Origin of the sequence: Kitasatospora sp. NPDC048239, assembly GCF_043202015.1 — a bacterium.
Taxonomy (GTDB): Bacteria; Actinomycetota; Actinomycetes; order Streptomycetales; family Streptomycetaceae; genus Kitasatospora.
In genome coordinates, this window is record NZ_JBICZP010000001.1 from 736299 (window position 1) to 910517 (window position 174219).

Here is a 174219-nt window from a genome sequence, read left to right on the forward strand (position 1 = left end):
GTCCGCCGGCCCTTCCCGACCGAGGAACTGCCCTTCCTGGACCCCTTCCTGATGCTCGACCAGGTCGGACCGGTGGAGCTCGCCCCGGGCGAGGCCAAGGGGGCCCCGCCGCACCCGCACCGCGGCTTCGAGACCATCCAGTACGTCATCGCCGGCGACATCGCGAACGCGGACTCCCGGGGCCACCGCGCCGTCGTCCGGGGCGGCGGCGTGCAGTGGCTCACCGCCGGCTCCGGGATCGTCCACGAGGCCCTGCCCACCGAGGAGTTCCTCGCCGAGGGCGGCCTCCAGCACATGCTGCAGATCTGGGTCAACCTGCCGGCCCGGCTCAAGGGCACCGCGCCGCGCAGCCAGAACGCCGAGCCCGGCGACCTCCCCGTGGTGGCCGCCGGCGACGGCGCCGAACTCACCGTCATCGCCGGCTCCACCCACGGCGTCACCGGCCCGTTCGCGACCCACACGCCGATCCTCGTCGTGCACGCCCGCCTCGCCGCCGGTGCGCGCGCCGAGTTCACCGCCCCCGCCGGGCACAACGCGATGCTCTACGCCCTGTCCGGCGAGGCCGCCACCCCCGGCGGCGGGATCCCGGACGGCCACCTCGCGGTGCTCGCCCGGGACGGCGAGCGGTTCACCGTCGAGGCCCCGGCCGGACCGGCCGAGGTCCTGGTGCTGGCCGGCCGGCCGATCGGCGAGCCGGTCGCCCGCAGCGGGCCCTTCGTGATGAACACCGTCGCCGAACTGCACCAGGCCCAGCGGGACTTCAGCCTCGGACTGATGGGCCGACTGCCGCTGTGAGGGGGTCCTGCTCCGCTGGTACGTCCAGGTTTGGCGGTTTTGCGTACCGAACCGTTCAGTTCATATACTGAGAAATCCCCCCACCCTCGGACCGAACCAAGAGGACACCGTCATGGGAGTCGGCGCAGCGGACGCAACAGACGAATACGGCATCCCGATCATCCCGGACCCCACCGACGCCGCCCAGCGCAAGCGCCAGGCGATCATCGACTCGGCGCTCGCCGAGTTCCTGGCCGAGGGCTACTCCGCCGCGTCCATGGACGCCATCACCAGCGGCTCCGGCGTCTCCAAGGCGACCATCTACAAGCACTTCGGCAGCAAGGAGCGGCTGTTCCTGGCCGTCATCGGGGGCCTCCTGCCCAGGACGTACGCCGGGCTCGAATCCTGTACCGCCACCCTCGTCCAGGCCCCCGACCTGCGGGAGGCGCTGATCGACCTCACCGCCGCCTGGGCCCGCATCCTGCTGCGCCCCGACATCATGTCGCTGCGCCGGCTGGTCATCGGCGAGACCGAGCGCTTCCCGCAGCTGGGCCAGCTCTGGTACCGGGTCAGCTACGACATGATCAACGGCCCGCTGACCGAGGCCTTCGCCGAACTGAACGGCCTCGGCAGGCTCGCCACCCCCGACCCCGAGCTCGCCGTCCAGCAGCTGGTGGCCGTCACCCTCGGCCTCCCGCAGCTGATGAGCACCTTCGCCCCTGGCACCGAGCTCGCCGAGGCCCGGCTGACCGACCTGGTCACCTCCGGCGTGGACCTCCTGCTCGCCCGCTACGCCCCGCACCCGGCGGCCTGACCGGGAGGCCGCCCCTTCGAAGCCCCGGGCCTGCCCCCGCCCGGTCCGGAGGAGAGGCCCTGGGATGGGCGGCACGGCCGAGCCGTGAGGCTGCTGTCGGCCGTCGAACTCCCGCCCGTATGCGGTGAGTTCGACGGCAATGCCCGAGGCGCCGCGGAATCCGGTCGGCGCATGACCGGATCGGATCCCTCCATGGCGCGAACCCGGGCGCTGTCCGGCCTGTCGGCGGCCGTCCTCCTGGGGGTGGCACTGCTCTGCGGCGGCTGCGGCAGCGGTGCGGCGCCCGGTCCGACGGCTCTGCAGGATCTGGAGTCGGCGCTCGGGGAGCAGGGCCGGACCGACTTCCGGGACACCTTCGGCACGTTGGCGCTGGACACCGACGGGGGCCGGGTCCTGCTGTACGCGACGGACGACGTGCGGGCCCGGGAGCTGGTGGACGGGGCGGCCAGGGCGCACCCCGGGATCGAGACCGGCCGCACCGCGATCCGGCAGGCGCGTTACGCACGGGCGGTGACCGACCCGGCGATCGACCGGATCATGGCGGCGGCGACGGCCGGGGCGCTGCCGCTGCCGGTCTACACCGCAGGGCTGCTGCCGGGCGCCTAGGGGATCAGGGTGACGACGACGGGGGAGGGCGTCGGGTCGAAGGAACTCGCCGCGGCCGTCTCGGCGTTGGCGGGCGGCGTCGAGGTGTCGTACGAGACCGGCCGCCCGCTGCGGAACCTGGACGCCACGGCGAGGATGGCCCCGCCGGGCACCGCCCCGGTCGGAGGCTGAGCGCCGACCGACCGGACGGGACCTAGGATCGGCGGTTTGAGTCGGGTGCGGGGGGAAGGGGCGGCAGTGCGCGAGGCGGTTGGGCGCGAGCAGTTGACGGGGGTCGCGCGGGCGGCGTTCGGTGCCGGGCGGGGGCTCGCCGGGGTGTCGAGGCTCCGGGGCGGCAGCAGGAAGGGCGTGTACCGGCTCGCCTTCGACGACGGCTCCAGCGCGATCGCGTACATCTGGGACGACGCCGAGAACTACTGGCCCGGCGCGTCCGCCGACGGCGCCGGGAGCCTCGCCGACCCGCTGGCACACGCCTCCGGGGTCGAGCTGTTCGAGTCCGCCCACCGGAGGCTGGCCGCCGTCGGGGTCCGTACCCCGCGGGTCCACCTGGTGGACCGCAGCGGGAGTCACTACCCGGCGGACGTCGCGGTGGTCGAGGACGTCCCCGGGGAGCACCTGGAGGCGCTGCTCGAACGCGATCCGCCCGCCGCCGAGGCCACCCTGGCGCGGCTCGCCGAGGCGCTCGACGTGCTGCGGGGGCAGACCGGTCCGGGCTTCGGCAAGCTCGCCCACGTCGACCGCGGGGGCGTGTCCCGCGGCGGTTCGTGCGAGCGGCTGGTCCTGGACCGCGCGCTGGCCGACCTCGCCGAGGCCGCCGCCCGCGACGCAAGAGTGGCGACCGCCCGCGGCCGGCTGGAGGAACAGCTCCACGTCCGGGCCGAGGCGGTCCGCCCGCGCGCCCGGTACGGGCTGGTGCACGGCGAACTCGGGCCCGACCACGTGCTGGTGGACCAGGCCGGGGAGCCGGTGCTGATCGACATCGAGGGGCTGATGTACTTCGACGTCGAGTGGGAGCACGCCTTCCTGCGCATCCGCTTCGGCGACCACTACCACCGCCTCCCCTCGGCGGGCCTGGACGAGCGGCGGCTGGCCCTCTACGCCCTGGCGATGCGCCTCTCACTCGTCGCCGGGCCGCTGCGCCTCCTCGACGGCGACTTCCCGCACCGCGAGGCGATGGCGGCGATCGCCGAGTACAACCTCCGGGAGGCGCTCGCCGCGCTGCCGGCCGCGACCGGCTGAACGCGCCGGGCTCACCCGGCCCGGGCGGCCGGGCCGGGCCGCCGGGAGAAGCGCTGCTGCCAGGTGCGGGTGAAGACGGTGGTGCCCGCCTCCAGGGCCGTGAGGTGCGTGCGGGCGATGAAGTGGGTGGCGTCGCAGCGGAGTTCGGTGCGGGTCTGGAGGGTGATGTCCCAGCCGATGTCGGGGCGTTCCATCCGGAGGGTGTGGTCGGTGCGGGCCTCGGCGCTGAGCGGGTCGCCGGTGAGGATGCGGTAGGCGGTGACGGTGTGCTCGTCGCGGACCAGGCCGTCGGGGTGGGTGCGGGTGCCGTCGGCGGCGGGGGTGAGTTCGGTGCGCCACTCGTGGCGGGCGATGTCGTGGATGGTGAGGCGCTCGGGGCGGGCGGTGAGCGGCTCGGTGAGGTGGACGGGCGGGGGCTCGGGCAGGTGCGGGGGTTTGAAGGTGAGGGGGGCGCTGCCCGCGTCGGTGGCCAGGTGGCGGACGGGGAGGGCGAGGGCGCTGTGGGAGGGGTCGAGGCCGAAGCCGCCGGTGTCGGGGCCGGGCCAGATCCACGGCCAGTAGGCGGAGGAGAGCGCCAGGCGCAGTCGGTGGCCCGGCGGGAGGGCGTGGCCGGCGGCGGCGAGCTCGACGGTGGCCTCGGCGGTGCTCTCCGCGGTGGTCTCGGCGCCGGGGGCCGAGGCCGGAGCGGTGGCGAGGACGCCCCGGGTGATCAGGGTGGAGGTGCCGTCCGGCGCGACGTCGCAGAGGCGGGCGGTGATGTGGCCGCCGGCGGTGTCGGGGCGCAGCCGGAGCCGCAGTGAGGGGGCGCCGAGCAGTTCGAGCGGCTCCGGCAGCGGCACGGAGTCGAAGCAGACCGAGCGCCCGTCCTCCTCCCGCTGGTCGGGCGGCAGGTCGGCGGCGCGGCCGAGCGGTCGGTGGGCTCCGGCGTTGAGGCCGGTGTGCTGCGGCGAGCGGACGTGGACGAACCGGTTGTCGGAGGCGGTGCCCGCGGTACGCAGCGGGCCGTCGAGGCCGTAGTGGACGGTGCGGACGCCGGGGGAGGGCCAGGGGTCGTCGCCCGTCCAGCGGCGGCCGAGCCGGCTGCGCAGGGCGGGCTCGCCGAGGATGCCGGTGTCGATGTCGCTCAGCCACTGGTCCCACCAGCGGAGGGTCTCCGGGAGGACGTCGTCGGGCAGTCCGGGCGGCCAGGCGCCGATCAGGGCGCGGGTCGGGGCGGGGGAGTCCTCGACCAGCCGCAGTACGGCGGTGCACGAGGGGTCGGTCCAGCTGCTGACCGCGAGGACGGGCGCGGGGCCGGGTGCGGGCGCGGGGCCGGGAGGCTCGGCGAGCCAGGAGTGGGCGGGCGGTTCGAGGGCGTGGAGGCGCTCCAGCCACATCCGCCGCCAGTCGTCGCCGGTGTACCTCGGGTCCGGTGGGCGGGCGCCGTCGGCGAGGCGGGCGGCGGCGCGGGTGTGCAGGCCGTCGGCGAGGAGGGCGCCGCCGTCGTGGTGGCCGCCCTCGGGATGGGCGGCGACGACGGCCCGGACGGTGTCGGGGGCGCGGGCGGCCAGGGCCAGGGCGGTGGTGGCGCCGGGGCCGTGGCCGAGCAGGCCGATGCGGCCGGTGCACCAGGGTTGGGCGGCGAGCCAGGCGATCACCTCGGCCCCGTCGGCGAGGACGTCCCCGGGCAGGCCGTCGGAGTTGCCGTGGCCGCGGAGGTCGACCCGGACGCCGGCGTGTCCGTGGCCCGCGTACCAGGGGTGGCGGCGGGCGTCGTCGGCGGCCGTCCAGTCGGTGAGCCGGCCGGCCGAGTACTCCAGCACCGCGGAGACGGGCTCGTCGGTCACCGGGCGCCAGATCCGGGCGAACAGCCGGGTGCCGTCGGACAGGGGGATGCGCAGGTCCTCGCGGGTGGTGCGGTACGGGTACGACGGGGTCGGGTGCGACATGGCGGCTCCCAGCGGTCCCGGTCGGCGGGTCGGCGGGCCTGCGGTGCGGGGGCGGCAGGAGCGCCCCCGCACCGCGGGCGTCGGCATTCCGACATTAGGGGAGGAGGCCGACCTTTTCCTGGCGAGCCGCAGCCGGGCCCGCAGCCGGGCCCACGGCTGAGCCCAGGGAAGGGCCCACGGAAGGGACCGCACCCGGGCCCGCCGCCCCGCAGGCCCGGGCGGCGGGGCTCACGCCTTGCTGAGCCACGCCGTGGCGTTCAGCGCCAGGGCGGCGTTGGTGCCGGCCGGGTCGTTCCAGCCGTTGAACAGGTTGTTGCCCGACTGCCCGGTGCCGTCGTCGGCCGGGGAGCTGTCGCCCCAGATCGCGACCCGGCCCGAGCCGAAGGTGCTGGTGACGAAGAAGGCGCCGGTGGTGCCGCTGGAGCCCGTGCGGTAGAGCAGGCCCTTGACGGAGGGGTTGTCGGCGGGCTTGAGCGTGAACGTCGTGCCGTTGCGCAGGATCGAGCCGGTGACGGTGCCGAAGGCGCCGTGCAGGACGGGGTCGGCGGCGTCGTTGACCGCGCGCGCGTTGTCGGTGGTGATGTTCTTCAGGTCGACGGAGAACCCGAAGGGGTCGGTGTTGTCGACCCCGTTGGAGGTCAGCAGGTCGTTGATGATCGCCGGGGAGTCCCAGCCGTCGTTGTTGCGGTCGCTCTGGGTGTGGTCGGAGATCAGGAAGAGCCCTCCGCCGTTCTGCACGAAGCGCATGAGGGCGGTCTTCTCGGTGGCGCTGAACCGGGTGTTCGGCTCGGGGACGACGAAGGTGTCGAAGTTGGCGAGGTCGAGCGCGGCGCCGGTGCCGTAGCTGATGGTGGAGCCGGCCGGGAGGGTCTTGAGGCTGTACTGGCCGGTCCGCTGGAGGGCGACGCCCCAGGCGGAGAGGGCGCCGGTCCAGCTCTTCTCGGTGCTGGGATCGGCGTTCTGGACCAGCGGGTCGGGCTGGGCGGTGCCGATGATCCAGTCGGCGTTGCCGGCGGTCTCGGCCTTGCTGTTGTCGAACAGCACCCGGTGCGGGGTGGCGGAGACGGCTGCGGGGGCGGCGGAGGCGGTGGGGGCGAGACCGGTGAGCCCGGCTGCGAGGAGGGCCGAGGCGGCCAGGGCGGCGGCCGTTCGAATGCGGATCATATGCCGTTCCTCCGTGGGGAGTTGAGGTATCGGCGCCCGATTATTCGCGCGTAGAACCTGAGTATCCGCGCGTAGAGGCGGGATCGAAAGCCTCCGGAGGTTACGAGGGTTTGTACGGTGCATGACGACTTTCGGGCGCCCGGGAACGCGCCCCTTCGTGCGCCCCGGGTATCCGACCGCCGCCAATCCGTAATTGCGCATGACTTGCAACTACTTCACTGCCGGGGGAAAGATGGCCCAGCTCAGCCCGCTCCCCGAAAGGACGACACGATGTCCAGCCCCGCCGCAGGTGCCACCGCCGTCAGATGGCGCGACCGGCTCACCCGCGACGAGTGGATCCGCCTGGCAGGCATGGGCGGCTTCATCCTCGCGCTGCACGTGATCGGCTGGTTCACCCTGCTCGCGGTCATCGCGCCCGAGCACTACGACGTCGGCGGCCAGGCGTTCGGCGCCGGCATGGGCCTCACCGCCTACACCCTGGGCATGCGGCACGCCTTCGACGCGGACCACATCGCGGCCATCGACAACACCACCCGCAAGCTGATGGGCCAGGGCAAGCGGCCGCTGTCGGTCGGCTTCTGGTTCTCGCTGGGCCACTCCTCGATCGTCTTCGGCCTCTGCGCGCTGCTGGCCTTCGGCATCCAGTCCCTCGCCGGACAGGTCGAGTCCGACGACTCCTCCCTGCACGAGGCCACCGGCCTGATCGGCGTCTCCGTCTCCGGGACGTTCCTGCTGCTCATCGGCCTGATCAACCTGGGCGCCTTCAACGGCATCCTCAAGGTGTTCCGCAAGATGCGCGAGGGCGAGTTCGACGAGGCCGAGCTGGAGGCGCAGCTGGACAAGCGCGGCTTCATGAACCGCATCCTGGGCCGGGTCACCCGGGCCGTCACCAAGCCCTGGCACATGTACCCGGTCGGCCTGCTGTTCGGCCTGGGCTTCGACACCGCCACCGAGGTGTCCCTGCTCGTCCTGGCCGGCGGCGCGGCGGCCTTCCAGCTGCCCTGGTATGCGCTGCTGGTGCTGCCGATCCTGTTCGCGGCCGGGATGAGCCTGCTGGACACCATCGACGGCTCGTTCATGAACTTCGCCTACGAGTGGGCGTTCTCCAAGCCCGTCCGCAAGATCTACTACAACCTGACGGTGACCGGTCTGTCCGTCCTGGTGGCGCTGGTCATCGGCTCGATCGAACTGGTCGGGCTGCTCGGGGAGAAGCTGGACATCACCAGCGGACCGGTCGCCTGGGTCGGCGAGCTGGACCTCAACTTCGTCGGCTACGCCATCGTCGGCCTGTTCGTGCTCACCTGGGCGGCGGCGATCGCGTACTGGAAGCTCGGCAGGGTCGAGGAGAAGTGGTCGGCGGGCCTGGCCACGGCGACCGTGGCCGACAAGGGCGAGTAGGCCGACAAGGGCGAGTAGCGCAGGCACGGCAGCGGCCGGCCGGTCCGGGGGAGTCCTCCGGGCCGGCCGGCCGTTTCGCTGCGGGCCCCCGGTCCGGGGGGTCGGGGGCCCGCAGCGCGCGGGAGAGCCCCTCGACGGCTCCGCGGTCCTGGACGGACCTGCCGGGGCGGCGTCGATCGGGGGCGGGTGAAGCGGCCGATCTGAACCGGTCGATCTGAACCGGCCGGTCCGGAGGCGGCCGATCTGAATCGGCCGATTTGAATCGGCCCGTACGGCGGCGGCCGACGTGAATCGGCCAAATCAGCGATTGATGGGGATCGGTGGAAATTCGGACCGATCAGCAGAAAGCCCGTGCGGTGCCGAGCGCGCCGTCCGCACCTGGACGGCGGGGCGGCAGGGGCAGGGCCGGGGCGAAGCGCCCGGCCGGGCCGGCCGCCAGCGCCCGGTCGAGCAGGGCGTGCGCCCGCCGTTCGGCCGCGGCCCGGTCGGGGGCCCGGACGTACAGCACCAGGCCCACCCCCTCGGGCATCGCGCGGGCGCGCACGTGCTCCAGGCCGTCGCCCGGGCCCGCGCACCCCCGCAGGGCGTCCTGGACGGCGGCGGCGTTCGCCTCACCCGGCGGCCGCGCGGAGACGTCCAGAAGGGTCAGCTGAACGGGGAACACCGGGTGGTCAGTCCCAGCCGATGCCAGGGGTGCCGGCGGGCGTGATGTCCCAGCCGATGCCGCTGCCGTCCCCCGCGGCGTCCCCGCCGGCGGTGGCCACCGTGCTGACGGCGGCGGAGCCGGCGGAGGTCGGCTGTGCGGCGAAGGCGGGCCCGGCGGTCGCGGCGAGGGTGAGCGCGACAGCGGCGGCGGCGAGCAGCCGGACGGTCTTGGGCACGGCGGGTCCTGTTCTGTTCGGGCGGTCGAGTCAGGGCGATCGAGCCGGGGCGGTGGGATCGGGGCGGTGTGACCGGGGTGGTGAGGTCGGGCTGGTCGAGCCGCTGCGGACGGCCCGGGCACGGTGCATTCTCCCGGCGCCGGGCCTGCGCGGGCAGGCGCGGTCCAGGGCAGCATCCGGACAGGCAGCTTGCTGCAACGGCGCCGGCGCCGGCCCGGCGCCCGCGCGAGTCGAGCGCGTGACCGGATCGCACCTTGCCGCCGCCTCGGCGCCGCTGACAAGATCGCCGGACGGGGCGGACTGGCTGAAATCAATTCCATGATGATCGGGGGTTGTTGAAGTGCTGGAGCTGCTGGGCCTGGACATCACCGCCGAGGCCGTCTACCGGGAGATGCTGACCGACCCCGAGGGCGGGGTCATCGAGCTGTGCGCGCGGCTGCGGCTGCCCGAGAGCGCCGTCCGGGAGGCTCTGGACCGGTTGGCCGACCTCACCCTGCTGCGCGCCTCGCGCGAGCGCCCCGGCGCCCTGTGGCCGGTCAGCCCGGAGCGCGGCCTGGAGTTGCTGCTGCGTCGCCAGGAGGAGGAACTCGCCCGCCGCCAGCAGGAGTTGGTGGTCTCCAAGGCCGCCGTGGCGTGCGCCGTCGCGGAGTACGCGGCGCTGCGCTCCAGCACCCCGGTGGACGGCGGCGAGCGGCTGGTGGGCCTGGACGCGATCCAGTCCAAGCTGGAGGTGCTCACCGCCCGGCTGACCGGCGAGTGCCTGGCGGTGATGCCCGGCGGCGCGCAGTCCGCCGCCAGTCTGGCGGCCTCCCGCCCGCTGGACGAGGACGCCCTGCTGCGCGGGGTCGCCCTGCGGACGATCTACCAGGACAGCATCCGCAACGACCCGGAGAGCCTCGGCTACGCCCGGTGGATGACCGGTCTGGGCGGCAAGGTGCGCACCGCGCCGGTGCTGCCGCCCCGGATGCTGGTCTTCGACCGGCGCACGGCCGTCGTCCCGATCGACCCGGAGAACACCCGGCTCGGCGCCCTGTGCACCGAGGAGCCGGGCATCGTCGCCTCGCTGGTCGCGCTGTTCGAGCAGACCTGGGAGACGGCCGCGCCGCTCGGCGCCGACCGGACCGAGGACACCGGGACGGGTCTGAGCGCGGGCGAGCGGGAGCTGCTGCGGCTGCTCTCCACCGGGCTGACCGACGACGCGGCGGCCAAACGGCTGGGCGTCTCGGTGCGGACGGTCCGGCGGCAGATGGCCGTGCTGATGGAGCGTCTGGCGGCGGCGAGCCGTTTCGAGGCGGGTCTGAAGGCGGCTCAGCGCGGCTGGTTGTAGCGCGCGTCACAGCTTCGGGCCCCCACCTGCCCGGCGGTACCAATTGTTAACCGCCGGGGGCTTGTCGCGTCATTTTCTACGCGCGTATCTTGTCCGCTGCGGGGGGCGTTTCCCGACTCCGCGCCTGCCTTCTACGCGGGTAGTGCGCGGTGTGCGCCTGCCTGACCCACCCTCACGGTCCGGCGGCCCCACGCTGCCGGGCGATCGTGCCACCCCCGTTGCCGTGCCGCCGCGTGCCACGGCAGACCAAGGAGTCCCGCCCCGGTGACCACGCCCTCTGCTCCCCGCTCGCGCCGCGCGCTGCTGCGCGCGACCCTCCTCCCGGCCGGTCTGGCCGCCTCGCTGGTGCTCGTCCCGCTGCCGGCCGCCGTGGCCGCGCCCTCGGCCGACGCGGTGATCGCCGAGGTGTACGGCGGTGGCGGAAACTCCGGTGCCACGCTGAAGAACGACTTCATCGAGCTGGCCAACAAGGGCGGCGCGGCGTTCGGCCTGACCGGCTGGAGCGTCCAGTACATATCCGCGGCCCCCGGCCCGAACTCCCAGTGGGGCGTCACCCCGCTGACCGGTTCGATCGCCCCGGGCGGGCGCTTCCTGGTGGCCGAGGGCGCGGGCGCGGGCGGCACCGTCGACCTGCCGACCGCGGACGCCACCGGGTCGCTGGCGCTGTCCGGCACGGCCGGCACCGTCGCGCTGGTCCAGGGCACCGACCCGCTGACCTGCAAGACCGCCGCGGACTGCGCGTCCGACGCCCGGGTGCGCGACCTGGTGGGCTTCGGCACCGCCGTGGTCCACGAGGGCTCCGCCGCCGTCCCCGGCGCCTCCAACACCGCCTCGGTGGCCCGTCGCGCGACCCTGGCCGACAGCGACGACAACGCCGCCGACCTGGTGGCCGGCGCCCCGAGCCCGACCAACAGCAAGGGCGAGGTCGCCGAGGGCTCCACCCCGACCGGCCCGACCGAGCCGGGCAGCGTCCGGATCCACGACATCCAGGGCACCACCCGCCTGTCGGCCCGGACCGGCAAGACCATCGCGGGCGTGCCCGGCATCGTCACCGGCGTGCGCGGCTACGGCTCCAAGGGCTTCTGGATCCAGGACCCGAACCCGGACGCCGACCCGGCCACCAGCGAGGGCGTCTTCGTCTACACCGGCAGCGCCACCCCGACCGTCAAGGTCGGCGACTCGGTGCTGGTCACCGGCAAGGTGACGGAGTACTACCCGAACTACAACGGCGGCTCGCAGTCGCTCACCCAGCTCACCAACCCGGCCGTCACCGTGCTCTCCTCCGGCAACCCGCTGCCGGCCGCGGTCGTGGTCGACACCCGCAACATCCCCGGCACCTACACCCCGCAGGCCCCGGCCGGCGGCACCATCGAGGGCCTGGCGCTGAACCCGGAGAAGTACACCCTGGACTTCTACGAGTCCCTGGAGGGCATGCTCGTCGAGGTCCGGGACGTCCGGGTGATCCAGGCGACCGACAAGTACAACGAGCTCTGGGTCGCGGCCGACCGGCAGGACCAGAAGAGCCAGCGCGGCGGCGTGCTGTACGAGTCCTACGCCGAGCCGAACGTCGGCCGGCTGATGGTGCAGCAGCAGGCCCCCGTCGCGCAGCAGCCGTTCCCGGTGGCCAACGTCGGCGACGTGCTGACCGGCACCACCTCCGGCCCGCTGGACTACAACTCCTTCGGCGGCTACACCCTGGTGGCCGGCCCGCTCGGCGCGCTGCAGGACAACCACCTCCAGCGCGAGGTCACCGCGCAGCCGGCCGACCGCGAGCTCACCATCGCCACCTACAACGTGGAGAACCTGGCGCCCGGCAACCCGGACTCCAAGTTCGCCGAGCTGGCCCAGGCCGTGGTCACCAACCTGCGCTCGCCCGACGTCGTCACCCTGGAGGAGATCCAGGACAACAACGGCGCCGTCAACGACGGCACGGTGGACGCCACGGCGACCGTCACCAAGTTCATCGCCGCGATCAAGGCGGCAGGCGGTCCGGCGTACGACTGGCGCGCGATCGACCCGCAGAACGGCACGGACGGCGGCGAGCCCGGCGGCAACATCCGCCAGGTGTTCCTCTTCAACCCGCAGCGGGTGTCCTTCACCGACATCCCGGGCGGCGCCGCCACCTCCGCGGTGGACGTGGCCGGCACCGGTGCGGCCACCGCGCTGACCGCCTCGCCCGGCCGGATCGACCCGACCAACGAGGCCTGGGCCAACAGCCGCAAGCCGCTGGTGGGCCAGTTCTCCTTCCGGGGCAAGAAGGTCTTCGTGATCGCCAACCACTTCAACAGCAAGGGTGGCGACCAGGGCATCGACAGCCGCTTCCAGGACCCGGTCCGCAGCTCCGAGGTGCAGCGGACCAAGCAGGCCCAGGTCGAGCAGGCCTTCGTGGCCAAGCTGCTGGCCGCCGACAAGGAGGCGAAGGTCGTCTCGCTCGGCGACTTCAACGACTACCAGTTCTCGCCCGCGCTGACCACGCTCACCAAGGACGGCGTGCTGCGCGACCTGGTGAACGAGCTGCCGGAGAAGGAGCAGTACTCGTACGTCTACCAGGGCAACTCGCAGGTGCTGGACCACATCCTGGTCAGCCCCGAGGTCGGGTACGCCAAGTACGACGTGGTGCACATCAACAGCGAGTTCGCCAAGCAGGCGAGCGACCACGACCCGCAGGTGGTCCGCATCAGGCCGTAGTGCCAGGCAGGCCGAAGGGGCGGTGACCGAGGTCCGGTCGCCGCCCCTTCGGGGTGTTCGGCCGCGGTGGTTCCGGCCGACGCGGCTCGTGCCGCGTGGTGCGGGCCGGGCTGCTCCCGGCTACCGCAGTGCGGCGAGCACCGCGTCCGCCATCACCTTCTCGCCGGTGGCGTTCGGGTGGAACGGGACGGCCGGGGAGCCGGGCAGGGCGCCCTCGATCCAGCGGTCGTTCGAGCAGACGTCGTGGCCGGCGGTCGGGGTGGCGGTGTCCACGTAGGTGGCGCCGCCCGCGGCGGCGGTGGACTTCAGCATCGCGTTCAGCTGGTCGAGCACGCCGTGCATGTACTCCACGTCGCCCGCGGTGACCGGCTGGCGCAGGAAGCAGTCCGAGCCCCTGGCGGGCAGCACGGACGGGTAGCCCACCAGCAGCACCCGGGCGTTCGGGGCCTTGGCGTGGATGCGCTTCAGCGTGTCGGCGATCTGCGGCCGGGCGGCGGCGATCCGGTCGGCGAGGTCGTCGTTGCCGTACTGCCAGGACCAGCTGGACCAGTCCCAGTAGCCGTGGTGGAAGACGTCCTTGCAGGGGGTGCCGAGCGGGTTGACCACCGCGCCGGCGATACAGGTGCCGACCAGCTCGCCGAGCCCGAGGTCGGTGGCGCCGAGGTCGTTGCCGCCGATCCCGAGGGTCACCAGGTCGGTGTCGGCGGTGACGGCGTCCAACTGCGGGTCGTTGACCCGGATGAAGGCGTCGTACTGGGGCTGCGTCATCGCCTTCACCTTGGCGGCGGCGCAGGTGACGTCGGTGTAGGCGCCGGCCTTGAGGGCGGCGGCCACCAGGTGGCCGTAGTTGCGGTCGGAGCGCAGGCAGAGGCCGGCCGACTGGCCGGGCACGCCGGCGCCGGCGGCGTAGGAGTCGCCGAGCGCCACGTAGTGCCGCGGGGCGGGAGTGGCCGCCTGGGCGCTGGTGGAGGTCAGGGCGAGCGCGGCGCCCAGCGCGACGGCGCCGAGCAGGGCGGACCTCCCGGCGGTACGGGGCTTCCGGGTGGTACGGAGTTTCCGGGCAGGGCGGAGCACGGTTCCTCCTGGGGGAGAGAAACGACGGTGGGTGGGGGGTCGTGCGAGCCGGGCCACAGCTACTGCTACTCCCAGGTAAGTTACTTGCAGGTTTCGTTCACGTCCATGGACTCCGCCGAATTCGCCGAAATTCCGTCAGATCTATTTCGAATTACGCTCCACCGCGTATCGAAGGTATTTCCGAAACGCTGCGGAGCGGAATTCCCGCCGCAGCTTGTTACCGGCCGGTTGACGGGCCCCGGCGCAGGCCGCAGTATCGGGCGCACGCGACACTGCCGGAGCACCGTGGAGGACCCGCATGGCCCTGGACGCCGACGTCATCGTCATCGGAGCCGGACTGGCGGGACTCGCCGCGACCGCCGAACTCGCCGACGCCGGACGGAAGGTGATCCTGCTCGACCAGGAGCCCGCGGCCTCGCTGGGCGGCCAGGCGCACTGGTCCTTCGGCGGGCTCTTCCTGGTCGACTCGCCCGAGCAGCGCCGGATGCGGATCCGCGACTCGCACGAGCTGGCCTGGCAGGACTGGCTGGGCACGGCGGGCTTCGACCGACCCCAGGACGCCTGGCCGCGCCAGTGGGCCGAGGCGTACGTCGACTTCGCGGCCGGCGAGAAGCGGGCCTGGCTGCGGGCCCAGGGCGTGCGGTTCTTCCCGGTCGTCGGCTGGGCCGAGCGCGGCGGGCTGCTCGCCGACGGGCCCGGCAACTCCGTCCCCCGCTTCCACATCACCTGGGGCACCGGGCCCGGGCTGCTCGAACCCTTCGTCCGCCGGGTCCGCGCGGCCGTCGGACGCGGGCTCGTCGACTACCGGCCGCGCCACCGGGTCACCGGGCTGACCGCGCAGGCCGGGGTGACCGACACCGTCAGCGGCGAGGTGCTGGTGCCCAGCGGTGCGGCGCGCGGCGAGGCCAGCTCGCGCGAGGTCGCCGGCTCCTTCGAACTGCGGGCGCAGGCGGTGATCGTCACCTCCGGCGGCATCGGCGGCAACCACGAGCTCGTCCGCAAGGCCTGGCCCGCCCGGCTCGGCACCCCGCCCGCCCGGCTGCTGTCCGGCGTCCCCGCGCACGTCGACGGGCTGATGCTGGGGATCACCGGCGCGGCCGGCGGCAACCTGATCAACGGCGACCGGATGTGGCACTACACCGAGGGGATCGAGAACTGGGACCCGATCTGGGCCCGGCACGGCATCCGGATCCTGCCCGGCCCGTCCTCGCTCTGGCTGGACGCGCGCGGCCGCCGGCTGCCCGTCCCGCTCTTCCCAGGATTCGACACCCTCGGCACGCTCGACCACATCATGTCCACCGGGTACGACCACACCTGGTTCGTGCTCACCCAGAAGATCATCGAGAAGGAGTTCGCACTCTCCGGCTCCGAGCAGAACCCCGACCTCACCGGGCGCTCGCTGCGCGGGGTGCTCGGCCGGGCGCTGCCCGGCGCACCCGGGCCGGTCGAGGCGTTCAAGCGGCACGGCGCCGACTTCGTGGTGGCCGGCAACCTGTCCGACCTGGCGCGCGGCATGAACGCGAAGACCCGCGAGGCGCTGATCGACCCGGACGAGCTGCGCCGCGTGGTCGAGGCCCGCGACCGGCAGCTCGCCAACCCCTTCGCCAAGGACCTCCAGGTCACCGCCGTCCACGGCGCCCGCCGCTACCTCGGCGACAAGCTGATCCGCACCGCTGCACCGCACCGCATCCTGGACCCGGCGGCCGCGCCGCTGATCGCCGTCCGGCTGAACATCCTGACCCGCAAGTCGCTCGGCGGCCTGGAGACGGACCTCGCCGCCCGGGTGCTGCGCCCCGACGGGGAGGTGCTGGAGGGCGTCTACGCGGCGGGCGAGGCGGCCGGCTTCGGCGGCGGAGGCGTGCACGGCTACCGCTCGCTGGAGGGGACCTTCCTCGGGGGGTGCCTCTTCTCCGGCCGCACGGCGGGGCGGGCGGCGGCCGAGGCGACGGCGTAGGAGGGGCCGAGGCCACGGCGCAGGAGGGGCCGAGGCCACGGCGCAGGAGGGGCGGGCGGGTCGGTAGGTGCGGGCCTGGTCCAGGAGGGGGCCGGGCCCGCAGCCGCGGCCGGATCCGGCGTCAGAAGTAGAGCATTGTTCTAGAGAACTTCTTCAGTTCTGTTCTATGCTGGCCGAGTTGGCGGCCGAGGCCGTGGCGGACGGTCGAGCGGAGGCGCGGAGATTCCCCCCAAGCAGCAACGGGGTGAGGCCACTGTCGAGTTGCTCCTCAGCAGTGCGCTGCGCGTGTACGCGGAGGCGGGCCAGCAGGGGTTCACCGTCAGTGCCGTCACCGCGGCGAGCAGGGTCAGCCTGGGCAGCCTCTACCACCACTTCGGGAGCTTCGACGGCCTGGCCGCCGCGCTCTACATCCGATGCCTGGAGCGGCTGTTCGACGAGATGATCGCCGCGCTGGAGAGCGGCCGCACCGCGCGCGCCGGGGTGCGGGCGCTGGTCCACGCCTACCTGCGGTTCACCGAGGAGCAGCGGGACGCCGCCCTCTTCCTGCACTCGTCCGCCTACTCCGGCTACCTGGCGGCCCGGGCGGAGCAGATCAAGGCCGCCCGGGCGGTCAGGCTGGCGGTGATCGGCGCCTGGATGCGGGCCCGGATGGAGCGGGGCGAGATCCTGCCCCTGCCCGATCTGCTGGTCGAGGTCCTGATGATGGGACCGCTCGCGGAGGTGGCCCGCCGCCGGCTGTCCGGCGGCTGCGAGGGGGACCAGGGTGAGATCGCCCGGATCCTGTCGGAGGGGATCTGGCGCTCGCTGCGGGCGGGGCCGCCCGGGCCGACCGGTGTGACCGTCGGCGGCGGGGTGGCGGGCCGAGGGGTGGGGAGGACTGACGGTGGGGCGTGACATGGTAGTGACAACCTGTTGGTGCTGGGAATCGCGAGAGGGCGGGGCATGACTGGTCGGGGGGCCGTACTCGGGGGCCGCTACACGCTGACCGAGTGGATCGGCGGCGGGGGCATGGGCGCGGTCTGGCGTGCCGACGACCGGGTTCTGGGGCGGCAGGTCGCGGTGAAGGTCCTGCACGCGGGGCTGCTGGAGGAGGGGACGTTCGCCCGGCGGTTCCGGCGCGAGGCCCAGCTGCTCGCGGCGATCAGCCACCCGGGCATCGTGGACGTCCACGACTACGGGGAGTGCGGCGGTACCGAGGACGGCGGCACCGAGGGCGAGCGGATCGCCTACATCGTGATGGAGCTCGTCGAGGGGCGGCCGCTGGACAAGGTCCTCGCGGAGAGCGGTCCGATGTCGCCGGAGCAGGCCCTGGGCATGCTCGCGACGGCGCTCGACGCCCTGCACGCCGCGCACCAGCAGGAGATCGTGCACCGCGACGTCAAGCCGTCCAACCTGATGCTGGGCGCGGACGGCCGGGTGACGGTGACGGACTTCGGCATCGCGCGGGCGCTCGTGAGCACCACGCTGACGGCGACCAACGTGGTGATCGGCACCGCGCTGTACATGGCACCCGAGCAGGCCGGGGGCGGGGGCGTCACACCCGTCTCGGACCTCTACTCGCTCGGCGTGGTCTGCTACGAACTGCTCACCGGCACGCCGCCGTTCACCGGCGAGAGCGTGGTCGAGGTCGCGCTCAAGCACGTCCAGCAGCCCGCGCCGGAGCTCCCGGAGGAGTTCCCGCGGGAGGTGCGGGAGTTCGTGGCGCGGGCGCTGGCGAAGCAGCCCGGCGACCGGTTCGCCGACGCGGCCGCCATGGCGGCCGCGGCACGGGCCGCGGTCGGCGACCGGTCGGCGCCGGTCGCCGCGGTCGTGCGTGCCGTGCCCCCGGCTCTTCCCGCGGCCGCGGCGGCGGGCGCCGCGGGCGTCGAGGTCGCCAGGGTGGAGCCGCGGACGAACCCCGAGCCCGCCCGGCGCCGGACGTGGCAGCGCTTCCTGGTGCCCATCGTCGTCCCGGTGATCGTCACCACGAGCGCCGCCACCGTGCTGCTGGTCGAGCGGGGGCCGTTCAACTCGCAGGCGCAGCCCCCCGGCGGGCAGCCCGTCGCCACGGTGTCGGCGTCCGTGATCAGCGGCCCGTCGACGGGCAGCGCGTCGACGGGCGAGCAGCCCCCGACCACGCCGCCGCCGAGCACCGAACCGCCGGCGAGCGCGGCCCCGACCGAGACCCCGCCCGCGGCGGTCGCGGCCGGCCAGCCGCCGGTCGCGGCACCGCAGCCCGGGGGCGGTGCCGCCGCGGCCGGCGGCGCCGGTGGCGCGGCGGGCGGTTCGGGCGGAGGTTCGGGCGGCACCTCGCCGAAGACGGGCGGGGGAGGCGCGGCCGGCGGGGGCGGCAGCGCGGGAGGCGGGACAGCAAGCGGTGGCGGTAGCGGGGGCGGCGCGGCCCCCGCGCCCAACCAGCCGGCTCCGCAGGTGCCCGTGCCCAACCAGCCCGTGCCCAACCAGCCCGTCCCGTCGGCGCCCGCACCCAACCAGCCCGCCCCGAGCCAGCCCGTCCCGTCGGCGCCCGTACCGAGCCCGCCGCCACCGGCCGTGCCCGCGGGGTGCGGTGGCACCAGGTGGGGCGCCATCGTCAACGTGGCCGACGGTCTGAAGCTCGGCCTGGCGACCGACTCCCCCACCGCGGGAGCCGGGATCGTCATGGGCGGTACGACCGCCTACGGCTGGGTGCGCTCGGATCCGGACCCGGGCAGCTGGTACCAGATCTTCCCGTGCAGCCTGACGAACCCGGCACTCGTCCAGGACGTCTCCTGGTCGAGCAACAAAGTCATGCTGTCGCCCGGGTTCAGCTTCATGACGAAGTGGACGGTGGCCGGCGCGACCACCGCGGGCGCCCACCAGCTGCAGGACTACATGGGGAAGAACTGCCTGACCGACAACGGCGCGGGCAATCCGGTCACCATGGCCACCTGCACACCGGGCAACAAGTACCAGGAGTGGCGCATCCCCTGACCGTCAGGAGTGGCTGAGGCCGCTGCGCCCGACTGCCCGTCTGCCCGACTGCCCGTCTGCCCGTCTGCCCGTCTGCCCGTCTGCCCGTCCGTGCCGCTTGCTCGTGCGAGCGGTGCAGGCGGGCAGCGGCCTTCCGCGGTCGGGCGGCCTCGCCCGTGCCGGGCCCGCCGGCCTCTCCGGTCGGGCCCGCCGACCGCCCGTGCCGCACCGGGTGACCGCCGGGACGTTCGGCACCGTGCCGACGGCCCGGGAGCCGACAGGTACGCTGCCGTTGCCGCCCGGTGCCGCCGGGCACGAGGGCGCCACCGTGGACCGTCGGCCGCAACGGCCCGCGGCCGCCGGGGGAAAGGCCCTGGCAGCGGCCCCGGAGCACGAGGAGAACCGAACCGATGAGCCGTCGAGACCGCGAGCGCAAGCCGGCCGCGTCCCCGGTGACCGTCACCGTCTGCCGCGCCTGCTGCTGCGGCTCCGAGGAGAAGCACCCGGGCGTGGACCACGCCGGGCAGTACGAGCGGCTGCGCGAGGCCGTCGGCACGGCGGGCCGGGTGCGGGCGGTCAAGTGCCTGGACGCCTGCGCCCACTCCAACGTCGTGGTGGTCGGCCCGTCCGGCGAGGGCCGGGAGGCGGGCGGGCGCCCGGTTTGGCTGGGCTGGGTGCTGGCGGACGACATGATCGAGGAGATAGCCGAGTGGGTGCACGCCGGCGGTCCCGGCCTCGCCGACCCGCCGGGCCTGTTGGACCTCCAGCAGATCTCGGTCTCCCGCCGGATCCGTGAGGGCCTGCCGAACTGAGGCCGTCCCACGGATCCCCCCGGGTCCGCGAGCGGCCGCCGCAGACGCCCGTCCCGGCGGCCCCGCCGGGCACTACCATTTCCAGGGGCGCCCCGGCTTGGGAGGAAACGACGTGACCACGGTCTGCCGCATCTGCGCGGGCACCGGCCGCACCGCCGGCCTCAGCTGCCGTACCTGCCAGGGCACCGGCACCACCGAGGTCGGCGGCGGGGGCGGCAACTGCTTCCTCTGCGACGGCACCGGCGTCTACGTCCGCTACCGGGTCGACGCGGGCGGCGCCAAGCACGCCTACCGCGACGAGGTCTGCCGCACCTGCGACGGCACCGGCAACCGCGCGCCCAGCACCTGGGACGAGCAGCCGTAGGGCCCAAGCCCCCAGCACGTGCGGTCTGCGACGGCGGATCAGTAGCCGGGTCAGGCCGGATGGTCCGGCCAGGTCCACCCGGGGGCGGCGGCTTTGCCGAAGCATGGTCGAACATTGGCGTTCGACTGACCGGCACGCCGGGGCTCGTTCACCGCGCGTCCGCATGCGGTCAACGCGCCGCTGGAAGAGTCCCGCCCATGGATATCCCCAACATGGGCGTGCCCGCGCAGCTGGCCGACCGCATGAGCATGGCCGAGCAGCACGAGTACCTGCGTGCCCGTCACTCCCGCCGCCGGATGCTGCGCGCGGGCGCCGTCACCGTCGGCGCGCTGGCGGTGGGCGGTGCGCTGGGCAGCGGCACCGCGTCCGCCGCCCCGGCCGGCCCGGAGCTGCTGACGGGCGGTACGACCGACGGCATCGACGGCGCGCTGGTCGCCCCGATCGGCCGCCACCTCGCCTTCGGCCCCGAGCCGGACACCCAGTTCCGGGTCTCCTGGCAGGTCCCGGCCCCGGTGAAGAAGCCGTTCCTGCGCTACGGCCGCAGCCCGTGGGACCTCGGCCACAAGGTCCAGGCCGAGGTGCGGGCGCTGCACACCCCCGCGCTGACCCCGACCGGCCAGCCGGTGGACCAGTACTACCTGCACGTCGCGCTGGAGGACCTGCAGCCCGACACCACGTACTACTACGGCGTCGGCCATCAGGGCTTCGACCCGGCCTCGCAGCAGGCGATCTCGACGCTGAGCACCTTCCGCACCGCGCCCTCGCGCGACCACCGCTGGGGCAAGGTGTACGAGCCGTTCACCTTCACCGCCTTCGGCGACCAGGGCGTCAGCGCGCACGCGGCCGGCAACGACCACATCGTCCTGGCCCAGAACCCGGCCTTCCACCTGCACGCCGGCGACATCTGCTACGCCGACCCGGCGGGCTCCGGCCAGGACTCGGACCGGACCTCGTACAACGCCACCACCTGGGACGCCTTCCTGGCGCAGACCGAGACGGTGGCGTCGAAGGTGCCGTGGATGGTCTCCTACGGCAACCACGACATGGAGGCCTGGTACTCGCACAACGGGTACGGCGGCGAGAACAACCGCTTCTTCCTGCCGGACAACGGCCCGGACCCGCGGACCGTCCCCGGCGTCTACACCTTCCGCTACAAGAACGTCGGCGTCATCTCACTGGACGCCAACGACGTCTCCTACGAGATCCCGGCCAACCTGGGCATCTCGGCGGGCAAGCAGACCAAGTGGCTGCAGCGGACCCTGAAGGACCTGCGCAACGACGAGACCATCGACTTCATCGTGGTCTTCTTCCACCACTGCGCCTTCTCCACCACCCACCAGCACGCCTCCGAGGGCGGGGTCCGCGAGGCCTGGGTGCCGCTGTTCGAGAAGTTCCGGGTGGACCTGGTGATCAACGGTCACAACCACGTCTACGAGCGCACCGACGCGATCCTCGGCAACAAGGTCTCCAAGGCGGTCCCGAGCGGCGCCACCATCGAGCCGGCCACCGACGGCGTGGTGTACGTGACGGCGGGCGCGGCCGGCCGCAGCCTGTACAGCTTCGACGCCCCGGACACCTACGAGGGCCACGAGAACCGCGTGGACTCGGTGGACACCTACCACTTCGCCAAGGGCGGGGTGAAGGTGACCGAGAAGGTCGAGTGGTCCCGGGTGCGCTACACCGGCTACTCCTTCATCAAGGTCGACGTCACCCCGGCCCACCTGGGCCAGAAGTCGTCCATGAAGGTGACCGCGCTGGCCGAGAACGGCACGCAGGTCGACCACTACACCATCCTGCGCAAGGTCGGCGAGGGCTGGGACAGCGCCACCGACGACGACGGCGAGGGCGGCGGCTGGGGCTGGTAGCAGCCGGTGGCAGCCGCGGACCCGCACTGGCGGGCCGGCCGGGGGGACCCGGGCGGCCCGCCCGTCGGCGGTTCAGAGCGCGGCCAGCTGCTCCGCGAGGGTGTCGCTGTGCTGGAACGTCAGCCCGGCGAGGGCGACGTGCTTCCAGCGGACCGTGCCGTCGCCGTCCAGGACGAACACCGAGCGGCGCAGTCCTAGCCCGGGGACGGCGATCCCGTAGGAGCGGACGACGGTCCGGGTCGGGTCGGCGAGCAGCGGGAAGTTCAGACGGTGCTTGCGGGCGAACTGCTCGTGGCTGTCCAGGCCCTGCGGGCTGATGCCCCAGACGGTGGCGCCGAGGCCGCGGAAGCGGTCCAGGTCGGAGCTGTACGAGCAGAGCTGCTTGGTGCAGACGGGGGTGTCGTCACCGGGGTAGAAGACCAGGACGAGCGGGCTGCCCTTGGCCTCGGCGAGCCGGTAGTTGCGGCGTTCGACGGTGCCGGCCGGTTCGTCCAGCAGCAGGCCGGGCAGGGTGAACTCGGGCGCGGGGGCGCCCACTTCGGGGGATTTCGCCATCGTGGTGTGGTCCTTCGGATGCGGCGGCGCGGTCGCCGCCACCCTACGTCCCCGGCCACTTACGGCCGCGGCCACCTTACGTCCCCGGCCGCGCCCGACCGGTCCGGCGTCAGTGCAGTGCCAGGGCGATGGCGCGGGCGCCGGCGCGGTGGGGGGGGTCCGTCCTGCCCTGGGGGGCGTACGGCAAGGGCCTGCGCCGCATGGTCTCGCAGGGGGTTCCCCGGCATCCGAACAGCGACGGCCGGGGACACCGAACCTTGCGGCAACCGCCGACCCTCGGTTCTCCCTATTCCCGATTCGACGGCGCATCAATTGGGGTGACTGTGCGTAGACATGCCTCCGGGACCAGCCTGTCCACCCTGACAGACCGTAGCGAGAGCGCGGACCGGTCAGGTGGTCAGGCCCGGGTGGCACTCCAGACCGCCTAGCGGCGCGGTCCGGCCATGATCAGGGCCACGCCGGCCAGGCAGACCAGCGCGCCGAGCACGTCGTACCGGGTGGGCCGGAAGCCGTCCACGGCCATGCCCCAGAGCAGTGAGCCGGCCACGAACACGCCGCCGTACGCGGCCAGCACCCGGCCGAAGTGGCTGTCCGGCTGGAGGGCGGCGACGAAGCCGTAGCCGCCGAGCACGAGGACGCCCACCCCGGCCAGCCACCAGGGCCGCGACTCGCGCACGCTCTGCCAGATCAGCCAGCAGCCGCCGATCTCGGCGAGCGCGGCGAGGGCGAACAGGGCGGCGGAGCGCAGGGCGGTCATGGCGGATCAGCCTACGGCGCACCCCGGGGCCCGGGTCTGACCGGGTCTGACCGTATCGCGCCGTATCGCGCTGGATCAGGCCGTATCGCGCGGGATCAGGCCGGATTGGCCCGGATTGGGCCGTGGGGCGGGGTGCGGTGAGGCGTCCGGGGTGGGGCATCGGGGGCGTAAACCCGTTTCCCGTTGAAGAGTTGACGCTGATACGGAGGGTCCTCACGGCAGTCGTGGGGGAACGCGCGCAGATTCTTCACTTCATAACGAATCGAGCAGTCGGTTGTGACTTTCGCCTTCAGTTATTGACGGAATCGCCGGGCGCGGATTGACTCCGTCCTCTGCCGTGACGATGCGGCGCAGTCAGGAGGCACCACCCACCATGAACAGAACGACCCGTCGTGCGGCAGCGGGCACGGCCGCCGTGGCGCTGGCCCTCGCCCTCGCAGCCTGCGGCCAGAGCGACGGAGGGGCCCGGCCGAGCGGCGTGGGGAGCACGACGATCGGTCTGCTGCTGCCCGAGAAGACCTCCTCCACCCGGTACGAGGCCTTCGACAAGCCGCTGATCGAGTCCACGGTGGCCTCGCTCTGCACCACGTGCGTCGTCGACTACGCCAATGCGGACGGCAACGAGGGCACCCAGAAGCGGCAGTTCGACGACCTGCTGGCCAAGGGCGTCAAGGTGATCATGCTCGACCCGGTGAACGCCAAGGTCACCTCGTCCTGGGTCGAGGCCGCCACCGCCAAGGGGGCGAAGGTCATCGCCTACGACCGGCTGGCCGAGGGCAACGTCGCCGCCTACATCTCCTTCGACAACCAGCGCACCGGTGAGATCCAGGGCCAGGCGCTGCTGGAGGCGCTCGGCCCGAAGGCCGCCGCCGCACAGGTCGTGATGATCAACGGCGCCGAGTCCGACCCCAACGCGGCGATGTTCAAGGCCGGCGCGCACCGGGCGCTCGACGGGCGGGTCAAGGCGATCGCCTACGAGCAGTCCGGCGAGTGGAAGCCGGAGGTGGCCATGGTGAAGATGAACGAGGCCATCCACAACCTCGGCAAGGACGGCATCCAGGCCGTGTACGCGGCCAACGACGGCATGGCCTCCTCCGTCATCGAGGCGCTGAAGGCGGCCGGGATCAAGAACGTCCCGGTCGGCGGGCAGGACGCCTCGATGGACGCGGTGCGCCGGGTGCTCACGGGCGAGCAGGCCTACACCATCTACAAGCCGTACAAGCCCGAGGCGGATGCCGCGGGGAGCATCGCCGTCCAGCTGCTCAAGGGGATGGACATCAGCGCGGCGGCCGGCGCGGCGGTCGACAGCGGCGGGCTGCGGATCCCCTCGCTGCTGCTCACCCCGATCGTGGTGACCAAGGCGAAGGTGCAGGTCACGGTGGTCGGCGGCGGCCTGTACAAGGCGGCGGAGATCTGCACGCCGCAGTACGCGGACGCCTGTGCGGCGGCCGGCGTCAAGTAGGCCCTGTCCCCTGCGGTCCGGGGGGACCGCAGGTGTCCGGGCCCCGGGGTGCTCCCCGGGGCCCGTCGGGCGTCAGACCTGGCGGTAGGTGGCGAGGAAGCGCCCGATCCGGTTGATCGCCGTCTCCAGGTCGTCGGCCCGGGGGAGGGTGACGAAGCGGAAGTGGTCCGGGCGCGGCCAGTTGAAGCCGGTGCCCTGGACGACGTGGATCTTCTCGCGGAGCAGCAGGTCCAGCACGAACTGCTCGTCGTCGACGATCCTGTGCACCGCGGGGTCGAGCTTGGCGAAGGCGTACAGGGCGCCCTTGGGCTTGACGCAGCTGACGCCGGGGATCTCGTTGAGCGCCTTGTAGGCGACGTCCCGCTGTTCGGCGAGCCGCCCGCTGGGCAGGACGAGGTCGTTGATCGACTGGTGTCCGCCGAGCGCGGCCTGGACGGCGTACTGGGCCGGGACGTTGGGGCACAGCCGCATGCCGGAGAGCATGGTCAGGCCCTCCAGGTAGTCGGCGGCGTGCTGCTTGGGCCCGGAGACGACCAGCCAGCCGCTGCGGAAGCCGGCCACCCGGTAGGACTTGGACAGGCCGTTGAAGGTGAGGGTGAGCACGTCGTCGGCGAGCGCGGCCAGGCAGTGGTGCTCGGTGCCGTCGTAGAGGATCTTGTCGTAGATCTCGTCGGCCAGGACCATCAGCTGGTGGCGGCGGGCCAGGTCGAGGATGCCCTCCAGCAGCTCCTTGGGGTAGACCGCGCCGGTCGGGTTGTTGGGGTTGATCACCACGATGGCCTTGGTGCGGGCGGTGATCTTGGCGGCGATGTCGTCGAGGTCGGGGTACCACTCCGCCTCCTCGTCGCAGGCGTAGTGCACGGCCCTGCCGCCGGCCAGCCGGACCGCGGCCGTCCAGAGCGGGTAGTCCGGCATCGGGACGAGCACCTCGTCGCCGTCGTCCACCAGGGCGGTGACGGACATCTGGATCAGCTCGGAGACGCCGTTGCCCAGGTAGACGTCGTTGACGCCGACCCCGCTGACGCCGCGCTGCTGGTAGTACTGCACGACGGCGCGGCGGGCCGGCAGGATGCCCCGCGAGTCGCTGTAGCCGTGCGCGTTCGGCAGGTTGCGGATGATGTCCTGGATGATCTCCTCCGGCGCCTCGAAGCCGAACGTCGCAGGGTTGCCGGTGTTCAGCCGCAGCACGCTGTGCCCGGCCTCCTCCAGCGCGTTCGCCCGGTCGACCACCGGGCCGCGGATCTCGTAGCACACGCCCGTCAGCTTGCTGGACTGCCGAAACTCCACTGCGGCCTCCCGACCATCAACCGTCACCCGCCATTGCCGTACGCGCGGGCCGCGCCATCCTGGTTGCTTTGTTCTACCAAGTAAGCACTTGGAAAGTCCAACCTTCTGGCTATGCTGATCCACATGTCACGCCGAAGCTACGACCAGTACTGCGCCGTCGCCCGCGCCCTGGACGCGGTGGGGGAGCGCTGGAGTCTCCTGATCGTCCGTGAACTCCTGGCCGGCCCCCGCCGCTACACGGACCTGCACGCCGACCTGCCGGGAGTCTCCACCGACATCCTCGCCGCGCGCCTCAAGCAGCTGGAGGGCGAGGGCCTGGTGGTCCGCCGCCGGCTGGAGCGGCCCGCCAACGCCACCGTGTACGAGCTCACCGGGCGGGGGCTGGCGCTCCGCGCGGTCATCGGCGCGCTGGGCGCGTGGGGGCTGGACGCGCTCGGTGAGCAGCGGCCGACGGACGCCGTCCGGGAGCACTGGTTCACCGAGCCGGCTACCCGGGACGCGGCGGCCGTTCCCGGCTAGGGCCGGTTGCGGCGTCCCACCGGATGTGCGGCGCCGGGTGGGCGGGTCCGTGACGGCCGGGGGGCGGGTGCGTGACGCCGGGTCGGTGGCCGACCGTCGGGTCTGCGGCGACCGGCACCCCCGCGGTCGGCCGCCGCGGTCGGCCACCGGCCCGGCGAGACGTGTCGTCCACGGTGCCCGGTCGCGCTAAACGGCGGATCGGCGTTCGATGAGCGGTGCCGTTGATCCGGCCGCGGGCCTGCCGGGCCGGGCATCGGTTTCCGGTGCGGCCGGGTCGGTGGCGGGCTCGGGCCGGTGGTGCGGCCGGGTCGCGGTTTCCGGTGGGGCCCCGCCGGAGGCCGGACGTCAGGGCGCGTACGATCGTCGGGCCATGGAGAACACCGCTCACATCTCGCGCACCGGGCCCGCCGCACCCACCGGGCCCGCCGTGTACGCCAGTTACGTCGCCGTCGGGGACTCCTTCACCGAGGGCATGTGCGACGACCTGCTCCCCGACGGGCACTTCCGGGGCTGGGCCGACCGGGTCGCCGACCGGCTCGCGGCCGAGCAGCCGGCCGGGGCCTTCCGGTACGCGAACCTCGCCGTACGCGGCAAGCTCATCGGACAGATCCACGACGAGCAGCTGCCCGCCGCCACCGCGATGCGCCCCGCGCTGGTCACCCTGGCCGGCGGCCTCAACGACGTGCTGCGCCCGCGCTGCGACATCGAGCAGGTCGAGGACCTGCTCGGCCGGTCCGCCACCGCGCTGCGCGCCACCGGCGCCACCGTCGTGCTGTTCACCAGCACCGACCCGACCCGCCGGATGGCGGGCAGTGCCCGGCTGCTCCCGGCCATCCGGCGGATGAAGGCCTTCGTCCACGAGCTGGGCCGCGACGACCCGGGCATCGCCGTGGTGGACCTGTTCTCCGCGCCCTGCTTCGACGACCGCCGGCTCTGGGCCGAGGACCGCCTGCACCTGTCGCCCGAGGGCCACCGCAGGGTCGCCGAGGCCGTCCTGGAGGCCCTCGGCCACCCCGCGTCCTTCGACTGGCGCGCCCCGCTGCCCGCCGCCGCCCCGGCCGGCCGCGGTGCCCGGCTGGCCGCCGACGCCCGCTGGCTGCGCACCCACCTCGGCCCCTGGATCGGCCGCCGCCTCACCGGCCGCTCCTCCGGCGACGGCCGGGCCCCGAAGCGCGCGGAGCTCCTGCCGTACGAGGGGTGAGCTCCCCCGTCGACAGCGGAGCGGGCCGCCGGGCGCGAGGTGCACGCCCGGCGGCCCGCTCACCGGTTCACCCGGGCCGGACGTTCACCCGGGGCCGTCAGACGCACCAGTTGTTGAGGGCGGACACCTGGTTGTTCCAGGTGCCGGTGTCCCAGACGGCGGCACCGTTGGACTTGTAGATGACGAGGTTGCCGTCGTCCTGGACCGCGACCCGGCCGCCCGGCGCGGCGACGTCCCCGATGGTGCACGCGAGGGCGTTGCCCTTGTACAGCTTGATGTAGCCGGTCGCGGACCAGCTCAGGCGGGTGAGCCCCCAGCCCGAGGTGCCGCTGGCCCACAGGACCGCGCCGTCCCAGTTGCGGTAGAGGACGAGGTTGCCGTCGGACTGGAACTTCAGGTGCACCCAGTTCGACGACATGCTCACGTAGTCGTTCGGGTACCAGTCCGGGGTGCTGAGGACCAGCGCCTTGCTCTGGTCCGCGGCGGAGGCGGACGGGCTGACCGCGAAGGTCAGGCCGGCGGCGGCGATGGTGGCCGCCCCGACTGCGGCGATCCGCTTGGTGAGGTTCTTCACGAGAAGACTCCTGCTGGGTCGAGTGATTCGTGGAAGAAGCAGGCAGGCCCCGCACGGCCTCCGGCTCCTGAAGGAACCTATCCCGGCCGGGAGTGCTCCGTGCACGGTAAATGAGTCAACGTCAGATCGCATGTGCCGCAAGGGGTTTGTGGTTCGGTATGGCGCCTGGTCAGTCGCGGCGGAGCCGTTCGTTCCGGGACTGTGCCGCAGGCCGGTGCCGGTGGCATGCATGGGCCGCTTCACGCGGGGGTCGATTGCATACATCCTGTTCGTGGGCGTACCGGGGGTCGTGGCTCCGGAGGGCGGGGTCGGAGCGCGGCCGACGTAGACTTGGCCGGTTCGACGCGCCGCCGAGCGGCGCCCACCTTTGGAGGACCGCACATCGTGGCCGAGACCCAGACGCAGCAGGACGACACCGGGGGCACCCCGGGTGGCGGGGCCGCCCTGCGGGCCGACTGCGGCAGCTGCTTCGGGCTGTGCTGCGCCGCGCTGCCGTTCGCGGCCGGCGCCGACTTCGCGATCGACAAGGCGGCCGGGACGCCCTGCCGCAACCTGCAGGCCGACTTCGGCTGCGGCATCCATGCGCGGCTGCGGGACAGCGGCTTCCAGGGCTGCACGGTGTACGACTGCTTCGGGGCCGGGCAGCGGGTCTCCCAGGTGACCTTCGGCGGCCGGAGCTGGCGCGAGGCGCCCGAGAGCGCGTCGCAGATGTTCGAGGTGTTCCCGGTGGTGCGGCAGCTGCACGAGCTGCTCTGGTACCTCACCGAGGCCCTGACCTTCGCCCCCGCCCGCCCGGTCCACGCCGAGCTGCGCCGGGCGCTGGACGAGACCGAGCGGCTCGCCCGGAGCGGCCCGGCCGAGATCCTCGCCCTGGACGTGCCGGCCCACCGGCAGCGGGTGGCCGAGCTGCTGCTGCGGGTCAGCGAGCTGGTCCGCGCCGTCGTGCCGCGCCGCCGGGAGCACCGGGGCGGCGACCTGTTCGGGGCCAGGCTGCGCGGCGCGGACCTGCGGGGAGCCAACCTGCGCGGCGCGCTGCTGGTCGCGGCCGACCTCGGTGGTGCGGACCTCCGGCTGGCCGACCTGATCGGCGCCGACCTGCGGGACGCCAACGTGGCCGGGGCCGACCTCACGGAGGCGCTCTTCCTCACCCAGGCCCAGCTCAACGCCGCCCGCGGCGACGCCTCGACGCGGCTCCCGGCCACCCTCGCCCGCCCGGGCCACTGGCCCCGGACGGCCACCGCGGCCACCCCGGGCGACCGCCCGGCGCAGGGCCAGGGCCAAGGTCAGGGTCAGGGGCAGCGCCGCAAGCCGCGCGGCCAGCAGGGCAGGCCCCAGGGCGGGCGCTCGGGCAAGCCCCGGCGCTGAGCCCAAGGCGGGGGCTGCACAACCGCCGAGATGGCAACCGCCGGGCAGATCGGCAGCAGCCGGGCTGCGCCTGGGGGCTGCCTGGGAAGTCGGTGGGGCCGACTTTTCGTGCGGGGGTGGGTGTTGGTCTGCCGAGGGTCAGGCCAGGATGCGCAGCTCTGTTGCCGGGTGGCGGCGGAGGAGGGCGCAGGTGGTGCCGGCGAGGGTGGTGAGGGCTACGGCGGCCAGGGCGTAGCGGGAGTCCGCCGGGTGGAGGGGCCAGGCCCAGGGCTGGGGGCGGCCGTCGGGGTGCCAGCCGGCGGCCGAGCAGAGCAGGGGCGTGACGGCGATCGCGGCGGCCGCCGGGCGGTGGCCGAGCAAGGGGTGCAGCAGCAGGGCCAGGCCGAGGTAGCCGGCGGTGTTGCGGCCGAGGACGAGGGACAGCTCGCCCTGCCCGGCCGCGAAGGCGAGGGCGCCCAGTACCGCGCCCGCCGCCGCGACGGTCAGCGCGAGCGCCACGTCCAGACCGCGCAGGAAGCGCCCGGCGACCAGCTCCGTGCGCAGGTCGCCGCGGCCGAGACCGTGCAGCAGGACCACCGCGGGGAGCAGGGTGACCACGTGTGCGACCAGGAAGTGCCCGGCCTGGCCGCGCAGCGCCGGTACCGGCAGTTCGCCGTCGCCGACCAGCAGGCCGAGGGCGAACGTCCCGGCCAGCGCGGCGGCGACGGCCGGGACGGCGCGGGCCTTGCACCACCAGATCATGCGGCACCGCCCGCGCCCTGCGGGTCGGCGGGATCCGTGCCGCAGTGCCGCAGCGCCTCCGTGGTCCGCCGGTACCAGTTGAGTTGGGCCTCCCGGGGGAGCCGCAGGACCTGTGCGACGAGGGCCAGGTCCTGCTCCCCGAACCGCCCGGCGGCGGGCGGGGCCGCCGGTTCGCCCGCCGACCCGGCCGGGGCCGCCTGCGCGGTGAGCCAGGCCGTCACCGGCCCGGCCGCCGCGCCCGCCGGGTAGGGCTCGCCACGGCGGGCGCACCCGGGTGCGGCGGGGAGCAGTCCGCTGACGACGCCCGGTGCCACGTCCTGCGGTCGGGCGGTGGTCGGGACGCCCAACTTGGCTTCTCCCGGGCCTGGTTCGGCCGCCATGGTGAGCACGGCGGGTACCGGGACGCCGTTGTCGGCGAGTCGGCCGGCGACCCGCCGGGCCTCCTCGCGGACCAGGCCGGCGCGGGTGCCGCCGAGCTCCGGCCAGAGGCAGATCCGCGGGCGGCCGTGGTCGCAGACCAGCTCCTCGGCGGGCCGGGCGAGAACGGGCGCCGGACCGAGGCCCTGCGCCAGCGAGCCGGCCAGCCCGATCCCGCCCGCCGTCACCGCCAGCGCGAGGGCCGTTGCCGCCGCCGCGCCCCGGTGGCGGATCAGCAGCACGGCCGCCGCGCAGACCGCGCCGCTGAACGCCAGCGGGCTCCACACCGCGCGGACGTCCAGCACCTGGTCCACCCCGCAGCAGTCGGAGAGCCCGCCGCCGACCAGGTGCCGCAGCCAGAACGCGTCGAACGAGGCCGGGTAGGCGTTCAGGACGAAGCCGGCGACCAGCGCCAGCGGCACGGCGACCACCGGCACCAGCACCCGCCCGACCACCGACCCGACGAGTGTGTTGGCGAGCAGCAACCCGGCCCAGACGGCGAGCACGCCCGGTTGCGGTGCCCCGGCCGCGCTGCCGGCGGCCAGTGCGGCGGTGCCGAGCGCGGCCGCCATGCCGAGTCCGCCCATCACCGCCACCGGCAGGAGGACGGGGGCGGTGACGGTCAGGGGGGAGCGGACCGGGGAGCCGTCGAGGACCCGCCCCCGGTGCAGCCGGGCGCCCTCCCAGGCGCCCGCCGCGGCGCAGGCCGCGCAGACGAAGGGCAGTGCGAAGGTGGCCTGCCCGGCGGCCGAGAGCCCGTACGACGGGGTGACCCAGGCGGTGAGGTCGTCCGCGAGCGCGACCAGGACGAAGCCGAGCAGGAACGGCAGTGCGCGGGTCGCGGCAGAGGTTCGCAGCAGGGTGCGCAGCGGCATCGGTCAGACCTCCCGCTCGACCAGGCGCGCGTACGCGGCCTCGGCGCTCCCGGGGGCACCGGGGGCACCGGGGGTACGGGGAGCACCGGCGGTGCCGAGGGCGTGGAACTCAGCGGCGCCGCCCTGGAATCGGACCGCGCCCCGGTCGAGCACCACCACCTGCCGGTAGATCTCGGCGAGGTCCTCGGTCTGGTGGGTGGAGACGATCAGGCTGACCTCCCCGGCCAGCTCCTCGATCAGGGTCCGGAACACGCCGCGCTGCGCCGGGTCGAGTCCGGCGGTCGGCTCGTCCATCAGGATCAGCTCGCTGTGGTGGGTCAGACAGCCGGCGATGCCCATTCGGCGCAGCTGGCCGCCGGAGAGCTGATGGCTTCTGCGGTCGGCGAGTTCGGTGAGCCGGACCCGGGCCAGCGCGGTGGCGGACGCCTGCCAGGCGGCCGCGCGGGACATGCCCTTCAGCCAGCCTGTGTACGCGACCTGCTCGCGGACGCTGAGCCCGGGGACCGGGGTGACCTGCTGCGGCAGCCAGGCGACCGCCCGCCGGTAGGCGGTCCGGTCGCCCCGCCCGGCGCAGCCGCGGCCCCGCCAGGAGACGGCGCCCCGGCGAGGCGTGAGCTGGGAGGCGGCCAGGGCCATCAGGGTGGACTTCCCGGCGCCGTTGGGGCCGAGCAGGACGGTGGCCGGGCTGTCGATCCGCAATTCGAAGGCGGTGAAAAGATTCGCGTTCCGGGCGTACCGGAAGTCGATGCGATGGAATTCAAGGGTCATGTCGGGGTCGGCGCATTTCGTTCGGCTGGTGCGGTGCGGGGGGAGATCTGGGGGACGCGGGAATGGCGCGGGAATGGCGTGGGAATGGCGTGGGAATGTGCGGGAGGGCGCGGTGCGGCGTTCCGGCGGGCGGAGGCGCCCGCCGGAACGCCGGCCGGGGCGGCGGGGTCGGTCAGGTCGCCGGGGCGGCCGGTCAGTACCGGGCGCTCACCGTGTCGACCCAGAGCGTGCCGCCGGAGCGCACGCCCTCCAGCGTGAAGTAGTACGCGCCGGGGCTCTGGTCGCCCCAGGTGGAGGTGTCGCACCGGTTCAGCCGGGAGCCGTAGGACTTGTCCGGGCCGAAGACGTCCTTGTAGAGCGCCACATCGGCGTTCTTGAAGTCGTTGTTCCCGGTGGTGCAGCCCTGGAAGGACACCGCGGTGGCCACGTCGTCGCGGTCGGCGTCCTGCCAGCGCCGGGACTCCGACCCGGGCGCCCAGTCGCTGATGTGGGAGCTCCACGATCCCTCGGCCAGGGCGGGCGTCACCCCGGCGAACGCGAGCAGGGCGGCCGCCACCAGAATGCCGCGGGCGGCCCTGAGGTTCTTTGCGTGCATATCCGTCCGATCTTTTCGGTGGCACCCCGGGGAGTGCCATGCAGGCAAAAAGAAACGAGCGGGCGATCCGGCCGGTCATCGCCACCGGAAATACACGTTAGCGTATACGAACGTAGCGGGTGCGTCCTTTTAGGACAATCGGCGGGAGGATGCCTCAGGATTGTTGAATCCGGGGCTGTCCGACCAATAGTGACAGGTATTGTCCGGTCGATTTCCTGAATGGTTCGAAGTGGGCCGATACTGCCCTGGTTTGGCGGTGGCGGTGGGAGTTTCCGTTCGCTCCGGGGAAGGCCGCCGCCCCTCGCCGGGCGAGTGGTGAGGGGCGGCGGCCAGTGCTGGTGGCATATGACCGGACGGGCGGATGGCCGGTTCACGACGACGCGGTCGGTCGGGTCCGGTCCGGCTGGACCAGCGGAGGCGGATCGGGCTCAGACCGCCGGGGCGAGCAGCCGTCCGCGCAGCGCGTCCACCAGGGCGTCGTCCACGCCGAGCCGGTCGGCGGCGTAGCCGCGGACGGAGCCGTGGGCGGCGGCGAGGTCGGCGAGGGTGAGCCGGATGACCGCCTCCGGGGCACGGCCGAAGCCGGGCCAGCGCAGTGTGCGGCCCGGGTTGGCGGCGTGCCAGTCGGCGATGAGGCGGGGCGTGGCGAGCTCGGTGAGGGCGAAGTCGGCGGCGATCTCGTCCTCGTGGACGCCGAGGAGGGAGAGAACGAGCGCGGCGATCAGCCCGGTGCGGTCCTTGCCGGAGGCGCAGTGGAAGACCAGCGGCTCCTCGGCGCCGGCGATCAGGTCGAGTACCCGGCGGATCTCCTCGACCCCGTCCTCGGCGACCTCGGCGAAGCGGTCGGCGAGGTAGCGCCACGGGTCCACGTCGGGGTCGATCTCGGCCTGGTCGTAGGGGCGGTGTTCGATGGACAGGTTGTGGTAGTCCAACCCGAGTTCCGGGATCCGGCCCTTGGCGGCGATCTCCCACGGGTAGCGGAGATCGATCACCGTCCGGATGCCGAGCGACCGGAGGCGTTCGCCGTCCGAGCCGGCCAACTTGGCCAGCGAGTCGGAGCGGTAGAGCAGCCCCCACTGCACGGTCCGTCCGTCGACGCCCCGATAACCGCCCAGATCACGGAAGTTGTGCAGGCCTTCGAACGCGATGTGTCGTGTCATGATCGCACCCTACTGAGTGCGGTGATCGGCAAAGCGGGGGCGTGGGCATGGACGAGCGGATCGAGCAGGCAGGGCTGCTCTACGAGCGGGCGGTCTTCGGCGGCGAGGACGGCGTACTGGAGGCGGCCGACCGGCAGTTGGACGCCGTCGAGGCGGACCTCGCGTTGGCCCGGGGGCGGCTGATCCATGCCCGCTTTCTGGAGCAGCGCGTCGGTGACGTACGGGAGTCGGAGCTCTTCGAGCAGGCGGCCCGGTTGTACCGGGAGCTGGGCGACGGGCGGGGCGAGGGCGAGGCCCTGCTCTGGATCGGCATCTACCACCAGGTGGTCGGGGGCGACAACGAGACGGCGGTGCCCGTTCTGGAGCGCGCACACGGACTGGCGGACCGGGCCGGCGACCGGCTGACGGTGTCGTACGTCCTGCGGCACCTGGGCATCGCGGCACACATGGCCGGCCGGCTGGGCGAGGCCCGCGAGCGGCTGGAGGAATCAGCGCGGCTGCGAAGGGAGTTGGACTTCCCCGCGGGTGTGGCGGCGAACCTCGTCGGGTTGGCGTACATCGCCGCCGCCGAGGAGCGACCGGAGGACGCCCGGGGTCTGCTGGAGGAGGCGGCCGCCCTCGCGGGGGCGGCGGACGCCAAGGCCGTCCTGCGCTCGGTGGACGAGGCGCGCCGGGACCTGTGACACCGTCAGGCCGGTCGCTGCGGGGCGGCGACCGGCCCGGGGAGCTCGGCAGCCGGGAGGTGGTCCGCCTGGACGGCGTCGATGAAGGACTGCCGGGCAGCGGCAGGGAAGACGAGGACGGGGCCTTCGGGGTCCTCGGAGTGCACGGCCATCAGGAGGGGGCCGTCCTCCTCGAACAACCGGCGTCGGCGGGCCGGTCGGGAGGAGACCTTCTCCTGGACCAGGTCGGGGTTTCCGGCTGCGGTCCCCGACGCGAGCAGGCGTGTGCACACGCCTCGGACTGCAGGAGGGCGGAGATCCGAATGACCGGATCCCCCGGGCTCCGGCTGGTCCGCGAGCTCGCCTCCTCCTGCGGTCGCGAACTCACCGAGGGCGAGATCGTCACCAACCGCTTCTGGGCGCAGGTGGATTCGCCGCGTTCCCTAGGCCCGGGGTCTCGGGGTTGGGGGGCCGGGGCGGGGGCGGGTGTTGCGGTCGGCGAGGACCTCGCGGATCACGTGCCGTGCGTTGGCGGCGAGCGACGGGTTGCTGTGGCGGTAGTAGGGGAGCTGGATCAGCGCGATCGACAGCGCCCAGGCGCGGCCGCGGAGCCAGTCGGCGTCGTCGGCGCCGAGCGCGGTGCGGAAGGCGGGGCGGGCGGACGCGGGGAGCAGGTTCCAGGCGACGATCAGGTCGACGGTCGGGTCGCCGACGCCCAGCAGGCCGAAGTCGATGACGGCGGCCAGCCGTTCGCCGTCGATCAGGAGGTTGCCGGGGGAGAGGTCGCCGTGCACCCAGGAGGCCGGACCGGGGTGCACGGGCAGGCGTAGCGCCTCGTCCCAGACGGCGGTGGCGGCGGCGGTGTCGATCACGCCGGGCAGCCGGGTCAGTGCGGCCCGGGTGGCGTTGTCCCGGTCGGCGAGCGGGACGCCACGGGCGGCCGGCGGGCCGTCGGCGGGGTCGACCGCGCGCAGTGCGGTGATGAACCGGGCCAGGTCCTGGGCGAGTCGGACGGGCGCGGGGACGGCGCCGACGGCGGGGTTGCCGCCCTCCAGCCACCTGACCACCGACCACTCCCACGGGTAGGCCGTGGACGGCCGCCCCAGGGCGAGGGGGACGGGGATGGGGACGGGCAGCCGCGGCGCGAGAAGGGGCAGCCAGTGGCGCTCGCGCCCGACCCCCTCGGCGGCCCACCCGACCCGGGGCAGCCGCACGGCCAGTTCGGACCCGAGCCGGAACATCGCGTTGTCCGTCCCGGCGGAGGCGACCGGCTGGACCGACAGCCCGGTCCACTGCGGGAACTGGGCGGCGAGCAGCCGCCGGACGAGGGCTGCGTCGATGTCCGGTTCGTCGGTGTGCAATCTCTCGGCGGCGCACATGGGCGGCAGCGTACAGCGCGACCTCGGGGGACTCGGCAGGATTTCCGTTACTAGGGTGGCCGGATGTCGAACGTGCGTGTGAAGTCGCGGTTGAAGCGGTGGGAACGGCGGGTCCTGGTGGGCGCGCTCGGCGGGGTGGCGGGGTTGGCGGTCGCGGGGTTGGTGGGGAGGGTCAACCGGCGTTCGGGCGGGTTGGCGCTGCTGCGGGAGTGGTTCGACCACCCGCTGCTGTTCGGGACGCTGATGCTGCCTCTGCTGTTCGTGGCGCTGGTCCTCGCCACCTGGCCGGTCTGGCTCCGCAGTGTGCTCGGGGTGGTGACGGTGGTGCTGGGCCTGGCCACGGTGCCGTTCTGGCTCTTCTCGGACCACCGGGCGACGACGAGCGACGAGGCGGCGCCAGGCCGTCCGGACCGCCGGGTGGTCGTCGTCGAGGGCCACGCGATGATCGACCCGCTCTACTGGGTCTACGTCGAGGAGGGTGAGGGCCTGGCGCGGCGGCGCTGGGAGGTCGCGTTCCTCAACGGCGACTGGAACGGTCTGAACGAGGTCGCCTGGGACGGTCCGGACCGACTGCGGCTGGTGGTGGACCACCGGCCGCACCTGATCGGGATCGCGGAGGGCGGCCGCCCTGAGCGGGCGCCTATCCAGTGGGGCTGATGCCGCGTCGGCCGCGGTTCGTCGGGAAATCGGTGAACCGCGGAAGGTCGCCCGAACGTCTAGGCAAAAAGGCCAATCGGCTTCTCCACGGGGATCGGCCGTTCGCCGTCCGAGCCGATACCAATACGGGGGTTGACACCGGAAGTTGGTCTAGTCCATTTTAGTGGGACAACAGATCGGTGCGGCGGGGGCCTTGCAGAGCCCCTTTGCCGGATGGACCAACTGGCCTGCCGACGGCGTGAGTCCACTGCGGATGCCCACGTCCCGTATCGGGTGCCGAGCGCGTAGGAGGTAGGAATTCCAGTCCCGCCCTGGGGGAGGACCACCGCCTGCGCGGGCCGGCCGGGCGGCGCGACGACGCGCCCTTCGCCGGCCTGCCCGGCATGCGTCCACTGACCTCTCCTCCTGCCGTGACCTGCGGCGTTTCCTGAGCGCCGGCCTCATCCGCGGTACGGGTCAACTCCCGTACGGCGGATCGGTCCTGCCCGAATCCCACTCCCGGACGACACCTCGCCAAGGTTCGAGCGGCGGTCGGCCCGTCCACGGCGAGTGATCGGCCGACAGCCGGTGGCCGCGTGTCCGACCGTAACTCCGCGGCGGTCGGCCGAATTTTGTTCCGCGATTGCACATGAAAGCCCGGGAGTGATTGCATGCCGACACCCGACCGCTATCTGTACCGAGCCGCCTCCGACATTCCGTATTTCTCCGCTGACGGTGAGTCATATCTAGCCCGGACGCCCCTGCGTGACATCCGGAAGTCGCAGAAGCTTCGCGTGCTGTCCGAGGAGGACTTCGCCTTCTGGCAGACGTACGGCTATGTCGTCGTCAGGCAGGCGATTCCCGCGGAGGCGGCGCGGCGCCTGCTGGACTTCGCCTGGGACTTCCAGGGGCTCGACCCGGACCGCCCGGAGACCTGGTACGAGGAGCGGCCGTACCGGACGGAGCTGGACCAGCACCTGCACATCTACGGCTTCGTCGAGGCGTACCACCACCAGCTCATCTGGGACAGCCGCCAGGCGCAGCGGGTCTACGACGCGTTCGTCGACGTCTGGGACTGCGAGGAGCTGTGGGTGACGCTGGACCGGCTCAACCTGAACCCGCCGAACGTCGGCAACCGCGACCGCGCGCTGATCGAGGCCACCGACCGGGGGTTCGACATCGAGCTGCACTGGGACGTCGACACCACGCTCGCCGTGCTGCCGCAGCGGGTCCAGGGCATCATCGCGCTGAACGACACGCAGCCGGACACCGGCGGCTTCCAGTGCAACCCCGAGCTGTTCCGGCGGTTCGAGCCGTGGCGGCTCGCCCAGCCGGCCGGCCGGGACCCGATCAGGCCCGATGTCGACCGCGAGGAGTACCCGGTGGTCCGGCCCGAGCTGTCGGCCGGCGACCTGTTGATCTGGAACGGCCTGCTGGCGCACGGGGTGGCCGCCAACAGCTCGCAGAGCGGCGTCCGTTCGGTCCAGTACCTGTCGATGATGCCCGCGCTGGAGGAGCACCGGGAGATGCGCGAGTCCCGGATCGAGTCGTGGCGCAGCCTCGCCACGCCGACCTGGAACGGGACGCTGCTCGGCGACGCGACCAGGCCCGAGTCGCTGCGGTACCCCGCCGCGGAGCTGGACGACCTGGGCGCCAGGCTGCTCGGGCTGACGTCCTGGCGGGGCGAGGGCCTCGGACCGGCGGGCGGGGAGCGGGCATGCGCAGAATCTGTCTGACCCTTCCGACCAACCGGGCCTGCGCCGCCGCGATCGCGGCCGTCGGTGCGGAGGCGGCCTACGCGGCCGGGCACTTCGAGGTCGAGGTGCACCTGCTGGTGCTGGACTCCTCGGCGGAGCCGGAGTTCGCGGAGCACGCGCGGGCGGTGCGCGCGCTGGAGCCGGTGGAGCGCGTGGTCGTGCACCACCTCGGTGAGGACCGGCAGCGGGACTTCCTGCGGCGGGTGGTCGACCGCTCGGGGGTGGCGGAGCCGGAGGCGGTGCTGGAGCTGATGCTCCCGGACGCGGTGTCCTACGGCGCCTGCACCAACCGGGCGTTCCTGATCGCCGCGGCGCTGGGGTGCGAGTCGGTGCACCGGCGGGACTCCGACAGCGACTACCAGGTGCTGGACGGCGCCCCGGTGTTCCCGGTCCACCACGAGCTGCTGTCGCTGGGCCGACGGGCGGGCGACGCGGTGGCCGGCGTCACCAGGAGCGAGCTGGAGCCGGAGCACGCCGGGAAGCCGGTCTCACTGGTCGGAGCCTCCTTCATCGGCGAACTCTCCGTGGACATCGGCGAGATCAGGGAGCTGGACCCGCAGGTCTACTACGAGGTGGTCGGCCTGTGGGCCGAGACCGGGGCCTCGGTGGAGCAGCGGCGGGAGCTGGTGGACGATTCGTTCACCGGAGGCGGCACCGAGCCGTTCACCGCCGACGGGTCGGTCCTCGGCGCACCCGACATCTGGCGGGTGGACATGTGCAACGTGGGCTTCGACTCCGAGGTGTACGAGCGCGTCCCGCTGCCGCCGGCGGTCGCCACCATCGGCAGCGACTACTTCCTGCTGCACCTGGTCCGCGACGCGACGCTGCCCGGGGTCGTGCACAACCGGCACATCGTGAACCGCTACACCCCCGAGCGCCGGACCGCCGCCGGATTCACCGCCTACCAGCTGCGGTTCACCAAGTTCCTGCTGTCGATGCTCTACCTCCACCCCGTCTACGCGGCGATGGAGGAGGCCGGCGCGGCGCTGCTCGACCCGCAGCACCGGGTACGGGTGGACGCCGTCCTCGACCCGATCCGGCGCAGCGCCGGGACGGACCGGGCGGAGAACCGTCGACGGCTGGCGGTCCTCGACCGCTGCTACCGGCAACTGGGCGGCAGATACGCCGAGTTCGCCGACCACCTGGTGCCCCTGCGGGCGAGCCTGCTGGACGAGGCCCAGGCCGACATGGAGGACTTCGCGCTGCTGACCGACGTCTGGGGCCCGCTGGTCCAGGCCGCCAGGCACGAGGCCCCGACCAGTCCCGACAGCCGGATCCGGAGCCTCGACGATGCCTGAGAACACAGCCGTCCGCGCCGCCCTGGCGGCCGCCGCCGACGACCGGATCATCTTCGACCTGGACGGGATCGAGGGCCAGTACGCCGCGCTGCTGAGCGAACTCCCCGGCGTGTCGGTGCGGTTCGCGATGAAGGCGTGCCCGGTGGACGAGGTGCTCGCCGCGCTGGCGCGGCAGGGCGCCGGCTTCGACGCGGCCAGTCCGCACGAGATCGCGCAGGCGCTGCGCACCGGCGTACCCGTCGAGCGGATCCACTACGGCAACACCATAAAGTCCGACCGCAACATCGCCGACGCGTACCGGCTCGGCGTCAGGGACTTCGCCACCGACAGCCTGGAGGACGTGGCGGCGATCGCCGTGCACGCCCCGGGCGCCCGGGTGTTCTGCCGGCTGGCCACCAGCGGGGAGGGTGCGCTCTGGGGCCTCAGCCGCAAGTTCGGCTGCTCGACCGAGGACGCCGTCCGGGTGCTGGAGGCGGCGCGGGCGGCTGGCCTGACCCCGTCGGGCCTCTCCGTCCACGTCGGCTCGCAGCAGATGACCGCCGACGCCTGGCAGAGCGCGCTGGACTCGCTGGCCGAGGCCCTGGTGGCGCTGGAGCGGCGGGGGATCCTGCTGGACCACGTCAACCTCGGCGGCGGCCTGCCCGCCCTCGGCGTCCTCGACAAGCGGGGCCGGCCGCTGGAGCCGCCGCTGGACAAGATGTTCGCGGTGATCCGGGAGGGCGTGCAGCGGCTGCGGGAGGTGTCGGCCTCACCGCTGGACCTCCTCCTGGAGCCGGGGCGCCACCTGGTGGCCGACCACGGCGCCATCCGGGCCCACGTGGCGCGGCTCTCCTCCCGCCGCCAGCTCGACGGCGGGCGGGAGCACTGGCTGTACCTGAGCTGCGGGAAGTTCAACGGGCTGTACGAGATGGACGAGCTGCAGTACCGGCTGGAGTTCCCCGGGCACCCCGGCGGGGAGTACCTGGCGGCCGTGGTCGCGGGCCCGACCTGCGACAGCGACGACGCCTACGCGCACGACGGCGGGCTGGTCCGGGTGCCCGCCGCGGCGGCCTCGGGGGATCCGGTCTGGATCCTCTCCTGCGGGGCCTACGCCGTCGGCTACATGACCCGGGGGTTCAACGGCTTCGACCCGCTGCCCTACAGCTGCGTCCGCGGCGGGGGCGCCACCACGGAGGTGTCCGCGTAGATGGACGACGACATCCGGATCAGGCCGCTGGCCGAGGGCGACTGGGACGCCGTCGTGGCGCTGGAGGCCGGCGCCTACGCGCTGGACGGCCTGTCCGAGGGCCGGGAGGCGCTGGAGTCCCGGGGCCGCTCCTCGCCCGGCACCTGCTTCGTGGCGGAGCACCGGGGGAGGGTCGGCGGCTACCTGCTGGCCCTGCCCTACCCGCCGATGCGGATCCCGGACCTCAGCCTGCCCGAGGGGCCCGGTCCGGCGCGCGCCGCCACCGGTGGCGGCCCGGCCGCGGGCAACCTGCACGCGCACGACCTGGTGATCGCCGAGGAGTTGCGCGGCAGGGGGCTGGGCGTCCGGCTGCTGGACCACCTCCTGGAGACGGCGCGGGAGCAGCGGTTCGAGCGGATCTCCCTGGTGGCCGTCCGGGGCACCGAGGTGCTCTGGGCCCCGCTGGGGTACCGCGCCCACCCCGGGGTGGGGATCCCGGCGAGCTACGGCAGCCGGGCGGTCTACATGTCGATGGCCGTGGCGCCGGCCCCGGACGAGAAGTCGAACCACACCGGCGATCCGCTGCAACCGGCGGCACCGACAGACGAATTGGGCTGATGCACATGTTCCGCGTTCGCGACGACTTCCGCAGAGCCCAGGTGGCGATCGCGGCGCTGTTCTGCTTCCTCGGGTTCCAGTACGGGACGTGGGTCTCGCGGCTTCCCGCGCTGAAGGCCCGGCTCGACCTGAGCGAGGCGGAGCTGGGCCTGCTGCTGATGGTCTGCGGCGCGGGCGCGGCCGCCTCCTTCCCCCTGGTGGCGACGCTGATGAGGCGGCTCGGCTCGCGGGGCCTGTCGTTCGTGTCGGCGCTCGGCCTGGGCCTGGTGCTGCCCGCGCTGGCGCTGGCACCGAACTACCCGGTCGCGCTGGCGGTGGTCTGCTTCGACGGCGTCGCCGTCGGGTGCCTGAACGTCGCGATGAACGCGCAGGGGGCCGCGTTGGAGGTCCGGTACGAGCGGACCGCGATGTCCCGGTTCCATGCGACGTTCAGCGGCGGGGCGCTGCTCGCCGCGCTGCTGGCCTCCGGCGTCAACACCCTCACCCCGGCGCTGGGGGTGCACTTCGGGGTGGCCGCGGGCCTTCTGCTGCTGCTGATCGGGTTCGCCCGGCCCAGACTCCTGACGGATGGTCAAAAAGCCGAGGAGTCGGGCGAAGCCGGGCAGGCGGAGCCCAGGGGCCGCCGCAGGCTGACCATGCCGTCCCGGGTGACGGTCTGGATGGGCGGCGCGATGGTCTTCGGCACCGTGACCGAGGGCGCCATGAACGACTGGTCCACGCTCTACCTGCAGGACGTCGTGCACGCCTCGTCGGGTCTGGCCCCGCTGGGCATCGCCGTCGTCTCCGTCATGATGGTGCTGGCCCGGGTCTTCGCCGACGGCTGGCGCAGCCGCTGGGGCGACGGCCGGATCGTCCGGGTCGGCGGCGCGGTGGCCGGGGCCGGGCTGGCACTCGCCCTGCTGGTCGGCGGCGTGGTGCCGACACTGATCGGGTTCGCCTGTGTGGGGCTGGGGATGGCCGCCGCCACCCCGTGCATCTACGTGGCCGCGGCGCACCAGGGTTCGGACGCCCTGGCGCTGGTCGCCGCCACCGGCACGGTGGGCCTGCTGGCCGGTCCGGCGGTGATCGGCTTCATCGCCGACGGCAGCGGCCTGGTGTGGGGCATGGCGGCGGTGGCCGCCTCGGCGGCCCTGGTCTCCGCCTGCGCCACCCGGATCCGCTGGCGGGCCGCGGCGGGGGACAAGGCCGCCCCGGCGAGCCCGGCCGAGGCCCCGGCTAACCCAGCGTGACCCGTACCCCGACCGTGCCCGCCGCCCCGCGCCGCAGCCGGTTGCCCAGCAGGGTGATCGAGCCGATCAGCCCGTACTTGCGGCGCAGCGGCGGCAGGTAGGCGGCGGTCCGCTCGGGGCCGAGGAGTTCGGCGGTGGCCGGGACCTGCTCGCCGTGCAGGTTGCCGCGGATGTCGCAGGGGCCGACCAGGACGTCCCGGCGGTTGCGGATCCGCTTGACCTTCCAGGAGTCGGCGACGGTGGTGAAGCCCAGTGCGTCCCCGTCGCGCACCACCCAGACCGGGGTGGGCACGCCGGTGCCGTCCTTGCGGTAGGTGGTGACGAGCAGGTACTTGGCGGCGGCGAGCCGCTCCAACTGCGTGGCGTCCATGCCCGGCAGTCTAGGAACGCCCACCGGATGCCGGAACAGTGCGGCGCTGGAGTCTCGTCGGAGTGAGCCCCCCGCACCCGCCCGCAGGTCCGGCGCGCGCCACGCCCGGGTTGCGCGGGGGCGTCCCGGCGGTGTCGCCGGGCAGTGCCAGAATGCGGGGGTACGGGGAACGCAACTCTGGAGAAGGTGGCCGGCTTCGTGAGCACGCCAGTCGAACAGCAGGCCCAGCAGGCGATCGGACGGAAGATCGCCGAGGAGCTGGGCGTCCGCGAGGGGCAGGTGAAGGCGGCCGTCGACCTGCTCGACGGCGGCGCCACCGTGCCGTTCGTGGCCCGCTACCGCAAGGAGGTCACCGGCTCGCTCGACGACACCCAGCTGCGCACCCTGGAGGAGCGGCTGCGCTACCTGCGCGAGCTGGAGGAGCGCCGCACCGCCGTCCTGGAGTCGATCGAGGCCCAGGGCAAGCTGGACGACGCGCTGCGCGCCCAGGTGCTGGCCGCCGACTCCAAGGCCCGGCTGGAGGACATCTACCTCCCGTACAAGCCCAAGCGGCGCACCAAGGCGCAGATCGCCCGAGAGGCCGGCCTGGAGCCGCTCGCCGACACCCTGCTCGCCGACCCGGCGCAGGACCCGGCCGCCCTCGCCGCCGGCTACCTGAACGAGTCGGTCGCCGACCAGGCCGCCGCGCTGGAGGGCGCCCGCTCGATCCTGGTCGAGCGGTTCGGCGAGGACGCCGACCTGGTCGGCTCGCTGCGCGAGCGGATGTGGGGCCGGGGCCGGATCGTCGCGACGGTGCGCTCCGGCAAGGAGCAGGACGGCGCCAAGTTCGCCGACTACTTCGACTTCGCCGAGCCGTACACCAGGCTCCCCTCGCACCGGATCCTCGCGCTGCTGCGCGGCGAGAAGGAGGAGGTGCTGGACCTCGACCTGTCGCCGTACGACGGCGAGGACGGCGGCGACCTCCCGGGCGCGAACGACTACGAGCAGCGGATCGCCGCCCGCTTCGGCATCGCCGACCACGGCCGCCCGGCCGACCGGTGGCTCGGCGACACCGTCCGCTGGGCGTGGCGCACCCGGATCCTGGTCCGGCTCGGCATCGACCTGCGGTCCCGGCTGCGCCAGGAGGCCGAGGACGAGGCGGTCCGGGTCTTCGCGGCCAACCTGCGCGACCTGCTGCTCGCCGCCCCGGCCGGCACCCGCGCCACGATGGGCCTGGACCCGGGCTTCCGCACCGGCGTGAAGGTCGCCGTGGTGGACGCCACCGGCAAGGTGGTCGCCCACGAGACCATCTACCCGCACCAGCCCGCCAACAAGTGGGACGCCTCGATCAACACGCTGGCCGTGCTCGCGGCCCGGCACGGGGTGGACCTGGTGGCGATCGGCAACGGCACCGCCTCGCGGGAGACCGACAAGCTGGCCGAGGACCTCATCAAGCGCCACCCCGAGCTGAAGCTGACCAAGGCGATGGTCAGCGAGGCGGGCGCCTCGGTGTACTCCGCCTCCGCGTTCGCCTCGCAGGAGCTGCCCGAGCTGGACGTCTCGATCCGCGGCGCGGTCTCCATCGCCCGCCGCCTGCAGGACCCGCTGGCCGAGCTGGTCAAGATCGACCCCAAGTCGATCGGCGTCGGCCAGTACCAGCACGACCTCAGCGAGCTGAAGCTCTCCCGCTCGCTGGACGCCGTGGTCGAGGACTGCGTGAACGCCGTCGGGGTGGACGTCAACACCGCCTCGGCGCCGCTGCTCACCCGGGTCTCCGGGATCACCGGGACGCTGGCCGACAACATCGTCTCGCACCGTGACGCCAACGGCCCGTTCCGCACCCGCAAGGCGCTCAAGGACGTCGCGCGGCTCGGCCCGAAGGCCTTCGAGCAGTGCGCGGGCTTCCTGCGGATCCCCGACGGCGACGACCCGCTGGACGCCTCCAGCGTGCACCCCGAGGCGTACCCGGTGGTGCGCCGGATCCTCGCCGCCACGGGAGGCGAGCTGCGCGGGCTGATCGGCAACAGCGGTGCGCTGCGCGCGCTGCGGCCCGGGGACTTCGCCGACGACACCTTCGGCATCCCGACCGTCACCGACATCCTCGGCGAGCTGGACAAGCCGGGCCGGGACCCGCGCCCGGCGTTCCGCACCGCCACCTTCAAGGAGGGCGTCGACAAGATCGGCGACCTGGAGGTCGGCATGATGCTGGAGGGCGTGGTCACCAACGTCGCGGCCTTCGGGGCCTTCGTGGACGTGGGCGTCCACCAGGACGGCCTGGTGCACGTCTCGGCGCTGTCGAAGAACTTCGTCAAGGACCCGCGCGAGGTGGTCAAGCCGGGCGACATCGTGACCGTCCGGGTGACCGCGGTGGACGTGCCGCGCAAGCGGATCGGGCTGACCCTGCGGCTGGACGACGAGGTCGGCCGCCCGGGCGGCGGCGAGCGGGGCGGCGGCGAGCGCGGCGGCGGCCGTGACCGGGGCGGCGACAAGGGTGCCCGGCAGGCCCGTCCGCCGCGCCAGGACCGGCGGGGTTCGGGCGGGTCCGGTGCGGGTGCCGGCTCGGGCGGTCAGGCCGCGCCGGCCAACAGCGCCATGGCGGACGCGCTGCGCCGGGCCGGGCTCTCGGGCGGCGGCCAGGGCGGCTCGGACAACCGCCGCTCCGGGCGGCGCTGAGCCTGGCGGTGGACGCCTGGCGGTAGACGCGCGGCGGGCCGGTGGACTTCGTGTCCACCGGCCCGCCGTTTCGCGGTCGCCGCCTCAGGCCAGGACCTTCTCCTTGGCCCGCTGGTACTCCGCCTCGGTGATGGCGCCGCTCGCCTTCAGCTCGGCCAGCTTCGCCAGCTGGTCCGCATGGCTGCGTCCGGCCGCCCCGGCGCCGCCCGGCGGTGTGTCGGTGGCCGCCTCCCGGACGTAGGCCTTGAACGCGGCCTCGCTCTTCCGCGCCTGCTGGACGTCCCGCTCGCTCATCGACTGGCCGCGCACGATGACGTAGACGAGGACGCCGATCAGCGGCAACAGGATCACCAGGATCAGCCAGCCGGCCCGGCCCCAGCCGCTGAGGTCCTGGCTGCGGAAGATGTCCGTGATGATCTTGAAAAGCAGGAAGAACCAGAGGATCCAGAGGAACAGCTCCAGCATCGTCCAGAAAATGTTGAGCAGCGGGTAGTTGTCCATGACGCTCCCGTCGGTGCTGACGCGCTTCAGACGAGTCATATCACCGCATATAGGACATCGCTTTGCCGTGCTCGGCCATTCTGGTGATCTTCACCGCCGAGAGGCGTGCTGAGCGGCCTGCCGGGAAGAGCGCGGTGGACGCGCCGTCGGCACCGGGGGGCTTCGGCAGGGGCGGGCGGGGTCGGGCTGCGGAGCGGCTCAGCCGGTGGCCCGTCGGCGCAGCTCCACCGCCAGCCCGACCAGCTCGCCCCACCAGGCCTCGTGCCCGCCCACCAGCAGCCGCTGCGCCTCGGTCGGCTCCACCGCCCGTACCTCGACGACCTGCTCGCCGTCCTCCGGGTTGGTCGGCGCGGAGTCCACCGCCACATCGGCCCAGCCCCAGAGCCAGGCCTTCTCCGGGTGCGGCTGCCACGGCCGGTACGGCTCGGGGTTGTCCGTCACGCACCGGTGTGCGCCGAGCCAGGCCGGCGCGCCGAGCAGCCGCGCGCCGGCCTCCTCGCGGAGCTCGCGGGCCAGGCAGGAGTCGACGCTCTCGCCGCTCTCCCGGGTGCCGCCCGGCAGGAACCAGTGGTCGCGGGCGTCCCGGCAGAGCACGACCAGTCCGTCGGTGAAGCCCACCAGGTGGATGTTGGTGACCAGCTCGTCCGGCGGCAGCGCGGTGGAGAACTGTGCGTCGAAGCGACCCCACGCCCAGTACTGCGGTGCGTGCAACGCGGGGAAGCGGGCGGCCAGTTCGGCGGCTCTGTCGGTGGTGTCCGTTCGGTCCGTGGTATCGGTCATTCGGTGATCGTAGTGCCGGTGGAGCGCAGCAGGGGGACGGCCGGATGAGCCAGGGTGAGTTCGGCCGCATCGATCGCCCGCGGGCGGCGGGGGATGGTCGCCTCCAGCGGTGCACCGGCCCAAGTGCCCAGCGAGATCTCGGCGGTGATGCCTGGTCCGAAGCCGGCGATCAGCCCCTGCGCCCCCTCGGTGACGGCGCCCTCCTCGAACAGCCGGGCGAGGGCGTCGAACACCACGGCGCTGGCGATGTTGCCGCGCTCGGTGAGGGTGGCGCGGCTGAACCGGAAGGCCGCGGGCTCCAGGTCGAGGTAGTGGCAGAGGTCGTCCAGGATGCGCGGGCCGCCGGCGTGCACGATGTAGAAGCCCAGGCCCGAGATGTCCCAGCTGTGGGCGGTGGCGAGTTCGCGCAGGGCCGGGGCGAGCATCTCCATCGTGCCGGGGACGCGCTTGTCGAGCTGAAAGTGGAACCCGGTGTCCTTGACCCCGTACGAGATCCAGTCCTCGGTACCGGGGACGAGGTGCGAGCCGTTGCGCTCGACGTGTACGCCGCTGCCGCCCCGGCCGCGGACGACGGCGGCGGCGACGGCGTCCCCGAACAGGCCGTTGGAGAGCAGCGAGCCGACGCCGAGGTCGGTCGGCTGGTAGCAGAGCGAGCAGAACTCGCAGGCCACGATGAGGACGTTGGAGCCGGGGTAGGCGCGGCAGAAGTCGTGGGCCCGGTTGACGGCCGCGCCGCCGGCGGCGCAGCCGAGTTGGGCGATCGGCACCTGGCGGGTGTCGGAGCGGAAGCCCATGGTGTTGATCAGCCAGGCGGTCAGCGAGGGCATCATGAAGCCGGTGCAGGACACGTACACGATCAGGTCGATGTCCCGGGCGGACAACTCGGCGTAGCCGAGCGCGCGTTCGACCACCTCGGGGACGCGCTGCTTGGCCTCCCGCTCGTAGACGGCGTTGCGGGTGGTGAAGCCCGGGTGCCGCAAGGTCTCCTCGATCGGCTGGACCAGGTGCCTGGTCTGCACCCCGGTGTTCTCGATCAGCCGTAGTGCCAGGGCGAGTTGCGGGTGCCCGGCGTGCAGGCTGCGGGCCAGGTCGAGGGTCTCGTCCAGGGTGATGACGTGCTCGGGTACGGCGATGGCGGGTCGGCAGAGTGTTGCCATGGGTGCGGGTCTACCCCTCGTGGCCTACGGGTGCGGCGGACTGGTGACGGGCGGGTGCTGCGCTGCTGTCACCAGGCGACCGGCAGGGTGCGGGGGTAGCGCCAGATCGAGCCGGTCTGCCAGTCCAGCTCCTCGGCGGGGACGGCGAGCCGCAGCCCGGGGAAGCGGCGCAGCAGGGTGCCGATGGCGACCTGGAGCTCCATCCGGGCGAGGTGGGCGCCGGGGCAGTGGTGGGTGCCGTAGCCGAAGGTCATGTGGTTGGCGGTGCCGCGGTCGAGGTCCAGCTCGTCGGGCCGTTCGAACATCCGCCCGTCGCGGTTGGCGGCCAGGTAGGAGACGTGCACGGCCTCGCCGGCCCGGATCAGGACCCCGCCGAGCTCGACGTCCTCGGTGGCGACCCGGGCGATGCCGACGCCCTGGCGGAACGGGATGAAGCGGAGCAGCTCCTCCAGGGCGCGCGGCAGCTGCTCGGGCCGGGCGCGGAGCTTGGCCAGCTGCTCGGGGTGGGTCAGCAGGGTGTAGGTGATGTTGCTGAGCTGGTAGGTGCTGGTGTCGTGGCCGGTGACCAGCAGGACCATGGCCATCACGGCGAGTTCCTGGTCGTCCAGCAGTTCCTCGCCGTCCCGGGCGGTGGCGAGCGCGCTGATCAGGTCCTCACCGGGGTCGCGGCGGCGGGCGGCCGTCAGCTCGGAGAAGTACGCGCGCAGCGCGGCCTTGGCGTCCACCTGGCCCGCGCCGCTGCCCGGGCCCATGGACATCATCGCGACGGCGTGGCCGCGGAGTTCGGCGCGGTCCTGCTCGGGGATTTCGAGCAGCTCGCAGATGGTGGTCATCGGGAGCCGGCTGGAGAGGTGGCGGACCAGGTCGGCGGGGGAGCCGTGCTCGGTCATCTCGTCGAGGTAGCCGTCGACGATGGCCTGGGTCTTGGGGCGCATCCGCTCGACCTGGCGGTTGGTGAAGCCCTGGGCGACCAGGCGGCGCAGCCGGTTGTGGGCGGGCGGGTCCATCAGGTTGATCGCCTCGACCTGGGCGATCGGGGCGGGTGTCATCCGGGGGAGGTCGCGCCCGATGCCGGCGGCGCGGCTGAAGCGGCGGTCGGTGGTGACCACGCGGACGTCCTCGTAGCGGGTGGCCAGCCAGGCCTCGCCCTCGCCGTGCGGCAGCCGGATTCTGGCGATCGGGTCCTCGGTGAGCAGTCGCTTCAGGAGGGGGTCGAACTCCAGGCCGTCGGTGTGGTTGAAGGGACAGTCCCACACGGGGGCGGAGGTAGTCACGGGCTATCCAATGGCCGGAGTCGGTACCGCCCGAAGCAGAGGTCGTTCGGGCGCGGACGTGCTGATGTTCCCCCATCGAGGGGCGGAAATCCGGGCAGATCAGATAGTTCGCTCGATCGAGGGAGATACCTGATTGTCAGGCGATATGTCGTGTGGTCTGTTCACTGATCCGTCGTGCGGCGGGCGGGAGTTGGGGTCCGGGCCCGCCCGCCGGATCCTGCGGGCGGGCCCGGCGGCGGCTCAGCCGGCGGGGACGTAGTCGAAGCGCGGGGTGAGGGTGCCGAGGACGCTGCCGGCCTTCGGGCCGGGGCGGTTCGTGTACTGGGAGATCAGGTCGGAGGCGTCCTGGGTGACGTGGAACGGCAGCTTGTCCAGCTTGAAGCCGGTGAAGGTCGGCCGCCCGCTGGCGATGACCTCGCCGTAGCTGGTGTCGCCCACCGGGAACTCCGGCGAGACCTCCGTACCGTCCACCTGGAGGCCCGAGGACCAGAGCGGGGTCGGCATCACGCGGATGTACGTCGGGATGAGGGTGAAGGTGTGGCCGGAGCCCGGGTGGGTGAGCTTGAGGCCGCCGGGGTAGAAGATCCGGCCCTGCGCGTCCAGGTGGTCGCCGGCGGTCGAGCCGATCGGCATCTCGACGCCCTTGCCGTCCTCGTCCATCCGGAAGGGCTCGATCGCGGTGACGGTGACGTTCTCCTCGGCGATCCACTTGCTGGTCTCCTCGCTCAGGGCGAGGTGGGCGCTGCCCCAGGGCGAGATGTAGACGCCGCCCGCGCGGGTGGTGGCGGCCGACTCCGTGCGCCCGGGGGAGGCGGAGGCGCTGGTGGCGAAAGCGGCCGGGGCGAGCAGGGTGCCGGCGGCGGCCAGGACGGCGAGCCGGCGAAGGGCGCGGTGCATGGTGGACTCCTCGGAACGGGGGGTGGGATTCCAGGGCCCAAGGGGCCTGGAAGCGGGGGGCGGATCGGGCCGGGAGGCGGTGGGGCCCGCAGGAACGGGCCGGTGAAGCGGCGGACCGTGGACCGCACCTGCCTCTCGTGGGGTCAAATCTCCTTGGCGTACAGGTGATCTGATCTATCGTCAGCTGTCCGGACGGTCGGGTCCGGTGGTGGGGGAGCTGTGATCAACAGGGATCGTAAGTGCACGGATGTGCCCGCTTTCGCCAAGTTCCCCCGCGCGGGGGAAAAGCAGGACACATCCGGGTGAGGAGGGCCCTGCGGGGGCGAACCAAGATCGCTTGGCCCCCTAGGTTGGCCCGCGGCCCATCGATCCGCCCCCTGCCCCTTCCCCCGGACTCTTGGAGAGCCCTGTGCGGAACCCCCTGCCCTCGCGACGCGGCTTCCTGACCGCCGCGACCACCCTGCTGACCGCCGCCGCGCTCGGCGGCCCGCTGCTCGGCACCGGCCGGGCCGGCGGCCACTTCGACGCCCCGTCCGTCGCGCTGGACCAGCCGGCCAACCTCACCGACGTCTACGCCTTCACCAGCCCGGACGCCCCCGACACCGTCACCCTGATCGTCGACGTCCAGTCCGCCCAACTGCCCGGCGCCGCACCGCTCAACTACCCCTTCGCCACCCGCGCCCGGTACGAGATCCACGTCGACGCCACCGGCAACGGCGTGCCGGACCTCACCTACCGCTGGACCTTCCGCAACGAGGACCGCCGCCCCTTCGGCGCCGGCCCGATCGCCGCCACCCCGGTCCGCTCGCTGCGCGACCCGGGCCTGCTGTTCCGCCAGCGCTACACCCTGGAGCGGATCCGCCCCGGCCGGGCTGCCGAGACGCTCATCGCCGACGGCGTCGCCGTGCCCACCCACACCGGCCTCACGCTGATGCCCGACTACGGCGCCCTGCGCACGGAGGCCACCCGCGCCCTGCCCGGCGGCGGGCGCACCGTCGCCACCCAGAGCGCCGAGTCGTTCATCGCCGACATCCGGGTGTTCGGGCTCTTCGTGCTCGGCACCGCCGGCCCCGTCCCGGGCGCGCTGCCCGGCACCAACCCGCTCTCCGCGGTCAACGTCAGCAGCCTGATCCTCCAGGTGCCCAAGCGTGAACTCGCCCTCAACGGAGACCCGCAGCGCAACCCGGTGATCGGCGTCTGGTCCACCGTCTCGCGCGAGGGCGCCGACCTCTCCCGCGACCTGCGCACCCAGCAGGCGACGTACCGGCAGGTCGCCCGGCTCGGCAACCCGCACATCTGCTTCGCCCTGTGGGGCTCCTCCGCCGCCAACTCCGCCCCCGGCGGCCCCGAGGACCGCTTCAACTCCCGTGCCGCCGCCGACGACCACCTCGACCAGGCGTTCCTCGACGCCGCGCTCGACCCGGCGCCCCCGCACCGGATCCAGGACGCCCAGGGCTTCGCCGCCCCGTCCGGACCGCGCGAGGACATCCGGGCACTGTTCCTCGGCGGCATCGGACGCGACAACGGTGCGCGCTTCGGCCTCGACCTCACCGCCCCGTCCATGAACGCCGACGCCGACCCGCGCGCCGTCGTCTGGGCCGACGAGCTGCGGCTCAACCTCACCACCCCGGTGAGCGCCTCGCCCCACCCGGACGGCGTCCTCGGCGGAGACCTCCAGGGCTACCCCAACGGCCGGCGGCCCAACGACATCATCGACCCGCCGCTGCTGCGCATGCTGGAGGGCGAGCCCTGGAACGGGCGCTCCGCCGCCGGACTGCTGCCACCACCCGCCTTCGACTGGCAGCCCAAGCCGGCCGCGGACGCCTTCCCCTACCTCAACCTCCCGCACGCCGGGCCGTGACGGGGGACGCGCGGCCACGCCGAGGGGCCGGGCGGTAGGGACCGAAGCCGACGAGACGGGTGGGGCAGGAGTGGGGACGAGGGTGGAGACACCGGCGGGCAGGGCGCGTTGGGCGCTGCGGGCCCGGGTGGGGCGGGCCCTGGCGGCCGGCGGCCTGGTGCTCGCCTGCGCGGGCGGGCTGCTCGCGCTCGGACCGCGGGCGGCCGCGCCGGGCGGCCCGGTCCGCGCGGCGCCCCCGGTGAGCGGTGCCGCCGACCGGGTGGAGGAGGCCCGCGCCGCCGTCGAACGGCAACCCCAGGACCCTTCCGCCTGGGCGCGGTTGGCGCTCGCCAGGCTCGACCGCGCCCGCCTCACCCTGGACGCGGCCGACCTCGCCGCCGCCGAGCAGGCGCTGCACCGCTCGCTCGGCCTCCGCCCCGAGCGCAACTACGACGCGGTCGCCGGCCTCGGGCAACTCGCCAACGCCCGACACGAGTTCGGCGCGGCGGGGGAGTACGGCCGACAGGCGACGGCGATGGCGCCGGACCGGCCGGCCGGCTACGCGGTCCTCGCCGACGCCGAGATCCAGCTCGGCGACTACCCCGCCGCCACCGCGGCCGCCCAGCGCCTGCTCGACCTCGCCCCCACCGTGGCCGGCTACACCCGGGCCGCCTACGACCTGGAGACGCACGGCCGCGCCGAGGAGGCCCGACTCGCCCTCGAACGCGCCCTGGAGAGCGCGAGTACCCCCGCCGACCGGGCCTTCTGCGCGCACCGGCTGGGCGACCTCGCCTGGGAGTCCGGCCGGACCGACGACGCCGAGCAACACTACCGCCGGGCCCTCGCCGCGGCCCCCGGCGACCAGAGCGCCGAGGCCGGTCTCGCCCGGGTGCTCGCCGCCCAGGGGCGGACGGCGCAGGCGGCGCAGCGCTACCGCTCGCTGACCGACCGCGCGCCGACCCCCCAGTTCCTGCTGGAGTACGCAGAGTTGCTGCTCGCCGACGGGCAGCCGGCCCAGCAGCCGCTGACCGCCCTCGCGGCGGAGGCCCGGCTGCTCGCGGCCTCCGGCGGGCCGGTCGACCCGCAGCTTGGCCTCTACCTCGCCGACCACGGCGACCCCGCGGCCGCCGTCGCCCTGCTGCGCGGCGAACGGGCCGCCCGGCACAGCGTGCTGGTCGCCGACGCCCTCGGCTGGGCCCTGCACCGGGCCGGCCGCGACGAGGAGGCCATCGGCCACCTGCGCGAAGCCGCCCGGACCGGCTGGCACAGCACCGCCTTCGACTACCACCTCGGCGCCGTCGAGCACGCCCTCGGCCTCCCCGAGGCGGCCGGCCACCTGCGCCAGGCCCTCACCCGCAACCCCCGGTTCTCCCCGTACCACGCGCCCCGGGCAGCCGCGCTGCTCGACGAAGGAAACGAATGACCCGCCGACCGCTCACGGCCGCCGCCTGCGCGGCCGCCCTGCTGGCCGCCCTCGCCGCCACCGCGCCGGCCGCCCGGGCCCACCCGCTGGGCAACTTCACCGTCAACCGCTACGACGGCCTGCGGCTGCTGCCCGACCGGATCGAGGACACCGTCGTCGTCGACACCGCCGAGATCCCCACCGCGCAGGAGCAGGCCGCCACCGACACCGACCACGACGGCCGGATCGGCCCGGCCGAGGCCGCCGCCCGCGCTGCTGCCCGCTGCGCCGAACTCGCCCGCGCGGCCCGGGGGTCGGTCGACGGGCGGACGGTGGACTGGGAGGTCGCCGGATCCGGGCTGGAGTACCGGCCGGGCGCCGCCGACCTGCCCACCGCACGGCTCGGCTGCGCGCTGCGGGCCCGCGCCGACCTCGGCCGCGCGGCCACCGTCGCCTTCGACTCCGGGGCGGACCGCGAACGGCTGGGCTGGAAGGAGGTCAGCGCGAGCGGCGACCGTGTCCGGCTCGCCGCCTCGGACGTCCCGGCGGCCAGCGTCAGCAACGAACTGCGCGACTACCCCGCGGAGTTGACCGGAGCCCCGCCGGCCGTCGTGTCGGCGGCGCTGCGCACCGAGCCCTCGGGGGAGGCGGCCGCCCCCGTGCCGGAGCCCACCGGGCGGACGGCGACAGCGCCGGGGGAGTCGGCGGGGGCGCCGGCCGGCGAGCCGGTCCTCTTCCCCGCGCTGGAACGGCGGTTGGCCTCGCTTGCGGCGACGGCCGACCTGACCGTCCCGGTCGGCCTGTTGGCCCTGGCCCTCGCCCTTCTGCTCGGCGCGGGCCATGCGGCCCTGCCCGGCCACGCCAAGCTCGCCGTCGCGGCCTGCCTGGCCCGGCGCAGGGGCGGGGTGCGCGCCGCCCTCGCGGTCGGGGCCACCGTGACGGTGACCCACACGGCGGGTGTGCTGGTCACCGGGCTGGCGCTGACGGCCTCGATGACCCTGGCCGGCGAGCGGCTGCTCGGCTGGCTCGGCGCGGCGGGCGGTGCGTTGATCGCGGCGATCGGCGTCGGCCTGGTCGTCACGGCGGCCCGTACGCTCACCGGGCACGGGCACGGGCACGGGCATCACCACGGCCACGGCCACGATCACGGTAGTCACGGCCACGGCCACGGCCACGATCACGGCCACAGCCACAGCCACAGCCACGATCACGGTGGTCACCACCACCGGCATGGCGGCAGGCTCCCGCTGCTCGGCGTCGGCCTGGCCGGCGGCCTCGTCCCCAGCCCGTCCGCGCTGGTGATCCTGCTCGGCGCGGTGGCCCTGGGGCGGACGGCCTTCGGCGTCCTGCTGGTCCTCGGCTACGGCCTCGGCATGGCCCTCGCCCTGACCGCCGCCGGCCTGCTGCTCTCCGGCACCAGCACCCGCCTCGCCGCCCGTACGGCGGACCGCCTCCCCGCGCTGCGGCGGTACGCCCCCTACGGCAGCCTGGTCACGGCCGCGGTGGTACTGGCGGTGGGGGTGGGCCTGGCGCTGCGAAGCCTCGCCCAGGTGTGAGCGCGCCGCCCGGTCCGGGCGTGCCGACTGCGCCGGTGCGGTCCGCTCCGGCGCAGGCCGGTGCGCGGACCAGGCATCCGCTCGGAAGCGACCCAGCGGTCCGTCAAATGCCGTACTCCGCTCGGGAAATGACATGCACGCCCCTAGCCAACCGGCCAGTAACAGTCCTACGGTCGACTTCCCGTAGCCTCCACGGAGGAGCTGGCATGCAACGACGCCCCCACGCGCTCAGGCTCCCGGTCGCCGGACTCTCGGCGGCCCTCCTCGTCACCGCGACCCTCACGACCACCCCCGCCCCGGCCGCTCCCGCTCCCGCCGTGGCCGCCGCGCCCGGCGACTACTGCGGCGGCCGCTGCCTCGACATCCTGCCGCCCGGCGAGAACGGCAACGCCACCCTCGCCGACATCCTGGTGAACAAGGTCTTCGGCACCCGCCCCGCCCACACCGACGACCAACTCGGCCCGTACGCGGCCCTCGCGGCCAACTACCCGGGCCTCACCGAGGCCCAACTGCGCAGCTTCTTCAACGACGCCTCCTTCGGCGTCCCCGCCGACCAGGTGGCGAGCACCGTCCGGCCGCGCTCCGACGTCGCCATCGTCCGCGACAAGGCCACCGGAGTCCCGCACATCACCGGCACCACCCGGTACGGCACCGAGTTCGGCGCGGGGTACGCCGCCGCCCAGGACCGGCTCTGGCTGATGGACCTCTTCCGGCACGTCGGGCGCGGCCAGCTGTCCGGGTTCGCGGGCGGCGCCGCGGCCAACCGGCAGCTGGAGCAGAGCTTCTGGCAGGCCGCGCCCTACACCGAGGCGGAGCTCCAGCAGCAGATCGACTCCATCGCCACCCAGGGCGACCGGGCCCGGCAGGCGCTCGACGACGCCAAGGCCTACCTGGAGGGGATCAACCAGTACGTCAAGGAGTCCTACGACGGCCGCTACTTCCCCGGCGAGTACGACCTGACCGGGCACATCAACCCGATCACCAACGAGGGGTCGATCGAACCCTTCAAGCTCACCGACCTGGTGGCCCTCGCCTCCGTGGTCGGCGCGCTGTTCGGCTCCGGCGGCGGCGGCGAACTCTCCTCCGCCCAGGTCAAGACGGCCGCCGAGGCCCGCTACGGCAAGGAGGCCGGCGACGCCGTCTGGAAGTCGCTGCGCGAGGCCGAGGACGCGGAGGCCGTGCAGACCCTGCACGACGGGCAGGCCTTCCCCTACGCCCAGGTGCCGGACAGCCCGCAGGGCGCCGCGATCCCGGACCCGGGCTCGGTGGTGCCCGAGCGGATGGTCTACGACGCCACCGGCTCCGCCAACCAGCTCAGCACACCCGCACCCGGCGTCCTGCCCGGGGCGCTGCTCAGCGACCGGCACGGCATGTCCAACGCCCTGGTCGTCTCCGGGAGCCACACCGACGACGGCCACCCCGTCGCCGTCTTCGGCCCGCAGACCGGGTACTTCGCCCCGCAGCTGCTGATGCTGGAGGAGATCCAGGGCCCGGGCATCAGCGCCCGCGGCGCCGCGTTCGCCGGCCTCAGCTTCTACGTGCAGCTCGGCCGCGGCCAGGACTACGCCTGGAGCGCCACCTCCGCGGGCCAGGACATCACCGACACCTACGCCGTGCCGCTCTGCACCACCGACGGCTCGCCGGCCACCACCGCCGCCAACTCCTACCTGTGGCACGGGCAGTGCCTGCCGTTCGACCGGCTGGAGCGGAAGAACGCCTGGGCCCCGACCACGGCCGACTCCACCGCGGCCGGCTCGTACAGCCTGGTGATGTACCGGTCCAACTACGGGCTGGTCACCGCGCGCGGAACGGTCGGCGGCGCCCCGGTGGCCTTCGCCTCGCTGCGCTCCACCTACCGGCACGAGGCCGACTCCATCATCGGCTTCCAGGAGCTCAACGACCCCGGCGCGGTGCACGACGCGGCAGGGTTCCAGCGGGCCGCCCAGGACATCAACTACACGTTCAACTGGTTCTACGCGGACTCCAGGGACACCGCGTACTACAACTCGGGCAGCAACCCCGTCCGCCCGGCCGGGGTCGACCCGGGGCTGCCGCTGCGGGCCGAACCCGCCTACGAGTGGGCCGACTTCAACCCGGCGGCGAACACCGCCAGGTACACCCCGCCGGCCCGGCACCCGCAGTCGGTCAACCAGGACTACTACGTCTCCTGGAACAACAAGCAGGCCGACGCCTACACCGCGGCCGGGTTCGGCAACGGCTCGGTGCACCGCGCCAACCTGCTGGACGACCGGGTCAGGGCGCTGCTGGCGAACGGCGGCAAGGCGAGCCGGGTCACCCTCACCCAGGCGATGGAGAGCGCCGCCCTGGCCGACCTGCGGGCCGAGGACGTGCTGCCCGAGCTGCTGAAGGTGATCCGCAGCGCCCCGGTGACCGACCCGGCCACCGCCACGGCCGTGCAGCAGCTGGAGACCTGGCTGGCGCACGGCGCCCAGCGCCGGGAGACCTCGGCCGGCAGCCACGCCTACACGGACGCGGTCGCGATCCGGACCATGGACGCCTGGTGGCCGCTGGCGGCCGAGGGCGTGATGCGGCCCGGCCTCGGGGACGGGCTGTTCACCGCGCTGACCGGTGCGCTCCAGATCAACGAGTCCCCGTCGGGCGGGCAGGCCGGCCCCGGCGGCGGGTCGACCAGCGCCAACGAGTCGATCCCGCACAAGGGGTCCGCCTTCCAGTACGGGTGGTGGAGCTACCTGGACAAGGACCTGCGGTCCGTCCTCGGCCAGCCGGTGGCGAGCCCGCTGGCCAGGCCGTTCTGCGGCGGGGGAGACCTCGCGGCCTGCCGGTCGGTGCTGCTGGACACCCTGAGGCGGGCGGCCGCGCAGACCCCGGCCCAGGTGTACCCCGGCGACGCGGACTGCGCCGCCGGTGACCAGTGGTGCGCGGACACCGTCATCCAGCGGCCGCTGGGCGGGGTGACCGACCCCAAGACCACCTGGCAGAACCGCCCGACCTACCAGCAGGTCGTCCAGTTCACCTCCCACCGCTGAGCCCGTGGTGCGGGTGGGGCCCCGGACCCCCGGGGCCCCACCCGCGCCCGCCAGGGCCCGGCGCGCAGCACGTCACCGCGGGTCGGTTCAGCGGGGTTTGGCGGGCTTGACGGCGTACCAGAGGGTGACCGGCGTGCCGAGCGGTACGGATCTGCCCTGTTCGGGGTCGGTGCGCAGGGCCTGGCCCTCGGGGGTGCCGACGACGCCCTCGCTGTAGACCGTGACGTTGGTGAGGTGGGCGGCCTTCAGGGCCTGCTCGGCGGCGGCCCGGCTGAGGCCGGCGACCGCCGGGACGGTCGCCCGGCCGTCCGAGATCCGCAGGAACACCTTGCTGCCGGGGGCGACCCTGGTGCCCGCCTTCGGGTCGGTGCCGATGATCCGCAGCTCCGGGACGCCGCCACTGTCGACGTAGTCGCCGTCGACGGCGAAACCGAGGTCCTGGAGCCGCTGTTCGGCGGCCACCTGGTCCAGGCCGACCAGATCGGGCACCGCCACCTGCTTCGCGGAGGGGGACGCCGAGCGCGAGGGCGAGGCGGATCGCGAGGGCGAGGGGCGCGTCGGAGAGGGGGAGCGCGGGGGGACGGACGCGGACACGGACGGGGACACCGACTGCGACGGGGACGGCGCCGGTGAGGCGGTGGGCGCCGGGGTGGTCGGCGAGCCCTGCGCGGCCGTGCCGCCGAGCCCCCGGCCGAGCGCGAACACCAGGACGACGGCGACCAGTACGGCGATCACCACGGCGACCACCGCCGCCGGGCCGCAGCCGCGGCGCCGCGGGGGCAGCCGGTACTGCGGGCCCTGTACGGGGTGGTGGCCGGGGGCGGGGGCGCCGGGCCGACGGGCGGCGCCCTGGCCGTTGCGGGAGGGCCGGCGGCCGGAGCGGTCCTCGCGGCGGTCCCGGTCCCGATCCCGGTCGTCCCGGCCCTGGTCGTCCGGGGAGCGGTCGTCCCGATCCCGGTCGTCCCAGTCGGGTTCGATCCGGCCCGGGACGTCCACCGCGAACGCCGCGCACGCCGCCCCCTGCCCCGCGGACACCGACGACACCCGCAGCGCCACCCCGAACCGGTCGCTCCGGGCGCCCTGCACCTGCCCGGCCAGGTCGGCGCCCGGAACCCCGAACAGCGAGGCGATGTCCAGCCCGGCGCCGAGCCGGTCGAAGGGCGGGGTGTAGCGCAGCTCCACCGTCCGCGCGTGGTCGGGCGCCAGCGGCGCCTCCAGCTCCGCACGGTCGAACTCCAGCCGCCCCTCGACCTCCTCCACCGGCTCCAGCAGGTAGCCGGTGGAAACCTGCCCGGCGTTGCGGACCGTCAGCCGCACCACCACCGGGAACCCGGCCTCACCGAGCAGCCGGGCCGGCTCGCACCAGGCCTGGACGGCGGCGTTCAGCCCCGCCCGCAGGTCCGTCCCGCAGTGCGGGCCCGGACAGTGGACCCCGAGCCGCTCGGCGCCGTCCGTACGGGTGCCGCACAGGCGGCAGAACAGTCTCATGGTCCCCCCATAAGCCCGAACCCGCCTCCTGCGGGGGCCGGTTCACACCCCCGGTACCCGGCCGCCGCGCGGTGGAACCGCGGCTCCCCGAACCGCGTCCCGCCCGTGACCGATCGGCCCCGCACTCGTCACCAAGCGGGCGGGGCCGTGGAGTTCACCGGGAACGCGCTCGCCGAACAGGGGGAGGGATCCAGCCGTTTTCAGCGGAAGTCATCACAGCAGTCTGGGAGAAGCCCATCCTGGTCCCCACGCATCAGGCTGGGCGCGCGCGGGTGATGTCGCTGCACGCTGCCGCCCCGCGTGTCGCACCTGCTCCCCTGCCCTCCTCCCGTTGTAGGAGAACCAGATCATGACCACCCAGAGCGCGTCGTCGAGAACCGTCCCCCACGGTCCGCTGAACCGGCTCAACCACGGTTCGCACCGCGCCGCACTGAACATCTTCATGGTGATCGTGCTCGGCCACTGGGCCGAACACCTCACCCAGGCCTACCAGATATGGGGCCTCGGCTGGACGGTGCCGAAGTCCAAGGGCCTCCTCGGATACCAGTACCCCTGGCTGGTGACCTCGGAGTGGATGCACTACGGATACGCGCTCGTCATGATCATCGGGCTGTTCCTGCTGCGCCCGGGCTTCGTGGGACGCGGCCGCACCTGGTGGACGGTGGCGCTGGTGATCCAGTTCTGGCACCACATCGAGCACCTGCTGCTGTTGCTGCAGGCGCAGACCCACCACTTCCTGTTCGGGAAGGCCGCGCCCACCTCGGTGCTGCAGCTGGTCTTCGCCCGGGTCGAACTGCACCTCTTCTACAACACCATCGTCTTCATCCCGATGGTGATCGGCATGTACTACCACCTGCGCCCCAGCCGTCAGGAGCTGTCCGAGATGACGTGCAGCTGCCGTCACGTCGTCCACCGGCACGAGGTCGCGGCCACCGCGTGAGTGCCACCGGATCGCTGCGGTCCTTCCGGCGGACCGTTGCCGTCGGCGTCGGTGTCGCCGTGCTGCTGCTCGTCGCGCTGGCCTGGATCAGCGCCCGGGAGCCGGTCCGGCTGTCCGGCGCCGCCCCGGCCGACGGCGGTGCGGTCGCCGACGCCCCCGAGGAGGTGGCGCTGACCTTCTCGGGGGACGACTTCGCCCCCCAGTCGGTCTACCTCCAGGTCAACGGACCGGACGGGTTGCCGGTCACCGACGGCGCCGCGCGGCTGGACGGCCGCCGCGTGGTGTCGCCGGTCCGGATCAGGACCCCCGGCGAGTACCTGGTCACCTACCGGCTCACGTTCGGCGACGGCGACGTCTCGGGCACGACCGCCTTCGCGGTCGGGCCCGGGGCGGCCGGCCGGCCCGCCGCCGCCCCGGTGGACGACGGACTGTCGGCGCACGAGCACACGATGGACGGCGTCTGGAACCTGCTGCTGCTGTGCGTCGACGCCGTCCTGCTGCCGGGGGCCGTCCTGCTGATGCTGCGTCGCCCGCGGGTGCGCCGCGAACGCCCGGCGGGCCCGGTCGGCTCGGGCTGAGCCCCGCCGGTCCGTCGGCACCCGCGGAACGGCGGGTGCCGACGGTGTCCGGGGCCGAACGCCCGGGCGCCGCCGGCACCGGTGGTGCGGGGGCGGTCAGCCGCCGTACTGGGCGAAGATCTTCGCGAACTCGTACGGCTGCTGCGCGATGTTGGTGCACTTGAACAGTGCGCCGGTGCAGGCGTTGGCGTCCCGGGTGGCGTCCCAGAAGGCCAGCTCGCCGAGGTGGTGCTGCTTGGCGAAGGCGACCAACTGCTGGGCGTCCGCCTGGTTGTAGACCTGGTGGTCGTCGTTCTCCCCGATCATCGGGGTGACGCCGACCATGGCCCAGAGCTGGGCGTCGGTCTTCGCCGGGTAGAGCGCCTTGAGCTGCCCGTACAGCGCCTGGGCCGCCTGGACGGCGGCGTCGCCGTAGTCGGAGCCGATCCGGTAGTAGTCCATCGCCATGATGTTCACCAGGTTGACGTCCACGCCGGCGTCCCGGGCCGAGCGGACGATGGCGACGCCCTCGGAGGTCAGGCCCTCGGGCAGCACCGGCAGGGTGAAGGAGACCTTCAGCCCCGGGTTGGCCTTCTGCAGCTTGGCGAGCGCGGCGGACCGGCGGTCGTTGGCGGCGGTGTCGGCGATCGCGGCGCCCTCGATGTCGAAGTCGACGAAGCGCAGGTTGTAGGCCTTGACCACGGCGTCGTACTCGGCGAGGAGGGAGTCCACGGTGCTGCAGGCGGCGGCGAGTTCGGTACCGCTGGCGCCGCCGAAGGACACCTTGACGTCGCCGCCGGCCGCGCGCAGCGCGTCCACCTGGTCCTTGGCCCAACCGGTCCGCGGGTCATAGGCGTTGAACCAGCTGGCCTTGCAGCCGACGCCGGTGACGAAGCCCATGGTGAAGGACTTCAGGTTGCCGGCCGCGGCCATCGCGGGCATCGACGGGGTCGGCCAGGCGCCCATGTCGATGTAGGGGGCGACCGGGACGGCGGCGCCGGGCGGCGGCGTGGTCGGCGTGGCGGTCGGCGTGGCGGTGGGGGAGGCGGTGGGCGTGGTCGAAGTGGGCGGCGGGGTACTGGGGTTGCCGCCCGGTCCGGTGAGCGCGACGTCGTCGGCGAGGTAGCCGCCCTGCCCGTACCAGCCGTGCAGGTACACGGTGACGCTGGTGGTGGCCGGCCCGGTGGTGAAGGTGGTGGACAGCTGCTGCCAGCCGGTGCCGCCGGGCGTCCAGACGGCCGGGTCGGTGACCCCGCTGCCGGTCGCGCCGAGGTAGACGTACGGGCCCTGCACCCAGGCGCTCAGCGTGTACCTGGTGTTGGGCTGCACGGCGACGTTCTGGCCGCACTGCGCGGTGTCGCCGCTGCCCACGGCGCCCTTGAGCGCGTACGAGCCGCTGTGCGCGCCGGTGTTGACCACGCTGCCGGTACCGGCGGAACAGCTCCAGGGGCCGAGCGAGCCGCTCTCCAGGCCCGGGTTGGCGAGCAGGTTGCCGTCGGCCGCGCCGGCGTTCCCGGCGAGGGTGGCGAGCCCCCCGGCCGCCAGGGCGGTGGCGGCGGCGAGGGTGAGCAGCTTGGTGCGCACGGCGGGGCGGCGGTGCGTGGTGGCGGGGTGGTGCGCGCGTGGCATGGGGGTGCCTCTCGGGACGGCGTCCCGCCGCCTGCGGGAGTGGGGGTGCGCGGCGGCGGGGCTGGGGGCGTGATGTCCGGTGCAAGGGAGGTGCGCGGTGCTGAGCATCAAACTGGACTAGACCAGCTGTGCACGTCAAGCATTAACGGGACATCAAAAGGCGCGGCGCAGCCCGTCTTACACAGTGGTTAAGGTTCCCGCGGCGCCGAGGACGGGCTCTATGGTGTCGCGATGACCAGAGACCTGCGCATCTGCTTCATCGGCGACTCCTTCGTCCAGGGCATCGGGGATCCGGAGTTCCGCGGCTGGGTCGGCCGGGTCCTCCAGGCCGTCGGCGGGGACGTCACCGCCTTCAACCTGGGCATCCGGCGGAACACCTCCGCGGACGTGCTGCGCCGCTGCTGGAGGGAGGTCGACGCGCGGACCCTCCCCGATGCGGACAACCGGCTCGTCGTCTCGTTCGGCAGCAACGACACCACCCTGGAGGACGGCCGGCCGCGGGTGGCGCCGGAGCGCTGCGTGGAGAACCTCGCCGCGCTGCTGGACGGGGCCCGGGAGCGCGGCCTCGGGGTGCTGGTGGTCGGGCCGCCGCCGGTGGTCTTCCGGGGCGAGGAGCACCTGGGCCGGCTGCTGGAGCTCGCCGACGCGCTCGCGGTGCTCTGCGCCGGGCGCGGTGTGCCCTTCGTGGACGTGACCGGGGAGCTCGCCGAGGACCCGGTGTGGGTGGCCGAGGCCGGCGGCGGCGACGGCGCGCACCCCTGGGCGGGCGGCTACGAGCGGCTCGCCGGGCTGGTGCTGCGGGCCGGCTGGCGGCGCTGGGCGGCCGGCGGCGAGCTCCGGGAGGAAGGCGCTTGACCTTGAGTGCACTCCAAGGTGGAGGCTGATGCCTGTTGATCCGCGCTACGAAGGAGCACCGGAAGATGCGTACCAGCACGCTTGGCAGCCAGGGCCCGGAGATCGGTGTGGTCGGCCTCGGCTGCATGGGGATGACCTGGGCCTACGACCTGCACAACCGCGACGACGAGACCTCGGTGAAGGTGATCAGGGAGGCGCTGGACCTCGGCGTCACACTGATCGACACCGCCGACATCTACGGCCCGTACAGCAACGAGGAGGTGGTCGGCGCGGCCCTCGCCGGCCCCTACCGGGAGCGCGCGGTGCTCGCCACCAAGGTGGGCCTGGTGCCGGGCACCGACGGCCGGCGGGTCGGGAACAACGGCCGGCCGGAGCACGTGCGGCGCTCGATCGACGAGAGCCTGCACCGCCTCGGCACCGACCACGTCGACCTGTACCAGCTGCACCGGGTGGACCCGGAGGTGCCGATCGAGGAGACCTGGGGCGCGCTCGCCGAGGTGGTCGCGGCGGGCAAGGCGCGCCGGATCGGCCTCTCCGAGGTGGGCGTCGAGGAGATCAGGCGGGCGCAGGCGGTGCACCCGGTGGCCTCCGTGCAGTCGGAGCTGTCGCTGTGGACCAGGGACGCCCTGGCCGAGGTGCTGCCCTACACCGAGGCGGAGGGCATCGCCTTCCTGCCGTTCTCGCCGCTCGGGCGGGGCTTCCTCACCGGCGGCATCTCCTCCGCGGACGAGCTGCCCGCCGACGACTTCCGCCGCTCGCTGCCGCGCTTCCAGCAGGAGGCGCTGACGGCCAACCTGGCGCTGGTGGAGAGGGTGAAGGAGGTCGCCGCCCGGGTCGGCGCGACGCCCGCGCAGGTGGCGCTGGCCTGGGTGCTGGCCCAGGGCCGGTACGTCTTCCCGATTCCGGGCACCAAGACGCCGCGCTACCTGGCGGACAACGCGGGTGCGGCCGGGGTGGTCCTCGGCGCGGCCGACCTCGCCGAGCTGGACGCGCTGCCCGCGCCGACCGGCGGGCGGTACTGAGCCACCGGGCGCCGAGGGGGGCCGGCCTCCCCGCGGCGCCCGGCTCAGCGCTCCATGACCCAGATCATCTTCCGGCCGGTCTCGCCCGGCGCCCGGACCGCCGCGTCCACCACCCGGTCGAGCCGGTAGCCGAGCTTGCGGGGGACGGCGGCGCTGGCGCCGTTCGCCTCGTCGCAGTGGATCTCCACCCGCTCGACGCCGGGCAGTTCGAGCGCCGCGGCGGTGAGCGCCCGGGCGGCGGCGGTGGCGATGCCCCGCCCGGTGTGCCCGGAGCCCACCCAGTAGCCGAGCTCCAGCGCGCCGGGGCCGATCCGGCCGTGCAGCCCGAACGCGCCGACCACGCTGCCCGGGGCGGCGTCCAGGCAGGCCAGGTACATGAAGTCGGTGCCTGCCTCCCAGGCGCCGGCGCCGGCCTCGACCAGCTCGGCGGTGACCTCCGGGCTCGGCGCCTCGGCCGCCCACTCCATCCACGGCCGCAGATGGTCGAGGTCGGCCAGCACGGCCGCGTTGAGCGCGGCCGCGTGCCGGCCGGCCCGGCGGTGCAGCGACACCCCGCCGGCCAGCGGCAGCAGCTCGGGCGGCCGGCCGGCGCTGACCTCGCGCGGTCGGGCGGCGGCCCCGCGCGGTTCGGTGGCGCCGGGCCCGGGGGCCTGCCCGGGCTGCCCGGCCTCTGCGCCGGAGAGCGGCATGACGTGACTCATGCCAGCGATTATGTCGGCCGCCAGGGCTGGTCACCACCGATTACCGGACGCCGCCGCAGGCGCGTCAGAGGCGCACCAGGACGTCGTCGAGCTCCTTGCGCCGAAGATCGGGCACGCGCGCCCCCTGCGCCGGGTACCCGACCGGGATCACGTACGCGGCCCGCTCCTCGGCGGGGCGCTCGCACACCTCGTTGAGGAACTTCATCGGGCTCGGGGTGTGGGTCAGCGTGGCCAGCCCGGCCTGGTGCAGCGAGGCGAGCAGCAGCCCGACCGCGATGCCCACCGACTCCTTGGTGTAGTACGGGCGCGGCGAGTGCGGTCCCTTGTGCACCTCGAAGACGACGATCACGGCGGGCGCGTCCTCCAGGAACGGCTTGCGCCAGTCGGTGCCGATCGGGGCCAGCGCGCTCAGCCACTCCTCGGAGGCCCGGTGCGCGTAGAACTCGCGCTCCTCGGCCTCGGCGGCCTCCCGCAGCCGCCGCTTGCGCTCCGGGTCGGTGATCACCACGAACCGCCAGGGCTGGACGTGCGCGCCGCTGGGCGCGGTGTTCGCGGTGCGGATCGCCCACTCGACCACGCCGTCCGGGATCGGGTGGGTCGCGTAGTCGCGGACGGTCCGGCGCCGGGCCATCACGTCGTGGAAGGACCTGCTGCGCGCCTCGGCCTCGTGGGCGGGCACCGTCATCGGGCTCAGCGGGACGGTCGGGTGGGGCGTCCCTGCCACTGCACTGTCAACCATGGGCGACAGCACAGCACATGACGGGCGGCCGGGGAAGAGGCCGGTCCAGACCACTCCCCGGCCGCCGGTCCTCGGCCGGGCGGCTCAGCTCTCGCGGACGCGCCCGCCCCCGACCTCGATCCGCCGGTTCACCGACACGGTGTCCAGCATCCGCCGGTCGTGCGTGACCAACAGCAGCGTGCCGGTGTACGAGGCCAGCGCCGACTCCAACTGCTCGATGGCGGGCAGGTCCAGGTGGTTGGTGGGCTCGTCCAGCACCAGCAGGTTGACCCCGCGCGCCTGGAGCAGCGCCAGCGCCGCCCGGGTGCGCTCGCCGGGGGAGAGGGTGCCGGCCGGGCGCAGCACGTGCGCCGCCTTCAGCCCGAACTTGGCGAGCAGGGTGCGCACCTCCTCCGGCGAGAGCTCCGGCACGGCGGCCGCGAAGGCGTCCGAGAGCGGCTCCCCGCCGAGGAACAGGCCGCGCGCCTGGTCCACCTCGCCGACCACCACGCCCGAGCCCAGCACGGCGCTGCCGCCGTCGAGTTCGAGCCGGCCGAGCAGCGCGGCGAGCAGCGTGGACTTGCCCGCGCCGTTGGCACCCGTGATCGCGACCCGGTCGGCCCAGTCGATCTGCAGGTCCACCGGGCCGAAGGCGAAGTCGCCGCGCCGCACGGTCGCCCCGCGCAGGGTGGCCACCACCGAGCCGGAGCGCGGCGCGGCGGCGATCTCCATCCGGAGCTCCCACTCCTTGCGCGGCTCCTCGACCACGTCCAGGCGCTCGATCATCCGCTGGGTCTGCCGGGCCTTGGAGGCCTGCTTCTCGGTGGACTCGGTGCGCATCGCGCGGCCGATCTTGTCGTTGTCGCTGGACTTGCGGCGCGCGTTGCGCACCCCGTGCTCCATCCAGCCGCGCTGCATCCGGGCCCGGGCCTCCAGGCCGGCCTTGGTGTCGGCGTACTCCTCGTAGTCCTCGCGGGCGTGCCGGCGGGCCACCGCGCGCTCCTCCAGGTACGCCTCGTAGCCGCCGCCGTACACGTTGACCTGCTGCTGGGCGAGGTCCAGCTCCACCACCCTGGTCACCGTCCGGGCCAGGAACTCGCGGTCGTGGCTGATCAGCACGGTGCCCGCGCGCAGGCCCCTGACGAAGGACTCCAGGCGCTCCAGGCCGTCCAGGTCGAGGTCGTTGGTCGGCTCGTCGAGCAGGAAGACGTCGTAGCGGGAGAGCAGCAGCGAGGCCAGGCCGGCGCGGGCGGCCTGGCCGCCGGAGAGCGCGGTCATCGGCAGGTCGAGCGAGACCTTCAGGCCGAGCGAGTCGGCGACCTCCTCGGCCCGCTCCTCCAGGTCGGCGCCGCCGAGCTCCAGCCAGCGGTCCAGGCTCTCCGCGTACGCGTCGTCGGCGCCGGGGCGGCCGTCGACCAGGCCCTCGGTGGCCTCGTCCAGTGCGGCCTGCGCGGCCGCGACGCCGGTGCGGCGGGCCAGGAAGGCGCGGACGGACTCGCCCTCGTGCCGCTCCGGCTCCTGCGGCAGGTGGCCGATGTTGGCGCTCGCCGGGCTGAGCCGCAGCGAGCCGCCCTCGGGGGTGTCCAGTCCGGCCAGCAGCCGCAGCAGCGTCGACTTGCCGGCGCCGTTCACGCCGACCAGCCCGATCACGTCGCCGGGGGCGACGACCAGGTCCAGGCCGGAGAAGAGGGTGCGGTCGCCGTGTCCGGCGCTGAGGTCCTTGACTACGAGTGTGGCGCTCATGATGCCCCCGATTCTATGAGAGCCCGGGGGCCGCGGGACGGCGCAGGGGCCGCGGCACCGGTCGCCGCGGCCCCTGCGGGGTCAGGATGTGCCCGAGGTCACTTGGACTTCTTGGCGAAGTAGTCCAGCATGTGCGCGGCCACGTCCTCCAGGTACGGGCCCGCCTCGTAGGTGTTGGCGGCGTTGCCGACGGAGGTGTCGCTGACCAGGACCTGCTTGCCGTCCTTGGTGGCGAACCAGCCGCCGCCGCTGCTGCCGCCGGTCATGTTGCAGCCGATCACCAGCATCGCCGGGCGGCTCGGGTCGCCGCCGGGCTTGCGGACCGGCGCCTTGCCGCTGTCGCAGTGGTCCAGCTCGGTGCCGTCGAAGGGCTTGCCGGCCGGGTAGCCGTAGCTGTTCACGGCGGTGAGCTGCTCGCGCGGGGCGTTGAACCAGATCGGGACGGAGCCGCCGACGGTCTCCTCCAGCGACTTCCCGCCGGACGGGTTGGCGACCCTGATGATGCCGAAGTCGTACTGGCTCCACGGGCCGCCGTGCTCCGGGTCGGCCTCGCCCGCCCACTGCGGGGAGACCATGCCGCCGACCGCGCCCCACTCGCCGTACGGCTCGGCGGCGGCCTCGTCGCCCTTCTTGCCGCCGCTCAGCGCACCGTTGCTGTTGTACGCCGGGGCGAAGCTGATGTTGGTGTAGTACTTGCCGCCCTTGCCGCTGTGCAGGCAGTGGCTGGCGGTCCACACCAGGTTGCTCTTGCCGGGGTTGAGCGGGTCGGAGACGACGGTGCCGGAGCACACGTAGTCCTCGTTGCCGTCCTTGAAGAAGATCTTCCCGTTGACGTGCAGGTTCTTCGCGAACGGGTGCGCGGCCGGCTTGGCCTCGATCACCTGCGGCATCGGGTCGCCGCCGCCGGGGGGCGGGGTGGCCGGGGCCGGCGCGGTCGGCTGGGCCGTGGGCTGCGCGGTCGGCTGGGCGGGCGGCTGCGTCGGGTCGGGCTGGGGGCTCGGCATCGGCTTCGGCTTGGCGTCCAGCAGCTTCTGGAGGGTCCAGTAGCCCTTGACCGCCGGGGTGATGACGTTCTGCTGGGCCCACTTGTCCCAGTCCTCGAACTTCCAGCCCTTCAGTTCCTCGACCGTCGGCAGCTTGATCGGCGCGGCGCCGGTCTTGCCGGGGGGCGCCGTCGTGGTCCCGGCCGCGGTCGGTGCCGCGGTCTGCGCGCCGGCCGGGTCGCTGTTGTCCGGGCCGCAGGCGGTCGCGAGGACCATCGTCAGGGTGACGACGGACGCGCCCAGCGCAGCACGCTTCGTACGGGATATCGGTGACATCGGCTCAATTCCCCCTGTGAACGGTGCCCCTGCGCTACGAGCCGCAGGCGTGGCAGGTGAGGAGTCTGCCATGCGGACCAGGGGCTCTTCACGTACGGCCCGGTCCGGGACGCTCCTGTCACCGGATCGGCACCGGATCGGCACGGTGTAGGCACCGGGCACGATCCTCCGCCCGTGGACCACCGATTCCGGGCCCCGCCCGAAAACCGGTTGCAGGCCCGCGGGGCCTTTCGTAGCGTGATCAGTGCCACCCGCCAGAACAGGAGAAGGCCGTTGCTCTACTGAGGTCCCGAGACACCGCCCCGCCGCGCCACAGCCGTACCGGCATGTGCGTGCGCCGCGCGAGTGTGCGACCTCAGTGGTGAGCCGGCCCGGTGTTTCCTCCGGTCGCGGGTGCTCCCACGTCTCCGCCGCACCTCCGCCGCACCCGCGGTGTCTCCCGTGTTGCTCCCTCGACCAGATTCGGCAACCACCGGGAGGCCATCCATGGCACAACCCACCATCTCCGTCCTCTGCTCCGACCTCTCCTTCGAGTGGCCCGACGGCAAGCCCGTCCTGGACGGCTTCAACCTCGCCGTCGGCCCCGGCCGCACCGGCCTGATCGGGCTGAACGGCGCGGGCAAGTCCACCCTGCTGCGACTCGTCGCGGGTGAGCTCGCCCCCACCGGCGGCACCGTCCGGGTCGCCGGCGAGCTCGGCTACCTGCCGCAGGGCCTCACCCTCGACACCGGACTGCGGGTCGACGAGGCGCTCGGCATCCGGACCGCCCGGGAGGCCCTGCACGCCATCGAGTCCGGCGACACCGACCAGCGCCACTACGACGCCCTCGGTGACGACTGGGACGTCGAGGAGCGCGCCCGCGCCACCCTCGACCGGCTCGGGCTGCAGCGGCTCGGCCTCGACCGCACCACCGGCGAACTCTCCGGCGGGGAGGCCGTACTGCTGCGCCTGGCCGCGCTGCTGCTGCGCCGCCCCGACGTCCTGCTGCTCGACGAGCCCACCAACAACCTCGACCGCGCCGCCCGTGAGCGGCTCTACGAGACGGTGGCCGGCTGGAGCGGGGTGATGCTGATCGTCAGCCACGACCGCGAACTGCTCCAGCACGTCGACCAGATCGCCGACCTCAGGGCCGGCGCCGTCACCTGGTACGGCGGCAACTTCGCCGCGTACGAGCACACCCTCGCCGCCCAGCAGGAGACCGCCGAGCGGCTGCTGCGCACCGCCGAGGCCGATGTCCGGCGCCAGAAGCGGGACTTGGTCGACGCCCGGACGAAGCTGGAGCGCAGCGCCAGCTACGGCAGGCAGCGCTCGGTCACCCGCAACGACCCGCACATCTTCGCCGGCAAGCTGAAGCGCCAGGGCCAGGAGACGGCCGGCCGCCTCCAGGGCATGCACAACGAGCGGCTGGAGGACGCCAAGCAGCGCCTCACCGCCGCCGAGGAGGCCGTCCGGGACGACGCCGAGATCCGGATCGACCTGCCCCGGACGAACGTCCCGGCCGGCCGCACCGTGCTCACCCTCGACAAGGTCCGGCTCCCCTACGGCATCACCGCCGACCTCGACCTGCGCGGCCCCGAGCGGGTCGCCCTGGTCGGCCGCAACGGCGCGGGCAAGTCCACCCTGCTGCGCGCCATCGCGGGCGAACTCGCCCCGCTGGCCGGGGAGGTGACCGCCCCGGTGCCGCTGCGCCACCTGCCGCAGCGGCTCGACCTGCTGGACGACGGGCTGACCGTCGTCGGGAACGTCAAGCTCTTCGCCCCCGGGGCGGGGGACAACGCCGTCCGGGCCCGGCTCGCCCGGTTCCTGTTCCGCGGCGGCCGGGCCGACCAGCCCGCCGCCACGCTCTCCGGCGGGGAGCGCTTCCGGGCCACGCTGGCCGCCCTGTTGCTGGCCGACCCGCCGCCGCAGCTGCTGCTGCTCGACGAGCCGACCAACAACCTGGACCTGGCCAGCGTCCGCCAGCTGACCCAGGCGCTCGCCGCCTACCAGGGCGCGCTGATCGTCGCCAGCCACGACCTGCCGTTCCTGCGCGGGCTCGGCCTCACCCGCTGGCTGGAGCTGGACGGCGAGCTGCGGGCGGTGGACCCGATGTAGGGCCGGTCTTTCCCGGGGGCGGACGGACAGACGGCCGCGCGCCCAGGGGCATCATGCCCCTGGGCGCGCGGTGGTCGGGTGCGGTCGGGCCCTCAGGCCCTCAGGCCCTCAGGCCGTCAGGCCGTCGGGCCCGGGCCGTTCGGACCTCAGGCCTCGGCCGGCCGCAGCCTGCCCCGGACGAGTGTGCCGAGCCGGTCCAGCCCGACCACGGTCGCCGCGAGCACCACGAACTCCACCGTGAGCAGCGCGATCTGGCCCCACACGTAGCCGTAGCCCTTGGTGGTCGGGTCGAAGAAGAAGTAGGGGTAGGGCATCGGGTAGTTGGAGAACAGCGCGTTGCGGGCCAGCACGATCGCCGCGTAGCCGAGCGGGAAGGCCAGCCAGAGCGGGATGTCCCGCCAGGCGGAGGCGTTGCGCGGCTTCAGCGTCAGCCAGTCGATGATCACCATCACCGGTGTGACGTAGTGCAGGAAGAAGGAGGACCAGTGGGCCAGCTTGTCCGGCCCGTCGAACAGCCCGGGCAGCGGGTTGGCGCCGTGCTCCAGCAGGACGTGCGAGACCAGGCCGGTGATCAGGATGTACAGCGTGGCGGCCCCGCGCAGCCGGGGAGCGGGCGCGTCGACGGTGCCGCGCTTGACCATCCAGTACACCGCGCCGAGGAAGTAGCCGAGCACGATCACATTGCTCTGGATCGTGAAGTACACCAGCGGCGCGGTCTGGAGGGTCAGGCCGAGGCCTGCCGAGAGCACGATGCCCAGGCGCCACCAGAGCGCAGGGCGGGTCCGGACTGACATGCGGCCACCAGTTCGTTTCAGGCGATACGGGAGGTATCGGACGGCTTGACTGCCGAACTCTACTCGCTGGTAGCCAAAGGGCGGAAGAAACGTCACTGCCGCCGTCCGCGCGGCCCCCGTCACCCGGGCAGCACGAACCCCGACTCGTACGCGGTGATCACCGCCTGGGTGCGGTCCCGGGCCCCGAGTTTGCCGAGCACGCTGCCGACGTGCGTCTTGACCGTCTCCTGGCTGACCACCAGGCGCCCCGCGATCTCGCCGTTGTTCAGCCCGGCCGCCATCAGCCGCAGCACCTGCCCCTCCCGGTCGGTGAGCCGGTCGATCGGGCCGCGCCCGCCCCGGCCGGCCTCGGCCCGCCGGGCCGGCTCCCGGCGCAGCGCGAGCTCGCGCACGGCGGCCGGGAAGAGCAGCGAGTCCCCGCGCGCGACCAGCCGCACCGCCTGCACCATCTCCTCCGCCCGGGCCCGCTTCAGCAGGAACCCGCAGGCGCCCGCCCGCAGCGCGTCGTACACGTGGTCGTCGTGCTCGAAGGTGGTGACCACCAGGATCCGCGGGGGCTCGGGCATCCCGGCGACCAGCTGCTCGGTGGCCCGGATGCCGTCGATGCCGGGCATCCGGACGTCCATCAGCACCACGTCCGGCCGCAGCTCGCGCACCAGCGGGACGACCTCGGCGCCGTCGGCGGCCTCGCCGACCACGGCGAGGTCCGGCTCGGCGTCGATCACCACCCGCAGGCCCGTCCGCACCAGGCGCTCGTCGTCCGCGATCACCACCCGGATCGTCTCGTTCGTGCCGTTCACTGTGCTCCTCCCACCGGCAGCCAGACGGCCAGCCGCCATGTCGTCCCGTCCTCCGTCGGCCCGGCCTCGCAGCCGCCGCGCAGCACCGCCGCCCGCTCGCCGATCCCGCGCAGCCCCCGGCCGCCGCCCGGCCGGCTGGGGCGGGTCGGGCCCATCGGGCTGGTCAGCTCGATCTGCAGCCGGCCCGCCGCCAGCCCCACCCGCAGCCGGGCCGGTGCGGATCCGGCGTGCCGCAGCACATTGGTCAGGCCCTCCTGCACGATCCGGTACGCCTCGCGGGAGACGCCGGCCGGCAGCCGGTTCAGCCCGGGGGCGAGGTCGGCGTCGACCGCCACCCCGGTGCGGCCGAGCTGGCGCAGCAGGTCGCCCAGCCTGGCCAGGGTCGGCCCGGGGTCCGGCGGATCCGCCCGGTCCTCCTCGCGCAGCAGGCCGAGCACGGTGTCCAGGTCGGCGACGGCCGCCCGCGCGGTCTCGCCGATCGCCTCCAGCGCCTCGGCCGCGAAGTCCGGGTCGGTCCGCAGCACCCGGGCGGCGGCCGAGGCCTGGATGCCGACCGCGCTGAGCGCGTGGCCGACCGAGTCGTGCAGCTCGCGGGCGAGCCGGTTGCGCTCGGCGAGCACGGTGGCCCGGCGCTCGGCGGCGGCCAGCCGCTCCTCCGGGGTCGGGCCGAGCAGGACCGGCGCCCAGCGGGCCAGCAGCGCGCCGAGGGCGGCGCTGGTGCCGACGATCAGCAGCAGCAGGGCGAGGCCGAGCAGCGGGGCCGGCAGCCGGCCCGGGAGGCCCCGGTCCTGCCAGAACCCCACCGCGTCGTTCACCGCTGGCCCGCCCAGCGGAGCGATCAGCAGCACCACCGCGAACGGCGTCCCGGCCAGGGTCATCCCGCTGACCACCCCGCCGAACAGCACGTGCAGGACGTAGAAGGCGGCGGTCCGGCGCCGGGCCGCCCAGGACCTGGCCGGGCCGGTGGACACCTCCTCGGCCCGCTCCGGCGCGCAGAGCGCCCGGGCGGCCGCCCCCTCCAGCGACCGGACCGTCGGCACCAGCGCGGTGACGGCGGCCATCGGCAGGGACAGCGCGAGCGAGGCGAAGTAGAGCAGGATCTGGACGGGCTGCCCGTGGCTCGGGTCGAGCGCCCCGAGCAGGACGACGGAGAGCATCCAGTACGGCATCAGCAGCGCGCCGCCGAGCACCAGGTGCACCCAGCGCAGCCGCGCCCGCCGCCCGAGCAGGGCGCTGCCCGCCCGCCGCGCCCCGCCGACCATGCCCGTGCCCGCCCTCGTGCCCGCCCCCGTGCTCACCCGGTCGACTCTACGTCAGCGGCCCCGGCCCCCACGGAGCCTGCCGCCGCCCGCTCGACCAGGGCGACCGAACCCACCGCCAGCACCAGGAGCCCGGTCACCACCTGGACGGACTCCACCAGGGTGAGCAGTCCGGGCACCGCACGGCGCAGGTCGGTCACCGTCGTGAACGTCCCGTAGGCCACCAACTGCCAGGAACCCCAGGCGAACAGGGAGCCGCCCGCCGTCCACGCCACGGCCAGCGGTACCCGCAGGCGCCATCGTGGCCGGGCCCGGAAGACCAGGAGCGGCAGCGCCGCCGCGGCGGCCACCGCCATCATCGCCGTCACGCAGTCCATGACCGCCACGCCCCGGCCGCGCTCGTCCGCCCACTCGGCCGGCAGCCCGGCCGTCCCGCCCGCCGCCCAGTACACCCGGGCCACGGCGACCCCGAGACCGAGCAGTGCGGCCACACAGGCGAAGGCACGCTGGACGGTGAGCGTGGGGGAGTCGGGCAGCCCGCCGATCCGGTCGCGCAGCAGACCCGCCCAGCGCTGCCGCGCGTACAGCAGGAAGGTGGTGATCAGCGCGACGCCCTGGACGGCGAACCCGCCGTACACCACCGGGAACACCCAGCCGGCCGGCCCGCCGCCCGCGCCGTCCTCGGCGCCGGAGGTGTCCTCGGGCCCGAGCACCAGCGGGCTGAGCAGGAACAGCGGCAGCGCCACCAGGATGGTGCCGAGCAGCCCGGTCGCCACCCACATCGGGAACGCCAGCAGCCCGGCCGGCGCCCGCCGCCCCCACGGCCGGACGAAGGCGAGGGCCAGCAGCACCGCGATCGCGTCCATGCCGAAGCTCAGCAGGTTCACCAGCCAGAGGTCGTCCAGCTGGTCCGAGTCGCCGGCCCCGACGGAGTGGCCGGTCAGCCAGAGCAGTTTGAGCGACAGATACGGAAGGGTCGCGGCGACGGCCACCCCGGCCGCCGCACCTCGCACCCTGCCGACGGAGGTCGTTGAGGTCATGCCCCCACGCTCCCGCGGGCGGGGCCGCGGCTACGTCCCCCCACCACACGATCCGCCTCCCCCTGTGGGGGGATCCGGCGGTCCGGTCCTCCACCCGGCGGGCCCGCCCTGGCGGGGCCCACCGGATGGTGCCGGTACGGCTCAGGGGAGGATCGGCTCGCAGCCGACCGCCTTGCCGCCGGCGGTGAGGAACTGCTTCCACAGCTCGGCGGTGTCGGGGAAGAGCGTCCGGTCGCCGAGCAGCCTGAGCTTGAAGTACGCGGGCCTGCCCTGGCAGGTCACGACCACCTCGTCGTTGTTCGGAAACGAATGGCCCATCGTCCAGTGGGCCCTGCCGAACGCGACCGGGGTGTCCTTGTCGAGGTTCGGTGCCCGGAGCCGGGGCTCGGTTCCGATGGTGAGAACGGCGGCGGTGCTGTTCTCACCGAGCCCGACCTCACAGGCCCAGAGCGGGTCGAACGCCGTGCTGGCCTGCTGCTTGTATCCCCGGGCAGCGGACGGACCGCCGGGGACCGCCAGACCGGGCAGGCCGCAGACCTCGCCCGCCGCCAGGTCCTGCCTCGTCCCGGCGGCCGACAGGACCTTGGGCGCGGGCAGCCTGGACTGAGCGCAGTCGCGCTGCGCCGCGATCCCGTTGGCCGCCGCCACCGCGAGCCGCGCGAGGCCGGCGTCGCCGACGGAGTCGTCCCTGGTCATGGAGACCCGGGTGTGCAGTCCGCCGCCGCAGGCCTCCGGCAGGATCGCCCACGCCCGGGCGCCGGTGCTGCCACCGGACGAGCCGCCGTTGGCCGCGGCGCCGAACAGGCGCGCGGCGGGGTCGGCCTCGGAGACGGCGGTGTCCAGGTCGGAGCGGAGCCCCACCTGAACCGACCGGCGGCTCTGACCGAGGAACCCGGAACCCACCGTCGCGGTGCAGGACGACGCGTTGCCCTGGAACGCTGTCGACCCGCCGTTGTCCTCCTCGCTGATCCGCCCCGGTCCGAGGGCGTCGTGCAGGGCGTCGGCGCTCACCGCACCGCCGCAGACCGCGTCCGGCCCCAGTACGTTCGTCAGGCCGTACAGCAGCGCCCCCGAGACGGCGGCCGTGATCGCCACGAGTACGGCCGCCGCCCGCAGGCGCAGCCGCCCGGTGGTGAAGCCCCGTCGGGCGAGGGCCTGGTCGGCTCGTTTCAGCGGCCCGTCGGTCTGCCCGAGAGGGCGGTCGGAAGGTGTCGATGGCATGGTCGTCAGCCCCTTCCGAGTGCCTCTAGATAGGTCCGGTTGATCGAGGTCGAGTAGTTCTGCGAGGCGCCCTCCATGAGTTGCTGGGCAACGCTGCCGGAGGCGTTGAAGTCCTGCTGGGACATGGGCGTGTCGGCGTAGGCCTTGACTTCGAGCATGGACTTCAGCTGCAGCTGTCCGGCGCTGAAGCCCTTGCTCAGGTCGCCCTGGGCCTTGGTGTCGAGCTCGGCGTTGGCCTTGTTCGCCCAGTCCGCGGTGCCGACGTCGACCATCCGCTGGGCGATGTCACCGACGGGGAGCAGGCTCAGCCCGGGGACCCGCAGCATGTTGGCGGGAGTGCCGACGAGGTGGTAGTCGATCTTGGATTGCCAGTTGTTCTTGAACTTCTGGTCGTCGCGGTGGTCCATGACGGCGTCGGCTCGGACCCCGTCCAGAGCGCCGAGGGCCTGCCCCGACTCGTCCATGAAGCTGGCGAACCTGGCCTGGGGCCGGCCGGTCTGATCGGGAGTGAAGGCCTCGGGGCCGAAGGTGTCCATACGGCGCGCGATCTCCGCCGTCTCCGCCAGGTGGATGGTGGAGAACGCCTCGGGATCCTCGGTGACACCGCGGATGGTGCGGAGCAGCTGCTCCCGGCTGAACGTCAACCCGTCGGGCTGGGTGCGGCCGCTGATCTCCCTGCCGAGGATGTCGTGCACGTCCGGAGCGTAGTCGGCGATCATGCCCGCCAGCGGCACCCGCAGGGCGGCGGGGAGGTTGTTCTCGGCACCGGCCTTGTCGCCGCCGAGGGTCGCTATGGTCTCGTTCATGATCCGTGACATCGCCGCGTCGTGCGGGCGGGCCGGCGGCTGGTTGCCGTGGGGGTCGCGGCCGGTGGTGGCGGCCTGCAGCGCGTCGCCGAACGCGCCGCGGGAGCTCCCCCGGGCGAGGGAGTCGAGCTGGTTCTGCTCGTAGCCCTGGTTGGGCCACTTCCGGTCCTTGAGCAGGTAGTCGAGGTTCTTGCCGGTCTCGGGGTCGAGGAACCCCTTGGCCGCCTCCGGGTTGCGACTCATGGCCCGCAGCAGGCCGCCCATCGGGTCGCCCTGCTTGCCGGTGATCGCGGTGTAGCCGGGGCCCCAGAGCTCCTCGCCCTTGAGCTTGCTGTGGCGTTCGAAGTCGACCAGGTCGTTGCCGACCTTCTCCAGGAATCCCTTGTCGAAGTTCCCCCGGGCTCCCATCAGTTCGGTCAGCGCCGGGTAGTTGTCGTTGAACCCGGCCGCCGAACCGCCGGGCTTGCGGGCGGCCTTGATCAGACCGTCCTCCCAGGCCTGGCCCATGCCGTGGTCCCTGGTGGCGGTGGCGAGGACCTGCGAGAGGCTGCCGTAGACGTCCTGGTAGCCCTTCGCGTTGTGGTCGCCACGCCCGAGGTCGCCGTAGATCCTGGTGTACTCCAGCAGCGCCTCGGGGCCGCTCCTGCCGCCCGCGTTGAGGCCGTTCAGCAGGGTGGTGGAGAACTCCTTCGACTCCGCGTTGCCGGCCATCAGGGCCTGCAGCTGCCTGAGTTCGGCGTCGGAGAGGCTGCCGCCCTTGGACATCAGGTCCTTGGCGCGGTTGGCGTCGGCGGTGTCGCCGCCGCCGTACGGGCGGGCGTTGAAGGACGTGGTGCTGGTGCCGACGTCGACCTGCAGCGCGGACGAGGCGCGCTGGTCGGCCGCGGTGGCCTTCTCGACGGCCTTGGTCAGTCGGTCGGAGACGGCCTCGGCCTTGGCCTTCATGTCCAGGTTGTACTGCTTGGAGAGCTCCGCGCCGTCAGGCTCGTTGCGGGTGCCCGGCATCGGCGGCCAGTTGACGGAGCCGTCGGCGGAGACGTTGAGCTTCTGTGCCTCCGCGTCGTGGACCGCGTTGTCGACGTCCTTGCGGGCCGCCGTGAAGTCCGCCGCCGCGTCGCGGATGATCGCCGCGAGGGACTTGGCGACTCCGGCGGCCTGGGTGAAGTCGGTGTCGATGGTCTTGAGGGTGCGGCCCGCGTCGTCGGCGGCCGCACCCTGCCAGCCGGCCCGCTGCGGGGTGTTGGTGAGCTCGGTACCGACCCGGGTGTCGAGCGACTCAAGTGCCTTGGCCATGTTGGTCCAGGCCTCGGCCGTCTCGGTGACGCCGGAGAAGTCGGCCTCGCGCAGTTCCTTGAAGGACACCATGCCTCTGAGCTCCTCTCTGTGTGTTCTGTGTGTTCTGCGTGCTCTGGGTGGCCTCGGTGGCCTCAGTGGCCGAACTGGCCGGCGGTGGCGTGCTCGTTGGCCTGGTAGCTGCGCTGGGTGGCGTCGAGGTTGTCGGCGGTGCCGGTCAGCCTGTCGTGCAGCGTCCTGCACTGCTGCAGCCAGTGCTCGGTGGAGCCGGTGAGGGCGCCGCCGAAGGCGAAGCCGCGGATCCTCGTCGAGGCGGTGCTCGCGTGCTCGGCGAGGTTGTTGCCGCCCTTGCCGTTGGCGTTGTCGAGGTCGGTGGCGATCTGCCGGGCGATCCCGGCCGAGGCGCCGAGCTCGTAGGGGTGGTCGAGCCGGGTGGTGGGTGCGACGGGGGGCGGGCCGGGGGACGGGTTCGGGGTCGGTCCGGCCGTGAACGGCGAGGTGCCCGGGGCACTGATCGGGATGACGGTGTCCGGCGCCGGACTGCGCGGGGCGCCCGGCGGCGAGGCCGGTGCGACCGGCCCGGTGGTGAACCCTGGATTGCCCATGAGTGTCCTCTTCTCTCTGTCTCCGGCACGAGGCCGGACCCCTCCGACGGCAGGACGGCCGGAGCAGCCCGTGCGTTGGTATACCGACGCACCGTCCGTGGCAGTGGTTGCGCGGAGCGCATCAGGGGTTCGTCAAGATCCCGGGGGCGGGGGCGGCACCCCGGCGCACGTGGGCCGCGGGTCTTGTTACCGGCGGGTCGCTTCCCTATCATCACGAGTGTTACAGCTTTACTGTCAAACCTTCGAAGGGGGCGGTGGCCCGTGCCTGGCGCAACCAGCCCCGGCCCGCTGGCCGGGGTGCGGGTGGTCGAACTCGCGGGAATCGGCCCCGGGCCCTTCGCCGCCATGCTGCTCGCCGACCTCGGCGCCGACGTGGTCCGGATCGACCGGCCCAGCCCGTCCCCGCTGGGCGTCGAGCCCGTGTACGACCTCACCAACCGCAACAAGCGCTCGGTGCTGATCGACCTCAAGTCCCCCGAGGGGCCGGGCCGGGTGCTCGACCTCGTCGAGCGCGCCCAGCTGCTGATCGAGGGCTACCGGCCCGGAGTCGCCGAGCGCCTCGGCGTCGGCCCGGAGGCCTGCCTGGCCCGCAACCCCGCGCTGGTCTACGGCCGGATGACCGGCTGGGGCCAGCACGGCCCGCTCGCCGACCGGGCCGGCCACGACATCGGGTACGCGGCCGTGGCCGGGGTCCTCGGCATGATCGGCGCCCCCGACGCCCCGCCCGCGATCCCGGCCAACCTGCTCGGCGACTACGCCGGCGGCTCGCTCTACCTGGTGGTCGGACTGCTCGCCGCCCTCCACCACGCCCGCACCACCGGCGCCGGCCAGGTGGTCGACGCCGCGATCGTGGACGGCGCCGCCCACCTCACCTCGATGCTCTGGGGCCTGCTCGCGGCCGGCCACTGGCAGGACCGCCGCGGCGTCAACCTGCTCGACGGCGGAGCCCCCTGCTACGCCGTCTACCGCGCGGCGGACGGCGGCCACCTCGCGGTCGGGGCGCTGGAGCCGCAGTTCTACGCCGAGTTCGCCCGCCTGCTGGAGCTCGGCCCGGACGCGCCCGCCCAGTACGACACCGCCCGCTGGCCCGAACTGCGGGCCCGGATCGCCGAACGCTTCGCCACCCGCACCCGCGCCGAGTGGGAGGCCGTCTTCGCGGGCTCCGACGCCTGTGTGGAGCCTGTCCTGACGATGGGTCAGGCCGCCGCCCACGAGCACCTGGCGGCCCGCGGCACCTACGTCGAGGCGGACGGCATCACCCAGCCGGCCCCCGCCCCGCGCTTCTCCACCACCCCCGGCGCGCTGCGCCGCCCGCCGGCCCGCCCGGGGGAGCACACCGCCGAGGTCGCCCGCGACTGGGGCGTGCCCGCCCTGGACTCCGAGGCCCGATAAGGAGCTTGCCGTGCAACGCGACATCTACACCGAGGAGCACGAGGACTTCCGCCGGACCGTCCGGTCGTTCCTCGCCAAGGAGGTGCTGCCGCACTACGACCGCTGGGAGCGGGACGGCATCGTGGACCGCGCCGCCTGGCTCGCCGCCGGGCGGCAGGGCCTGCTCGGGCTCGCCGCCCCCGAGGAGCACGGCGGCGGAGGCAGCGCCGACTTCCGCTACAGCGCCGTGCTGGCCGAGGAGTTCGCCCGGGCCGGCGCCTCGGGCCTGGCGATCGGCCTGCACAACGACATCATCGGTCCGTACCTCACCTCGCTCGCCACCGAGGAGCAGAAGCACCGCTGGCTGCCCGGCTTCTGCACCGGCGAGCTGATCACCGCGATCGCGATGACCGAGCCCGGCACCGGCTCCGACCTCCAGGGCATCCGCACCCACGCCGTCGACCAGGGCGACCACTACCTCCTCAACGGCGCCAAGACCTTCATCTCCAACGGCATCCTCGCCGACCTGGTGGTCGTGGTGGCCCGGACCACCCCCGAGGGCGGCTCGCGCGGACTCAGCCTGCTGGTGGTCGAGCGCGGCATGCCCGGCTTCGAGCGCGGCCGCAACCTCGACAAGATCGGCCAGAAGGCCCAGGACACCGCCGAGTTGTTCTTCGAGGACGTCCGGGTGCCCAAGGAGAACCTGCTCGGCGAGGAGAATCAGGGCTTCGTGTACCTGATGCAGAACCTCGCCCAGGAGCGGCTGACCATCGCGGCCGCCGCCATCGCCGGCGCCGAGTACCTGGTCGAGATCACCACCGAGTACGTCAAGCAGCGCGAGGCCTTCGGCCGCCCGCTGGCCAGGCTCCAGCACGTCCGCTTCGAGATCGCCGAACTCGCCACCGAGTGCGCCGTCACCCGGGCCTTCGTCGACCGCTGCATCACCGAGCACAACCGCTGGGCGCTCACCCCGGCGGACGCCTCGATGGCCAAGTGGTGGGCCACCGAGCTGCAGAAGCGCACCGCCGACCGCTGCCTCCAACTCCACGGCGGCTACGGCTACATGTCCGAGTACCCGGTCGCCCGCGCGTTCACCGACGGCCGCATCCAGACCATCTACGGCGGGACGACCGAGATCATGAAGGAGATCGTCGGCCGCTCCCTGCTCGGCTAGGCCCCGCCCGGCCCAGGCCCCGCCCCGGCCCCCTCACCCGGCCACCCCTCCCTCGCCCGGGTCAGACCCCCGAAAGGCTCTCCACCGTGACCACCGAAGCGTACGTCTACGACGCGATCCGCACCCCGCGCGGCCGGGGCAAGGCCACCGGCTCGCTGCACGGCACCAAGCCGATCGACCTCGTCGTCGGCCTGATCCACGAACTGCGCCGCCGCTTCCCCGGGTTGGACCCCGCGGCGGTGGACGACATCGTGCTCGGCGTGGTCAGCCCGATCGGCGACCAGGGCTCCGACATCGCCCGGATCGCCGCCATCGCGGCCGGCCTGCCCGACACGGTGGCCGGCGTCCAGGAGAACCGCTTCTGCGCCTCCGGTCTGGAGGCCGTCAACCTGGCCGCCGCCAAGGTCCGTTCGGGCTGGGAGGACCTCATCCTGGCCGGCGGCGTGGAGTCGATGTCCCGGGTGAAGATGGGCTCCGACGGCGGCTCCTGGGCGATGGACCCGATGACCAACTACGAGAACCACTTCGTCCCGCAGGGCGTCGGCGCCGACCTGATCGCCACCATCGAGGGCCTCTCCCGCACGGACGTCGACGCCTTCGCCGCCGAATCCCAGGCCCGCGCCGCCAAGGCCCAGGCGGACGGCCTCTTCGACGGCTCGGTCGTCCCGGTCCGCGACCGCAACGGCCTGGTCGTGCTGGAGCGCGACGAGTTCATCCGCCCGGGCACCACGGTGGAGAGCCTGGCCGGCCTCAAGCCCTCCTTCGCCGGCATGGGCGAGGCCGGCGGCTTCGACGCCGTCGCCCTGCAGAAGTACCACTGGGTGGAGGCCATCGACCACGTCCACCACGCGGGCAACTCCTCCGGCATCGTGGACGGCGCGGCCCTGGTCGCGATCGGCAACCGCGAGATCGGCGAGCGCTACGGCCTGCGCCCGCGGGCCCGGATCGTCTCCGCCGCCGTCTCCGGCTCCGAGCCCACCATCATGCTCACCGGACCGGCCCCCGCCACCCGCAAGGCGCTGGCCAAGGCGGGGCTGACCGCCGCCGACATCGACCTGGTCGAGATCAACGAGGCGTTCGCCGCCGTCGCGCTCCGCTTCATCCGCGAACTCGGCTTCCGGCCCGACCAGGTGAACGTCAACGGCGGCGCGATCGCCCTCGGCCACCCGCTCGGCGCCACCGGCGCGATGCTCCTCGGCACCGTGATCGACGAGCTGGAGCGGCGCGAGCTGCGCTACGGCCTGATCACCCTCTGCGTCGGCGGCGGAATGGGCATCGCCACCATCGTCGAGCGCGTCTGAGCCTCCCGTCCGCGGCTGAGCCGCCCGTCGCCCGCCGCCGCCTTCCAGCGGCGCGTCGCGCGGCACCCCCTTCTCTTCCCGGCCTTCCCTGGAGACGAAAACCCATGTCCGACACCACCATCCGCTGGGAGCAGGACCAGGACGGCGTGGTCACCCTCGTCCTCGACGACCCCACCCAGTCCGTCAACACCATGAACGACGCCTTCACGGCCGACTTCGAGGCCGCCGTCGAGCGCCTGGCCGGCCTCGGCGACGGGCTGCGCGGCGTCGTCATCACCTCCGGCAAGAAGACCTTCTTCGCCGGCGGCGACCTGCGGATGCTCTCCGCCGCCCGCCCCGAGGACGCCGCCGCCGTCTTCGAGAAGTCCCTGCGGATCAAGCGCACCCTGCGCCGGCTGGAGACCCTCGGCAAGCCGGTGGTCGCCGCGGTCAACGGGAGCGCGCTCGGCGGCGGCCTGGAGATCGCCCTCGCCTGCCACCACCGGATCGCCCTGGACACCCCGGCCAGCCGGATCGGCCTGCCCGAGGTCACCCTCGGCCTGCTGCCGGGCGGCGGCGGAGTCGTCCGTACCGTCCGGCTGTTCGGCATCACCGACGCGCTGCTGAAGTTCCTGCTGGAGGGCCGCCAGTACCGGCCCGCGCAGGCGCTCCAGCACGGACTCGTCCACGAACTCGTCGCCACTCCGGAGGAGTTGACCGCCCAGGCGCACGCCTTCATCGCGGCCAACCCGACCGCCGTCCAGCCCTGGGACGTCAAGGGCTACCGGATCCCCGGCGGCACCCCCGCCACCCCGGCCCTCGCCGCCAACCTGCCGGCCTTCCCGTCCAACCTGCGCAAGCAGCTGGCCGGCGCGCCCTACCCGGCGCCGCGCAACGTGCTGGCGGTGGCGGTGGAGAGCGCCCAGGTGGACGTGGACACCGCGATGGTGATCGAGGCCCGCTACTTCACCGAGCTGGCCTGCGGGCAGACCAGCAAGAACATGATCCAGGCGCTCTTCTTCGACCTGCAGGCCGTCAACTCCGGTGCCGGGCGCCCGAAGGGGATCGACCGGCGCGAGGTGCGCAGGGTCGCGGTGCTCGGCGCCGGCATGATGGGCGCGGGCATCGCCTACACCTGCGCCGCGGCCGGCATCGAGGTCGTGCTCAAGGACGTCACCATCGAGGCGGCCGAGCGCGGAAAGGCCTACTCCGCAGGCCTGTTGGAGAAGGCGGTGGCCCGCGGCCGGTCCACGGAGGCGCAGCGCGAGGAGCTGCTCGCCCGGATCACCCCGACCGCCGAGGCCGCCGACCTGGCCGGCTGCGACGCCGTGATCGAGGCGGTCTTCGAGAACCCCGAGCTCAAGCACAAGGTGTTCCAGGAGATCGAGGGCGTCGTCGCACCGGACGCGCTGCTCTGCTCCAACACCTCCACGCTGCCGATCGGCCTGCTCGCCGAGGGGGTCGTCCGCACCGCCGACTTCATCGGACTGCACTTCTTCTCGCCGGTCGACAAGATGCGGCTGGTGGAGATCATCCGCGGCCCCGGGACGGGCGACGAGGCGCTGGCCCGGGCGTTCGACCTGGTCCGCCAGATCAACCGGACGCCGATCGTGGTGAACGACTCGCGCGGCTTCTTCACCTCCCGGGTGATCGGCCAGTTCATCAACGAGGGCGTGGCGATGGTCGGCGAGGGCGTCGACCCGGCCTCCGTCGAGCAGGCCGCCGCCCAGGCCGGCTACCCGGCCAAGGTGCTCTCGCTGCTCGACGAGCTGACCCTCACCCTGCCGCGCAGGATCCGCGACGAGTACCGGCGGGCCACCGAGGCGGCCGGCGGCAGCTGGACGGCCCACCCGGCGGACGCGGTGGTGGACCGGATGGTCGACGAGTTCGGCCGCCCGGGGCGCAGCGGCGGCGCGGGCTTCTACGAGTACGGCGAGGACGGCCGCCGGGGCAGGCTCTGGCCCGGTCTGCGCGAGCACTTCACCTCGGCCGATTCCGCCGTCCCCTTCGAGGACCTCAAGGAGCGGATGCTCTTCAGCGAGGCGCTGGACTCGGTGCGCTGCCTGGAGGAGGGCGTGCTGACCTCCGTCGCCGACGCCAACGTGGGCTCCATCCTCGGCATCGGCTTCCCCGCCTGGACGGGCGGGGTGTTCCAGTACGTCAACGGGTACGAGGGCGGCCCGGCCGGCTTCGCGGCCCGGGCCCGCGAGCTCGCCGCCGCCTACGGCGAGCGCTTCGCGCCGCCGGCCCTGCTGGAGCGGATCGCCGCCGAGGGCCGGACCTTCACCGACTGACGGGTGCCCGGCCGGGCGGGTCGGTGTCCTCCGCGGAGGGCGCCGACCCGCCCAGCTCCTCGCGCAGCGAGCGCTGGAACGCCGTGACCAGCGCCTGCGCCACCATCGGCTGGATGTGGTCCGTCAGCCCCTTCATCCGCTCCAGCTCCGCCGGCTCCGGCTCACTCTCCCGGTAGGGCCCCCACACCGTCTCGCGGAACAGCCGCTGCAGCTCGTGCGCCGTCGCCCGGCTGTGCTCCAGCACCACCGCGCGGGCCGCCAGCAGGGTCTCCAGCGGGATCGGCACGTCCAGGATCCGCACGCCCAGCGGCAGCAGCCCCGGATCGACCCGGAACACCTGCGGGTCCGCCGTCCGCTCCAGCGCCCCCATCGCGGCCAGCCGCTCCAGCTGCTGCTCCGACAGCCCCTGCCCGGCGCGGCGCTCCAGCTGCGCCCGGCTCAGCTCCTCGGCCGCCTCCGGCGTCCACGACGCGACCAGCGCCCGGTGGATCGCCAGGTCCAGCGGCGTGCTGTCCTGCGGCAGCCGGGCCAGGTAGCGCTCGATCGCGGCCAGGGTGAGGCCCTGCCGCTGGAGCTCCTCGATCAGCCCGAGGCGGTCCAGGTGGTCGGGTCCGTAGAGGCCCACTCGGCGCGGTCCCAGCTCCGGCGGCGGCAGCAGGCCCTTCGTCCCGTAGAACCGCACCGTGCGCACGGTCACTCCCGCGCGCGCCGCCAGCTCGTCCACCGTCAGCCGCACCTCCGCCGCCTCGGCCCCCATCCGCCCCGCCTCCGCCTCCGTGTACCACCACTGCTGTAACAGCAAGAGTGTGACACCGCGCGCCCGGCCGGTCCACCGCCGCGGGGCACGGGCCGGGCGGGCAGACGGCAGGACCGGCCCGCGTCCGCGCCCGGGGGCGGGAGGCGGGCCGGTCCTGAAGGGGCCCGGACTGGGTCCGGAACGGGGCCGAGCGGGTCCGAGCGGGTCCGATCGGGGCGGGAGGGCGCGGTCGGCGGGGGCGACCTCGGGGTGCGCCCTGGTGTAGCCCTTCCACTCGTTGAGCCCGAACCCCGCGAAGAGCGGGTCGGCGGTCAGCGCGGGGCGGCGTCGGCCAGCTCGGGGTGGTGGCGGCGGGTGACCTCGGGGTGTGCCCTGGTGTAGCCCTTCCACTCGTTGAGCCCGAACTCCGCGAAGAGCGGGTTGGCCGGATCCTCGGTCGCGCCGGGGGCGTGGTGGGCGAGCGGGAAGTCGAGCGGGGCGATGTGGGCGTCGAGGCGCGGGTTGTAGAAGAACGGGACGGAGAACCGCTCGCGGGCGCCGGCCGGGCTGACCACCCGGTGGCTGGTGGCCTTCAGGTAGCCGTCGGTGGCGACCTCCAGCAGCTCGCCGAGGTTGACCACGAAGGCGCCCTCCAGCGGCGGGACCTCCAGGAAGGAGCCGTCCGCGCGCTCCACCTGCAGCCCGCCGACGGTGTCCTGGAGCAGCAGGGTGATGAACCCGTAGTCCTTGTGCGCGCCCACGCCCTGGCCGCCGCCGTCCGGGGCGGTGCCGGGGTAGCGGACCAGCTTGAGCCGCAGGTGCGGGTGGCCGGCGAAGACGTCGTCGTAGAAGTCGGGGCGGGCGCCGATCGCGGTGAGCAGCTCGTGCAGCAGCCGGCGGGCGACGGCGCCGAGCCGGTCGATCCAGCCGAGGGCGGCGGTCCGCAGCTCCGGGAGCCCCTCAGGCCACTGGTTGGGACCCTCCAGCCACCAGTAGGCGGGCTCGCTCGGGGAGGGGACGTGCGGGGGCAGCTCGGCGCCGATGTCGAGCTGGTCGCGCCAGTCCCGGCTGCCTCCGGTGCGCTCGTCGCCGGTGCGGGTGTACCCGCGGTAGTGCGGGGAGTTGAGGTTGGCGACGGCGAGGCGGTCGGCCTCCGGGAGGGCGAAGAAGGCCCGCATGGCGGCGGTCAGGGCGGCCGTCTCCGCCGGGGTGACGCCATGGCCGACGAGCTGGAAGAACCCGACGTCGGTGGCCGCGGCGCGGAGCTCGTCGTGCAGCCGGGTGCGGTCCTCCGGGCTGCCGTCGGCGAGCGAGAGGTCGATCACCGGGAGGTTGTCGAGTCCGGAGGGCGCCGTCCGGGCCGCGGTCTCGGTCGCGGTCCCGGTCTCGGTGGAGGGGGTGGTGGGGTGCTGCTGCGTCATGGGTGACATCCGCTGGGTCTCGTCCCGGCCCGTCCCGGTGATCGACCGGGGGCTCCGGGGCCACGCCTGGTGCGGCGGGTGCTCCGGGAGCCGGGAGGGGGGACGCGGCCTGCTGTGGCCGCGTTTGAGGGTGGGAGGCGCGAGGTTCAGCTGGAGCGTCGACAGGACATGCTCGTGACGCGGAGCAGGTCCACGTGGCGGCGGCGAACGAGTATGAGCACGTCACCAGCCTAGATGACGGTCGGAGCGGCGGGGAGACCCCGGGTCCCCCTCTTGTCGTGAACCTGCCGGAAAGCCCCCGGCCGCCCCCGGCCGCCCCCGGCCGGCCCGTGCGCCGGGTCGGCCGGGGGACGGCCCGGCGCGCTCAGCGGTGGCGCAGGTAGGCGGCCGCCGTCTCCCGGAGCCGGTCGTGCAGGCCGTCGTACGCGCGGGCGCCACCGAGCAGGGCCTTGGGTAGCTTGGCGACCATCGTGTAGTTGGTGTCGCACACGTTCGCGGCCGGTGCCAACCCGGCCTGGCTGACCAGCTGGTAGGCGTCCAGCTCGTCCAGGCCGACCAGCTCCCCGGTCCAGCGGACCAGGTCGTGCTGGCTGATCCGGAAGGCGTCCTCCAGGGGGCGGGCCGAGCCGGTGGAGATCAGGTACCGGTCGCTCTCCAGCCGCGGCCAGGCCGGTCCGCCGCCCTTGACCAGGTCGACCACCACCGTGGTGCGCATCGCCGTCTCCACGGCCGTCCCGCACACCTCGCCCTCGCCCTGGCGGGCGTGCCCGTCGCCGATGGCCAGCAGCCCGCCGGGCACGTTGACGCCGAAGTAGGCGGTGGTGCCGGCCCGCATCTCGGGGGTGTCGAGGTTGCCGCCGTGCGCGCCGGGGGTGATCGACATCAGGGTCTCGCCGCCGGCCGGGGCGACGCCGACCGTGCCGTGCATCGGGTCCAGCGGCAGCTCGGCGGTGAAGTCGCTGTTCCGGGCCCGGAACCGGCAGACCCCGGCCGCCCGGTCCAGCTCGTACACCCAGACCCGCTCCTCCAGCGGCGCGTGCAGCATCGCCGTGGTGTGGGTCGCGGTGAGCGCGCCGAAGTGCGGGAAGGTGCTGGAGACCCCCCAGTCCCGGGCCGGGGTGATCTCCACGAAGTGCACGGCGAGGGTGTCGCCCGGTTCGGCGCCGGCCACCGCGATCGGGCCGGTCACCGGGTTGAGGTAGGGGAACTCGCAGACCGCGCTGGGCAGGTCTCCGATGCCGCGGACCCGCCCGCCGAAGCAGTCCTCGGTGGTCAACTCGACCACCGTGCCGGGCCGGACGGTCACCAGCGGGGCGCGTCCGCCGAAGGTGTAGGCGTACTCGTCCGGGGCGGGGGAGAGCGAGACGGCGTCGGGCAGGTTCACGGGGTCTCCTTGACGGCGGGGGAGTCGGTCGGGTCGGGGGAGGGCGCGGTCCCGGCGGTGTCCTCGGCCACCGCCAGGCGCGGCCGGCGGCCGGTGAGCACCAGCCCGGTCAGCACCAGGGCGCCGACCGCCAGCCAGGCGAAGCCGAGCCGCTGGGCGGCGATGTCCGCGTTGACGACCACATAGGCCAGGATCGCGAACCCGGCGGCCGGTGCGACCAGGTGGCGCCACCAGTCCCGGCTGCGTCGCCTGACCAGATAGTGCACCACCACCGACACGTGCAGGACGAGGAAGGTGGTCAGCGCGCCGAAGTTGACCAGGCTGGAGAGCAGCGTGATGCCGTCCTCGCGCGAGGCCGTGTAGAGCCCGAGGACCAGGGAGACCCCGGCGGTCAGCAGGGTGGCGTTCACCGGGACGCGGTGGCGCGGGTGGACCCTGGCGAGGAACGCGGGCAGCTGCCGGTCGCGCGCCATCGCGTACAGCAGCCGCGAGGTGGCCGCCTGGGCGACCAGCGAGTTGGCGAACCCCCAGGCCACGGCGGTGGCGGCGGCCGTCACCGTGGCGAGCCAGCCGCCGGCGGCGGCCCGGGCCGCGTCGTAGAAGGCGGTGCCGTCCGGATCGCCCCGGGCGATCAGCGCCTGCGGATCCGGCACCAGGAGGGAGGCGATCCAGGTCTGCGCGATGAACAGCGAACCGGCCAGCAGCAGCGCGGCGATCATCGAGCGGCCGATCGCACGGGCGGAGTCGCGGTTCTCCTCGGAGAGGGTGGAGATCCCGTCGAAGCCGAGGAAGCTCAGCACCGCCACCGACACCGCGCCGAACACCAGACTCCACGAGAAGGTCTGCGGGTTGTAGACCGGGGTGAGGTCGAAGCCCCGGCCCTCGCCGGCCGCCAGCGCCGCCAGCCCGAAGCCGATGAACACCACCAGCACGACCAACTCGCCGATCAGCATGGCCTTGTTGACCTTCGACGTCATCTCGATGCCGAAGTGGTTGACGGCGGTGTTCAGCAGCACGAAGCCGACCAGCCAGAGCCAGACCGGCACCGCGGGCACCAGCGAGTTCATCGCCACCCCGGCGATCAGGTAGAGCAGACCGGGGACCAGCACGTAGTCCAGCAGGATCATCCAGCCGGACAGGAACCCGACGGGCGCCGCGATGCCGCGCCCCGCGTAGGTGTACACCGAACCGGCCATCGGGAAGGCCCGCGACATCTGCGCGTACGACAGGGCGGTGAACATCATCGCCACCATCCCGAGCCCGTACGCCAGGGCGACCATGCCGCCGGAGCCCTGGAAGACGCTGCCGAAGATGCCGAACGGCGCGATCGGCACCATGAACACCAGTCCGTAGACCAGCAGATCGGTGAAGCGCAGGGAGCGGCGCAGCTCCTGTCTGTAGCCGTAGCCCTCGATGCTCTGGGGTGCGGGTGCTTCGGACATGGGGGCTCTCCTCCGTGACGTGACGACCCGGGTGGTGGGGGAGACAGTAGGGCCAGTTATTTCCAAATGGAAGAGTTCTCGGGAGGTCTCCGGTCCGCGGCCTGAGCCCTGAGCCCTGAGCCCTGAGCCCTGAAGCCTGCGGACTGCGGCCTCAGGGCAGCACGGTGAACCCGAGCCCCTCCGCCCGCGCCAGGTGCACCCCCTCCCGGGCCGGCCCCAGCGGCGCCCGGGCCCAGGCCCGCCGGACGGCCGCGCCCTCCCCGTGCAGCAGCCGCGCCGCCGCCCGCGCCAGACCGCCGGTCGCCACCAGCTCGCCGCGCGACCCGAGCGCCGCCAGCAGGTGCAGCCCGTCGTACAGCCCCACCGCGTACGCGTCCAGCACCGGCGCGTACGGCCCGAACACCGCACGGTGCCGCTCGGCCAGCCGCAGCCGCCGCTCCTCGGCGAGCGAGACGAACGACGGCATCACCGCGTACAGCGTGCCGGTGTCGTCCCCGCCGTACGCGACCAGGCTGTTCTCCTCCAGCGCGCCGGAGAGCCGCACCAGCCGCCGGTGCAGGCCGCTCCGGCGCAGCGCCCGGTTGAACCGCACCAGGTCGGCGCCGATCAGGCTCAGCAGCAGGGCGTCCGCGCGCGCCGCCCGGAGCGCGTCCAGCAGCGGCTCCAGCGCCCGCTCCGCCGTGCCGAACGGCAGGTGCCGCTCCAGCACCACCCCCGCCCCGGCCCGCTCCACCGCCGCCCCGGCGGCCCGGTGCACCGCGCGCGGCCAGATGTAGTCGTTGCCGATCAGTGCCCAACGGCGCAGCCGGTGGCGGGCGGTGAGCCGCTCGATCACCCCGTCCAGCTGCCGGACCGGGTCCGCCCCGGTGCAGACCACCCCGGGCCGGCGGGTCCCGCCCTCGTGCGGCGGCGTGAACACGTACGCGGCGCGCCCCGAGACCACCGCCTCCACGGCCCGGTGCACATCACTGGAGTGGCAGCCGGCCACCGCGTCCACCGCCCCGGCGTCCAGCAGCAGCGCCACCTCCCCGGCCACCGCCCCCGGCGGCCCGCCGCCGTCCACCAGCACCAGCTCCAGCGGCAGTCCGCGCACCCCGCCGCCCGCGTTCACCTCGTGCGCGGCCAGCAGCGCCCCGTCCAGCGCCGAGGGCCCGGTCAGCCCCAGCGGCCCGGACTGCGGCACGACCAGGGCGACCCGAAGCGCCGGCCCCTCCCGGGGGAGGTGCAGCGCGTCGAGCGGTTCCAGCAGCTTCACGTCGGCGCTCATTGCCTGCGAGTATCGTCAGGCCGGCGGATCCGGCAAGCGGCAGGCACCGCAACGGCGAAAGAGGAACGGCGATGACACCACCCGGCACCGCCCCCGCCGTTGTCGACCAGCCGCTCCTGATCGAACTCCTCACCGTCGCCCAGCGCCGGCTGGCCCGGGGCCTGGCCGCCCAGCTGGAGGCCGAGGGCTGCACCCTCGACCAGTGGCGCGTCATGCGGGCCCTGGCCGCCCACGAGGGCGGCTGTGCGATGGGGGAGCTGGCCCAGGCCCTGGCCATCCCGCAGGCCAGCCTCAGCCGGGTGGTCGACGCCCTCACCGAGGCCGGCTGGGCCTACCGCCGCCAGGACGAGCAGGACCGCCGCCGCGTCACCGCCCACCTCTCCCGCCGCGGCCACACCCGGCTCACCCGCCTCGACGCCCTCGCCGCCGCCCACGACGCCGCCGTCCGCGCGGCCTGCGGCACCGCCGACCCCGGCCCGCTGCTGCGCCACCTCACCGAGGCGTAGCGCCCCGGGGCGCCGTGGTCCGGGGCGTGCCGGTCTGCGGCGTGCTGTTCCGCGGTGTGCCGGTCCGCGGCGTGCCGGTCCGGGCGCGGTGCCCGCCGTCGTGGGTATACCCGACAGGTGCAGGCACGGCCGCGCCGGAGAAGTGAGACTGGGGCCCATGAGTCCACAGGTACCCACCACCCAGCGCCAGGATCTCGGCGAATTCCTGCGCGCCCGGCGCGCCCGGCTGCTGCCGGAGGACGTCGGACTGCCCACGTACGGCGGCCAGCGGCGCGTCCCCGGGCTGCGCCGCGAGGAGTTGGCGCAGCTGGCCGGCGTGAGCGCCGGCTACTACACCCGCCTCGAACAGGGGCAGAGCCCCAACGCCTCGGACGCGGTACTGGACGCCGTCGCCCGGGTGCTGCGCCTGGACATCGACGAGCGGGCCCATCTCTACGCGCTGGCCCGCCCGGTGGAGCGGCCGCGCAGGAGGGCGGCGCGGCCGGAGCGGGCGCGGCCGACGGTGCAGATGATGGTCGAGTCGCTCCGGGACGTCCCGGCGCTGGTGTTCGGCCGCTTCCTGGACATCCTCGCCTGGAACCCGATGGCGCACGCCCTGCTGGCCGGCCACCTCGACCTCACCGCCCCGCAGCGGCCGGCCGACCGTCCCAACCTGGCCCGGATGCTCTTCCTCGACCCGCACGTGCGCGAGCTGTTCGCGGACTGGCCGCGCCAGGTGCGGGGCGTCGTCGCCGACCTGCGGCTGATCGCCGGGCGGCACCCGGACACGCCGGAGCTGGCCGCCCTGGTCGGCGAACTGTCCCTGGCGAGTGAGGAGTTCGCCCGGCTGTGGGCCTCGCACGCGGTCTTCTGCCCGGGCAGCGACACCCGGGGCTACCAGCACCCGGTGGTGGGCCCGCTGGAGCTGACCACCGAGTACCTGTCGCTGCCCAAGGACGAGGAGCAGCGGGTGGCCGTCTACACGGCCGCGCCCGGTTCGGCGTCCGAGGCGGGGCTGCGGCTGCTGTCCGGGCTGGTGGCCGCGGGGCAGGAGCCGGACACCGCCTGGACGGTCACCGGCCGGCCGGTCGGACCGGGCGCCGGAGCGGCCGCCGTGCCGCGCCAGGACCGGGCCTGAGCGCGGCCGCTCGGGCCTCGCCCGCTCAGGCCTCGTCCGCTCGGGCCTCGTCCGCCGGGGCCTTCGCGTGCGGGAACGGGCAGCCGCCGGCCGCCGGGGCGTCCGCGAAGGTGCCCAGCTCGCCGATCCGGTAGCCGCCCCGGTAGCCCCGGACCTGGCGGTTGTCGCGGGCCAGGCTGGGCCGCCGCCGGGGCGGCAGCAGCCGGACGACGCGCCCGCGCAGCCACATGCCGGTGCGGACGGCGCGCTGGAGCAGGGCCGGCGGGGCCGGGTAGCCGAAGGCCTCGCGCAGCGGGTCGTCGAGCAGGCAGACCGAGGAGAGCCGCATCGAGGGGCGCAGCGGCGCCGGGTACCAGGAGGCCATCAGGCCGAGCGTCGCGTCGGATACCTCCCGGCCGCCCGGGTCGAAGCCGAAGTGCTCGCGCTCGTAGTCGTCGAGCAGCCGCTCGAACTCCTCGAAGGTCTCCGGGATGCCGCTCAGGCCCATGTGGCGGCCGAGCTCGCGGTAGTAGTTGGTGGTGGCGCGGATCTCGTGCCGCGAGTACCGGCGCCAGCCGTAGTCGTCGAGCCAGCGCTTGGGAACCACCACGAAGGTGGCGAGCACGTACAGGTACTCGTCGTTGGAGATGTCGTACCGGCGGTGCATCTGGTTCATCCGCCGGATCGCCTCGCGGCCCTGCGCCGAGCCGAAGCCGTGCTCGACCACGGCCTCCAGGATCAGCGTGGTGTCGTCGTACCGCTTCTGCGCACGGTCGGTGAACTCCCCGGTCTCCGCGAGCAGCCGCCCGATGCCGGGGACGGCGTAGGTGCGGTAGAGCGCGAAGCCGAGCGACTGGACGGTGTCCCAGGGGAACTCGTACCAGCTGCTGATCCGGTAGATCTCGGTGAACTCGGTCTCCGGGTCCATCCGCTGAATCTTCTTCAGCCAGTCGTATCGCTGCACCCTCCGACCATAGGGTCCGGTCAGGTACGGGTCAACGCGGCCCGGAGCGGTCCGGAGCGGTCCGCGGGCGTCGCTGCACCCCTGCCCGGTCCGCTCCCGCTAACTTTTTTTCGAGATCCCCGCCAGGGGTGTCGAAATCGCGGGGCGTGCTTCTACCTACCCGTGAGAGCGGCCCGCACAGGGGCGCCGCAAGGAGAGACGGAGCGGGACCATGAAGTACATGCTGCTGATGCAGTTCAGCGAGGCGACGGCCGACTTCCCCAGGATCGACGAGTGGAAGCCCGAGGAGATCCAGGCGCACATCGGGTTCATGAAGGACACCAACCGCAGGCTCGCCGAGGCCGGGGAGCTGGTCGACGCCCAGGGCCTGGCGATGCCGGAGACCGCCCGGATCGTCCGCTCGCACGCCGGCGGCGCGCCGGTGGTCACCGAGGGGCCGTTCCCGGAGATCAAGGAGTGGGTGGCCGGCTGGTGGATCGTGGACTGCGAGACCGACGCCCGCGCCGTGGAGATCGCCGCCGCCGTCTCGGCCGCGCCCGGCCCCGGCGGGGCGCCGCTGAACATGCCGATCGAGGTGCGCCAGGTCATGGCGGTGCCGCCCACCGAGCTGTGAGCACACCCGACCCGGTCGCCGACGACCTGCTGCGCACCCTCGCGCCGCAGGTCGTCGGCGTGCTCACCCGCCGCTTCGGCGACTTCGCCACAGCCGAGGACGCCGTCCAGGAGGCCCTGCTGGACGCGGCCGTCCAGTGGCCGCAGGAGGGCCTGCCGAACAACCCGCGCGGCTGGCTGATCCAGGTCGCGAGCCGCCGGATGACCGAGCTGGTCCGCAGCGAGCAGGCCCGCCGGCGCCGGGAGGACCTGGTGGCCGGGCAGACGCCGGCCGACCGGCAGACGGCGCCGCCCGCCGACGCCGCGGACGGGGGCGCCCAGGACGACACCCTGACCCTGCTCTTCCTCTGCTGCCACCCCGCGCTCCCGCCCGCCTCGGCGATCGCGCTCACGCTGCGCTCGGTCGGCGGCCTCACCACCGGGGAGATCGCCCGCGCCTTCCTCGTCCCCGAGGCGACCATGGGCCAGCGGATCACCCGGGCCAAGCAGCGGATCAAGGCCTCCGGCGTGCCGTTCCGGATGCCCGACGCCGCCGAGTGGCCCGCCCGGCTGGACGCGGTGCTGCACGTGCTCTACCTGGTCTTCAACGAGGGCTACGCCAGCAGCGCCGGCCCCGAGCTGCGGCGCGTCGAGCTCGCCCGGGAGGCGATCCGCCTCGCCCGGGCCGTGCACGCGCTGCTCCCGGACGACGCCGAGGTGGCCGGCCTGCTGGCGCTGATGCTGCTCACCGAGGCCCGCGGCCCGGCCCGTACCCGTCCGGACGGCGAACTCGTCCCGCTCGCCGAACAGGACCGCACCCGCTGGGACGCCGCCGCGATCGCCGAGGGCACCGCCCTGATCACCGCCGTCCTGCCGCGCGGCCCGGTCGGCCCCTACCAGGTCCAGGCGGCCGTCGCCGCCGTCCACGACGAGGCCCGGACGGCGGCGGAGACGGACTGGCCGCAGATCCTCGCCCTCTACGGGGTGCTGGAGCGGATCTCCGACAATCCGCTGATCCTCCTCAACCGGGCGGTCGCGACGGCCATGGTCGACGGGCCGCCGGCCGGCCTCGCCCTCCTCGCGGACGCCCCGCCGGCCCTGGCCGGCCACTACCGGCTGCCCGCGGTCCGCGCCTACCTGCACGAACTGGCGGGCGACCGCGAGGCGGCGGCCGCCGACTACCGCGCCGCCGCCCGCCGCACGGCCAGCCTCCCCGAGCGCCACCACCTCACCCTCCGCGCCGCCCGCCTGGCCGCCCCGCCCGAGCGCTGAAGACGGGCCCTAGGACAGGAGGCCGCCGGCGTGCGCGTCGTCGGCGAGGAGCTGCCAGGAGTGGCCGGGGGTGGCGAAGGCCTCCGGGTCGACGGCCGCCACCGCCGCGTCCACCGCGCTGTGCAGCAGGGCCCGCGGGTCGAACACCGCCCACGGGCCGCCGTCCTCCCAGCGGTCCCACTCCTCGCGCAGCCGCTCGTACGTCCACAGGGCGTAGAGCAGCGCGGAGAGGTCGCGGTTGAGGTAGGCGGCGGGCTCGCCGTCGTCGTACCAGTCCGGGAGCTCCAGGCGGCCGGTGGCGCCGTCGAGGGCGACCTCCAGGTCGGTCGGCCAGGAGGCGAGCGCGAAGTAGTCGCGCTGGTAGTCCCGCTCCTCGGCCTCGTCCTGCGGCCCGTCCGCCTCGCCGAAGTACTCGGGGTACTCCTCCGCCATGGTCAGCAGCGGGCCCTCGTGGACGGCGAACATCCAGCCGCCGAGCGGCAGCCCGACCTCGGTGAGCAGCCGCCGGGTCGGCGTGTGGGTGAGTCCGGCGGGCAGCTCGGCCTCCACGTAGCGGCGGACGGCCCCCTCGTCGGTGAGCGCGGCGATCTCCGCCACCAGCCCGGGGTCCAGCTCGTACCGGAGCCCGCCCGGTCCGCCGGGCCCGGCGCCCCAGCACAGGGCGCGCACGCGCAGCGCGGTGTCCCAGTGCGCGGGCGGGGCGGCGCCGTCGTACAGCCGCGGGTCGATGGCGCGCATCCGCCGCCCGGCGGCCGCGATCACCTGGGCGACCACCGCCGGGCCCCGCAGGCCCCCGTACGCGTCGGGCTGCCGGGCGGCCGGCGCCACCGCCTCGGTCTCGTGGATCAGGGCGGCGAGTGCGGGGAGGTCGGAGGCGAGCAGGTCGCGCCGCAGTCCGCCGTCGACCCGCTCGGCGAGGTGCACCTCCCCGGTCGCGCCGTCGAGCACCACGCTGCTGCCGCTGAAGGCGATGTGGGGGAAGTAGTCGGTCTCACCGAGGAGGTACAGCGGCCCCGCGCCCTCGCCGCCGGGCTCGTAGACGGCCGGCCCGTCCGCCGCCAGGTCGCCGAAGTCCAGGAAGGCGCCTCTCCCGGGCAGCCCGTCCCGGACGAGGAAGCTCCGGCTGGGGCCGTGGGCCAGCCCCGCGGGCAGTTCCTGTGGATCGAGCCGGTACGGCCGCTGCCCGGCCGCCTCCGCGTCGTTGGTGTCCATGGTGGTGGTGTCCATGGGTGCCGCCCCCCTGTGTCGGTGATTCCTGCGGCCCCGACCCTAACGGGCGACGCGGACGGCGGTGACGGGCGCCGGTCCCGGGCCCCTGCCCGCGACCCGGCCGCGGCCCCGGTCGCAGGGCGCCAACCGGCTGACACCCGGGGCGGGTCGGGGGCCCGTTCGCAGGGGAGGCTGGCACGATGCGCCCATGGCAGCCGGGACAGGTACTTCCACGGGTTCGGCAACGGCGGGCTTCGTCCTGCCCACTCTCGCGGCCGGTCAGTTCCTGATGGCGCTCGACAGCTCCGTCATGAACGTCTCGATCGCGACGGTGGCCGACGACGTGGGTACGACCGTGACCGGGATCCAGGGCGCGATCACGGCCTACACGCTGGTGATGGCGATGTTCATGATCCCCGGGGGCAAGGTCGGCGCGCTCATCGGCCGCAAACGGGCGTTCATGATCGGCTGCGCCGTGTACGGCTGCGGCTCCCTGACGACGGCCCTCGCCCCGAACCTGCCCGTGCTGCTGGTCGGCTGGTCGTTCCTCGAAGGGATCGGGGCGGCGCTCATCCTGCCCGCGATCGTGGCGCTGGTCGCCGGCAACTTCGCCGCCGAACGCCGGCCCGCCGCCTACGGGCTGGTCGCCGCCGCGGGGGCCGTGGCGATCGCCGTCGGACCGCTCATCGGCGGCATCGCGACGACCTACTTCTCCTGGCGCTGGGTCTTCGCCGGCGAGGTCGTGATCGTGCTCGGCATCCTGTTCCTGACCCGCCGCCTCGCCGACGCGCCCACCGAGGGGCGCCCCCGCATCGACCTCCTCGGGGCGGTGCTCTCCGCCCTCGGCCTCGGGGTGTTCGTCTACGGCATCCTGCGCTCGGGCGAATGGGGCTGGTTCCTGCCGAAGCCCGACGCGCCCTCCTGGCTGGGGATCTCCCTGGTGGTGTGGCTGGTGCTCGCCGGCCTGCTCCTGATCCACCTCTTCCTCCGCTGGGAGGCCCGCCTGGTGGAGCGGGACCGGGAGCCGCTGGTGGATCCGGCCCTGCTGCGGAACCGGCAGCTCACCGGGGGCCTGGTGATGTTCTTCTTCCAGTACCTCGTCCAGATGGGCGTGTTCTTCGTCGTCCCGCTCTACCTGTCGGTCGCGCTGGGCCTGTCCGCGCTGAAGACCGGCGCCCGGCTGCTGCCGCTCTCGCTGACCCTGCTCGCCGCCGCGGTGCTGATCCCCCGTCTGCTGCCCGGCATCTCGCCGCGGCGGGTGGTGCGGATCGGGATCCTGCTGCTGTTCGCGGGGGCGGTGGTCCTGCTGGCGGCGCTCGACGCGGACGCGGGCGCGGAGGTCGTCACCGTCCCCCTGCTGCTGATCGGGCTCGGCATGGGCGCGCTGGCGTCCCAGCTGGGCGCGGTCACCGTGTCCGCCGTACCGGACGAGCAGAGCGCCGAGGTCGGCGGCATCCAGAACGCCGTCACCAACCTCGGCTCCTCGATCGGCACGGCGCTCGCCGGATCGATCCTGATCGCGACCCTGACCTCCTCGTTCCTGGCCGCCGTCGAGCAGGACCCGGCGGTCCCGGCCGCGGTCAAGAGCCAGGCCGCCGTGCAACTCGAAAGCGGCGCGCCCTTCCTGTCGGACGCCCAGCTGACGGCGGCCCTCGACCAGGCGGGCGTCGACCCGGCGAGGGCCTCGGCCGCGCTCGACGCGAACGCCGAGGCACGGGTCGACGGCCTGCGCGCCGCCCTGGCCGTCCTCGCCCTCGCGGCCCTCCTCGCGATGTTCTTCACCCACCGGATCCCGACCACCCCGCCCGGCTCGCCCGCGCCGCGCTGACCGGTTCGCCTCGCTTCGCCTCCGCCCCCGCCTCCGCCTCCGGGTCAGCTCGGCGTGGACCGGGCGACCCGGAAGCCCACGTCGTCGATCCGCAGGCTCGGGTGGCTGCGGCGGCGCGCGGAGGCCCGGCAGCTCCAGTGCTCGTCGAACCAGCCGCCGCCGCGCAGCACCCGGTAGTCGCCGTAGACCTCGGCGTCGTAGACGTCCCAGCACCAGTTCCAGACGTTGCCGAGCATGTCGTGGAGGCCCCACGGGTTGGGCCGCTTGCCGCCCACCTCGTGGATCCGCTCCTCCGAGTTGCCGCGGTACCAGGCGATCTCGTCGAGCGGTCCGTAGTGGGGCCCGGCCGTACCGGCGCGGCAGGCGTGCTCCCACTCGGCCTCGGTCGGCAGCCGGTACCCGTCGGCCGGCGCGTCCCAGCTGACGTCCTCGTCCCCGCCGTCGCCGTCCTGCCCGCCGTCGGGGCCGAGGCGGTAGGCGGGCGTGAACCCGTCCCGCCGGGACAGGGCGTTGCAGAACCGGACGGCGTCCCACCAGGAGACCCCCTCGACGGGCAACCGGTCCCCCCGCCCGGCACCGGGCCGCCGCCCGGTGACCTCCGCGTACAGCCCCTGGGTGACCGGGAGGGCCGCGAGCCGGAAGGCCGCGACCTCCACCGGCCAACTCCGCTGCGTCCGCCGGTCCGACAGCGTGACCACCCCCGGCGGAACGGCGACCATCCCGCCCAATGCGCTCGCGTCCATGGGCAGGTGATCCTACGCGCCCGCCCGGCTCGGACGGCCCGGGCCGGGGCTTCGCCAGGCTCCGCCCGGTGGGGCGGGTGTGCGTTGCGGGGGTGCCTCCCAGGTGGCGGTGGTGTCGCGGCCGACAGTCCTGCGGGGGCTCCGCGTGACCACCGGCGTCGTCCTGCCGGGGCTGGGCCTCGCGGTGGCGGCAGGCGTCTGAGGAGAGCCCGTCACCGCGCAGGGCTGTGGTGACACCCGCCGTCATGTTCCTCTCCATGGGGATGATCGTGATCGTCCGGAGGGCGGAGTAGCCGGAGGTCGCCATCCGGGCGAGCGGAGTCGGAGCGCCGTAGTCCGGCCGCACAGAGTCGAGCCGCTCCAGTAGCCGCTCCCTCGGCTGCTCGGTCGGCTGCTCGGTCGGCGCCGCGCTCCTTTTCGATCGCGGTGATGGTTCGTGCGGCGAAGTGGCATCCACCGTGGCTCGGCACAACTCAGCGTGATCGCCTGGGTGGGGTATTCGGACTTGAATCTTTACGAACAGATGTTCGATCCTGGGGGTGTGCCCGTTTTCGAATCTGTTTTCGATTCCATCGCCGAGCGACCGACGCTCCGGCCGGTGGTGTCGGCGGCTGCCCCGGCTGTCGGCGGCCGGGTGGGCGGGGTGCTGCCGGTGCCGCCCGCGCTGGGGGCGCTGCTGCCGGACGGGGGGCTGCGGCGGGGCACGGCGGTGTCGGTCGGGGGCGGGGACGCCGGGCTGCTGCTGGCGCTGGCGGCCGGGGCGGTGGGGGAGGACGCGGCGAACGGGGGCGGCTGGGCCGCGGCGGTCGGGCTGCCGGACCTCGGGCTGGCCGCGGCGGCCGGGTACGGGCTGGACCTGCGGCGGCTGCTGGTGGCGGACGAGCCCGGGCCGCACTGGGCCGAGGTGGTCTCGGTGCTGGCCGGGGCGGTCGAGCTGATCATGCTGCGTCCGGACGGGCCGGTGGCGCCCGGGCTGGCCGCCCGGCTGGCGGCCGTGCTGCGGCGCAGCGGCTGCGTGCTGCTGGTGGCCGGGCCGTGGCCGGGGGCCGGACTGCGGCTGGGGGTGCGGTCCGGGCGGTGGTTCGGGCTGGGCGACGGGCACGGACAGCTCACCGGGCGGCAGGTGGAGGTGGTGGCCGAGGGGCGCGGCGCGGCGGTGCGCGGCCGGACGGCGCGGCTCTGGCTGCCGGACGAGCACGGCGAGGTGCGGGCGGTGGCCGACCCGGTGGCGGATCCGGTGCGGACGGTGGGGGCGACGGGGGAGGCCGCGGTGTCGGGGGCCGGAACGGGCCTCGAACGTATGGCGGTGGTGTGAGATGGCGGACAGTCCGCGCGTGCTGGTGGTCTGGTGCCCGGACTGGCCGGTCGCGGCGGTCGAGGGCCTCGGCGGCGAGCGCCCGGTGGCGGTGACCGCCGGCGGGCGGGTGCTGGCCTGCTCGCGGGCGGCCCGGGCGGCCGGGGTGCGGCAGGGCCAGCGGCTCAAGCTCGCCCAGCGGCTCTGCCCCGCGCTGGAACTGCGGGAGCGCGACCCGGAGGCGGAGACCAGGCGGTTCGAACCGGTGGTCGCGGCGGTGGAGGCCTTCACGCCCCGGGTGGAGGTGTTGCGCCCGGGCCTGTGCGCGATCCCGGTGAAGGGCCCGAGCCGGTACTTCGGTGGCGAGGAGGCGCTGGCGGCGAAGGTCCGGTCGGCGGTGGCGGACGCACTGGCGGACCCGGCGGTACCGGTGCACCCGGCCGATGCCGAGGCCGCCCCGGCCGGGCGCGCCCACCCCGGGGTGGACCTGCCGCAAGGGCGCGGCCCGGTGGCGGACGACCCGGCGGACGCGTCCGAGTCAGGGGCAGGGGCAGGGGCAGGGGCAGGGGCAGGGGCAGAGGCAGGGGCAGAGGCAGGGGCAGGGCCCGAGTCGGTGGCGGCCGAAGCACCGGAGGCCCTGGTCGGCGTGGCCGACGGCCTGTTCGCCGCCGTGCTGGCCGCGCGGGCGGGAGTGCTGGTGCCGGCCGGGCGGACGCCGGAGTTCCTCGCCCCCTACCCGGTGGCGGCGCTCGGCGACGAGGGGCTGGCCGAACTGCTGGACCGGCTGGGCCTGCCCACCGTCGGGGCGTTCGCCGCCCTGCCCGCCGAGGCGGTCGCGGACCGCTTCGGCCCGGCCGGCACCGCCGCCCACCGGACGGCCCGGGGGCTGCGGTCGCGCCCGCTGGTACCGCGGGCGGAGGAGCCGGACCTCTCCGTCGAGCAGCGCTTCGACCCGCCCGAGCCACTGGCCGAGCCGCTGGTGTTCGTCGCCAGGGCCCTCGCCGAGCGGCTGCACCAGCGCCTCGCCGGGGCGGGGCTGACCTGTCGGCGGGTCGCCGTCGAGGTGGCGTGCGCCGACGGGCGGACGGCCTCGCGGCTCTGGCGGCACGAGGGGCTGTCGGCGGGGGCGCTGGCCGAACGGGTCCGCTGGCAGCTCCAGGCCTGGCAGGGCGCGGGCACGTTCGCCGCGTCCGGCGCCGGGGTCGACGCGGGCTTCACCGTCCTGCGCCTCGCCCCCGACGGGCTGGCCCCCGACCAGGGGCGGCAGCTGGCGCTCTGGGGACAGGCCGTCGCGGACGACCGGGTGGAGCGGGCGGTGGCCCGCGTCCAGGCGGTGCTCGGGCACGCCGGGCTGCGCCGGATCGAGCCGGCCGGCGGGCGGGGGCCGGACGAGCAGGCGGTCCGGGTGCCGTGGGGCGAGACGTACGAGCCGGCGGCCCCCGCCGACGCGCCCTGGCCGGGGCGGCTGCGGGACGTCTGGCCCGCCGTGGTGCACCGCACCCCGCTGCCGGCCGTGGTGCTGGACGCGGACGGGCATCCGGTGACGGTGGACGGCCGGGCCGGGGTGTCGGCCCGGCCGGCCCGGGTCGCGGTGCGGGGGCGGGAACTGCTGGTGGACGGCTGGACGGGGCCCTGGCCGGCGGTCGAGTACTGGTGGGACCAGTCGCTCGCCCGCCGCCGGGCGCGCTTCCAGGTCGCGGTGGAGGGCGGCCGGGCGCTGCTGCTCACGGTGGAGGGCGGCGCCTGGTTCGTGGAGGCCGGCTACGACTGACCGGCACGAGGTACCACGAAGTGAAAAAAGGGGGGGGGGGGAGGCAGGCAGGCACAAAGCAAACAGGGGGGGCGACAGACCGACACGGCAGGACCGGAGTAACAGCCCCCGATGGGATTCACCAGCCACCCCACGCTCCCCTGGAGCGAACTGCACCGACGCCTGGCCGGCGGCCGGCCGGGCCCGGCGGATGGCGAGGTCGTCCCGCTCCGCGGCCGCGGTCGTGACCGGTCCGGCGCCACCGGGCCCGTCGAAGGCCCCGGCGAACCCCCGGGTGGGCCCTCCTTCCCCTGGGCCGAACTCCACGTCCACTCCGCCTTCAGCTTCCTGGACGGCGCCAGCGACCCCGAGGCGCTGGTCGCGGAGGCCGCCCGGCTCGGGATCGAGACGCTCGCCCTCACCGACCACGACGGCCTCTACGGCGCGGTCCGCTTCGCCGAGGCGGCCCGCGAGGCGGGCATCGCCACGGTGTTCGGGGCAGAGCTGACGCTCCGTCAGAACGGCGAACACCTGCTGGTCCTGGCCCGCGACCCGGCCGGCTACCGCCGGCTCTCCGCGGCGATCAGCGCGGCCCAGCTCGCGGGCGGGGCCAAGGGGCGGCCGGCGTACGACTTCGCGGCGCTCGCCGATGCGCACGGGGGCCACTGGGCGGTACTCACCGGCTGCCGCCTCGGCCGGGTGCCCGCAGCCCTGTCCGGCGCCCTGGCCGGGAGCGCCGCCGAATACCAACTGCGGACCCTCACCGAGGCGTTCGGCCGCGACAACGTCTACGTCGAGCTGATCGACCAGTGGCAGCCCGGCGACGACCTGCGCAACGACGCCCTGGCCGCCCTCGCCGCCGGGCTCGGCCTGCCCGTGGTCGCCTCCACCAACGCCCACCACGCCGGGCCGGCCCAGGGGCGGCTGGCACAGAGCCTCGCCGCGCTGCACGGGCGCCGCACCCTGCAGGACGCAGCGGGCTGGACCAGGGCGGCCGGCACCGCCCACCTGCGGTCGGGCCGCGAGATGGCCGCCCGGCTGGCCCGCTTCCCCGGTGTGCGGCAGGCCACCGTCGACCTCGCCCGTGCCTGCGCCTTCGACTTCGCCAGGCTCGACCCGGAGCTCCCCGGCTTCCCCGTCCCGCCCGGGCACACCGAGATCAGCCATCTGCGCGCACTGGTCGCCGAGGGCGGCCCGGCCCGTTTCGGCCCCGGCAACGGACCGGCCCGCCGGCAGCTCGCCAAGGAACTGGACGTCATCGAGGAGCTCGACCTGGCCGGGTACTTCCTGATCGTCCACGACATCGTGGACTTCTGCCGCCGGGAGTCCATCTGGTGCCAGGGCCGCGGTTCGGCGGCCAACTCGGCGGTCTGCTACGCCCTGGGGATCACCGCCGTCGACCCGGTCCACTACAAACTGCTCTTCGAACGCTTTCTGAGCACCGCCCGCGACGGGCCGCCCGACATCGACCTGGACATCGAGAACCGCCGCCGCGAGGAGGTCATCCAGTACGTCTACCGCCGCTACGGGCGCGAGCACGCCGCCCAGGTCGCCAATGTGATCACCTACCGGCCCCGGCTGGCGCTGCGCGACGCAGCCCGGGTGCTCGGCTACCCGCAGGGGCAGGTGGACGCGTTCAGTCGGCAGAGCGACTTCCGCTCCCCGCCCGGCGCCGACGCCGTCATCCCCTCCGACGTGCTCGCACTCGCCTCCCAACTCCACGGCCTGCCGCGCCATCTGGGCATCCACTCGGGCGGCATGGTGCTCACCAGGGATCCGATCGGCGAGATCTGCCCGACCGAGTGGGCCCGGATGCCGGGCCGCTCGGTGCTGCAGTGGGACAAGGACTCCACGGCCGGCGCCGGGCTGGTCAAGATCGACCTGCTCGGTCTCGGCATGCTCTCCGCGCTGCACGACGCCTGCGACCTGATCGCCGAGCACCACGGGCAGCGCTACGACCTGGCGACCATCCCGGACGCCGACCCGGGCGTCTACACGATGCTCCGGCGGGCCGACACCGTCGGCGTCTTCCAGGTCGAGTCGCGCGCCCAGATGGCCACCCTGCCGCGCCTGAAGCCGGACCACTTCTACGACCTGGTGGTGGAGGTCGCGCTGATCCGCCCGGGCCCGATCCAGGGCGGCTCCGTCCACCCGTACCTGCGGCGCCGCGCCGGGGTCGAACCGGCGGGCTGCCCGCACCCGTTGATGGAGAACGCGCTCGGCAAGACCCTGGGAGTGCCGCTGTTCCAGGAGCAGATGATGCAACTGGCCATCGACTGCGCCGGGTTCACCCCCTCCGAGGCCGACCGGCTCCGCCAGGCGATGGGCTCCAAGCGCTCCCACGAACGCGTCGCCCGGCTGCGCGACCGACTGCTGGAGGGCATGACCGCGCGCGGCATCCCGCCGGAGGTCGCCGAGGACGTCTACACCAAGATCGAGGCCTTCTCCAACTACGGCTTCCCGGAGAGCCACGCGATCAGCTTCGCCTACCTGGTGTACGCGAGCGCCTGGCTCAAGTACCACTACCCGGCGGCCTTCACCTGCGCGCTGCTGGCCAACCAGCCGATGGGCTTCTACGCGCCGCTCAGCCTGATCTCGGACGCCCGGCGGCACGGCGTCCGGGTCCGCGGGGTGGACGTCAACGCCAGCGCGGCCCGGCCGACCCTGGAGACGTGCCAGGGGCCGACCCCCAGCCCGCCGCTCACCGCCGGGCGGCCGCAGCCCGCGATCCGGCTGGGCCTGGACACCGTCCGAGGCATCGGCGCCCCGCAGGCCGAGGCGATCGCGGCCGGGCGCCCGTACGCGGACCTGGAGGACTTCGCCCGCCGGACGGGCCTGCCCGCGCCGGCCCTGGAGGCCCTCGCCACGGCGGGCGCGTTCGGCTGCTTCGGACTGAACAGGCGGCAGGCGCTCTGGTCGGCGGGCGCCTTCGCCGGGGTCTCGGCGGCGCTGCTCCCCGGCACCACGCCCGGCACCGAGGCGCCCCCGTTGCCGGGGATGACCCCGGTGGAGGAGACCATCGCCGACCTCTGGGCCACCGGCGCCTCCGCCACCAGCCACCCCGTCCAGCACCTGCGCGCGCACCTGGAACGCGGCGGCGCGCTCTCGGCCGCCGAACTGCCGGACGTCGCGCCGGGCACCGCCGTCGTGGTCGGCGGTCTGGTGACCCACCGGCAGCGGCCGCCGACGGCGGGCGGGGTGCTGTTCCTCAGCCTGGAGGACGAGACCGGTCTGATCAACGTGATCTGCAGCCGCCCGGTCTGGGAGTCCCAGCGCCGTACCGCCCTGGACCGGGCCGGCCTGCTGGTCCACGGCCACATCGAACGCGACCGGGGCGCCACCAACCTGGTCGCCACCCGCCTCAGCCCGCTGCGGATCGGCCTGTGACCGCCAGGCCTGTGACCGCCAGGCCTGTGCAGGCGGCCCGGGTGGTGCCCCGGGGTGCCGGCCCGGCATCCGGTGGTACGGCGCGGCGCAGTCGTGGGGGGTTGCCTGCGCCGCGCCGGGTCGAGGGGAGGGGGCGGGGTAACGGGAGGGGTCAGAAGGCGGGTTGGTCGTTCAGCTCGACGATCCGGAGATCCCCGAGGCGGACGGTGAACCAGACCTCCTGGTTGTTGCCGCCTCCCCAGTACTCGGTAAAGCGCACCGAGGCGAAGCCGTACTCCTCGGCCACCTGCTGGACGGACCACTCGGCCGGCACGTTCTGGGCGCGGAACACCGGATCGGCGTCGTGCTTGGCGGCCCAGGCGTCGAGGCGGAAGTTCAGATGCGGGGAGAGGAAGCGCTCGCGGACCGCGCGGGGGCTCTCGCCGCTCTGGCCGAGCACCGCCCGGCTGTACTCCTGGACGAAGGTGACCACCCGGTGGGCGGCCGCGGTGCCGGCCCGGACCTCCACCGCCCGGGACGAGCCGGGCAGGTCGGTCGGCAGGGCGAAGGCCTGGACCGGGGCGGAGGCCAGGCCGCCGACCGCGAGGAGGGCGGCGGCACCGGCCAGAACAGTACGCATGGTGGCAAGGCGAATCATGGGGGAATTCCATCATTCGCGAACGAACTCTGCCTATCGCCAGAAGGAGTGGTTTAGCTTCTCCCTCATAGGATTTGACGATGATTCAGTTTGCTCGGCCATCCGCATCGCGTCCCTTTCCGGGTGCGCCGGCGAAGGCCTGCGCGATCGGCAGCCAGGCCGTCGCCAGCTCGCCGGAGGCGGTCAGCCCCAGGTCGTCCGGGTGCCGGCGCTGGGTCACCAGCAGGCAGAAGTCCAGGGCGGGCCCGCTCACCCGGTCCACCGCGTCCTCGGGGCCCCAGGCCCAGGACTCCCCGCCCGGCCCGGTCAGCTCCACCCGGACCGGGGCCTCGGGCGCCGGCAGCCCGTGCAGCGTGAAGGCGAACCCCATCGTCCGCACCCCCAGGTGCGCGATGTGCCGCAGCCGCGCCGACGGTTCGCGCACCGCGCCGAGCGCGTCCGCGACGTCCTGCCCGTGCGCCCAGGTCTCCATCAGCCGGGCGGTGGCCATCGAGGCCGGCTTCATCGGGGGACCGAACCACGGCAGCCGGATGTCGGCCGGCGCCGCGTCCAGCACCGCCAGCACCTGCTCCCGCCCGGCCCGCCAGCGCGCCAGCAGCGCCCTGGGCTCCTCGGCCGCACCGCGGGCCGCACCCTCCTCCACCGGGTCGGCGCCCGCCGCGAGCAGCTCCCCGAAGAGCCCGCCGATCGCCTCGCCGAAGGCCTCCGCGTCACGCGCCGACAGGGTGGCCCAGTCGTCCGTCCACGCCAGGTGGGCGATCTGGTGGGCGATCGTCCAGCCCTCGGCCGGTGTCGGCAGGGCCCACTGCTCCGGCGCCAGCCCGGCCACCAGGCCGTCCAGCACCTCGCTCTCGGCCCGCAGGTCGGCCAACAGGCCGTCCAGGACGTTCGGAGCCTTCGGGTTCGGCTTCGGGCTCGGGCTCGTCATCGGCATCCCCATTCTCATCGGTCAGTGCTGACCCATCGGTAACCCAAGGCCGCACCCTACGGGCCGCCGGGCGGCTCCATCGGGGACTCCATCGAACATGCACGTCACGACCCTCGCCACCGGCCGTACCGCGTGTGAGAATCGCGCGATGACCAGGGCTGCGGACACCCCCTTCCGGGCGGCCGACGGCGTTGCCGCGCGCGCCTCCCGTACCGCCTATCCCGGCGCCCTCGCGGGCCCCGTCGCGGGCCCCGCCGACGATCTCGCCGCCCGGGCCGCCGAGCTGGTCCGGGACGCGGTGCTCGGCGACCTCGCCCGCCGCGTGGTCGCCGACTGCGGCGCCGACGTCGGCCTGGTCGGCGTGCCCGCCCCCGGTCGGGCGGCCGTCGGCGCCGGCGGCCCCGAGGGCATGGTGCTGCGCCACTGGTCCGGCACCCGGGCCGATCTGCTGCACGACCTCGCCGTACCCGCCGGCACCGGCCTCGGCGGCCGGGCGCTGGCCGAGCGCGCCCCCAGCTGGGTGCCCGACTACCGTGCCGCCACCACCATCTCGCACCACTACGATGCGGCGGTCACCGCGGAGGACCTCTACGCGATGCTCACCGTGCCGCTGCTGCACGGCGGCGCGGTGCACGGCGTGGTGTACGCCTCGCTGCGCGCCGTCGTCCCGTTCGGGGACGTCCGGATCGCCGCCGTCAGCAGGCTCGCCGCGGCCGCCACCCGGGCGCTGGCCGGCGCCGCCGCCTGGACCGGCCCGGCGGCCGGCCCGGTGGAGGGCCCACCGCGGGGCCAACCACCGGTCCCATCGGCGGGTCCACCGGCCGGAGCGGCGACGGCCGTGCCGTCGCGGGCCGCGCTGACCCGGCGCGAGCACGAGGTGCTGCGCTGGGCGGCGACCGGCCGGACCAACCCGGAGATCGCCGCCCAGCTGGGTCTCACCTGCAACACCGTGACCGGCTACCTGAAGAGCGCCATGCACAAGCTCGGCGCCCGCAACCGGACCGAACTCGCCCTCCTCGCCCGGGAGTCCGGGCTGATCGGCTGACCCGGTGGATCAGCCGGCCCGCAGTGCGACCGCGCGCCTCAGTTGACCTGGCGCCCCCGCTCGGCCCAGTAGGGCTCGCGCAGCCGGAACTTCTGCAGCTTGCCGGTCGTGGTACGCGGCAGCGTGTCCCGGAACTCCACCGAGGTCGGCGACTTGTACCCCGCCAGCCGCTGCTTGCAGTGCGCGATCAGCTCCGCCTCCCCGGCGTCCTGCCCGGGCTTGAGCACCACCAGCGCCTTGACCGTCTCACCCCACTTCTCGTCCGGCACGCCGATCACCGCGACCTCGGCCACCGCCGGGTGGTCGTAGAGGCAGTCCTCCACCTCGATCGAGGAGACGTTCTCCCCGCCGCTGATGATGACGTCCTTCTTCCGGTCCGAGATGGTCAGATAGCCGTCGGTGAGCGTCCCGCCGTCGCCGGTGTGGAACCAGCCGTCCCGGATCGCCTCCGAAGTCTCCTGCGGCTGGCGCCAGTAGCCGTCCATCACGACGTTGGAGCGCACCAGCACCTCGCCCTGGCCGTCCACCCGCAGTTGGTTGCCGAGGGCCGGCGCGCCCGCCTGGACCAGCCTCTCCGCCCGCTCGGCGGAGGGCAGTTCGTCCCACTCCGCGCGGGTGCGGTTGACCGTCACCACCGGCGAGGTCTCGGTCAGGCCGTAGATCTGCAGGAACTCCCAGCCGAGTTCGGACTCGATGCGCTGCACCACCGAGGTCGGCGGCGGCGCGCCGGCCACGATCATCCGCACCCTGTCCCGGCCGGGGACCGGCCCGTCCCAGTCGGCGGCGGCGTCCAGCACCATCGACACCACCGCGGGCGCCCCGCACAGGAAGGTCACCCCGTGCTCGTCGATCCGGCGCAGGATCTCGGCGCCGTCCACCTTGCGCAGCACGATGTGCCGGGCGCCCAGTCCGGTGAGCGCGAACGGCAGGCCCCAGCCGTTCGCGTGGAACATCGGCAGGGTGTGCAGGTAGACGTCCCGGTCGTCGGCCCCGAAGTGCAGGCCCATCAGCACGGCGTTCAGCCAGATGTTCCGGTGGGTGAGCTGAACGCCCTTGGGGCGGGCGGTGGTTCCACTGGTGTAGTTGAGGGTGGCGGTGTCGTTCTCGGCGATCTCGTACCGCCGCGGCGCATGGTCGAAGTCGTACAGCAGGGCGTCGCTCTCGGCGCCGATCACGAAGGTGTGCTTGGCCGTGACCCCCGACAGCGCGTCGGCCACCTCGGGGTCGACCAGCAGCACGGAGGCGCCGCTCTGCTCGACGATGTACGCGACCTCCTCCGCCTTCAGGCGGAAGTTGACCGGTACCAGCACCCGGCCGTGCCCGCTCACGCCGTACATCGAGGTCATCAGCCGGGCCGAGTTGTGCGAGACGATCGCGACCCGTTCGCCCGGTCCGACGCCCAGCCGGTCGAGTCCGGCGGCCTGTGCCCGGGCCAGTTCGGCGATCCGACGGTAGCTCAGCTCGCCCCAGGACCGGGCCGGTTGGTCCGGCTCGTCGACGATGCCGACCCGGTCGCCGTAGACCAGCTCGGCCCGGTCGAGGAAGTCCATCACGGAGAGTGGAATCTGCATGCGCCCACTGTCCTCCGCACGCCGCCCGCTGCACACCCCCGATCGGGGGTGTCACCCGTACGGGCAGCCGCCGAACGGACCCGGCGGGGCCGGCGCCCTCAGGCGCCGTCGCCCACCCGCGCCAGGGCCGCGGCCAGCCGGTCCCGGGCCGCGGTCTGGGTGGCGATCCGGCGCTCCAGGACGGCCAGCCGCTCCCGGGCGACCCGCAGCAGCTCGGTGCTCGGCGGCTTGGCCAGCACGTCGCCGTCCAGACAGGGCATCAGCAACTGGATGTCCTCCAGGGTGAACCCGGAGTCCAGCAGGGAGCGGATGTTGCGGACCCGCACCGCCTGCGAGGCGTCGTACACCCGGTAGCCGTTGGCCGCGCGGGCCGAGCTGATCAGCCGGGCCTGCTCGTAGTGGCGCAGCGCCCGTGCCGTGGTGCCCGTCGCCCGGGCCAGCTCTCCGATCCGCACCTGTCCTCGCCCCATCCTTGCGCGGCCCGTCACCCCACGACGGCGCCTCCGTCCACGGGCAAGACTACTCCGGTGACGAACGAGGCCTGCGGGGATGCGAGTTGCGTGATGGCCCAGGCCACCTCCGCGGGCCGGCCGATCCGCCCGAGCGGTGTGTGTGCGATCTGCCACTGCCGGACCGCGTCCTGCTGCTCCCTGCTCAGCCCGGAGTGCTCGCCGATCGGGGTCTCGATCGCCCCGGGAGCCACCGCCACCACCCGCACCCCGCGCGGCGCCAGCTCCACCGCCCAGCTGCGGGAGAGCACCTCCAGTGCGGCCTTGCTCGCCGCGTACACCGAGTTGCCGGGCCAACCCCGCTGGCCCACCGAGGTGCTGACGTTGACGATCACGCCGCGGCTCTCCTCCAGCAGCGGCAGCGCGGCCTGGCTGAGCAGCACGGCGGCGATCAGGTTGGTCGCCAGCTGGGCCTCGATGCCGTCCACCGTGAGGCTCCCGAGCCCGCCGCTGAGGACGATCCCGGCGTTGTTGACCAGGACGTCCAGCCGCCCGTGCCGCTCCATCACCTCGCGGACCAACGCCTCCGGCGCCTCGTCCTCGGTGATGTCCGCGACCAGCGGGTGGATCCGCCCGGGGTGGCTCCGGGCGGTGTCCGCCAGTGGCTCGGCCCGCCGACCCACCACCACCACCTGCACCTCGGGCCCCTGTTCGGCGAAGGCGTGGGCGGTGGCCCGCCCGATCCCGGTCCCGGCACCGGTGACCAGGACGACTCTCGGGGTGGTGGAGCGCTGTGCTGAGAAGTTCATGTTTCAAAGAGTGCAACACTGCCGCCAGTGTCAAGGTCAAGGCCTCGGCAACAGGAAGTGGTACGTCCGCTTGCTGAGCCGGCGGCGAACAGGGCGGGGGAGCGGGAGGCATCCGGGCCCGCCGACTGTTAGGAAGGTCGCGCACACACCCGCGCACACACCCGCGCACGGCGCCGGGCCCACCCGCCCGGCCGTCACGCACCGGGCGCACCGATCCCACGGGGAGACACGCATGAGCGACGAACGGGACGAACACACCGGGAGTCTGTACGAGGCCGTCGGCGGCATCGAGGCACTGCGCCGGCTGAGCAACACCTTCTACGACGGAGTGCTGGCGGACCCTCTGCTGGCCCCCGTCTTCGCCAACTTCACCACCACCCACATCGAGCACGTCGCCGTCTGGCTGGCCGAGATCTTCGGCGGCCCGGCCCGCTTCACCGACGAGCTCGGCGGCCACCAGGCGCTGCTCCGCACGCACCTCGGCCTGTCGATCACCGAGGAGCAGCGCGACCGCTGGATGGAGCTGATGGCCGTCGCGGTCGGCAACGAGCTGCCGGAGGACGAACTGCTGCGCCGCCGGGTGCTGGAGTACTTCGACTGGGGCACCAGGATCGCCAAGGACGTCTCGGCCACCCCGGTCGGCGCGGACCTCGGAGACCCGGGCCCGACGCCGCGCTGGGGCTGGGAGGGGCTCGCGAAATGACGCTGCCGCTCACCCGCCCCACCCCGCCGGTCGGGGGCCTGCCCGCCCCGACGGCCGCCGGGCTGGTCCTGCGGCAGTTCCGCGACGAGGACGCCCCGGCCCTGGTCGAGGTCTACCGCGATCCGGTGCTGCGGCACTTCACCCAGGACCCGGTGACGGACGGGGCCGCCGCCGCCCGCTGGCTGGACGTCCAGCGCCGGGGCTGGACGGACGGCGACCGCTACAGCTTCGCGGTGGAGGAGGAGGGCGGCGCGCTGGTCGCCAACGTGGTGCTCAAGCGCGGCGCCGCCGACCTCACCCGCGCCGAGGTGGGGTACTGGACGGCGGCCGCCGCTCGCGGCCGGGGCGTGGCGCCGCGCGCGCTGGAGGCGCTCACCCGCTGGGCGTTCGAGGTGTTCGCCGCCGACGGCCTCGTCCGGCTCGACCTGCTGCACCAGGTGGACAACCAGGCCTCCTGCCGGGTGGCGGAGAGGACCGGCTACCGCTTCGAGACGGTGCTCCCGGCCCGGCCGCCGTTCCCGCTGGACGGCCATCTGCACAGCCGTGCCGCGGTACCCGCCGGATAACGGCTGGACCGGGGACGAAAGGCAGGTCAGAGTGGCCCCATGGCTTCTCTTGTACGACATGTGACGATCGATTGCGCCGACGCCTACCAGCTCGCCGGGTTCTGGGTGAAGGCGCTGGACGGCAAGCTGGGCGAGGGCGACGAGCCGGGTGACCCGGAGGTCCTGGTGGAGTCGGCCGGGGTCGGGCTGCTGTTCATCGTCGTGCCCGAGGGCAAGTCGGTGAAGAACCGCATCCACCTGGACCTCCAGCCGCAGGACCGTACCCGCGACGAGGAGGTGGAGCGCCTGCTGGCCCTGGGCGCGACCCTGGTCGAGGACCACCGCACGCCGGACGGCCGCGGTTGGGCGACCCTTGCGGACCCTGCGGGCAACGAGTTCTGCGTCGAGCGCAGCGCCGCCGAGCGGGCCGTGACCGGCGGCTGACACCCGCCCGGTCGCTCGCACCGTACGAACGGGGGCGGGGTCGCGCCGTGTGCAACGGCGCGACCCCGCGGAGCCTCAGCCCAGCTGGATCGAGCGCTTCGCCAGCCCCATCCAGAACCCGTCGATGACGCTGCGCTGGCTGCCGAGGTCGGCCTCCCCGGCGCCCAGGGTGACGAACAGCGGGGCGAAGTGCTCGGTGCGCGGGTGGGCGAGCCGCCCGGCCGGGGCCTTCTGCTCGAAGTCGAGCAGCGCGTCGAGGTCCTGCGCCTCCAGGGCGCGCCGCCCCCAGTCGTCGAACTCGGCCATCACGGACGTCACCCGGCCGTCCGAGCTGAGCGCCCGCAGGTTGTGGGTGAAGAAGCCGCTGCCGACGATCAGGACGCCCTCGTCGCGCAGCGGGGCGAGCCGGCGGCCGATCTCCAGCAGCCGCTGCGGGTCCAGGGTGGGCATGGACACCTGGAGGACGGGGATGTCCGCGTCCGGGAACATCTCGACCAGCGGCACGTACGCGCCGTGGTCCAGGCCCCGGTCCGGGATGTCCTGGACGGGGGTGCCGGGGGCGCGCAGCAGCTTGCGCACGCGCTCGGCGAGCTCCGGTGCGCCGGGAGCGGCGTACTGCACCCGGTAGTAGTGCTCGGGGAAGCCCCAGAAGTCGTAGACCAGTGGCACGGTGGTGACGGCGCCGAGTGCGAGCGGGGCCTCCTCCCAGTGCGCGGAGACCATCAGGACGGCCTTCGGGCGGGGCAGGCCGGCCGACCAGGCGGCCAGCTCGCCGGGCCAGACCGGGTCGTCGGCCAGCGGCGGCGCGCCGTGCGAGAGGTAGAGGGCGGGCATACGCTCGGGGGCTGCGGTGCTCATGGCGTCTCTCCTCGGCTTCCTCGGGGCTCCGCGAGGTTCCGGTCTCCCGGTGGACCCGGGCGGGTCGCAGATAGTTCAATTTTGAACCTCGACACCTCGAAGGTACACCTTGGTTCGAATTTGAACAACAGGAGTACGATTCCCCCATGCCCTCCCTGAACGACCCCCGCTGGCTGGACCAGGACGAAATGGCCGCCTGGCGGGGTTTCGTCACCGCGAGCAACCTGCTCAACCGCCGCCTGGAGCGCCAGCTCAAGGAGGACTCGGGCCTCTCGCACACCCAGTACGAGGTCCTGGTACACCTCTCGGCCGCCCCGGCCGGCTCGCTGCGGATGACCGAGCTGGCGGAGAAGCTGGTCACCTCCAAGAGCGGTCTGACCTACCAGGTCACCCAGTTGGAGCGGATGGGCCTGGTCGGCCGCCGCTCCTGCCCGAGCGACGTGCGCGGGGTCTTCGCCGAACTCACCGAGCAGGGCCGCGAGGCCCTGCGCCAGGCGGCCCCCGGCCACGTCGCGCTGGTCCGCGAGCTGCTGATCGACGTGCTCAGCCGCGAGCAGCTCGCCGTCCTCGCCGAGGGCCTCGGCGAGGTCAGCGCCCGTCTGCGGCTCGACGACGGGGCGTGACGGCGGAGCACCGCGCCGCCCGCTCCAGCAGCAGCTCCCGCTCCCGGGCGTTGCGGGTCAGCGCCGCGGCCTGCTCGAACTGGGCCCGGGCCTCCTCGACCCGCCCCAGCCGCTCCAGCAGGTCCCCCCGCACGCTCGGCAGCAGGTGGTACCCGGCGAGGACGTCCGTCAGCGCGTCCAGCAGCTCCAGCCCGGCCGCGGGGCCCTCGGCCATCGAGACGGCCACCGCCCGGTTCAGCTCCACCACGGGGGACGGGCTCAGCGCCACCAGCCGCCCGTAGAGCGCGGCGATGGTCGGCCAGTCGGTGTCCTGGTAGCGGGCCGCCCGGGCGTGGCAGGCGGCGATGGCGGCCTGCACCGCGTACGGGCCGTACGGACCGCCGCCCACCCGCGCCAGGGACTCGAAGCCGCGGCGGAGCAGCAGCCCGTCCCAGCGGGCGCGGTTCTGGTCGGCGAGCAGCACCGGTCGGCCGTCCGGGCCGGTCCGGGCCGCCGTGCGGGAGGCCTGGAACTCCAGCAGTGCGGCCAGGCCGTGCACCTCCGGCTCCTCGGGCATCAGCCCGGCCAGTACCCGGGACAGCCGCAGGGCGTCCTCGCAGAGCGCCGGCCGCAGCAGGTCGTCGCCGGCCGTGGCCGAGTACCCCTCGTTGAAGATCAGGTAGACGACCTCCAGGACGGAGGAGAGCCGGGCCGCCCGGTCGGCGCCGTACGGCACCTCGAAGGGGACCCGCGCCGCGGCGAGGCTCCGCTTGGCGCGGACGATCCGCTGGGCGACGGTCGACTCGGCGGCCAGGAACGCGCGGGCGATCTCCGGGGTGGTCAGCCCGCCCAGCAGCCGCAGCGTCAGCGCGATCCTGGCCTGCTCCGACAGCACCGGATGGCAGGCGGTGAAGATCAGCCGCAGCAGGTCGTCGTCGATGTCGTCGGCCTCGGCCGGCTCGGGCGGCGGCGTGTCCTCCAGCGTCCGCCCGACCTCGGCGAGCTTGCGGGCGTACGTCTCCCGGCGGCGGACCAGGTCGATCGCGCGGTGCTTGGCGGTGGCCGTCAGCCAGGCGCCCGGGCGGTCCGGGACGCCCGACCGCGGCCACTGCTCCAGCGCGGCGACCAGGGCGTCCTGCGCGATCTCCTCGGCGATGCCCACGTCCCGCACGATGCGGGTGACACCGGCGATGATCCGCGCGGACTCGATCCTGAACACCGTCTCCACCGCGGCCGCCGCGTCCGTCTCCGTCACGGCCCCCCATCAGAGCAGCCGGACGGGGACGGGGCAACCGCGGCGCGGTGGTTCACCAGGTGCTCAGGCCTCGTCGATCTGCCGGACCTCGGCGCCGACGGTCCACTCCTTCGGGTGGACCTGGAGGAAGCGCCTGGTCCACTCCAGGGCCTCGGCCCGGTCCTTGCACTGGAGGATCGCGTAGCCGCCGACGACCTCCTTGGTCTCGGTGAACGGCCCGTCGGTGTAGCTCAGCGACCCGTCCGACCAGGTGATCCGGGTGGCCTCGGCGGTCGGCTTGAGGCCGGCGGTCTCCAGCATCACCCCGGCCTTGGTGATCTCCTCGAACAGTGCGCCCATCCGCTTCTCGAGGTCGGCGTCGGGCGTCATGGCGGGGGCGTCCTGCTCGTTGATGCGGATCAGCGTCATAAAGCGCGGCATGGTGACTCCTCGGTGCGGTGCGGTTCGGTTCGGTACGAGCGGCGGGGTCCGTCCCCGTCTCCCACCCCTGCGACGAACGGGAGACGGCCGGATCGACAGGCCGTCCGGAATTCTTCCGAGAAGTTTTCGACCGGGCCACCGGAGCGGCGGCTGCCGCCTGGGCCGCGCCGCCCGAACCAATGCCGCCCGAGCCCGCCGCCGCCTGCTCAGCGCGCCGGGGCCGCCACCGGCGCGGGCTGCCGCTCCGGCGCGCAGAGCAGCGCCGCCCGGAGGTCGAGGCGGTCCCGGAGCCGGGCCAGGTTGCGGCCGGTGAGCTCCTCGATCCGCCGGATCCGGTAGTGCACCGTGTTCACGTGGATGTGCAGCGACTCGGCCGTCCGCGCCCACGAGCCGTCGTGGTCCAGGAAGACCGCCAGGGTGCCGAGCAGCGAGACGCCGTTCTCCCGGTCGTGCGCGGCCAGCGGCGCCAGCAGCCGGGCGTGGAACGCCGCCGTGACCTCCGGCGGGATGCCGCGCAGCAGCCCGGCCAGCGAGTCCAGCTCGGCGGCGCTGCCGACCGGGCCCGCCGCGCCCTCCAGCACGTACCGGGCCTGCACCAGCGCGGCCCGCAGCGGTGCGGTGGCGGGCGGGGCCGCCGGGCCGACCCCGACCCGCAGGGCGCGCCGCCCGGTAAGCCGGGCCTGCAGCGCGGGCCGGGCCCGGCGCAGCCGCTCGGCGACCCGCTCGGCGGGGGCGGCCACCAGCGCGCCCGCCCGCCCGGCCCGGTCCGCCCCGGCGGCGTACGGCTCACCCAGCGGCTCCAGCGCCTCCGCGAGCGCCTGCGCGGCCCACCCGGCCGGGACTTCACCGGCCCGCCCGCCGTCGATCCGCGCGGTCACCGCGACCAGCGGCGCGAGCCCCGGCAGACCGCAGGCGGCCAGTGCCTCGGCGAGGTCGCCCGAGCCGTCCCCGCCGAGCACGTCGAGCAGCCGCCCGGCTGCCAGCCGGTGCACCGCCGCCTCCGCGTGCGCCCGGGTGGCGAGCGGGGCGAGCAGCTCGGCCAGCCCCTGCCACAGCGGCTCGGCCCCGGCGTCCCGGACGTGCGGCCGCAGCCGCCAACCGTCGAACGGCGAGCCGTCCTGAGGTCCGACCGCCAGCCCGCCGTCCCCGCGCTCGGTCGGCGGGGTGGGCGCGGAGGTGGCGGCCACCAGCCGCCCGCCGGCCGTCAGGACCGAGCAGTCCGGCACCCCGAGCCGCCCCACCGCGTGCGTCAGCACCTCCCCGGCCCCGGCGCCCGCGTGGGTGAGCTCGGCGAGTTCGCGCCGCACGGTGTCCGGGATCGCCGCCGCGTCCTGCGAGCCGGCCCGCAGATCGCCCCAGAGCCGCAGGTACACGCGGTCGGTGACGGCCCGGAAGCTCGTCCCGGCGGGCACCGCGAGCAGCGGAATGCCATGGGTGCGGCAGGCCTCCACCAGGCTCTCCGGCACGCTGCCGTGGGTGCCCTCGCCCGCCAGCAGCGCCGCGACGCCCGCGCTGCGCAGCGCGGTGGCGAAGCGCAGCGCCCCGGAGGCGTCGGCGGGCTGCCACCAGACCAGCCCGGTGAGGACGACCTCGCCGGGCTGGAGGTAGCGGGCCGGGTCCTGGAGGTCGGTGGAGCTGACGCCGGCGACCTGCCGGGCGAGGAGGTCCGGCGTGCCCCAGGCCAGCCGGATGTCCAGGTCGGCCAGGTGCAGCAGGTCTCCGACGATCATCTCTCGCTCCTTGTGCCTCCGCGCGGGGCCATGACTCGCAGGTGCAAGCTTCAGGTGCGCACTGGCATCGTAAATGCAAGCCGGAGCGTGGCAATCTTCCTTGTTTGATCATCCAGCGAAGGCCCCTGCGGATGGTGCCCGGAACCAGTCGTCCGTACCGTTGCCGCCTTGCTTCAATCGGTGCGGGGCGCGCCGCAGTGTCTCCTCCGGTGCGCCCCACACACCCCCGCGTCCGCTCTTTCCCCCTGTCGCAGCTGCGGCCTGATTGGCGGCTTGGCATTGCACATGCGGCTGAAATATTCCTGACGGCGCCCCGCTCGACGACGCGGGCCCGCAGCCGGTCGTCCCCGACGGCCACTGCGGCGCCCGCTACGTCAGCGGCGTCACCGCGGTCTGGCTGGGCCCGCTCGGCGAACCGGCGGCCTGAGCCGCGGCGGCCGCTCCGCCGCCCGGGCCGGCGTCGGCGCGCGTCCTCAGGCGGTCGCGAGCGAGACCTCGGTCGACTTGATCAGTGCGACGACCGGCGAGCCGGCCTTCAGGCCCAGGTCGGCCACGGCGTCCGCGGTGATCGCGGCGGTGAGCTCGCCGCCCTCGACGGTGACCTTCACCCCGGCCATCGCCCCGCCGGTGGCGATCTCCGACACCGTGCCCGGGATCTGGTTGCGGATCGACAGGCCGGCGACCGGGCCGGTGGCCAGCGAGACCTCGGTGGACTTCACCAGGGCCCGCACCTCGCTGCCCTCGCCGAGGCCGAGGTCCTTGACGGCGTCCAGGGTGACGGCGGCGGTGAGCTGCTGTCCGGAGGCGAGGCGCACCTTCACGGTGGCCATGACCTCGCCGGTCGCGATGGCGGTGACCGTGCCGGGAATCTGGTTGCGGATGCTCAGGCTCATGGTGGTTCCTCGTTCTTTCGATCATGGAATGACGCGGTCCCGATCGTGCCGCTACCCACCCTAGGGGCAATGAAAGTCCAGGTCGGGGCAGTTCTGACGGCCGTTCGCAGCTGCCGGGGCAAGTCGCGCGCCGCGCTTGCAGCTGCGGGGGCCAACGATACAGCGCTTGCTGAATTCAGCTGTGAATGTACTGTTGGGTCATGGAACCGACCAGCCCCACCCGCATCCCGCACCTCCCCTCCGCGGCGCAGGAGGCGGCCATGGAACGGGTCGGCAAGGCCCTTGCCGACACCAGCCGGCGCCGCATCCTGCTCGCCCTGCTCGCCGACCCCCACTACCCGGCCGACCTCGCCGAGGAGCTCGGCCTGACCAGGGCGAACGTCTCCAACCACCTCGCCTGCCTGCGGGACTGCGGACTGGTGCGGACCGTCCCCGAAGGCCGCCGCACCCGCTACCACCTGGCCGACGACCGGCTGGCCCACGCCCTGCGGGACCTGCTCGAAGCCGTCCGGCCGCTCGACCCCGCCCGGGAGGAGCACTGACATGGGTGCCAACCACGCCTCCGCCACCGCCCCCGCCACCGTCAGCGGTGCCTACCGCCGTCGGATGCTGCTGACCATCTCCGTCACCGCCACCGTCCTGGTCTTCCAGGTGGTCGGCGGCCTGCTCTCCGGCAGCCTCGCCCTGCTCGCCGACTCCGGGCACATGCTCACCGACCTCTCCGGCGTCACCCTGGCCCTGATCGCCGTCCAGATCGCCCAGCGTTCGCCGACCCTCCAGCGGACCTTCGGCCACTACCGCCTGGAGATCCTGGCCGCGCTGGCCAACTCCCTCCTGCTGATCGGCGTCTTCGCCTGGGTCGCCTACGGCGCCGTCCGGCGCCTCGGCCAACCGGTGGAGGTCCAGGGCGGACTGATGCTGGTGGTCGCGCTCGTCGGCCTCGCCGCCAACCTGGTCGGCGTCGCCCTGCTGCGCGGCGGCAAGGACCACAGCCTCAACCTGCGCGGCGCCTACCTCGAAGTCCTGGGCGACGCCCTCGGCTCGGTCGCGGCGATCGCCGCCGCCGTCGTCATCCAGCTCACCGGCTGGCAGTACGCCGACCCGATCGCCTCCCTCCTGATCGGCGTGATGATCCTCCCGCGGGCCTACCTCCTGCTCCGTGACGCCCTCCACGTCCTCCTGGAGGCCACTCCCAAGGACGTCGACCTGGCCGCCCTGCGGACGCACCTGCTGGCCGAGGACGGCGTCGAGGAGGTCCACGACCTGCACGCCTGGACGATCACCTCCGGCATGCCCGTCCTCACCGCCCACGTGGTCGCCGCCGAGGCCCCCGCCGACCTCCTCACCCGCCTGCGCGCCTGCACCGCCGACCACTTCGGCATCGCCCACACCACCCTCCAACTGGAGCCCGCCGCCCGCCCCGCGTGCGCCGCGCCGGCCCACGCCTGAGGGTGCCCCGGGAACCGGTTAGGGGTTGCCCGGCCACTTCCCGGGGCGTCCGGCGATCCAGGTGAACTTCTTCGCGTTGACGTGCAGCCGCAGCTGGGAGGGGGGCGGAAGGGAGGAGCGCGAGAACACCTCCCCCCGGTGCAGGTCGCTCATGTCGATGATGGCGCGCATGGACCGCGCGCCGTAGCGGTACCGAGGGATCTCCAGAAAGGCTCGGACGACCCCGTAATTGACGTCCCGTTCCACCTCGCGGATCAGCCCGGCCTTCTTGAGGCGCTCCAGGTGCGCGCGGACCAGCAGTGCGCGATGGATGATGCGACTGGGCTCGTCGATGAGCTTGCCGTCCCTTGCGTTCAGTCCGGCGATGTCGAGGTACCCGGACAGCCGGCTGATGAAGTCGGTCGCCTTGGACTCGCGGTAGCCGGGCAGGCGGGCCGCCGACCTGAAACCGTAGAAGCTGTGGAAGGTTCCTCCGGCGAACACGAAGATGGCGCGACCGACGGGGTGCAGTATCTGCCCCTGTTGGAACAGCCCATCGTTCATCGGGGCGAGGAAGTACCGGAGCCAGGACAGGCGTTCGCCCTGGAAGGAGGTGTCGAACTCGTCCCAGAAGACGAGTGGGATCTCGCCGCTGAGGAACCGGTCGCGGACTTGGTGGAGTGCGTCGATCAGATCGTCCGGCTTGTTGAACTGGGAGAGGTTGAATTCCAGCGGATCCAGCGGCGCTGTATCCCCGTCCCGTTCGCTCTGCAGTGATCTGACGACCTCGCGGACGGCGAAGCTCTTGCCGTCGCCGGGGGCTCCGAAGACCGCCACCGACCTGGGCTTGGTCTTCGTGTCGTCGTCCCAGTACTCCGTGATGAGTTTGCGCAGGGATCTGAGGCCTTCTATCTCGCTGCGATCTGCGGTGATCAGCCCCCCGAACCTTGCGATCGGGGCATCGTCCAGGGCCTTCGGCCCATCACGGACGATACGTCCGGCGAGGTCGTAGGGGTCGTCCTTCCGGAGCCTTCTGTCGAGGATCGACCACGGGGTGGACGGCGGCGGGTAGCTGAGGACCGGATCGGGTATCCGCCGGGCCACTCCGATCACGGGCGGAGCGGGGGCCTTCCCGGTGCCGGGCGGAGGGGCGTTCGAGATCAGCGGGAAGACGAGCTCCGAACCGCCGTTCGTCGCGAAGCCGTCGTCGATGTCGGCCATGTCCTTCAGGGCCGACCTGATTCCCCTTTCGAGGTGAAGGTGCAGCGACCTCGACGTAGCCGTGGGGCCTGGTGCTGAGAGCAGGGCCGGCGGCGGACAGATCGACAGTTCTGCGGCGAGGTCGGCGACCAGTGTGGCCCCGTATCCGAACATGTGGCCCTTGCCCTTGCGCTTCCACTGCCACGGCCCCTCCATCAGCAGGGTGTCGAAGTAGAGGCTCTTCGCGTCGGGCGGGAAGTCGTCGATCAGGAGGGCGCCCACCGGTCCGAAGGACACGATGAGCCGCTTGCACCTCTTGAGGGTCTTCAGCGCCGGATTTCGTCGGATCTCGGCCAGGACGTCCTGTGCCGATCTCTCCCAGGACAGGTCGGCGCTCACCCCCGCTCCCGCCTCGCGCAGGCCCGTTGCCTTGACCACGACGATCAGTCTGTTTGCCAGGGTGTTGCCCGGCCGCTTGAGCTCATGGCCGATCCTCTTCCAGAGGAGATTCTCCGAAGTGCTGCTGATGGTGGCACAGCCGAGCTTGTAGAGAATCCAGGGATCGGCGCCTCCGAGCGTGAGGATCTCCTCTGCGGCCGCACTGTTGCCGAAACCCAGGCCCGCGTCGTCGACGACCACGACGGCCAGGCGTTGCCCCGCCTTCGGCTTGGCAGGTTTGTTGCTGTATCCACCGAGTTCCTCGGCGTGGGTGACCCCGAAGAACTGGTTTATTCGAAATCTCCGCCAAAGGACTCCGTGGGCGTCCGCCGTCCGGGAGACCTCCCGGACGGTGTTGTAGGTGTGGTGGAGTTTGCCGGCGTCGCCTACCTCGTTCATGCCCTTGAACGGTGACCGGGCGACCTTGGGGGGTTCTCGCATTTTGCTTGAGTCCAGGCGGTCGACGGACCGCTTCACGATCCTGTGGAGCAGGATCGCTCCCCCGTAGTGCCAGCACGGTATGGTCGGGACCTTGAGCCTTTGGCCGATCTCCGGTAATCCGGTCTCGGGAATCTCGACAGCCCAGTCGATCGTCGGGTCGCCGGTGACGAAGATGACGGGTCGCGTATAGCTGCCCACGGTAATCGCCTCGATGTGGACTTCTCCGGTCGCGCCGATATGTACGTACACGCCGGATCCCGGCAGGGAATCCCTGACAACTCCAGGCTGCGCGCCCCGGCTACGGTACGTCAAGGGCCCCCGACCCCCTCGGTGGCCAGGAGGCTACGCCCCGATGACACCCCGTCAGACACGCCCCGGAATGAGGTGACTACACCTTGTAGTGATGGGCGTCGGCCTTGGCGGGCCGCATCTCCGGGGGCAGTGGCCGGGCGTTCGACAGCTTCACCGCCATGCCGCGGGCCAGGTCGAACGCCGCCACCGGGTCGGCGTGGTCCGTCCATGGCGCCGCGCCGCACCAGCGGCCGATCAGGCGGAACTGCTCCAGCGCCTTCGTGTACAGCCCGGCCCGGCCGCAGTAGTGCGCGAGCAGGTGCCGCATCGTCGGCAGCCGCTCGTCGTCCGCCGGGAGGCCCGCCAGGGCCGCCGAGACCTTCCTCAGCCGCTGCCTCCCCAACTCCCCGTCCAGGACGGTGCCGAGGGTGTTCCGCTTCTCCAGCTCGCTGAGCGCGAACAGGTAGATGCCCGGCAGGGCGCTGCCGGCGGGCGCGCGGTCCATGGCGCGCTTGGCGAAGGAGAGCATCTTCTTGTCGGAGCCGAACCACTTGGCGCACCAGTACTGCATGGCCTGCCAGTGCCCCTCGAAGTGGTGCGGGGCGCGTGCGGTCAGCTCGGCCCAGAGCGGCCTGAACTGTGCGGGCTTGTACTGCGCACCGCGTGCGGCCGTCACCATGACCACCCAGGGGGCCGGGTCCTGCGGTGCCAGCAGCGCCGCCCGCTGGGCCGCCTCGATCCCGGCGGGCAGCAGCTCCCGGAACCTCGCCATGTTCGCGGCCGGGACGTCGGGCGCGTACCCGTACCCCCGGATCTCCCAGGCGTTGTGCACCATGTGCTTGGCCTCCAGGACGGCCGCGTCGCAGCTGTCGGGGTCGGCCGTCCGCCAGGATGCCAGCCAGCCGTCGTTCTCCTGCGCGATGCTCGCCAGCAGCTCCAGCCGCGACCACCGCTCGTCCCAGTCCTGCCCGGCCGCCTCCACGTGTGCGGCGGCCGGCCGCCAGTTACCGCCCCAGGCGGCGTCGGCGATGGCCTGGGATTCCCTGCGGCGCTCGACGGATATCGGTGGCCCGCCCCGGGCCGCGGTGAGCCGCTCGCGCGGGACCAGGCCGTAGGCGGCCGGATCGAAGCGGGTCCTGGCCCACTCCGCGCCCTTGGAGCGGCGGGACTTCTTCACGATGAGGATGACGAGAAGGGCCACCAGGGCGGCCAGCGCGTATGTCACGGTCACGGGGGCGAATCATCGCTGGTGGGAGGAGGTGAGCGCAATGAGGAAACGGCTCGCCGAACACCCTTTTCCGTGCAAACATGCCTATGTGGGGACGACACTGCATGGCACTCTGGTGACACTGCGCCCGGCGACCGCCGACGACACCCCGGCCCTCGCGGCCATCCGCGGCACGCCCGAGGTCTATGCCCGCTGGCGCGGCGGCGACGATCTGGCCGGTGAGGTCGCCTCGGACCTCGACGACCCGGACACCGAGATCTTCGCGATCGAGCTGGGCGGCCGGGTGGTCGGCGCCATCCAGTGGTACGCCGAGAACGACGACGAGTACCGCCACGCGGGCCTGGACATCTACCTCGATCCGGCCTGCCACGGCCGCGGGGTGGGCACCGACGCCGTCCGGGTGCTGGCCCGCCACCTGATCGACCAGCACCACTACCACCGGCTGATCATCGACCCGGCCGCCGACAACGCGGCGGCGATCCGCTGCTACGAGAAGGTCGGGTTCCGGCCGGTGGGCACGATGCGCCAGTACGAACGCGGTCCCGACGGCAGTTGGCACGACGCCCTGTTGATGGACCTGCTCGCCGCCGAACTCGTCCGCGGCGGCTGACCCCGCGCGGTCCCACCCGGGCCCGGCGCGAAACCCGGCGAAACCCGGGGCGAAACCCGGCGCGGGACGTGGTGCGAAACCCGGTGGAACCGGGCCGCCTCCGCCGTCTATGGTCCGGGGATGAGCACTCGCACCTTCCGGATCACCGTCCGCGGCGTCTTCGACGGGCTCGACGCCGACCAGCGGGCCGAGTTGCAGGCCCGGGCCGCGGACCACGACGTGCTCCACGCGGCCTTCACCCCCGAGGGGCACCTCAGCTACGAGATCGCCGCCCGGCCCGCCTTCACCTTCCGCTTCCTGGACGAGGGCGAGGCCGAGGAGGACATCCTCCTCGCGACCGAACGCGCCGAGGCCGCGGCCGAGGCCTGGCTGACCGGGCGCGGCTACGGCTACAAGAACCTGCGCTCCCAGGCCGAGGACCTCTCCCAGGCCCCGCTCGGCAAGCGTCAGCGCCGCGAGGCGAGCCGGAACCAGGCCTGACCGGGGCGCCCCGGCCGGGATTCGGCCCGCCGGCGGCCTCCGTGACCGCCCGCAGCCTCAGTCGCCCGTCACCCCGTCGGTCCGCTCCCTCAGGAGGTCGGCGTGGCCGTTGTGGCGGGCGTACTCCTGGATCATCATCAGGTAGACCCAGCGCAGGCTGAGCGGGACCCCGCGCGGGGAAGCGAAGGTCTCGTCGAGCCCGCGCCCCGCCACCGCCGCGTCGCACGCCTCGACCTCGGCCCGGAACAGGCCGAAGTCCCGCTCCGCATCGGCCGGGTGGACACCGTCGAGCCCCTCGTTGCCGTCCGACGGCCCGGTGAAGACCTCGCCGACGGCCTCGCCCGCGAAGCTCCGGCGGAACCACCACCGCTCCACCTCCGCCATGTGGCGGACCAGTCCGAGCAGGGTGAGGTCCGACGGCTCCACCGTCGCCCGGGCCAGTTGGCCCGGCTCCAGCCCGGCGGCCTTGGCCAGCAGCGTCTCCCGGTGCCAGGTCAGCCAGCCCTCCAGCATCCGGCGCTCGGGGACCTCGCCCAACTCGCCCAGCCGGGTGGTGCGCTCGACCTTCGGTGCCGTCCATGTCATGCGCCCACCCTGCACCGCCGCCCCGGCAGGGCTCAAGCCGCTGCGACCCGGGTCCAGGGCCCGGCTCTCAGTACGTGTGATCCGCCGTCACGTCCGCCGAGAGGTTGAGGGCCTGTTCGCCGGCCGGCCCGCGCAGCGACTGCAGGGTCAGGCGGCGGGGGTCGGGGCGCACCCCGACCCCCGCCCGGTACGCGACCTCGTCGCGGTCGCCCCCGGCCCGGTGGCCTGGTCCGATTGCCGGTCCGCCCGGACGGGGCCCGGGCGTCAGGCCGACCGGGAAGGGGTCTGCCTCATGTCGTCGACGATCGCGCGCGCCGTGATGGCCTGGGTGAAGACGACCGTGCCGGGTTTGATCAGGCCGTGGTCTCCGGAACTGCCCTCGACCTGGACGGTGCGCTCCCCGAGGAAGGAGAACGAGGACTTGTCGAAGATCCACTCGGTGCGCTGGCCGGTCTTCGCCTCGAACCGGGCCACCGCGACCCCGTGGCGGCCCGCGGCGTCGACCGCGTCCTCCACCTGGACCACACCGGGGATCTTGGAGGCGGCCTTGTAGAGCGCGGCCGAGAGCTCGGAGGACGGGTGGCTCTCGATGAGCAGGTCGCCGATGGTGGTGAACGCCTCGGCGTCCGGGCCGGGGCCGTGGCCCGCCGTCTCCGTGTAGATCTTCTTCAGCAGGGTGTCGGGGTCGGTGGGGAGGGCGGCCAGGTAGTCGTAGGACGGCGCGTTGAGGTACGGGTCGACCGTCGTGTCCAGGGAGGTGCCGTCCTCGTGCCGCTGATCGATCAGCCAACCCCGGTGGCCGTCCGGCGACTTCCAGCTCCGGCGGGTGTCCAGTCCGTCGCTCACCACCGAGCTCTTGTCGCCGACCGTCCGCACGTAGGTGCTGGCGACCTTCGACTCGATGTAGATGAACTGGCCCGCACCCGCCTTCGGCGCGGGGGTCTCCTGGGCGGCCAGGGAGATCCGGTCGAGCAGCTGGACGACGCCGCGCGCGTCGGAGGCGCCGACGGTGGTGGTCAGCGCGGGGCCGGTGCCCAGGGCGGTGGCCTGGTCCGGGTCGCCGCTCTCGCTCAGGCCGACTCCGGCAAGGACGGCGCCGGTCAGGGTGCACGCCGCGATGGGCAGGAGGACCGCGCGGCGCAGGAACGGGTTGCGCTGCTTGGGGGTACTGGCTCGAACGGGGTTGGCGGCGGCGTTGTCGAGGTCTTCGTGGATCCGGGCCATCAGGCGCTCCTTGTGGAAGTCGTGGCGGCCCGTCGGCAGATCCCGCTCCACGGTCGGCAGGAGCCCCGCGGCCTCCGGCCACTCAGCCGGGTGCGGCTGGGAGGGGCTGGCGTTCATCGGTGTCCTTCCGGTACGGGCCGGACCGCTGTCGCGCGGTCGCCGTTTGTCTGTCGGGTACGGCGGGCGGGTTCCCGTTTCTCCGCGGTCAGTTCCGCATGGGCGAGCTTGCGCAGCCTGGTACGGGCACGGGACAGACGGGAGCGGACGGTCCCGAGGGGAATGCCGAGGGCCTCGGCGGCCTCGGCGTACTCCAGCCCCTCCCACAGACACAGGACCAGGACCTCGCGCTCGGGCCGGCGCAGCGAGCCCATGGCGGCGATCGTGACGGCGATCCGGCGCCGGTCGTCAACCTGGCCGGCCACGTCCTCGGCGTGGTCGGGTATCTCCACCGCCGAAGGGCCCGTCGCGGCGAGCGCCGCGGCCGCGGCGCGGTAGCGCCGGTTGCTGCGGCACTGGTTGCGGGCGAGGTTCGTCGCGACGCCCAGGAGCCAGGGCCGCAGCGACCCGCCTTCGGCGGCCACCCGGTCGCGCAGCCGCCAGGCCTCCATGAACGTCGCCGACATGACGTCCTCGGCGGCCGCCCAGTCCGCGGTGAGACGGAAGGCGTGGTTGTAGACGGTTCGGGCATAGCGCTCGAACAGCTCCGCGAAGACGCTCGGGTCCCCGGCCCGTACCCGGGTTCGCATATCTGTGATCACTCCAATGGGCTGTCCGGCACCCAGGAGCGGGTTCCCGTGACGTGCGTCATATCCGAGCCGGCCGCCACCCGGGGGCTCGGAACGTCGTCCGGGCAGGCGGAAGCCCCCGGAAGCCCCCGGCAACGCCCCCGCTCCCGCCCCGGGTGCGGAAACCTACCCGGCGCCGGGGAGGAGCCGTCGGCCGGTCGGCTCCGGCAACGGGTAGACCCGCTCCGGCGGAAGCAGGCGCTGGGCCTTCGCGGACTGCCCGCCCTGGACCAGCTCCGCCACCCGCCGCACCTGCGGAGTGACATCGGTGATCCCGACGACCCACTCCTCGGCGAAGGTCCTGATCAGCCCCCGGCCGACACCGACCTGAATGCTGTAGTGGTTGAGCGCGGCCCCCCGCAGCGAGCGCTCGGGATCCCACTGGACGTGCACGGCGGCCCGCGCGACCGACGCCGGGTCGGAGCTGGTCGGCACGGCCTGGGAGAGCGCCTCCTCCCACCCCTCCCGGGTGATCCGGACGGCGAGGACGCGCTCCTGGCCGGCCTTCCGGGCCCAGTTGCTGCGGTGCATCAGCCAGCGGAAGGAGGGCTTGATCCAGGTCATCCGGTTGAAGGAGAACGGCGGGACGAACCGCTGCGCCCGGACCGCCGGATCGGCCACGGCGGGCGAGTACGCCTGGTAGACCACGATCGTCCGGGCGTCGTGGTCGGCACGGACCTGGTACAGGGCTGGCTGGGCTGACATGCAGCGCACCCTGCCAGCCGACGCGTGCCCCTGGCGACCCGTTTTCCCCCGGTCACCTGCCCGGCCGTCAGCCCACAGCGGCACCCACGGCGGCACCTTCAGTGCCACCCCGCAGTGCCACCCTGCAATGTCACCCCCGCCGGAGCGGACGTGGGCACCAACGCCCGCGTCCGCTCCGGGGCGGTCCTCACCCCACCACGGCCGCCCGCACGCACAGGACGTCCGGCAGGTGGCTGATCAGCAGTGACCAGCTCTCGCCCTCGTCGGGGCTGGCGTAGACGTCGCCGGTCCGGTTGCCGAAGTAGATGCCGGCCGGGTCGGCGTCGTCGGTGCGCAGGGCGTCGCGCAGGACGACGCCGTAGTGGTCCTCGCCGGGCAGGCCCTTGGCGAGCGGATGCCAGCTGACGCCCGCGTTCTCGGTGCGGAAGATGCGGCAGCGGTGGTCCGGCGGCATGCGGTCCCCGGAGCCGCCGAGCGGGAAGAGGTAGGCGGTGTCGGCCCGGCGCGGGTGGGCGGCGACGGCGAAGCCGAAGTCGGCGGGCAGCCCGTCGGTGACGAACTGCCAGCTCAGGCCCGCATCGTCACTGCGGTAGACGCCACCGTGGTTCTGCAGGTAGAGGCGGTCCGGGTTGACGGCGTCCGGGGCGATCTTGTGCACGCACTGGCCGAACTCCGGGTACTGGCTCTCCTCCGGCAGGAACTCCGCCCGCAGCCCGGTGTTGGACGGCTCCCAGGTGCCGCCGCCGTCCTTGCTCCGGTAGACGCCGCCACTGGAGATCGCGACCAGCAGCCGCTCGGCGTCGCGCGCGTCGGTGAGGATGGTGTGCAGTCCCTGGCCGCCGTAGCCGGCACCCCACTCGGTACGCTGCGGGTGCTCCCAGAGCGACTCGACCAGCGCGAAGCTCTCGCCGCCGTCCTCCGAGCGGAACAGCGCCGCGGGTTCGGTGCCCGCGTACACCACACCGGGCGCCTCCTCCCCGGCCGGCTGGAGCTGCCAGACCCGGGTGAGCGAGGCACCGGTGTGCTCGGGGAAGCGGATGGCGGGTTTCGACGGCTCGTACCAGCTCGCGCCGAGATCGTCGGATCGCCAGACCGCCGGCCCCCAGTGGCTGCTGTCGGCGCCGACCAGCAGCCGGACCCGGCCGGCCCGCCGGTCGATGGAGACGGAGTAGATCGCGTTCATCGGGAAGTGCGGCCCGCTGAACTCCCAGTTCAGCCGGTCGCGGCTACGGCCGAGAAAGAGCCCCTTCTCGGTTCCGACGGCCAACAGCACCTCGGTCATGCCACACACCACCTGATCGGTAAAACGGCCCCCGCCGGGACAACCCCTCCGTCGGCCAGTCTCCCTCCAACGGCCCCGTGCCAAGCCCCCGCCGCGCCGGTCGTCCCGCCGCGCCGGTCGTCCCGCCGCGCCGGTCACCCGGCCCGGCGGGGCGGCCGACCCAGGACGCCTGGCATCCGCCACCCGGCAGGCGTCAGCCCCGGCACCCCTCCAGCAGGCGAAGCCACACCTCGCTGATCGTCGGGTACGCCGGTACCGCGTGCCAGAGCCGGTCGATCGGCACCTCGCCGACCACCGCGATCGTCGCCGAGTGCAGCAGCTCCGCGACGCCCGGCCCGACGAAGGTCGCGCCGATCAGCACCTGGCGGTCCAGGTCGAAGACCACCCGGGCCCGGCCCCGGTAGTCGTCGCCGTAGAGCGAGGCCCCGGCGACCGCGCCGAGGTCGTGGTCCACCGTCTTGACCCGCACGCCCGCCCGCTCGGCGGCGGCCAGGGTCAGCCCGACCGCCGCGACCTCCGGTTCGGTGAAGACGACCTGCGGGGCGCCGGCACTGTCGGCCGAGGCGGCGTGCGCGCCCCACCGCGCGGTGTCCAGCGTCCGCCCCCCGGCCCGGGCGACGATCGCCGCGCCCGCGATCCGGGCCTGGTACTTGCCCTGGTGGGTGAGCAGCGCACGGTGGTTGACGTCCCCGGCCGCGTACAGCCAGTCGCCGTCGACCCCGAGCACCGTGCAGCTGTCGTCGACGTCCAGCCAGCCGCCGGGCTTCAGGCCGACCTGCTCCAGCCCGACATCGGCGGTGCGCGGCGCACGCCCGGTCGCGTACAGCACCTCGTCGGCGGTCAGCCGCTCGCCGTCCTCCAGGACCAGCACCACCTCGGAGCCGTCCGCCCGCTCCAGCGAGGAGACCGAGGCGCCGAACCGCAGCTCCACCCCGGCCGCGCGCAGCCCCTCCGCGACCAGCTCGCCCGCGAAGGGCTCCATCCGGGGCAGCAGGGCGTCGCCGCGCACCAGCACGACGACCTCCGCGCCGAGCGCCCGCCAGGCGGTCGCCATCTCCACGCCGACCACGCCGCCGCCGACCACCGCGAGCCGGCCGGGCACCGCGGAGGCCCCGGTCGCCTCGCGGTTGGTCCACGGCCGGGCCTCGGCCAGACCGGGGACGCCCTCCGGCAGCACCGGCCGGCTGCCGGTGCAGACGGCGACGGCGTGCCGGGCGGTGAGCACCCGCTCGCTGCCGTCCTCCGCCTCGACCGTGACCGTCCGCTCGCCGGCCAGCCGGCCGTGCCCGCGGACCAGGTCGATCCCGGTGTCGCGCAGCCACTTCACCTGGCCGTCGTCCTGCCAGTGCGAGGCGAAGGAGTCGCGCCGGGCCAGCACGGCCGCGGCGTCCAGCCCGCCGCCGACCGCCTCCCGCGAACCGGCCACCGCCCGGGCGGCGGCCAGCGCGGCCACCGGGCGCAGCAGCGCCTTGCTCGGCATGCAGGCCCAGTACGAACACTCGCCGCCGACCAGTTCGGCCTCGACGATCACCGTGCGCAGCCCGGCGGCGGCGGTCCGGTCGGCGACGTTCTCGCCGGTCGGGCCCGCACCCACCACAATGACGTCGTACTCCTCCGGTGTGGTCGTCACGCGTGGTCCTCCGTGGTCTCGATCGCCACCCCGGCCCGCAGGGCGAGGGTGACGGGCGTGCGCTCGCAGATGTCGAGCAGCCGGGCGCGCTGGTCCGCGTCGAGCGCGCCGGCGAGGGCGACCCGGCGGGAGATCCGGCCGGTGCTCCCGTTCGTCTCGTATCCGAGCCTGACCCGGACGGCCTCCAACGGCCACTCCTTGCGCGCCGCGTACATCCGCAGGGTGATGGCGGTGCACGAGCCGAGCGAGGAGAGCAGCAGGGCGAACGGCTCCGGGCCGCTGTCCGCTCCGCCCCGGCGCTCCGGCTCGTCGGCGGTCAGCTGGTGGGTGCCCGCCTTGATCTCCACGTGGAAGGGCACGGTGGCGGCGCTGCCGGTCACCAGGGCGGTGGTGACGCGTCGGAACTCCGCTGCGCCCGCGGCCCTCTCGGTGGTCGTTGTGCCGGTCGGGGTCTGGCTCATGGCGGGCACGCCTCGCTCTCGTTCGTGGTGTCGCGCGGCGCCGGATCCGCGGCGCCGTGCCCATCCTGCGCTGTTCGGGCTACCCCGCGCAGCCGAACACGCGGTCGAACGCGCAGGTGGACAGCAAGGCGCCCGGCAGGGCGGCCCGGCGTGACGGCCGGGCCGCCCTACCGGCCACCGCCCCCGGCCGTCACTGCGCGGCGAGCTCCGCCAGCAGTGCGGCGGTGTCGTCCGGGCGGGAGAACATCGGCCAGTGGCCGGTCCGGAGTTCGCGCAGCTCCCACTCCGACCCGGCGAGCGGCGCGAAGTACGGGTGGCCGCTCGCGATCATGCCCCGGACCTGCTCCAACGGGAAGGAGCAGGAGATCAGGGCCTTCGCCAGCCCGTCCCCCCGGCCGGTCAGCCGCAGCGGTTGGGCGAACCCGCCGGCGGGCTGGTCGGTGGCGTGCTCGCGGATGCGGGCGAGGGTGGCCTCGTCCAGGCCGTCGAGGGGCGCCCCGGACGCGGCCAGCTCCGCCCAGGACGGCATCGGGTAGCGCCAGCCGTCGATCACGGACGCCTCGGCGCGGGCGCGGTACTCCGGCTCCCACAGGTCGCGCAGCGCGGCGCCGTCGGTCAGCGGGCCGCTGTCGAGGTAGACGACCCGGCGGATCCGCTCGGGCATCCGGTCGGCGGCCCCGGTGACGGGGGCGCCGCCGCCGCTGTGGCCGACCAGCACGACGTCCCAGAGGTCCTCGCGGGTCAGCAGGTCGGTGAGGTCGGCGATGTGGGTCTCCAGGTCGACCGCGGGCCCGCCCTCGCCGGAGCGCTCGGCGACACCGGTGAGGGTGACCGGGTGCACGGTGTGTCCGGCGGCGCGCAGCGGCTCGGCCACCGCGTCCCACGCCCAGGCGCCGAGCCAGTAACCGGGGACGAGTACGAACGTGCTCATGGGGGGCGCTCCTTGGTAGGCGGAACCGTCACGAACGACTCTAGGATCGAATCCGGACAGATCCCGCCCGGATTACCGGCGTGGCAGGAGCAAGTGGAAGGAGGACGCCATGGACCACCCGGTCAGCCGGGTCCTCGCCCTGCTCGAACTGCTCCAGGCCCGGCCGGGGCTCACCGGCGCCGAACTCGCCGAGCGGCTCTCGGTGGACGAGCGCACCGTCCGCCGCTACACCGCCCGCCTGGTGGACCTCGGCATCCCGGTGCAGGCCGACCGCGGCCGCTACGGCGGCTACCGCCTGCTCCCCGGGTACCGGCTGCCGCCGCTGATGCTGACCGGGGACGAGGCCGCCTCGGTGGTCCTCGGGCTGCTGGCCGGCCGCAGCTCGGGCCTGTCGGTGGGGGAGCAGGCGGCGGAGTCGGCGCTCGCCAAGATCCAGCGGGTGCTGCCCCCGCAGCTGCGCGAGCGCGTCGCGGCGGTCGAGCAGACCCTCGGACTGACCGCCGCGCCCGCCGCCGGGCCCAGTCCGGCCGCCGCCGCGCTGTTCGCGCTCGCCGAGGCGGCGCGCCGCCGGCGCCGGGTCCGGCTCGCCTACCGGGACCGTGCGGGCGAGCCCAGCGAGCGCGAGTTCGACCCGTACGGGCTGGTCTTCCACTCAGGCCGCTGGTACACCACCGGGCTGGACCACCGCAGCGGCGAGCTGCGGACCTTCCGGCTGGACCGGATCGAGGCCGCCGAGCCCCGTGCGACCGTCTTCGAGCCGCCGGAGGACTTCGACCCGGTCCAGCGGGTGGTGGAGTCGCTGGCCGCGGTGCCGTGGAGGCACGAGGTGGAGGTGGTGCTGACGACCACCCTCGCCGAGGCCCGGCAGCGCATCCCGCCCACCGCCGGGACGCTCACCGGGACGGACGACGGACGGGTCCTGCTGCACGCCCGGGCGCAGCGCCTCGACGGCATGGCGATGATGCTGGCCGGCCTCGGCTGGCCGTTCGCCATCCGCCGGCCGGACGCCCTGCGCGAGGAGGTCCGGGCGCTCGCCGCCCGCCTCACGGGGTGGAGCGACCCGGCCGACCGGTGAGCGCTTCGGGGCGACGCCGTGACGGGCCGCCGGGCTAACGGTGTGCCGGGCTGACGGTGCGACGGGTCGCCCCCCCGGACGTCAGCCGAGGATGCCGCGGTCGTAGGCGGTGGCCACCGCCGCGGCGCGGTCCTTGACGCCGAGCTTGCCGTAGATGTGCGTGAGGTGGCTCTTCACCGTGGCCTCGCTGATGAACAGGACGGCGGCCATCTCACGGTTGGAGGTGCCCTTGGCGACCAGGCGCAGGATCTCGCCCTCGCGGGCGCTCAGGGCGGCGCTGCGGGGCGACCGTACGCGGGACACCAGGCGGGCGGCGATGGCGGGGGACAGCACCGTGCGGCCTTCGGCGGCGGCGCGCACGGCGGTGAACAGCTCGTCGCGGGGGGCGTCCTTGAGGAGGTAGCCGGTGGCGCCGGCCTCGATCGCGGGGATGGTGTCGTGGTCGGTGTCGTAGGTGGTGAGCACCAGCACCCGGCAGCGCGGGCAGCGGCGCGACAGCTCCCTGATCGCCTCGACTCCGCCGCCGCCGGGCATCCGGAGGTCCATCAGGACCACGTCGGGGTCCAGCCGTTCGGCCAGGGCGACCGCCGTGACGCCGTCGGCGGCCTCGCCGAGGACTTCGAAGCCGGCACCGGAGGCGGCGAAGATGCCGAGCAGCCCGTGCCGCACGACGGGGTGGTCGTCGACGATCAGCAGGGTGATTGGCGGTTCGGTCATGGCGCACCAACCGTACGGTCATGGCGCACCAGCGGTACGCGGGCCGAGACGGCGGTGCCGGTGCCCGGCTCCGACTCGACCTCGACGGCGCCCGCCACGCGTTCGGCCCGGGCGCGCATGCCGTCGAGCCCGAAACCGCCGTGCGCACCGCGTGCGGGCGGGTGCAGCGGGTCGAAGCCGCGGCCGTCGTCGCGGACGTCCAGGTTCACCTCCTCGTCGAAGTAGGACAGGGTGACGCCGGCCCTGGTGGCGTGCGCGTGCCGGCCGGCGTTGGCCAGTGCCTCCTGGGCGATGCGGAGCAGGGCGGCCTCGATCTCGTGGTGCAGCGGCTCCACGGGGCCGGTGACGGTGAAGTCGGCCCGTACGCCCGTCGATTCCGACCAGGCCGCCACGATGGTCCGCAGTGCCTCGGGCAGCGCCTCGTGCTGCAGCGGGGCCGGGCCGAGGTCCTGGACCGAGCGGCGCGCCTCGCCGAGGCTCTGCCGGGCCAGCGCGGCCGCCCGTCCGACGTGGTCCCGGGCGGTGGCGGGCGTCGAACTGTCGGCCGCGGCCTGGAGTTGGGTGACGATGCCGGCCAGCCCCTGGGCGATGGTGTCGTGGATCTCGGCGGCGAGGCGGCGGCGCTCGTCGTGGACGCCCGCCTCCCTGGCCTGGACGACGAGTTGGGCGTGCAGGCCCGCGTTCTCCCGCAGCGCCTCCGCCAACCGGGTGTTGGCGTACTGCAGTTCCGCGATGGTGTCGGTCTTGGCCCGGGCGCTCTCGCCCTCCCTGACCGTGAAGTGGTGGAGCAACAGCGCGATCGAACCGCTGACCGCGTAGACCGCCGCGAAGCCGGCCCACTGGGCGGGGCCGTTCAACGGGAGGCCCCCGACGCTGACGGCGGACATCGGCACGGCCGTGGCGAGCAGGCCGACGCGGGCCAGTCGGGCGGGCAGCCAGCGGACGGCGTCGTAGTACCCGATCACCGCGTAGACGAGGAAGGCCGGGGTCAGCCAGCAGAGCGCGAAGGAGAGCACGTACCGGATGGCGTAGTACGCCTGACCCGCCGTTCCTGCACCCGCCGTTCCTGCACCCGCCGTTCCCGCGCCCGCCGTCCTGGGGGCCGTCCGGTGCCACCACAGGTGCAGCGCGAGCGCGGCGCCCACCAGCGCCACCGCCCCGTACCGCCCGCCGGACCCTCCGAGGTCGGCGGTGGTCGCCGCCCCCAGGGCGGCGATGCCCAGCAGGAGGTACGGCGACCACCGGTAGAACTGCTCCCAGCGGACCTCCACGGCCACCGCGTCGTGCGTCATGGGGCCATTCTCCGAGTCGATCACTCCCAGCGGAACCAGCGGGCGGCGGCGGCGACCAGGAGGAGCGTCCACAGCACCGTCACCCCCAGCAGGGACCAGTCGGGCCAGTCGCCGCGCATCGCCTGGTCGAGCGCCCGGGCGGCCGGCCCGAAGGGGGTGAACCCGATGACGCGCCGGGCGGTCTCCGGCAGCACCTGGACCGGCCCCCACAGCCCCGCGGAGACGGCCAGCGGGAAGAAGGCGACCGTGGCGGCCGTGGTGGCGAGCCTGGTGTTCGGGGCGAACGCGGCGAGGACCGTCCCCAGCGCGAGCGCCACCAGGGCGGCGAGCGCGAGGGCCACGGTGTAGCCGGGCAGGTGCCGCGGAAGCGCCACGCCGTGGACGAGCCGGCCGACGGCGACCACCAGGAGCGCGGAGCCGAGCGCGACGACGGTGTGGAGGACGATCTGTGCCGTCAGCAGGGTGAGCGGCCGTACCGGTGTGGTGGACATCCGGCGCAGGATCCCCTGCTCCCGGTAGCCGACCAGGAACCCGGGCATGACCTGGGTGCCGGACATGATCACGGCGAGCAGCACCAGCACGGGGACGTAGGCGTCCACCATGCGCAGCCCGCCGAGCGCCGGGTCGGGCGTGCGGAAGGCCGGCAGCAGGCCGAGGACGGTCAGCAGCAGGGGCGGGAAGGCCACGACCCAGAACACCCCCGCACGGTGGCGGCCGATGAGGCGGGCCTCGGCCCGCAGCACGGCGGTGGACGCGGACATCTCAGACCCCCCGTTCGGTGAGCCGGAGGAAGGCGTCGTCCAGGGTGGGGTTCGCGATCCGGAGCCGGTGCGCCGTGACCCCGTGCCTGGCGAGCAGGGCGATCAGCGCCGCGACCGTCTCGTCCGTGCCGCGCACGCTCACCCGGCCGTCCTCGGAGTGCCGCACGGACACCGCGGCGGGGAGCGCGGCCAGGTCGAGGCCGTCGACCGGGCGGGAGGGAGTGAAGGTGACGACCGTGGCGCCGTCGGCGCGGCGGATCAGCCCGGCGGGTGTGTCGAGGGCGACGACCTCGCCCGCGTCGAGGACGGCGATCCGGTCGCAGAGGTGCTGGGCCTCCTCCATGAAGTGGGTGACCAGCAGGACGGTCACGCCGGACTCCCGCACGTCCTCGATCAGCTTCCAGGTGTCGCGCCGGGCGCGCGGGTCGAGCCCCGTGGTGAGCTCGTCGAGCACGACGACCCGGGGGGCGCCGATGAGGGCGAGCGCGATGGACAGGCGCTGGCGCCGGCCGCCGGAGAGCGTGCCGAAGCGGGCGCCGAGCCGGTCGGCCAGGCCGAGCCGTCCGGCCAGCGGCCGCCAGTCGGCCGGGGCCGGGTAGAAGGCGCTGTAGAGCTGCAGCGCCTCGCGGACGGTCAGGTTCTCCTGCAGTGCGCTCTGCTGGAGTTGCACGCCGAGGATCCGGGTGACGTCCTGACGGTCGGTGAGCGGGTCGAGGCCGGCCACCCGTACCCGCCCGGAGTCAGGGGTCCGCAGCCCCGCGACGCACTCGACCGTGGTCGTCTTGCCTGCGCCGTTCGGGCCGAGCACGCCGAAGATCTCGCCTTCCTCGACGGCGAAGGACACCCCGTCGACCACGGGCCGGCCCCCGTAGGACTTGCACAGTCCGGTGACTTCGATGATGGGCATGGGCCGATGATCACGGGCCGGGCCCCGGCCCCGCATCGCCCATCACGCTTGAACGGGCATCCACCGATCGGCTGATGCCGGCGGTCCGACCCGCGGGGCCCGGATCCGGCGTCCGACCTGTGACCCGGCCGTCCGACGCGCCCGGGGCCCGGAGCCGGCCGTCCGACGCGCGCGGGGCCCGGAGCCGGCCGTCCGGCCTGCCCGGGCCCCGGATCCGGGCGGGTCAGTGCACCGCCGGGGCGAGCTCGTCGCCGGGCCGCTCGCTGAAGGCGCCGTCCCGCATCAGCCGCTGCGGCCGTCGGACCAGCAGGTAGCCGAGGCCGGCCAGGCCGACCAGGCCGACGCCGAGCAGGGCCGCCCACACCTGGTACCAGGGCGCGCCGGGCGGGGCGAGGATGGCGCGCGGCCAGCAGATGTTGACCACCTCCAGCCCCGTCCAGAGCACCGCGAGGGCGTTGACCACCGTCCCGGCCCGCCCGTAGGAGACCTCGCCGGACGGTCGCCAGGTGCCGCGCAGCCGGGCGGCCAGCGCGGCGACGCTGAGCAGGAAGAACGGCAGGAAGGTGGCGGCCGTGCCGAAGGTGATCAGGCTGCCCATCGCGGTGGCCTCCAGTCCGAGCGGCAGCGCGGCCGCGCTGACCACGGTGGCCGCGACCAGTCCGCCGATCGGTGCCTTGTGCCGGTTGACCCGGCGGACCTGCGCGGAGAACGGGAAGACGCCGTCGCGGGCCAGCGAGTAGAGGCCGCGTGCGGCGCCGCCCTGCGAGGCCATCAGACAGGCGGTGAAGGAGATCAGCACGACCACCACGAAGGGCTTGGCCGACCAGTCGCCGAAGGCGGTGGTGACGGCGGTGGTGACCGGGTCGAGGTCCTGGCCGGCGACCACCGCGGCCGGGTCGGGGTGGGCGAGCGCGACCGAGACGGCGTTCAGGATGACGACCACGCCGACGCTCAGCAGCGCCCACCACATCGCGCGCGGCACCTGGCGGCCGGCGTCCCTGGTCTCCTCCGCGGTGGAGACGCATGCGTCGAAGCCGATGAACGCCCAGCCGCCGACGGCGACCACGGCCAGGAAGGCGGCCCCGGTGGAGACCCCGGCGGTGGCGGGGGCGTCCAGGAGGTCGGTCAGCAGGCCGAAGCCGTGCACCCGGAAGAACAGCAGCAGGGCGAAGCCGACCAGTACCGAGGCGATCAGCTCGGCGGCGATGCCGAGCGAGACGAACCAGCGCAGCAGGTTGATGCCGTAGGCGTTGACCAGGGTGCAGAACAGCATGAACAGCACCGAGACCAGCACCAGCCGGGCGGGTGTCGGGGTGAGCCCGAACAGGGCGAAGAACCAGGGCGAGGCCAGGTAGGCGACGGTGGTGTTGGCGAACATCACGGCGAACTGCCACATCCACCCGGTGAGCCAGGCGAAGGTCGGGCCCGCCAGCCGCCGGCTCCACTGGTACGCGCCACCGGCCAGCGGCCACTGGGAGGCGAGTTCGGAGTAGACCGCCACCACCAGCATCTGGCCGAGCAGGCACACCGGCAGCGCCCAGACCCAGGCACCGCCGGCCACGCTCAGGCCGACCTGGCTGACGGCGTACAGGCCGACGACGGGGGAGACGACGGCGAATCCCATCGAGATGTTGCCGAGGACGCCCAGACTGCGGCGCAGCTCCTGACGGTAGCCGAGGGCGGCGAGCCGGTCGGCGTCGCCGGCCTCGCCCGCAGCTGCGCCCGAGGCCCCGGGTGCGGTCCAGTTCGGGGTGGTCGTGGGGCCGGAGCCCGTGCTGGTCCCGGATCTCGGGGGGTTCTCGGTCATGCTGCGGTCCGCCTTCCCGCCGTGCGGGGGGAGGCCCGCCACGGAAAACTAACTTTGTTAGTTCGGGACCGTAGCCCGTGCCCCCCGGGCAGGGGAAGAGCCGACACCAGGCTGTAATAACGTGGGGCGACGCAGGGGCTTGGGCCCTGGCCGGACAGGGCCTGGACAGTGGGCGGCGAGGGGCGGAGCACCGTGGGACGACCGAGCAGGGCGCTGCTGAGCAGGGAGATCATCGCCAGGGCCGCCCTCGACGTGGTCGACGAACAGGGCCCGGACGGCCTCACCATGCGCACCCTCGCCGACCGCCTGGGCGTCAAGGCGGCCTCGCTCTACAACCACACGAGCGGCAAGGACGAGCTGATCGACGCGCTCGCCGAACTCGTCAACGCCGAGATCGACCTCGAACCGCTCACCCGGACCGGAGACGCCGACTGGCGGGACGGCGTCGCGGCCTACGCCCGCGGGTACCGCGCGGTCTTCCTGCGCCACCCGAACACCATCGCGCTGCTCGCCCGCCGCCGGGTCGAGGCGGAGCGCCAACTGCTGGGCTACGACACCCTGCTCGGGGCCCTCGGCCGGGCCGGTCTTGGGCCTGCCGACGCCGCCGAGGCGGCCGCCGCGCTCGACTACCTCGTGCTCGGCTCGGCGCTGGAGACCTTCACCGCCGGGTTCACCCGCGGCTCGGCCGACTACCGCCCCCGCTACCCGGCCCTGGCCGGCGCGCTGGAGGCCTCCGCCGAACGCGGCGGCGCGCCCGGTGCGGGGGCGTCCGGCCTGGACGAGCGGGGCTTCGAACTCGCCCTGCGGCTACTCCTCGACGGCCTCGCGGCGCGCACGCCCTGAGACGTACCGCCTGAGACGTACCGCCTGAGACGCGCCGCCTGGGACGTACCGCCTGGGACGTACCGCCTGAGGCGCACGGCCCCTGAGGCCGGTGCGCGAACGCGCGCGGCGGCGGGCCCGGGGGCGTACTGCACCCCGGACCCGCCGCCGCGCCGACGTACCTCCCGGACCTGGACCCCGGACCCCGGACCCCCGGGGCTCCGGACTCAGACCTGCCGGTCCGCCTCCTGCTCCGCCGCCACCTTGCGCTTCACCTCGGCCATGTCCAGCTTCCGGGCCTGACCGATCAGGTCCTCGAAAACGGCCTCGGGCAGTGCGCCCGCCTGCGAGAAGACGAGCACGCCCTCGCGGATGATCGCCAGCGTCGGGATCGACTGGATGCCGAACGCCGCGGCCAGCTCCTGCTGCGCCTCGGTGTCCACCTTGGCGAACACCAGGTCCGGGTGGCGGTCGGCGGCCTTCTCGTACACCGGGGCGAACTGTCGGCACGGGCCGCACCAGCCCGCCCAGAAGTCGATGAAGACGAAGTCCTTGCCGTCCGGGCCCGGGACGATGTCGTCGAAGTTCTCCTTGGTCAGCTCGACCGTGCTGCTCATCTCGCGATTCCTGCCCTTCCGGAGGAGGCGGCTCAGGCCATGTGCCCGCGACAACGGCCCTGCTCCGCCCGCTATTCCTCGGGGCTCCGCGGGTCGGCCGAAAAAAAAGTCCACCGACCGTTGAGCAGCCCGCCGCTCCCGCCCGTACTGGAGGGTGTTCACATCCGTTATTCCACTGGGGGAGAACCACCATGCGCACACTCGGCAACGGGGGACGCATCGCCGTCCTCGCCGCCTCCGGCATCGCCACCGTCGCCCTGGTCGCCGGCTGCGGCTCCTCAGGCTCCGGGAGCAGCGGCTCCCCGACACCCTCCGGCGGCGGCGCCACCGCCACCGCGCCCGCGACGCCCGGCAACCCTGCGAGCCCGACCGCGCCGGCGAGTCCGGCCGCCGCCGGCCTGCAGACCGCGAACGACCCCAAGCTGGGCGCCATCGTCACCGACGGCAACGGCTTCACCCTGTACCGCTTCGACAAGGACACCGCCACGCCCCCGATGTCCAACTGCAACGGCACCTGCGCCGCGAACTGGCCGCCCGTCCCGGGCGACGGCTCGGTCACCGCCAAGGGCATCGACGGCAAGCTGGTCGGCAGCGTCACCCGGGCCGACGGCAGCAAGCAGCTCACCCTGAACGGCTGGCCGGCCTACCGCTACACGCCCGACAAGAAGCCCGGCGACACCCTGGGCCAGGGCGTCGGCGGCACCTGGTTCGTGCTGACCCCGACCGGCGGCAAGGCGGGGGCGGCACCGGCCGCGCCCACCACCCCGAGCGGCGGGTACGGCGGCTACTGAGCCCGGCGGGCAGCCGTGGCCGAACCGGACGTGGAACTCTCGACCCGGAGGTACGGGTGCGCAAGGATGGCGTCGTGACCGAGGAGCACCCCGGCGGTGGTGGCGCCGCACGCGGTACGGGCGCGCCCGACGAGGAGTTGATGCGCGCCCTGTACCAGGAGCACGCCGGACCGCTCCTCGGCTTCGTGCTCCACCTGGTCGCGGGGGACCGCCAGCGGGCCGAGGACGTCGTGCAGGAGACGCTCGTCCGGGCCTGGCGCAACATCCACCGGCTCGACCCGGCGGCCCGCTCGCTGCGGCCGTGGCTGGTCACGGTGGCGCGGCGGATCGTCATCGACGACCACCGCAGCAGCCGGGCCCGGCCGCACGAGGTGGATCCGTCGCCGCTGGAGCTGCTGCCCGCCGAGGACGAACTCGACCGGGCGCTCCGACTGATGACGATCTCCGAGGCCCTCGGCGACCTGTCGGACGCCCACCGGGAGATCATCGTCGAGACGTACTTCAAGGGCCGCACCGTCAACGAGGCGGCCGTCGAACTCGGCATCCCGGCCGGTACCGTGCGGTCCAGGGTGTTCTACGCACTGCGCTCGCTCAGGCTCGCGCTGGAGGAACGGGGAGTGACATCGTGACATCGTCCAAGCCCGGACCCGTCGGCCCCGAGCGCGACCACGGCCCGACCGGCGGGCAGGGCCCCGAGCGCGACCACGGCGCGGTCGGCGACCACGGCCCGACCGGTGAGCACGTCGACGTCGGCGCGTACGTCCTCGGCCTGCTCGAACCCGCGGAGCGCGCCGCCTTCGATGGCCATCTGGACGGCTGCCCGCAGTGCGCCCGGCAGGTGGCCGAACTCGGCTTCGTCGAACCGCTGTTGGCCGAATACGCGGCCTCCGCCGAGGCCGCCGGGCTCGACCCGGCGGAGCGGCCGCGCCCGAGCCCGAGGCTGCTGGACCGGCTGGTCGGCGAGGTCGCCGCCGGCCGTCGGCGGGGCCGGGTGCGGCGGCTGGTGCTGGTCGCCGCGGCGGCCGTCCTGGTGGTGGCGGGCCCCGCGGTAACGGCCGCCGTGGTCACCGGTGACTCCGGCCCGGCGGCGGTCGCCGTCACCCAGTTCAGCGCCACCGACCCCACCACCGGGGCCAGCGCCGTCATCGGTGTCGACGGCAAGGCCTGGGGGAGTCAGATCAGCCTCGAACTCTCCCACGTCCAGGGGCCGTTGACCTGCGACCTGGTCGCGGTCTCGCGGACCGGCGACCGCCAGACCGTCACCACCTGGGCCGTTCCCGCGGCCGGCTACGGCACCTCGGCCAAGCCGGGCTCGCTGCGCACCGGCGGCGGCGCGGCCCTTCAGCCCGGAGACATCGACCACTTCGAGATCCGCACCCTGGACGGCGCCACCCTGCTGGTCTCCGTCCCCGCCCGTACCGCCTGATCCGCCCCGGCCACCGCGGACCGGCGCCCGTCACCCCGGGTGCCGTCCCCCGGTCGCCCCGGCCGGATCACGCGGCCGGGCTCCCGGGTGCGCGGAGGGTCCGGCGGACGGCGTTGCGGAGCCAGTGGTGGGCCCGGTCGGCCGCATGGCGGGGGTGCCAGGCCATGCCGACGGTCACGGGCGGCAGGGCCAGGGGGATGTCCAGGAGGTGCAGCCCGAGGTCGAGGGCGCCGCCGGTGAGGGGCGAGGGCGCGGCGCCGGGGAGTGCGGCAGGGACCAGGCAGACGACGTCGCTGCGGGCGGCGAGGGTCATGGCGGCCAGGTGGCCGGGGAGGACGACGCCGACCCGCCGCTGAAGGTTCTGCTCGGCCAGGGCGGTGTCGAGCGGTCCGGTGAACCGGCCGCGGCGGCTGACCGCGACGTGCTGGGCGGCGGCGAGCCGGGCCGGGGTCAGGGGTCCTTCGGTCAGCGGATGCCCGGGCCGGACGGCCGCCACCATCCGGAGGGTGACCAGCTCCTCGACCCTGGTCTCCGGGTCCACGTGGTCGATCGCCCCGACCTCCAGGTCGATCCGGCCGTCGCGCAGGGCGGGGCCGGCCTCCAACTCCTCGGCCCGCACCCGGAACGAGACCCCCGGCGCCTCCTGCTCGGCCAGGCGCAGCAGTCCGGGGGCCAGCGCCGCGCCGACCAGGTCGGAAGCCTGGAGGGTGAAGGTGCTGTCCAGGGTGGCCGGGTCCACGCCGGTATCGGGGCTGAGCAGCGCTCCGAGGCGCTGCACCACGGCTGCGGCCTCCTCGCGCAGGGCCAGCGCGCGCGGGGTCGGGACCATGGTCTGCCCGGCCCGGACCAGCAGCGGATCCTGCAGGGTGCGGCGCAGCCGGGCGAGCGTGCGGCTCATCGCGGCGGGCGAGGTGTGCAGCCGGGCGGCGGCCCGTGTGACGCTGTGCTCGGCCAGCAGGGCGTCCAAGGCGATGGCGAGATTGGCGTCGAGGGCCGGATCCGGGCTGTTCACCAGCATTATTCCGTTTCAGTCAATGATTCCGTGCCGAAGTTCCCATTGTGGCAGCACTGGTGCCGTCAGCAGGATGAGAGGCGTACCGACCGGCACGACCTGCGAGGTTTTCATGATCGTCATTACTGCTCCCACCGGGAACATCGGCCGCCCCCTGCTCTCCCGGCTCCTGGAGTCCGGCCCCGCCGCAGGCGAGGAACTGCGCGTGGTCGTGCGCGATCCAGCCCGGCTTCCGGAGGCGGCGCGCGGACGCGTCGAGGTGGTCGTGGGCTCGCACGGGGACGCCGAGGTCCTCGACCGGGCCTTCGAGGGGGCGGACGCCGTCTTCTGGCTCGTCCCCCCGGACGCCGCCCTGACTCCGCGGGACGCCTTCAGCGGCTTCACCCGCCCCGCGGTGAAGGCGCTCGCCGCGCACGGCGTCGGCCATGTCGTCGGCGTCTCCGCGCTCGGCCGCGGCACCCCGCTCGCCGACCGGGCCGGCCTGGTGACCGCCTCCCTCGCCATGGACGACCTCATCGCCGGAAGCGGCGCCGCCTACCGGGCCCTGGCCTGCCCGTCCTTCTTCGAGAACCTGCTGGAGGAGGCCGACTCGATCCGCGACCAGGGCGTCTTCACCGACGTCGTCGACGCCGACCGCAGGGCCCCCCTCGTGGCGACCGCCGACATCGCGGCCGTCGCCGCCCGCCTGCTGCTGGACCGCTCGTGGACCGGCACCGGGAGCGTCCCGGTCCTCGGCCCCCGGGACGTGTCCCCCAACGACCTGGCCCGCATCATGACCGGACAGCTCGGCCGCCCCGTCCGCTACGAACGCCGGCCGTTCGACGAGCTGTCCGCCACCCTCGTCGGCTACGGACTCAACGAGGAGTTCGTCCAGGGCATCGTCGACATGAAGCGGGCCAAGGACCAGGGCCTGGACGCCGGAGTCACCCGCACCCCGGGCACCGCGTCCCCCACCGGCTTCGAGCAGTGGTGCGCCCAGACCCTCAAGCCCGCCGTCCGCTCCTGAATCCCACCACCCGTCGCCGGAGCACTCCGGCCCCAGACCAGGAGGCACCCTGATGCCCGCTGACCGCACCGAACCGCCGGTCACGGCGTTCATGCTCGTCAAGACCACACCCGAGTGGCTCGCCCTGACCGTCCCGCAACGCGTGGAGGCCTTCACCACCCGGGTCCTGCCCGTGATCGAGGCCAGGACCACCGGCGTCCGGTCGCGCTTCTACGACACCGAGTTCTACTCCGCGCGCGTCACCGACGTCTGGGTGTGGGAGGCCGAGGACCACCGGGCCTACCGGCTCCTCATCGACGCGCTGCGCGAAACCCCCTTCTGGGACCGCTACTTCGAGGTCGTCGACCTCCTCGTGGGCACCGAGAACGGCTACGCCCGCACCTACGGCCTCGAACCCGTCGCCACCATCACCACCTGACCCGCCGCCCGAGCGGCCAGGGCCTGTCCTTCGGATCTCGCCGGGTGGTGACGCCGGAGCACGCACGCCCCCGGCCTTCGGCCGGGAGGTACCCCCACCGCATGGACTCCCACCTCCGCACCGCCGATGCACGCACTCCAACGCCGCCCACTGATCCGACGTGGCCCGTAAGACAGGCCCTGCTCCGGCGCCGTCCGGCCAGGACCGGCCGGACGGCGCCGGAGCAGGCGGCGCCAGCGGCACCGGCCGGAGGGGCTCGCGGACGGGTCGCTCAGGACCCGGCCCGCTCACTGCGGGGTGAGCCGGAGGCGGCTGCGGTGGCCGCGGTGGCGATTCGGGTGAGGGCGCGGCCGCAGAGGCGGGCGAAGAGGTGCTGTCCGAGGGGGAGCAGGGGGCCGGCGAGGCGGGCGAACCAGCGGCCCGGCCGGCTGAAGGCGGTGACGCTGAACCAGACGGCCTTGTCGGGGCCCATCTCGACCAGGAAGGTCTCCTCGCCGAGGGCCAGGTGACCGGCCCGGGTGCCGTAGGTGAGGCCGTAGCGGTCGGGGCCGTCGGCGGTCCACAGCACCCGGCAGGGGGCGCCGACCCGGAGCGGGCCGAGCCCGATGGCGCACTCGACGGCCACGCCGGGAGCGGCCCGGTCGGCCTCGGGCGTGACCAGGACGCCGGTCGCGCGGTGCATCCGCCAGCCGAGGACGGCGGCGCCGGCGGCGTCCAGGGCGGCGCGGCCGTGGCCGATCAGGACGCGGTGGCGCAGGTGGTTGTACCCGGCCGGGAGGGGGCCGCCGGTACGGCTGGCGCCGAGCTCCGGGTAGGTGAGGTCCGGGTGGGCGAGGGCGGTGTGGGCGAGGTCCGGGCGGGCGGGGTCGTTCATCGGGGGGTCTCCTCGGTGGCGGCGCCGAGCCGGCGCCAGGCGAGCAGGGAGCAGAGGGCGAAGCCGAGCGCGTTGCCGACGCCGTGGGTGGCGGCCATCCAGCCCAGTGTGGGGTGGGGGATCCCGGAGGCCTCGCCGAGGGCCCACCAGAGGGCGAGCAGCATGGTGGCGGCGAGGACCGCGGAGGACACCGCGAGCAGCGCGGCGGTGGGCCGGTCGGCGGTGCGGGCGCGGGGCCGGAGGTCGCGCCAGGTGAGCAGGCCGACCAGCCACATCCCGATGGTGAGCACGACGGCTCCGGCGAGCTCGGCCCAGTCGTCGACGAAGTAGCCGGCCAGCACCAGCAGGGTGCCGAGCGGCACGCTGAGGGCGGCGAACCGGGCGGCGGCGCTGCCGGCGGGCGCGGTCCGGCAGACCAGCCCGGCGACCAGCGCGGCGGTGAACCCGGCGAAGTGGAAGTGCGGCACGGTGAGCGCCAGGATGTCGAGGTCGAAGCCGAGCAGCCGGTGGCCGGAGCGCTCGGCGACCAGGGCGAGCCCGGCCACCGAGGGCGTGGCGAGGGCGGTCAGCACGGCGATCTCCCGCGGCGCGAGCGAGCGGGTGCGGCGCAGCCGCAGCGGTGCGTGGGCGGCGAGGGCGAGGGTGCCGAGCGCGTAGAGTGCGGCGCAGCCGGTGGCGAGGCCGCCGCGCGGCAGCCAGAGCGAGAGCGCGCCGGGTACGGCGGCGAGCGGCCAGTACCGGCGCACCCGGGCGAGTCCGGGCTCGTCGATCAGGGTGAGGCCGAGCGGGATCACGGCGCCCATGCCGAGCAGGACGATGAGGTTGACCAGCTCCGCGGTGCCTGGGCCCATGGCGGTCGCACCCCCTTCGTTGAACGCGTTCAAATTCTTACGCCGGTGACTCTACGCCCCGGGGTTGAACGCGTTCAACTCGGCCCGGACCCGTCAGCCCTGGTGTTCACGCTGGGTGCGGCGCACTCTGGAGGTGGTAACCGATGGAGGTGATCCGCCATGCAGACTCTGGTCGGTTGGCACATCGAGATGGAATTCCGTGAGGAGGGCGCGAGGACGGCCGCCGCGGCGATGCTCCGGCTCGGCGACGGTTCGGAGCTGCGCGCCCACGGCTACACCAGCCGCCACCCGTCCGACCCGGAACAGCTGAGGGTCGGCGAGGAGATCGCGGCCGCCCGCGCACTCAACGACCTGGCGTCGCAGCTCCTCACCAAGGCCCACGGCGAGATCCAGGCCGTCAGCCCGGTCCCGACCCACCCCCTGACCTGAGCTGATTCGACCTGATCCGGTCTGATCCGACCCGATCCCACCGGATCCCCGGCGGAGGGAGACGCGGATGCCGACCATTCCGCTGATCTGCCCGCGGTGCGGCCGTGAGCAGCAGGTCGTGCCGGGCGGCCCCGAGCGGGCCGTCAAGGTGGTGCACACGGGCACCGGCCGCGAGGCGTGCGAGCCGGCCGACCTGGCGCGGGCGCCGGGGAGCGGCCTGCCCGGGAGCGAGCCGACCGGGGACGGAGACGGCCCGCCGGAGGACGGCCGGGACGGCGGGGCGGCCACGGGCTGACCCGGGCCTACGCCGCCGCCCCGGCCGTGGGCCGCCGCCGCCGTCGTCCGTCAGTTCGGGCAGTACGAGGCCGGCGGCTGCCACTCCGGGCCGATCAGCCGCTGTTCGAGCTCGTTGAGGGTGATCCGGATGCCGACCGTCCCGGCCAGGCCGAGCCGGAACCGGCTGCGGGCCAGGGCGATCAGCGCCGTCATGCCGTACTTGTTGAGCAACGAGGTGCGGTAGCGCGCCGTCGCGTCCGCGTCGCAGACCGCGGCGCGGGCCGGGAGCGGGCGGCCGGTCGGGCGCCCGTGGGAGTCGCACGGGCCGACCAGTACCCGGGGGTGGCGGCGGATGCGCTCGGCCTCGCCCGAGTGGGTGGGTGTCCAGATGCCGAGCGCCGCACCGTCGGCGACCACCCAGATCTGCGAACGCACCCGGCCGCCGTCCTCGTCGAAGGTGGTGAGGAGGAGGTATCTGTGGTCGGCGAGCTGGTCGGTACGGTCGGGCACGATGTCCTCCCTTGCCGGGCGGGTACGCGGCCACCGGCCGGCGCCTGGAAGGTCTGCCCCCGGCCGGGTGGGCGGTTCCATTCTGGTCCACCTCGGCCGCCGGATCGAGGGGGCGGAGCCGCCCGGGTACCGTCCGGGCGGCGCGCACCCGGCGGATCGGGCGGTCGGCGCGAGCGCGCCGGGGCGGGCCCGGAACGGCAGGCGGCCCGCCCGGTGTCGAAACACCGGACGGGCCGCTCCGCACCCGCGTCGCCCGCTGGGGCCCGTCGGCTCAGTGCACCAGCACCGGCACGTCGTTGGCGCTGCCCGCGCCCTCGGACGCGTCCGAGCCCTCGGTCCCGCTGCCGGGCCGGCCGGCGTTGATGAGGACGAAGGCGATCGCGGAGGCCGCCACCAGGATCCCGAACGACCACCAGATCGCGGTCGAGAAGCCGTGCACCATGCCCTGGAACTGCAGCGCCTTGGCCGCCTCCGGGCTGGTCGCGCCGCCGAGGTGGGCGGCGAGGTAGGTGGCCGTGGAGCTGGCCGCGATGGTGTTCAGCAGCGCGGTGCCGATGGCGCCGCCGACCTGCTGGGAGGTGTTGACCATGGCGGACGCCACGCCCGCGTCGCGCGGCTGGACGCCGTGCGTGGCCAGGCTCATCGCGGGCATGAACGCGGTGCCCATGCCGAGGCCCATCAGGACCAGACCGGGCAGGATCAGCGCCGGGTAGGAGGTGTCCAGGCCGATCTGGGTGAGGATCAGCAGGCCGAGCGAGGCGACCAGGAAGCCGGGCGCCATCAGGTAGCGCGCGGGGACCCGGGTCATCAGCCGGGCGCCGATCTGGGTCGAGCCGGTGATCATGCCCGCCACCATCGGCAGGAAGGCGACGCCGGTCAGCACCGGGCTGTAGTCGAGCACGATCTGCAGGTAGTAGGTCAGGAACAGGAACAGACCGAACATGCCGATCACGGCCAGACCGAGCGACAGGTAGACCCCGCCGCGGTTGCGGTCCAGGACGACCCGCAGCGGCAGCAGCGGGGCCTTCACCACGCGCTCGACCACGAGGAAGGCGGTCAGCAGGATCGCGGCGGCGATGAACAGGCCGATGGTGATGCCGGAGCTCCAGCCGTCCGACTCGGCCCGGGTGAAGCCGTAGACCAGGGCGACCAGGCCGGTGGTGACCAGCAGCACGCCCGGGATGTCCAGCCGGTTGCGGTTGCGGCCCCCGGCGGGCTCGCGGATCACCATGACGGCGCCCATCGCGGCGGCCACGGCGAACGGGATGTTGACGAAGAAGGTCCAGCGCCAGTTCAGGTACTCGGTCAGCAGACCGCCGAGGATCAGGCCGATCGCGCCGCCGCCGCCGGCGATGGCGCCGTAGATGCCGAACGCCTTGGCGCGCTCCTTGGCCTCGGTGAACATCACGGCCAGCAGCGAGAGCGCGGCCGGGGCGAGCAGGGCGCCGAAGACGCCCTGGAGGGCGCGCGCGCCGAGCAGCATCGCGGTGTTGGCGGCCGCGCCGCCGAGCGCGGAGGCCACGGCGAAGCCGGTCAGGCCCACCACGAAGGTCCGCTTGCGGCCCCACAGGTCGGCTATCCGGCCGCCGAACAGCAGCAGGCCGCCGAAGGCGAGCGCGTAGGCCGTGATGACCCACTGGCGGTTGCCGTCGGTGATGCCGAGGTCCTTCTGGGCGGACGGCAGGGCGATGTTCACGATGGTCGCGTCGAGCACGACCATCAGCTGGGCGAGACCGATGAAGATCAGCGCCTTCCAGCGCCTCGGATCGGGCTGGATGTCCGGCTGAGCGGCGGTTTTGGGCATGGGGGTACTCACTTCACGGTGCGTTGCGGGTGAATCGGGGCGGTCGGTGTGCGGAACGCGGTGGCGGATCAGTGGTGCGGCTGGAAGTCCTCGAAGGTCGCGGCCCGGCCGGGCAGGGTGGAACGGGCGGGCGCCCGCAGGCCGTCCAGGAACAGCTGCAGGTGCCGGTGGACGAAGCCGTCGAGCAGTTCGCAGGAGGTGCCCGGCAGGGGGCGGGTGAGCTGGCTGATCGCGACGAACAGATCGCCGTGATCGACGTCCGCCCGCAGCTCGCCGGCCTCCCGTGCGCGCGCCATCAGACCGTCGACGGCGGTCGCCAGACGCTCGCGGGCCTCCACCAGGGCCGGGTCGAACGGGTCGACGTGGTTGGAGAAGATCGGGCACAGCGCGCCGACCTGCTCCTCGACCGCCGCATGGACGAACCGCTGCAGCGCGTCGAACGGGCCGACGCCCTCGGCGGTCGCCGCCTCGGCGGCCGCCAGGATGCTGTTCTTGACGAGCAGCGCCACCTCCCGGATCAGCGCGGAGCGATCCGGGAAGTTCCGGTAGAGCGTGGCGTTGCCGACACCGGCCCGCTTGGCGATCTCGTCCAGCGGCGCGTCGGCGCCGTGTTCGACGAAGGCCTCCCGGGCCGCCAGGATGATCCGCTCACGGTTGCGGGTCGCGTCCGCGCGCAGTCTGGGCGCGCGGACCGGGTCCGTGGTGCGGGCCGGCTCGGCGGCGGTCCTGCTCACTTCGTGCTCCTCCCACGATACCGGGGAAAACTTCCCCGTTTCGACGTACGAAGGAGCAAACGGGGAATCCGTCCCCGGAAATTTCGCCCTGGAGTGTGACCTGCATCACATTCGGAAGGGGGCCCCTCGGCTGCGGCCGGGCGGGGTCAGACCAGGGCCGGCCGGTGCAGCGGGATCTCGAAGTGGACGGTGGCGACGCCGGGACCGTGCTCACCGGTGGGGCGGGCGTCGTGGACCTCCTCGGCGAGGCTGCGCCAGAACGGCTCGGCGCCCGGGATGTCCGCGTTGGTGTGCAGGTAGACGCACCGGTACCCGCCCTCGGCGGCCGCGAACGCGCAGGCCCGGCGGACCAGCTCGCGGGCCAGGCCGTGCCGGCGGTGCTCGGCCCGGACGTAGACCCGGACGAGCTGGGCGGTCGTCCCGCCGGGGTAGCGCTCGGCGACCTCGCGCGGGTGCGGCGGGTGGGCGGGCCCGGTGGAGTGCAGGGCGGTGGTGGCGACCACCTCGCCCTGCCGGACGGCGACCAGCAGGGTGTGCCGGGGGTGGTCGAGGTAGTGGCCCTGGAGGTCGACGACGTCGGCGTGCCACTCGGGGACGTAGCCGTAGCCGAACTCGCGGTAGAGGGTGTCGAGGATCAGCCGGCGGGCGCCCGGCACGTCCTCGGGCCGGGCGTGCCGCACGGTGTAGGCGGTCTGACGGTCCATCGGCTGCCTCCGGAGCTGCTGAGGGGGTGGGCGGCTGCGAGCCTACATGAAAACGACTTTCATCTGTCGATCCGTCGACAGGCGTGTTGAAAATGAAAACGGATGCCGTTAAGTTTCTCCCCCAGGCGGGCCGGAGCGGTCCGCCGCACACCGTCGAGAGGGACATCCGTGGCGCATCTGCTGGTGATCGAGAGCTGGGTCGGCTCCATGAGCAGACTGCTGCCCAGGGCGCTGGGGGAGGGCGGCCACCGCTTCACCTTCCTCACCCGCGACCTGCACCACTACCTGCGGGCGGCCCCGGACGACGGGCCGCACCCGCTGCTGGCCGCCGGGAACATCCTCACCGCCGACACCAACGACCCCGCCGCGCTGCTCCCGTACGCCGAACGGCTGCATGCGGTGCTCGGCTTCGACGGGGTGCTCTCCTCCTGTGACTACTACCTGCCGCTGGTCGCGCGGACGGCCCGCCGGCTCGGCCTGCCGGGGCCGGCGCCGGACGCCGTCGAGGCCGCCTGCCGCAAGGACCTCACCCGCCGCGCGCTCGCCGAGGCGGGCGTGCCCGGGCCCTCCTACGCGCTCTGCGACGACCCGGGCCAGGCGCTCGCCGCCGCCCGGGCGATCGGCTACCCGCTGGTGGTCAAACCGGTCGACCTGTGCGCCGGGATGTTCGTCCGCGAGGTGCTCGACGAGCGCGAGCTCATCGCCGCCCTGCGCGCCATGGAGGCCTTCCCGGTCAACGCGCGCGGCCAGCGGCGGGCCCCCGTCGTCCTGCTGGAGGAGCTGCTGACCGGTCCCGAGGTCAGCGTCGAGACGGTCTCCTTCGACGGCTCCGCGCACGTCGTCGGCATCACCGACAAGAGCGTCGGCGGTGCGCCCTCCTTCATCGAGACCGGCCACATGTTCCCCGCCGCGCTCGACCCCGCCGACGCCGAGGCCGCCGTCTCCACCGCCGTCGCCGCACTGGCCGCGCTCGGACTGGACCAGGTCGTCGCCCACACCGAGATCAAGCTCACCCCCGCCGGCCCCCGGGTGGTCGAGGTCAACCCGCGCCCGGCCGGCAACCGGATCACCGAACTCGTCCGGCGGGTCGCCGGCGTCGACCTCGCCGCCGCCTGCGTGGACGTCGCCCTCGGCCGGCGCCCCGACCTCGCCGTCCACCGCACCGGCGTCGCCAGCGCGGCGATCGCCTTCCTGCTGCCGGAGCGGACCGGCCTGCTGGAAGGTTTCGACGGCGAGCCCGCCGTCCGGCGCGACGAGGCGGTGGTCGAGCTGTCCCTCGCCGGGCCCGGCCGCGACATCCGGCCCGCCACCAGCAACAACGAGTACCTCGGACACGTGATGACCGCCGACACCGAGGGGCTCGGCGCCCGCCGCACCGCCGAGCGGCTGCTGACCGGCCTGCGGCCGCGCCTGCGCCCCGCCGCCGCCCAGGCGGTGCCCGCATGACGACCACCTCCCTGGACGGCGCCACCGCGCTGTCGACGCTCACCGGCCAGGCCCGCGCCGGGCGGTACGGACCGGACCCGGCCGACCAGCACATCGCCCTCGCCTTCACCACCAGCCAGGCCGTCCGGCACACCGGCCGCGCCCGCGGCTACCGCAACGAGGTGCTCAGCCTGCGCCTCGGCGCCGCCGTCGGCTCCTGCGCCGTGGAGCCCGGCGAGCTGCCCGCCGACGCGCTCACCGACTGCGTCGGCGCGAGCGTCACCGCACTGCTCGACCACCCGCTCACCGCCGTCCGGGTCGCCGCCCTCGACGCCTACCTGATGCACTGCCGGCCGCACAGCCGCGCCGCGGGGGCCCGCCCGGTCACCCTGCCGGCCGGCGGCTCGCTGGCGAAGTCCCGCGCCCGCGCCCGGGCCGTCACCGGCCTGCTCCCGGCCGCGGGGGTGCGCCGCGTCCTGGTCGTCGGCGTCGTCAACTCGCTTCTGGAGCAGCTGCGTTCGCGCGGCATCGACTACCTCCCGTGCGACCTCAAGGGCGGCACCACCGAGTGGGGCGAACCGGTGCGCACCGACGCCCTCGCCCACCTCGACGACTGCGACGCCGTCCTCGCCTCCGGGATGACCCTCGGCAACGGCACGCTCGACCCGCTGCTCGCCCACGCCCGGGCCACCGGCAAGCCGCTGGTGCTGTTCGCCCAGACCGGCAGCGCCGTGCTGCCCCGACTGCTCGGCGAGGGCGCCACCGCCGTCAGCGCCGAGCCGTACCCGTTCTTCTGGCTGGACGGCGGACCCACCGTCCTCCACCTGTACGGCGGCGACACCCGGTGACCGCGCTGCTCGCCACCGCCGGCCTCGGCAACCCCGAGCTGCTGACCCTGCTCGGCCGCACACCGCTGGCCCGCATCCGCACCCCGCTGCCCCACCCGCACCCCGGCTTCTGGGCCAAACTGGAGGGGCTCGGCGCCGGCGGCATGAAGGCCCGCTCCGCCGTCGCCATGCTCCGCGGCGCCCACGCCCGCGGCGAACTCCGGCCCGGAGCCACCGTGGTGGAGTCCACCTCCGGCACCCTCGGAATCGGCCTCGCCTTCGCCGGCCAGGCCCTCGGCCACCCCGTCGTGCTGGTCGGCGACGCCGAACTCGAACCGTCCATGCGGCAGTTGCTGCACTCCTACGGCGCCCGGCTGGAGATCGTCGGGCAGCCCGCCCGCCAGGGCGGCTGGCAGGCGGCCCGACTCGCCCGGCTGCGCGCCGTGCTGGCCGAACTCCCCGGCGCCTACTGGCCCGACCAGTACAACAACCCTGACAACGCGGCCGGCTACCACGCGATGGCCCAGGAGATCGCCGCCGAACTCGACCACCTGGACGTGCTGGTGTGCAGCGTCGGCACCGGCGGCCACAGTGCCGGGCTCGCCGAACCGCTGCGCCGCCGCTGGCCGGGCCTGCGGATCATCGGCGTCGACTCCGTCGGCTCCGCCATCTTCGGCCAACCCGCCCGCCCCCGGCTGATGCGCGGCCTCGGCAGCTCCATCCACCCGCGCAACGTCGCCCACCACGCCTTCGACGAGATCCACTGGGTCGGCCCCGCCGAGGCGGTCGACGCCTGCCGGCGACTCGCCCGCGGCAGCTTCGTCAGCGGCGGCTGGAGCACCGGAGCCGTCGCCCTGGTCGCCGCCTGGGCCGCCCGGGTGCACCCCGGCGCGGCCGTCGCCACCGTCTTCCCCGACGGCCCGCACCGCTACCTCGGCACCGTCTACGACGACGCGTTCTGCCGCCGCCACGGGCTGGAGCCCGCACCCGCCGCGCCCCGCCCGATCGAGATCCCGCACCCGGCCGCCGTCGAGGTCGCCGGCTGGGCCCGCTGGCGCACCGACCGCCCGGAGGAACGCCGATGAGGATCGCCGTCCACGCCCTACGGCTGCGGCTCGCCCGGCCGCTGCGGATCTCCCGCTCGGTCACCACCGAACGCGACGCCGTCCGGCTCGCCATCTCGCACGGCGGCCTCACCGGCCACGGCGAGGCCGTCAGCAGCGCCTACCTCCAGCTGCCCACCGACCGCATCCTGCGCGAACTCGAAGCCCTGCGGCCCGGGTTGGAGCGGCTCCCCGATCCGGAGTGCGCCCTCGCCGAACTCCATTGCGGAGCAGCGCAGTTCAAGGAACCGGCGGCCGGAGTGCTGGCCGCCGTCGACGCCGCACTGCTCGACCTGGTCGGCAAGCGGGCCGGCGCGCCCGTCCACCAACTCCTCGGCCGGCTCGCCCCGGTGTCCGCCCCCACCGCCCGCACCATCGGGATCGAGGAGCCCGCCCGCGCCGCCGTCCAGGCCGCCCGGCTCGACGCCGCCGGCTTCACCGTGCTCAAGGTCAAGGCCGGCTCCGCGGACCCGGCCGAGGACCTCGCCCGGGTCCGCGCCGTGGCCGAGGCCGCGCCGCAGGCCCGCCTGCTGCTCGACCCCAACGGCGCCTGGAGCCCGCCCACCGCCCGCCGGCTCCTGCCGGCCTTCGCCGCCCTGGGCGTCGAGGCGGTCGAGCAGCCGATCGCCCCCGGCCGGCCCGAAGAGCTCGCCGCCCTCGCCGAGCACTCCCCGCTGCCGATCATCGCCGACGAGGACGCCGTCGGCTACGAGGACGCCGTCCGCCTGGCCGGCCGGGTCCACGGCGTCAACATCAAACTCGCCAAGTGCGGCGGCGTCCACCAGGCGCTGCGCATCCACGCCGCCCTCCAGGGCAGCGGCACCGAGCTGATGCTCGGCTGCCTCGCCGCCAGCTCGCTGGGCATCGCCCCCGCCGTCCACCTCGCCGACCGCGCCCGCTGGGTCGACCTCGACGGCCACCTGCTGCTCGCCCACGACCCCTGGCAGGGCATCGGCGGCACCGACGGGACGGTCCGCACCCCCGACCGGGCCGGCCTCGGCGTCCTGCCCGTCCGCACCCCCGACCGGGCGGCCGGCCGGTGAGGATACTGCGCGCCGTACGGACCTTCCCGCTGCCCGTACGGCTGCTGCTGGTCAACCAGCTCGGCGTCAACACCGGCTTCTACCTGCTCATCCCCTACCTCGCCGGCCACCTCGGCCAGGACCTCGGGCTCTCCGCCCTCGCCGTCGGCGCCGTCCTCGGCGTGCGCAACCTCAGCCAGCAGGGCCTGTTCATCATCGGCGGCTCGGCCGCCGACCGGCTCGGCGCCCGCCGCGTCATCATCGCCGGCTGCGCCCTGCGCACCGCGGGCTTCGGCCTGTTCGCGCTCGGCGACTCGCTCGCCGTGCTGCTCGCCGCCTCGGTGCTCAGCGGCCTGGCCGGCGCCCTGTTCAACCCGGCCGTCCGCACCTATGTCGCGCACGAGGCGGGGGAGCGCAAGGCCGAGGCGTTCGCGCTGTTCAACGTGTTCGCGACCACCGGCGCGCTGGCCGGCCCGCTGCTCGGCACCGTCCTGCTGCTGGTCGACTTCCGGGCCGCCGCGCTCACCGCCGCCGGGATCTTCGCCCTGCTCACCGCGGCGCAGGCCCTCGCCCTGCCCGCCCGGGACGTCCCGCCGCCCGAGCGCGGCCTGCTCGCCGACTGGCGCGAGGTCGCCGCCGACCGGCGCTTCCTTGCCTTCGCCGTCGCCATGGTCGGCCTGTTCGGCATGGAGAGCCAGCTCTACCTGCTGCTGCCCGACGCCGCCCGCCGTGCCACCGGCTGGGAGGGCGCCGTCAGCCTGGTCTTCCTGACCAGCACCCTCGCCAACCTCACCCTCCAACTGCGCATCACCACCAGGCTCCAACGCCGGGCCGCCCCCGGCCGCTGGATCCCCCTCGGGCTCGCGCTGGCGGCCACCGGCTTCCTGCTCCCGCTCGCCGCGCCCGGCCTGCCCGGCGTCCTCGGCGGCGTCCTGCTGCTCCAGCTCGGCCTGATGACCGCCCAGCCCTTCGTGCTGGAACTCATCCCCGCCTTCGGCCGCGACGGCCTCACCGGCACCTACTACGGCCTCTACTACGTCGTGTCCGGCGTCGCCGCCGCCCTCGGCAACACGGCGGTCGGCCGGGCCATGGACGGCGCCGCCGCCGCGCCCTGGCTGCTCTGCTGCGGCCTCGGCCTGGCCTCCGCCGCCGCCCTCGCCCGCCTGCACCGCACCGGACGACTCCCCACCCCCGCCCGCCCACTCCCCAGCGAGGCCCGATGAACGGCCGCAACCTGCTCACCGACAACCCCGAACTCTACGAACTGCGCTTCCCCGACCCGGGGTTCCGGGCCGCCCGGTGGGCCGAGTCGGTGCTGCGCGAGTACCGCGCCGGAGCCGAGGTGCTCGACCTCGGCTGTGGCACCGGCCGTGACGCACAGTGGCTGCACCGGGCCGCCGGGCGCACGGTCACCGGCCTGGACAGCTCCGAGGCGATGATCCGGCACGCCCGCACCCGCCACCCCGGGCCCGACTACCACGTCGGCGACATGCGGAGCCTGCGGCCCGGCCGGCGCTTCCACGCGGCGCTGTGCCTGGACAGCGCACTGCTCTACTGCCACACCAACGAGGACCTGGACGCCCTGCTCGGCGGCCTGCGCCGCCGCCTGCACCCCGGCGGGCTGCTGATCGCCGAGATGCGCAACGGCGCCTTCTTCCTCGGCCGCACCGAACTCCTCGACGCCCCGCGCACCGACACCCTCACCCACGACGGCGTCACCCACACCTCGCACACCACCCTGCGGATCGACCACGCGGCCCAACTCCTGTGCCGCACCCGGATCTGGACCGACGACGCCGGCGGCGAGCCGGTCACCCAGCACTCCGCCTGGCGGCTGCTCCTCCCACAGGAGCTGCGGTACGTGCTCGCCGCCAACGGTTTCTCCGTCCTCGACCTCTACGACCGCCCCGGACCGCGCACCGACCCGCCCTGGGTGGAGGGCGACCGGCCCGCCGACACCGCCGAGGCGGACCGGATCCACCTGGTCGCCCGACTCGACCCGCATGTGAGAAAAGGCAGTTGAGAATGACCAACGCACTTGCGCGCCGCACCCTGCTCACCGCCGGTGCCGCCCTGGGCCTCGCGGCCTGCACCTCCCGCACCACCGGACCCGGCACCGCTGCCGCCACCGGCGCCGAGGCCGCCGCCACCCCGCGCGGCGGCGGCCGACTGCGCGCCGTCTTCGCCGGCGGCGGCGCGGGCGAGACCCTCGACCCGCACCTCACCAACCTCTTCGCCGACGCGGCCCGCGCCAAGGCCCTCTACGACAAGCTCGCCGACGCCGGTGCCGACCTCGCCGCCCGCCCCCGGCTGGCGAGCGGCTGGGAGCCCAACGCCGCCCTCGACACCTGGACGGTCCGGCTGCGCAAGGCCGCCTTCCACGACGGCCGGCCCGTCACCGCCGCCGATGTGCTCTACAGCTACCGCCGGATAGCCGACCCCGGGCGGGCGTTCCGCGCCCGCGCCTCGCTGGAACCGATCGACCTCGCCGCCAGCCGCGCCGTGGACACGGCCACCGTGGAGTTCCGACTGAAGCGGCCCTGCGCCGAATTCCCCAATGTGCTGGCCGCGTTCGGCGCCTACATCGTCCCCGAGGGCGCCGAGGACTTCACCCGGCCGGTCGGCTCCGGACCGTTCGCCTTCGTCTCCTTCACCCCCGGATCCGCCCTGCTCGTACGGCGCAACCCCGGCTACTGGGACGGCGCCCCGCACCTGGACGAGCTGGAGATCCTGGTCGCCAACGAGGAGTCGGCCCGCATCAACGCCCTCCTCGGCGGACAGGCCGAGTACGCCCACGAGTTGGCCCCCGCCAGCGCCCGCACCCACGAACGCGGCGGCCGGATCGGCATCGTCCGACTGCGCAACAGCGCCATGCAGGGCTTCGTGATGAAGACCGACCGGCCGCCGTTCGACGACCCGCGGGTCCGCCGGGCGTTCTTCCTGATCGCCGACCGCAGGGAGCTGGTCGACGGCGCCCTCTCCGGGGCGGGCGAGATCGGCAACGACGTCTTCGGCAAGGGCGCCCAGTACTACCCGGCCGACCTGCCGCAGCGCACCCAGGACCTCGACCGGGCCCGCGCCCTGCTGCGCGAGGCCGGCGCGGAGGGCCTCAAGGTCACCCTGGACACCTCGCCCGTCGCCGCCGGGTTCGTCGAGGCGGCCGGCATCCTCCGGGAGCAGGCGGCCCGGGCGGGCGTCACGGTCGAGGTGAGGGTCGGCAGCAAGGACACCTACTGGAAGGACATCCTGGACGGCGGCGTGCTCGCCTCCTACCGCTCCGGGGCGCTGCCCGTCGAATCGCACCTCTCCCAGCGGCTGCTCTCCAACTCCACCACCAACGCCACCCATTGGCGCCACCCCGAGTTCGACGAGCTGTACACCAGGGCGCAGTCCACCGCCGACCAGGCCGCCCGCGCCGCGCTCTACGAGCAGATGCAGCGCCGGCTCCACGACGAGGGCGGCTTCCTGATCTGGGGCTTCGCGGACTGGATCCTCGGCACCTCCCGGCGGCTGCACGGCGTGGCCGCCGACGCACCCGCCAACACCCTGGACTGGGCGCGCTTCGACAAGGTGTGGCTGGCATGAGCCCGTTGCGCGGCTGGGCCGGGCGCCGGCTGCTGCTCGGCGCCGCACAGGTGGCGGCGGTACCGGTGCTGGTCTTCGTCCTCACCGAGGCGCTGCCCGGCGACGCCGCCGTGGCCCTCGCCGGGGACGACCCGGACCCGGTACGGATCGCCGCGCTCCGTGCCGCGCTGCGGCTGGACCGGCCGGCCGTCGAACGGTTCGCGGACTGGGCGGGGGAGTTGGCGCACGGCGGGCTCGGCCGCTCGCTGGTCAGCGGCCGACCGGTGGCGGACCTCCTGGCGGAGGCCTTCGGGCCGACCGTCCTGCTGGCCGCCCTGGTGCTGGCGCTGCTGGTGCCTTCGGCGGTCGGCCTCGGGATGCTCGCCGCCCGCCGGGAGGGCGGTCCGCTGGACCGTGCGATCAGCGCGCTCACCCTGGCGGTCTACGCCGTACCGGAGTTCGCCCTCGGGGTGCTGCTGACCGCGGTGTTCGCGCTGCGGCTCGGCTGGCTGCCGCCGACCGCCGTCGGCGGGGTGTGGCGGCAGCCGGCCGTCCTGGTCCTGCCGGTGCTGGTGCTGCTGGCCCGCCCGGTCTGCAGCGTCGCCCGGCTGGTCCGGGCCGGCCTGGTCGAGGCGCTGGCTGCGCCCTACGCCGTGCACGCCCGGCGCTGCGGCGTCCCACCCGCCCGGGTCCGCTGGACGCACGCCCTGCCGAACGCCCTGGCACCGGCCGCCCAGCAGCTCGCCCGCACCGCCGACTGGCTGCTCTGCGGGGTCGTCGTGGCCGAGGCCCTGTTCGTCCTGCCCGGCCTCGGGACGCTGCTGCTCGACGCCGTCGCGGCCCGCGACCTGCCGGTGGTGCAGGGGCTGGCAGTGCTGTTCGGCGCGGTGACGGTCGTGGTGAACCTGGCCGCCGACCTGCTGGCCCGCCGACTCGCACCCCGGACGGAGGTGCCGGTGTGAGGCGGTACGGGCTCGGGGCGGCCCTGGTCGCCGTCCCGCTGCTGCTGGCCCTGCTCGGGCCGCTGTTCGCCGGGCCGCCAGGCCCGCACGGCGTCTCCTTCGCGCCCGGCGGCGGCCTCGGCCTGGGCACCGACTTCACCGGCCGGGAGGTGTGGCGCCAAGTCCTGCTCGGCGGGCGGTCGGTGGTCCTGGTGGCCGTCGCCGCGACGGCCCTCGGCTACGCGCTGGCGGTGCCGCTCGCGCTGGCGGCCGCGCTCACCGGCCGCGCCTGGCTGGAGGAGCTGCTGCTGCGGCCACTGGACGTGCTGATCGCGGTGCCCTCGCTGTTGCTCGTCCTGCTGGTCGCCACCGCCGTGAGCCCGGGCCCGGCCGGGCTGGCCGCCCTCGTCGCGCTCGCCGCCGCCCCGGACGCCGCCCGGGTGGTCCACGCGGCGGCCGTCGAGGCCGCCGCCCGCCCGGTGGTGGAGGCGCTGCGGCTGCACGGCGAGTCCTGGCACCGGATCGCCTTCGGCCAGGTCGCCCGCTCGATCCGCCACACCCTGGCCGCCGATGCGGGCACCCGCCTGGTCGGCGCGCTCCACCTGGTCGGCACGGCCGCCTTCCTCGGCGTCGGCGTCCGACCCGACGCCGCCGACTGGGCCGTCATGGTCGACCGCAACCGGCCCGGCCTCCTGCTCCAGCCGTGGGCCGTCCTCGTCCCCGCCCTGCTGATCGCCGGCCTCGCCACCGGCACCAACCTGCTGTTCGACACGGCTCTCCAGCGCGGGCGCCACCGGGTTCGCCCCGGCCGGAAGGAGCCCAGGCGATGACCTCAGCCCTCGCCACCGTGGACGGCCTGCGGGTCGAGGTCGACGGACGCGTGCTGGTGCACGACGTCGGCCTGCGGGTCCGCCCCGGCCGGGTCACGGCCCTGGTCGGGCCGTCCGGCAGCGGCAAGACCACCACCGCCCTGGCGCTGCTCGGCGAGTACCCGCCCGGCGCGTCGGTGGGCGGCACGGTGGCGGCCCCCGCCGGTCCGATCGGCTACCTCCCGCAGCACCCCGCCACCGTCCTCAACCCGGCCCGCCGGGTCGGCGTCCTGCTGCGCGACATCGCCCGCCGCACGGGCGGCGGGGCGCCCGCCGTCCGCGAGGCCCTGCGGCAGGCCCGGCTGACCGACGTCGAGGGGGTGCTGCGGCGCTTCCCGCACCAGCTCTCCGGCGGCCAGCAACAGCGGGTGGTGCTCGCCCAGGCGCTGCTGCTCGGGGCCCGCGTCGTCCTCGCCGACGAGCCCACCACCGGTCAGGACCCGCTCACCCGACGGCGCCTCACCGCCCTCCTCGGCGAGCTCGCCGCCGACGGCATCGGCATCGTGCTGCTCAGCCACGACCTGGACGTGGTCCGGGAGTTGGCCGACGAGGTGGTCGTCCTCGCGGCCGGCCGCACGGTGCGCACCGGCCCGCCCGCCTCGGTACTGGCCGCTCCCGGCCCACCCCCGGATCGGTCGGTCAGGCCGACCCCCGAAGGGCGCCGCCCACCGCGCGGCGCCGTCCGCCTCGCGGTCGGCGGCCTCACCGCCCGCCATGCCGGGGGCGCGGCCGTGCTGCACGACGTCCGGCTGGAGCTGCGGGCGGGGGAGTGCCTGGCGCTGGTCGGGCCGTCCGGCGGCGGCAAGACCACGCTGGGCCGGTGCCTCGCCGGACTGCACCCGCGCCACGAGGGCGTCGTCCGCCTCGACGGCGAACCGCTGCCGCGCAGCGTCCGTCGGCGCGACCGCCGCCAACTCGCGGCCGTGCAGTACGTGTTCCAGGACGCCCGGGCCGCCTTCGCGGACCACCGTCCGATCGCCGAACAGGTCGCCCGGGCCGCCGTCCGGCTGCGCGGTCTGCCTCGGCGGGCGGCCGCCGACGAGGCCGCGGAGCTGCTGGCCGCACTCGGACTCGACGCCGCCAAGGCGGCCCGGCGCCCCGGCTCCCTCTCCGGCGGCGAGCTGCAACGGGCGGCCCTCGCCCGGGCGTTGATCGTCCGCCCGGCCGTCCTGATCTGCGACGAGATCACCTCCGGGCTGGACGCCGCCACCCGTGCGGCGGTCCTCGACCGGCTCGCCGCCCTGCGCGGGCGAACCGGCCTGGCGCTGCTGCTGATCACCCACGACCTCACCGCCGCGGACGCCCTCGCGGACGCCGTCGCCGTCCTGGCCGACGGCCGGCTGACCGGGGGCTGACCGGCCCGCGACCCTTCGGGGCCGCTCGCCCTCACGGCCCCCGGCACCGGTTCCGAGGGCCTGCGCAGAGCCCCCGCACCGTGACCCGACGGCCCCGGGCGCCCGCGCCTGCGGGCCGGGTGCCGTGCCGCACCCCGAGCAGTACCCGCCGGGCGCGCGCTGATCCGACGGGAACCGTCGGACACGGCCTAGGCTGAGGGCGCCCGGGCGGCCGGCAGGCCGTGGGAGTCGGGACGGGCCCGGCGGCCGGGCGGTCAAGGAGGTTCGCGATGAGCAGCGGCGAGACCGCCAGGGTGCGCTGCGTGGCGGCCGTTCCGTGCTGGGTGAGCCTGATGGCCCGCGATCTGGAGGCGGCCAAGGCGTTCTACGGCCCGCTGCTCGGCTGGGAGTTCGAGCCCGGGCCGGACCGCTTCGGCCCGTACGTGCACGCGGTGACCGGTGGCGAGGCGGTGGCCGGGCTCGGGGTGGCCGGCGCCGGTCTCACCCTGCCCGTGGCGTGGACCAGCTACTTCGGCACCGAGAGCGCGGACGCGGCCGCCGACGCCGTGCGCGAGCGCGGCGCCACGCTGGCCGTGGGCCCGCTGGCCTTCGACGCGGGGCGGATGGCGTTCGCCGCCGACCCGGCGGGGGCGGTGTTCGGGATCTGGGAGGGGCCGCTGGGCCGGGCCCGGCGCCTGGACCTGCCCGGTGCGCCGGTCTGGATCGAGCTGCGCACGCCCGATCCGTTCGCGGCGGCGCTCTTCTACGGCGAGGTGTTCCGCTGGGACGGCCGGGATCCGGAGCGCTTCGAGGTGCGCTGGGAGCACGACCGGGTGGTGCTGCGGGCCGAGGGGCACAGCGTCGCCGCCCTCGCCCGGGAGCAGGCGGGCGGCCCGCAGGGCCTGCCGCCGCACTGGGAGGTGTCCTTCGCCGTCCCGGACACCGACGCGGCGCTCGCCCGGGCCGAGGAGCTCGGCGGCTCGGCCGTCGGTCCGGCCTTCGACTCACCGTACGGGCGGGTGGCCCGCCTCCAGGACCCGGAGGGCGGGCGTTTCGCGGTGCTCGGCCCCAAGGTCTGACGCCCAAGGTCTGACGCCCATGGCCTGGCACGCCAAGGTCTGAAGCCCAGGGCCCGGCCCGGTCGGCCCGGCCGGCCTCAGCTCCCGGGCCCCGCCGGCCCCGCCGGTTCCGCCGGCGCCGCCCGCTCCGCCCGCAGCCGTTCGCCGAGCGCGGCCCGCGCGGAGGCGGGCAGCGCCTTGCGGGCGGCCGGGAACAGCGCCTTCTCCTCCGCCGTGAGGTGCCGCCGGACGGTGTCGGCCAGCCCCTGGACCAGCGTGTCGAAGGCCGGGTCGTCCGCTGCCAGGCCCTGGAGGTCGGAGAGGTACTGGCCGATCGCGAGGTGCTCGTGGATGCTCGCGAACACCAGCGCGCCGCCCTCCGGTACGTCGTGCTGGACCACCGGGAACAGGTGCTCCTCCTCGGCGGCGCAGTGGCTGAACAGCAGGTCGGTGAGCTGTGCGAGCAGCTCGCCGCGCCCGTCGGCACCGGCCCTGCCGTCCACGGGGGCGTCATCCGCCCCCGGAGCCCCGGCCACGGGTGCCGCCGCCTCCGCACCCGTTGCGGTCGCGGTACCGCCCGCACCCGCTGCGGTCGTGGTCACGCCCGGGCCCGTTGCGGCCGCGGTCGCCTCCGGGCCCGCTGGAGGCGCCGCCCCGGCCGGGCCCGCCTCCGTCCCGCCCTCGATCCGGGCGAGCAGTTCCGTCACCGCCCGGTGGTCGGCGGTGAACTCGCCGAGGATGTCCGGCCTGCGGCTCATGGTCCGCCCGCCTCTCGTCCGGTTGCCCCCCGACACCTCCAGTATCCGGCGTCACCGGGCGGTACGGCGGGTGACCACCACGATCCCGCAGGTCAGAGCCGGTCTCGACGCCCGGTGAGGGCCAGCAGCCGGGTCTGCGGGCCCGCGTCCCCGGGGACGGGCAGCGGTGCGTCGAAGAGCCCGCTGCCGGACAGGTCCCCGGCACCGGCGAGCTCGCCGAGCGCGAAGTCCACCAGGGGCTCCGGCAGCCGGGTGCGGTGGCCGATGCCCTCGGCAAGGTCCCAGGTGTGCACGACGGCGTCGGTGGTGAGCTGGTCCAGGTAGTACTGGGCGGACACGTCGCCGTAGGAGAGGTGGACGGTCAGCTCGGTGGCGCCCGGCACCTCGAAGGCCTCGCGGGCGGCGTCGGCGGCGGCCGTCCAGGCGGCGGCCGGGTCCGCGCCGAGCACGTCGCCGTCGAACCGGCCGCCGACCTCGGAGACCGTCGAACCCATCAGCAGCTCGGGCACCCAGAGCTGCTCGGCGGTGAGGTGGTTGACCAGGTCGCGGACCGACCAGTCGGTGCACGGCGTCGGAGCCTCCCACTGGCCGGGGGTGACGAGCCGGACCCGGGCCCCGAACTCGGCCAGCGCCTGCGCGTACGGCGTACCGGACTGTGCGGTCCGCCGGTGTTCCCTGCGATGAGCCATGGCTCCAGCCTGCCTCCGGGAGCGGTCCGCCCGCGACTCGCGGCGCCGCGACGGTCCGGACCGCGACCCGCCGACCGGGCAGGTTGTTCAAATTCGAACCAGAAGGTACCGTCGATGGCGATCGGTTCGAATTTGAACAAAGCCTGACCATGAATGATGGAGACGCGCATGCCGAGCACCAGCCCGAGCACGACCGCCGCCACCGCCCCCGCCGGCCCGGACCGGTTCGCACCCGGACCGGCGGCGACCTCCCCGCACGCCTACGACGCAGGCCTCCTGCTGCTGCGCCTCGCCCTCGGCCTGACCATGGCCGCGCACGGCAGTCAGAAGCTCTTCGGCTGGTTCGGCGGCGGCGGTATCGACGGGACCGGTCAGTTCTTCACCATGAGCGGCTACCCGGCCGGTGACGCCATGGCCGTCGTGGCCGGCCTCACCGAGGCCCTGGGCGGGCTCGCCCTGGCCGTCGGCCTGCTCACCCCGCTGGCCGCCGCCGCGATCGTCGGCACCATGGTCAACGCGATCGCCGTCACCTGGGGCGGCGGGTTCTTCGCCCCCAAGGGCAGCGAGTACGAACTGCTGCTCACCGCCGGCGCCGCCGCGCTCGCCCTCACCGGACCGGGCCGCTACGCCGTGGACCGCTTCCTGCCCGTGCTGCGCTCGCACCGGCTCGCGTACGGCGCGTCCGCCGTCGTGGTGGGCCTGCTGACCGCCGGTGTCATCCTGCTGCTGCGCAAGTGACGCGAGGCCGGATGATCCGGCCGCAGCCCCCGGTGGCCGGTAGCTAGGACGCCCCCCCCCGAGCGGCCGTCGTGACGAGGAGTCAATCCCGTTGCGGCGGCCTTCGCGCTGTCCGCGTGCGGCCGTCGAAAACTCGTCGGCACCCGAGGGTTCCCACCGTCATGTGATGTATGCCATTGTACATGTCACACTCCCCACCGTGCGCACGACGGAGCCTCCCCAACGGCGCCGTCGCTACGGTCCTCACTCCCGTACGGCCGCACCCCCCAGCGCGGCCGAAGATGGCCCGGAGGCCCCCACGTGAGAACCGCTCCACCGATCCAACGTGCGCAGATAGCACGGCTGTTGACGTTCGCCATGGCGATGCTGCTGGCGCTCGGCCTGTTCACCCCGCGCAGCGCGGCCGCCCCCGTCCCGGCCGCGCCGAAGCCCGACGCCGCCCCCGCCGCATCGACCGCCCCGGCCCCCCAGCCGGCCATCGGCGCCGACCTCGACGAGCACGGCGCCAACAAGGCCGTCCCCGCCCGCGACCGCGCCCCGCTGATGCTCACCGCCGAGGCGCAGCAGAAGTCGGTCAAGTCCCTCGGTCAGGGCGCCGTCGCGGCGCAGGCCGCGGCCTGCAACATCGGCGACTTCACCAGCCGGACCGGCAGCGCCCTCGTCCAGCAGATCAAGTCCGTCGACATGAACTGCGTCAACCAGCTGTTCACCATCACCGGCACCGACGCGTACAACGCGTTCCGCGAGGCCCAGATGGTGACGGTCGCCAACGCGCTGCGCGACGCGGCCGCGGCCTACCCCGGGAACAACACCACCGCCACCGGCCAGCTGGTGCTCTTCCTGCGCGCCGGCTACTTCGTGCAGTGGTACCACCCCGCCGATGTCGGCACCTACGGCACCACCCTGCAGACCTCCATCCGCGGCGCCCTGGACACCTTCTTCGCCGGTGCCCACGCATGGGACGTCACCTCGGACAACGCGTCCACCCTGGGCGAGTCCGTCATCCTGATCGACAGTGCGCAGGAGAACACCCGCTACCTCCCGGTGGTCAAGCGGTTCCTGACGGACTACAACAGCGCCACCTACAACCCGGTCGGCATGGGCAACGCGCTCAACGGCGTGTTCACCATCCTGTGGCGCGGGCACCAGAACCCCGCCTTCGTCACGGCCGTCCAGGCCGACCCGAGCGTGCTCGACACGCTGTACAACTTCGCCTCCGCCAACAAGTCCCAACTCGGCGGCGACTACGGCTTCCTGGTCTACAACGCGACCCGCGAGCTCGGCCGCTTCGTCCAGTACGCCCCGCTCAAGGGCAAGGTCCGCCCGCTCATCAAGGCGCTGGCCGACCAGTCCTCGGTCTCCGGCCCCACCGCCTACCAGTGGGCCGCCGTCGCCGAGATGGCCGAGGCGTATGACGCCGGCAACTGCTCCTACTACGGCACCTGTGACGCGCCCGCCCGCCTCAAGGCGGCGATCCTGACCGTCAACTACACGTGCAGCCCGAGCATCCGGATCATCGCCCAGGCCCTCGACAGCGCCAAGCTGAACACCGCCTGCACCAGCCTCACCGGCCAGGACGCGTTCTTCCACTCGGTGGCCCGGGACACCGGCGCGGTCGCCAACGACCGGAACACCACGATCGAGGTCGTGGTGTTCCACTCCCGGTTCGACTACGGGGTGTTCGCCGCCAGCATCTACGGCATCGACACCAACAACGGCGGGATGTACCTGGAGGGCGACCCGACCGCGGCCGGCAACCAGCCGCGCTTCCTCGCCTACGAGGCCGACTGGGTGCGTCCGGACTTCGAGATCTGGAACCTCAACCACGAGTACACCCACTACCTCGACGGCCGGTTCGACATGTACGGCGACTTCAACGCCGGCATGACCACGCCGACCGTCTGGTGGGTCGAGGGCTTCGCCGAGTACGTCTCCTACTCCTACCGGAAGGTGACGAACGACGGCGCGATCGCCCAGGCGGCCAACCACACCTACAGCCTGAGCACCCTCTTCGACACCGCCTACGGCGACCAGGACCGGGTCTACCGCTGGGGCTACCTGGCCGTCCGCTACATGCTGGAGAAGCACCGCGGCGACATGGACGCGGTGCTCGCCAAGTACCGTGCGGGCGACTGGAACGGCGCCCGGACCTACCTGACCACCACCATCGGCACCCGCTACAACGCCGACTTCGACACCTGGCTGACGGCCTGCGCCAACGGCGCCTGCGCCGACACCACCACCACGCCCGGCAACCAGGCCCCCAAGGCCGCCTTCACCACCGCCGTCGGCGAGCTGGCGGTCACCTTCGTCGACCGCTCGACCGACGCGGACGGCACGATCGCCGCGCGCTCCTGGAACTTCGGTGACGGCTCCGGCTCCACCGCCGCCAACCCGACCAAGGTCTACGGCGCGGCCGGCACCTACACCGTCACGCTGACCGTGACGGACGACAAGGGCGCCACCGCGAGCACCAGCCAGACGGTCACCGTCTCGCGCCTGCCGGAGTGCGCCGGCGCCGACGTCCGCCAGCTCGACAAGAACTGCCGCCGCAGCAACATGGCGGCGACCACCGGCAACTACGCCCACTTCTACCTGTACCTCCCGGCCGGGACGAAGCAGCTGAAGCTCACCAGCGGTGGCGGCACGGGCAACGCCGACCTCTACTACAACGCGAGCGGCTGGGCGTACACCAACGCGTACACCTCCCGCTCCACCAACGCCAGCAACAACACCGAGACCCTCACCATCACCAACCCGCCCGCCGGCTACGTCTTCGTGAGCCTCTACGCCCAACAGGGCTTCAGCGGGGTGGACATCAAGGCCGAGTACTGATCCGGCCCCTGACCGAGCGGCCCCGGCGGAGCGCAGCCAGCGCCCCGCCGGGGCCTTCGGCACGCCCTGCGCCCGGCCGGGGCCCGGTGCGGCCTACTCGCCGATCCGCACCAGTGCCAGGGTGATGTTGTCCGGCCCGCCCGCCTCGATCGCGGCCTTCCAGAGGTCGAAGACCGCCTGCCCGTCGGCCCGTTCCGACTCCTCGTCCGGCCGGGCGAGCAGCGCGGACAGCTCCTCGTCCGGTACCGGGTCGGTGAGCCCGTCGCTGCACACCAGGTAGCGGTCGCCCGCCGCCAGCGGCGCGCTGCGCACGTGCGGTTCGACGAAGGTCAGGCCCAGCGAGCCGCCGAGCGTCTGGGTGACCAGCGAGGTGGTGCGCCGCCCGGGCGCGAGCGGCGGGCTGTCGTCGATGCTGACCCGGTGCAGGCCGTCCCCGGCGACCCGGTAGACCCGGCTGTCGCCGACGTTGAAGGTGATCGCCTGCTCGGGCAGCAGCACCAGGCCCGCCACCGTCGTGCCCATCGCGGCCAGCTCCGGGTCGTCGGCGGCCGCCGCGAACACCGCCCGGTTGCAGGTCTGCAGCGCGTCCCGGACGGACTCCTCGCCGTCCAGTCCGGGCCCGGCCGCCGCCAGCCGCCGGGCCACCAGTGCGCTCGCCACCTCACCGCCGGGGTGGCCGCCGAGACCGTCCGCCACCGCGACCACGCAGGGCGGTCCGAGCGGGAACAGCAGGCTCTGCGGGTTGGTGGTGACGGTGGCGCACAGCGTCCACGGCCCGACCGTCAGGCTGTCCTCGTTGTGCTCCCGCACCAGGCCCTCATGGCTCAGCGCGCTCACCGCGATATAGGCCGCCATCGGTTCGCCGCCCTTCCGGAGCTCCGGGCCGGCCGTCCCTGCCCTCCCATTGTCGCGTCCATCCGCCCGGTCCGTCCTGGGCGGGCGGCGGCCGATCCGGCCGGCGGGGAATACCGGCGGGCATCACGGTGCTAAGGTGGTTGAAACTTTGACGATCTGGCCCGATAGTCAGGCCGCCCGATCGTCCGGGCCGTCCCGTCCACCCGGGGCGCCCGGATCGCCCGGAAGCAACTGGAGCGTGGTGAGCAGCATGCAGTTCGGAATCTTCACCGTCGGCGACGTCACCCCCGACCCCACCACCGGCCGCACCCCGACCGAGCACGAGCGGATCAAGGCCATGGTGGCCATCGCCCGCAAGGCCGAGGAGGTCGGCCTGGACGTCTTCGCGACCGGCGAGCACCACAACCCGCCGTTCGTGCCGTCCTCGCCGACGACCATGCTCGGCTACATAGCCGCGCAGACCGAGCGCATCATCCTCTCCACCTCCACCACCCTGATCACCACCAACGACCCGGTGAAGATCGCCGAGGACTACGCGATGCTCCAGCACCTCGCGCAGGGCCGGGTGGACCTGATGACGGGCCGCGGCAACACCGGGCCGGTCTACCCGTGGTTCGGCAAGGACATCCGCCAGGGGATCCCGCTCGCGATCGAGAACTACGCGCTGCTGCACCGGCTGTGGCGCGAGGAGTCGGTGGACTGGGAGGGCCGCTTCCGTACCCCGCTGCAGTCCTTCACCTCCACCCCGCGCCCGCTGGACGGCGTCGCGCCGTTCGTCTGGCACGGCTCGATCCGCAGCCCGGAGATCGCCGAGCAGGCCGCCTACTACGGGGACGGCTTCTTCGCGAACAACATCTTCTGGCCCAAGGAGCACTTCCAGAAGCTGGTCGGCCTCTACCGCGAGCGCTACGCCCACTACGGCCACGGCACGCCCGAGCAGGCGTACGTGGGCCTCGGCGGGCAGGTGTTCATGCGGCGGAACTCGCAGGACGCGGTACGGGAGTTCCGCCCGTACTTCGACAATGCGCCGGTCTACGGGCACGGGCCCTCGCTGGAGGAGTTCACCGAGCAGACCCCGCTGACCGTGGGCAGCCCGCAGGAGGTCGTCGAGAAGACGCTGACCTTCCGCGAGTCCTTCGGCGACTACCAGCGCCAGCTGTTCCTGATCGACCACGCCGGCCTGCCGCTGAAGACCGTGCTGGAGCAGCTGGACCTGCTCGGCGAGGAGGTCGTGCCGGTGCTGCGCGAGGAGTTCGCCAAGGGCCGCCCGGCCGGCGTCCCGGACGGGCCGACGCACACCGCCCGGGTGGCGCGGCAGGCCGGGCGCGAGCTGCTGGAGGTGGCGGAATGACCGCGCTCAGACTGGTCGTCGTCAGCGCCGGGCTGTCCAGGCCGTCCTCGACCCGCCTGCTGGCGGACCGGCTGGCGGCGGCGACGGTCCGTCGGCTCGGCGAGGACGGGCGGCAGGTGGAGGTCACGGTGGTCGAACTCCGGGACCTCGCGACCGACATCGCGAACAACCTGGTGACCGGTTTCGCCGGCGGCGCGCTCCGCGGGGCGGTCGAGGCGGTGACGGAGGCGGACGCCCTGATCGCGGTGACACCGATCTTCACCGCCTCGTACAGCGGCCTGTTCAAGTCCTTCTTCGACGTGATCGAGCAGGACGCCCTGGCGGGCAAGCCGGTGCTGATCGCCGCGACCGGCGGCACCGCCCGCCACTCGCTGGCCCTGGAACACGCCGTCCGGCCGCTCTTCGCCTACCTGCGGGCGGTCGTGGTGCCGACCGCGGTCTATGCGGCCACCGACGACTGGGGCGCGGCGGGGGACGGTCACACCGGCGCCCTGCCGGCCCGGATCGACCGCGCGGCGGGCGAGCTGGCCGCGCTGCAGGCCGGCCGCGGTCCGCAGGCCCCGGCGCAGCCGGAGGCCGTGGTCCCGTTCGCCCGGCAGCTGGCGGCCCTGCGGGTCTGACGGCGGCGGGTGGCATACGGAGGGGGCGGGCCCGCGGGCCCGCCCCCTCCGGGCGTCCGGGTGCGGCCATGACGCTCCGCCACCCGTTCGGCGCCCGGTGACGGCCCTCCGCCGGGGGCCGAACGGGTGGCGTGTTGGTCGTGCCTAAATATCCGCTATGCGGTGTAATCGGCGGCATGATCAGATCGCCGTCGGTCCGTCGCGCCCGGTCCCTCCCGGTCGCGCGCCCCCGACGGACCGGGTGCCCCGGGTGAACCTGCCGCGGGAGACCGCGCGCCCGCCCCGCCCACCCGGCCCGCGAGCGGCCACTTGGCAGGCAGGCCGCGGGTCGGGCCGATCCGACCCGGCGGCTGCGAGACGCCGCCAGGCCCGACGGCGAGCGGCGGCCGCCACGTCGGCGGCGACGCCTCCGCGGGGAGCGGCCGGATCCCCGCCGGCCGCCGCGAACAGGCCTCCTGACCACCCCTGGAGTCATCGTGTCCGCTGAACCGCAGGCCGTCCTCGCGCCGCTCACCAGCGCCGCCGTCTTCCTCGTGCTCACCGTCGACCCCGGTGGCGAGCCGGCGGTCCGCGAGCTGCTGCCCGACCTCGCCGGGCTGCGCCGGGCGGTCGGCTTCCGGGCCCCGGAGGGCGGGCTGACCTGTGTCACCGGCATCGGCTCCGCGGCCTGGGGGCGGCTCTTCGGCGGCCCCGCCCCGGCCGGGCTGCACCCCTTCCGGGAGGTGGCCGGCCCGCGCCACCGCGCCCCGGCCACCCCCGGTGACCTGCTGCTGCACATCCGGGCCGCCCGGATGGACCTCTGCTTCGAACTGGCGGGGCAGCTCACCGGGCGCCTCGCCGGGGCCGCCACCGTGGTCGACGCCGTCCACGGCTTCCGCTACTTCGACGACCGCGACCTGCTCGGCTTCGTCGACGGCACCGAGAACCCCGAGGGCCGGGCCGCCGAGGCCGCCGTGGTCGTCGGCGAGGAGGACGCCCGGTACTCCGGCGGCAGCTACGTCATCGTCCAGAAGTACCTGCACGACCTCGACGCCTGGAACGCCCTCCCGGTGGAGCAGCAGGAGCGGGCGGTCGGCCGTACCAAGCTCACCGACATCGAGCTGGACGACGCGGACAAGCCGGCCGACTCGCACGTCGCCCTGACCGTCGTCACCGGACCGGACGGCGAGGAGCGGCAGATCATGCGCTACAACATGGCGTTCGGCTCCTTCGGCGGGGGAGGCGAGTTCGGCACCTACTTCATCGGCTACTCGCGCACCCCCGAGGTGACCGAGGAGATGCTGCGCAACATGTTCGAGGGCAAGCCGCCCGGCGGCCACGACCGCCTCCTCGACTTCTCCACCGCCGTCACCGGCGGGCTCTTCTTCACCCCGGCCGCGGGCTTCCTGGACAGCCCGCCGCCCCCGCCCGCCGGGTACTCCGCTCCCGCTCCCGCCCCCGCCGCCGCTCCCGTCTCCGACGGCTCGCTCGCCATCGGCAGCCTGAAAAGGACCCGCACACCATGACCAACCTGCACCGCGACCTCGCCCCCGTCTCGGCCGCCGCCTGGGCGGAGATCGAGGAGGAGGCCCGGCAGACCTTCAAGCTCCACATCGCCGGCCGCCGGGTCGTCGACCTGCACGGACCGGACGGCGCCACCCTCGCCGCCGTCGGCACCGGCCATCTGACCGGCATCGACCCGCCAGTCGAGGGCGTCGTCGCCCGCGCCCGCGAGGCCCGGCCGCTCGTCGAACTGCGGGTCCCGTTCACCGTCGACCGCGCCGCCGTCGACGACGTCGAACGCGGCTCCCGCGACTCCGACTGGCAGCCGGTCAAGGACGCAGCCCGCACCCTGGCCCTGGCCGAGGACCGCGCCATCTTCGAGGGCTACCAGGCCGCCGCGATCGAGGGGATCCGCGCGGGCGCCACCAACCCGCCCATCCCGCTCCCCGCCGACGTCCGCGAGTACCCCACGACCGTGAGCCAGGCCCTCACCGCGCTGCGCCTGGCCGGTGTCGGCGGCCCCTACTCGCTCCTGCTCGGCGCCGACCCGTTCACCGCGGTCAGCGAGACCAGCGACCACGGCTATCCCGTCGCCGCCCACATCGCCCGCCTCCTGGACGGCGAGATCATCTGGGCCCCGGCCATCGAGGGCGCCTACCTGCTGTCCACCCGCGGCGGCGACTTCGAGCTCTTCCTCGGCCAGGACGTCTCGGTCGGCTACCTCTCCCACGACGCCGGGTCGGTGTCGCTCTATCTCCAGGAGTCGATGACCTTCCGCCTCTACACCGGCGAGGCCGCCGTGGCCCTCGGCGGGGGCTGACGCCCGCTCCACCAGGCGAAGGGTACTGAGTTCCTTTACGCGGGGTACTGAGTGCCGTATTGTCTCCGGTGAGCCTCTGACGCCAGTCGAAGAGAGCCGACACGGCATGCCGGTCCAGGTGGCGCCTGCGGTATCGCAGGGCGTGGCCGGGCCGGACTTGGCACTCAGTACCCTCGGCATGACCTGAGGCCATGGACCAGTGCACCCGTAACAGGAGAACCGCTCATGAGCTTGAGGATCGTTGTCTGTGTGAAGCACGTGCCGGACGCGACGGGTGACCGTCGTTTCGCGGACGATCTCACCACTGACCGGGAGGGTGTG

159 protein-coding genes and 3 pseudogenes (1 of these 162 cut by a window edge) are annotated in these 174219 nt (G+C 74.1%); 83 read left to right on the top strand and 79 right to left on the bottom strand.

All coding sequences use genetic code 11. The features are described from left to right. The 5 genes from ACGFZP_RS03215 to ACGFZP_RS03235 form a co-directional block, all read left to right on the top strand. Positions 1–795, top strand: the 3' portion of a protein-coding gene (locus ACGFZP_RS03215) for a pirin family protein (RefSeq protein ID WP_392927982.1). It extends 81 nt beyond the left edge of the window; the window shows 795 of its 876 coding nt (coding positions 82–876); the start codon falls outside the window, past its left edge; it ends in the stop codon at positions 793–795. A gap of 112 nt (positions 796–907) precedes the next feature. Further along, complete coding sequence (locus tag ACGFZP_RS03220) at positions 908–1588, top strand: TetR/AcrR family transcriptional regulator (protein ID WP_392927984.1); 681 nt, start codon at positions 908–910, stop codon at positions 1586–1588. Positions 1589–1780: 192 nt separating this feature from the next. After that, on the top strand, positions 1781–2194 hold the full coding sequence (locus ACGFZP_RS03225) for a hypothetical protein (protein WP_392927986.1): 414 nt from the start codon (positions 1781–1783) through the stop codon (positions 2192–2194). Positions 2195–2203: 9 nt separating this feature from the next. Next, entirely contained in the window at positions 2204–2365 is a 162-nt protein-coding gene (locus ACGFZP_RS03230; RefSeq protein WP_392927988.1) for a hypothetical protein, read from the top strand. A gap of 66 nt (positions 2366–2431) precedes the next feature. Beyond that, a complete protein-coding gene (locus tag ACGFZP_RS03235; RefSeq protein ID WP_392927989.1) occupies positions 2432–3433 on the top strand; it encodes a phosphotransferase family protein in 1002 nt (333 codons plus the stop codon). 11 nt (positions 3434–3444) lie between these two features. Here ACGFZP_RS03235 and ACGFZP_RS03240 read toward each other — a convergent pair whose 3' ends face one another. Next, positions 3445–5361 (bottom strand): CocE/NonD family hydrolase, encoded by a 1917-nt coding sequence (locus tag ACGFZP_RS03240; RefSeq protein WP_392927992.1) that lies wholly within the window; start codon positions 5359–5361, stop codon positions 3445–3447. A 231-nt stretch (positions 5362–5592) separates the two neighbouring features. Continuing rightward, a pseudogene (locus tag ACGFZP_RS03245) lies at positions 5593–6525 on the bottom strand (hydrolase); the annotation flags it as partial. A 270-nt stretch (positions 6526–6795) separates the two neighbouring features. Here ACGFZP_RS03245 and ACGFZP_RS03250 point away from each other — a divergent pair. Further along, positions 6796–7923, top strand: a complete 1128-nt coding sequence (locus ACGFZP_RS03250; protein WP_392927993.1) for a HoxN/HupN/NixA family nickel/cobalt transporter — start codon at positions 6796–6798, stop codon at positions 7921–7923. A 337-nt stretch (positions 7924–8260) separates the two neighbouring features. Here ACGFZP_RS03250 and ACGFZP_RS03255 read toward each other — a convergent pair whose 3' ends face one another. Then, the gene (locus ACGFZP_RS03255; RefSeq protein ID WP_392927995.1) at positions 8261–8587 is read right to left on the bottom strand and encodes a hypothetical protein; all 327 of its coding nucleotides are present in this window, start codon (positions 8585–8587) and stop codon (positions 8261–8263) included. A gap of 7 nt (positions 8588–8594) precedes the next feature. Then, complete coding sequence (locus ACGFZP_RS03260; RefSeq protein WP_392927997.1) at positions 8595–8804, bottom strand: hypothetical protein; 210 nt, start codon at positions 8802–8804, stop codon at positions 8595–8597. Between the two features lie 340 nt (positions 8805–9144). Between ACGFZP_RS03260 and ACGFZP_RS03265 the strand changes: the two genes are divergently transcribed. Together ACGFZP_RS03265 and ACGFZP_RS03270 are read left to right on the top strand one after the other, a co-directional pair. Beyond that, on the top strand, positions 9145–10131 hold the full coding sequence (locus tag ACGFZP_RS03265; RefSeq protein WP_392927998.1) for a LuxR C-terminal-related transcriptional regulator: 987 nt from the start codon (positions 9145–9147) through the stop codon (positions 10129–10131). A 264-nt stretch (positions 10132–10395) separates the two neighbouring features. Further along, positions 10396–12819, top strand: coding sequence for a lamin tail domain-containing protein (locus ACGFZP_RS03270; RefSeq protein ID WP_392928000.1), 2424 nt, complete (start codon positions 10396–10398; stop codon positions 12817–12819). 120 nt (positions 12820–12939) lie between these two features. On the opposite strand, the gene ACGFZP_RS03275 is transcribed toward ACGFZP_RS03270, so the two are convergent. Then, positions 12940–13893 (bottom strand): SGNH/GDSL hydrolase family protein, encoded by a 954-nt coding sequence (locus tag ACGFZP_RS03275; protein ID WP_392928002.1) that lies wholly within the window; start codon positions 13891–13893, stop codon positions 12940–12942. Between the two features lie 298 nt (positions 13894–14191). Here ACGFZP_RS03275 and ACGFZP_RS03280 point away from each other — a divergent pair, with 298 nt between their 5' ends. From ACGFZP_RS03280 to ACGFZP_RS03305, 6 genes are all read left to right on the top strand, one after another. Continuing rightward, the gene (locus ACGFZP_RS03280; protein WP_392928004.1) at positions 14192–15847 is read left to right on the top strand and encodes an FAD-binding dehydrogenase; all 1656 of its coding nucleotides are present in this window, start codon (positions 14192–14194) and stop codon (positions 15845–15847) included. Positions 15848–16069: 222 nt separating this feature from the next. After that, entirely contained in the window at positions 16070–16741 is a 672-nt protein-coding gene (locus tag ACGFZP_RS03285; RefSeq protein ID WP_392928335.1) for a TetR/AcrR family transcriptional regulator, read from the top strand. Between the two features lie 48 nt (positions 16742–16789). Next, positions 16790–18796: a protein kinase gene (locus ACGFZP_RS03290; protein WP_392928007.1), complete on the top strand. Its 2007-nt coding sequence runs from the start codon at positions 16790–16792 to the stop codon at positions 18794–18796. Between the two features lie 389 nt (positions 18797–19185). After that, positions 19186–19587: a (2Fe-2S) ferredoxin domain-containing protein gene (locus tag ACGFZP_RS03295; protein WP_392928009.1), complete on the top strand. Its 402-nt coding sequence runs from the start codon at positions 19186–19188 to the stop codon at positions 19585–19587. A gap of 112 nt (positions 19588–19699) precedes the next feature. Next, complete coding sequence (locus tag ACGFZP_RS03300; RefSeq protein ID WP_387948192.1) at positions 19700–19951, top strand: hypothetical protein; 252 nt, start codon at positions 19700–19702, stop codon at positions 19949–19951. A 197-nt stretch (positions 19952–20148) separates the two neighbouring features. Then, positions 20149–21816, top strand: a complete 1668-nt coding sequence (locus ACGFZP_RS03305) for a purple acid phosphatase family protein (RefSeq protein ID WP_392928012.1) — start codon at positions 20149–20151, stop codon at positions 21814–21816. A 72-nt stretch (positions 21817–21888) separates the two neighbouring features. Here the strand turns inward: ACGFZP_RS03305 and ACGFZP_RS03310 are convergent, their stop codons facing one another. Further along, a complete protein-coding gene (locus ACGFZP_RS03310) occupies positions 21889–22371 on the bottom strand; it encodes a peroxiredoxin (protein ID WP_392928015.1) in 483 nt (160 codons plus the stop codon). A gap of 424 nt (positions 22372–22795) precedes the next feature. Then, positions 22796–23128, bottom strand: a complete 333-nt coding sequence (locus ACGFZP_RS03315) for a YnfA family protein (RefSeq protein ID WP_392928017.1) — start codon at positions 23126–23128, stop codon at positions 22796–22798. 373 nt (positions 23129–23501) lie between these two features. Between ACGFZP_RS03315 and ACGFZP_RS03320 the strand changes: the two genes are divergently transcribed. Beyond that, positions 23502–24590: a sugar ABC transporter substrate-binding protein gene (locus ACGFZP_RS03320; protein WP_392928019.1), complete on the top strand. Its 1089-nt coding sequence runs from the start codon at positions 23502–23504 to the stop codon at positions 24588–24590. Positions 24591–24662: 72 nt separating this feature from the next. Here ACGFZP_RS03320 and ACGFZP_RS03325 read toward each other — a convergent pair whose 3' ends face one another. Beyond that, on the bottom strand, positions 24663–25877 hold the full coding sequence (locus ACGFZP_RS03325) for a pyridoxal phosphate-dependent aminotransferase (protein WP_392928021.1): 1215 nt from the start codon (positions 25875–25877) through the stop codon (positions 24663–24665). A gap of 123 nt (positions 25878–26000) precedes the next feature. On the opposite strand from ACGFZP_RS03325, the pseudogene ACGFZP_RS03330 reads away from it, so the two are divergent. Beyond that, a pseudogene (locus ACGFZP_RS03330) lies at positions 26001–26372 on the top strand (winged helix-turn-helix transcriptional regulator); the annotation flags it as partial. Positions 26373–26766: 394 nt separating this feature from the next. After that, on the top strand, positions 26767–27597 hold the full coding sequence (locus ACGFZP_RS03335) for an SGNH/GDSL hydrolase family protein (protein WP_392928023.1): 831 nt from the start codon (positions 26767–26769) through the stop codon (positions 27595–27597). Positions 27598–27694: 97 nt separating this feature from the next. Here the strand turns inward: ACGFZP_RS03335 and ACGFZP_RS03340 are convergent, their stop codons facing one another. Further along, the gene (locus ACGFZP_RS03340) at positions 27695–28171 is read right to left on the bottom strand and encodes a hypothetical protein (protein WP_392928025.1); all 477 of its coding nucleotides are present in this window, start codon (positions 28169–28171) and stop codon (positions 27695–27697) included. A gap of 384 nt (positions 28172–28555) precedes the next feature. Between ACGFZP_RS03340 and ACGFZP_RS03345 the strand changes: the two genes are divergently transcribed. Continuing rightward, complete coding sequence (locus ACGFZP_RS03345; RefSeq protein WP_392928027.1) at positions 28556–29536, top strand: pentapeptide repeat-containing protein; 981 nt, start codon at positions 28556–28558, stop codon at positions 29534–29536. Positions 29537–29674: 138 nt separating this feature from the next. Here the strand turns inward: ACGFZP_RS03345 and ACGFZP_RS03350 are convergent, their stop codons facing one another. The 5 genes from ACGFZP_RS03350 to ACGFZP_RS03370 form a co-directional block, all read right to left on the bottom strand. Continuing rightward, the gene (locus tag ACGFZP_RS03350; RefSeq protein WP_392928029.1) at positions 29675–30277 is read right to left on the bottom strand and encodes a hypothetical protein; all 603 of its coding nucleotides are present in this window, start codon (positions 30275–30277) and stop codon (positions 29675–29677) included. Then, positions 30274–31569 (bottom strand): hypothetical protein, encoded by a 1296-nt coding sequence (locus ACGFZP_RS03355; protein ID WP_392928032.1) that lies wholly within the window; start codon positions 31567–31569, stop codon positions 30274–30276. The genes ACGFZP_RS03350 and ACGFZP_RS03355 overlap by 4 nt, the downstream gene beginning before the upstream one ends. Before the next feature lie 3 nt (positions 31570–31572). Then, positions 31573–32337 (bottom strand): ATP-binding cassette domain-containing protein, encoded by a 765-nt coding sequence (locus tag ACGFZP_RS03360; RefSeq protein WP_392928034.1) that lies wholly within the window; start codon positions 32335–32337, stop codon positions 31573–31575. Positions 32338–32530: 193 nt separating this feature from the next. Then, positions 32531–32932 (bottom strand): hypothetical protein, encoded by a 402-nt coding sequence (locus ACGFZP_RS03365; RefSeq protein WP_392928036.1) that lies wholly within the window; start codon positions 32930–32932, stop codon positions 32531–32533. A 428-nt stretch (positions 32933–33360) separates the two neighbouring features. Further along, a complete protein-coding gene (locus tag ACGFZP_RS03370; RefSeq protein WP_392928038.1) occupies positions 33361–34092 on the bottom strand; it encodes a tyrosine-protein phosphatase in 732 nt (243 codons plus the stop codon). Positions 34093–34139: 47 nt separating this feature from the next. Between ACGFZP_RS03370 and ACGFZP_RS03375 the strand changes: the two genes are divergently transcribed. After that, positions 34140–34775, top strand: a complete 636-nt coding sequence (locus ACGFZP_RS03375) for a tetratricopeptide repeat protein (RefSeq protein ID WP_392928040.1) — start codon at positions 34140–34142, stop codon at positions 34773–34775. Between the two features lie 5 nt (positions 34776–34780). Here ACGFZP_RS03375 and ACGFZP_RS03380 read toward each other — a convergent pair whose 3' ends face one another. Together ACGFZP_RS03380 and ACGFZP_RS03385 are read right to left on the bottom strand one after the other, a co-directional pair. Then, positions 34781–35047, bottom strand: coding sequence for a DUF397 domain-containing protein (locus ACGFZP_RS03380; RefSeq protein ID WP_392928042.1), 267 nt, complete (start codon positions 35045–35047; stop codon positions 34781–34783). A gap of 150 nt (positions 35048–35197) precedes the next feature. Next, positions 35198–36133 (bottom strand): aminoglycoside phosphotransferase family protein, encoded by a 936-nt coding sequence (locus tag ACGFZP_RS03385; RefSeq protein WP_392928044.1) that lies wholly within the window; start codon positions 36131–36133, stop codon positions 35198–35200. 63 nt (positions 36134–36196) lie between these two features. Between ACGFZP_RS03385 and ACGFZP_RS03390 the strand changes: the two genes are divergently transcribed. The 6 genes from ACGFZP_RS03390 to ACGFZP_RS03415 all read left to right on the top strand — a co-directional run bounded on the left by ACGFZP_RS03390 (position 36197) and on the right by ACGFZP_RS03415 (position 42836). Continuing rightward, positions 36197–36790, top strand: coding sequence for a hypothetical protein (locus ACGFZP_RS03390; RefSeq protein ID WP_392928046.1), 594 nt, complete (start codon positions 36197–36199; stop codon positions 36788–36790). A gap of 650 nt (positions 36791–37440) precedes the next feature. After that, a complete protein-coding gene (locus ACGFZP_RS03395; RefSeq protein ID WP_392928048.1) occupies positions 37441–38505 on the top strand; it encodes a phytanoyl-CoA dioxygenase family protein in 1065 nt (354 codons plus the stop codon). Beyond that, positions 38487–39824 (top strand): DUF6271 family protein, encoded by a 1338-nt coding sequence (locus ACGFZP_RS03400; protein WP_392928050.1) that lies wholly within the window; start codon positions 38487–38489, stop codon positions 39822–39824. Before ACGFZP_RS03395 ends, ACGFZP_RS03400 begins: the two co-directional genes overlap by 19 nt. Beyond that, entirely contained in the window at positions 39817–41010 is a 1194-nt protein-coding gene (locus ACGFZP_RS03405; protein ID WP_392928052.1) for a type III PLP-dependent enzyme, read from the top strand. The genes ACGFZP_RS03400 and ACGFZP_RS03405 overlap by 8 nt, the downstream gene beginning before the upstream one ends. Beyond that, positions 41011–41607, top strand: a complete 597-nt coding sequence (locus tag ACGFZP_RS03410) for a GNAT family N-acetyltransferase (protein WP_392928055.1) — start codon at positions 41011–41013, stop codon at positions 41605–41607. 5 nt (positions 41608–41612) lie between these two features. After that, on the top strand, positions 41613–42836 hold the full coding sequence (locus ACGFZP_RS03415; protein WP_392928058.1) for an MFS transporter: 1224 nt from the start codon (positions 41613–41615) through the stop codon (positions 42834–42836). On the opposite strand, the gene ACGFZP_RS03420 is transcribed toward ACGFZP_RS03415, so the two are convergent. After that, complete coding sequence (locus tag ACGFZP_RS03420) at positions 42823–43206, bottom strand: PPOX class F420-dependent oxidoreductase (protein ID WP_392928061.1); 384 nt, start codon at positions 43204–43206, stop codon at positions 42823–42825. The two genes, ACGFZP_RS03415 and ACGFZP_RS03420, sit on opposite strands and share 14 nt — an antisense overlap. A gap of 198 nt (positions 43207–43404) precedes the next feature. On the opposite strand from ACGFZP_RS03420, the gene ACGFZP_RS03425 reads away from it, so the two are divergent. Then, complete coding sequence (locus ACGFZP_RS03425; protein WP_392928063.1) at positions 43405–45858, top strand: Tex family protein; 2454 nt, start codon at positions 43405–43407, stop codon at positions 45856–45858. Positions 45859–45942: 84 nt separating this feature from the next. Here the strand turns inward: ACGFZP_RS03425 and ACGFZP_RS03430 are convergent, their stop codons facing one another. The 5 genes from ACGFZP_RS03430 to ACGFZP_RS03450 form a co-directional block, all read right to left on the bottom strand. Continuing rightward, the gene (locus ACGFZP_RS03430) at positions 45943–46359 is read right to left on the bottom strand and encodes an SHOCT domain-containing protein (protein WP_392928338.1); all 417 of its coding nucleotides are present in this window, start codon (positions 46357–46359) and stop codon (positions 45943–45945) included. Positions 46360–46557: 198 nt separating this feature from the next. Next, entirely contained in the window at positions 46558–47139 is a 582-nt protein-coding gene (locus ACGFZP_RS03435) for an NUDIX hydrolase (protein ID WP_392928064.1), read from the bottom strand. After that, positions 47136–48296, bottom strand: a complete 1161-nt coding sequence (locus ACGFZP_RS03440; RefSeq protein ID WP_392928067.1) for a type III polyketide synthase — start codon at positions 48294–48296, stop codon at positions 47136–47138. The genes ACGFZP_RS03435 and ACGFZP_RS03440 overlap by 4 nt, the downstream gene beginning before the upstream one ends. Before the next feature lie 68 nt (positions 48297–48364). Then, positions 48365–49570: a cytochrome P450 gene (locus ACGFZP_RS03445; RefSeq protein ID WP_392928068.1), complete on the bottom strand. Its 1206-nt coding sequence runs from the start codon at positions 49568–49570 to the stop codon at positions 48365–48367. Between the two features lie 240 nt (positions 49571–49810). After that, complete coding sequence (locus ACGFZP_RS03450) at positions 49811–50467, bottom strand: hypothetical protein (RefSeq protein ID WP_392928071.1); 657 nt, start codon at positions 50465–50467, stop codon at positions 49811–49813. A gap of 409 nt (positions 50468–50876) precedes the next feature. Between ACGFZP_RS03450 and ACGFZP_RS03455 the strand changes: the two genes are divergently transcribed. The 4 genes from ACGFZP_RS03455 to ACGFZP_RS03470 all read left to right on the top strand — a co-directional run bounded on the left by ACGFZP_RS03455 (position 50877) and on the right by ACGFZP_RS03470 (position 58273). Then, complete coding sequence (locus tag ACGFZP_RS03455) at positions 50877–52328, top strand: DUF4331 domain-containing protein (RefSeq protein ID WP_392928072.1); 1452 nt, start codon at positions 50877–50879, stop codon at positions 52326–52328. An 82-nt stretch (positions 52329–52410) separates the two neighbouring features. Further along, complete coding sequence (locus tag ACGFZP_RS03460) at positions 52411–53730, top strand: tetratricopeptide repeat protein (RefSeq protein WP_392928073.1); 1320 nt, start codon at positions 52411–52413, stop codon at positions 53728–53730. After that, complete coding sequence (locus ACGFZP_RS03465; protein ID WP_392928076.1) at positions 53727–55265, top strand: nickel transporter; 1539 nt, start codon at positions 53727–53729, stop codon at positions 55263–55265. The genes ACGFZP_RS03460 and ACGFZP_RS03465 overlap by 4 nt, the downstream gene beginning before the upstream one ends. 206 nt (positions 55266–55471) lie before the next feature. Then, on the top strand, positions 55472–58273 hold the full coding sequence (locus ACGFZP_RS03470; protein WP_392928079.1) for a penicillin acylase family protein: 2802 nt from the start codon (positions 55472–55474) through the stop codon (positions 58271–58273). Between the two features lie 87 nt (positions 58274–58360). On the opposite strand, the gene ACGFZP_RS03475 is transcribed toward ACGFZP_RS03470, so the two are convergent. Beyond that, positions 58361–59761, bottom strand: a complete 1401-nt coding sequence (locus tag ACGFZP_RS03475) for a PASTA domain-containing protein (RefSeq protein WP_392928081.1) — start codon at positions 59759–59761, stop codon at positions 58361–58363. A 349-nt stretch (positions 59762–60110) separates the two neighbouring features. Here ACGFZP_RS03475 and ACGFZP_RS03480 point away from each other — a divergent pair, with 349 nt between their 5' ends. Next, positions 60111–60701 (top strand): hypothetical protein, encoded by a 591-nt coding sequence (locus tag ACGFZP_RS03480; RefSeq protein ID WP_392928083.1) that lies wholly within the window; start codon positions 60111–60113, stop codon positions 60699–60701. Next, positions 60698–61279: a copper resistance CopC family protein gene (locus ACGFZP_RS03485; protein ID WP_392928084.1), complete on the top strand. Its 582-nt coding sequence runs from the start codon at positions 60698–60700 to the stop codon at positions 61277–61279. Before ACGFZP_RS03480 ends, ACGFZP_RS03485 begins: the two co-directional genes overlap by 4 nt. Positions 61280–61375: 96 nt before the next feature. Here ACGFZP_RS03485 and ACGFZP_RS03490 read toward each other — a convergent pair whose 3' ends face one another. Next, positions 61376–62887, bottom strand: a complete 1512-nt coding sequence (locus tag ACGFZP_RS03490; protein WP_392928085.1) for a carbohydrate binding domain-containing protein — start codon at positions 62885–62887, stop codon at positions 61376–61378. Positions 62888–63118: 231 nt separating this feature from the next. On the opposite strand from ACGFZP_RS03490, the gene ACGFZP_RS03495 reads away from it, so the two are divergent. Both ACGFZP_RS03495 and ACGFZP_RS03500 read left to right on the top strand, forming a co-directional pair. Further along, the gene (locus tag ACGFZP_RS03495; protein WP_392928086.1) at positions 63119–63742 is read left to right on the top strand and encodes a GDSL-type esterase/lipase family protein; all 624 of its coding nucleotides are present in this window, start codon (positions 63119–63121) and stop codon (positions 63740–63742) included. Between the two features lie 65 nt (positions 63743–63807). After that, on the top strand, positions 63808–64764 hold the full coding sequence (locus ACGFZP_RS03500) for an aldo/keto reductase (RefSeq protein ID WP_392928089.1): 957 nt from the start codon (positions 63808–63810) through the stop codon (positions 64762–64764). Between the two features lie 44 nt (positions 64765–64808). On the opposite strand, the gene ACGFZP_RS03505 is transcribed toward ACGFZP_RS03500, so the two are convergent. The 4 genes from ACGFZP_RS03505 to ACGFZP_RS03520 all read right to left on the bottom strand — a co-directional run bounded on the left by ACGFZP_RS03505 (position 64809) and on the right by ACGFZP_RS03520 (position 69245). Beyond that, entirely contained in the window at positions 64809–65465 is a 657-nt protein-coding gene (locus ACGFZP_RS03505; protein ID WP_392928092.1) for a GNAT family N-acetyltransferase, read from the bottom strand. 64 nt (positions 65466–65529) lie between these two features. After that, a complete protein-coding gene (locus ACGFZP_RS03510) occupies positions 65530–66204 on the bottom strand; it encodes a nitroreductase family protein (protein ID WP_392928094.1) in 675 nt (224 codons plus the stop codon). Positions 66205–66288: 84 nt separating this feature from the next. Continuing rightward, the gene (locus ACGFZP_RS03515; RefSeq protein WP_392928097.1) at positions 66289–67926 is read right to left on the bottom strand and encodes an ABC-F family ATP-binding cassette domain-containing protein; all 1638 of its coding nucleotides are present in this window, start codon (positions 67924–67926) and stop codon (positions 66289–66291) included. A gap of 98 nt (positions 67927–68024) precedes the next feature. After that, the gene (locus ACGFZP_RS03520) at positions 68025–69245 is read right to left on the bottom strand and encodes a trypsin-like serine peptidase (RefSeq protein WP_392928099.1); all 1221 of its coding nucleotides are present in this window, start codon (positions 69243–69245) and stop codon (positions 68025–68027) included. Positions 69246–69731: 486 nt separating this feature from the next. Between ACGFZP_RS03520 and ACGFZP_RS03525 the strand changes: the two genes are divergently transcribed. Next, positions 69732–71339, top strand: coding sequence for an ABC-F family ATP-binding cassette domain-containing protein (locus ACGFZP_RS03525; RefSeq protein ID WP_392928101.1), 1608 nt, complete (start codon positions 69732–69734; stop codon positions 71337–71339). Between the two features lie 146 nt (positions 71340–71485). Here the strand turns inward: ACGFZP_RS03525 and ACGFZP_RS03530 are convergent, their stop codons facing one another. The 7 genes from ACGFZP_RS03530 to ACGFZP_RS03560 all read right to left on the bottom strand — a co-directional run bounded on the left by ACGFZP_RS03530 (position 71486) and on the right by ACGFZP_RS03560 (position 79157). After that, complete coding sequence (locus tag ACGFZP_RS03530; RefSeq protein WP_392928103.1) at positions 71486–72133, bottom strand: Pr6Pr family membrane protein; 648 nt, start codon at positions 72131–72133, stop codon at positions 71486–71488. Positions 72134–72252: 119 nt separating this feature from the next. After that, positions 72253–72972 (bottom strand): response regulator, encoded by a 720-nt coding sequence (locus tag ACGFZP_RS03535; protein WP_392928105.1) that lies wholly within the window; start codon positions 72970–72972, stop codon positions 72253–72255. Further along, positions 72930–74231 carry a sensor histidine kinase gene (locus tag ACGFZP_RS03540; RefSeq protein ID WP_392928106.1) on the bottom strand — a complete coding sequence of 434 codons (1302 nt, stop codon included), beginning with the start codon at positions 74229–74231 and terminating at the stop codon, positions 72930–72932. The genes ACGFZP_RS03535 and ACGFZP_RS03540 overlap by 43 nt, the downstream gene beginning before the upstream one ends. After that, a complete protein-coding gene (locus tag ACGFZP_RS03545; RefSeq protein ID WP_392928108.1) occupies positions 74228–75232 on the bottom strand; it encodes a hypothetical protein in 1005 nt (334 codons plus the stop codon). The genes ACGFZP_RS03540 and ACGFZP_RS03545 overlap by 4 nt, the downstream gene beginning before the upstream one ends. A 141-nt stretch (positions 75233–75373) precedes the next feature. Continuing rightward, positions 75374–76453 (bottom strand): hypothetical protein, encoded by a 1080-nt coding sequence (locus tag ACGFZP_RS03550; protein WP_392928109.1) that lies wholly within the window; start codon positions 76451–76453, stop codon positions 75374–75376. Between the two features lie 5 nt (positions 76454–76458). Next, positions 76459–78624, bottom strand: a complete 2166-nt coding sequence (locus ACGFZP_RS03555) for a hypothetical protein (protein ID WP_392928111.1) — start codon at positions 78622–78624, stop codon at positions 76459–76461. A 62-nt stretch (positions 78625–78686) separates the two neighbouring features. Continuing rightward, on the bottom strand, positions 78687–79157 hold the full coding sequence (locus tag ACGFZP_RS03560; RefSeq protein WP_392928113.1) for a hypothetical protein: 471 nt from the start codon (positions 79155–79157) through the stop codon (positions 78687–78689). Positions 79158–79418: 261 nt separating this feature from the next. Between ACGFZP_RS03560 and ACGFZP_RS03565 the strand changes: the two genes are divergently transcribed. The 4 genes from ACGFZP_RS03565 to ACGFZP_RS03580 all read left to right on the top strand — a co-directional run bounded on the left by ACGFZP_RS03565 (position 79419) and on the right by ACGFZP_RS03580 (position 85276). Further along, a complete protein-coding gene (locus ACGFZP_RS03565; protein WP_392928114.1) occupies positions 79419–80549 on the top strand; it encodes a CaiB/BaiF CoA transferase family protein in 1131 nt (376 codons plus the stop codon). 10 nt (positions 80550–80559) lie between these two features. Next, the gene (locus ACGFZP_RS03570; RefSeq protein ID WP_392928116.1) at positions 80560–81702 is read left to right on the top strand and encodes an acyl-CoA dehydrogenase family protein; all 1143 of its coding nucleotides are present in this window, start codon (positions 80560–80562) and stop codon (positions 81700–81702) included. A gap of 86 nt (positions 81703–81788) precedes the next feature. Further along, positions 81789–83003, top strand: a complete 1215-nt coding sequence (locus tag ACGFZP_RS03575) for an acetyl-CoA C-acetyltransferase (protein WP_392928117.1) — start codon at positions 81789–81791, stop codon at positions 83001–83003. 104 nt (positions 83004–83107) lie between these two features. Then, entirely contained in the window at positions 83108–85276 is a 2169-nt protein-coding gene (locus ACGFZP_RS03580) for a 3-hydroxyacyl-CoA dehydrogenase NAD-binding domain-containing protein (RefSeq protein ID WP_392928119.1), read from the top strand. On the opposite strand, the gene ACGFZP_RS03585 is transcribed toward ACGFZP_RS03580, so the two are convergent. The 5 genes from ACGFZP_RS03585 to ACGFZP_RS03605 all read right to left on the bottom strand — a co-directional run bounded on the left by ACGFZP_RS03585 (position 85266) and on the right by ACGFZP_RS03605 (position 91526). Further along, a complete protein-coding gene (locus ACGFZP_RS03585; protein WP_392928341.1) occupies positions 85266–86033 on the bottom strand; it encodes a MerR family transcriptional regulator in 768 nt (255 codons plus the stop codon). The genes ACGFZP_RS03580 and ACGFZP_RS03585 overlap by 11 nt on opposite strands. A gap of 311 nt (positions 86034–86344) precedes the next feature. Further along, a complete protein-coding gene (locus ACGFZP_RS03590; protein ID WP_392928121.1) occupies positions 86345–87433 on the bottom strand; it encodes an isopenicillin N synthase family dioxygenase in 1089 nt (362 codons plus the stop codon). 364 nt (positions 87434–87797) lie between these two features. Continuing rightward, complete coding sequence (locus ACGFZP_RS03595; RefSeq protein ID WP_392928122.1) at positions 87798–88817, bottom strand: acetamidase/formamidase family protein; 1020 nt, start codon at positions 88815–88817, stop codon at positions 87798–87800. Beyond that, positions 88814–90259, bottom strand: a complete 1446-nt coding sequence (locus tag ACGFZP_RS03600) for an APC family permease (RefSeq protein ID WP_392928124.1) — start codon at positions 90257–90259, stop codon at positions 88814–88816. Before ACGFZP_RS03600 ends, ACGFZP_RS03595 begins: the two co-directional genes overlap by 4 nt. A 151-nt stretch (positions 90260–90410) precedes the next feature. Continuing rightward, entirely contained in the window at positions 90411–91526 is a 1116-nt protein-coding gene (locus tag ACGFZP_RS03605; RefSeq protein ID WP_392928126.1) for an ABC transporter substrate-binding protein, read from the bottom strand. Positions 91527–91597: 71 nt separating this feature from the next. Here ACGFZP_RS03605 and ACGFZP_RS03610 point away from each other — a divergent pair, with 71 nt between their 5' ends. After that, positions 91598–92032: a MarR family winged helix-turn-helix transcriptional regulator gene (locus tag ACGFZP_RS03610; protein WP_392928128.1), complete on the top strand. Its 435-nt coding sequence runs from the start codon at positions 91598–91600 to the stop codon at positions 92030–92032. 157 nt (positions 92033–92189) lie between these two features. Continuing rightward, entirely contained in the window at positions 92190–93149 is a 960-nt protein-coding gene (locus ACGFZP_RS03615; protein ID WP_392928130.1) for a helix-turn-helix domain-containing protein, read from the top strand. 25 nt (positions 93150–93174) lie between these two features. Here the strand turns inward: ACGFZP_RS03615 and ACGFZP_RS03620 are convergent, their stop codons facing one another. After that, the gene (locus ACGFZP_RS03620) at positions 93175–94092 is read right to left on the bottom strand and encodes an oxygenase MpaB family protein (RefSeq protein ID WP_392928132.1); all 918 of its coding nucleotides are present in this window, start codon (positions 94090–94092) and stop codon (positions 93175–93177) included. A gap of 211 nt (positions 94093–94303) precedes the next feature. On the opposite strand from ACGFZP_RS03620, the gene ACGFZP_RS03625 reads away from it, so the two are divergent. Both ACGFZP_RS03625 and ACGFZP_RS03630 read left to right on the top strand, forming a co-directional pair. Continuing rightward, positions 94304–94705, top strand: coding sequence for a YciI family protein (locus ACGFZP_RS03625; protein ID WP_392928134.1), 402 nt, complete (start codon positions 94304–94306; stop codon positions 94703–94705). Next, positions 94702–95955: an RNA polymerase sigma factor gene (locus tag ACGFZP_RS03630; RefSeq protein WP_392928136.1), complete on the top strand. Its 1254-nt coding sequence runs from the start codon at positions 94702–94704 to the stop codon at positions 95953–95955. The genes ACGFZP_RS03625 and ACGFZP_RS03630 overlap by 4 nt, the downstream gene beginning before the upstream one ends. Before the next feature lie 9 nt (positions 95956–95964). On the opposite strand, the gene ACGFZP_RS03635 is transcribed toward ACGFZP_RS03630, so the two are convergent. Beyond that, positions 95965–97182, bottom strand: a complete 1218-nt coding sequence (locus tag ACGFZP_RS03635) for an SUKH-4 family immunity protein (RefSeq protein ID WP_392928138.1) — start codon at positions 97180–97182, stop codon at positions 95965–95967. Between the two features lie 190 nt (positions 97183–97372). Here ACGFZP_RS03635 and ACGFZP_RS03640 point away from each other — a divergent pair, with 190 nt between their 5' ends. After that, a complete protein-coding gene (locus tag ACGFZP_RS03640; RefSeq protein ID WP_392928139.1) occupies positions 97373–98992 on the top strand; it encodes an MFS transporter in 1620 nt (539 codons plus the stop codon). A gap of 44 nt (positions 98993–99036) precedes the next feature. Here ACGFZP_RS03640 and ACGFZP_RS03645 read toward each other — a convergent pair whose 3' ends face one another. After that, positions 99037–99735, bottom strand: coding sequence for a formylglycine-generating enzyme family protein (locus ACGFZP_RS03645; RefSeq protein WP_392928140.1), 699 nt, complete (start codon positions 99733–99735; stop codon positions 99037–99039). Positions 99736–100333: 598 nt separating this feature from the next. Here ACGFZP_RS03645 and ACGFZP_RS03650 point away from each other — a divergent pair. The 3 genes from ACGFZP_RS03650 to ACGFZP_RS03660 all read left to right on the top strand — a co-directional run bounded on the left by ACGFZP_RS03650 (position 100334) and on the right by ACGFZP_RS03660 (position 106166). Next, positions 100334–101050, top strand: a complete 717-nt coding sequence (locus ACGFZP_RS03650; RefSeq protein WP_392928141.1) for a hypothetical protein — start codon at positions 100334–100336, stop codon at positions 101048–101050. A gap of 1 nt (position 101051) precedes the next feature. After that, the gene (locus tag ACGFZP_RS03655) at positions 101052–102800 is read left to right on the top strand and encodes a DNA polymerase Y family protein (protein ID WP_392928143.1); all 1749 of its coding nucleotides are present in this window, start codon (positions 101052–101054) and stop codon (positions 102798–102800) included. A 111-nt stretch (positions 102801–102911) separates the two neighbouring features. Further along, positions 102912–106166, top strand: coding sequence for an error-prone DNA polymerase (locus tag ACGFZP_RS03660; RefSeq protein ID WP_392928145.1), 3255 nt, complete (start codon positions 102912–102914; stop codon positions 106164–106166). A gap of 151 nt (positions 106167–106317) precedes the next feature. Here the strand turns inward: ACGFZP_RS03660 and ACGFZP_RS03665 are convergent, their stop codons facing one another. Both ACGFZP_RS03665 and ACGFZP_RS03670 read right to left on the bottom strand, forming a co-directional pair. Beyond that, positions 106318–106785, bottom strand: a complete 468-nt coding sequence (locus ACGFZP_RS03665) for a hypothetical protein (RefSeq protein ID WP_392928147.1) — start codon at positions 106783–106785, stop codon at positions 106318–106320. A gap of 103 nt (positions 106786–106888) precedes the next feature. After that, complete coding sequence (locus ACGFZP_RS03670) at positions 106889–107731, bottom strand: TIGR03084 family metal-binding protein (protein WP_392928149.1); 843 nt, start codon at positions 107729–107731, stop codon at positions 106889–106891. Between the two features lie 148 nt (positions 107732–107879). Here ACGFZP_RS03670 and ACGFZP_RS03675 point away from each other — a divergent pair, with 148 nt between their 5' ends. Continuing rightward, positions 107880–108776 carry a LuxR C-terminal-related transcriptional regulator gene (locus tag ACGFZP_RS03675; protein ID WP_392928152.1) on the top strand — a complete coding sequence of 299 codons (897 nt, stop codon included), beginning with the start codon at positions 107880–107882 and terminating at the stop codon, positions 108774–108776. Positions 108777–108814: 38 nt separating this feature from the next. On the opposite strand, the gene ACGFZP_RS03680 is transcribed toward ACGFZP_RS03675, so the two are convergent. The 3 genes from ACGFZP_RS03680 to ACGFZP_RS03690 all read right to left on the bottom strand — a co-directional run bounded on the left by ACGFZP_RS03680 (position 108815) and on the right by ACGFZP_RS03690 (position 111605). Further along, on the bottom strand, positions 108815–110347 hold the full coding sequence (locus tag ACGFZP_RS03680) for an AMP-binding protein (protein ID WP_392928154.1): 1533 nt from the start codon (positions 110345–110347) through the stop codon (positions 108815–108817). Positions 110348–110445: 98 nt separating this feature from the next. Continuing rightward, positions 110446–110802, bottom strand: coding sequence for a MerR family transcriptional regulator (locus tag ACGFZP_RS03685; protein ID WP_392928156.1), 357 nt, complete (start codon positions 110800–110802; stop codon positions 110446–110448). 29 nt (positions 110803–110831) lie between these two features. Continuing rightward, positions 110832–111605: an SDR family NAD(P)-dependent oxidoreductase gene (locus ACGFZP_RS03690; RefSeq protein WP_392928158.1), complete on the bottom strand. Its 774-nt coding sequence runs from the start codon at positions 111603–111605 to the stop codon at positions 110832–110834. Positions 111606–111837: 232 nt separating this feature from the next. Between ACGFZP_RS03690 and ACGFZP_RS03695 the strand changes: the two genes are divergently transcribed. Genes ACGFZP_RS03695 through ACGFZP_RS03705 form a run of 3 tightly spaced genes read left to right on the top strand, consistent with a single transcriptional unit; the run spans position 111838 to position 113297 of the window. Further along, positions 111838–112308: a group II truncated hemoglobin gene (locus ACGFZP_RS03695; RefSeq protein WP_392928160.1), complete on the top strand. Its 471-nt coding sequence runs from the start codon at positions 111838–111840 to the stop codon at positions 112306–112308. Continuing rightward, positions 112305–112874, top strand: coding sequence for a GNAT family N-acetyltransferase (locus ACGFZP_RS03700; RefSeq protein WP_392928162.1), 570 nt, complete (start codon positions 112305–112307; stop codon positions 112872–112874). Before ACGFZP_RS03695 ends, ACGFZP_RS03700 begins: the two co-directional genes overlap by 4 nt. Positions 112875–112913: 39 nt before the next feature. Continuing rightward, entirely contained in the window at positions 112914–113297 is a 384-nt protein-coding gene (locus ACGFZP_RS03705; RefSeq protein ID WP_392928164.1) for a VOC family protein, read from the top strand. A gap of 75 nt (positions 113298–113372) precedes the next feature. On the opposite strand, the gene ACGFZP_RS03710 is transcribed toward ACGFZP_RS03705, so the two are convergent. Further along, the gene (locus tag ACGFZP_RS03710) at positions 113373–114155 is read right to left on the bottom strand and encodes a dioxygenase (RefSeq protein ID WP_392928166.1); all 783 of its coding nucleotides are present in this window, start codon (positions 114153–114155) and stop codon (positions 113373–113375) included. A gap of 155 nt (positions 114156–114310) precedes the next feature. Here ACGFZP_RS03710 and ACGFZP_RS03715 point away from each other — a divergent pair, with 155 nt between their 5' ends. Next, complete coding sequence (locus ACGFZP_RS03715; protein WP_392928342.1) at positions 114311–114778, top strand: MarR family winged helix-turn-helix transcriptional regulator; 468 nt, start codon at positions 114311–114313, stop codon at positions 114776–114778. Here ACGFZP_RS03715 and ACGFZP_RS03720 read toward each other — a convergent pair. The 4 genes from ACGFZP_RS03720 to ACGFZP_RS03735 all read right to left on the bottom strand — a co-directional run bounded on the left by ACGFZP_RS03720 (position 114744) and on the right by ACGFZP_RS03735 (position 119055). Next, on the bottom strand, positions 114744–116012 hold the full coding sequence (locus ACGFZP_RS03720) for an RNA polymerase sigma factor (RefSeq protein WP_392928167.1): 1269 nt from the start codon (positions 116010–116012) through the stop codon (positions 114744–114746). The genes ACGFZP_RS03715 and ACGFZP_RS03720 overlap by 35 nt on opposite strands. 63 nt (positions 116013–116075) lie before the next feature. Then, entirely contained in the window at positions 116076–116432 is a 357-nt protein-coding gene (locus tag ACGFZP_RS03725) for a YciI family protein (protein ID WP_392928169.1), read from the bottom strand. A gap of 206 nt (positions 116433–116638) precedes the next feature. Next, positions 116639–118162 (bottom strand): PucR family transcriptional regulator, encoded by a 1524-nt coding sequence (locus ACGFZP_RS03730; RefSeq protein ID WP_392928170.1) that lies wholly within the window; start codon positions 118160–118162, stop codon positions 116639–116641. A gap of 473 nt (positions 118163–118635) precedes the next feature. Beyond that, entirely contained in the window at positions 118636–119055 is a 420-nt protein-coding gene (locus ACGFZP_RS03735) for a molybdopterin-binding protein (RefSeq protein ID WP_392928172.1), read from the bottom strand. Between the two features lie 200 nt (positions 119056–119255). On the opposite strand from ACGFZP_RS03735, the gene ACGFZP_RS03740 reads away from it, so the two are divergent. Further along, positions 119256–119597 carry an ArsR/SmtB family transcription factor gene (locus ACGFZP_RS03740; RefSeq protein ID WP_392928174.1) on the top strand — a complete coding sequence of 114 codons (342 nt, stop codon included), beginning with the start codon at positions 119256–119258 and terminating at the stop codon, positions 119595–119597. Between the two features lies 1 nt (position 119598). Continuing rightward, positions 119599–120504, top strand: a complete 906-nt coding sequence (locus ACGFZP_RS03745) for a cation diffusion facilitator family transporter (RefSeq protein ID WP_392928176.1) — start codon at positions 119599–119601, stop codon at positions 120502–120504. An 18-nt stretch (positions 120505–120522) separates the two neighbouring features. Here ACGFZP_RS03745 and ACGFZP_RS03750 read toward each other — a convergent pair whose 3' ends face one another. Then, positions 120523–122811 (bottom strand): hypothetical protein, encoded by a 2289-nt coding sequence (locus ACGFZP_RS03750; RefSeq protein ID WP_392928178.1) that lies wholly within the window; start codon positions 122809–122811, stop codon positions 120523–120525. A gap of 139 nt (positions 122812–122950) precedes the next feature. Continuing rightward, complete coding sequence (locus ACGFZP_RS03755; RefSeq protein WP_392928179.1) at positions 122951–124084, bottom strand: hypothetical protein; 1134 nt, start codon at positions 124082–124084, stop codon at positions 122951–122953. Between the two features lie 37 nt (positions 124085–124121). Between ACGFZP_RS03755 and ACGFZP_RS03760 the strand changes: the two genes are divergently transcribed. After that, the gene (locus tag ACGFZP_RS03760) at positions 124122–124691 is read left to right on the top strand and encodes a GNAT family N-acetyltransferase (protein WP_392928181.1); all 570 of its coding nucleotides are present in this window, start codon (positions 124122–124124) and stop codon (positions 124689–124691) included. 120 nt (positions 124692–124811) lie between these two features. Further along, a complete protein-coding gene (locus ACGFZP_RS03765) occupies positions 124812–125171 on the top strand; it encodes a DUF6204 family protein (RefSeq protein ID WP_392928183.1) in 360 nt (119 codons plus the stop codon). 57 nt (positions 125172–125228) lie between these two features. Here the strand turns inward: ACGFZP_RS03765 and ACGFZP_RS03770 are convergent, their stop codons facing one another. From ACGFZP_RS03770 to ACGFZP_RS03805, 8 genes are all read right to left on the bottom strand, one after another. Then, on the bottom strand, positions 125229–125756 hold the full coding sequence (locus tag ACGFZP_RS03770) for a DinB family protein (RefSeq protein WP_392928185.1): 528 nt from the start codon (positions 125754–125756) through the stop codon (positions 125229–125231). A gap of 264 nt (positions 125757–126020) precedes the next feature. Then, positions 126021–127097: a CU044_5270 family protein gene (locus ACGFZP_RS03775; protein ID WP_392928187.1), complete on the bottom strand. Its 1077-nt coding sequence runs from the start codon at positions 127095–127097 to the stop codon at positions 126021–126023. Beyond that, positions 127094–127726: an RNA polymerase sigma factor gene (locus tag ACGFZP_RS03780; protein ID WP_392928190.1), complete on the bottom strand. Its 633-nt coding sequence runs from the start codon at positions 127724–127726 to the stop codon at positions 127094–127096. The genes ACGFZP_RS03775 and ACGFZP_RS03780 overlap by 4 nt, the downstream gene beginning before the upstream one ends. A gap of 165 nt (positions 127727–127891) precedes the next feature. Continuing rightward, positions 127892–128470 (bottom strand): DUF4291 domain-containing protein, encoded by a 579-nt coding sequence (locus ACGFZP_RS03785; protein WP_392928191.1) that lies wholly within the window; start codon positions 128468–128470, stop codon positions 127892–127894. Positions 128471–128657: 187 nt separating this feature from the next. Continuing rightward, the gene (locus tag ACGFZP_RS03790; RefSeq protein ID WP_392928193.1) at positions 128658–129752 is read right to left on the bottom strand and encodes a WD40/YVTN/BNR-like repeat-containing protein; all 1095 of its coding nucleotides are present in this window, start codon (positions 129750–129752) and stop codon (positions 128658–128660) included. A gap of 193 nt (positions 129753–129945) precedes the next feature. Beyond that, positions 129946–131382: a dihydrolipoyl dehydrogenase family protein gene (locus ACGFZP_RS03795; protein ID WP_392928195.1), complete on the bottom strand. Its 1437-nt coding sequence runs from the start codon at positions 131380–131382 to the stop codon at positions 129946–129948. Continuing rightward, the gene (locus tag ACGFZP_RS03800; protein ID WP_392928196.1) at positions 131379–131843 is read right to left on the bottom strand and encodes an OsmC family protein; all 465 of its coding nucleotides are present in this window, start codon (positions 131841–131843) and stop codon (positions 131379–131381) included. Before ACGFZP_RS03800 ends, ACGFZP_RS03795 begins: the two co-directional genes overlap by 4 nt. Positions 131844–132033: 190 nt before the next feature. Next, positions 132034–132774, bottom strand: coding sequence for an alpha/beta fold hydrolase (locus ACGFZP_RS03805; RefSeq protein ID WP_392928198.1), 741 nt, complete (start codon positions 132772–132774; stop codon positions 132034–132036). Positions 132775–132883: 109 nt separating this feature from the next. On the opposite strand from ACGFZP_RS03805, the gene ACGFZP_RS03810 reads away from it, so the two are divergent. Continuing rightward, positions 132884–133849, top strand: a complete 966-nt coding sequence (locus ACGFZP_RS03810) for a helix-turn-helix transcriptional regulator (RefSeq protein ID WP_392928199.1) — start codon at positions 132884–132886, stop codon at positions 133847–133849. 81 nt (positions 133850–133930) lie between these two features. Here ACGFZP_RS03810 and ACGFZP_RS03815 read toward each other — a convergent pair whose 3' ends face one another. From ACGFZP_RS03815 to ACGFZP_RS03835, 5 genes are all read right to left on the bottom strand, one after another. Continuing rightward, the gene (locus tag ACGFZP_RS03815) at positions 133931–134566 is read right to left on the bottom strand and encodes a response regulator (protein WP_392928201.1); all 636 of its coding nucleotides are present in this window, start codon (positions 134564–134566) and stop codon (positions 133931–133933) included. Next, positions 134563–135858 (bottom strand): sensor histidine kinase, encoded by a 1296-nt coding sequence (locus ACGFZP_RS03820; RefSeq protein WP_392928202.1) that lies wholly within the window; start codon positions 135856–135858, stop codon positions 134563–134565. The genes ACGFZP_RS03815 and ACGFZP_RS03820 overlap by 4 nt, the downstream gene beginning before the upstream one ends. 20 nt (positions 135859–135878) lie before the next feature. Further along, positions 135879–136619, bottom strand: a complete 741-nt coding sequence (locus ACGFZP_RS03825) for an ABC transporter permease (protein WP_392928203.1) — start codon at positions 136617–136619, stop codon at positions 135879–135881. A 1-nt stretch (position 136620) separates the two neighbouring features. Next, a complete protein-coding gene (locus ACGFZP_RS03830; RefSeq protein WP_392928205.1) occupies positions 136621–137526 on the bottom strand; it encodes an ABC transporter ATP-binding protein in 906 nt (301 codons plus the stop codon). A gap of 223 nt (positions 137527–137749) precedes the next feature. Beyond that, a complete protein-coding gene (locus tag ACGFZP_RS03835) occupies positions 137750–139333 on the bottom strand; it encodes an APC family permease (protein WP_392928207.1) in 1584 nt (527 codons plus the stop codon). A gap of 192 nt (positions 139334–139525) precedes the next feature. On the opposite strand from ACGFZP_RS03835, the gene ACGFZP_RS03840 reads away from it, so the two are divergent. Further along, positions 139526–140176: a TetR/AcrR family transcriptional regulator gene (locus ACGFZP_RS03840; protein WP_392928209.1), complete on the top strand. Its 651-nt coding sequence runs from the start codon at positions 139526–139528 to the stop codon at positions 140174–140176. Positions 140177–140382: 206 nt separating this feature from the next. On the opposite strand, the gene ACGFZP_RS03845 is transcribed toward ACGFZP_RS03840, so the two are convergent. Further along, complete coding sequence (locus tag ACGFZP_RS03845; protein ID WP_392928211.1) at positions 140383–140772, bottom strand: thioredoxin family protein; 390 nt, start codon at positions 140770–140772, stop codon at positions 140383–140385. 191 nt (positions 140773–140963) lie between these two features. Between ACGFZP_RS03845 and ACGFZP_RS03850 the strand changes: the two genes are divergently transcribed. The 3 genes from ACGFZP_RS03850 to ACGFZP_RS03860 are packed head-to-tail and all read left to right on the top strand — an operon-like array spanning position 140964 to position 142989. After that, complete coding sequence (locus ACGFZP_RS03850) at positions 140964–141563, top strand: hypothetical protein (RefSeq protein ID WP_392928213.1); 600 nt, start codon at positions 140964–140966, stop codon at positions 141561–141563. Positions 141564–141619: 56 nt separating this feature from the next. Then, a complete protein-coding gene (locus ACGFZP_RS03855; protein ID WP_392928215.1) occupies positions 141620–142192 on the top strand; it encodes a sigma-70 family RNA polymerase sigma factor in 573 nt (190 codons plus the stop codon). After that, entirely contained in the window at positions 142189–142989 is an 801-nt protein-coding gene (locus ACGFZP_RS03860; protein ID WP_392928216.1) for an anti-sigma factor family protein, read from the top strand. The genes ACGFZP_RS03855 and ACGFZP_RS03860 overlap by 4 nt, the downstream gene beginning before the upstream one ends. A 67-nt stretch (positions 142990–143056) precedes the next feature. On the opposite strand, the gene ACGFZP_RS03865 is transcribed toward ACGFZP_RS03860, so the two are convergent. Next, complete coding sequence (locus ACGFZP_RS03865; protein ID WP_392928218.1) at positions 143057–144007, bottom strand: LysR family transcriptional regulator; 951 nt, start codon at positions 144005–144007, stop codon at positions 143057–143059. A gap of 106 nt (positions 144008–144113) precedes the next feature. Between ACGFZP_RS03865 and ACGFZP_RS03870 the strand changes: the two genes are divergently transcribed. Next, on the top strand, positions 144114–145007 hold the full coding sequence (locus tag ACGFZP_RS03870) for an NAD(P)H-binding protein (protein WP_392928220.1): 894 nt from the start codon (positions 144114–144116) through the stop codon (positions 145005–145007). A 52-nt stretch (positions 145008–145059) separates the two neighbouring features. Next, positions 145060–145425 (top strand): darcynin family protein, encoded by a 366-nt coding sequence (locus ACGFZP_RS03875; RefSeq protein ID WP_392928221.1) that lies wholly within the window; start codon positions 145060–145062, stop codon positions 145423–145425. Positions 145426–145696: 271 nt separating this feature from the next. Here ACGFZP_RS03875 and ACGFZP_RS03880 read toward each other — a convergent pair whose 3' ends face one another. Both ACGFZP_RS03880 and ACGFZP_RS03885 read right to left on the bottom strand, forming a co-directional pair. After that, the gene (locus tag ACGFZP_RS03880) at positions 145697–146299 is read right to left on the bottom strand and encodes a DUF1990 family protein (protein ID WP_392928223.1); all 603 of its coding nucleotides are present in this window, start codon (positions 146297–146299) and stop codon (positions 145697–145699) included. Beyond that, a complete protein-coding gene (locus ACGFZP_RS03885; protein WP_392928225.1) occupies positions 146296–147150 on the bottom strand; it encodes a YndJ family protein in 855 nt (284 codons plus the stop codon). Before ACGFZP_RS03885 ends, ACGFZP_RS03880 begins: the two co-directional genes overlap by 4 nt. 159 nt (positions 147151–147309) lie before the next feature. On the opposite strand from ACGFZP_RS03885, the gene ACGFZP_RS03890 reads away from it, so the two are divergent. Both ACGFZP_RS03890 and ACGFZP_RS03895 read left to right on the top strand, forming a co-directional pair. Then, positions 147310–147579, top strand: a complete 270-nt coding sequence (locus tag ACGFZP_RS03890) for a DUF1876 domain-containing protein (protein ID WP_392928228.1) — start codon at positions 147310–147312, stop codon at positions 147577–147579. Between the two features lie 67 nt (positions 147580–147646). Beyond that, positions 147647–147874, top strand: coding sequence for a hypothetical protein (locus ACGFZP_RS03895; RefSeq protein ID WP_392928231.1), 228 nt, complete (start codon positions 147647–147649; stop codon positions 147872–147874). Between the two features lie 50 nt (positions 147875–147924). Here the strand turns inward: ACGFZP_RS03895 and ACGFZP_RS03900 are convergent, their stop codons facing one another. From ACGFZP_RS03900 to ACGFZP_RS03915, 4 genes are all read right to left on the bottom strand, one after another. Beyond that, positions 147925–148365, bottom strand: coding sequence for a PPOX class F420-dependent oxidoreductase (locus ACGFZP_RS03900; protein WP_392928234.1), 441 nt, complete (start codon positions 148363–148365; stop codon positions 147925–147927). A 271-nt stretch (positions 148366–148636) separates the two neighbouring features. After that, positions 148637–150169 (bottom strand): MFS transporter, encoded by a 1533-nt coding sequence (locus tag ACGFZP_RS03905; RefSeq protein WP_392928236.1) that lies wholly within the window; start codon positions 150167–150169, stop codon positions 148637–148639. A 68-nt stretch (positions 150170–150237) separates the two neighbouring features. Next, positions 150238–150903, bottom strand: coding sequence for a TetR/AcrR family transcriptional regulator (locus ACGFZP_RS03910; protein ID WP_392928238.1), 666 nt, complete (start codon positions 150901–150903; stop codon positions 150238–150240). Between the two features lie 146 nt (positions 150904–151049). Beyond that, positions 151050–151607 carry a GNAT family N-acetyltransferase gene (locus tag ACGFZP_RS03915; RefSeq protein ID WP_392928239.1) on the bottom strand — a complete coding sequence of 186 codons (558 nt, stop codon included), beginning with the start codon at positions 151605–151607 and terminating at the stop codon, positions 151050–151052. Positions 151608–151775: 168 nt separating this feature from the next. Here ACGFZP_RS03915 and ACGFZP_RS03920 point away from each other — a divergent pair, with 168 nt between their 5' ends. The 11 genes from ACGFZP_RS03920 (at position 151776) to ACGFZP_RS03970 (ending at position 163771) form a co-directional block, all read left to right on the top strand. Continuing rightward, a complete protein-coding gene (locus ACGFZP_RS03920; RefSeq protein WP_392928241.1) occupies positions 151776–153053 on the top strand; it encodes an ATP-grasp domain-containing protein in 1278 nt (425 codons plus the stop codon). Further along, positions 153050–153880: a Rossmann-like domain-containing protein gene (locus ACGFZP_RS03925; RefSeq protein WP_392928243.1), complete on the top strand. Its 831-nt coding sequence runs from the start codon at positions 153050–153052 to the stop codon at positions 153878–153880. Before ACGFZP_RS03920 ends, ACGFZP_RS03925 begins: the two co-directional genes overlap by 4 nt. Before the next feature lie 5 nt (positions 153881–153885). Beyond that, positions 153886–154944, top strand: a complete 1059-nt coding sequence (locus ACGFZP_RS03930; protein WP_392928344.1) for a PLP-dependent cysteine synthase family protein — start codon at positions 153886–153888, stop codon at positions 154942–154944. Further along, complete coding sequence (locus tag ACGFZP_RS03935) at positions 154941–156005, top strand: dipeptide epimerase (protein WP_392928244.1); 1065 nt, start codon at positions 154941–154943, stop codon at positions 156003–156005. Before ACGFZP_RS03930 ends, ACGFZP_RS03935 begins: the two co-directional genes overlap by 4 nt. Next, the gene (locus tag ACGFZP_RS03940) at positions 156002–157207 is read left to right on the top strand and encodes an MFS transporter (protein WP_392928246.1); all 1206 of its coding nucleotides are present in this window, start codon (positions 156002–156004) and stop codon (positions 157205–157207) included. Before ACGFZP_RS03935 ends, ACGFZP_RS03940 begins: the two co-directional genes overlap by 4 nt. Then, complete coding sequence (locus ACGFZP_RS03945) at positions 157204–158007, top strand: class I SAM-dependent methyltransferase (protein ID WP_392928248.1); 804 nt, start codon at positions 157204–157206, stop codon at positions 158005–158007. Before ACGFZP_RS03940 ends, ACGFZP_RS03945 begins: the two co-directional genes overlap by 4 nt. A gap of 2 nt (positions 158008–158009) precedes the next feature. Further along, complete coding sequence (locus tag ACGFZP_RS03950) at positions 158010–159569, top strand: ABC transporter substrate-binding protein (protein WP_392928250.1); 1560 nt, start codon at positions 158010–158012, stop codon at positions 159567–159569. Then, positions 159566–160510, top strand: coding sequence for an ABC transporter permease (locus tag ACGFZP_RS03955; RefSeq protein ID WP_392928252.1), 945 nt, complete (start codon positions 159566–159568; stop codon positions 160508–160510). The genes ACGFZP_RS03950 and ACGFZP_RS03955 overlap by 4 nt, the downstream gene beginning before the upstream one ends. Beyond that, a complete protein-coding gene (locus ACGFZP_RS03960) occupies positions 160507–161319 on the top strand; it encodes an ABC transporter permease subunit (protein WP_392928254.1) in 813 nt (270 codons plus the stop codon). Before ACGFZP_RS03955 ends, ACGFZP_RS03960 begins: the two co-directional genes overlap by 4 nt. Then, positions 161316–162713 (top strand): ABC transporter ATP-binding protein, encoded by a 1398-nt coding sequence (locus tag ACGFZP_RS03965; RefSeq protein ID WP_392928256.1) that lies wholly within the window; start codon positions 161316–161318, stop codon positions 162711–162713. The genes ACGFZP_RS03960 and ACGFZP_RS03965 overlap by 4 nt, the downstream gene beginning before the upstream one ends. Positions 162714–162982: 269 nt before the next feature. Next, a complete protein-coding gene (locus ACGFZP_RS03970; RefSeq protein ID WP_392928257.1) occupies positions 162983–163771 on the top strand; it encodes a VOC family protein in 789 nt (262 codons plus the stop codon). Positions 163772–163848: 77 nt separating this feature from the next. Here ACGFZP_RS03970 and ACGFZP_RS03975 read toward each other — a convergent pair whose 3' ends face one another. Continuing rightward, positions 163849–164508 carry a hemerythrin domain-containing protein gene (locus ACGFZP_RS03975; RefSeq protein WP_392928258.1) on the bottom strand — a complete coding sequence of 220 codons (660 nt, stop codon included), beginning with the start codon at positions 164506–164508 and terminating at the stop codon, positions 163849–163851. A gap of 92 nt (positions 164509–164600) precedes the next feature. Further along, positions 164601–165197, bottom strand: a complete 597-nt coding sequence (locus ACGFZP_RS03980; RefSeq protein ID WP_392928260.1) for a TIGR03086 family metal-binding protein — start codon at positions 165195–165197, stop codon at positions 164601–164603. Between the two features lie 168 nt (positions 165198–165365). Here ACGFZP_RS03980 and ACGFZP_RS03985 point away from each other — a divergent pair, with 168 nt between their 5' ends. Both ACGFZP_RS03985 and ACGFZP_RS03990 read left to right on the top strand, forming a co-directional pair. Next, positions 165366–165935: a DoxX family protein gene (locus tag ACGFZP_RS03985; protein WP_392928262.1), complete on the top strand. Its 570-nt coding sequence runs from the start codon at positions 165366–165368 to the stop codon at positions 165933–165935. A 357-nt stretch (positions 165936–166292) separates the two neighbouring features. Beyond that, a complete protein-coding gene (locus ACGFZP_RS03990) occupies positions 166293–168770 on the top strand; it encodes a collagenase (protein ID WP_392928346.1) in 2478 nt (825 codons plus the stop codon). Between the two features lie 93 nt (positions 168771–168863). Here the strand turns inward: ACGFZP_RS03990 and ACGFZP_RS03995 are convergent, their stop codons facing one another. Then, positions 168864–169625, bottom strand: a complete 762-nt coding sequence (locus ACGFZP_RS03995) for a PP2C family protein-serine/threonine phosphatase (protein WP_392928264.1) — start codon at positions 169623–169625, stop codon at positions 168864–168866. 250 nt (positions 169626–169875) lie between these two features. Between ACGFZP_RS03995 and ACGFZP_RS04000 the strand changes: the two genes are divergently transcribed. From ACGFZP_RS04000 to ACGFZP_RS04020, 5 genes and pseudogenes are all read left to right on the top strand, one after another. Continuing rightward, positions 169876–170976, top strand: a complete 1101-nt coding sequence (locus ACGFZP_RS04000; protein WP_392928266.1) for an LLM class flavin-dependent oxidoreductase — start codon at positions 169876–169878, stop codon at positions 170974–170976. Beyond that, positions 170973–171596, top strand: coding sequence for an FMN reductase (locus tag ACGFZP_RS04005; protein WP_392928268.1), 624 nt, complete (start codon positions 170973–170975; stop codon positions 171594–171596). The genes ACGFZP_RS04000 and ACGFZP_RS04005 overlap by 4 nt, the downstream gene beginning before the upstream one ends. A 476-nt stretch (positions 171597–172072) precedes the next feature. Then, the gene (locus tag ACGFZP_RS04010) at positions 172073–173101 is read left to right on the top strand and encodes a Dyp-type peroxidase (RefSeq protein ID WP_392928269.1); all 1029 of its coding nucleotides are present in this window, start codon (positions 172073–172075) and stop codon (positions 173099–173101) included. Continuing rightward, complete coding sequence (locus ACGFZP_RS04015; protein WP_392928271.1) at positions 173098–173898, top strand: family 1 encapsulin nanocompartment shell protein; 801 nt, start codon at positions 173098–173100, stop codon at positions 173896–173898. The genes ACGFZP_RS04010 and ACGFZP_RS04015 overlap by 4 nt, the downstream gene beginning before the upstream one ends. 225 nt (positions 173899–174123) lie before the next feature. Beyond that, positions 174124–174219: pseudogene (locus ACGFZP_RS04020) on the top strand (electron transfer flavoprotein subunit beta); the annotation flags it as partial.

Bases quoted from the DNA above. Each gene is read 5' to 3' on its own strand.
- ACGFZP_RS03385 (WP_392928044.1), bottom strand. From the start codon at position 36,133: ATGTGCGCCGCCGAGAGATTGCACACCGACGAACCGGACATCGACGCA.
- ACGFZP_RS03770 (WP_392928185.1), bottom strand. From the start codon at position 125,756: ATGACATGGACGGCACCGAAGGTCGAGCGCACCACCCGGCTGGGCGAG.
- ACGFZP_RS03835 (WP_392928207.1), bottom strand. From the start codon at position 139,333: ATGACCGAGAACCCCCCGAGATCCGGGACCAGCACGGGCTCCGGCCCC.
- ACGFZP_RS03535 (WP_392928105.1), bottom strand. From the start codon at position 72,972: ATGGCGGCTGGCCGTCTGGCTGCCGGTGGGAGGAGCACAGTGAACGGC.
- ACGFZP_RS03470 (WP_392928079.1), top strand. From the start codon at position 55,472: ATGCAACGACGCCCCCACGCGCTCAGGCTCCCGGTCGCCGGACTCTCG.
- ACGFZP_RS04000 (WP_392928266.1), top strand. From the start codon at position 169,876: ATGCAGTTCGGAATCTTCACCGTCGGCGACGTCACCCCCGACCCCACC.
- ACGFZP_RS03500 (WP_392928089.1), top strand. From the start codon at position 63,808: ATGCGTACCAGCACGCTTGGCAGCCAGGGCCCGGAGATCGGTGTGGTC.
- ACGFZP_RS03680 (WP_392928154.1), bottom strand. From the start codon at position 110,347: ATGCAGATTCCACTCTCCGTGATGGACTTCCTCGACCGGGCCGAGCTG.
- ACGFZP_RS03250 (WP_392927993.1), top strand. From the start codon at position 6,796: ATGTCCAGCCCCGCCGCAGGTGCCACCGCCGTCAGATGGCGCGACCGG.
- ACGFZP_RS03480 (WP_392928083.1), top strand. From the start codon at position 60,111: ATGACCACCCAGAGCGCGTCGTCGAGAACCGTCCCCCACGGTCCGCTG.
- ACGFZP_RS03890 (WP_392928228.1), top strand. From the start codon at position 147,310: ATGCAGACTCTGGTCGGTTGGCACATCGAGATGGAATTCCGTGAGGAG.
- ACGFZP_RS03805 (WP_392928198.1), bottom strand. From the start codon at position 132,774: ATGAGCACGTTCGTACTCGTCCCCGGTTACTGGCTCGGCGCCTGGGCG.
- ACGFZP_RS03710 (WP_392928166.1), bottom strand. From the start codon at position 114,155: ATGAGCACCGCAGCCCCCGAGCGTATGCCCGCCCTCTACCTCTCGCAC.
- ACGFZP_RS03355 (WP_392928032.1), bottom strand. From the start codon at position 31,569: ATGCCGCTGCGCACCCTGCTGCGAACCTCTGCCGCGACCCGCGCACTG.
- ACGFZP_RS03615 (WP_392928130.1), top strand. From the start codon at position 92,190: ATGAGTCCACAGGTACCCACCACCCAGCGCCAGGATCTCGGCGAATTC.
- ACGFZP_RS03440 (WP_392928067.1), bottom strand. From the start codon at position 48,296: ATGGCAACACTCTGCCGACCCGCCATCGCCGTACCCGAGCACGTCATC.
- ACGFZP_RS03845 (WP_392928211.1), bottom strand. From the start codon at position 140,772: ATGAGCAGCACGGTCGAGCTGACCAAGGAGAACTTCGACGACATCGTC.
- ACGFZP_RS03295 (WP_392928009.1), top strand. From the start codon at position 19,186: ATGAGCCGTCGAGACCGCGAGCGCAAGCCGGCCGCGTCCCCGGTGACC.
- ACGFZP_RS03240 (WP_392927992.1), bottom strand. From the start codon at position 5,361: ATGTCGCACCCGACCCCGTCGTACCCGTACCGCACCACCCGCGAGGAC.
- ACGFZP_RS03305 (WP_392928012.1), top strand. From the start codon at position 20,149: ATGGATATCCCCAACATGGGCGTGCCCGCGCAGCTGGCCGACCGCATG.
- ACGFZP_RS03740 (WP_392928174.1), top strand. From the start codon at position 119,256: ATGGAACCGACCAGCCCCACCCGCATCCCGCACCTCCCCTCCGCGGCG.
- ACGFZP_RS03510 (WP_392928094.1), bottom strand. From the start codon at position 66,204: ATGGTTGACAGTGCAGTGGCAGGGACGCCCCACCCGACCGTCCCGCTG.
- ACGFZP_RS04015 (WP_392928271.1), top strand. From the start codon at position 173,098: ATGACCAACCTGCACCGCGACCTCGCCCCCGTCTCGGCCGCCGCCTGG.
- ACGFZP_RS03365 (WP_392928036.1), bottom strand. From the start codon at position 32,932: ATGCACGCAAAGAACCTCAGGGCCGCCCGCGGCATTCTGGTGGCGGCC.
- ACGFZP_RS03970 (WP_392928257.1), top strand. From the start codon at position 162,983: ATGAGCAGCGGCGAGACCGCCAGGGTGCGCTGCGTGGCGGCCGTTCCG.
- ACGFZP_RS03810 (WP_392928199.1), top strand. From the start codon at position 132,884: ATGGACCACCCGGTCAGCCGGGTCCTCGCCCTGCTCGAACTGCTCCAG.
- ACGFZP_RS03995 (WP_392928264.1), bottom strand. From the start codon at position 169,625: ATGGCGGCCTATATCGCGGTGAGCGCGCTGAGCCATGAGGGCCTGGTG.
- ACGFZP_RS03800 (WP_392928196.1), bottom strand. From the start codon at position 131,843: ATGAGCCAGACCCCGACCGGCACAACGACCACCGAGAGGGCCGCGGGC.
- ACGFZP_RS03945 (WP_392928248.1), top strand. From the start codon at position 157,204: ATGAACGGCCGCAACCTGCTCACCGACAACCCCGAACTCTACGAACTG.
- ACGFZP_RS03780 (WP_392928190.1), bottom strand. From the start codon at position 127,726: ATGCGAACCCGGGTACGGGCCGGGGACCCGAGCGTCTTCGCGGAGCTG.
- ACGFZP_RS03465 (WP_392928076.1), top strand. From the start codon at position 53,727: ATGACCCGCCGACCGCTCACGGCCGCCGCCTGCGCGGCCGCCCTGCTG.
- ACGFZP_RS03705 (WP_392928164.1), top strand. From the start codon at position 112,914: ATGGCTTCTCTTGTACGACATGTGACGATCGATTGCGCCGACGCCTAC.
- ACGFZP_RS03600 (WP_392928124.1), bottom strand. From the start codon at position 90,259: ATGTCCGAAGCACCCGCACCCCAGAGCATCGAGGGCTACGGCTACAGA.
- ACGFZP_RS03980 (WP_392928260.1), bottom strand. From the start codon at position 165,197: ATGGCTCATCGCAGGGAACACCGGCGGACCGCACAGTCCGGTACGCCG.
- ACGFZP_RS03625 (WP_392928134.1), top strand. From the start codon at position 94,304: ATGAAGTACATGCTGCTGATGCAGTTCAGCGAGGCGACGGCCGACTTC.
- ACGFZP_RS03915 (WP_392928239.1), bottom strand. From the start codon at position 151,607: ATGGACCGTCAGACCGCCTACACCGTGCGGCACGCCCGGCCCGAGGAC.
- ACGFZP_RS03400 (WP_392928050.1), top strand. From the start codon at position 38,487: ATGCGCAGAATCTGTCTGACCCTTCCGACCAACCGGGCCTGCGCCGCC.
- ACGFZP_RS03610 (WP_392928128.1), top strand. From the start codon at position 91,598: ATGACACCACCCGGCACCGCCCCCGCCGTTGTCGACCAGCCGCTCCTG.
- ACGFZP_RS03965 (WP_392928256.1), top strand. From the start codon at position 161,316: ATGACCTCAGCCCTCGCCACCGTGGACGGCCTGCGGGTCGAGGTCGAC.
- ACGFZP_RS03505 (WP_392928092.1), bottom strand. From the start codon at position 65,465: ATGAGTCACGTCATGCCGCTCTCCGGCGCAGAGGCCGGGCAGCCCGGG.
- ACGFZP_RS03730 (WP_392928170.1), bottom strand. From the start codon at position 118,162: ATGATCGTCGGAGACCTGCTGCACCTGGCCGACCTGGACATCCGGCTG.
- ACGFZP_RS03520 (WP_392928099.1), bottom strand. From the start codon at position 69,245: ATGTCACCGATATCCCGTACGAAGCGTGCTGCGCTGGGCGCGTCCGTC.
- ACGFZP_RS03420 (WP_392928061.1), bottom strand. From the start codon at position 43,206: ATGGACGCCACGCAGTTGGAGCGGCTCGCCGCCGCCAAGTACCTGCTC.
- ACGFZP_RS03280 (WP_392928004.1), top strand. From the start codon at position 14,192: ATGGCCCTGGACGCCGACGTCATCGTCATCGGAGCCGGACTGGCGGGA.
- ACGFZP_RS03735 (WP_392928172.1), bottom strand. From the start codon at position 119,055: ATGAGCCTGAGCATCCGCAACCAGATTCCCGGCACGGTCACCGCCATC.
- ACGFZP_RS03825 (WP_392928203.1), bottom strand. From the start codon at position 136,619: ATGTCCGCGTCCACCGCCGTGCTGCGGGCCGAGGCCCGCCTCATCGGC.
- ACGFZP_RS03475 (WP_392928081.1), bottom strand. From the start codon at position 59,761: ATGAGACTGTTCTGCCGCCTGTGCGGCACCCGTACGGACGGCGCCGAG.
- ACGFZP_RS03225 (WP_392927986.1), top strand. From the start codon at position 1,781: ATGGCGCGAACCCGGGCGCTGTCCGGCCTGTCGGCGGCCGTCCTCCTG.
- ACGFZP_RS03635 (WP_392928138.1), bottom strand. From the start codon at position 97,182: ATGGACACCACCACCATGGACACCAACGACGCGGAGGCGGCCGGGCAG.
- ACGFZP_RS03905 (WP_392928236.1), bottom strand. From the start codon at position 150,169: ATGCCCAAAACCGCCGCTCAGCCGGACATCCAGCCCGATCCGAGGCGC.
- ACGFZP_RS03430 (WP_392928338.1), bottom strand. From the start codon at position 46,359: ATGGACAACTACCCGCTGCTCAACATTTTCTGGACGATGCTGGAGCTG.
- ACGFZP_RS03515 (WP_392928097.1), bottom strand. From the start codon at position 67,926: ATGAGCGCCACACTCGTAGTCAAGGACCTCAGCGCCGGACACGGCGAC.
- ACGFZP_RS03360 (WP_392928034.1), bottom strand. From the start codon at position 32,337: ATGACCCTTGAATTCCATCGCATCGACTTCCGGTACGCCCGGAACGCG.
- ACGFZP_RS03785 (WP_392928191.1), bottom strand. From the start codon at position 128,470: ATGTCAGCCCAGCCAGCCCTGTACCAGGTCCGTGCCGACCACGACGCC.
- ACGFZP_RS03435 (WP_392928064.1), bottom strand. From the start codon at position 47,139: ATGACCGATACCACGGACCGAACGGACACCACCGACAGAGCCGCCGAA.
- ACGFZP_RS03670 (WP_392928149.1), bottom strand. From the start codon at position 107,731: ATGACGAGCCCGAGCCCGAAGCCGAACCCGAAGGCTCCGAACGTCCTG.
- ACGFZP_RS03290 (WP_392928007.1), top strand. From the start codon at position 16,790: ATGACTGGTCGGGGGGCCGTACTCGGGGGCCGCTACACGCTGACCGAG.
- ACGFZP_RS03790 (WP_392928193.1), bottom strand. From the start codon at position 129,752: ATGACCGAGGTGCTGTTGGCCGTCGGAACCGAGAAGGGGCTCTTTCTC.
- ACGFZP_RS03675 (WP_392928152.1), top strand. From the start codon at position 107,880: ATGACCAGGGCTGCGGACACCCCCTTCCGGGCGGCCGACGGCGTTGCC.
- ACGFZP_RS03525 (WP_392928101.1), top strand. From the start codon at position 69,732: ATGGCACAACCCACCATCTCCGTCCTCTGCTCCGACCTCTCCTTCGAG.
- ACGFZP_RS03220 (WP_392927984.1), top strand. From the start codon at position 908: ATGGGAGTCGGCGCAGCGGACGCAACAGACGAATACGGCATCCCGATC.
- ACGFZP_RS03700 (WP_392928162.1), top strand. From the start codon at position 112,305: ATGACGCTGCCGCTCACCCGCCCCACCCCGCCGGTCGGGGGCCTGCCC.
- ACGFZP_RS03395 (WP_392928048.1), top strand. From the start codon at position 37,441: ATGCCGACACCCGACCGCTATCTGTACCGAGCCGCCTCCGACATTCCG.
- ACGFZP_RS03310 (WP_392928015.1), bottom strand. From the start codon at position 22,371: ATGGCGAAATCCCCCGAAGTGGGCGCCCCCGCGCCCGAGTTCACCCTG.
- ACGFZP_RS03985 (WP_392928262.1), top strand. From the start codon at position 165,366: ATGCCGAGCACCAGCCCGAGCACGACCGCCGCCACCGCCCCCGCCGGC.
- ACGFZP_RS03605 (WP_392928126.1), bottom strand. From the start codon at position 91,526: ATGAGCGCCGACGTGAAGCTGCTGGAACCGCTCGACGCGCTGCACCTC.
- ACGFZP_RS03585 (WP_392928341.1), bottom strand. From the start codon at position 86,033: ATGGGGGCCGAGGCGGCGGAGGTGCGGCTGACGGTGGACGAGCTGGCG.
- ACGFZP_RS03935 (WP_392928244.1), top strand. From the start codon at position 154,941: ATGAGGATCGCCGTCCACGCCCTACGGCTGCGGCTCGCCCGGCCGCTG.
- ACGFZP_RS03815 (WP_392928201.1), bottom strand. From the start codon at position 134,566: ATGACCGAACCGCCAATCACCCTGCTGATCGTCGACGACCACCCCGTC.
- ACGFZP_RS03370 (WP_392928038.1), bottom strand. From the start codon at position 34,092: ATGACACGACACATCGCGTTCGAAGGCCTGCACAACTTCCGTGATCTG.
- ACGFZP_RS03850 (WP_392928213.1), top strand. From the start codon at position 140,964: ATGCGCACACTCGGCAACGGGGGACGCATCGCCGTCCTCGCCGCCTCC.
- ACGFZP_RS04005 (WP_392928268.1), top strand. From the start codon at position 170,973: ATGACCGCGCTCAGACTGGTCGTCGTCAGCGCCGGGCTGTCCAGGCCG.
- ACGFZP_RS03925 (WP_392928243.1), top strand. From the start codon at position 153,050: ATGACGACCACCTCCCTGGACGGCGCCACCGCGCTGTCGACGCTCACC.
- ACGFZP_RS03545 (WP_392928108.1), bottom strand. From the start codon at position 75,232: ATGACCTCAACGACCTCCGTCGGCAGGGTGCGAGGTGCGGCGGCCGGG.
- ACGFZP_RS03530 (WP_392928103.1), bottom strand. From the start codon at position 72,133: ATGTCAGTCCGGACCCGCCCTGCGCTCTGGTGGCGCCTGGGCATCGTG.
- ACGFZP_RS03410 (WP_392928055.1), top strand. From the start codon at position 41,011: ATGGACGACGACATCCGGATCAGGCCGCTGGCCGAGGGCGACTGGGAC.
- ACGFZP_RS03320 (WP_392928019.1), top strand. From the start codon at position 23,502: ATGAACAGAACGACCCGTCGTGCGGCAGCGGGCACGGCCGCCGTGGCG.
- ACGFZP_RS03665 (WP_392928147.1), bottom strand. From the start codon at position 106,785: ATGCGTACTGTTCTGGCCGGTGCCGCCGCCCTCCTCGCGGTCGGCGGC.
- ACGFZP_RS03880 (WP_392928223.1), bottom strand. From the start codon at position 146,299: ATGAACGACCCCGCCCGCCCGGACCTCGCCCACACCGCCCTCGCCCAC.
- ACGFZP_RS03550 (WP_392928109.1), bottom strand. From the start codon at position 76,453: ATGCCATCGACACCTTCCGACCGCCCTCTCGGGCAGACCGACGGGCCG.
- ACGFZP_RS03450 (WP_392928071.1), bottom strand. From the start codon at position 50,467: ATGCACCGCGCCCTTCGCCGGCTCGCCGTCCTGGCCGCCGCCGGCACC.
- ACGFZP_RS03745 (WP_392928176.1), top strand. From the start codon at position 119,599: ATGGGTGCCAACCACGCCTCCGCCACCGCCCCCGCCACCGTCAGCGGT.
- ACGFZP_RS03335 (WP_392928023.1), top strand. From the start codon at position 26,767: ATGGAGAACACCGCTCACATCTCGCGCACCGGGCCCGCCGCACCCACC.
- ACGFZP_RS03555 (WP_392928111.1), bottom strand. From the start codon at position 78,624: ATGGTGTCCTTCAAGGAACTGCGCGAGGCCGACTTCTCCGGCGTCACC.
- ACGFZP_RS03645 (WP_392928140.1), bottom strand. From the start codon at position 99,735: ATGGACGCGAGCGCATTGGGCGGGATGGTCGCCGTTCCGCCGGGGGTG.
- ACGFZP_RS03695 (WP_392928160.1), top strand. From the start codon at position 111,838: ATGAGCGACGAACGGGACGAACACACCGGGAGTCTGTACGAGGCCGTC.
- ACGFZP_RS03990 (WP_392928346.1), top strand. From the start codon at position 166,293: ATGGCGATGCTGCTGGCGCTCGGCCTGTTCACCCCGCGCAGCGCGGCC.
- ACGFZP_RS03375 (WP_392928040.1), top strand. From the start codon at position 34,140: ATGGACGAGCGGATCGAGCAGGCAGGGCTGCTCTACGAGCGGGCGGTC.
- ACGFZP_RS03760 (WP_392928181.1), top strand. From the start codon at position 124,122: ATGAGGAAACGGCTCGCCGAACACCCTTTTCCGTGCAAACATGCCTAT.
- ACGFZP_RS03895 (WP_392928231.1), top strand. From the start codon at position 147,647: ATGCCGACCATTCCGCTGATCTGCCCGCGGTGCGGCCGTGAGCAGCAG.
- ACGFZP_RS03955 (WP_392928252.1), top strand. From the start codon at position 159,566: ATGAGCCCGTTGCGCGGCTGGGCCGGGCGCCGGCTGCTGCTCGGCGCC.
- ACGFZP_RS03590 (WP_392928121.1), bottom strand. From the start codon at position 87,433: ATGACGCAGCAGCACCCCACCACCCCCTCCACCGAGACCGGGACCGCG.
- ACGFZP_RS03415 (WP_392928058.1), top strand. From the start codon at position 41,613: ATGTTCCGCGTTCGCGACGACTTCCGCAGAGCCCAGGTGGCGATCGCG.
- ACGFZP_RS03315 (WP_392928017.1), bottom strand. From the start codon at position 23,128: ATGACCGCCCTGCGCTCCGCCGCCCTGTTCGCCCTCGCCGCGCTCGCC.
- ACGFZP_RS03350 (WP_392928029.1), bottom strand. From the start codon at position 30,277: ATGATCTGGTGGTGCAAGGCCCGCGCCGTCCCGGCCGTCGCCGCCGCG.
- ACGFZP_RS03725 (WP_392928169.1), bottom strand. From the start codon at position 116,432: ATGCCGCGCTTTATGACGCTGATCCGCATCAACGAGCAGGACGCCCCC.
- ACGFZP_RS03495 (WP_392928086.1), top strand. From the start codon at position 63,119: ATGACCAGAGACCTGCGCATCTGCTTCATCGGCGACTCCTTCGTCCAG.
- ACGFZP_RS03390 (WP_392928046.1), top strand. From the start codon at position 36,197: ATGTCGAACGTGCGTGTGAAGTCGCGGTTGAAGCGGTGGGAACGGCGG.
- ACGFZP_RS03885 (WP_392928225.1), bottom strand. From the start codon at position 147,150: ATGGGCCCAGGCACCGCGGAGCTGGTCAACCTCATCGTCCTGCTCGGC.
- ACGFZP_RS03830 (WP_392928205.1), bottom strand. From the start codon at position 137,526: ATGCCCATCATCGAAGTCACCGGACTGTGCAAGTCCTACGGGGGCCGG.
- ACGFZP_RS03580 (WP_392928119.1), top strand. From the start codon at position 83,108: ATGTCCGACACCACCATCCGCTGGGAGCAGGACCAGGACGGCGTGGTC.
- ACGFZP_RS03975 (WP_392928258.1), bottom strand. From the start codon at position 164,508: ATGAGCCGCAGGCCGGACATCCTCGGCGAGTTCACCGCCGACCACCGG.
- ACGFZP_RS03560 (WP_392928113.1), bottom strand. From the start codon at position 79,157: ATGGGCAATCCAGGGTTCACCACCGGGCCGGTCGCACCGGCCTCGCCG.
- ACGFZP_RS03405 (WP_392928052.1), top strand. From the start codon at position 39,817: ATGCCTGAGAACACAGCCGTCCGCGCCGCCCTGGCGGCCGCCGCCGAC.
- ACGFZP_RS03655 (WP_392928143.1), top strand. From the start codon at position 101,052: ATGGCGGACAGTCCGCGCGTGCTGGTGGTCTGGTGCCCGGACTGGCCG.
- ACGFZP_RS03775 (WP_392928187.1), bottom strand. From the start codon at position 127,097: ATGAACGCCAGCCCCTCCCAGCCGCACCCGGCTGAGTGGCCGGAGGCC.
- ACGFZP_RS03660 (WP_392928145.1), top strand. From the start codon at position 102,912: ATGGGATTCACCAGCCACCCCACGCTCCCCTGGAGCGAACTGCACCGA.
- ACGFZP_RS03765 (WP_392928183.1), top strand. From the start codon at position 124,812: ATGAGCACTCGCACCTTCCGGATCACCGTCCGCGGCGTCTTCGACGGG.
- ACGFZP_RS03875 (WP_392928221.1), top strand. From the start codon at position 145,060: ATGCCCGCTGACCGCACCGAACCGCCGGTCACGGCGTTCATGCTCGTC.
- ACGFZP_RS03950 (WP_392928250.1), top strand. From the start codon at position 158,010: ATGACCAACGCACTTGCGCGCCGCACCCTGCTCACCGCCGGTGCCGCC.
- ACGFZP_RS03870 (WP_392928220.1), top strand. From the start codon at position 144,114: ATGATCGTCATTACTGCTCCCACCGGGAACATCGGCCGCCCCCTGCTC.
- ACGFZP_RS03690 (WP_392928158.1), bottom strand. From the start codon at position 111,605: ATGAACTTCTCAGCACAGCGCTCCACCACCCCGAGAGTCGTCCTGGTC.
- ACGFZP_RS03865 (WP_392928218.1), bottom strand. From the start codon at position 144,007: ATGCTGGTGAACAGCCCGGATCCGGCCCTCGACGCCAATCTCGCCATC.
- ACGFZP_RS03640 (WP_392928139.1), top strand. From the start codon at position 97,373: ATGGCAGCCGGGACAGGTACTTCCACGGGTTCGGCAACGGCGGGCTTC.
- ACGFZP_RS03490 (WP_392928085.1), bottom strand. From the start codon at position 62,887: ATGCCACGCGCGCACCACCCCGCCACCACGCACCGCCGCCCCGCCGTG.
- ACGFZP_RS03820 (WP_392928202.1), bottom strand. From the start codon at position 135,858: ATGACGCACGACGCGGTGGCCGTGGAGGTCCGCTGGGAGCAGTTCTAC.